The sequence below is a fragment of the Dyadobacter flavalbus genome (genome assembly GCF_006149045.1).
Taxonomy (GTDB): Bacteria; Bacteroidota; Bacteroidia; order Cytophagales; family Spirosomataceae; genus Dyadobacter; species Dyadobacter flavalbus.
In genome coordinates, this window is the sequence record NZ_VBSN01000038.1 from 519,043 (window position 1) to 742,118 (window position 223,076).

The 223,076-nt window shown below is 45.6% G+C and carries 179 protein-coding genes, 1 tRNA gene, 1 pseudogene and 1 riboswitch (1 of these 182 running past the window's edge); of the genes and pseudogenes, 94 read left to right on the top strand and 87 right to left on the bottom strand.

The window, feature by feature from the left end; translation table 11 throughout:
- Positions 1-108 carry the end of an ELWxxDGT repeat protein gene (locus tag FEM33_RS13845; protein WP_139012593.1) on the top strand. It extends 3,426 nt beyond the left edge of the window, so the window shows 108 of its 3,534 coding nt (coding positions 3,427-3,534); its start codon lies off the left edge, out of view; it ends in the stop codon at positions 106-108.
- Positions 109-198: 90 nt separating this feature from the next.
- Here the strand turns inward: FEM33_RS13845 and FEM33_RS13850 are convergent, their stop codons facing one another.
- Complete coding sequence (locus FEM33_RS13850; protein WP_139012594.1) at positions 199-3,453, bottom strand: CBM96 family carbohydrate-binding protein; 3,255 nt, start codon at positions 3,451-3,453, stop codon at positions 199-201.
- A 629-nt stretch (positions 3,454-4,082) separates the two neighbouring features.
- Between FEM33_RS13850 and FEM33_RS13855 the strand changes: the two genes are divergently transcribed.
- The gene (locus tag FEM33_RS13855) at positions 4,083-4,505 is read left to right on the top strand and encodes a response regulator (RefSeq protein ID WP_139012595.1); all 423 of its coding nucleotides are present in this window, start codon (positions 4,083-4,085) and stop codon (positions 4,503-4,505) included.
- 55 nt (positions 4,506-4,560) lie between these two features.
- Here the strand turns inward: FEM33_RS13855 and FEM33_RS13860 are convergent, their stop codons facing one another.
- Positions 4,561-4,758 (bottom strand): hypothetical protein, encoded by a 198-nt coding sequence (locus tag FEM33_RS13860; protein ID WP_139012596.1) that lies wholly within the window; start codon positions 4,756-4,758, stop codon positions 4,561-4,563.
- Between the two features lie 328 nt (positions 4,759-5,086).
- Here FEM33_RS13860 and FEM33_RS13865 point away from each other — a divergent pair, with 328 nt between their 5' ends.
- The gene (locus FEM33_RS13865; protein WP_201747751.1) at positions 5,087-5,632 is read left to right on the top strand and encodes a 2'-5' RNA ligase family protein; all 546 of its coding nucleotides are present in this window, start codon (positions 5,087-5,089) and stop codon (positions 5,630-5,632) included.
- 42 nt (positions 5,633-5,674) lie between these two features.
- Here FEM33_RS13865 and FEM33_RS13870 read toward each other — a convergent pair whose 3' ends face one another.
- On the bottom strand, positions 5,675-6,901 hold the full coding sequence (locus FEM33_RS13870; protein ID WP_139012597.1) for a hypothetical protein: 1,227 nt from the start codon (positions 6,899-6,901) through the stop codon (positions 5,675-5,677).
- Between the two features lie 156 nt (positions 6,902-7,057).
- Between FEM33_RS13870 and FEM33_RS13875 the strand changes: the two genes are divergently transcribed.
- Together FEM33_RS13875 and FEM33_RS13880 are read left to right on the top strand one after the other, a co-directional pair.
- Positions 7,058-7,816 carry a TlpA family protein disulfide reductase gene (locus FEM33_RS13875; protein WP_139012598.1) on the top strand — a complete coding sequence of 253 codons (759 nt, stop codon included), beginning with the start codon at positions 7,058-7,060 and terminating at the stop codon, positions 7,814-7,816.
- A 211-nt stretch (positions 7,817-8,027) separates the two neighbouring features.
- Positions 8,028-9,158, top strand: a complete 1,131-nt coding sequence (locus FEM33_RS13880; RefSeq protein WP_139012599.1) for an alpha/beta fold hydrolase — start codon at positions 8,028-8,030, stop codon at positions 9,156-9,158.
- Between the two features lie 167 nt (positions 9,159-9,325).
- On the opposite strand, the gene FEM33_RS13885 is transcribed toward FEM33_RS13880, so the two are convergent.
- Positions 9,326-9,925 (bottom strand): DUF1572 family protein, encoded by a 600-nt coding sequence (locus FEM33_RS13885; protein ID WP_374756430.1) that lies wholly within the window; start codon positions 9,923-9,925, stop codon positions 9,326-9,328.
- A 527-nt stretch (positions 9,926-10,452) separates the two neighbouring features.
- Here FEM33_RS13885 and FEM33_RS13890 point away from each other — a divergent pair.
- Genes FEM33_RS13890 through FEM33_RS13900 form a run of 3 tightly spaced genes read left to right on the top strand, consistent with a single transcriptional unit; the run spans position 10,453 to position 11,862 of the window.
- Positions 10,453-11,040 (top strand): TetR family transcriptional regulator, encoded by a 588-nt coding sequence (locus FEM33_RS13890; RefSeq protein ID WP_139012600.1) that lies wholly within the window; start codon positions 10,453-10,455, stop codon positions 11,038-11,040.
- 43 nt (positions 11,041-11,083) lie between these two features.
- Positions 11,084-11,548: a hypothetical protein gene (locus FEM33_RS13895; protein ID WP_139012601.1), complete on the top strand. Its 465-nt coding sequence runs from the start codon at positions 11,084-11,086 to the stop codon at positions 11,546-11,548.
- Positions 11,549-11,556: 8 nt separating this feature from the next.
- Entirely contained in the window at positions 11,557-11,862 is a 306-nt protein-coding gene (locus FEM33_RS13900; protein WP_139012602.1) for a DUF3817 domain-containing protein, read from the top strand.
- 49 nt (positions 11,863-11,911) lie between these two features.
- Here FEM33_RS13900 and FEM33_RS13905 read toward each other — a convergent pair whose 3' ends face one another.
- The 4 genes from FEM33_RS13905 to FEM33_RS26720 all read right to left on the bottom strand — a co-directional run bounded on the left by FEM33_RS13905 (position 11,912) and on the right by FEM33_RS26720 (position 14,937).
- Positions 11,912-12,811 carry a helix-turn-helix domain-containing protein gene (locus FEM33_RS13905; protein WP_229214251.1) on the bottom strand — a complete coding sequence of 300 codons (900 nt, stop codon included), beginning with the start codon at positions 12,809-12,811 and terminating at the stop codon, positions 11,912-11,914.
- Positions 12,812-12,872: 61 nt separating this feature from the next.
- The gene (locus tag FEM33_RS13910; RefSeq protein ID WP_139012603.1) at positions 12,873-13,613 is read right to left on the bottom strand and encodes an SDR family oxidoreductase; all 741 of its coding nucleotides are present in this window, start codon (positions 13,611-13,613) and stop codon (positions 12,873-12,875) included.
- Positions 13,614-14,022: 409 nt separating this feature from the next.
- The gene (locus FEM33_RS13915; protein WP_139012604.1) at positions 14,023-14,421 is read right to left on the bottom strand and encodes a Dabb family protein; all 399 of its coding nucleotides are present in this window, start codon (positions 14,419-14,421) and stop codon (positions 14,023-14,025) included.
- A 36-nt stretch (positions 14,422-14,457) separates the two neighbouring features.
- Positions 14,458-14,937 carry a 3-keto-disaccharide hydrolase gene (locus FEM33_RS26720; protein WP_229214241.1) on the bottom strand — a complete coding sequence of 160 codons (480 nt, stop codon included), beginning with the start codon at positions 14,935-14,937 and terminating at the stop codon, positions 14,458-14,460.
- Positions 14,938-15,445: 508 nt separating this feature from the next.
- On the opposite strand from FEM33_RS26720, the gene FEM33_RS13925 reads away from it, so the two are divergent.
- From FEM33_RS13925 to FEM33_RS13945, 5 genes are all read left to right on the top strand, one after another.
- A complete protein-coding gene (locus FEM33_RS13925) occupies positions 15,446-16,282 on the top strand; it encodes a helix-turn-helix transcriptional regulator (RefSeq protein ID WP_139012605.1) in 837 nt (278 codons plus the stop codon).
- An 89-nt stretch (positions 16,283-16,371) separates the two neighbouring features.
- A complete protein-coding gene (locus FEM33_RS13930) occupies positions 16,372-18,792 on the top strand; it encodes a TonB-dependent receptor (RefSeq protein WP_139012606.1) in 2,421 nt (806 codons plus the stop codon).
- A gap of 227 nt (positions 18,793-19,019) precedes the next feature.
- On the top strand, positions 19,020-19,457 hold the full coding sequence (locus tag FEM33_RS13935; protein WP_139012607.1) for a hypothetical protein: 438 nt from the start codon (positions 19,020-19,022) through the stop codon (positions 19,455-19,457).
- A 333-nt stretch (positions 19,458-19,790) separates the two neighbouring features.
- Positions 19,791-20,762: an aldo/keto reductase gene (locus FEM33_RS13940; protein WP_139012608.1), complete on the top strand. Its 972-nt coding sequence runs from the start codon at positions 19,791-19,793 to the stop codon at positions 20,760-20,762.
- Positions 20,763-20,874: 112 nt separating this feature from the next.
- Positions 20,875-21,630, top strand: coding sequence for a helix-turn-helix domain-containing protein (locus tag FEM33_RS13945; RefSeq protein ID WP_229214242.1), 756 nt, complete (start codon positions 20,875-20,877; stop codon positions 21,628-21,630).
- Positions 21,631-22,086: 456 nt separating this feature from the next.
- Here FEM33_RS13945 and sugE read toward each other — a convergent pair whose 3' ends face one another.
- The 4 genes from sugE to FEM33_RS13965 form a co-directional block, all read right to left on the bottom strand.
- Positions 22,087-22,407, bottom strand: coding sequence for a quaternary ammonium compound efflux SMR transporter SugE (gene sugE, locus FEM33_RS13950; RefSeq protein WP_139012610.1), 321 nt, complete (start codon positions 22,405-22,407; stop codon positions 22,087-22,089).
- 250 nt (positions 22,408-22,657) lie between these two features.
- Positions 22,658-24,124, bottom strand: coding sequence for a Gfo/Idh/MocA family protein (locus FEM33_RS13955; protein WP_139012611.1), 1,467 nt, complete (start codon positions 24,122-24,124; stop codon positions 22,658-22,660).
- 527 nt (positions 24,125-24,651) lie between these two features.
- The gene (locus FEM33_RS13960) at positions 24,652-25,209 is read right to left on the bottom strand and encodes a hypothetical protein (protein WP_139012612.1); all 558 of its coding nucleotides are present in this window, start codon (positions 25,207-25,209) and stop codon (positions 24,652-24,654) included.
- Between the two features lie 38 nt (positions 25,210-25,247).
- Positions 25,248-25,775: a hypothetical protein gene (locus FEM33_RS13965; protein ID WP_139012613.1), complete on the bottom strand. Its 528-nt coding sequence runs from the start codon at positions 25,773-25,775 to the stop codon at positions 25,248-25,250.
- A 476-nt stretch (positions 25,776-26,251) separates the two neighbouring features.
- On the opposite strand from FEM33_RS13965, the gene FEM33_RS13970 reads away from it, so the two are divergent.
- The 3 genes from FEM33_RS13970 (at position 26,252) to FEM33_RS13980 (ending at position 29,431) form a co-directional block, all read left to right on the top strand.
- Entirely contained in the window at positions 26,252-27,397 is a 1,146-nt protein-coding gene (locus FEM33_RS13970) for an alginate export family protein (RefSeq protein ID WP_229214243.1), read from the top strand.
- Between the two features lie 412 nt (positions 27,398-27,809).
- Positions 27,810-28,841 (top strand): NAD(P)H-dependent flavin oxidoreductase, encoded by a 1,032-nt coding sequence (locus FEM33_RS13975; protein WP_161597122.1) that lies wholly within the window; start codon positions 27,810-27,812, stop codon positions 28,839-28,841.
- A gap of 68 nt (positions 28,842-28,909) precedes the next feature.
- Complete coding sequence (locus tag FEM33_RS13980) at positions 28,910-29,431, top strand: DUF1579 domain-containing protein (RefSeq protein WP_139012615.1); 522 nt, start codon at positions 28,910-28,912, stop codon at positions 29,429-29,431.
- A gap of 56 nt (positions 29,432-29,487) precedes the next feature.
- Here FEM33_RS13980 and FEM33_RS13985 read toward each other — a convergent pair whose 3' ends face one another.
- Positions 29,488-29,892, bottom strand: coding sequence for a hypothetical protein (locus tag FEM33_RS13985; RefSeq protein ID WP_139012616.1), 405 nt, complete (start codon positions 29,890-29,892; stop codon positions 29,488-29,490).
- Positions 29,893-30,366: 474 nt separating this feature from the next.
- On the opposite strand from FEM33_RS13985, the gene FEM33_RS13990 reads away from it, so the two are divergent.
- The 5 genes from FEM33_RS13990 to FEM33_RS14010 all read left to right on the top strand — a co-directional run bounded on the left by FEM33_RS13990 (position 30,367) and on the right by FEM33_RS14010 (position 39,203).
- Entirely contained in the window at positions 30,367-31,626 is a 1,260-nt protein-coding gene (locus tag FEM33_RS13990; protein ID WP_139012617.1) for an MFS transporter, read from the top strand.
- Between the two features lie 138 nt (positions 31,627-31,764).
- Positions 31,765-31,858, top strand: a riboswitch (SAM riboswitch).
- 146 nt (positions 31,859-32,004) lie between these two features.
- The gene (locus tag FEM33_RS13995; protein WP_139012618.1) at positions 32,005-33,267 is read left to right on the top strand and encodes a peroxiredoxin family protein; all 1,263 of its coding nucleotides are present in this window, start codon (positions 32,005-32,007) and stop codon (positions 33,265-33,267) included.
- Between the two features lie 63 nt (positions 33,268-33,330).
- The gene (locus FEM33_RS14000) at positions 33,331-34,509 is read left to right on the top strand and encodes a cysteine desulfurase family protein (RefSeq protein ID WP_139012619.1); all 1,179 of its coding nucleotides are present in this window, start codon (positions 33,331-33,333) and stop codon (positions 34,507-34,509) included.
- Between the two features lie 46 nt (positions 34,510-34,555).
- A complete protein-coding gene (locus FEM33_RS14005; RefSeq protein ID WP_139012620.1) occupies positions 34,556-37,747 on the top strand; it encodes a SusC/RagA family TonB-linked outer membrane protein in 3,192 nt (1,063 codons plus the stop codon).
- Between the two features lie 13 nt (positions 37,748-37,760).
- Positions 37,761-39,203, top strand: a complete 1,443-nt coding sequence (locus FEM33_RS14010; protein WP_139012621.1) for a SusD/RagB family nutrient-binding outer membrane lipoprotein — start codon at positions 37,761-37,763, stop codon at positions 39,201-39,203.
- A gap of 177 nt (positions 39,204-39,380) precedes the next feature.
- On the opposite strand, the gene FEM33_RS14015 is transcribed toward FEM33_RS14010, so the two are convergent.
- The 7 genes from FEM33_RS14015 to FEM33_RS14045 form a co-directional block, all read right to left on the bottom strand.
- Positions 39,381-40,598, bottom strand: coding sequence for an MFS transporter (locus FEM33_RS14015; RefSeq protein WP_139012622.1), 1,218 nt, complete (start codon positions 40,596-40,598; stop codon positions 39,381-39,383).
- Between the two features lie 18 nt (positions 40,599-40,616).
- On the bottom strand, positions 40,617-43,379 hold the full coding sequence (locus FEM33_RS14020) for a TonB-dependent receptor (protein ID WP_139012623.1): 2,763 nt from the start codon (positions 43,377-43,379) through the stop codon (positions 40,617-40,619).
- 31 nt (positions 43,380-43,410) lie between these two features.
- Positions 43,411-43,968: a carboxymuconolactone decarboxylase family protein gene (locus FEM33_RS14025; RefSeq protein WP_139012624.1), complete on the bottom strand. Its 558-nt coding sequence runs from the start codon at positions 43,966-43,968 to the stop codon at positions 43,411-43,413.
- A gap of 26 nt (positions 43,969-43,994) precedes the next feature.
- Positions 43,995-44,552 carry a carboxymuconolactone decarboxylase family protein gene (locus FEM33_RS14030; protein ID WP_139012625.1) on the bottom strand — a complete coding sequence of 186 codons (558 nt, stop codon included), beginning with the start codon at positions 44,550-44,552 and terminating at the stop codon, positions 43,995-43,997.
- 197 nt (positions 44,553-44,749) lie between these two features.
- A complete protein-coding gene (locus tag FEM33_RS14035; RefSeq protein WP_139012626.1) occupies positions 44,750-45,304 on the bottom strand; it encodes a hypothetical protein in 555 nt (184 codons plus the stop codon).
- A gap of 258 nt (positions 45,305-45,562) precedes the next feature.
- On the bottom strand, positions 45,563-45,715 hold the full coding sequence (locus tag FEM33_RS14040; protein ID WP_374756431.1) for a response regulator: 153 nt from the start codon (positions 45,713-45,715) through the stop codon (positions 45,563-45,565).
- Positions 45,716-45,832: 117 nt separating this feature from the next.
- Entirely contained in the window at positions 45,833-48,919 is a 3,087-nt protein-coding gene (locus tag FEM33_RS14045) for a sensor histidine kinase (protein WP_161597123.1), read from the bottom strand.
- Positions 48,920-49,238: 319 nt separating this feature from the next.
- Between FEM33_RS14045 and FEM33_RS14050 the strand changes: the two genes are divergently transcribed.
- On the top strand, positions 49,239-49,610 hold the full coding sequence (locus tag FEM33_RS14050) for a DUF4174 domain-containing protein (protein WP_161597124.1): 372 nt from the start codon (positions 49,239-49,241) through the stop codon (positions 49,608-49,610).
- Positions 49,611-49,625: 15 nt separating this feature from the next.
- On the opposite strand, the gene FEM33_RS14055 is transcribed toward FEM33_RS14050, so the two are convergent.
- Entirely contained in the window at positions 49,626-49,967 is a 342-nt protein-coding gene (locus FEM33_RS14055) for a cupin domain-containing protein (protein WP_139012780.1), read from the bottom strand.
- 381 nt (positions 49,968-50,348) lie between these two features.
- Here FEM33_RS14055 and msrA point away from each other — a divergent pair, with 381 nt between their 5' ends.
- The gene (msrA, locus tag FEM33_RS14060; RefSeq protein ID WP_139012630.1) at positions 50,349-50,840 is read left to right on the top strand and encodes a peptide-methionine (S)-S-oxide reductase MsrA; all 492 of its coding nucleotides are present in this window, start codon (positions 50,349-50,351) and stop codon (positions 50,838-50,840) included.
- A 167-nt stretch (positions 50,841-51,007) separates the two neighbouring features.
- Here the strand turns inward: msrA and FEM33_RS14065 are convergent, their stop codons facing one another.
- A complete protein-coding gene (locus FEM33_RS14065; protein ID WP_139012631.1) occupies positions 51,008-51,832 on the bottom strand; it encodes an HAEPLYID family protein in 825 nt (274 codons plus the stop codon).
- Between the two features lie 791 nt (positions 51,833-52,623).
- On the bottom strand, positions 52,624-52,956 hold the full coding sequence (locus FEM33_RS14070; protein WP_139012632.1) for a hypothetical protein: 333 nt from the start codon (positions 52,954-52,956) through the stop codon (positions 52,624-52,626).
- Positions 52,957-53,336: 380 nt separating this feature from the next.
- On the opposite strand from FEM33_RS14070, the gene FEM33_RS14075 reads away from it, so the two are divergent.
- Both FEM33_RS14075 and FEM33_RS14080 read left to right on the top strand, forming a co-directional pair.
- On the top strand, positions 53,337-55,127 hold the full coding sequence (locus tag FEM33_RS14075) for an FAD-binding oxidoreductase/lyase (protein WP_139012633.1): 1,791 nt from the start codon (positions 53,337-53,339) through the stop codon (positions 55,125-55,127).
- Between the two features lie 407 nt (positions 55,128-55,534).
- The gene (locus FEM33_RS14080; protein ID WP_139012634.1) at positions 55,535-56,530 is read left to right on the top strand and encodes a ScyD/ScyE family protein; all 996 of its coding nucleotides are present in this window, start codon (positions 55,535-55,537) and stop codon (positions 56,528-56,530) included.
- Positions 56,531-56,582: 52 nt separating this feature from the next.
- On the opposite strand, the gene FEM33_RS14085 is transcribed toward FEM33_RS14080, so the two are convergent.
- The 4 genes from FEM33_RS14085 to FEM33_RS14100 all read right to left on the bottom strand — a co-directional run bounded on the left by FEM33_RS14085 (position 56,583) and on the right by FEM33_RS14100 (position 62,345).
- On the bottom strand, positions 56,583-59,315 hold the full coding sequence (locus FEM33_RS14085; protein WP_161597125.1) for a CHAT domain-containing protein: 2,733 nt from the start codon (positions 59,313-59,315) through the stop codon (positions 56,583-56,585).
- A 110-nt stretch (positions 59,316-59,425) separates the two neighbouring features.
- On the bottom strand, positions 59,426-60,853 hold the full coding sequence (locus FEM33_RS14090; RefSeq protein WP_139012636.1) for a S8 family serine peptidase: 1,428 nt from the start codon (positions 60,851-60,853) through the stop codon (positions 59,426-59,428).
- A gap of 136 nt (positions 60,854-60,989) precedes the next feature.
- Entirely contained in the window at positions 60,990-61,769 is a 780-nt protein-coding gene (locus FEM33_RS14095) for a tetratricopeptide repeat protein (RefSeq protein ID WP_139012637.1), read from the bottom strand.
- 6 nt (positions 61,770-61,775) lie between these two features.
- Positions 61,776-62,345 (bottom strand): RNA polymerase sigma factor, encoded by a 570-nt coding sequence (locus FEM33_RS14100; RefSeq protein WP_139012638.1) that lies wholly within the window; start codon positions 62,343-62,345, stop codon positions 61,776-61,778.
- A gap of 396 nt (positions 62,346-62,741) precedes the next feature.
- Between FEM33_RS14100 and FEM33_RS14105 the strand changes: the two genes are divergently transcribed.
- The 11 genes from FEM33_RS14105 (at position 62,742) to FEM33_RS14140 (ending at position 70,313) form a co-directional block, all read left to right on the top strand.
- The gene (locus tag FEM33_RS14105; protein ID WP_139012639.1) at positions 62,742-62,885 is read left to right on the top strand and encodes a Blp family class II bacteriocin; all 144 of its coding nucleotides are present in this window, start codon (positions 62,742-62,744) and stop codon (positions 62,883-62,885) included.
- Between the two features lie 47 nt (positions 62,886-62,932).
- A complete protein-coding gene (locus tag FEM33_RS14110; protein WP_139012640.1) occupies positions 62,933-63,070 on the top strand; it encodes a class IIb bacteriocin, lactobin A/cerein 7B family in 138 nt (45 codons plus the stop codon).
- Between the two features lie 51 nt (positions 63,071-63,121).
- Positions 63,122-63,244 (top strand): hypothetical protein, encoded by a 123-nt coding sequence (locus tag FEM33_RS26855; RefSeq protein WP_262711987.1) that lies wholly within the window; start codon positions 63,122-63,124, stop codon positions 63,242-63,244.
- Positions 63,245-63,332: 88 nt separating this feature from the next.
- Positions 63,333-63,764 carry a hypothetical protein gene (locus FEM33_RS14115; protein WP_139012641.1) on the top strand — a complete coding sequence of 144 codons (432 nt, stop codon included), beginning with the start codon at positions 63,333-63,335 and terminating at the stop codon, positions 63,762-63,764.
- Between the two features lie 196 nt (positions 63,765-63,960).
- Entirely contained in the window at positions 63,961-64,188 is a 228-nt protein-coding gene (locus tag FEM33_RS14120; RefSeq protein WP_139012642.1) for a hypothetical protein, read from the top strand.
- Positions 64,189-64,342: 154 nt separating this feature from the next.
- Positions 64,343-64,525, top strand: coding sequence for a hypothetical protein (locus FEM33_RS14125; RefSeq protein ID WP_139012643.1), 183 nt, complete (start codon positions 64,343-64,345; stop codon positions 64,523-64,525).
- Between the two features lie 39 nt (positions 64,526-64,564).
- Complete coding sequence (locus FEM33_RS26350) at positions 64,565-64,708, top strand: hypothetical protein (protein ID WP_161597126.1); 144 nt, start codon at positions 64,565-64,567, stop codon at positions 64,706-64,708.
- 379 nt (positions 64,709-65,087) lie between these two features.
- Complete coding sequence (locus FEM33_RS26355) at positions 65,088-65,261, top strand: hypothetical protein (RefSeq protein ID WP_161597127.1); 174 nt, start codon at positions 65,088-65,090, stop codon at positions 65,259-65,261.
- Positions 65,262-65,376: 115 nt separating this feature from the next.
- Positions 65,377-66,567 (top strand): HlyD family secretion protein, encoded by a 1,191-nt coding sequence (locus FEM33_RS14130; protein ID WP_139012644.1) that lies wholly within the window; start codon positions 65,377-65,379, stop codon positions 66,565-66,567.
- 55 nt (positions 66,568-66,622) lie between these two features.
- Positions 66,623-68,869, top strand: a complete 2,247-nt coding sequence (locus FEM33_RS14135) for a peptidase domain-containing ABC transporter (RefSeq protein WP_139012645.1) — start codon at positions 66,623-66,625, stop codon at positions 68,867-68,869.
- A 13-nt stretch (positions 68,870-68,882) separates the two neighbouring features.
- Entirely contained in the window at positions 68,883-70,313 is a 1,431-nt protein-coding gene (locus FEM33_RS14140; protein ID WP_161597128.1) for a TolC family protein, read from the top strand.
- Between the two features lie 35 nt (positions 70,314-70,348).
- Here the strand turns inward: FEM33_RS14140 and FEM33_RS14145 are convergent, their stop codons facing one another.
- The 15 genes from FEM33_RS14145 to FEM33_RS14215 all read right to left on the bottom strand — a co-directional run bounded on the left by FEM33_RS14145 (position 70,349) and on the right by FEM33_RS14215 (position 90,247).
- On the bottom strand, positions 70,349-71,680 hold the full coding sequence (locus tag FEM33_RS14145; protein ID WP_139012647.1) for an ATP-binding protein: 1,332 nt from the start codon (positions 71,678-71,680) through the stop codon (positions 70,349-70,351).
- Positions 71,681-71,702: 22 nt separating this feature from the next.
- The gene (locus FEM33_RS14150; protein WP_139012648.1) at positions 71,703-75,881 is read right to left on the bottom strand and encodes an eCIS core domain-containing protein; all 4,179 of its coding nucleotides are present in this window, start codon (positions 75,879-75,881) and stop codon (positions 71,703-71,705) included.
- A gap of 18 nt (positions 75,882-75,899) precedes the next feature.
- Entirely contained in the window at positions 75,900-77,861 is a 1,962-nt protein-coding gene (locus tag FEM33_RS14155) for a contractile injection system tape measure protein (protein WP_139012649.1), read from the bottom strand.
- Entirely contained in the window at positions 77,858-80,176 is a 2,319-nt protein-coding gene (locus FEM33_RS26550; RefSeq protein WP_201747752.1) for a hypothetical protein, read from the bottom strand. The genes FEM33_RS14155 and FEM33_RS26550 overlap by 4 nt, the downstream gene beginning before the upstream one ends.
- 91 nt (positions 80,177-80,267) lie before the next feature.
- Positions 80,268-80,918 (bottom strand): hypothetical protein, encoded by a 651-nt coding sequence (locus tag FEM33_RS14165; RefSeq protein ID WP_139012650.1) that lies wholly within the window; start codon positions 80,916-80,918, stop codon positions 80,268-80,270.
- Between the two features lie 12 nt (positions 80,919-80,930).
- Positions 80,931-83,249, bottom strand: a complete 2,319-nt coding sequence (locus tag FEM33_RS14170) for a baseplate J/gp47 family protein (RefSeq protein ID WP_139012651.1) — start codon at positions 83,247-83,249, stop codon at positions 80,931-80,933.
- Positions 83,250-83,414: 165 nt separating this feature from the next.
- The gene (locus FEM33_RS14175) at positions 83,415-83,882 is read right to left on the bottom strand and encodes a baseplate J/gp47 family protein (protein WP_139012652.1); all 468 of its coding nucleotides are present in this window, start codon (positions 83,880-83,882) and stop codon (positions 83,415-83,417) included.
- Positions 83,879-84,310 carry a gp25 family contractile injection system sheath assembly initiator gene (locus FEM33_RS14180; RefSeq protein WP_139012653.1) on the bottom strand — a complete coding sequence of 144 codons (432 nt, stop codon included), beginning with the start codon at positions 84,308-84,310 and terminating at the stop codon, positions 83,879-83,881. The genes FEM33_RS14175 and FEM33_RS14180 overlap by 4 nt, the downstream gene beginning before the upstream one ends.
- Before the next feature lie 53 nt (positions 84,311-84,363).
- Positions 84,364-86,082: a type VI secretion system tip protein VgrG gene (gene vgrG, locus FEM33_RS14185; RefSeq protein ID WP_161597129.1), complete on the bottom strand. Its 1,719-nt coding sequence runs from the start codon at positions 86,080-86,082 to the stop codon at positions 84,364-84,366.
- A gap of 64 nt (positions 86,083-86,146) precedes the next feature.
- A complete protein-coding gene (locus FEM33_RS14190) occupies positions 86,147-86,803 on the bottom strand; it encodes a CIS tube protein (protein ID WP_139012655.1) in 657 nt (218 codons plus the stop codon).
- 2 nt (positions 86,804-86,805) lie between these two features.
- Positions 86,806-86,988 carry a DUF5908 family protein gene (locus tag FEM33_RS14195; protein WP_139012656.1) on the bottom strand — a complete coding sequence of 61 codons (183 nt, stop codon included), beginning with the start codon at positions 86,986-86,988 and terminating at the stop codon, positions 86,806-86,808.
- Between the two features lies 1 nt (position 86,989).
- Positions 86,990-87,436, bottom strand: a complete 447-nt coding sequence (locus tag FEM33_RS14200; protein WP_139012657.1) for a phage tail protein — start codon at positions 87,434-87,436, stop codon at positions 86,990-86,992.
- The gene (locus FEM33_RS14205; protein WP_139012658.1) at positions 87,437-87,865 is read right to left on the bottom strand and encodes a phage tail protein; all 429 of its coding nucleotides are present in this window, start codon (positions 87,863-87,865) and stop codon (positions 87,437-87,439) included.
- 165 nt (positions 87,866-88,030) lie between these two features.
- Positions 88,031-89,419, bottom strand: a complete 1,389-nt coding sequence (locus FEM33_RS14210; RefSeq protein ID WP_139012659.1) for a contractile injection system sheath protein — start codon at positions 89,417-89,419, stop codon at positions 88,031-88,033.
- Positions 89,420-89,575: 156 nt separating this feature from the next.
- Positions 89,576-90,247: a contractile injection system cap protein gene (locus FEM33_RS14215; RefSeq protein ID WP_139012660.1), complete on the bottom strand. Its 672-nt coding sequence runs from the start codon at positions 90,245-90,247 to the stop codon at positions 89,576-89,578.
- Positions 90,248-90,368: 121 nt separating this feature from the next.
- Between FEM33_RS14215 and FEM33_RS14220 the strand changes: the two genes are divergently transcribed.
- A complete protein-coding gene (locus FEM33_RS14220) occupies positions 90,369-92,192 on the top strand; it encodes a hypothetical protein (protein WP_139012661.1) in 1,824 nt (607 codons plus the stop codon).
- A gap of 195 nt (positions 92,193-92,387) precedes the next feature.
- Positions 92,388-93,794: a PKD domain-containing protein gene (locus FEM33_RS14225; protein ID WP_139012662.1), complete on the top strand. Its 1,407-nt coding sequence runs from the start codon at positions 92,388-92,390 to the stop codon at positions 93,792-93,794.
- A gap of 24 nt (positions 93,795-93,818) precedes the next feature.
- Here the strand turns inward: FEM33_RS14225 and FEM33_RS14230 are convergent, their stop codons facing one another.
- Positions 93,819-94,109: a PAAR domain-containing contractile injection system baseplate protein gene (locus FEM33_RS14230; protein WP_139012781.1), complete on the bottom strand. Its 291-nt coding sequence runs from the start codon at positions 94,107-94,109 to the stop codon at positions 93,819-93,821.
- Positions 94,110-94,794: 685 nt separating this feature from the next.
- On the opposite strand from FEM33_RS14230, the gene FEM33_RS14235 reads away from it, so the two are divergent.
- The gene (locus FEM33_RS14235) at positions 94,795-96,981 is read left to right on the top strand and encodes a phage head spike fiber domain-containing protein (protein WP_161597130.1); all 2,187 of its coding nucleotides are present in this window, start codon (positions 94,795-94,797) and stop codon (positions 96,979-96,981) included.
- A gap of 170 nt (positions 96,982-97,151) precedes the next feature.
- On the opposite strand, the gene FEM33_RS14240 is transcribed toward FEM33_RS14235, so the two are convergent.
- Positions 97,152-98,990 carry a T9SS type A sorting domain-containing protein gene (locus tag FEM33_RS14240; RefSeq protein ID WP_139012664.1) on the bottom strand — a complete coding sequence of 613 codons (1,839 nt, stop codon included), beginning with the start codon at positions 98,988-98,990 and terminating at the stop codon, positions 97,152-97,154.
- A gap of 354 nt (positions 98,991-99,344) precedes the next feature.
- Positions 99,345-100,235, bottom strand: a complete 891-nt coding sequence (locus FEM33_RS14245) for an SDR family oxidoreductase (RefSeq protein ID WP_139012665.1) — start codon at positions 100,233-100,235, stop codon at positions 99,345-99,347.
- A gap of 308 nt (positions 100,236-100,543) precedes the next feature.
- Between FEM33_RS14245 and FEM33_RS14250 the strand changes: the two genes are divergently transcribed.
- Positions 100,544-101,521 carry a 3-keto-disaccharide hydrolase gene (locus FEM33_RS14250; protein ID WP_139012666.1) on the top strand — a complete coding sequence of 326 codons (978 nt, stop codon included), beginning with the start codon at positions 100,544-100,546 and terminating at the stop codon, positions 101,519-101,521.
- Positions 101,522-101,593: 72 nt separating this feature from the next.
- Here the strand turns inward: FEM33_RS14250 and FEM33_RS14255 are convergent, their stop codons facing one another.
- A complete protein-coding gene (locus tag FEM33_RS14255) occupies positions 101,594-102,949 on the bottom strand; it encodes a Gfo/Idh/MocA family protein (RefSeq protein WP_139012667.1) in 1,356 nt (451 codons plus the stop codon).
- 325 nt (positions 102,950-103,274) lie between these two features.
- Between FEM33_RS14255 and FEM33_RS14260 the strand changes: the two genes are divergently transcribed.
- Positions 103,275-104,648 (top strand): hypothetical protein, encoded by a 1,374-nt coding sequence (locus FEM33_RS14260; protein ID WP_139012668.1) that lies wholly within the window; start codon positions 103,275-103,277, stop codon positions 104,646-104,648.
- Positions 104,649-104,967: 319 nt separating this feature from the next.
- Here the strand turns inward: FEM33_RS14260 and FEM33_RS14265 are convergent, their stop codons facing one another.
- Entirely contained in the window at positions 104,968-105,180 is a 213-nt protein-coding gene (locus tag FEM33_RS14265) for a hypothetical protein (RefSeq protein WP_139012669.1), read from the bottom strand.
- A gap of 266 nt (positions 105,181-105,446) precedes the next feature.
- Between FEM33_RS14265 and FEM33_RS14270 the strand changes: the two genes are divergently transcribed.
- Positions 105,447-107,165 carry a hypothetical protein gene (locus FEM33_RS14270; RefSeq protein WP_139012670.1) on the top strand — a complete coding sequence of 573 codons (1,719 nt, stop codon included), beginning with the start codon at positions 105,447-105,449 and terminating at the stop codon, positions 107,163-107,165.
- 171 nt (positions 107,166-107,336) lie between these two features.
- Here the strand turns inward: FEM33_RS14270 and FEM33_RS14275 are convergent, their stop codons facing one another.
- Positions 107,337-108,128: an FkbM family methyltransferase gene (locus FEM33_RS14275; RefSeq protein WP_139012671.1), complete on the bottom strand. Its 792-nt coding sequence runs from the start codon at positions 108,126-108,128 to the stop codon at positions 107,337-107,339.
- A gap of 429 nt (positions 108,129-108,557) precedes the next feature.
- Here FEM33_RS14275 and FEM33_RS14280 point away from each other — a divergent pair, with 429 nt between their 5' ends.
- From FEM33_RS14280 to FEM33_RS14295, 4 genes are all read left to right on the top strand, one after another.
- Positions 108,558-109,088, top strand: a complete 531-nt coding sequence (locus FEM33_RS14280) for a gluconate 2-dehydrogenase subunit 3 family protein (protein ID WP_139012672.1) — start codon at positions 108,558-108,560, stop codon at positions 109,086-109,088.
- A gap of 278 nt (positions 109,089-109,366) precedes the next feature.
- Positions 109,367-111,100, top strand: a complete 1,734-nt coding sequence (locus FEM33_RS14285; RefSeq protein ID WP_139012673.1) for a GMC oxidoreductase — start codon at positions 109,367-109,369, stop codon at positions 111,098-111,100.
- A gap of 127 nt (positions 111,101-111,227) precedes the next feature.
- Positions 111,228-112,364, top strand: coding sequence for an MFS transporter (locus FEM33_RS14290; protein ID WP_139012674.1), 1,137 nt, complete (start codon positions 111,228-111,230; stop codon positions 112,362-112,364).
- Positions 112,365-112,465: 101 nt separating this feature from the next.
- Entirely contained in the window at positions 112,466-114,580 is a 2,115-nt protein-coding gene (locus FEM33_RS14295; RefSeq protein WP_139012675.1) for an alpha-amylase family protein, read from the top strand.
- 25 nt (positions 114,581-114,605) lie between these two features.
- Here the strand turns inward: FEM33_RS14295 and FEM33_RS14300 are convergent, their stop codons facing one another.
- From FEM33_RS14300 to FEM33_RS14330, 7 genes are all read right to left on the bottom strand, one after another.
- The gene (locus FEM33_RS14300) at positions 114,606-115,796 is read right to left on the bottom strand and encodes an acetyltransferase domain-containing protein (RefSeq protein ID WP_139012676.1); all 1,191 of its coding nucleotides are present in this window, start codon (positions 115,794-115,796) and stop codon (positions 114,606-114,608) included.
- Between the two features lie 247 nt (positions 115,797-116,043).
- Positions 116,044-116,613 carry an NADPH-dependent FMN reductase gene (locus FEM33_RS14305; protein ID WP_139012677.1) on the bottom strand — a complete coding sequence of 190 codons (570 nt, stop codon included), beginning with the start codon at positions 116,611-116,613 and terminating at the stop codon, positions 116,044-116,046.
- A gap of 17 nt (positions 116,614-116,630) precedes the next feature.
- A complete protein-coding gene (locus tag FEM33_RS14310) occupies positions 116,631-117,206 on the bottom strand; it encodes a YceI family protein (RefSeq protein ID WP_139012678.1) in 576 nt (191 codons plus the stop codon).
- 33 nt (positions 117,207-117,239) lie between these two features.
- Positions 117,240-118,139 (bottom strand): ROK family protein, encoded by a 900-nt coding sequence (locus FEM33_RS14315; RefSeq protein ID WP_139012679.1) that lies wholly within the window; start codon positions 118,137-118,139, stop codon positions 117,240-117,242.
- Between the two features lie 6 nt (positions 118,140-118,145).
- Positions 118,146-119,393, bottom strand: coding sequence for an L-fucose:H+ symporter permease (fucP, locus tag FEM33_RS14320; protein WP_139012680.1), 1,248 nt, complete (start codon positions 119,391-119,393; stop codon positions 118,146-118,148).
- 34 nt (positions 119,394-119,427) lie between these two features.
- On the bottom strand, positions 119,428-120,669 hold the full coding sequence (locus tag FEM33_RS14325; protein WP_139012681.1) for a glucuronyl esterase domain-containing protein: 1,242 nt from the start codon (positions 120,667-120,669) through the stop codon (positions 119,428-119,430).
- Positions 120,670-120,705: 36 nt separating this feature from the next.
- On the bottom strand, positions 120,706-121,521 hold the full coding sequence (locus FEM33_RS14330; RefSeq protein ID WP_139012682.1) for an alpha/beta hydrolase: 816 nt from the start codon (positions 121,519-121,521) through the stop codon (positions 120,706-120,708).
- Positions 121,522-121,709: 188 nt separating this feature from the next.
- Here FEM33_RS14330 and FEM33_RS14335 point away from each other — a divergent pair, with 188 nt between their 5' ends.
- From FEM33_RS14335 to FEM33_RS14345, 3 genes are all read left to right on the top strand, one after another.
- Positions 121,710-121,874: a lmo0937 family membrane protein gene (locus tag FEM33_RS14335; protein WP_109673765.1), complete on the top strand. Its 165-nt coding sequence runs from the start codon at positions 121,710-121,712 to the stop codon at positions 121,872-121,874.
- Positions 121,875-122,046: 172 nt separating this feature from the next.
- Positions 122,047-122,604: a hypothetical protein gene (locus FEM33_RS14340; protein WP_139012683.1), complete on the top strand. Its 558-nt coding sequence runs from the start codon at positions 122,047-122,049 to the stop codon at positions 122,602-122,604.
- A 106-nt stretch (positions 122,605-122,710) separates the two neighbouring features.
- Positions 122,711-122,995 (top strand): hypothetical protein, encoded by a 285-nt coding sequence (locus tag FEM33_RS14345; protein ID WP_139012684.1) that lies wholly within the window; start codon positions 122,711-122,713, stop codon positions 122,993-122,995.
- Positions 122,996-123,010: 15 nt separating this feature from the next.
- Here the strand turns inward: FEM33_RS14345 and FEM33_RS14350 are convergent, their stop codons facing one another.
- Complete coding sequence (locus FEM33_RS14350) at positions 123,011-123,697, bottom strand: arylesterase (RefSeq protein ID WP_139012685.1); 687 nt, start codon at positions 123,695-123,697, stop codon at positions 123,011-123,013.
- A 297-nt stretch (positions 123,698-123,994) separates the two neighbouring features.
- Here FEM33_RS14350 and FEM33_RS14355 point away from each other — a divergent pair, with 297 nt between their 5' ends.
- From FEM33_RS14355 to FEM33_RS14370, 4 genes are all read left to right on the top strand, one after another.
- Positions 123,995-124,663: an ABC transporter ATP-binding protein gene (locus FEM33_RS14355; RefSeq protein ID WP_139012686.1), complete on the top strand. Its 669-nt coding sequence runs from the start codon at positions 123,995-123,997 to the stop codon at positions 124,661-124,663.
- Positions 124,664-124,671: 8 nt separating this feature from the next.
- Positions 124,672-127,215: an ABC transporter permease gene (locus tag FEM33_RS14360; protein WP_139012687.1), complete on the top strand. Its 2,544-nt coding sequence runs from the start codon at positions 124,672-124,674 to the stop codon at positions 127,213-127,215.
- A 406-nt stretch (positions 127,216-127,621) separates the two neighbouring features.
- Entirely contained in the window at positions 127,622-130,723 is a 3,102-nt protein-coding gene (locus tag FEM33_RS14365; RefSeq protein WP_229214244.1) for a SusC/RagA family TonB-linked outer membrane protein, read from the top strand.
- 10 nt (positions 130,724-130,733) lie between these two features.
- Positions 130,734-132,428, top strand: a complete 1,695-nt coding sequence (locus FEM33_RS14370) for a RagB/SusD family nutrient uptake outer membrane protein (protein WP_139012688.1) — start codon at positions 130,734-130,736, stop codon at positions 132,426-132,428.
- Positions 132,429-132,596: 168 nt separating this feature from the next.
- Here FEM33_RS14370 and FEM33_RS14375 read toward each other — a convergent pair whose 3' ends face one another.
- Both FEM33_RS14375 and FEM33_RS14380 read right to left on the bottom strand, forming a co-directional pair.
- Positions 132,597-133,175: an O-methyltransferase gene (locus FEM33_RS14375; RefSeq protein WP_139012689.1), complete on the bottom strand. Its 579-nt coding sequence runs from the start codon at positions 133,173-133,175 to the stop codon at positions 132,597-132,599.
- Positions 133,176-133,210: 35 nt separating this feature from the next.
- A complete protein-coding gene (locus tag FEM33_RS14380; RefSeq protein ID WP_139012690.1) occupies positions 133,211-134,242 on the bottom strand; it encodes a LacI family DNA-binding transcriptional regulator in 1,032 nt (343 codons plus the stop codon).
- 128 nt (positions 134,243-134,370) lie between these two features.
- On the opposite strand from FEM33_RS14380, the gene iolB reads away from it, so the two are divergent.
- The 10 genes from iolB (at position 134,371) to FEM33_RS14430 (ending at position 149,867) form a co-directional block, all read left to right on the top strand.
- Positions 134,371-135,237: a 5-deoxy-glucuronate isomerase gene (iolB, locus tag FEM33_RS14385; RefSeq protein WP_139012691.1), complete on the top strand. Its 867-nt coding sequence runs from the start codon at positions 134,371-134,373 to the stop codon at positions 135,235-135,237.
- 221 nt (positions 135,238-135,458) lie between these two features.
- Positions 135,459-136,469 carry a 5-dehydro-2-deoxygluconokinase gene (gene iolC, locus FEM33_RS14390; protein ID WP_139012692.1) on the top strand — a complete coding sequence of 337 codons (1,011 nt, stop codon included), beginning with the start codon at positions 135,459-135,461 and terminating at the stop codon, positions 136,467-136,469.
- A gap of 58 nt (positions 136,470-136,527) precedes the next feature.
- On the top strand, positions 136,528-137,994 hold the full coding sequence (locus tag FEM33_RS14395) for a CoA-acylating methylmalonate-semialdehyde dehydrogenase (protein ID WP_139012693.1): 1,467 nt from the start codon (positions 136,528-136,530) through the stop codon (positions 137,992-137,994).
- 169 nt (positions 137,995-138,163) lie between these two features.
- Entirely contained in the window at positions 138,164-139,192 is a 1,029-nt protein-coding gene (iolG, locus tag FEM33_RS14400) for an inositol 2-dehydrogenase (RefSeq protein ID WP_139012694.1), read from the top strand.
- A 229-nt stretch (positions 139,193-139,421) separates the two neighbouring features.
- Positions 139,422-141,035 carry a sodium/sugar symporter gene (locus FEM33_RS14405; protein ID WP_139012695.1) on the top strand — a complete coding sequence of 538 codons (1,614 nt, stop codon included), beginning with the start codon at positions 139,422-139,424 and terminating at the stop codon, positions 141,033-141,035.
- 172 nt (positions 141,036-141,207) lie between these two features.
- A complete protein-coding gene (locus FEM33_RS14410; protein WP_139012696.1) occupies positions 141,208-142,158 on the top strand; it encodes a class II fructose-bisphosphate aldolase in 951 nt (316 codons plus the stop codon).
- Between the two features lie 33 nt (positions 142,159-142,191).
- The gene (gene iolD, locus FEM33_RS14415; protein WP_139012697.1) at positions 142,192-144,057 is read left to right on the top strand and encodes a 3D-(3,5/4)-trihydroxycyclohexane-1,2-dione acylhydrolase (decyclizing); all 1,866 of its coding nucleotides are present in this window, start codon (positions 142,192-142,194) and stop codon (positions 144,055-144,057) included.
- A 112-nt stretch (positions 144,058-144,169) separates the two neighbouring features.
- Positions 144,170-145,072, top strand: a complete 903-nt coding sequence (gene iolE / locus FEM33_RS14420; protein WP_139012698.1) for a myo-inosose-2 dehydratase — start codon at positions 144,170-144,172, stop codon at positions 145,070-145,072.
- A 1,130-nt stretch (positions 145,073-146,202) separates the two neighbouring features.
- Positions 146,203-147,657, top strand: a complete 1,455-nt coding sequence (locus tag FEM33_RS14425) for a S41 family peptidase (RefSeq protein WP_139012699.1) — start codon at positions 146,203-146,205, stop codon at positions 147,655-147,657.
- 221 nt (positions 147,658-147,878) lie between these two features.
- A complete protein-coding gene (locus tag FEM33_RS14430; RefSeq protein ID WP_139012700.1) occupies positions 147,879-149,867 on the top strand; it encodes a T9SS type B sorting domain-containing protein in 1,989 nt (662 codons plus the stop codon).
- Between the two features lie 54 nt (positions 149,868-149,921).
- On the opposite strand, the gene FEM33_RS14435 is transcribed toward FEM33_RS14430, so the two are convergent.
- Positions 149,922-150,905, bottom strand: a complete 984-nt coding sequence (locus FEM33_RS14435) for an acyl-ACP desaturase (protein ID WP_139012701.1) — start codon at positions 150,903-150,905, stop codon at positions 149,922-149,924.
- 142 nt (positions 150,906-151,047) lie between these two features.
- Between FEM33_RS14435 and FEM33_RS14440 the strand changes: the two genes are divergently transcribed.
- Positions 151,048-151,791 carry a lysophospholipid acyltransferase family protein gene (locus FEM33_RS14440; protein ID WP_139012702.1) on the top strand — a complete coding sequence of 248 codons (744 nt, stop codon included), beginning with the start codon at positions 151,048-151,050 and terminating at the stop codon, positions 151,789-151,791.
- Positions 151,792-151,880: 89 nt separating this feature from the next.
- Positions 151,881-152,294, top strand: a complete 414-nt coding sequence (locus FEM33_RS14445; protein ID WP_139012703.1) for a hypothetical protein — start codon at positions 151,881-151,883, stop codon at positions 152,292-152,294.
- 61 nt (positions 152,295-152,355) lie between these two features.
- Here the strand turns inward: FEM33_RS14445 and FEM33_RS14450 are convergent, their stop codons facing one another.
- The 3 genes from FEM33_RS14450 to FEM33_RS14460 are packed head-to-tail and all read right to left on the bottom strand — an operon-like array spanning position 152,356 to position 153,880.
- On the bottom strand, positions 152,356-152,805 hold the full coding sequence (locus FEM33_RS14450) for a GNAT family N-acetyltransferase (RefSeq protein WP_139012704.1): 450 nt from the start codon (positions 152,803-152,805) through the stop codon (positions 152,356-152,358).
- Between the two features lie 4 nt (positions 152,806-152,809).
- Positions 152,810-153,469, bottom strand: coding sequence for an oxidoreductase (locus FEM33_RS14455; protein WP_139012705.1), 660 nt, complete (start codon positions 153,467-153,469; stop codon positions 152,810-152,812).
- 39 nt (positions 153,470-153,508) lie between these two features.
- The gene (locus FEM33_RS14460; protein ID WP_139012706.1) at positions 153,509-153,880 is read right to left on the bottom strand and encodes a hypothetical protein; all 372 of its coding nucleotides are present in this window, start codon (positions 153,878-153,880) and stop codon (positions 153,509-153,511) included.
- A gap of 278 nt (positions 153,881-154,158) precedes the next feature.
- On the opposite strand from FEM33_RS14460, the gene FEM33_RS14465 reads away from it, so the two are divergent.
- On the top strand, positions 154,159-154,371 hold the full coding sequence (locus tag FEM33_RS14465; protein WP_139012707.1) for a hypothetical protein: 213 nt from the start codon (positions 154,159-154,161) through the stop codon (positions 154,369-154,371).
- A 38-nt stretch (positions 154,372-154,409) separates the two neighbouring features.
- Here the strand turns inward: FEM33_RS14465 and FEM33_RS14470 are convergent, their stop codons facing one another.
- From FEM33_RS14470 to FEM33_RS14505, 8 genes are all read right to left on the bottom strand, one after another.
- Positions 154,410-156,170, bottom strand: coding sequence for a glycoside hydrolase family 9 protein (locus FEM33_RS14470; protein ID WP_139012708.1), 1,761 nt, complete (start codon positions 156,168-156,170; stop codon positions 154,410-154,412).
- A 171-nt stretch (positions 156,171-156,341) separates the two neighbouring features.
- Positions 156,342-156,755 (bottom strand): Dabb family protein, encoded by a 414-nt coding sequence (locus tag FEM33_RS14475; RefSeq protein ID WP_139012709.1) that lies wholly within the window; start codon positions 156,753-156,755, stop codon positions 156,342-156,344.
- Positions 156,756-157,038: 283 nt separating this feature from the next.
- Complete coding sequence (locus FEM33_RS14480) at positions 157,039-157,608, bottom strand: DUF1697 domain-containing protein (protein ID WP_201747753.1); 570 nt, start codon at positions 157,606-157,608, stop codon at positions 157,039-157,041.
- Between the two features lie 73 nt (positions 157,609-157,681).
- The gene (locus FEM33_RS14485) at positions 157,682-158,641 is read right to left on the bottom strand and encodes a DUF6807 domain-containing protein (RefSeq protein ID WP_374756434.1); all 960 of its coding nucleotides are present in this window, start codon (positions 158,639-158,641) and stop codon (positions 157,682-157,684) included.
- Between the two features lie 153 nt (positions 158,642-158,794).
- The gene (locus FEM33_RS14490) at positions 158,795-160,135 is read right to left on the bottom strand and encodes a Gfo/Idh/MocA family protein (RefSeq protein ID WP_139012710.1); all 1,341 of its coding nucleotides are present in this window, start codon (positions 160,133-160,135) and stop codon (positions 158,795-158,797) included.
- Between the two features lie 231 nt (positions 160,136-160,366).
- A complete protein-coding gene (locus FEM33_RS14495; RefSeq protein WP_139012711.1) occupies positions 160,367-161,731 on the bottom strand; it encodes a 3-keto-disaccharide hydrolase in 1,365 nt (454 codons plus the stop codon).
- 205 nt (positions 161,732-161,936) lie between these two features.
- Positions 161,937-162,851, bottom strand: a complete 915-nt coding sequence (locus FEM33_RS14500; protein ID WP_139012712.1) for a sugar phosphate isomerase/epimerase family protein — start codon at positions 162,849-162,851, stop codon at positions 161,937-161,939.
- A gap of 69 nt (positions 162,852-162,920) precedes the next feature.
- Positions 162,921-163,307, bottom strand: a complete 387-nt coding sequence (locus tag FEM33_RS14505) for a hypothetical protein (RefSeq protein ID WP_139012713.1) — start codon at positions 163,305-163,307, stop codon at positions 162,921-162,923.
- A 368-nt stretch (positions 163,308-163,675) separates the two neighbouring features.
- On the opposite strand from FEM33_RS14505, the gene FEM33_RS14510 reads away from it, so the two are divergent.
- The 3 genes from FEM33_RS14510 to alaS all read left to right on the top strand — a co-directional run bounded on the left by FEM33_RS14510 (position 163,676) and on the right by alaS (position 167,299).
- Positions 163,676-164,209, top strand: coding sequence for an RNA polymerase sigma factor (locus FEM33_RS14510; protein ID WP_161597131.1), 534 nt, complete (start codon positions 163,676-163,678; stop codon positions 164,207-164,209).
- 54 nt (positions 164,210-164,263) lie between these two features.
- Positions 164,264-164,548: a hypothetical protein gene (locus FEM33_RS14515; protein WP_139012715.1), complete on the top strand. Its 285-nt coding sequence runs from the start codon at positions 164,264-164,266 to the stop codon at positions 164,546-164,548.
- A gap of 90 nt (positions 164,549-164,638) precedes the next feature.
- Positions 164,639-167,299: an alanine--tRNA ligase gene (gene alaS / locus FEM33_RS14520; RefSeq protein ID WP_139012716.1), complete on the top strand. Its 2,661-nt coding sequence runs from the start codon at positions 164,639-164,641 to the stop codon at positions 167,297-167,299.
- 94 nt (positions 167,300-167,393) lie between these two features.
- Here alaS and FEM33_RS14525 read toward each other — a convergent pair whose 3' ends face one another.
- Positions 167,394-168,887, bottom strand: a complete 1,494-nt coding sequence (locus FEM33_RS14525; RefSeq protein ID WP_139012717.1) for a catalase — start codon at positions 168,885-168,887, stop codon at positions 167,394-167,396.
- 179 nt (positions 168,888-169,066) lie between these two features.
- On the opposite strand from FEM33_RS14525, the gene FEM33_RS14530 reads away from it, so the two are divergent.
- Together FEM33_RS14530 and FEM33_RS14535 are read left to right on the top strand one after the other, a co-directional pair.
- Positions 169,067-169,999: a hydrogen peroxide-inducible genes activator gene (locus FEM33_RS14530; protein ID WP_139012718.1), complete on the top strand. Its 933-nt coding sequence runs from the start codon at positions 169,067-169,069 to the stop codon at positions 169,997-169,999.
- 19 nt (positions 170,000-170,018) lie between these two features.
- Positions 170,019-170,648 carry a class I SAM-dependent methyltransferase gene (locus tag FEM33_RS14535; RefSeq protein WP_139012719.1) on the top strand — a complete coding sequence of 210 codons (630 nt, stop codon included), beginning with the start codon at positions 170,019-170,021 and terminating at the stop codon, positions 170,646-170,648.
- Positions 170,649-170,675: 27 nt separating this feature from the next.
- Here FEM33_RS14535 and FEM33_RS14540 read toward each other — a convergent pair whose 3' ends face one another.
- A complete protein-coding gene (locus tag FEM33_RS14540; protein WP_139012720.1) occupies positions 170,676-172,388 on the bottom strand; it encodes a DNA polymerase/3'-5' exonuclease PolX in 1,713 nt (570 codons plus the stop codon).
- A 240-nt stretch (positions 172,389-172,628) separates the two neighbouring features.
- Between FEM33_RS14540 and FEM33_RS14545 the strand changes: the two genes are divergently transcribed.
- From FEM33_RS14545 to FEM33_RS14565, 5 genes are all read left to right on the top strand, one after another.
- A complete protein-coding gene (locus FEM33_RS14545) occupies positions 172,629-173,903 on the top strand; it encodes a beta-1,2-mannosidase (protein ID WP_139012721.1) in 1,275 nt (424 codons plus the stop codon).
- A gap of 181 nt (positions 173,904-174,084) precedes the next feature.
- Positions 174,085-174,282, top strand: a complete 198-nt coding sequence (locus tag FEM33_RS14550; protein WP_139012722.1) for a CsbD family protein — start codon at positions 174,085-174,087, stop codon at positions 174,280-174,282.
- A 173-nt stretch (positions 174,283-174,455) separates the two neighbouring features.
- The gene (locus FEM33_RS14555; RefSeq protein WP_139012785.1) at positions 174,456-175,445 is read left to right on the top strand and encodes a 3-hydroxyacyl-CoA dehydrogenase family protein; all 990 of its coding nucleotides are present in this window, start codon (positions 174,456-174,458) and stop codon (positions 175,443-175,445) included.
- 294 nt (positions 175,446-175,739) lie between these two features.
- The gene (locus FEM33_RS14560) at positions 175,740-177,056 is read left to right on the top strand and encodes a cytochrome ubiquinol oxidase subunit I (RefSeq protein ID WP_139012723.1); all 1,317 of its coding nucleotides are present in this window, start codon (positions 175,740-175,742) and stop codon (positions 177,054-177,056) included.
- 24 nt (positions 177,057-177,080) lie between these two features.
- Positions 177,081-178,103, top strand: coding sequence for a cytochrome d ubiquinol oxidase subunit II (locus tag FEM33_RS14565; protein ID WP_139012724.1), 1,023 nt, complete (start codon positions 177,081-177,083; stop codon positions 178,101-178,103).
- Here the strand turns inward: FEM33_RS14565 and FEM33_RS14570 are convergent.
- A complete protein-coding gene (locus FEM33_RS14570; RefSeq protein ID WP_139012725.1) occupies positions 178,100-178,933 on the bottom strand; it encodes a DKNYY domain-containing protein in 834 nt (277 codons plus the stop codon). The two genes, FEM33_RS14565 and FEM33_RS14570, sit on opposite strands and share 4 nt — an antisense overlap.
- A gap of 372 nt (positions 178,934-179,305) precedes the next feature.
- On the opposite strand from FEM33_RS14570, the gene FEM33_RS14575 reads away from it, so the two are divergent.
- The 6 genes and pseudogenes from FEM33_RS14575 (at position 179,306) to hslV (ending at position 186,125) form a co-directional block, all read left to right on the top strand.
- A complete protein-coding gene (locus FEM33_RS14575; protein WP_139012726.1) occupies positions 179,306-180,055 on the top strand; it encodes a LytR/AlgR family response regulator transcription factor in 750 nt (249 codons plus the stop codon).
- Positions 180,056-180,226: 171 nt separating this feature from the next.
- A pseudogene (locus FEM33_RS14580) lies at positions 180,227-181,014 on the top strand (SDR family oxidoreductase).
- 304 nt (positions 181,015-181,318) lie between these two features.
- Positions 181,319-183,106 carry a translation elongation factor 4 gene (gene lepA / locus FEM33_RS14585; RefSeq protein ID WP_139012727.1) on the top strand — a complete coding sequence of 596 codons (1,788 nt, stop codon included), beginning with the start codon at positions 181,319-181,321 and terminating at the stop codon, positions 183,104-183,106.
- Positions 183,107-183,220: 114 nt separating this feature from the next.
- Positions 183,221-184,924 carry a pyruvate dehydrogenase complex dihydrolipoamide acetyltransferase gene (locus FEM33_RS14590; RefSeq protein ID WP_139012728.1) on the top strand — a complete coding sequence of 568 codons (1,704 nt, stop codon included), beginning with the start codon at positions 183,221-183,223 and terminating at the stop codon, positions 184,922-184,924.
- Positions 184,925-185,051: 127 nt separating this feature from the next.
- Positions 185,052-185,549: a GNAT family N-acetyltransferase gene (locus tag FEM33_RS14595; RefSeq protein ID WP_201747754.1), complete on the top strand. Its 498-nt coding sequence runs from the start codon at positions 185,052-185,054 to the stop codon at positions 185,547-185,549.
- Positions 185,550-185,585: 36 nt separating this feature from the next.
- Complete coding sequence (gene hslV, locus FEM33_RS14600; RefSeq protein WP_139012730.1) at positions 185,586-186,125, top strand: ATP-dependent protease subunit HslV; 540 nt, start codon at positions 185,586-185,588, stop codon at positions 186,123-186,125.
- A 57-nt stretch (positions 186,126-186,182) separates the two neighbouring features.
- Here the strand turns inward: hslV and dacB are convergent, their stop codons facing one another.
- The gene (dacB, locus tag FEM33_RS14605; RefSeq protein ID WP_139012731.1) at positions 186,183-187,655 is read right to left on the bottom strand and encodes a D-alanyl-D-alanine carboxypeptidase/D-alanyl-D-alanine endopeptidase; all 1,473 of its coding nucleotides are present in this window, start codon (positions 187,653-187,655) and stop codon (positions 186,183-186,185) included.
- A 189-nt stretch (positions 187,656-187,844) separates the two neighbouring features.
- On the opposite strand from dacB, the gene FEM33_RS14610 reads away from it, so the two are divergent.
- From FEM33_RS14610 to FEM33_RS14630, 5 genes are read left to right on the top strand one after another with little or no spacing between them, the layout of a single operon-like run.
- Positions 187,845-189,266, top strand: coding sequence for an MBL fold metallo-hydrolase RNA specificity domain-containing protein (locus FEM33_RS14610; protein WP_139012732.1), 1,422 nt, complete (start codon positions 187,845-187,847; stop codon positions 189,264-189,266).
- Between the two features lie 30 nt (positions 189,267-189,296).
- The gene (locus FEM33_RS14615; RefSeq protein WP_139012733.1) at positions 189,297-190,250 is read left to right on the top strand and encodes an acetyl-CoA carboxylase carboxyltransferase subunit alpha; all 954 of its coding nucleotides are present in this window, start codon (positions 189,297-189,299) and stop codon (positions 190,248-190,250) included.
- A 40-nt stretch (positions 190,251-190,290) separates the two neighbouring features.
- Complete coding sequence (locus FEM33_RS14620) at positions 190,291-190,926, top strand: HAD family hydrolase (protein WP_139012734.1); 636 nt, start codon at positions 190,291-190,293, stop codon at positions 190,924-190,926.
- Positions 190,916-192,058, top strand: coding sequence for a site-2 protease family protein (locus FEM33_RS14625; protein WP_139012735.1), 1,143 nt, complete (start codon positions 190,916-190,918; stop codon positions 192,056-192,058). The genes FEM33_RS14620 and FEM33_RS14625 overlap by 11 nt, the downstream gene beginning before the upstream one ends.
- A 36-nt stretch (positions 192,059-192,094) precedes the next feature.
- Positions 192,095-193,114: a phosphotriesterase family protein gene (locus FEM33_RS14630; protein WP_201747755.1), complete on the top strand. Its 1,020-nt coding sequence runs from the start codon at positions 192,095-192,097 to the stop codon at positions 193,112-193,114.
- 16 nt (positions 193,115-193,130) lie between these two features.
- Here the strand turns inward: FEM33_RS14630 and FEM33_RS14635 are convergent, their stop codons facing one another.
- The 8 genes from FEM33_RS14635 to FEM33_RS14670 form a co-directional block, all read right to left on the bottom strand.
- On the bottom strand, positions 193,131-194,423 hold the full coding sequence (locus tag FEM33_RS14635; protein WP_139012736.1) for a sensor histidine kinase: 1,293 nt from the start codon (positions 194,421-194,423) through the stop codon (positions 193,131-193,133).
- A complete protein-coding gene (locus tag FEM33_RS14640) occupies positions 194,420-195,793 on the bottom strand; it encodes a sigma-54-dependent transcriptional regulator (protein ID WP_139012737.1) in 1,374 nt (457 codons plus the stop codon). Before FEM33_RS14640 ends, FEM33_RS14635 begins: the two co-directional genes overlap by 4 nt.
- Before the next feature lie 48 nt (positions 195,794-195,841).
- Complete coding sequence (locus tag FEM33_RS14645; protein WP_139012738.1) at positions 195,842-197,005, bottom strand: ABC transporter permease; 1,164 nt, start codon at positions 197,003-197,005, stop codon at positions 195,842-195,844.
- Between the two features lie 45 nt (positions 197,006-197,050).
- Entirely contained in the window at positions 197,051-198,301 is a 1,251-nt protein-coding gene (locus tag FEM33_RS14650) for an ABC transporter permease (RefSeq protein WP_139012739.1), read from the bottom strand.
- A 36-nt stretch (positions 198,302-198,337) separates the two neighbouring features.
- Entirely contained in the window at positions 198,338-199,000 is a 663-nt protein-coding gene (locus tag FEM33_RS14655; RefSeq protein ID WP_139012740.1) for an ABC transporter ATP-binding protein, read from the bottom strand.
- 40 nt (positions 199,001-199,040) lie between these two features.
- Positions 199,041-200,486, bottom strand: coding sequence for a TolC family protein (locus FEM33_RS14660; RefSeq protein WP_229214245.1), 1,446 nt, complete (start codon positions 200,484-200,486; stop codon positions 199,041-199,043).
- Positions 200,487-200,494: 8 nt separating this feature from the next.
- Positions 200,495-201,739, bottom strand: coding sequence for an efflux RND transporter periplasmic adaptor subunit (locus FEM33_RS14665; RefSeq protein ID WP_139012741.1), 1,245 nt, complete (start codon positions 201,737-201,739; stop codon positions 200,495-200,497).
- Between the two features lie 188 nt (positions 201,740-201,927).
- Positions 201,928-203,214 carry an asparagine synthetase B gene (locus FEM33_RS14670; RefSeq protein ID WP_229214246.1) on the bottom strand — a complete coding sequence of 429 codons (1,287 nt, stop codon included), beginning with the start codon at positions 203,212-203,214 and terminating at the stop codon, positions 201,928-201,930.
- A gap of 152 nt (positions 203,215-203,366) precedes the next feature.
- On the opposite strand from FEM33_RS14670, the gene FEM33_RS14675 reads away from it, so the two are divergent.
- Positions 203,367-204,608 carry an ABC transporter permease gene (locus FEM33_RS14675; protein ID WP_139012742.1) on the top strand — a complete coding sequence of 414 codons (1,242 nt, stop codon included), beginning with the start codon at positions 203,367-203,369 and terminating at the stop codon, positions 204,606-204,608.
- 113 nt (positions 204,609-204,721) lie between these two features.
- Positions 204,722-204,805, top strand: a tRNA-Leu gene (locus tag FEM33_RS14680).
- A gap of 631 nt (positions 204,806-205,436) precedes the next feature.
- Here FEM33_RS14680 and FEM33_RS14685 read toward each other — a convergent pair.
- The gene (locus FEM33_RS14685) at positions 205,437-205,877 is read right to left on the bottom strand and encodes a DUF5990 family protein (RefSeq protein ID WP_139012743.1); all 441 of its coding nucleotides are present in this window, start codon (positions 205,875-205,877) and stop codon (positions 205,437-205,439) included.
- 1,050 nt (positions 205,878-206,927) lie between these two features.
- Between FEM33_RS14685 and FEM33_RS14690 the strand changes: the two genes are divergently transcribed.
- Both FEM33_RS14690 and FEM33_RS14695 read left to right on the top strand, forming a co-directional pair.
- The gene (locus tag FEM33_RS14690) at positions 206,928-210,290 is read left to right on the top strand and encodes an ExeM/NucH family extracellular endonuclease (RefSeq protein ID WP_139012744.1); all 3,363 of its coding nucleotides are present in this window, start codon (positions 206,928-206,930) and stop codon (positions 210,288-210,290) included.
- Positions 210,291-210,572: 282 nt separating this feature from the next.
- A complete protein-coding gene (locus tag FEM33_RS14695) occupies positions 210,573-211,253 on the top strand; it encodes a hypothetical protein (protein ID WP_139012745.1) in 681 nt (226 codons plus the stop codon).
- A 24-nt stretch (positions 211,254-211,277) separates the two neighbouring features.
- Here the strand turns inward: FEM33_RS14695 and FEM33_RS14700 are convergent, their stop codons facing one another.
- The 3 genes from FEM33_RS14700 to FEM33_RS14710 all read right to left on the bottom strand — a co-directional run bounded on the left by FEM33_RS14700 (position 211,278) and on the right by FEM33_RS14710 (position 217,383).
- Positions 211,278-212,360 carry a phosphatidylinositol-specific phospholipase C1-like protein gene (locus FEM33_RS14700; protein ID WP_139012746.1) on the bottom strand — a complete coding sequence of 361 codons (1,083 nt, stop codon included), beginning with the start codon at positions 212,358-212,360 and terminating at the stop codon, positions 211,278-211,280.
- Positions 212,361-212,610: 250 nt separating this feature from the next.
- Positions 212,611-214,359, bottom strand: a complete 1,749-nt coding sequence (locus FEM33_RS14705; RefSeq protein ID WP_139012747.1) for a RagB/SusD family nutrient uptake outer membrane protein — start codon at positions 214,357-214,359, stop codon at positions 212,611-212,613.
- A 45-nt stretch (positions 214,360-214,404) separates the two neighbouring features.
- A complete protein-coding gene (locus tag FEM33_RS14710; RefSeq protein ID WP_229214247.1) occupies positions 214,405-217,383 on the bottom strand; it encodes a SusC/RagA family TonB-linked outer membrane protein in 2,979 nt (992 codons plus the stop codon).
- A 695-nt stretch (positions 217,384-218,078) separates the two neighbouring features.
- On the opposite strand from FEM33_RS14710, the gene FEM33_RS14715 reads away from it, so the two are divergent.
- The 3 genes from FEM33_RS14715 to FEM33_RS14725 all read left to right on the top strand — a co-directional run bounded on the left by FEM33_RS14715 (position 218,079) and on the right by FEM33_RS14725 (position 222,217).
- Positions 218,079-219,269, top strand: coding sequence for a CehA/McbA family metallohydrolase domain-containing protein (locus FEM33_RS14715; RefSeq protein WP_139012748.1), 1,191 nt, complete (start codon positions 218,079-218,081; stop codon positions 219,267-219,269).
- A gap of 28 nt (positions 219,270-219,297) precedes the next feature.
- Positions 219,298-220,857, top strand: coding sequence for an ArnT family glycosyltransferase (locus FEM33_RS14720; protein ID WP_139012749.1), 1,560 nt, complete (start codon positions 219,298-219,300; stop codon positions 220,855-220,857).
- A 487-nt stretch (positions 220,858-221,344) separates the two neighbouring features.
- On the top strand, positions 221,345-222,217 hold the full coding sequence (locus FEM33_RS14725; RefSeq protein ID WP_139012750.1) for a hypothetical protein: 873 nt from the start codon (positions 221,345-221,347) through the stop codon (positions 222,215-222,217).
- 170 nt (positions 222,218-222,387) lie between these two features.
- Here FEM33_RS14725 and FEM33_RS14730 read toward each other — a convergent pair.
- Positions 222,388-223,076: cytochrome-c peroxidase (locus FEM33_RS14730; protein WP_310588825.1), on the bottom strand; the 689-nt coding region annotated here is incomplete at its 5' end.

The window sequence follows — 223,076 nt, forward strand, 5'->3', positions numbered from 1 at the left end:
ACAATGAAAGTAAATATGGCCGATTTCAGGTTGCCAGCCGGGAAATACCTCCTTCAGGTCAAATCTGAAAACGAAGAGGAAGTTTTGCAGATGATTGTATCGGAATAAAAAACGGGCCGTAAAAAAGGGGTTTAAACTGAAAAAGCACTTCGTGTATGTATACCGAGTGCTTTTTCAGTTATTTATTTAAAATCTTTGTTACTCCGTCACCATCAGTTTCAGCACTTCCGATTTGGCCGATGACTGCACTTTCAAAAGATACATGCCTTTATCCAGCGCCAGTTCGGCGATATTGACTTCCGCCTTTGTTCCCGCATGCAGCGCGTCAGCTGTCTTGACCGGATATGCCCGGCCGGCTTCATTGATAATCTCAAGAGCAATATTTTCCCGATGCTGATTGCTGATCTGCAGTGTAAACCGGCTGCGTACCGGGTTTGGATAAATAACCGAGCTTTGGGTTTCAGGTTCGGAAACTTCATTAATGGCAACTTCACTTTCCATGCGTGCAGCAGAACTTACGGCTCTATTTGCCATAAGAATCAATTTTGGCGCATCACGAGAAGCTTCCCTGCTGCGAAACCATACAATGTTATTACGAGTACTTATATCCTTCAGTTGTAAAGTTAATATTTTGTCTTTTTCAAGCTGTGCCTTTGCAAATTCCGTAATATCAACCTCAAAATGCTTAATGTTGCCAACTGCTTCGAGAGATCCCAGTGTAGCCGTAACGCCAGTTGGCGCATTGTTTCCGTTAATTCCCATTTCTGTCCAGTCATCATTGTCAACACCAATAACCCCGATTCGAACCCTTACATTACCTTCAGAATTTGATCCAAACAAGCGAATTTTTGCAGTTTTAATTTCTACCAGATCATTCAGCGAAAATTTAATGTAAGAGGTACGGTCCAGATCTGCCGATGAAGATGCCTTAACTTTTAAACTTTCTTTACCATAATTGGTTCCTGCATTGGCACCATAACGAACATATGCATCTGCAACCGGCCATAAAGTAATCTCGGTAAGCGGACTCAGAAATTCTACTTCAATGGCAGATACTCTTGGTTTGTCGCGTGATGACAGGAATTCAAGATTAAGGTATCCGTCAATTACCTGAACTTCAAAAGACTCTTTTACTGCTCTTAACGGTCCGCCAGCTCTTGCAATGATATCATAATTGGCAAGCTTATTGACGCCTTCTGCATTTACGCTGAACACACGCTGACCTGGTTTTCCGTCACGATTGGGATAAACGCCCCAGAAAATTTCAGCAAAATGAAGTGTAACCTTCATCGTACCATTCCTGACAGGAATCGCGTAATTGAAATTATCTGAGCAGCGACCTGATTTATAAATTTCATCATCCGTTGTATTCAGAATATCCACATCCTTAATAAAACTTGCCCGATCAATTCCACCATAGTATCTGTCTGCCTCAAAGTAACGGCCATCGGGCGTTGTATAGCCACTTCCACCTGCATTGATCCGGATTGCAGTATTATCTATTGGTATATTTACCTTTACCGCAATCGTTTCTTCATCAAACAAAACCGGAGAAGTATTGCTGCTCACCCTTATTGTGATTGGATACACGCCTGCATCCTGGGGCACTATCCATTTAAAAAACCCGGTGACTGAGTCGATTGCAGCACCTGCCGGCGCATTTACCAGCGAAAATTTCTTGGTTTGTCCAAGAGCTGCTGTTGCCGTGGCAGTAAATGAAAGCGTTTGCCCGGCAAGTAGTTCCTTGTTGCCAATAGGTTCCAGTGTCGGCGGTGTAGTTACATCGTTTACGCGGAGGTTAACGGTCATCAATGCGCGTGCATAACCGGGAGCAGTAGCATTCACAACAGCTTTGAAATTACCCGGAAAAATTCCTGATGGATCCACTTTAAATGACAAGGAACCCAAAGACGATGCAGGAAGATTAAGCCAGGCTGAAAACGACTTTTTCAGTGAAACCATTGGCGTTCCCGTATTTGCCGTCAGGTTTACAATCTGAGGTGGCGTTGTAATGTTTCCGGTATTTGTAAATTCAAGTGATTTTGGAGAAAATGACAGCTTTCTGGTATTTGATTCAGCCAGCAGTTTTACAAACCATGTGCCTGATCCGGAATCGGCTTTATCATTTGCAGCATCATAGCCATCCGTATTTCCGCATAGCCAATATCCACCATCATAGGCTGGAAAGGCTCCAAACATGGTGCTAGTTGAACCGGCACCCGCACCAAAACTCTGGTCCCATAATTTTTTCCCGTCCGAGCCTATTTTTACAATCCAGTAGTCACTTTTTCCTTTGCGCGACATAGTCTTGCTGCCGCTTTTGAAAGATTCAGAATTACCTGCAATTATAAAACCGCCATCAGAGGTTTGTATAACCGATCTTAACAATTCCCATTCTTTTCCTCCAAGTGTCCTGTCCCACTGTTTAATCCCGTCTGAATTCACTTTAACGATCCAGAAATCTATAACTCCGATTAAATTTTCTGACTTGTCTGCACCGGCTGGAGATTGTGAAAAACCGCCCAGTATAAAACCGCCGTCAGTTGTACGCTGTACAGATAAGAAGTTATCATAACTGATACCACCGATCGTTCTGTCCCATTGCTTTGAACCATTGGCAGACAATTGTACAATCCAGTAATCCGAATTTCCTTTGGAATCTACCGTTTTATCTCCACTGATGTTGGAGTAAGATGTTCCTCCCAGAATATAACCCCCACTGTTTGTCAGGTCTATGCTGTATAAATCATCTGACTTTGTTCCGCCGATAGTCCTGTCCCATTGCCTGGCTCCGGATGAGCTGATTTTTATTACCCAATAATCGTTGTATTCTCCCTTGGAACCTTCCGATTTTACGTCACTGATTCCTGAGTTTGATGAGCCGCCAATGATAAAGCCACCATCGGGCGCCTGTTTCATTGCCGTAAGAACATCATTGCCAGTTCCTCCGAAAGTCTTGTCCCATTGCTTTGTACCATTGGCAGTAACTTTTACGATCCAGAAGTCACTGCCCTCATCCCAATAGGCATCCTGTGATTTATCATTGCCGATATTGGAATTGCTATTGCCTCCAAGCAGATAACCGCCGTCAGAAGTCTGTATAATGGCTGACAACTGATCGCTTTTATTGCCGAAATAGGTTTTTTCCCATTCTTTAACGCCGGAAGCATTGAACTTGATAATGAAATAATCCGACTCATTCGAAACGCCTGCAATCAAACCGCCATCGGAAGTCGGAGTGGCCAGATATAATCCTCTTCCCACAATTTTGTCCCATTCCACGGCGGGCTGTGCGACAAGGCTTGCAACGCAAAGCAACAGCAGGCTTATTGAAATCAACAGGAAACGCCGGAACTGCGTCGGAAAACTGCCTGCAAAATGCCGGGAATCGGCCCGGGACTGATAAACATTTTCCGGGTACCGGAAACGTTGCGTAGGTACATGTGAATGCATAGAACAACAGAGTTATAATTTTAGGTACAATGAACTCCAACCATCATGTTGGTAAGCGTAAATGTACCTTTATTTACTACTCGCCAGCAATCTATGCAGCCTTCTCAGGGAAAAAATGTATTTACCGGTTACATGGACCCGGAATTTGAGCACTAACTGTTGAAAAAGCTTGAAAGACACTAATTTTCAACGAACCAGAAAAGCATATCCAGTTCCGTCCGAATGCATGCCTCACTACTTTAACAATAAGATATGCAGTTCAGGCAGGACTTGTAAACGTAGAGTTTAAATGAAGTATTCAGAATGCTTACGCAACACAAGCAATTCTCTTTTAACATTTGGTTCAGCAAGAACATTCTCACATTAGGGTGGCTATGCTGACTTCCTTACAGGCATATTCAACGATGAAAGGTCGCGATGCCGATTCTCGTTATACGCCGGATTTCCGGTAAGGCCCCGTGCATCCGGATTCCTGTCATCAATGATTCTGCCAGGAGCCGGAAATAACCATACACTATCATAAATCAAATTATCAGAGAGTTGCCGTAGTTCCGATAATAACGAACTGCTGACCGGACCGGATGGTATTATTTTTTATGAGAACCGGATGAAACAGATTTTGGATTACTATGGACAAAAGTGGCACAATCATCATCATTGAAGATGACGCGGACGACCAGTTTGTACTGGAAGAGGTTTTCAATGAACTGGATTATCCAAACAAAAGGATGTACTTCGCTGATGGCCAATCGGCACTCGATTATCTTTATTCAACTCAGGACCGGCCTTTTATCATTATTTCAGATATTAATCTGCCGCAGCTGAACGGACTGGAACTCAGACAGAAAGTTCAGACGGATGCCGAGCTTAGTTTAAAATGCATTCCTTACGTGTACTTTACAACAGCCATCAATCAGCAGGCCGTTATTGATGCTTACAGTACTTCGGCTCAGGGCTTTTTTGTGAAACCCGGTGCATTTGACGAAATCAAGGAAACGATTAAGGTGATGATTGAATACTGGAGAAAGTGTGCAGCTCCCAATAATTTCTGACATTGACCGCTTGCTTGTACATGCAGTCAGCGGTTTTTATTACGGAGTTGCCATTTCAAACATGAACGTTAACGTTCAGACGGGCTTTCATCCGGTTTATGGAAATTTCCTGCTTTGCGATCAGGTCATCCAGCATGCTGGAAAGTTTGCTGTTTTTGATCTGCAGATTAGTAATCTTTGTCTTAATGGCAGCACAATCTGCCGAAAATCGCTGGCATGCCAGCGCGTTTGTTATTAAATCCAGTTTGTTCATACGTGGCTGCTGGAAAAGAGTGGCTTGACCGGACAGCTTTGGAGACAGGCGGAGAAGTGACTCAGGTGAAACTGATTGAAACAAAGATATGCATTATATTACGGTTATAACCATTATGCTGAATCTTTATAAATCATTAAAGACCTGAAAACCTCAATTTGCAGCGATATGGGAAAAATGAACAGAACAATGCCGGATTCAAAGTAATGACAAGCTGTTCAATTGAACAATCTGGTTTCAAAACGGATTGTCATGAAAATATATGGAATGCTGGCCAGAAATATTTCAGGCCTGAATCTTGCTGGCGTTATATCAAAATACTTGGTTTATGGAACAATCACGCCTTACGGCAGCACATTCGGCACGGAAGCCGCTTATTGCCACACTGGCAATGACACCGTCGGCTCAGGAGTATTTCAACCAGTTACGCCAACAGCATTTTCCGGCCAAACGCAATTATCTGGATGCGCACCTGACCCTTTTTCATGCGCTGCCGGACGAACCCCGGATTGTAGAAGATCTCGCAAACCTTGCTGAAAACCAGCAGCCATTTGAAGTCACTGCACAGACTATCGTATCGCTTGGCGGCGGTACTGCCTTTAAAATTATTTCTCCCGAACTATCCGCGCTGCATCAAAAGCTTCAGAAAGGCTGGTTGGAATCCTTGACAAATCAGGACCGGCAGAAAAGGAATTTCCATGTTACGATACAAAACAAGGTTGAGCCGCAGGAAGCTAAAAATCTGCAGGCAGAAATGGCCCGTGATTTCCAGCCCTTTCGTTTCACAGTTCATGGCATTCAGCTCTGGCGCTATCTGGACGGTCCTTGGGAATATCTGATGAAGTTTGATTTTAATAAAAGTACATTCGACTGATTATTAATTAAATTAAGTATTTAATCAGTCCATTTTTTTCAGTTATTCAATTGTTTCAACCCGTTCCTGAACAGCACCGTTTTTGCCTTTTATTATGATCCGGTATTTTCCGGGAAAAAGTACAAGTGTGTTATCGGCTTTGAAATCCGTGATTTCTATTACATCGGCTGGAACCGCATTTAGTTGATCTTCCTGAAGATAATATGCAAAAACCAGGCATGGCACCTCAGCCCCGCCTTCTTCAACCCGAACCGGGTATGGCTTTCTTTTGCCGTTCAGATACAGCCAGTCGGGACGGCCATGAACCATTTTGGTTCTGGAATGAAAAAGCCTTGCATCAAACCTTGCAGGAGCTCCGAAAGGCCCGTTGAAAATCTCGTTTTTCTCATTTACAAACAGGCTGAACGTATCAACCTCAACCATTTTGTAATACGGATTTTCGTAGGCAGCCGAACTTCTTTCGGTCATCATTTCCTGATTTATTGTAAAAGGATTGATTCCGGTAAATTCCTTTAACCTTCCGGCCATTGCCTTGCCCCAGCTTCCACCGACCTGATCTTCACGAATGTGGTCAAAACCGGCATGAATCAGAATTTTTGCCTGCGGATCTTTTGCAAGAACAGCCTGGATATTCCGGGCCTGACTTATTTCCCTGCGCTTGCCATCCTGAAAAGCTTCCATGGTACGCGCTTCATAGTCAAATACATAAAAGCCGATTTTTAGCGCCTGCCGGATTAGTTCACCGTATTGAGGTTCCACACTATACCAGCCGGTTGACCGTAAAGGATACTTCCGCTGATTCAGGAGTGAATCGGCAAAGCCTATCGTTTCCGCACCAAAATACCTATATCCGCAATGGTATAAATCCTGTAACAACGACAACGTAAAAACACGGTGCAAAGGGCTGTGATGCGCTTCATTGATTATAACAATCTGCTCCTTTGCAGCACGTTCTGCTATATAGCTGTTTGCAGCAACCGGTCTGAATGTTCTGAAATAATCAGAATCTTTCTTTGCGAGTTCCGGAAACATTTGGTCACTGCTGTCAGCATACTGAAGTGCTTTTTGGTAGTTTCCGATAAAAGAGAATTGCCAGGAAGTTAAAAAATAATTGTCCTTTTTAACGGAGTTAAAAATCTGGGATGAAAAATAATAATCGTTCGGATGACTTTCATCGGTGACCGGCTGAGATGCCGCAAGTTGCGCCTGACTGCAAAGCAAGTATAAAGTAACAATCAGAATGTCATACCATTTGCTTTTTAGGATCATATAATTTCTTTAAATTAACCAAAAATCAATTTACAACCTTCCTTACAAAATTCCGCTATAACCCATTTGCAAAAAGGATAAGAAACAGATTTTACATCTTCCAAATTCATCTGACAAAAACCGATCATTCCCGATGAAAACCTTTACAATAGTCCTGTGCTTTCTGGTTACGTTTTGATATTCGCTTGTGCGCCGGACGGCAACAGGCTGGGAAAGCCTGTATCAGGCACCTCCGAAGCAGCTTCCGGTTTCAATAACTGGTGGAAGTATCATAGCAGGAACATCCGGTTTTATGAAGATTTTACGCCTTTTGACACTCGTTCCAGCGTCATACCGCTGGATTCATTTATGGCGAAATATGCCACCGGCCAGTACATCGTGCTGAAATATGTCGGCAGAGACGCTGCTGTCCAGTATAAACTGCAAAATCTGGAACCGAATGCGGACGAAAATATCCGCAATACGCTGAAAAGTGTCGCTTACTCAGACTTTCAGGATTATCAGCAGCTTGGAAAAGTACTTCCGGATTTCCATTTCACGGATATAAACGGTAACCGTTATACCGCGCAGAATACAAAAGGGAAATTCGTGATCCTGAAATGCTGGTTTATCGGCTGCAAGCCTTGTGTTGCGGAAATGCCTGAGCTGAACAAACTGGTAGCCAGCAAAAGCAACCGGGACGATATGCTGTTCCTGAGCCTGGCCTTTGATTCCGAACAGGAACTGAAATCATTTCTTGCCAGACGGAAGTTTGATTACAAGGTTGTTGGAAATCAGAAAACCTATTTGAACCAGACGCTGAACATTCGCGGGTATCCGACGCATATGGTTATCAACAAAGAAGGTCTGGTGGAGCGCATCTGCAATTCGGCACCTGCTCTGCGGACGGTCCTTGCCGATAAAAAGTATCTGTAACCTGACGCTCCGGAATCTCAACATAAAAAATGTTCAGGATGCCGCGGCCTTCCAAAGCAGTTTGCTGCAAAGCAGACGTATAATTGGCATAATCTTTGATACAAAAGCGCGTCGTGTGACAGATCGGGTTGTGGGTACAGTTCAAGTGTACCGTACAATGACCTGAAATGCCAAATACAACAGCAATCACAAACTTAACCCGCTTTTATTTATGCCTTTAATCGTACTCGCTTTGCTTCTGGCCAATCTGGCCACCATTGCATTTTTTGGACTGGAAGTTTATTTATGGAGAGAATGGTATCTGCACAAGGATATTTTGGTTGATCAGGATTATGCCCGAAACTGCCTGATTGGCGCTGTTGCCATGCTATTGTATCTGCTGATGGGCAAAAGTGTAATCAGGATGCTTTTAGGTAAAAAACGTCAGGGCGAAGACGAACCCGAAGCCAGCCGGTTTCCGGATCAGCAGCAGTTACAAAGGCCGGACGGCAGTGTGATCAATATAGAGTACGGCGGAACCAAGGGGAAACAGACGATCGTATTTATTCACGGCTGGAACTCCAACAGCATGCAGTGGTACTATCAGAAAAAACACTTTGGCAATGATTATCATCTGGTGCTCATGGATCATCCCGGGCTGGGAAAATCAAAACGGGCCAGTAACAAGGATTTCAGCCTGGAAAAGCTGGCCTCAGACCTGGATGCAGTTATTGACTACTCCGGAGCAAAAGATCCCATCCTTTGGGGACACAGTATGGGCGGTATGACCATCCTGACCTTTTGCAAGGTTTACAAACATAAGCTATCTGCCATCAAGGGAATTATTCTCGAGCATACGACCTTTACCAATCCGGTCAAAACCGCTATTCTCAGCAGGTTGCTGATGACAATCCAGAATTCGGTGCTAAAACCGATATGCTGGCTAATGGTTCTGTTTTCACCGTTACTGTGGATCAGCAGGTGGATGAGCTATCTGAACGGGAATATGCTGGTTATGACGCGGTTTTTGACCTTTGCAGGCACTCAGACCGGCAAGCAGCTGGATTTTGCGAGTTATCTTTCCGCCATGGCGCCGCCGGCGGTTACAGGCAGAGGCGTACTGGCCATGTTCGATTATGATGCTACGAATGTACTGCCGGAAATATTCGTCCCGACATTGATTATAGGCGCAAACAAAGACCGCCTGACCAAACTGGAAGCGAGTATCATCATGAAGGAAAGAATCCCGGGCTCAAAACTTCTTACGCTGCAACCGGCCGGACATATGGGCTTTGTCGAAAGGCATCGGGAGGTGAATGAAGCAGTAAGTCAATTTATCCTGCAAACGAAGCTGGTATCGTAACAAGCCTTCCACACTGCTGTTTAATTAAAAGAACATGTACAACCGGCAGTTACTGCGGCGTTGTACATGTTTGGTTTTCGGAGGACGTTTGTTGCTGGAATCTGGCTTGTAACCGGGTTATGGTTTAATGATTTGCGTCCGTTTGAGCTACTTTGATAGCTGAGCGATCATTTTTGTTTCAGATGATCATCCGTAAAGTGTTCGGTATGTTTTGGCTGGGCAAATTTATCGCGGTTGTATGCTTGCGATGAGCCCCGGGGAATAGAAAGCGACTTCCAGTTTTCGCCTAGAATCATTTTGCCGATGAACACAATCTGTCCGATATGATACGGGTAATGAGCAAGTTGCCTGTTTATTGCCTGGATTACGGTATGGCCCTGATTACGGATGAATATTTCCTTTCCCAAATCTTCGGTACCAAGTTCTTCAAGTGTTTTCTGCAGGCAGTTCCAGCCTTTATCCCATATTTCCAGCAACTCCGTTTTTGACCGGATATCATTTTCAAATTCCGCCTCACGGTCACGCCATTCCTTTTCACCGTCCGATGTCAGAAAATCCGTCCATCTTGACAGCATGTTGCCGGAAAGATGTTTTACAATGATCGCGATGCTGTTGCTGTCGGCATTGATTTGCCCGAACAGCGCGTCTTCGGGCAATTGGTGAATGGTTTGCTCGCCCAGCCATTTGTAATATTCAAACTGCTTTTTGACACTTTCAATGTAGTCGAGGGCGATGGTTTCAAAATTCGGCGGATGCTGGTTTGACATAGATTTATTGGTTTTGTTTTGTCAGGTTGTGGGCATTCGGTGGTCATTTGGTGGTCATTTAGTAGTCATTTGCTGTAATTTAGTAGTCATTTGTTGTCATTCAGTTGTCATTTAGTTGTCATTTAGTTGTCATTTAGTTGTCATTTATTGTTTTTTTTAAAGTTATTGAATTTAGGGGTTGTTATTGAGTTATCTGTTTTTGAATGGTTCTGGCATTTGTAACTGTAATTGTTTCTGTTGGTTTTACCTTTTTCTGACACAATGTACTGCGCTCCTTTCCACAGCCGGCACACAGCAAGGCGATGCAAATCAACATGCATAAATAATGCAGTCGTGATGGCAGAGCCATTTTGCAGCTCAACCTCCTATTACCATTTCAGCATGTTTCAATATCCGCATAAAGCTTGCATAATAGTGAAATATAATGGCAAGTACGGACAACTTTATGGATGAATATTTTTTTTCTGAAACATGAATCTATCAGAAAATATACTACTTTTGAAAAAACATACCACTTAGTATCTTTTATGGGAAAAGCTGCGGATACCCGCCTGATCATTTTGCAGAAAGCATTCGAGCTGATTTACAGGAACGGTTATCAGGCCACAAGCATTGATGTGATCATTGCCACTACGCAGGTAACGAAAGGTGCTTTTTATTATCATTTCAAATCCAAGGAAGAAATGGGGCTGGCGATCATTAAGGAAGTGATGTATCCGGGCATGGCTGCTGCCATGATCGACCCTTTGCTGGACGGAAAGGATGTGCCGGATAAAATTTACCGCATGATGGAAGGACTGCTGCTCGACAATCCGTTTTTTGATGTACAGTACGGATGTCCGGCCGTTAACCTGATCGAAGAAATGTCACCGCTGAACCTGTCATTTAGAAATGCACTTACGCAGCTGGTCGTCAGATGGCAGCATGCGATTGAACACGTTCTTACCCTGGCGCAGCAGTCGGGAAAGATACGGGCTGAACTGGCTCCGCGACAGATTGCATTGTTTGTCGTTACCGGTTACAGCGGCGTGCGGAACATGGGCAAAGTATTCGGCCGGAGCTGCTACCATGACTTCCTGGCGGAACTTAAAACATACCTTCAGAAACTAGCCTGATTTTTTTTGACCATAAACATACCAACCAGTATTTTCCCTGCCTATGTACGCGATCCTGCTTTTACTGCATTCTTTGTTCCGGTGGATGGTGCTGGCGTCCTTGCTGTCGTCCATTTATATTGCTTTTACCGGTTACTCTGGCAAAAAGCCATTTACGGCAGCTTCCGACGCATTTCGCCATTGGACTGCCACGATTGCCCACATCCAGTTTATGCTGGGAATGGGTTTGTATTTTCTAAGTCCGGTGGTGAAAGCGGCCGGCGCTGCGTTCAGCGATGGATGGGCACATGACCAGACATTCTTTTTCCGGTACATTCATGCAGCCCTGATGCTTATCGTGGTGACCGTCGTTACAATTGGTTCTGCAAAAGCCAAACGCATGGAAACGGACCGGCAGAAATTCCGGACCATGCTGCGTTGGTTTGTTGCCGCTCTGGTCATCCTTTTTCTGGCTGTTCCGTGGCCGTTTTCACCACTTGTTGCCCGTCCATACTATCGTTTATTCTGATTATCTTTATGAAAAACAAATTCAGATCCGCTGTTTTCAAGCTGCGAATCATCGGCATGCTGGAAGGAATTTCACTGCTGTTTCTGCTTTTTGCTGCCGTTCCCAGAAAGTATATTTTTCAGGACCCTTCCTGGGTGAAAGCCGTCGGGCCTGTTCATGGCATACTCTTTCTATGGTTTGTTTTCAATACGTTAAGCGTAGCCGTTGAGCAGCAATGGAAATTCAGACAAATTACGTGGAAAGTACTGCTTGCCTGTCTGGTTCCTTTCGGTACATTCTATATCGACAGAAAAATTCTGAAAAGGCTGGATTGAAGCCAAATGCAAGCATTCAGCGCTATGCTCATGAAAACTGGAAAACTCATTAGTCTGCATAAAGCAATTTGCGGAATGCAGCGGGTGACAATCCGGTTTTCTGCCTGAAAAACTTGTTAAAGGATTGCGGGTGTTCAAAGCCGAGCCGATAAGCTACTTCTGCTGTCGTTAATGCATCGCTGCTCAACATTTCTTTCGCTTTTTCCATCAGCCGGAGATGAATGTGCTGTTGTGTGGTTTTACCGGTCAAAGACCGGAGCATATCGGACAAGTAGCGCTGCGATACGTTCAACTGATCTGCAATTTCCTGTGTTGTGGGCAAGCCGCTGATGAGCGCCTGCTCTTTGGCAAACCAATCGTTCAGATAAGCATTCATCCTGTCAATCAGATCATGATGGAGTACATTGCGGGTCAGGAACTGCCGGTTATAAAAACGGTTGCAATGATTCAGCAGCAACTCAATCTGCGACACAAGAACGTCCTGACTGAATCGGTCGATGTTATTTTTCAGCTCCGTATCGATGGCCTCAAAAACGGACGCAATTACTTTCTTTTCCTTTTCAGAAAGAAATAATGCTTCTGTAACAGCATAGGAAAAAAAACCATACTGCTGAATCGTTCTGGCGAGCGGATACCCGTTGAGCAGATCGGGGTGGAAAAACAACGCATATCCTTCATGCTCTTCCGCATCGCCGGAAAGCTCAACCAACTGGTTTCGGGCAACAAAAGCAAGCCCTCCTTCCCGAAAATCGTAAGAACCCGGCCCGTATTTCGCCTTGCCACTGAAGGTTGACTTGAATGCTATTTTATAAAAATGAAGTAAATACCGGTTTCCTGCATCCGAAAGATCCGGCTTTGTCCGGTCGTAATGAACCAATGCAATGTGCGGATGCAGCGGCCCGGGCAGATTCAGCCGCTGCATTAATCCGGAAATGTTTTCAAAAACCATTGGCTTCACAGATGGCTTCAATGTTGTTTCTTTTTTGGCTAAGTTACGCTGTATAGTCGATTTAATCCTGAACAGTCGGGTGGATTACGATGTCTCCGACATCCACATAGTCCGGCTGCGCAATGGCAAAGGCAACAGCCTGCGCTATGGCTCCGGCAGGGATCGCAATTTCATCGGCTTTCTGCTGTATAGCTTCCCGCATGTTATCATTTTTAATATTTCCAGCAAACGGCGTGGCAACAAATCCGGGCGATATTCCGGTGACGCGCCAGCGTCCGTTTGATTCCTGCCGCAATGCTTCGCTGATCGTACGCACTGCATTTTTAGTACCGGCGTAAACGCCCATTGCCGGAACGATGCTGATGCCGGCCGTTGAAATGATGTTGATGAAATGTCCTGATCCTTGTGAAATAAAAATGGGCAATGCTGCGGCGATACCGTAAAGTACGCCTTTTAGATTCACGTCGATCATTTGTTCCCAGCCTTCCACATCCAGTTCTTCCATCCGGTAAAGCTGACTGATTCCCGCATTATTGATCATCACATCCAGCCGCCCGAAGCGGGTTACTGCCAAAGCTGCAAGCTGCGCCACTTCAATGCGGTTTGTCACGTCTGTTTGCAGGCATACGGCCTCGCCGCCATTTTGTTGTATGCGTTCAGCAAGTTCGTTCAGCAAATCGGTTCGACGTGCTCCCAAAACGACTTTCGCGCCTTGGCCAGCGAGCAATTCTGCCGTAGCTTCCCCTATTCCGCTGCTGGCACCGGTAATGACCACTACTTTTCCTTCCGTTCCGTTTTTCATTTCCTGTCAAAATTGATGATTGCAAATTTCTATCGGAATGATTCGCCAGGTGTAGCCATGTTTGCAGAATGTGTAGTCAAAATTACTGATCTTGTCTGGATGGAGCGGGCAGGAAGGTTACAGGCAGGAAGGACGAAGGGAGGAAGGATGAAGGGTTTTATTTATTTGGTAATTCCTTTTGATTCGATTTGTTTAATAAAAAAACCTGATTGTCGTGTATGTTATATACGTTACAATCAGGTTTGAAACAGGATATGATCTGAGTACCGATTTCAGCTACACAGCTAACAACCTTGTATTCCCGTTTTCCTTTTCACTTCTCACATTTCACTTCTCACATTTCACTTCTCACATTTCACTTCTCACATTTCACTTCTCACTGTGTACATGCATACTTCCTCAATCGAATTTACCGCTTTGGTCCTACTGCATCATAAATCACCACTTTTTCCCATAACTGCGCATAATTGTTCCTGAAATCGTCATGGATCGGGTGTTTCTGATAAGCTTCTTCATCTGCCGGGCTGTCGAAAAAGCATAGCCACGAATAGGCATAAGTGCGCTCGATCACGTCGCGGTTTGTTTCTGCCGGCGTTCCGATGTGGACCATTTTGATGGTCGGACATTTGGCGAGCTTGTTCAACCCTTCCAGCAATTTGTCTTTGTCGGCCGTATTTCCCGGATTTTTCAGATAGAACAGAACATGGTGTACAAACACGTTTTTAGCTGCCGGTTCCGTTGATATGCCCATACCCACGCCAGCCGCAAGGCCGCTTTTAACAAAATTTCTTCTTGATTGCTGTTTCATTGACTTCTTGTAGTAAAACTGGAAATTAACTATTCTTTAAAATAATCCTGCGTAATCTTTTGGCATCGCAGAAAGCTCTCTGATCATAATATTACGATAAAATACTTCCGCCGCCTCACTCTGCAGCTGGATTTTACCACTGATCATCGGGACCTCCTTCCCTTCCGGCGTGATGTAACGCGAATTGTTCAGCACCATCACGACATGGCCGTTGACAATATGCAGACTTTTTCCTTCATAGCAAATCAGTTCGAGCGTAGTCCATTCGTTTGCAGGGCTTTCATAATTTCCCGAACGCATGCAAAAATAATCCCCGCCGCTTTTAAAGGTTCCAAAAGGCTGCTTTTCGTCTGCTACCCGGTTCATGACGCCTTCGGACGGGAATGAACGAATGTCAATAGCCGAATTGGCCTGGCACCAGAAATCGCCCATATGTCCTTCCATGATCTGGAATTCCTGCGACAGCATCCATGTACGCCAGTATTCGGCACCGGCCTCACCGGTGGAATGATACAAATTCCGGAGTCCCGCAGTTTGTCCAGTCGGGGTTCATATTTCTTATCTCCCCATTTTACCTGCAGTCGGAGATGATAATTCTTGTATGAACTGCGTGTAAACAGGCATCCGTACGTTTCACCGCTGATCCGCAGCACCGGGCTTCCGGATTCATTTATAACTGAAAAAACTTTTCCGTTATCCTTGTTATAACCAACCGGTGCAACCGGATTGCCGTTTACGTCCTTCGGTACTTTTCCATTATAACCATTTTTATGCGCATAGCTCAGGTAATTCTCCCACTGGCTGAGGTCTTTATCCAGAAGCGGCGTCCATTCATCCGCACTTCGCATGGAAAAAAGGGCGCAGACTGTTGCTATCGCCGCTGAAAAGATAAATGTGAGTTTCATAGATGTATTTATTTCTGTCGTTTGAATCATTATGCAAAGGCAAATGTAAAAACCTGAAATCCGATCGCATGGTAAAAATCCATTATAAATTGGTAGGTTTATGGTTATATTAAAACCTGATGAAACGATACATTCTCCATACGCCTTTCAGCATTTACCATTTCGAAGCTGCAACCTGGGACCACTCTGTCCATAAGCATACCTATTTCGAGATTATCTTTATACTGAAAGGAAGCGGCATTCACCGGATCAACGGCAATGCTTTTCAGTATGCCGAAGGCGACGTCTTTCTGCTGGGGCCCGAGGATTTCCATCACTTTGATATTCAGGAATTGACAGAGTTCAGCTTTGTCCGTTTCAATGAATCCATTCACAAACAGCTGCCCGGAGACAAAGACCGTCCGTGGCAGCCCATCATCCGCACTTTGCTGAATACCTCATCCCAAAGCCGCGGGTCCATTGTAGCGGATAAGCCGGAAAAGCAAAAACTGCATCATCTGCTCGCCGTGCTGGAAGCAGAATCTTCCGACGATCAGTCGCAGTATTTTGAGGTAATCCGCGATAGTCTGATGCGGAGCATGCTTATCATTCTGGCCCGGAACCTGTTCAGCCAGACACAGAGCAGACCTGTAATGAAGGATTCGGCAGAGGCCATCCTGATGTATATCCGGCAGCATATTTACAGACCGGAGAACCTGACCATTGAGCGTCTGGCCGAACATTTTCATTATGCGCCTGCTTACATCAGCCTGTTTTTCAAAAAGCAAACCGGCGAATCCCTGAAACAATATATCATCAAACATAAAATCAAACTGATCGAGGCGCGGTTGCTTTACAGCCAGCTGACACTGAGCGAAATTGCTGACGAATTTGGCTATACGGATGAAAGTCACCTTTGCAAACAGTTCCGGAAATATACCGGCACCACGCCTATTGCCTTTCGGATGCGGGTTTGATAAGCGTGTATGCAAGATAATTTCAGGCGGGGATGCAACATTTTCCATTTTTTCAGATCCATTGATTGAAAACTTAGCCATGGACTTGTATGAAGCATCTTTTACCCGCAGTACTGATCCTTTTTGCATCATTTTACGCGCATGCTCAAAATTATAATGTCAGCGGAAGCGTCAGAAACCAGCAGGACGAGCCGGTTCCTTACGCTGCTGTTTCAGTCAATAATTCCGCTGATTCCGCACTGATCAAAGCCGATGTTGCCGATGACCACGGCTTGTTCAGAATATCCGGGATTGGTCCAGGCACCTATTTTATCCGGATTTCATCCGTTGGCAGCAAATTGTTCCAGTCGCCGGCATTTTCAGTAACGGACTCCGATGTAAATTTCCCGGTTTTCAAATTGCCTGCAGATACGCAGCAGCTGAACGAAGTCAAAGTAACTGCCGCCAGGCCGCTCATTGAAGTCAAAAACGACAGGCTGGTTTTCAATATCGAAGGAAGCATTAATGCTACGGGTTCCAACGCGCTGGAATTACTGCAGAAATCGCCGGGTGTTCAGATTGATAAAGATGAGAACATTCTGGTAAAAGGAAAAACCGGCGTCCGGATTTATATCGACGGACGGCCATCGCCTATGAGCGGAAAAGACCTTGCATCTACGTTGAAAAGCATGAATTCGGCTGATATTGAAGCTATTGAAATCATCACCAACCCATCCGCCAAATATGACGCTGCCGGCGATCTCGGCATTATCAATATCCGTCTGAAAAAAAATGTAAAGCTGGGAACGAACGGGAATTTAAGTCTGGGCGCAATGTTCGGCATCACGCCCAAATACAACGCTTCCCTGAACCTGAATCACCGGGATAAAAAAGTCAATGTATTTGGTTCTTACGGCTTCAATCAGGGTGCCTGGCACAATACAACTTACGATGACCAGGTCCTGAATGGCGTAGCTTACAACAAAATCTGGCACGGCATCTGGCGCGACACGACGCACAGCGCGAAAATCGGAGCGGATTATTTTATCAATGCAAAAAATACGCTTGGATTCAGCGCCAACGGCAGGATCAGCCATCATAACGGCGGCGGACAAAGTGAAACATTCATCAGCCGGCGGCTGAACATGGAAGGCGATTCGCTTATGCTTTACTCACAGACTTCCAATCCGGAAAAGAACAAAAACCTGAACATCAACCTGAATTATCATTATGCCGACACAACGGGCCACGAACTGAATATAGACGCTGATTACGGAAAGTTTGTGTCACGCGGGGTCAGTTATCAGCCCAACAAGTATTTTTTCCGTATGGACGAAAAGGAACCGCTTGAAAGAAATTATGTGAGCAAAACACCCGTGGACATCACCATCCGGTCATTCAAGGCTGACTACGAGCAGCCGCTGAAAAAGGGAAAGCTTGGCTACGGCTTCAAGTTATCGGATGTAAAATCGGACAACACTTTTGATTTTTTCAATGTACTCAACCAAGTAGAAGTCATTGATACCAGCCGCAGCAACCGGTTTAAATACACGGAACGCGTCTATGCGGCATATGCCAATTACAATGTGGCAATTGGCAAAAAGTGGGATTTACAGGCTGGCATCCGCGCAGAACAAACCCAGTCACTCGGCGACCTCACGAGCTTTAAACATAATGACCTCGACAAAGTGGACACGACTTACCTCAATTTTTTTCCAAGCGGCGCCATTTCTTTCAAGGCTTCCAAAAACCACAACTGGAACCTGAATTACAGCCGCCGGATCAACCGGCCGAGTTACCAGAACCTGAACCCGTTTGAATACCGTATCGACGAACTTGTTTACTCCAAAGGAAACCCGTTTCTGAAACCGGAATATGCCAACAGCTTTAAACTTACGCATGTTTATAAAGCCAAACTGACCACGTCGCTCGGTTACCGGAGAACGCGGTTTCCGGTTGCAGGCCTCCGCATTCCTTACGACAGCAGCCGCACCTATTTTATAACCCAAAACCTGGACCATTCGCAAAGCTTCAATCTGGATATCAGCATTACAACAGCCATTACCAAATGGTGGGACATTTATTTCAACATCGGCGGCTACCATAATATTTGGAAAGCAGCGTTGCCGGGCGGCCTCATCATCAACAACACAACAACAGCGTTCAACATGAACGGCCAGAATACCTTCAAGCTGAAAAATGACTGGACACTGGAACTGACCGGATGGTATAACTCCCCTTACCGCCGGATCGATTACAACCGGGGAATGGGCATGATGGATGCGGGTATCCAGAAAAAGTTCTGGAAAAGCAATGCGACACTGAAAGTTTCATTCAGTGATATTTTTCATACGGCCCGGGGCGGATACGAATCGGAATACGCGGGCATCAAAACCAATCTGCGTTTCCGGTTCGAAGGCCAGATGCTGAAGATCAATTTCAGTTACCGTTTCGGAAGCAAGGAAATCAATGCTGCCCGTAACCGGCGTACCGGCTCAGAAGACGAGCTGAACAGGATCAAAGGCGGCTGATTTTCCGGCTACATCTCATAAAGCAGTTAAAAACAACAATCCGGAGAATGAAAACGGCGCCTTTTCTTATCCGGCAACTCCGATTTCAGCATGCTGGTTTCACCGTCAGTTACAAAAAGTATTGAAGGATCAAGTAATGTTATTCAATGGATAAAATACCTCGGTGAATTTTCTATAAATTTGCTTCCAAAACTTATTCATTTATTATCCTCACCAAAACTATCAGTATGAAATTGTTTATTACGATTTGTTCATTATGTTTCATTTCCCTCTTTGTAAATGCACAGGATTTTGCCCCGGATTCAACAGTAACCATTCAGAAACAACAGCTTTACACCCTGGTACCCAACGAAGATCTGTCGGTAAAAGGACAAATTGATGCGGAAAGAAATTATGTAAAATACAAGGGCGCAGCAACAGGAACACTCATTGCGAGCCTTGTATCTCCGCTGATCGGGCTTATACCCGCAATCGCAACATCATCAACAACTCCCAAGATTGAAAATCTCGGTTACCCGGATGAATCGCTTTTCAGACAAGCCAATTACCATGCGGCCTATACGCGCAAGGCTAAAAAAATAAAGCAGGGAAAAGTATGGAAAAACTGGGGCATCGGCTTTGGTGTCAACCTTGCACTCATTCTGCTGCTCACCGCCGGACAATAGCTTTTTAGATCTTAAAGAAAATACTTACCCGGACGCGCGGAAAATGCAAGCTGAGTTGGCGCGTTTGTAAATTTTGCATAACCAAATACAGTCCGGATCAGGGCACTGTGTTTGGTTATTTTTATATCCATTCCATTCGGATACTTTCCGGAAGAAGTTCATAACCATTTGAGCGGCAGAAATTTGCAAGCATCGGTACTTTCCGGCATTAAGTGCCTTTGTGTTTGTGAACCATTTCAATCTGATCCGTACAGACAAGTTTTTTGAGCCATAGAGGAAATTCAAAATGAAAAGCAACACGCACCTTTGTATTGTTAAATCAAAACAATCACAATGACAACGATACCAAAAATCAACCTCGGCAACAATGGCCCGCTCGTTTCCAAAATCGGATTAGGCTGTATGAGAATGTCACCCGTATGGGGAAGCCAGGCGAATGATGAAAATGAAAGTATAGCAACGATTCAGATGGCACTGGACAGCGGCATTAATTTTTTAAATACCGGCGACTTTTACGGCAGCGGCCACAACGAGCTGCTTGTTGGCAAAGCCATCAAAGGCCGGCGCGGCGACGCATTCATCAGTGTCAAGTTCGGGGCTATTTTTTACAACAATCAATGGATCGGACTGGACTTGCGGCCAATAGCAATCAAAAATTTTATTAACTATTCGCTGGTCCGTCTGGGCGTGGAAACCATTGATCTGTATCAGCCCTGCCGACTGGACAACAGCGTTCCCGTAGAAGATGTGATCGGAACAGTCGCAGACCTGATTCAGGATGGCAAAGTGCGGCATCTGGGCGTTTCCGAAATTACCGCGGATCAGCTTCGCAAGGCCAACAGCATCCATCCCGTAACAGCCCTGGAAATAGGCTACTCGCTGGCCGACCGCCAGATTGAAAGTGACCTGCTTCCTACGGCAAAGGAACTCGGCATCGGAGTTGTGGCATTTGCGAATACAGCAGAGGGATTGCTGTCCGGCGATATGAAGGCGCCACTTGCACCCGATGCCTATCAGAACCATTTCCCGCGTTTTCAGGGAGAAAATCTGATCAGGAACCTGGAAAAAGTAGCGCTTTTGAAGCAAATGGCGAGGGAAAAAGGATATACACCGACACAACTGGCCATAGCCTGGGTAAATGCGCAGGGTGAGCAGATTATGCCGCTGGTAAGCATGAGCCGCAGATCGCGGTTGCCGGAAAATATCGAAGCCATGTCCATTGCATTTACAGCGGAAGAATTAAATTTGCTTCATACACATTTTGCACCGGGTGCCATCCTTGGCGGTACCTATCTGCAGCGATAACAAGCCAAATAACAGCGGAGCCGCTTGTAAGCTCCGCATTTTATGACTTTTGAAAGTGACCAATCCAACTGAAATTATTCCCGGCGTTATTTTCTTCTCCTACCTTTCCACAATGAAAAAGGAGAAAGTGGCATTTCTGAAACACAATACGCTGGTAATGCTGGTCTCAGGCCGGTTTTCAATGGAAAATGCGCATGAGAAAATATCCATGAAGAGCGGAGAAATGTTGCTGATCCAGAAAAACCAGTTGGCAGAAATCACCAAAACACCGCTGGAAAACGAGCATTATCAAACGATTGTAATAAGCCTGCAGGAAAATCTGCTCAGGCAAATTGCCCTGGAAGAGCAAATTGAAACCGGCAGAAAATACACCGGCCCACCCAATATCCTGATTCCCGGAAACGATTATTTGCGGGCCTTCTTCCAGTCCATCATTCCCTACGTCCGTAATCCCGACGAGAAATTAACAAATTCGATGGGCATGCTTAAAGTAAGAGAAGCAGTTCACCTCCTGCTTCATGCCATGCCATCATTACAGGAATTGCTGTTCGATTTTTCTGAGCCGTATAAAATGGATCTTGAGAAATTCATGCTTCATAATTTTCAGTATAACATACCGGTCGAAAAATTTGCGCACCTGACGGGAAGAAGTCTGGCGGGTTTCAAACGTGATTTTCAAAAGACATTCGGGATGTCGCCGCGGCATTGGTTACAGGAAAAAAGGCTTTACGAAGCGCGTCATCTGATAGAAACCAAAAACAAGAAGCCATCTGCCATTTACCTTGATCTGGGATTTGAAAGTCTGTCCCATTTCTCCCATTCTTTCAAGAAGAAATTCGGAAAAGCACCAACGGACTGGACTGTTTAGGATGATAGTTCACGTGCAGCTTCCAAGCACTTCAAGGCAGGCCATACCGTGCACAAGTAGGCTCCTCCGGAGCCGGCTCTTTACCGAAATGGTTTGCATCTTTTCTAGATACAGAAAGCTCCGCAGGAGCCAACTGTTTCTAGAAAATCTAATTAAAACCCACATTAGACCGGCTCCGGAGGAGCCCTCTGTTTATAGAATTACAATGGAGAAAACTGTACAGCAATGGCTCCGGAGGAGCATCCTGTTTATAAACATGCAAATGAAAAAACCGCATCGAACCGGCTCCGGAGTAGCCCTCTGTTTATAGAAATGCAACGAAGAAAACCGTACAGCAATGGCTCCGGAGGAGCATCCTGTTTATAAACATGCAAATGAAAAACCAACATTGGACCGGCTCCGGAGCCCCACCCTGCCTTTTGCGACAACTACATGCATCCAATGCTCACGAACCATTCAATGATCTGAAGTAAGCTTCAGGACAATCAGCCCCGCCACGATCAGTATTACAGCAAGCACACGTGCAAAACTGACTTGTTCACCAAGAAAGACAATCCCGACGATAAATGAACCGACTGCTCCTATTCCCGTCCATATTGTATACGATGTACCGAGCGGTAAAGTACGCATTGCCATTGCCAGCAGCCCGAAGCTGGCTATCATGGCAATAATGGTAATGGCTGTTGGCGTGATCCGGGTGAAACCTTCTGATTGCTTCATAAAATAGGCCCAAACAATTTCCAAAAGCCCGGCAATCACTAAATAAATCCAGGACATGACATGAATCAGTATGATCCGGTCGTCCGGAAGTAATTCCCACTACGGGAGAGGTCGTCCTCTTGTTACACTCCATACTTTGCAGATGCTTAATGCAGGGGATATTTTACAAATATAAAATAAACTTCATGACCGGACGCCGGATTGGCCTGAATTAAGTGTATACACAAGAAAGCATAGGAGAACAAAAAAGCGGTTTGACAATCGTATGACTGTCAAACCGCTTTTCAACTTCCGTATATAAATTTACTTAAACGCCTAAACTCCATCCATCACGGTAATTCCGGCGGACAAACTGATTGACCTCGTCAAAGTTCGTAACTTTCATATTCTGCGCATCCCAAAGCATTTTCATATTGCTTCCCGGATATGTAAAGCCCTTGCCGTCTTCTCTGGCTTTTGGCATGTCTGCACCGCGTATTGCAAGGTTTGCTCCCAGAATCGCTTCGGTCAGCGGGCCAGCCAGTTCAAACGGCGAGCTCAATTCCATTTTACCGTAACCTGCGATACAGCCTTCCACCCATTGCGCATAGTGGCCGTCGGCACTTCCCGGAACACGGGCAAATTTCTGTTTTACCTTCACCTCCTGCATTTTGCTTAACGGCAGCAACCGCGGATTTGCCGCATATTCACTGGCCATCATTTTGCCTTTGGAACCTACAAACAAGATCCCGCTGTTTCCGTCTCCAAACAATTCGTTTGCTCCCAGTTCTTCCGGACGTTCCGGCTTGATGCCGCCGTCCATCCAGTGCATGGTTACAGGTCCTTTTGTTTTTGGTGTTTTTGGAAACGTAAGCGTCGCATGGCTTGACGGCGGACAGCTGTCCGGGAAAATGCCTCTTTTGCCAAAAGCGGTGAAAACACTTCCTACACTGGCCTGCATGTCAGTCGCATATTTCAACCCAAGCACGCGGAACGGAGCTTCCATCAAATGGCAGCCAAGATCACCCAATGCACCGGTTCCATAGTCCCACCATCCCCGCCAGCTCCCCGGGATCAGGTTTTCTACATAGTCTTTTTTAGGCGCCGTACCCAGCCACAAATCCCAGTCAAGTTCTTTGGGGACCGGAGGTTTTTCCGATGGCCAGGGAATACCTTGCGGCCAGATCGGCCGGTTGGTCCAGATATAAACTGTATCGACGTCACCGATGATACCGGCATCATACCATTCGTGCAAGGTTCTTACGCCATCGCCGGATGAACCCTGGTTTCCCATCTGGGTAACTACTTTATATTTAGCTGCTGCTTCGGTCAGCTTTCTGGCTTCGTAAATATCGTGTGTCATCGGTTTCTGCACATACACGTGCTTGCCGAGCTGCATGGCCGCCATGGCTACTACTGCGTGCGTGTGGTCCGGTGTGGAAACCGAAACTGCGTCAAAATTTTTGGATTCTTTCTCGAACATTTCCCGGAAATCCTTGTAATACTTGGCTTTGGGGAAATTGGTCCTGCTGGTTGCAGCGCGGCGATCGTCCACATCGCAGAGATAAGCAATATCTGCTTTGCCGCTCTGGAAAAAATGGGAAAGATCGGACGTTCCTTTGCCTCCGACACCGACACCGGCAATGGTCAGCCTGTCGCTTGGCGCTATAAAGCCTTTTCCTCCCAATACGTGTCTCGGGACTATCATAAAACCAGCCGCGGTCATGGCCGCTGCTTTGACAAAGTCTCTCCTGGAAGCGGTTGACTTCTCACTTGTTATACTCTTTTTTTCCATTTCGGGTTTTGGTTTAGCGCTTTTGCAGCAAAATTTCCAGCCTTTAATCAATGTTCATGAAACCTCATTATTTAAGCAGCTTGTTTTCATATTTTACTCAAAATTAATTTCCTGAGGTTCCGGTCACCATTAAGCTACTCCAAAACTACACGATTGTACCATCCAGGCCGGAAACGGCCGGAATAATGCTACCCCATTTTCTAAAATGCCTTTTTTGAACAATAGAAGAAGTTTTTTGATATCCTTAAAAAAAATGGTTCAATTCTGAACAATCCTTGTACTGAAACCCACGGTCTCCGCACGTATGACAACGGCCATGTATTGCATGCTAAGTTCCGGGTACGGAATGCGGGAAACTGGATCTGAATGACCGAATTTTAAATTTTGTTATAATATTAAGGCTTGTAAATTCACGATTTACAAGCCTTGTACTTTTATATCAAAACAACATGCATTTGATCACAGGTTACCGGCAAAAAGTCACCAGTGATTTCAGGAAAAAAGGCATGCTGAATTGCGCGCTGCTATTACCAGTTGCCTTTGGATAACTGCGCTCCCTGATTGTCGGTTTCGCTGAAATAAATCCGCAAAGCAGGCTGGCCTTTAGAATCGGTTTCCTTGGCGTAGTAGTACGTTTTATGCGCATCTTGTTTCTCGCTGGCCGTTGCATCGCGCTTGAAATTTTTTCCGGTTGCGCAGCTGTATTCCCCCCGCTGGGTTCCCTGCAAAGGTGTCAGGGTAAGGGTATGGTTGGTTTCATCAAATTTAACCTGCCCTTTCCAGTACGTGTAAGCGCCTGTCCGACAGCTATAATAAGTTGTGACGTTCATGACATACATTTCATAAGTTCCGTTTGAGGAAAAATTGAATGCCATCGCCTGCTCATACGCAGATCCGTTGTAACTGCCGTCTGTTCCCCAGAAGCTGCTGGGCGAGAACGTGCCGTACGACCATTTGCCGCCGACACCTGCCGGTGGTGGCGAAGAGGCCTCCGGATCGATGGATTCGGAAGATTTACTGCATGCCATCAGCAGAGCGCCCGCAAATAGCATCAGGATGGAGATTGATTTCAGTTGTTTTTTCATGGTTCTATATAATTAACGGTGTAAAAAAATGCGTGTTGTCAGTTTAAAGTCAGATCAAATTCTCCGCTGAAAGACTTGCTGGCCGGGTTACACTCGTCTTCGCTGTTCGAATCCAGCAAAGCTCCTGTGAACGTGCCTTTTGCATGTTTGCCCGGAACGTATTCCAGAATTTTCACCTCGCCTTTTGTGGAGTAATACCCGGACTTGTCAGGACAGATCTGCGCAAAGTAGTTGTTGAATGATGTTCCGGCTGTCTTGTATTCCACCTGACTGACAGCCTTGTAGTCGTTGATGTCCTGCTTGTACGGATAAGTCCCGGCTTCCGAGCCAAAAGCAGTTATCGTAAGGTAATCGGACTCCGTAGATCCGCCATTGATGCTCAGGCTGGCGATGGAACCGAGCTTGCCTTCGGATATTCTGGCGTCCGTGTAAATCCTGGTTTTTCCGTCAAAAGTAACTTTCAGCGTGCCCTTCTCGGTGGACGATGCAGGAGGTTCATTGCTGTTCTGGCAGGCAAGCAGGCTTGTCAGCAGGCATAAGCCGACGAATTTTTCTCTAAATTTCATGGTCTGAATAAATGGTTATGGAAAATGTACATTCCGGAGATGACAGGTCCGCAAGCTGCGAAACTGCGTTTGCCATTCCGGCGATACAAAGGTGGCGGATGGCTGCCTGTGGAAGAATCAGATTAAAGTCCAAGTGAAGAGTTGGCCTTGTGAACTGTTGTTCGGGACAGTTGAATTGATTATTCAAAAAGTTACAAAAGCAGTTTTATGTTTAACCCGGCTGTGTTTTTCACCTTGATTTGTAACGGGCAGCCATATGTCCTTGGAAGCAGGACTATGAACATTGTCTGGCCGTATGGCTTAAAACCAAACAGCATAAGCACATCAGATTGCATGGCTGCTTTTATCTAATCAAACCGGAATAGTACAATTGGCGGCAGGAACAGCATGCTGATTTCGGAAAAGAATATGAATTGCTTTGCCACCCAGCGTTTACTTGTTCCGGGAAGGATTAGCTTTGCACAGAAATCATTACCGTGTCTTATTTTAAAACTCCTTATCTGAAAACACATTACCTGATCTTGCTTTTTGTTATGCTTTGTGCAACGGACAAAATGTTTGCACAGGCACCGGACACCTTGCGCCGTGAACTGACAATCGACTTTGAGATTCGGCCCCGGGCAGAATTCCGTGACAATTTTATATGGACACCGGCTGACACCATCATGCCAAACCTGCAAGTCACGCAACGTAACCGGATCAGCATTACTTACCGCACCAAAGGGCTTCGACTGCATGCGTCACCGCAGGAAATTCACAAATGGGGAGAATCCGGCCACTTTTCACAAGTCGGCAATCTGAACTTTTTCGAGTTATATGCGGAACCGGAAATTACCAGAAATTTCTTCGTCCGGATCGGCAGACAGGCATTGTCACTCGATAACGGCAGAATATTTTCGGCAGCGCCCTGGAGCCAGCAAAGCCGGGCACATGAAGGAATCCGGTTTTTCTACAAAAAAAGGTTTGAAACCGATTTAACAATAGCATTTACCCGGCCATATGCCGGGCATTTTGATCCGGCCTTTTCTCCCGTTGCACCGCATACTTACAAGTACCTCTTTGTTCATCATCTCAAACACAAATTCAGCGATAAGCTCATCCTGACGACCATTCAGGCCATGGATTTATTCAGGCAACCGGCTGGCGACATGCGTTACTATGAGCGCATTACCAACGGGGGACGGATCGAATATGTCAGAGGACCGATGTACGCTACGGTGAATGCCTATTATCAATACGGAAAGAACGCTGCCTTAAATAAAATACGCGCTTATTATGTACAGCCTGAAATCAGCGTCAACACCGCCAGAGCGCTGTTCCGGTTAGGTGCAGAAGTGCTGAGTGGCCAGAAAAACACAGCTTCAAAAGCAATATTCAACTCGTTTGTGCCGCTTTATGGCGTTGCCTGGAAATTCATGGGCAACATGAATCTTTTCACCCGATTTCCGGCAGATGTCCATGAAAAAGGATTGATCAACCCATACCTTTTTATCATTTATCAGTCCGGGAAAAAGCTTTCCCTGCGAAGTGATATGCATCTTTTTTATCGCAGTACCCGCTCGTCCGTGAAGCCCGGGAAATACGGGGTAAATACCTTGGCTTTGAAAGCGATTTATCCCTGAATTACAAGCCGGTCAGAGGTCTGGAAATCATTTACGGATTTTCATTTACAATCGCGAATGAGCGCATGGAACTGCTTAACAAGGTCAGAAATTCGGAAAAAGTCCCGGTCTGGAGTTATTGGATGATTTCTTATACGCCAGGACTTTTCAGCAAAAAATGGCTGAAAACGAGATAATTGCCTGAACCGGCATTTTCCTTCAGGTAAAATGGCAAAGAACAGCAGCATGGTCATTCCCGCGACTGCATTTTTGCAATCATCCGTTTTGGAATAGAAATCAGAAAAAGATAAACAACCAAAAACCACACGAACGAACTTATGCACTTTCTTGAGCTTTCCAATATTTGGCTGTAAGTTGCATGACCATGTCCAATACCGGTCAGCTTATGCCTTCTTGCGTGCAATTAACCGACATGCTGCCAGTCAGATACCCCGTTATTCAGGCACCTATGCTGGGAGTAACGACGCCTGCCATGGTGGCGGCAATTGCCAACGGAGGCGGATTAGGCTCTTTGCCCGTCGGCGGCCTTTCACCACAGAAAACAGCCGAGCTGATCCGGCTGACCAGAGAAAAAACCAGCAGGCCTTTTGCCGTCAATCTGTTCACGCATGCAGTCAATGCTCCTGTTGATCAGGCTCAGCTGGATGCCATGCAGGCGTTTTTGAAGCCGGTGCATGAAAAGCTCGGAATTCCTTTTGAGCATAAATCTGTTGCAGATTTTTCCTTTTACCATTACCGTGATCAGCTGGAAGTGCTGCTGATGGAAAAGGTTGAAATAATCAGTTTCACCTTTGGAATTCTTGAACCCGATGTCGTTGAACTTCTCAAAAGCCGCGGCTGCAAGCTGATTGGTACCGCTACAAGTGTCCGGGAAGCCATAATGCTGGATCTGCTGGGTGTGGATGCCATTGTTGCGCAGGGATTTGAAGCGGGCGGTCACCGGGGTAGTTTTTTAACCGATGAAGCCTTGCCGCAGGTTGGATTGATGGCTTTGCTGCCGCAGATTGCCGCTGCCGTTTCTGTTCCCGTTATTGCAGCCGGCGGGTTATACAATGACCAGACTATAAAGGCTGCTTTTACGCTGGGCGCAGCCGGTGTGCAGCTGGGCAGCATATTCCTTGCGTGTGATGAAAGTGCGGCGAGTGAAGTTTACAAAGAGGCAGTAATCAGTTCAGGCGATACATCCACTGCATTGACAAAAGCTTTCTCAGGCCGGTGGGCACGCGGAATCAGAAATGGTTTTATGGAGCAAATGGAGCAGTCGGGTTTGGAAATTCCGTATTATACTTACCAGAACAGCCTGACTTCCGCCATGCGGACGTACGGACAGCAGCATAATCTTCGCGACTACATTTCGCTGTGGGCAGGCCAATCCGCTGCACATGCCCGGCGAGGCAAGGCCGGTGAAATCTTTTTATCTTTAATAGAAAAACTAAACTTTTGATAAAAGCCAGTTTCATTACGAATTATCAGGATTCATAACCGGAACAAAAATTTATTAACTATAAAAAGATGAGTAAATCCAAATTTGAAATTTCACTGGAATCCGGTATTCACCAGCACTTACAGGCCATGACCGGCGATTGGGAAGGAAATACGAAAACATGGTTTGAACCCGGTGTCATTGCAGACGAATCGCCGATGACGGCCAGCATTCGCCCTATTCTCGGAGGCAGGTTCCTGTTATTTCAATATCAGGGCAGCCTGGACGGAACGGCGTTGGAAGGTTCAGCTACAATCGGCTACGATCTGGAAAATGAAAAATTCCAGGTTTCATGGATCGACAGCTTTCATATGGGAACCGCAATCATGCATTCCGAAGGCAGCTCTGTCGAACATGGTTTTTCTGTTCTGGGAAGTTATGGCGGCCCGGAGATCCCGGTTCCGTGGGGCTGGCGGACTGTGATGCAGCTCGTAGAACTCGATCAACTTGTAGTTACTGCATACAACATTTCACCGGAAGGAAAAGAAGATAAAGCCACTGAAACCATTTTCAGGCGTGTGAAAGATACAGCCGGCAGCAATCCGGTTTAACCATTCACAAAATGACATTATCGTGAAATAATCATTCAGAAAGCTTTTTAAACCCATTACTCACGGATATACTTTGACCTTTTCTCAGTAAAAGGCTCACAAAGCGTTACAATAAGTTCATTTCCCGTTTGTTCTATACTCCACGTATCGCAGCCGATGCAATCAACAAGAGCACATTGCTCATTAACCGGAACTTCTGTCTTCGGCTTTATTTCAAATAAAACGCCATTCAGATAATACGCTTTTGGTGAGCAGCATTGAGGCAATCCTTTTGGATCAAGAATGACTCCATCAAACCTGAAACTCATGTAATAGGGCTCCCCTTGCACCGGAACCCAGACTTTCTCCCCGTTCACCGTATTCTCGTAAGCGGTCAGTTTCCATCTGTCCACAATCGCAGCAATTTCCGGCTCCGGTTTTGGCTCATCCTTTTTACAGGCAACCATAACCAGTGAGATCATCAGAGCAAATAACAGCTGTTTGATAAGGCAAAGTTTTTTCTTTACAGGATACCCATCAAGCCTTTTTGGTTGGAATCCGGTTCAGCAGTCGATCCAAAATCAATGGGATGATTTAGTAAGTTTTGTACTATCGCTACGAATACGCTACCGGCAAATAATTCCCCTGTTCCTTCACACCTGTTTTTTGCATTTTAAACAGTTCCAGGTTGTTAAAATCCTGATCAAATAATTGGCTACGAAGGCTGCAATGGCTGCTCATTCAGTATCAGCATCAGCCAAACCGAGCTTTCAAAAAGTATTTTTATCAAAAGAGGCGAGATGCTGATGACCAGTGTCTGTAACAGGAAGGTACAAATTTTGCTTAACCTATTTTACAGGGACTGAACTGCGGGTCCAATTTTTATCCGGCCGGCATGTACGTCTGACCTGATGGCGCTGCATGCGCATGCAGGCAGTTAACTATTTACCATTTTCATGAACATACCCGCTTTAAGCGCTTTCGACAGCCGGAATTACAAACTATATTTTGCAGGACAGACGATTTCGCTTTTGGGCACCTGGATGCAGAAAACAGCCATAAGCTGGATTATTTATTCCATGACACACTCCAAGTTCATGCTGGGCGTCAGTATTTTCGCCAACCTTTTCCCGTCTGCCATGCTCACGCCTTTCGGAGGTGTTGTTTCCGACCGCTACAACCGGTATCGTGTGCTGCTCATTACACAGATTCTATCCATGCTTCAGGCGCTGACGCTTACGCTCGTGGTGTATTTCAAAAATTACGCAGTCTGGGAAATCATCTCGCTGAGCGTCGTGCTCGGATTGATCAATGCCTTTGATGTGCCTGCACGCCAGTCGCTTGTGTATGAACTGGTGGATGACAAAAAGAATCTTCCCAATGCACTGGCACTCAATTCTTCGATGGTCAATCTGTCCAAACTGATCGGGCCGGCCATTGCGGGCGTCGCCATAGAACGGTTTGGAGAAGTGGCCTGCTTTGGAGCCAATGCGTTCAGTTTCATTGCCGTGATCAGCTCCCTGCTCATGATCAGGCTTCCGGCTTTCCAGGCAGTCAAGCATACCAAAAACATTTTCGGCGAACTTGCAGAAGGATTGACTTACATCAGGCAAACACCTTCCATCCGTTACATCATTGTTATGCTGGCACTTGCAAGCCTGTTGTTGCTGCCGTTCACCAGTCTGATGCCTATTTACGCAAAAGATATTTTTAAAGGAACCGCTTCCACATTCGGGCTGCTCGACAGTGCCATCGGATGCGGTGCCCTTGTCGGTGCCATTTTTCTTGCCACGCTGCGGCCCGGAACAAACCTCAGCCGGATTTTGGCAATCAATACGTTTGTTTTCGGAATGGGACTGATCCTGTTTTCGTATATGCGCATCTATCCGCTCGCACTGGTATTCATTGCTATCGGCGCATTTGGTATGATGTCGCAGACAACGATCAGCAATACGCTTATACAAACCACGGTAACGCCATCCATGCGCGGGCGCGTGATCAGTATTTTTGTCATGGCCTACTCGGGCGGCGTACCGATCGGAAGCCTGATTGTAAGTTATGTGTCGCAGCACATAGGCGTTCAGGCTACTGTTATGGGACAAGGAATTCTGGCACTTGTCATTGGTACGATGCACGTCCGGTACCTCAAAAAGAACAGAGCCAGTGAACAAATCAATGCCGCCCCCAACCTCAACGAAGAAATCGCTCACGCCTGACTTAACCCTAAAAAGTTTCTTTCTCCTTCCTCCATTTTTCCTTCCTCCTTCCCACCCTTCCTACTTCCTCCTGACAGAAATTTCCAAATCATTTGCAATCCTGAAATCTTTATACAATCTTTGTCTATCGAATTAGTAGATTTATAAAGAAGCAAGGGAGAGGTTAGGCTCTATGATCTTCTGGCAACCTATAACTTTTTAAGGTGCCCCAACCTAATTCTAATAATAAATCTGAGAATCCAGCCACCGGAGTAACAGAGTAAAATTTTGTAGACCAAACGGTTCGCAGCCGGTCAGTCTGTACAACCTTTTTGTATCTGCCCAACCCTAAAAGGATGGAAAATCTGTAAATGTTTTATTAAAAATAATGTATTGAAAATGAAAAAACTGATCTGCCTGTTAACAGCTTTCGCTCTGCTTTTCACTTTTGAAAATGTGCAGGCTCAACAAAAAGCACTTCAAAACGGCATTTGGCGGGGTGTTTTTAAAATTGGGGACATGGATGTGCCGTTTAATTTTGAAGTAAAAAACGGAGCCGGAAAAGAACCTGTTTTCACGGCCATCAACGGCGAAAGGCGGGACGATTTTCAGGCCAGATTTATTGCTCAGGATTCCATTCAGGTCAGTCTCAATACTTTTGAAACCGCCTGGTTTGCCAGAATCGAGAACGACGGCACATTATCCGGCGTACAGAAAAGCCTGATTCCTGGAAACAACGGCAGAATTCTTCCTTTTAAAGCGGAGCCCGGCAAATCATACCGGTTTACAGAACCGGGCAAAGAAATTACTCCGAAAGCCGATCTGTCGGGAAAATGGGTTCTAAAAATTACGCCGGACGCATCTGCCGGTAATCAAGCTGCACCCGACCGTGTTGCCGTTTTCGAACAGAAAGGCAACAAGCTTAATGGCATCATACTGACTGTTTCGGGCGACAGCCGCGAACTGGAAGGCGATGTGCAGGGCGACGAATTCCGGCTTTCGGGTGTAACGGGGTCCAGTCCGGCTTATGTGAAAGGCAAAATCAACTCTGACAATTCCATCAGCGGCGCCATCGGCGCCAACGCACATCCGGTTCTTTTTGAAGGTATTAAGGACGACAAAGCCGCATTGCCCGATGCCTATGCGCTTACTTTCCTGAAACCGGGCTATGAAAAGCTGGACTTCACTTTTCCCGACCTGAACGGAAAACCGGTTTCACTCAGTGACGAAAAATACAAAGGCAAAGTCGTTGTCATCGAGATCATGGGAAGCTGGTGCCCGAACTGCATTGACCAGATTACATTTCTTGCGCCGTGGTACAAAGAAAACAAAAGCAAGGGCGTGGAAGCCATTGCACTGGCATTCGAAGCAAAAGACGACATGACTTTCGCAAAAAATGCCCTGACCAAACTCAAAAACCGATACGACATGCAGTATGACATCCTGTTTGCCGGTAAAACAGGCGCCAATGCCGTAGCCGATAAACTTCCGGCCATCGACAAGTTCCTGGCTTTTCCGACCACAATCATCATTGGCCGCGACGGGAAGGTAAAAGAAATCCATACCGGTTTTTCGGGAAAAGGAACGGGACAGTTTTACCAGGATTATGTAAACAAATGGAATGCGGATCTGGCAAAACTGATCAGCGAACCACTGCCATAAACCAGAAAAAGCCATTTTAACGATCAACAATCTGAAATATTCAATTTAAAACCCTGAATGACTATGGAGATTTACTGTGATAATGCCGCCACAACAGCCCTTGATCCGGAAGTGATCGAAGCAATCCTTCCTTTTTTAACCCAAAACTTCGGAAACCCTTCTTCGTCCCACTGGGCGGGAAGAAAAGTGAATGAGGCCATTGCGGATTCACGCAGGCTTATTGCCGGACTTCTGAATGCGTCGGATGAGGAAATATATTTTACTTCGGGCGCAACGGAGGGAATTAATCTCGCTATCTCGGGTGTTGTGCTTACATACGGGATAAACCATGTGGTTACGAGCAAAATTGAACATAAAGCCGTTTTGCAGACCATTTCCCAGCTTGAAAAGAAAGGAGACGCTGAAACGAGTTTTGTAAAACTGGATGAACGCGGCAATGTCGATCTGGATCATCTTGAAAATCTGCTAAGGGCCAATCCCCGGACGCTCATCTGTCTGATGTACGGCAATAATGAAATAGGAAATCTTACTGATATCGAGGCTGTCAGTAAACTTGCACAACAATATAATGCCATTTTTTTCACGGACACCACGCAGACCATCGGCAAATACCGGTTTGATCTGGAAAAGACACCTGTCGATTTCCTCGTCGGGTCTGCGCATAAATTTCACGGGCCAAAAGGTACTGGATTTATTTACATCAATAAAAAACACCGCATCAAACCGCAGATCTTTGGCGGCGGTCAGGAGAAAGGACAACGAGGCGGAACGGAAAACGTGATCGGCATTATCGGGCTGTCCAAAGCGATGCAAGTGGCTTACCGCAACCTGAATGCAAATCTGGAAAAAATCGGCAAACTGAAACAGTACATGCTTTCCAGACTGGCCATCAGCGGCATTCAAGACATTGACTACAACGGCGAAAGCCGCTCGCTGGAGAACAGCCTTCAGAATATCCTGAATGTTTCCTTTCCATGTCTGCCGGAAGGAAGTCTGGTTAAAAATCTGGATGCATCGGGCATTGCTGTTTCGGGCGGCAGCGCGTGTTCCAGTCAGGGCAGCTCGCATGTGATCAGCGCACTCCGATGTCGGGAAAACAGGGAAAATGTCCGTTTTTCTTTCAGCAAGTTCAACACTTTTGAAGAGATCGACCACATTGTGCAGGCCATTGCAGGCATTTACAAAACCGGACAGGCTGCACAGCAAAATCAATCCCGGTTTCATTTTGAATTAACCAACTGAGCAATTCCACGCTCATCTATATCTGTTTAAGTATTATCTCTGCATCATGAATAAAAATTTAGTCTTCATTTTCCTCCTGTTCAGTATTGTGCATGTAACATTTGCACAGAATATCAGTGTTACCGGCCGGGTTACGTCCAGAAACGACAACGAAGCCCTGCCCGGCGTAACGATTCTAATCAAAGGAAGCTCCAAAGGAACGGCCACCGACATTGACGGCCACTATACTATTGACGCCGCATCGGGTTCCACGCTTATCTTTTCATTTATCGGCCTGAAATCCACCGAGCTGACCGTGCCTGAAAACGGCAAACTGGATGTGCAGCTGGAAAGCGACGAAACGATCCTGCAGGAAGTTGTCGTGACGGCTCTCGGCATTGCAAAGGAGAAAAAATCGCTCGGTTATGCCGTTCAGGAACTGCAGACCAAGGACATTGCAGAAGCGCGGGAAAACAATCTTGTCAATGCATTGTCGGGTAAAATTGCCGGTGTAAACATCACAAACAGTCAGGGCGGAATGGGTTCTTCCCGGATTGTGATCCGCGGCGAAACGTCCATTGCAGGCAATAATCAGCCATTGTTTGTCGTCGATGGAATCCCGATTGACAACTCGCAGCTGGGCGCCGGCTCTGTCGGCTCACGCGATTTTGCCAATGCGATTTCCGACATCAACCCCAACGACATTGAGTCGATCAGCGTACTGAAAGGTCCGAATGCGGCTGCATTGTACGGATCGAGAGCTTCCAACGGCGTGATCCTGATCAAAACCAAATCAGGAAAAGGCACGCAGAAAGGGCTTGGCGTAAACGTGAATTTCGGCTATACTTTTGATAAACTGCTTGTTTTACCGGAGTACCAGAATGTTTACGGCCAGGGAACAGGCGGCGCATTTTCCTATGTCAACGGAAAAGGCGGCGGCATCAATGACGCAACAGACGAAAGCTGGGGCCCGAAAATGGACGGCCGGCTGATCCCGCAGTTTTTCTCCAACGGCGAACCCGCCCCGTTCGTAGCGCATCCGGATAACGTCAAGAACTTTTTTGAAACCGGACATACAAGAACAACCGGCGTTTCGGTTTCCGGTTCCAATGAAAAGCTGGATTACCGTTTTTCGTTCAACAACAGCAAGCAGACCGGCGTAATCCCGAATACGGATATTTCCAAAAACTCGTTTGGCGTGAACACCACTTACCGCCTAAACGACAAACTGACTTTATCAACCAGCGCAAACTTCTCCCGCAACAGTTCGGACAACCTGCCGGGAACATCCGGAAGAGGATCGAGCGTGATGCTTCAGTTCTTGTGGTTTGGCCGTCAGGTGGATACGGAACTGTTAAAGGATTACAACAAAGGCGGTTTTGATTACAACTGGAACCACAGCTATTACAGCAATCCGTACCTGCTTCAATATGAAAATACCGTTCAGCAACGCCGCGACCGCTTTTTCGGCAACGTAAACCTGAACTATAAAATTACGGACTGGCTTACGGCAACCGTACGTACCGGAAACGATTATTACAATGACAAACGTAAATTCAAGGTGGCTTACGGTACAAACGGTACGCCTTTCGGTTCCTATACGGAAGACAGCTACATTGTGAATGAGAACAATACGGATTTCAATTTCAACTTTCACAAAAATGTAAGCACGGATTTTGAGCTTGACTGGCTTGTCGGCGGTAACCTACGCAGCAATTTCAACGAACAGAATTATCAGCAGGCGCCGAAACTGGCAGTAGCCGGATTGTACACGCTCAATAATTCCCGCGATCCGCTGGTATCCAGCAATGTGCTGCGCAAACAAAAGGTATACAGTGCATTCAGTTCGGCTCAGCTGGGTTTCCGGAATTATGCTTTTCTTAACCTGACCGCCAGAAACGACTGGTCTTCCACGCTGCCGACCGGGAACAACTCGTATTTTTATCCGTCCATTAATGCCAGTCTGGTCCTTACGGATGCATTCAATATCAAGAGCAATGTGCTGACTTATGCGAAACTGCGCGGCGGCTGGGCACAGGTTGGAAAAGACACAGACCCTTATCAGCTGATCAATACTTATCCTTTCAACCAGCCATTTGGCAGCAACCCGTTACTGACTGTTTCGGATGTGCTACTGAACTCCGACCTTAAACCGGAAATTACAAAATCGACCGAAGTCGGTGCGGACGTGGCATTGTTTAAAAACCGTGTAAGACTGGATGTCAGCTATTATAATACAGACAGTTACAACCAGATTTTAAGAGCAGACGTAAGCCCTTCTACCGGATACAAACAAAAACTGCTGAACGCCGGGCACATCAACAACAAGGGTTTTGAGGCCATGCTGAATGTAAAAGCCATAGAAACCAACGCCGGTTTCAGGTGGGATGTCGGCATCAATTATTCAAGAAACAGAAGCAAGGTCATTGCACTCGATGACGAAGGATTTCTGAACGATTACAGACTTGGTTCTAATGGTGTAACGGTTTATGCCAGCAAAGGGCTGGGTTACGGCGCGTTGTTCGGATCGGCTTTTGCACGCAATGCAGCAGGCGAAATGATCATCGGTTCTACCGGAATCCCGACAAGAGATCCGAACCAGAAAGTACTGGGACATTACCAGCCCAAGTGGATCGGCGGAATCACCAATTCGTTTTCTTTCAAAGGATTTAACCTGAGTGTTCTGATTGATACCAAACAAGGCGGCTCGATCTATTCGGCAACCAATGCAACCGGCCGTTACACTGGCGTTCTGGCCTCCACACTGCCGGGAAGGGATGCGGAACATGGCGGTCTTACCTATTACTATCCGGGCAATAACAAATCAGGCGTTGCAGTGCAAGTAGCCAATGCAGCTGCTGCTCCTTCCGGTGTCGTTGTCTATGAAGATGGAATCATTGCGCCCGGCGTTACAGCGGACGGCAAGCCCAACACGACCATTGTTTCGGCAGAACGCTATTACAAAGGCGTTTACAGCAACAGTGCGGGTATCAACGAAGCAAGTGTATTCGACGCTTCCTTTATCAAACTGCGCGAGGTAAAACTGGGTTATACGGTTCCGCAATCATTTGTTTTCAAATACAAACTGCAAAGCCTGATCTTCTCGGTGTACGGCAGAAACCTGGCTTTCCTGCAAAAGAAAGCAGACAACATCGATCCGGAAACGGCCTTCAACACCGGAAACACAGGTCAGGGGCTAGAATCCCTGCAGTTGCCGACCACCAGCTCTTACGGATTTAATATTTTAATTGGCTTCTAACTGACAAATGATCATGTTTAAAAATATAATAGTAAAAGGAATTGCCATCGCTTCGCTGTCGGCGTTTTTAGCTGGCTGCCAGGACGAACTGGAAGAAATAAACGAGAACCCTAACGAAGCCATCAGTGCGCAGCCCGAGTATTTGCTGGCCAATTCGATCAAGTCCAACGCGGATGTGATTCTGGGTTCGGATGCTTCCATGGAAACGACAACTTTGTTTGTGCAGCACTGGGCCAAAATCCAGTATACGGATGTTGACAAATACACGGTAAGTATTTCGAACATCCAGAACATCTGGACAAACCTGTATTCACAGGGACTGACAGATTTTACCCGGATCATTGAAATCGGTGAACAAACCGGCAATGTGAATTATCAGGCCGTTGGACTGATCCTGAAATCATGGACGTTTCAGATTCTGACCGATCTTTACGGCGACATTCCTTACAGTGAAGCAGGGAAAATAGAGCAGACACTGACGCCGAAATACGATGCGCAAAAAGATGTATACCTTGGTTTGTTGAACGATCTGAAGAAAGCATCGGAGCTCATTAATCCGGCTGGCAGCCCGATCAGCGGCGATGTGATTTACAACGGCAACCTCAACAAATGGAAAAAGTTTGCAAATTCCCTGCGTCTGCGCATTGCACTGCGCATTGCAGACCGGGAACCGGAGATTGCAAAGACTGTGGTAGCGGAACTTGCTGCGGATAAAAGCCAGCTGATTGCATCCAACGATGAAATTGCACAACTGAATTATCTGGCTTCTCCAAACCAGAACCCGGTTTCAAGAGACAGGGAAACGCGTGATGATTACCGTGTGAGCAAATCGGTAATTGACAAACTGCAGGAACTGAAAGATCCGCGGCTGGCCATTTTCGCAAACAAAACCGTAGACGCCACGCCAACCGGATACCTGGGCGTAACGAACGGATTGCCCGCTGATTCTTCGGCCAAACTGGGTTTTACAAAAACTTCCAAACTGGGCGATTACTTCACCGCTCCTACTTCACCGGCTGTATTTCTGAGCTATTCCGAAGTATTGTTTAACCTGGCCGAAGCGGCACAAAGAGGTTTTATTGCCGATAAGCCGGCAGAATTGTACAAAGCGGCGGTTACGGCTTCTCTGCAGCAGTTCAAGGTAAACAGTGCGGACATCACAGCTTACCTTGCGCAGCCAGCCGTTGCATACAATCCGGCCAATTTCAAGAAATCCATTGGTGAGCAGAAATGGCTTGCCCTATTCAGTCAGGGTCCGGAAGCCTACACGGAATGGAGAAGACTGGATTATCCGCAGCTGAAACCGGCTTATGCAGGTGTGCTGGACGGCAAAATCCCTTCCCGGCTCATTTACCCGACCGGCGAACAGGCACTGAACGGCGCCAATTACAAAGCTGCTGTCGCCAATCAGGGCGAAGACCGCTTAACTACGAAATTGTGGTTTGATGTATTTTAAAATCGAATGTCTGTTCCGGCAAATGCAAGCGGACAGAAGTGACGGAAAAGCCTGATAAAAGAACGCCTGAAAGAATGAAGAATCCATCATTGTTTCAGGCGTCTTTATTTTGGTTAGCTACTTCTGCCTTTTGTACTGAAATCCGTTTGCCTGATCTACTGTCCTGTCATTTCAAAATTATTTTGCTCTTGCTGTTACAATGAAAGCCACCAGAAACGGAGCTGTAAATACCAGCAGGGCATTGCCGAACCCACCCAGCATACTGACCAGCGAACCAATGAAGAAAACGGCCGTTGCGGTAAAAAACCGGCCGATATTAAAACAAAATCCCGTTGCAGTTCCCCGGATATTTACCGGGAACAATTCAGGAATATAGCTCGACAATGCACCCTGACTGATCCCGAAGCAGAAAGACAATATTGCGGTTTCCACATAAATAATACCGGAAAATACACGGTTGGTAAGAAACAGAATACAGCACATGATGAGGCAAACAGCAAAGGTCGCCATTAAAGTGGCTTTCTTGCCAAACCTGTTGATCAGCATTCCGGAAAATAGTCCGCCGGTAATCCCTCCTGCTCCAAGCAGCACCATAATAAGGCCGCGTTCCTTTTGTCCTTCCTGACCTTCGGCGAGCAATGTCTGCACCCATGTCGGCAGCCAGGAGAATATGCCCCAAAGCCCGATCAGTACGGACCCGAAAATGACCGATCCGGAAACCAGGTTAGTCCGGTTGCTTTTATGAAAAACATTTTCTTTATGGCTTTTTACGATTTTCATATGCTTCCATTTGTCTGACTCCGGCGCTGCCATCCCGATGATCAGCGCAGCGATTACGGGAATGATCCCGATGCCAAATGCCGTGCGCCAGTCGGAAAAAATCAGGTTGAGACTGCCCGTTGTGACAATGCCAACAGGAAAGCAAACGGCCAGAATGCCCAGCATCACCGCACTGCTGCGCTGCTCCCAGATTTCCGAAATGTACACGGTCGTAATCAGCAGTACGCCGCCTACGCCCATGCCCGACAGAAAACGAACGGCAAGCAGCGTGTTCAAATCCGTTACGATGGCCACCAGACAGGTACCAAATCCATACAGTGCTGTCACCAGCGCAAGGGATCTGACCCGGCCGATGTTATCACTCACAACTCCGAAAAGCAACCCGCCGCACATCCAGCCATACAGATAAACCGCATGGACATAAGCGCCTGTTTTCCCGAGTTCGGCAGGTGTTAAAGTTGCCCCTTTCAGCTCCGGAACGGCAACCGGCAAATACACCGACATCAGCGTGGAAACGGTTCCGCTCAGGATGTAACTTACGGCACACAGTGCAAAAGCAAGCCATTTTTTGCTCATGCTGATCGTTTCAGCATTGTTTATTTCCAGTGTTTCCATAAATGCTATATCCGCTTATCAGAATAACTGATCGAAGTTGAGGCTTACATAATACAAGCCGCCGACTGCCGGTGAGCCGTATGCCTGCACGATGTACCGGTTGCCGATGTTGGAACCGCCCAGTTTTACCACTGTTTTCAGGTCGGGAATGCGGTAGCTGACCTGCGCATCCACCAGGTTGTATGCCTGCACTTTGCCGGGCAGCATTTCAGTGAATGTTCCATACCAGTCAAAAGCGCTCTGCCAGTGCCAGGCTATGTTGAAACCCAGTTTGTCGGTCAGTCTTGAATTTCCGAACACTACATTCGTTTTCCATTTCGGTGTGTTAAAAGCCGGAATGTTGTTCGGATCAGCGTTTCTGATGTTGAAATCAATATAGGTTGCGTTGCTACTGATCTTGTAATTTTCTGGCATGGAATAAGTAATCCCTGCACTTACACCCTGGATCGAAACCTTGTCGGCGGCATTGGTATACAACTGGAACAACTGCCGGTCTGCACCCAGCAGCTCGGCAGCGGCCGCGGGATTCACCGATCCGTCTGCAAGCAGGATATTCGATTTTGCCCTTGCCACCACGGTATTGATCATAAAATCGGTATACTGGCTAAAATAATAATTTACATCAAACAGTACCTTTTTGCTGATCAGACCCTTGTAGCCGATTTCATAGCTTTTAACCTTTTCTGACTTGATATACGGCACATTGGATTTAACCAGTTTGTCTTTGTTGTTGGCAACGGCCTGTGGAAACGGCGTTCCTTTCTGCATATCTGCACCAAACGCATTGGCAAATGCAGAAAAAGAAGCAATGGTTACCGAATTTTCATATGCATTCAGTCCCTGCGAGTTCACTGGAGCGCCACCCAGAATAATGATGGGCCCGACGTTCAGCTTGATATACTGATCGCCGATTGTCGGGTTTCGGAAACCTGTCTGGTAAGAAGCGCGGAAATGGTGGTCTTCAGACGGTGAAAATACAGCCGAAGCTCTTGGCGTAAAACGTCCGGTGAAGTTTTCGTTTTTGTCATACCTGCCCGATAACGTCAGTTTCAGATGATTTTTCCAGAATGATCGGGAAGCCTGCGCAAATACGCCGTATTCTTCGTTGGTCAGCTTTTTGTCCTTGTCATCAAAGAGCGTCCCGCCGGTATTGAGGAAGTATTTTCGGAAGTTGCCGCCTACCTGAAAGTTGATTATTTTGAATACCGGGCTGAAATCGTACATGCCTTCAATATGCCGCAGGCTGCACTGACTCAGTATGCCCGCTCCGGCCAGGCCGCGCGTCCGGATCAGTCTTTCCCGGGCAGCATCATATGCCTCCGATCCGGGCAAAATTCTTCCTTGGTCCGCAAATGAACGGGCCGTATTGTGATCATGCGGCGTAACGCCGGTAACAATGCCTTTGTATGCGGCAGCATAGCGTTCAAACCATGTCGCGTCCGCCTTTTCCGGTGCTACCGTAGTGCCGTTCAAATCTTTAACCCATGTTCGGTTAATGTGCTGCCCCAAAGCCCGGGTGTTATAGGAATTGGTTGAATACTCGTGATTGGTGTACGCACGCAGATAAAAATTACTGCCTTTGAGTTCCAGCCTCTGCTGTACGAATTTGAAATCATTGATCACAAAGCGGTTGCTGCCGGTATACTGCGCCGTCCCCTGATTGTAGTTTCCCTGATAAATCAATTCCAGCTTGCTGGTAATGCGGTAATGCAGCGCCCCGTTCAGTTTCAGACTGTAGACGCCGTAGGTTGCAAGGTCTTTTTCTTCATATCCCGTGCGTGACACCCGGCCGATATCGGGCAATGTCTGCGCCACTTCGTCACCATATATGTTCAGCTGGTTTTTGCCGGGATTCTGAGGTCCGCGGTTTGCAGCCGGCGTATTGGGATCGATGTCTGTATAATCGTTGGCATACCAGTCCGTTCCTTTCAGATAGGATGCATTTAACTTGAAAGCAAGCCTGTCGTTAAAAGCTTTGGCATAGCGCACGGCCAGGTCGTACAACGGCTTTGCACCCTGACCGGTGCCGTCTCCGATGTGATTTATGCCGAACTTTGTCTGAGCACTCAGCCCCTGATATTTAAAAGGATTTTTAGTACGGGTATTGAGCATTCCGTTAAAAGCAATCGGGCCATATAATGCCGAGGCTGCCCCCGGAATCAGTTCAGCACTTTCGATATCGATGTCATGCGGGCCAAAAAGATTGCCCATTGCAAAACCCAGTCCGGACGGCTGATTGTCTACTCCGTCGACCAATTGTAAAAAGCGGCTGTTGCCCGTTGTATTGAAGCCCCGGGTATTGATTTGCTTGTAAGTAAGGCTGCTTGTGACCATATCCAGCGACTTCATGTTCACGAGACCGTCGTAAAAATTGGCGGAAGGGGTTTGCTGGATCGTGCGGGCATCCATTTTTTCAATACTTACCGGAGAACGCATGATGTTTTCCTCCACGCGGGAAGCGGATATGACGACCTGATTGAGTTCCTCAATAACGGGTTTCAAATAAATTTTCAGGATTTCACCGGAAGAAACTTCCTTTTCCAGCCGTGCATAGCCAACCAGCGAAATGACCAATGTTGCCGGAACAGAGGATTTCAGTTCAAAATATCCGTCCGGGCCGCTGACAGTACCTCGGGTGGTTCCTTTTACGGAGATGGAAACACCTGAAACGGGTTTTTCGGATTCCTGATCGTAAATATGTCCGGAAATTCCGGTGGCCTGTGCGCGTGCCAACTGTATACAACATACGTAAAGCAGCAAAAAGCATAAATATTTTTTCATAGTCTGTTTTCAAATTTTGAGAAGGTGGATTCTATTTCAAATGATCGTAACCGTTTGGCAGCCGGTTGTAGCCATTACTAACCAGCCTTTCTCCAAGTCCTTTGTAGAAATCCGGATCAGTCGGTGCAACGGTCGCCATTCCGTCTACATAGCGGTTGTACAGACTAAACAAGGCTGCAATAAGTACCGTATCATGAATTTCCAGGTCGGTAGCTCCATGATGCTTTGCTTCTGCAATGGATTCGGAAGTCACTGCTTTGCCGCTCACCTGAACCAGTTGGGCGATTTTGAGCAATGCTTTCATTTTGTTACTCACAGGAGCTGCGTCAATATCCTGCTTCATAATGTTGCAGGTCTCCGTATCGCCCAGCAGCAGGTCCGCAGCCGCAGTATGTGCGGCGGTACAAAACCTGCATTCGTTTTGGTGTGAAACGATGGTGGCAATCAGCTCGCGTTCGCCGGGTGTCAAGGTGGATGGGCCTCTCAGCAAAAGCTGGGTCAGCATGCGAATGGGCTGCGCACTTTCCTGGCTGTACTCGAGTAATCCTGTAATGCCCGGCAAGTGCCCGGGCAGCGGTATATGTGGCATTCGGATTGATTTTTAGAAGTAAAATGTTAATTGGCTGTTTCATTCACGTTTCTTACATATCCTGTAAAGGCCATACGCTTCCCCATTTCACGATATGCTTCGTTTTCCAGCGGAGCCCACGTACCAAGCCCGTCCACATACCGGTTAAACATACAGAATGCCGCAGCAATAAGGACGGTATCATGAATGGCCCGGTCGTCTGCGCCATGGGTGCGTGCAGCAGCTACATCTTCCTCTGTAACCTGCCTGCCGCTTTTCTGCACTTTGGCTGCTATGTTGAGCAATGCATGCAGCTTTGGAGTAATGGCTATTTCCTGAAAACCGTGCTTGATGTCATCGATTAAAGCCAAATCACATTTCAGGTGCGCCATTGCAGCGGAGGCGTGGGAAGTATGGCAAAAATGGCAATCGTTCAGGTGCGATACGTAAGCTGCGATCAGCTCGCGTTCTCCGCTGGTTAGAGGAGATTCTCCTCTCAGTAATGTTTCAGCGAGTAACTGCAGCGGAACGGCAGTTTCAGGTCTGAAATTGAATAATCCGACTATGCCCGGAAGCGTTTCATCGGGCAATGAAATATGTGCCATGTTGGAAAGGGTAATCTGTTCAGGTTATTTTTTGCTTTGATGCTTTGCTTTGATGTGTCTTCACATCAAAGCAAAGAACTTTCCTCTGGAAGAATAGCTGCATCGAAAATGCATGATATACGTGATGTTAGGGCACATCCCGTGCGTACATGCAAACAGCAGGCAATCAAACCAGTAAGAGGAAAAAGAAAAATCAGCTAGAACAGATCCGGAGGCGGGAACGGGATTGCGGCAGGTATTTCAGGCAAAACCAAAAACAGAGAAGGGAACACAATCCTGGTATTTTCAAACCATTCCAGCACATAAACTACATGCTTGCAGCCATGATTCATATACTCTTTCAGAAAGTTTTTCAGAATCACCGAGCGGGAGCCCTGTTCGGAACCGGTATAATCGTCGCTGACCTGATCATTGATTCTGGAGACAAGATCGTAAAAACGTTCACGCGCGTACTGATCATATTCGCAGACTACCAGAAGTGTGTCGTTGATGAGCTGCTTGCTCTTCAGCTGGTAAAATTTACCTTCATGCACAATCTGGCCCTCTGCCGGCTGCGGAAATTCCCAGTTGTTCTGATAAGGTACAGCCACAGGCATTCTGATGACGATATCCTGTGATCCTGTCGATTGCTGAATAAAATCTTTCCCCATGGCACTGACCGTCTGCCTGTCTTCCAAGAGATAGACTATTGAGTAGCCTACCATATTGTAAAGCAGCAGCACGAAAAGGAATATGGGGATAATCCTGCGCAAGGTGAAAAAAGGAGTAAATTCCCTGAATGATGCAAATGTATAAAAACAAAGGAATCCTATTCAAATTTTCACATTATTTTTAGAAAAAATAGAATAAAAAGCTGTTCCTATGCATCCGATCTGTAAACAAGTGTGGTACAGTACGGTTTTCAATGGCTTTTACAACCGCTTCTGACACACTGTGAACATGCAGTTTCTAATACAGCCTTTTTACATGATTATGGACGGTATGAACCGGAATGAACAGGTCTTCGGCAATCATTTTATGGCTACGCCCTTTACGAGTTTGGCCAGCATTTCCGTTTCTTCAAAGGCTGTCTGCATGATGATGCTGGTTTCGGGATCATGCTGTTTCAGCAGCTTTTTCCCTTCTATCCCGCCGACCCTGGGCATATTGATTTCCATCAGCACGACAGCGGGCGGATCAATGGCATAGCCTAAGCTGATTAATTTTCAGTGGATTGCAAGGTATTTATTTAAAGAAATTCAATCCGTAACTGGTCTGTTCAGCCGGTTCAAACTACCGGTCTAGAATACAAAGCGCAGTTTGGTCCCTTTTCCGATTTCCGAAGTAATCATCAGCGTTCCTTTCAATGCATTTGCCCTGAACTGCATGTTATTGAGCCCGTTTCCGCTTTTGGCTGCCGCCACCGGATCAAAACCTTTTCCGTCGTCTTCAATGACCAGGTGTATCTGCTGATTGCCGGTTGTCACTGTGATCCACACGTTTTTACCTTCTGCATACTTGGCAATATTGTTAAGGGCCTCTTTGTAAATCAGATAGAAATCACGTCTTCGCTCCATTTGCAGTTTTATCTTCGATAGCGCCTCGTCGAATTGAAAGTGCAGCATATAACCTTTTGCTTCAAAAAGCTGATATGCATGTTCGCGCATTTTAATGATGATGTTATCAAATGAATCGTTTTTGGTATTGATATTCCAGACAATGTCGTTCATCGATTCCATAATTTCAGTCGCATGTTCCGTGATTTTTTTCAGTAACGGTTCATTGTTAAAGGTTTTGCTACCGACCTGTTCATGAACGATTTTCGAGTAAATGGCAATGGTACTGATCGATGACCCGATTTCGTCGTGCAGGTCACGGGCAATGCGGTTCCGTAGCCCTTCCAGCCGCATAATCTGGTTGATCCGGTATTTATAAAATGCATAACTCGACGATAGGATGCTGACTGTAACCAGGATATAGAACCAATACGTACGATACCACGGAGGAACGATCACAAGCAGAATGGATGCTGTTTTGACTCCCCATGAACCGTTTTTGAACTTACCCTGCACAACAAACGTATATTTTCCGGGATCAAGATTCGTGTAAGTCGCTTCGTTTTCTTTTTCTGCATAAATCCAGTCCTTGTCAAATCCCTGCATTTTATACCGGTAAACAATCCCCTTTTTTGCCCGGAAGTCCATTCCGGCAAAGCCGAATGTAACCACGTTTTGTGTGTAACGCAGGGTTATGGCTTTCACATAGGAAATATTCTTTCTGATCGGCGATCCCGGCCTCGTAAAATCGACCGGCTTGTTGAACAAACGAAAATCCGTAAACATCACATTGGGCGGCGGCAGTGGCTTTATTTCTTTCGGGTCAAAATAGTTCAGGCCGTTCAGGCCGCCGAATACAAATTTTCCTGCCGATGTTTTAAGATAGGAATACCGGTTAAACTCATTTCCCTGCAGGCCATCCTCCTCGTTGAAGTTCCTGATATTTCCCGACACAGGATCAAATTCGGTAAGTCCGTTGTTGGAGCTCAGCCACAATTTCCCGTTGTCGTCTGGTAAAATGCCATAAATTACGTTATTGGGAAGTCCGTTTTTGGTACTGAATTTAACGAACAAACCGCTTTTTTTATCCAGCCGGTTAAGGCCTCCTCCTTTCGTCCCGATCCATAAATATCGGTCCGGATATTGCATATCTCTTGTCAGGGCAATTACAAAATCATTACTCAGCGAACGGCTGTTGCCCTTCTGATTTGTATAATGCCGGTTCATTTTCTCAGTTTTTGTGTCAAAACGGTATAATCCCTTGATGGTTCCAAGCCATAGCAAGTGATCATCTTCATAAATGCATTGCAGAAAATCGAAGTCCAGCATGAATTGGATGGAAGGGTATGCAAAGCGTGAAAACTCCCTGGAAACAGGATCAAACCGGACAAGGTAATTTCTGTAACCCATCCATAGCTTGTTATCTCGGTCCGTATACAGCGGAAACGGTGTTGACTCGATATCATCATAAGGAACACTGTATTTTTTCCCTTTTCCCGTTTTCACATCATGCCGATAAATCGATCCCGACATGCCAATCCAGATATTTCCCGAGGAATCGCTGGCGAGCGGAGAAACGGAAAGTGCCGTCATGTTCTGTTTTTCAATTTCCCTGATTCCGGCAATTTTACCGCCGAGATAAAGATTTCCTTTTTCCAGCCTCACGGTCTGGAGCTGATGCGTCAGAAGCGTTTCCCGATTTACTTCGAGAATCTGGTAAATGCTGGTTTCCGGTAATACATGATGAAACTGTTCCGAGTACGGATCATATTTGAGCAGGCCGTACCCGCCCGAGGCAATCCATACAATCCCGGTCCGGTCTGTATAAAAAGCAGTTGCTATTTCCAGTATTTTCATCTGTGAAGGATACGATGAGTATACATACCTTTCTGTACATGTTTCAGGATCAATCAGCTTAACCTGTCTCCGATCGTTTGTCCAAATGCGGCCCTGTTTGTCGATTGTCCAGCCCGGCAATTCCCTGATGGTTCCGAATGCGGGCTGAGGATCAGAAAAATTGTATTTCAGAAACCGCAAGGATTGGTGGTCATTTACATACAAGATATGACGGACTGTATCTTCCAGAATTTCAGGAATCGGGAAAGTAGCCCTGGTGCCAAACCGGAACCTGGAAACCAGTGTATAGTTTTTTCCATCTCTGCTGAATTGCAGTTCCCATATATGCGTATGCGTGGTAACCAGAACCCTGTTTTTGCTGTCTACAAAAACTTTCTCCGCCCAGAACGCTCCTCTGTGCTGCTCAAAATCATTGTCCAGTCGGATATGCGTGAAGATATGATTCCCGTTTTTTTCAAAGACAAGTCTGTCAAGGCCGCCTTTGGTTTCGATCCAGAGCGCTCCGCTTTTGTCTTCGGTAATCTTGTTGATTTCATCCGACCTGATGCTGTTGTTATCACCCTTGCGGAAGTGCTTCGCGGTTTCCGTTTCCCGGTCGAACAAATCGATTCCGTGATTTCGGGTTCCAATCCATAGCCGTCCTTTTGAATCCTCAAAAATGCAGGACAGATCGTTGCCGCCAATGGAAGTGGAATCTTCCGGATCGTGATGATAGGTTGTTATTTTGGTTCCGTCATACCGGTTCAGCCCGTCGCTTGTGGTGATCCAGATAAACCCGTTCTTATCCTGGGTAATATCGCTGACAAACCCTTGTGAAAGACCATCTGTAATGCCAATGGATTCAAATTTCAGAGGCGGTGCAAGCTGGGCTGATGTATGGGTATTGATAAATAATACACACGGAAAAACAGCAAATGTGATCGTCTTTTTCACAGCCAGCAGTACACGCACAATACAGAAGTTCTTAGCCGACAATATCGCAAATGTTCTAAAAATTGACCTAATTTTATTCAGAAAACCGGCATGAGCAAGCTGTTGAGTAATATCCTGTTGCTTTCAGCGACAAATTAATACATAAGTCGTATTCATAGGTTGGCCGTGCATTGCAGCTGTTCGTATATGGATTGCTACGTGCCGGCAAGTTCCATGGAAATTCCTGATTTCATAATCCAGCACAACCTTGAAAACACACGTCCAGCATCATGAATGCCGTTGAAAACAAAATGTGATGACGGATAGTAAATCCAGTACCGGTCATCATGCTGCTGGCAACATTTTTTTATTAAAAGGTATTATGAAAACGATAACCGCACTCATGCTCATGATGATCACCATGGCCGATCAGCCCCGCAAGGTACTGCTGTTTTATAATGCCGAAGGCGAACAGCAATGGAAAGCCCAGATGAAGGTACTGGAAGCAGCCAGAAAAGAAGTCAGTGAAAGGGATATTGAAATTACGTCCGTTCCCGGCTCAGCCCGGTATGCAGACCAATGGAAAAAATGGAAAATCGACACCTCCGAAGCATTTACTTTTATTTTGATCGGGCGGGATGGCGGCGAGAAACTGAGGTCAAATGAAATGGTAAAAACCAATCAACTTTTCGGGCTGATCGATGCCATGCCTATGCGCAAAAGAGAAATGGAAAGTGAACATGAAAAGCCGTGATGCAACGGCCAATGCTCATTTTACAAAATCTTCACGCATCGGTGTAAACATATCAATCAGTACGCCGGCTTCCTTGCACACGGCTCCATGCATGACATTGGATGGAATATAGTAGCCGTCTCCGGCCTTTAAAATCTGTTTCCTGTCCCCGATCGTAATTTCAAAAGCGCCGCTTTCCACATAGCTCATCTGCGTATGAACATGCTTGTGCGGCGTACCGATACCGCCTTTTTCAAATTCGATTTTCACCATCATCATTGTATCATCGTAGGACATGATCTTGCGTTTCAGGCCACCGCCAAGGTCCTGCCACGAAATTTCCGAATCGACAATAAACTGTTTTCCTTTTGCTTCCATGGACGGAGATTTGGTTTGTGCAAATGATGGATTGGTTAACAATAAAGCGGTCACCAAAGTTAAACATACCTGTAAAAGCCTCTTCATAGTTCGGTTCGGATAAGGAGTAAATCGTCTGCAAAATGCAGGCAAATGTATACTTTATATTCTGAACCCGGTTTTTTATGCCCGATTTTTAGAATGAGAAAATAAAGGCGCATGTAATCAGAGTCGTTCGTGCTTGGATATCACGCCCGGAATTTTTGGATATGAATGTAATTTCAACCAAGTTACTGTACCTTTTTACTGACACAATGTACGGTTCGGACGGGCCGGTTATATGACACCGGATCTCGGAGGCATGGAATTTTTGCCATTGAAATTACATTTAAAAACAGACTTATGAATACTGAAAAAGCCATTCTGGCAGGCGGCTGCTTCTGGGGAGTGGAGGAATTGTTCAGGCACCAGCCGGGCGTGATTTCGACGGTTGTCGGATACACTGGCGGCGATGTACCCCATGCTACTTACCGGAACCATGGAACGCATGCCGAAGGAATTGCAATTACATTTGATCCGGAAAAATTGAGTTACCGGAAACTGCTGGAATATTTTTTCCAGATCCACGATCCGACTACAAGGAACCGGCAAGGCAACGACATAGGAACTTCCTACCGTTCTGCTATTTTTTATCTGGACGAAAACCAGCGCGATGTCGCCAATACGCTGATTGCAGAAATGGAAGCATCCGGAATATGGCCGGGCAAAATTGTTACCGAAGTTGTTCCTGCTACGGACTTCTGGAATGCAGAAACGGAGCATCAGGATTATCTTCAGAAACATCCGGGCGGCTACACCTGCCACTTTGAAAGACCAAGCTGGAAGCTGAGCTGAATTCCGATTGGTATTAAAACCGGCGTTAAGCTCCTTTTAACGCCGGTTTTTTTAATTTCTTACGTGCCCTAATCATACTTATTCAACCTTCCTTTTGGAAAAACGACACTTCAACTATCATTGAAAACTGATGATTATCTGTAACATTTAGAAAAAGCAGTTGCCATTTATTTACGGGATTTAGGTTCAAAAATGACACGAGCCATAAAGCTCATTCCGTCGGTGCGAAAGTTTGTCGGAATTCCCGTAACCAGTCCGAGTGCCAGATTTGAAGAAAGAACCAGCTTCATTTGAGGACGTAAAACCGTATGGCGGCTCATGGAAGAAAACTCGTCGTTAACCTCTACACCCACAAAGTTTCCGTCAGGAAGCACATAATGCATACTTGCATTGATCTGATAATACAGTTCCCGTTTCGATTCTTCAGGTGTGAATTCCCATTCCGGACCGGTATAGATCATCGTATTTATTCTGTTGCCAAATTTTTTGGCAACGATGAAAAACGGACTGATGGAATTCCCTTTCAGCATGCCCCGGCCATGATCCATTGCGTAAAAAGAATGTGCACGAAACTCATGCATGTACCCGCCAGCCATAGACATCTGATGTTTTCCGGAGACCAGAAAAGTATACTGAGCAGCCAGTTTCAATCCTTCAACACGGTTTTTAGGCACTTCGATTCCTTCCTTTTTACCGGCATTCCTGTAAAGCGCAAACGGGACTTCCACTTCCAGTCCAAGCCTGTTCATGGGAGAAAATTCATATTCAACGAAGGAGTGATTGATGGTGTAATCTTTATGCCCTTCGACTCCATACCCGACGTTCCACTCTTTCTCCCCTTTTCTGGCTCCAAGATCACGTATGAGGTCCATATAAAGCGGCTCGGCATGACGGATTTTCAGAGGTTTTACTTTCTGTACGGAATCGGTCTGCGCCAGAGCGGACAAACTTGCGGCAGCAAATAACAGCGTATTAATAAGAAAATTTTTCATGCCTTTATTGTTTTTTTACAATGTTAAAGGCCAAAACCGGAAGAAATTGGGAATAAGTAAATCAGCTCCGGAGGAGCATCATGAAAATTAATACATAATCAGGAGGCCCCGCCGGGGCCATCACAATTAATAACATCACCTTTGCTATAAACAGGGCGCCGCGCTGCGGCGAGTTGTTTATAGCAATGAAGCGGTTTTTGGATATAATCGAAAAGATGAATTCTGGATACCAAAAAAGCAGCTCCGGAGGAGCTGACTGTTTATAGCAGATGAAATAGGCGAAAACTATGTAGCTCCGCAGGAGCTTCCTGGCATTGACACATGATTAGGAGGCCCCGCCGGGGCCATTATAATCAATAACGTCACCTTTGCTACAAACAGGGCGCCGCGCTGCGGCGAGTTGTTTGTAGCAATGAAGCGGTTTTTGGATATAATCGAAAAGATGAATTCTGGATATCAAAAAAGCAGCTCCGGAGGAGCTGACTGTTTATAGCAGATGAAATAGGCGAAAACTATGTAGCTCCGCAGGAGCTTCCTGGCATTGACACATGATCAGGAGGCCCCACCGGGGCCATCACAATTAACAACGTCACCTTTTGCTACAAACAGGAGGCCCCGCCGGGGCCATCACAATTAATAACATCACCTTTGCTACAAACAGGGCGCCGCGCTGCGGCGAGTTGTTTGTAGCAATGAAGCGTTTTTGGATATAATCGAAAAGATGAATTCTGGATATCAAAAAAGCAGCTCCGGAGGAGCTAACTGTTTATAGCAGACGAAATGGGCGAAAGTTATGGAGCTCCGCAGGAGCTTCCTGGGATTGACACATAATCAGGAGGCCCCGACGGGGCCATCACAATTAATAACATCACCTTTGCTTCAAACAGGGCGCCGTGCTGCGGCGAGTTGTAAAATAATGAAGCGGTTATATTTAATAAAAATGTAATTAACACATTAATATGCTGTTCGTGGGTGCTGTCCTGATTGTAGACCTTGCTTAAAGTCATGGAAACAAGCCGGAACAAACGGATACAATCCGGCATCGGATGACGATAAGTAAATAAATGTGAATGCATCATCAATAATTTACTTAAATTATCAGGGCAAAATCCAAAAACAATCATGAAGGCAAGCCTGAGCTTACTTTTATTGATTAGTGGTCATATGAATGATTGATTTAAAAGAACAAATTGATTTATTGTGCCGGAATAATACTGACACCTGATCATTAAACTAATTATTGCGTATGCTTCAGGATTCTTGCAAGAATAATCTTCTGCAACTTGAATCCTGCTGACAATACTCTAGTAAGTTTATCCGAAACACATTGGTCTGTTCTCGCAAGCTTCCCTCCCGTTTTGAAAAATTACCAAATATTTTATTCGCTTGTTTTAAATCTTCATGTATCGGCATTCTGACGAAGGCTCTGGTACAAGATTTATTGTAAGCGGTAAAATTTTTTGAAAGAGCTGATAAAAAGTTCTTTGTACCTAAAAAAGCGGTTATGAAAAATTCTATTAACGCTGTTGAAATCTGGGGAGGGTTAGAATGTACAATTAACCGGGTTAACGACAGTTACTTTGATCAGTTGGAATACGCCGGGCATTATACGCGGGATGAGGACATTGGCATGATCAGTTCACTTGGGATCAAAACCCTGCGGTATCCGGTATTGTGGGAAAGGCATCAGCCGGAGGTGGATACGGATATAGACTGGAGCGGCACGGAAATGAAACTTCATCAGATCAGACAGTCCGGTATGGAAGTCATTGCGGGTCTTGTGCATCACGGAAGCGGGCCCCGGCATGTTAATTTCTTTGATGGCAGTTTTGAAAAAGGATTAGCGGATTACGCAAGGCTTGTAGCGGAAAAATTTCCCTGGATTCATTACTATACTCCTGTCAACGAGCCACTTACTACTGCAAGATTTTGCGGGCTTTACGGGCATTGGTATCCGCATCATTGCGACGAACTCAGCTTTTACAAGATACTATTAAGTGAATGCAAAGCCATAGTGATGGCCATGCAAGCCATTCGCGAGATAAATTCATCTGCCGAACTGATTCAGACGGATGATCTTGGTAAATGTTACAGTACACCTTTGCTGCAATATCAGGCCGAGTACGAGAACGAACGCAGATGGCTTTCCTATGAGCTCATCTGCGGATCACTTACGCCAGATCATTTGATGTGGAAACGTCTTGTGAAAGTTGGTATCCATCCCGAAGAACTGTACTATTTTCAATCAAATAACTGTAGACCTGCAATTGCCGGCTTTAATTATTATATTACTTCTGAACGCTATCTGGATGAGAACATTTACAAGTATGACCGTCAGTTTCATGGTGGAAACGGCATTCACACTTACAGTGATATTGAAGCAGTAAGGGTTCCGCTTTCCGTGGAAAACGGCCCGAAACTGCTGATCCGGGAAGCCTGGGAACGTCTCGGAATTCCGATTGCCATTACAGAATGTCATTTATACAGTACAAGAGATGAACAAATGCGCTGGTTTTGCCAGATGCTGGATACAGCCGTAGCTTTAAGAAAGGAAGGAATTGATGTGCGGGCTGTCACGGCATGGGCCATTCTTGGCTTGTATGGCTGGAACCGGCTTGTAACGCAGCCCTGGGGCGATTACGAAGCCGGCATTTTCAATGTTACGGGCGGTCAGGTGCGGCCAACTGCACTGGCAGCGATGATCAAAATGCTTGCCGGCGGATTACCCTTTCAGCATCCGGTTCTGGAAACAGAGGGCTGGTGGCAACGCAGAATACGGCTGCTTTCTACCTGCAGTGATCATTTTACCGATGAAACCGAAGAAAGAGAAAGCGCCTGTCAGCCGTTATTGATTCTGGATGAGTCCGGCACATTTACAAAAGCGATGGGAAAAATCTGTGGAGACAGGAACATCCGGTGGATTTCCATGGATACCCGTGACATGGCACCCGAATATGCATCTTATGAATTGGAGATAAAACGCCTTAATCCGTGGGCTGTGCTCCACAGTCCTGTCGACTTTACCAATCCCGCTTTGCATGAACAGAAACTCGCAGCCCTTGCCGGCTTATGCGGTGAACTGGATATCCGGTTTCTGTTATGGCTGTCAAACGAGGACTTTGACGCTCATGAAAATATCCTCGCTGCAAACCCGCATGCATTAATATTATATGCTTCATCGCATCCTGAACAATCATTCCATTTACTACATGAGGCACTTAACATGCTGCTGGATGAAACCACAGGCGTACACTATATGGAAAGTGGTACGATCCTGGAACGCGCATCAATCTGAGAAAAAGTAAAACAGCAGCCCGGATTTCAAGGCTGCTGTTTTTATATCCTAAGGCTTATACTTCTTCTGTTATAAACAGGATGCCCCTCCGGGGCGGCATTGGCTGATGTTTAAAAAGCCGCAGGGCGGCTTCCTGTTTGTAGCAATTGCAAATCCATGTGATATTCTCGGCTCCGGAGGAGCCTGCTGGCCGTGCTTCTGTTTTCAGGATGCCCCTCCGGGGCATTGCTGACTTTTCCTTTACACTGAATTGAAGATTGTACCGATTCTGATCCGTTTAATAAATAGACATACCGATGTTTGCTCGTACGAAAAGAAAAGTTTTCAAAAATCTTAGTTTTGCGACATAAGTATTTATAAGTGAGCATCCTAAATATTTTCCTACCAACTTTCAAACCTTATACCGAATGAAAAAGTCCATTTTACTCTCTTTTACTACATTCCTGACTCTTGCCATCGGCATTGTTGCCTGTACCACAGACCATGTCGTACCCATTCCCGAACCGGCACGGTTTGCAGTTACAACTGTTGATACGACATTACGTTCGCCAATCGGACTGGACATGGATGGCAGCGGGAACTTATGGATTGCAGAAATTGGAACCGGAAATGACGACGGAGCTATTGTAATGCTTACGCCGGGTGGACAAAAGACAACTGTAATCAGTGGTTTTCATTCAACGGCCGGGCCTGAATCCAATGAAGGTTTAAGCCACATCAAATACGTTAACGGCAAATTATACATCCTGCACGGCATTGACGGTATTTTGTATGTTGCCGATGTTTCCAATTTCAAAGCGGGAAATCCGCAGATTCCGATGGCGTCGCTGACACAAACTGACATCGGTACTTACAGCAGGAGCCTTAATCTCACCGATCCTGTTAATTCCAACATCTTTGATATAGAATTTGATGGCGCCGGAAACTATTATGTTGCAGATGCCGGAGCCAATGCCATTTTCAAATGGGATAAGAACACCGGAAATATTTCACTTTTTGCCAAAATCCCGTCTGTTGCAGGCGGCACCATCGACGCCGTTCCTACCGGAATCGTGTTTGACGGCAGCAAATTCCTCGTCAGTTCGCTAACCGGATTCCCGTTTGCGCCCGGCAATGCAAAGATTTTTGCAGTAGACCTGAATGGCAATGTCACCATTTACAAAGACGGCCTGACAATGTTGACGCACATTGAACTGAGTGCCAACAAAAAACCCCTTGTTATCAAATTTTCAGATTTTGCGCTGCCGAACGGATTTGTTCCTTTTAGCGGAGCGGTTCTTAATGAAGACGGAACCGTATTGGCCGGAGGGCTGATGATGCCAACCGATATTCGGAGAACCGGCGACAGACAGTTTCATGTGATCAGTTTTGCCTTGGGACATCTTTACAAACTGACTTATTAAAGAGAAATAAAGTGCATAAAAAGACGCCGTTTTTTTAAACCTGCGTCTTTTTTTATTTAAATAAGGATCCGTTTGGTATTTTTGATTTGGTAAATACTTGATGATATCTCTTGTTTTCCCGATAGTAAATACTTTTGTAAAATATAATAGCGGAAAGTATTACCAAAGCAATTAAAACCGGGATCAGCCACGCTAAAATTGAATTTCCTGCAAGATTGATCGGTTCCGGATTGCCGATTAAAATTAGATTGGCCCAGTAATACGGCAGTGACTTTTCAATATTATTTGCTGCAATAAAATCAATTTTGGCCTTTTGTAAAGCTTTATCTTTGGATAAACCCTGCGCCAGATATTTGTGAAAATGAATGGAAATATCGTAAATAGCCTGCTCATCCGCTTTCCATAAAGTGGCCGCTATGGACGGAATTCCAGCCATCGTAAAACCTCTTGCAAGGCTGTAAATTCCTTCACCCGCCGCACTTTTACCAGCATTGGTTTCACAAGCACTGAGTATCACAAGCCGTGTTGCAACCTGATGGTTTAATAACTGAAGTTCAGAAAGCCGAATGACCGAATCCTGCATATATAACATCGGTTCACTCCAGTTTTTGTCAGCTTTTGCATGCGAAAAAACATTGACGATATTATATTTTCTGATGTTATGGATAAAATTACTTTTTGTTGCTTCTTCGTTCGTAAATAACCTGGTTCTATGGTAAAAACCGGCCGCTTTTTCCAGTGAAAATGCTGCATTTTTCAGATCCGTAACTTTAAGATGTTGCTGATAACCCGACGGTGCGAATCCGGCAAAATTCCCTTTTGCCGGAATATTACCAAAATCTTTCAGTAAATAACCTGCCGAATAAACGTAATTGAAAACATGATCTTTCAGGAGAAGCGCTTTGCCGGTTTTATCTTTGGAAAATGCTTCAAACGGAATCAGAAAATGATCGGCACATATGATGACTTTTCTGGTTTGCAATTTTAATGGCTGAACCAATGATTTATATAATTTATTGGATAAAAAGGCAAAGTCATTATAATGATTTATCAAGGTCTGCTTTTCTGAACACATTTGCGTAAAATCATCAATGCTGCACGGATCGAACTGTTCTTTTGTAAGCTTGACGAGTTCAGCATCCCTGGCGGTAACTTTCAGCATATAGGTAACAGAATCATTCATGAAATAATGAACAAAACTGGCTTTTGCTGTTGAAAGGTACTTCTGAAGTGTGTTTAGATCCGGCACTTCCGAAGAATATTTATACTGATAATAAGCAGGATATTTTTGTTCAAGTGTTTTGATATAATGATCGAAATTTGTTTTGGCATTCAGGAATTCAGCCTGCATTTTTTCATTTTCCGTTTTGTCAATGGTGGAAGTAGTCCATTTCTGCTGTGCATTAATTACTGCCGCCCGGAATTTGTATTCTTTTTCTGATTCCTGAATGGGCAATTTGGCAGACGCGCCGAGTTCATTCAATTGATCATTCAGTAAAACCGCCCGGCTTTTTTCCATAAAGAAAAATGCAAGCTGAACGTCGTTGAAAAGATAACAGGCTTCAATTGCATGCTCATACATTCTATTGGTTTTCTCTCTCCAGTGAAGTTTTGACTGTTCGCCGTATTGCTTCCAGCGCATCAGATCCACTGCTTTATCCGCTAACCGGAAAGTTTCCAAAGCCGTTTTCAGAAGCATTTTATCCTTTCTGATTTTGTAAAGATCCAGAAGCGCCTCCGCCTTATTCGACAGCAATGTGGATATAAAATAATCATTGGAAACGAGCATCAGCATTTTAGGATCCGGATTGCTTGTAATGGAAGTATTGGTGAAATGAACAGGCAAAACATTAAGTGCTTTCTGATAGAACCGCAGCGCCTGATCCAGATCTTTCTGACGATGATAAAGAAATCCCATATTGATAAACAATCCCGATTTCTGATAGTCGTCTTTGGATTTATCGGCCATTTGCATTCCTTTTTCATATGCATTTAACGCTTTGGAAGTATCATGCAAATTGCTGTCATACAAGTAACCAAGATTCAACATATCGCGCGAACATTGCGCCCAGTTTCCCGTTAGTTCGTTCAGTTTATATGATTCCAGATAATATTTGACCGCCGTTTTATCATTTCCGTTCTTTTTCATGAACTGCGCATAAACTGCGTAAGCGGTAGCAAGCCGGTTTGAATACATTGCATTTCCGTGAAAAATGGAAATTGCTTTCTGAATATTTATTTCGGCATTTTCAGAATCCTTTAATTCAATTTGTGCCTGCGCTTTCTGACATAACAATGCTCCTTCTGCCGGAACATCCTTTATTTTCCTTGCAAACAGAATGCCTTCGTCAGCGGTCTCGATTCCTTTTTCATAATCTCCGGTCTGAAAAAAAAGATATGCTTTTTGTTCATAAGCCATAAAAGCCAGAAAATATTTGGAAGGGAATTTTTTGCTTATGGCTACACATTCATCCAGCGAACGGTGGGTATATCCGTAATGGTAAATCCGGCTGTAAAACGTGCCAAGATTAAAATAACTGTTGGCCAGAAAAGAAACGTCCGCCTTTTTACTGTTTCTGTTTACAGCAATGGCTTCTTTCGTAAAAAGTATTGCTTTTTCTATATCCCCTGTTTTACTGTAAATGCCTCCGGTTCTATGTAAAATCCGGGCATAAATACTATCCTTAACCAGGTTGCATTTCAAATACGATTGCTGCAGCAACAAAAGTTGTTCAAGATTTTCGTTATCCGGAACTGTCGTGTTTTCTTCTATCCTTTTAAGCAATTGGCGAAATTCAGAATTGGAAAGACATTGAGCATTAACCTGCTGCTTCCACAAACACAAGCAAGGAAGCAGATTGAGCAATACAAACAGCTTATACATATCCGTATCAATTAATTATTTCGGGAAGTCTTCCTGGTACAGGTTCCTTTTTTGATATGCTTGAATTCAAGCTCGGGAACATCAAACATTACAGCCGGCAATAATTCCGAATCATCTACAAGCGTAAGCGTATGCAGCAATTGCGTTTTGTCAATATTTTCAAGTCTGAGTAACTTCTTTTGTGCAAAAGCTCCGATTACACCCGTTGCAATTGCCGTTGCGAAAGAAGATCCGCTGATCATGTCCCTGCACGATTTACCTTGAAACGGAACATAAAATTTCATTTCCTCATCGGCAAATACACCGAGATCAACATACCTGCGAGAAAAATTCTGGGTTGGACTTGTATTCTTTCCGTCCGTTGTAGTTACAGTCAATACGCTGTTTGGATAAACGCTGAGGTCTGCCGGATAAAAGTGATGAATTGCAAGATTCCGAAGCTGCTCATCGGTTATATTCAATCCATATTCTTTGAGATAAATTTCTTTTGCAATCAGTTCTTCATCGGCAAATTTGTTGCCTGCAGCCGTAATAAACAGTATTCCACTTTCTTTAAGTGTCTTGTTGATTAAGTTGTCGAAATAAGCAAATTGATTGCGGTAGTAATAGTAAAAACCCCAGCTTGCATTGATGATGTGGGCACCTTTTGCCATAGCGAAATGTATGGCGCAAATGATTCCGAAAAAGTCGCCTTGTCCGTTTGCCTTATGTGTTTTTAAAGGCATTATTTCAACCGCATTATTTTGGGAATTAAGAAATTCATTAATAATGAACATACTGACAACAGTACCGTGCCGATACGGATTATCATCACTGAAATCTGAATTTCCCATATTACCGGAACTCATTTCGGAGAAATTCCAGCCGGATTCAACGTCTTTGTAACAGTCCGGACCGAAATCGTCAGGTTTGCTTTTCCATAAATAGTCCGAATCAATCAGTTTATCGTCAAATCCGGTATCCAAGACTGCAACCACAATCTTTTCCTTGCCGGTATCAATGTCTTTCGGCTTTTGGAATAACGGATATTCATTAAAAAAACTGCCGTTTTCTTTTTCAAAAGGAGAATCATTAAAAAAGTTATGGGAATATTCGCCAACAACCGGAGGGCTCGGTACAGAGCCGACAACAACTCCTTCCCCATTGATTACAGTATGAAATAAATCGCCGATAAACAATACGGCCAAACACCCGCAATCATCGCATTTGACAACTTCAACGTGATCGGAATCAATTCTTCTCCGGCCATTGATTTCTTTTGCAGTAACCAAAAGAAAATTTTTTACAACAGCAATGTCTTCCGCTGTTGGCAATTCCTTAAAAAAAACACAGATTTGATTTTGTTTGTATGTTTTAAGAAATAACGGAGCATACTGATCATTCCTTTTCTTGGATCGTCTGATCCAAAGCGGCAAGTCGCCGGATGGTTTCTTATCCATATCAATTGCGGTTTAGTAATTATATATTTACTTAAATAATTAATCTGCAAACCAGCATCCGGAAATTATTGAAACAGTTATGAACTGCCGTTTTATTCTGTTGATTTCAGTCCGGATTCTGTCAAACCATGCCTGATTAAAAGCTTTTCAGCCATTCCCTGCTTTCCTTACTTCCTTCCGTATTTTCTCCTGCCAGTTTCTCCATAATTTGTTTTGCTGATTGCCTGTCTCCATGATTATCGCGCATCAAAAGTGTAACGGCTTTCAAAAATGTCCCCGGGTTACTATACAGATTTTGCATTTGTGACAATTCATCAAATTCTTTTAATGCATTCGTGTAATCACGTTTGGCGAGATAAGAAAGGCCGGCATATTTTTTTGCTTCACTATTTTCCGGATGGCTTTTGTATATGCTTTTGAAATAAGACAATGCCTTGTTATAATCCTTCCTGTTATAAGCCGCAATTCCTGATTGAAGGCTGTCATCCGCATTCCCCATTGTCTGGCTCAACTGCATAAAATTCTCATTGTAGTAATTGGTTGCCAACGTTTTAACACTGTCTTTTGAAGTGAAGAAAATAAAGTAGGAAAGTAATATAATGCCGACGGCCGCGGCCATCCCTGTAAAAAAGCGGGCTAATCTTCCCGAATAAAGCGGTACTCCTTTTTCTTCCTCCTGCTGCGAATCCGGTCTGAAATAACGCTCATTTAAAGTATGCAAAGAACTTAATAACGCACTGTGATTAACCAGGTGCATTTCCTTTTCCCGCATTGCCAATTCAACCGTCCGGTAAATTTCAAACGTGGAATACAATTCCGTATCGGAAGACAATTCAGCTTCGAAGTACGCCTTTTCCTCGCTGCTCATTTTTCCGTTCAGGTATAAATCAAACTGTTCAAATCTGTGGGTTTCCATGATCTTTTATTTTAAAGAATTAAACCGTGAAGACGTTTTTACCAATGTGACAAGCTGCGCCATGCATTCCGATTTTTTCTTCCGTGCATAACCGTAAGTCAATCCTGTCATCTGCGCCACTTCCTCCATCGGTTTGCCTGCCCAGCTCAGACGCAGCAGTTGCCTGCAGACAGTCCCAAGTTCTTCCAGCTTCTCCGTAATCAGGTTTAAGCGTTCCTCATGAAAATTAAAATCCTCGGCCAGTTTAAAACTGTCTTCACTAATGATTAATCCGTCGTCTTCCAAGGTTGTTACCTGGTTAAACTTCTTTTTATCCAGCTCGTTTAACCATTTCTTTTTACAGATCAGGTACAGAAATGCATCCAGCGGACAGGTTAATACAAAATCATGCACACTCGCTTTTTTAAAGATGGAAATCAGTGCATCCTGAAAAATGTCGGCTGCTTCTGCTTCCGTTCCGTTATTTTTTAACACCATCCATTTTACCTTGCCGGAAAACTTCCGGTACAATTCATCAAGCAGTATTCTGTCATTATTTAACAGTGCGTCTATATACTTCTGATCGGGATGTGGCATTGAATTAAACTTTAAAATACAATCCTTTATATACGCTGCCTTGCTGTTTTTTTTAAGTGCACATGTGCTTTCTAAAAGTTAAAAAATCTACTTGCAGTTACACGATATTGCACTATGTAAAGTTAAACTGTCTGCCGGTTTTCTGTCTATTTTCAGAAACTATCTACTTGTTTACGGCCCGTTTCTTATTAAACGGTTTTCATTAATTAGTTAACTGAAGTATAATAAGGAAGAGCGTCACTCAAAAAGAAGCAAATTCCTTATAGCGCAGCAAAGCTGTTTTAGAAAGATGAATATTTTGCAAAAAACAGGTAACAAACAGAAGGCCATCCGGATATAAACCCGAACAGTAAAAAAGGCAACTTGTTAATTAATCAAATTTTAAATCTTATCAATATGGAAAAGTTAGATCAGCTTGATTTGAAAGCACTCGATGTAGATGAATTACAGGAAATCGAAGGCGGATTCATTTTTGTATTTGTGGCCGGATTCGCCGCGGGCGTTGCAGCAGGAGTAGCAGTTGCATCATTATTAAAATAATGCTTCCGATTCCATTATCCAATTTTAAATCAAAAATGATAAACAAGATGGAAAACTTAAATTATCCCTTATTCAAAGAACTGGATTCCCAGGAAATAAAACAGATACAAGGCGGATTTTCGCCGCTTTGGCTTCCTTTGATCGCCTATAAAATAGTCGAAATGCTTTCTGAAAAGCAAAAGTGAACATAAATACAATAGGGTTTAAAGACATTAGCTAGCAAAATAATTTACAAAATGAAAAATCCAGAACAACCTGATGCGCAAGAATTAAATTGGGACGAATTAAAAGAAATACAAGGCGGTATATGGTGGCTTGTACCCCTGCTGATTGCATCGGTTATTATCAAAAACTGCTAGGCATTTTACTTTTCCTTTTTTTTTGGGACGGGAATTCTGATACATGCAAATTCTCTGAAATGATGTGAATTAATTAATTTAAACAGTTATGGAAAAGCAAAAAGAATCCTTGCAATGTCCCAGTTATATTGCCAAACCCGGTGCTGATCTGTTCGGTATCGTTGGCAAGGACGGAAAGGTTGAATACCTGCATGAACCAATCAGAATCGATAAAACATTTGTTGAATCTGCCAAAGAATATGAGGAAAATACCGGAAAATCCGCAGAAGAAAGATTCCGGTTTTCAGGAAAATGTATTGAAGGCGGATGCCATCAATGGAGCCATGAGCATGCATCGTGCAGCCTTGTCAGCAGGGTAATTGAAGCCATGAACCAAAAGGCTGAAAGGGAAGAACTGCTGGTTCCTTGTGCAATCCGCAGCAAATGCCGCTGGTTTTCACAACAAGGTGCACTTGCATGTGCAAACTGCAATGAAATCGTTCGCAATGCTGAAAAGGAAAGGCAGTCGATTGCAGCCTGACCCAAACACCTTTACAAAAATCTTAATTTCTGCATTGCAAATAAAAACGTTTTCAATAAACGTATAAGCTATACAGTTTTACGTTCCCAGCCTGTAATTTAATCAAAAACCAATTTTTCGGCATCAGCTAAAAGCCTGTTGCCTAGGAAAGCTTTATTCTTAATTTTTATTCACAATTCAATTAAACAACTGTCCAATGAAAGCAAACCAAGAAGGGATCGTAGCGGATCTGAAAGCCTCGGCTACGTCAAAAGAGGATTTTATGCGTAAACTGGCGCAAATGGAAACCGGTGAAATTTCTCCCGAATTTCAGGAAAAGATTGACGGCGGAGTCTATTCCACCTTGCCGGTTTACCGCATTCCGTTTATTTGGGGTATTATCATTAATATTGATAAGACGCTCAATTTTAATACTCAATACTAACCATCAAGAACTTTCTGCTTTATGCAGGAAAGTTTGATGCAGGCAGCGTTTGTACATCTCACATCTGATTGCATAAAACAGCAGTGAAATCAGAATGCGGAGAAACTAATCATCCCATTTTTTATCTATAATTCATAATCTAAAAATTACAGTTATGTATACTTATCATTCACAAACTTCAACGAAATCGCCTGAAGATCTTTTTGCAAATTATGAAGGCGGAGACCTTGTTTCATTGACAACGGATGAAATGTCGGAAGTGGACGGCGGCTTCCTGGCATTTCTTGTGGGAGTGGCCATTGGCGTAACGGTTGCCCATTACATTGCTACGCATTAATTTATATTTCATTATTTCTAATCTTTAACATTAAGAACAATGAATGCTAATCTGACATATGAAAATGACGGGCTTGTATCTTTAAGCCAATCAGAATTAACCGAGACTGAAGGCGGATTACTTCAGGTACTCGTAGCAGGTTTTATTGTCGGCGTACTCGCTTATGCCGCAGTATCCAAGTAAACAAGTATGCTCTGCTTTTTTCGAAAAGCAGAGCATCAATATCATTAAAAAATCGCAATGAGGATTAATAATAATACATGATCCATGCTGTATTAAACCGGCTTGTTTCAGGCTACATAAATAGTCTTTTTTAATTTTAAATAAAATAAATTGTTCTGCAAACAGACGGCCTTTCCGAAGTTTATTAAACCGCGGAGCGGTTTCCTGTTTATAGCAATTTTAAGTGCAGTATATGATTATTAAACCCCGGACGGGTTGCCTTTTGTTATTTTAAAATAATGACTATTATTTTTTAATAGCATGGTAACAAAACATCATTTATACGGATATAAAACAAAGCAAAAAATATATCAATAAACTTTTATTTAAGTTAAACAACATGAAAAATCAGAAACCATTTGAATGCTGCAAAACGGAACTGAATCCGGCTCAACAGCATGACATTCATGGCGGTGTAAAAACCGGAGGCTGCGTTGGACCGTCAAAGCCTTTTGAGGAATTTCCGTTTATTCCGTTCGGGCCGCCCTGTTATCCTCCTGTAATCCGGAATTAACCTCAGTATTTGACCCGTTCCAGTATGATTAAGGTTATTTGCCCGTACTTCCCTCCTCTTTCCATTTCCATTCCTGCCGTTTTCCGGATCTTTTAAACTCTAAAATCCCAATGCTATGCAAACGCAGCTTTACCCCGCGGAAGTCATTGAGCATACTACGGAAGCATACCTTCCGCAGGTTTCTGTCCAGGGACAAATCATTTATGTTTCGGTTGTACTCGCGGTTTTGATCGCGCTTTTGTCACTTCCGTTCATTCGTATAGACGTTTCCGTTCAGAGTTCAGGCATGGTTCGTTCCAAAGCCGAACGCAACGAGCTGCGGTCGCTGGCTGGCGGAACAATTGCGAAAGTACTGGCGCACGAAAATCAGACTGTAACAGCCGGACAACCTGTTTTTCAACTGCAAACGGCCATTCCGGACAGCAAACTGCGGTTGCTGCATGCACAGCAGGCCGAAAAGCAACTTTATATCCGTGATCTTACCTTACTGGTATCGTCCCATGGCACCAACCGCCCGGTTGCAGGATTGAAGTCTTCGCTTTATCGGCAGCAATACGAACAATACATTTTTCAGCAGGCGGAACTGGCGGAAACGGAGCGGAAAAGAAAGCGGGAACTGGAGATCAATCAAAATCTTTTTGCCGAAAAAGTAATTGCACGCCAAGAGCTTGAAGACAAGGAATTTGCATTCAACACGGCGCAGGCGCAATACCGTTCATTCATAGAACGACAAGTCAGCGACTGGCAAAATGCACTTTCTCAATACATGATGGCGCTGGACGAACTGCGGTCGCAGGAACAGCAACTTGTCAAGGAAAAAGAGCTGCTGACGATCACCGCGCCTGTTGCCGGCACCATTGGCCAGCTGGCCGGAAAGTATACAGGAAGTTATGTGCAGCCCGGAGAAATACTGGGTGTGATTTCGCCTGATTCCAACCTGATCGTGGAATGCTATGTTTCTCCAAAAGATATCGGGCTGTTGCGGCACGGCATGAAATCCCGCATGCAGGTGGATGCTTATGATTACAATCAGTGGGGAATGGCCGAAGGAACCATCACAAGTATTTCCAATGATGTGACGGTAACAGATCAGCAGCAGACTTTTTTCAGGGTTAAATGCCGGCTCAACAAAGATCATCTTACGCTCAGGCAAGGTGTAAAAGGGTATTTAAAGAAAGGAATGACACTGCGGGCACATTTCATCATCACCGAGCGGAGTTTGTACGATCTGCTTTACGACAAGGCCGACGACTGGCTTAATCCCAAAAATACGCCTGCCGTGCCGCGTGCAGTTGCCGCAAGATAATGTGATTCTTAAAAGCCCGAATCAGCTTACCGTTTTATCCTAATCTTTATTTGCCATGTTTAATCAAAAGAAAATCTGCGTACGTCAACACGATATAACGGATTGCGGCGCCGCCTGTCTGGCATCCATTTGTGCATTTTACAAGCTCATGATGCCCATTGCGCGTATCCGTCAGTACGCTTCGACGGACAAAAAAGGCACCAATGTGCTCGGCATGATTGAAGCGGCGCACAAGCTCGGGTTTCAGGCCAAAGGCGTACGCGGCCATTTTGAAAATCTCGCCGGCATCCCGAAACCCGCCATTGCGCATGTGATTGTAAAAGAAGTGCTGCATCACTTTGTCGTGATTTACGAGGTTTCCGAAACGCAAATAACCGTGATGGATCCCGGAACCGGAAAACTGGAGAAATACACGCATGATGAATTCAGAAAAATATGGACCGGCGTACTGATCCTGCTGCTTCCCGGCGAACAGTTTGAAACCGGAAACAACAAAAAATCCGTAACAAGCCGTTTCTGGAACCTGATCAAACCCCACCGTTCTGTGATGACACAGGCTCTCTTTGGTGCCGTGATGTACACCGTACTTGGCTTGTCCACTTCCATTTACGTACAGAAAATCGTGGATAACGTCCTCGTTGAAGGCAATCGAAATTTACTTAATCTGCTGAGTACGGGCATGATCCTGATTTTGGGACTGCAGTTGTTTATAGGTTCAATGAAAAGTGTATTTGCCCTGAAAACCGGACAGCAGATTGATGCGCGGCTTATTCTGGGTTATTACAAACACCTTCTGAAACTGCCGCAGCAATTTTTTGATACCATGCGCGTCGGTGAAATTATTTCGCGTGTAAATGATGCGGTCAAAATCCGGGCGTTCATTAATGATACGGCGCTTTCGCTCGTTGTAAACTTGTTTATCGTTGTGTTTTCATTTGGCATGATGTTCACTTACGACTGGAAACTGGCGCTGATAATGCTGGCTGTGATCCCGTTTTATGCCGCTGTATTTTTCATCATCAACCGGATCAACCGAAAAGGCCAGCGCAAGCTGATGGAAAATTCCGCTGACCTGGAATCGCAGCTTGTGGAATCGCTGAATGCCATGGGTACGATCAAACGCTTCGGGCTGGAATCGTATGCCAATGTGAAAACGGAAGTCGGGTTCATGAAGCTGCTGAAAAGTATATTTACTTCCGCTTCGGTTTCCATCTGGGCCGGAAATGCTTCTGAGCTTATATCCCGGTTATTTACGATCATTTTACTCTGGGTCGGCGCAGGTTTTGTACTGGACAACGCCATTACACCCGGCGAATTACTCTCGTTTTATGCATTGATCGGCTATTTTACAGGCCCGGCCAGCAGCCTGATCAGTTCCAATACCGTGATCCAGGATGCACTCATAGCAGCCGACCGGCTTTTTGAAATCATGGATCTGGAACGGGAATCAACCGAAAACAAGATTAAACTGACGCCTGATATGGTCGGTGACATTACGTTCCGCCAGCTTTCATTCCGCTATGGATCAAGGGTGCAGGTTTTTCAGGACCTTAACCTGACCATACCAAACGGAAAAGTAACGGCAGTTGTAGGCGAAAGCGGTTCCGGAAAATCCACGCTCCTGTCGCTTTTACAGAATATGTATCCGCTGCAGAGCGGGTCCATTCACATCGGCGATTACGACATCAAACACATCAGCAACGAAAGTCTCCGGCGCATCGTCAGTGTAGTTCCGCAGCAGGTCGATTTGTTCAACGGCCATGTCATTGACAACATTGCAGTGGGTGAATTTCAGCCGGATATGCAGCGTATTCTAAAAACCTGCCAGCTGCTTGGTATCAATGACTTTATTGAAAAGCTTCCGAACGGGTTCCATACTTATCTGGGTGAAAACGGCGCCAGTTTGTCCGGCGGACAAAGACAGCGGATTGCCATTGCAAGGGCTTTATACCGCGACCCGCAGATTATCATTCTGGACGAAGCCACTTCTTCGCTGGATTCCTTGTCGGAAAAGGCCGTGCAGAATACGATTGAAAAATTGCGGGAATCCGGCAAAACGATCATCATCATTGCGCACCGCCTCAGCACCATTATGGGTGCGGATAAAATCATGGTGATTGAAGACGGCAAGCTGATCGAAGAAGGCAGCCACGCCAGACTGCTGGCCAACCATCATGCCTATTACCGCTTGTGGGCATCCCAGTATATGATCGGTTCCGGAACAGATTTGCTCGATCATGCAAGCCTGGTGAATGTATGCGCAAACGGTACAACAGTCGCAATAGATTCCAATGTTTCCTAAAATTCTGAAAGCCATGCATTTTTTAACAAAAAAATTATTTCAGATTTCACTTTGTACGGCACTCGCCGTTCCGGCTCGTGCACAGGACAAACTGTCGCTTACCGAATGCATCGACATGGCACTTGCCCGGAATCTCAAGATCAGGGAAGCCGAACTGGGCCTGCAGTCTACGATCAATGCACATCAGCAGACGAAAAGAGAACTTTTGCCCAGCGTGGAAGGTGTATTTAATCCCGGCTATTCGCTGGGCCGCAGCGTGGATCCATACACCAATCTGATCACCAATAACCAGATCGGGACGAACAGCTTGTGGATCAAGGCAGACTGGATCCTTTTCAACGGGTACCAGCGGAAAAATGCCCAGGAACAGGCTGCCATGAATCTGTCGGCCAGCCAGCTTGATGTCCAGTCGTCCCGGAATTCCATTGTACTGCATGTGTTACAGGCTTATATGCAAGTACTGATGTCAAAGGAACTGCTCCATATGGCCCTGGCGCAATCGGAATCCACGCAGCAGCAAATAGACCGGACAAACAAGCAAATCCGATTACAGGTTGTACCCGAGTCCGCCTTGTACAGCCTTCAGGCGCAGCTTGCCAATGACAAAATCCAGATCACCAATGCCGGAAATGACTTGCGGATCGCCCGTATGAACCTGAACCAGTTGCTGAACAGACCTGCAACGGAAAGCGAATTTGAGCTGAACCCCGTTGAAAACAGCGATACGATTCTTGTAAATGGAAACGGGAAGGATATTTATCTTGCCTCATTGAGTTTGCTTCCTGAAATAAAAGCAAGTGAAATACGGGTAAAGTCAGCCGAAAAAAGCCTGGAAATTGCAAGAGGGCTCAAACATCCCGTTTTCTCATTGAGCAGCTCGTTCGGAACGGCGTTTTCGTCCATCGCACGGAAAACGGTAATCAGCGAAAATTATACGGAAACGCCTATTAACGCCTTTGTAGATGTAGACGGTAAAAAGTATCAGGCAACATCGTTCAGTCCGTCTGTGGAGCAGAAGACGATCGGCTACTTTAATCAACTGGGGCTTAACAGGGCTTTTTCACTGAATCTTTCGATCCGGATTCCGGTTTTTAACGCGACCCGTTCGTCTTACAAAATGCAGGAAGCGCGTATCCAGAAAATGATCGCAGCAAATCAGCAGTCGCAGGTCCGGCAGGCTTTGATGCAGCAGATCGAACAGGCTTTCCGAATGTTTGAAAATGCCGCAGAGCGCTACAAAACACTTTATACCCAAGTCATTGTTCTGGAAAAAGCATTGCATGCAGCCGAAATCAGACTGGCCAACGGCGTGAGCAGTCCGCTGGAATATACCCTGGCAAAAAGCAGCCTCGACCGTGCAAAAGCCAACCTGATCCAGACAAAATACGAATGCACAGTCCGAAAAAAGGTTTTGCAGTTCTACGAAACCGGTTCTGCAGAATAGTTTCAAGTGCTTGTCAGTTCATCAAAAAAAACCGCTTACAGCATCTTGCCTTCTTTGGCCAGTTCCTTTCGTATACTTTCCGTAATCAAAGCGTGGCTTATGCTCGTTTGCTTCGCAGCCAGCGCTTTCAGACAAACCTGCTGGACAATGTTGATGATATTGGAACCCGTCAGTTCGTACTGCGCCGCAATGTTTTTCAATGTAACCGATTTGTCCAGCGTAAGCTGCGATGGAAGCGCATTCTGCCAGATTTTCAGACGTTCGTCGCTATGCGGTTTCGGAAAGTAAATGACCGACTGGAACCTGCGTATGAAAGCTTCGTCCATATTGTCGCGGAAATTGGATGCCAGAATGACAAGGCCCGGATACGTTTCCACCCTCTGCAGCAAGTACGAAACTTCCTGGTTGGCATATTTGTCATGCGCATCGCGAACACCCGTACGCTTGCCGAAAAGGGCATCGGCCTCGTCAAAAAACAGGATCCATTCGTGACTTTCCGCCGTTGTGAACAAGTTGGAAAGGTTCTTCTCCGTTTCTCCGATGAATTTGGAAACAACTGTGGAAAGATCGATTTTGTACACATCCTTTCCGGTGTACTTTCCCAGCAACGTTGCCGCCAGCGTTTTGCCGGTTCCCGGCGATCCGTAGAACAATACCCTGTAACCCGGCTTGATCATGTGCTTCATATTCCAGTCTTTCAGCAGCGTGTTGCCGTGCAAAACCCAGTTCTGCAGATCGCCTAGCTGCTGCATCGTATGCTCGTTCAGCACAAGGTCTTTCCATTCCCTTTCGGTCTCAATCAGTCTGGCCGGAAAATGAATCCCGAATCTCGGCCTGGAAATTTTCCCGGTTGTCAGGCTGTCGGTATATTCAGGTGCCATGATGATTTTTCCGCTCATGGCCGGTTCTCCTGCCGGTGCATCTTCCAGCCATAAAATGCGTTTCCGGGCAAAGAAATGATCTTCTCCAAACAGTTGCTGTATGCCAAGACGCTTTTCAAGATGGTCTCCGGCCAGTATAAACAAAACCGTTTCACCTGTTGGTATAAACCCTCTGAACTGCTTTCCGCGAACGCCGCCGATGAGGGAAAAATCCGTCGGCTGATCAAAAAAGGCATGGATGGCATTATCGAAAAAGTCGGGTTTCAGGTGCGGTACAAGTGCGATCAACAGACAAATGATCTCGTCGAAAGACAATTCCCTGTTCTCTAAAAACAAAGCAAAAGGTTCTTTAAGTCCTGAAAAATCCGGAAAAGGAATTTTTTCAATGCTTTTAAAATCCGTCTTTTGTTTGAAATGAATTCCCAGCCGCGTAAGGATTACCGGCTTCAAATAATCATCCAGTAAAGTGGAAAGGTAATGCGTCATCTGGATTCACTGTAATGGACAATCAAGGATTACTGCGTTCATTCATGAACGTTTTGATGCGGCTGTTCAACTGATTGTTCATGTCTTTTTTCTGAGCTTCATATGCCTGACTAACCTTGCCGGCCGCAGGCGTCGGCGGTTCTGGATTGTTTTCCGGTCCGCGGTAAATGCCGTTCTTTGTATTTTCAGCAATGATCGCCTCATTGGTCCGCTGTTTTGCATCCATCGCAAACCCGCTCAGCAGATTCGTAACAACGCTGGACATTAGAGCCAGTCCTTGCGGTATATACTTCGGATTCCTGAAAACTTCCTGAACAATTTCCTGTACAGCCTCTTTAAACACATTGATCAAATGCTGATCGCCGCCATTGTTGGTTTTTGCGTTTGCCGCACCTTTATAAATCAGAATGGTATGCATGTTTTTGTAGTCGGCGCCGCCTGCTTTTACACCGGACATGATCAATGCTTCAAATGCCTGGCTGATGATGGCGCGCGGGATAACGTGTTCGGATTCCATATACCAGACCTCAATTTTGCTGTTCCGCAATTTACTTTGCTGATTCGTATGCTTGTCTACCGTACCGATTCCGGGAGCACTCGCGCCGGGAGCTGACGCCATTTTTGCCGCCTTGATTTTCTTGATTATGATGGCCACTTTCTCATTGGCCTTTTCCTTTTTCTCGGTCGGGCTTTTTGCCAGTTTGATTGCATTCAGAAATTCTTCATAGGCCGCTCTGACTTCTTTATCGGGATGGTTGCTCAGCAAAACCGGATTTGAAGAAGACATGACAAGCTCGTATTTGCCTTTTTTGTTATTCAGTTCATGGGGCTCGCCCTCCGCTTCAAAGGATTTATGGATTTCAAAAAGTTCATCCGCTTCATCCTCGCTTTTCCCAAAAAGCTTTTCAATCCAGCCTTTGATCTTTTCCATTACCTTCCGGATGCCGTTCTCCACTTTCTGGCGCAGTTCCTGAATTACTTCCTTCACTTTGTCCACAACGCCGTTGAGGCCAAAAAGGGAAGACATAATGGCCATCGCGACCGGGATCGCCGATGCAATGGCTGTTTCAAGTACAACGGCTGCTTTGTCGATGATTCCCATAATGAGCGACCCGATATCGTCCAGAACGCGTTCGATCATTTCAAGGATTTCCCGGGCTTTTTCAACAACTGCCTTAAAAACGACAAATACGTCTATAACCGTCGTGATAACAGCCATAACGCCCGTCGGATCAAGCTTTTGTGCAATCCAGGCAAGTGCTTTTACCACAATCGTTTCTTCCAGCCAGCCGATTATGCCGTCCAGAACCATATCCCAGATACTTCCGACCGCAGCTTCCAGTTTGTCCCAGATACTGCCGCCTTCCGGACCTTGGTTCATCAGTTTCTGGAACCATTCCCATGCGTCGGAAATAACGCCGATGTAATTTTCTATCTTTTGTTTCAGTCCTTTTTTGCCGGTTACTTCTTCCAGCTGTTTCAGCAGCATATCGACTGTAATTCCGAGAATCTGGAAGGCCAGTTTCAGCATGGACATAAAACTGAAATCCTTGGGCATTTCGATTCCCGTTCCTTCCAGTTTGCTAAGAAGCCACGCCTGAAGCCCGCTGAGCAAGTGCGTTCCCAACTGGTTAAAGAACTGTTCGAAACCCAACTTCAACGCACTTATAAAATGCCCCAGAAAACCCAGCGGATCAGCCATGATGTCACTCAGCGACTGCGCGGCTTTGGCAATTACTCTGGTTACAAGCTGCGGCGGAATTCCGATGATATCCAGCATGGTGCTGTAAAATGTCCAGATCGCTTTTCCAAGATCCCCGTCAATAAAAACCTGTTTCAGAGCCACAATGGCCATATCTTCGATCCGTTCCCAGATATTTTCAGCCTGTTTGAGTTTCTGGAAAAAGGACAGCCTGCCGAGAATCTGCTCAATAAAAAACTTTTTGATCGGTTCTTTGATACAATCCGGAAGAAGAGCCCAAACCGGCCCGAGCAGGAATTCCGGCAGTTTCCCGAGCAGATCGCCAAGTGCCGAAAATATCCTTTGAAGCGCATCATAAATCGGCGTCAGGAAGCCCGACAAATACGTCAGACCGCTTTGAAGTACGTCAAAAAGTGCGGTGATCTGCGTCTGGCACCAGTCCTTGAATTCGGCAGCTTTTGTTTCCAGCCACTCGATTGCGCTTCCTGCCATGCTTAATAACGGAATGTTCCTGACAGTGGAAAAGAAACCCGTTACAGCATTGTAAATTTCACCGACCTGCCCGTTTATCCACGCCGCAGCCTCCGAAATAGAACCTTTTAAATTATGGATGGATGCCTGGACAGCCGGTAAAATCTGGTTTCTAAGGCTCGTCTGCGCAGCTTCGTTCCCGATGTTGGAAGCGTCACCGCCCATGGCCGCCGAAGTGGCCACCACTTTGGCCAGCCAGTCCTGTATCGTCTGACGCAGGTTCAGAATGGCGCCCAGCGGAATAAAGGAGGCAATTCTTGTAACAAGCTGTCTTGCAGGCTCTATAACGGGGCGGACCAGTTCCTTGATTTCTTCCCAAACCGCCTCCACCTTGCGCTGGGCCCATTGTATAAGCCCTTCTTCCCCGGTTTCGTCCGCGTTCAGTCCGAGCATTCTTTGCAGCCAGTCCCACGCAGCACTGACCGCATCGCGTACGGGTGAAAACCCTTTCCAAATGAATGCGGCGACTTGTTTGATGCCTTCCCAAATGGCTGCTGCCTTGTTTTTCAGCCATTCAATGGCGGGCAACGCAATCGAATTCCAGACTTCGGTAAAAAAGTCGATGGCCGGCTGAAAGAATTCGGTTATGGCGTCCCATGCTTCTCCCGCCATTTCGGTTACAATGCCTTTCAGTTCTTCCAGTGCTGCAAACAGCGGCTGGCAATCGCCCTGCGCCAAAGCATTGATGATCACCTGTGCGCGGTTCAGCAGCTCACCGAATTTGGGAAAAACTACAGCAATAACACCGGAATTGTTCTGCAGTCCGTCAAAAATGGTGTTGACAGCGCCCAGAAGCTTGTTTTTGAAAAATTCCGCAACGCCCGCATGCTGTATTTCCCTTAAAGTAGCCGTCAAACTGCTTCCGCCGATTTTTTCCACGACTTCCCAGAAAAGCGTTTCGCTGAATTCCAGCACTTCTCCGGCTGCGTCAACCAGTTGTCCGCCCGTTGCTTTCCATGCATCGTTCAGCAAGTCACGCTGGATATGCGGCATTCCCGTATGGCCGGAAGCAATTACCGGCGTTTGCGACATGGCAAATCCGGAATCTGCTCCGGATTTTATTTTCCGCTGAACACCGCCTTCCTGCTGCAACGTGTGCGTCAGTTCATGTGCCAGTAAATGCTGGCCTTCAGTGGAATCCGGATTGTATTTTCCCTGATTGAAGTAAATGTTATGTCCGTAGGTAAAAGCCTGCGCGTTAACGGATTCGCTCATTTCCGCCGCTTTGCTTCCGGTATGTATGCGCACACCCGACAAATCCGCGCCCATTGAAGTTTCCATTCGGGAACGGATTCCCGCCGGCAATACGCTTCCCGAACCTTTGCTTGCGTTCAGTTTCTCCTCCAATCCGTCTTTCGGAGCTGCCGTGCTGCCCGAAGCTTTTTTCTGCACATTTTCCTCCGCAGGTTTGATCCTTCGTTTGACCTCTTTTTCCGTGTCCGCTTTCTTCGCTACTTTTTCCTCCTGGTCGCGGTCTTTCAGCTTGTGAATGGCGGGTTCTTCCTCTTTTGCGAGTTTTCGCTTTACGCTTTCTTTCTCGTTTGCTTTTCCTTTTTCAGCCTGATCCGAAGCGCGGTGAATGGCTGTAAAGGGTGCTATGCCGGCTGTTTTCCGGTGCAGATCCTTATCCTGTTCGCCTTTGGGATTTTCCTTTCGTGAAACCTTTTCTTCGCTGGCGCAATCGGTACATTTCCGCTGAATTCCTTTTTTCCTGGCATGAACAGAAGTTTCCACTTTTTCCTGCGCCATTTTTTGGACTACGCTGCCGGCAACCGCATCCGCTTCTTTTTCATACTTGTCGCCCGGCTCGCCGATTTTCAATCGGGTTTGCACCGCCGGGAAAAAACTTTCTGCTGAACGGGACTTTGAAGAGAAAAAGCTGTCTTTTCCGTTTTTGTCAAAAAAAGGTTTTCCGGCGGATTTTGAGCCGGTTTCCGGGTTTTTAGCAGTTTTGACGGCAGCTTGCATACTATTGCAGTTAAAACGTTACATCCAGTCCACTTTCAGCATATCATCCATCCACGGCAACTTGATGATCGAAATCGGATAAGGCAAATGATCGAGCAGCATGTCAAAACTTTTTTGCTCCACAATGATTTTCCATGGTCCGTTTTCACGGTTCAGTTTCCCTTCACGTGCAAAAAAAGACGACCGCAAACCTTCCACCGACGTATTTTTCAGAATTGCCCAGTTGGCGATCAGATTTTCCAGCATCAGAACGGCTTCGTCCTTTTCCTTCTTTTTAAGCCTAGACTTTCCCACAACAGGCATATGCAGCGGCATTCCGCAGAGGAGCTTGGCAACCAGCAACTGCGGCTCTTCGGAATGGACTTTTCCCGTTGCAGCAAAAGCCAGCAAATGAACGGCACGATGCTGCAAATGCTCATTTTTAAACCTATTGTTTTCCGTAAAACCCAATATCCTGAACAAGGGCGAAAGATATGGCCAGGCCAGCAATACACCCGAATGACTTACATAATAAAAATCCGGTTCAGCCAAAAATTCACTTTTTTCAAACTGTTCAGTCGTAAGCTCCCCCTCCTTTTTGCCATCGCTCCACATTCCTCCATCCCGGCTTCTTCTTGATATTTCAGGTTCTGTTCCATCAAAAAAATCACCCCAATTACTTTTTTCCTCACCCAAAAAATGCAGCGGCCTCCCCGTTTCCAACGAAATACGTTCACCCCGTCCCCACTCTTTTCCACTAATCTCCTTCATTCCCTCCTCCCTTCCTCCTTCCTCCTTCATCCCCTCTTCCTTAATCCCTTCCTCCTTAATCCCTTCCTCCTTAATCCCCTCCTCCTTAATCCCTTCCTCCCTTTCTCCCTCCTCCTTAATCCCTCCCTCCCTTCCTTCTTCCTCCTTAATCCCTCTCTCCCTTCCTTCTTCCTCTTTTCCCACCTTCACTCCCTCCTTCCGGCCTTGGCTTTCCGAAGTCCGTTCCCGACTGGTTTCACCGGTTTTATTGTCTCTGGTTAAATGATTTTTCTCCTTTGATTTAAAGTCACTGCTTTTGCCAAACTCCTTATTTTTCAGATACTTTATAATCAGTAATGTAACTGTATTTCGGCGGCGAACCGAAAGTTGTACAGCATTATTTAAAAGTTCATTTGCCTGCCGGTGATCTTTTCGAAGAATGGTTGTGACATAAAATTCAATGTATTCCAATGGCCATACATCCGGTTTTGAAGATGCTTCCAGACTCATCCATTTTACTATTCCGTACCGGTCATTTTTATGACGAAATTTGTTTTCAATTGCTTCATTCGGAACGGCTGTTGTGAAGATTGCAGACAGCTCTTTATGCAGTTTCAAAAGCAGTTTGTATTCGGAAACGAACAGCCCGGACAGAACCAGAAAATTAAAATCTGCCGTAAACTGATTGTAAAGTCTTTTCCTTGCCGGCCTGCCTGTTAATTGCTGCCTGAGTCCATGGAATTTTTCAGTTCCGTTCCGGGAAATAATATCTGTCATTTGTTTTTCTAAAGTCTTTATCGTCTGCACACGGCTGTTCCACGGCAAAATCCCGTAATCGAGAAAATAACTGAAAGTATCCGTCCAGTGACTGCTTTCGGTGCGGTCCGCATGTGCTGCGACTTTACTAAGCCGGTTTTTTATGGCCTCGGAGAAATGCCGTTGCGTCTGCGCCGTTTCAGGGTCATTTTCAACAGTCAGTCGGCTTTGGAATATACTGTCCAGTTTTTTTTTCAGCTCCTTTTCCAGTTCGGGCAGAAAGTTTTCTTTTGTTACGGAACCAATGTTTATTTCCAGCTTGTCGATTTCAAAATGTTCTTCTTTCCCTGCATAATGATCGAAAAGCCTGACCAGTACCGGCAGAATGTTAGTTTGGTTGAATTCAGACGCGGAACGGTTCCACGACATGGCCTCCGCTTCGTTTGTGAAGTTCAGTAACAGGCTTTGTTTCTGTATTTTGTGCGTCTGTTTCATTTTGCAGGTAAATAAATTTGCAGCAGATCCGTAAGCCAGTTTTCATACAACGCTTCAAATTCAACAATTTCCTGGTAATCAAGCCAGTAGATATAAGGCAGAATGTGTGCGGGAACTTCTTCCGCTATCATATTTTCCACAAATTCCTTTCTGTCAAACCATACCGGGTACCATTTCGGTAAAATAATCGTAAGCTGAAAAGAGTAAGGGTCCGCCGGCAAATGGTCCTGCATCAATGCCGCCAGATAATTGAAAAGCAGTCCGGCCGATTTGTTAAACCTGTTTTCGGCTTCGTTTGCACCCTTTTTCCCGATCAGCAAAATGTGTTCGACCAGGTAAAACCCCGTTGGGTCATTTCCTTTTTCCTCGCTCAGTTTCCGGTGGTTCAGCGCCGGGTTGTCGATGCCGGTCAGGCGGTAAAGCCTTTTCTGAAAACCGGACAGCATATCCTGTTCCCAGACCGCCGTTCCGTCCGCGGTAATCGGCAGCCCGGTACCCCGGTTGCGTGTAATCAGCGGAACGTCGTGCAAAAGCATTCGCAGCTTTTCCAGCTTTTCAGTTTCATCGTACGCTCCCGGCCCGGACAACCGGACAAAGGAACCTTTGGTCGCAAATCTTGCCAGCAGGTGGTTTACAACCTTTACTTGCCGGCTTGTACTAAAACCGAAATCTGCTTTCAGCTCGTTTAGTTTATCTGCATCCAGCAAACCAAGCTCTTCCAGCTCAGGAATGGCTTTTATGATTTTTTCAATCTCATGCTCCGGCGTATTGTCCTGACTTCTGACATTAAAAAGTGATGACAAATCCGAAAGCTGCCCGAGATAACCGATCAGCAATCTTTCAAAAAAGAACAGGTATGCTTTGAACTGCCGGATTTTCGCCTGCTGCGGATCAGGAATCCGATTTGTACTCTGGCCTTCGCCGAGCTTGTAATTTTCAGGAAAATCCTTTTGAATGGATATATATTCAGCAATTTCATCCATCAGCAACGTTCCACTTCCGGTAAACGGACCAGGATCTGTTTCCGCTTGCTGCAAATCAGGAAAAACGGTTTCTGTAAAAGGCACCATGGAAGGCTGGGCGCCTGAGGGATTCCAGTCAACGGCCTTTTCAACGAAATGTATAATGCGTACAGACGATTTCTGTTTGCTGAAACGCGGTGCAAAATAGGTAAACGGATGTAATTCAAGATTTTCAAAAACGGCTTCTTCGCCAAGCGGAATCGTTGGAACACCGTCTATGTACAAATTCATGTTTCTGATCTTTGCCGCTTCCACTTCCTTTACTTTCGTAAGTATTTCCTCGATGAGATTGGATGCGTACAGAATATTGTTTCTGGAAGCGGATTCGTTCCGCTTGGATTCCTTTACGATCCGGAACAGAAAGGAATCGAGCTGGTAAAAAATGTCGCTGATCACCGCATCCGGATCGTCCGTGCTGTTTTTCAGAATGACTTCAAGATCAATTCTGATTTCCTGAGTGTTCACAATCCGGAACGATACAAAGTCCTCGCAAAGGTTCCGGAACGGGAGAATGGATCTGTGAATGTCCAGAAGCATTTGCTGCTTGTTTTTTTCCCGAAGCAGAAGCGCATCAAGTTCCTGAACAAACTCCGGACTTTCCAGCCTTGCTATGATAATTTCCTGATAATCATCAAAATTACTGAGTGCACCAAACGACTGGCCGGCATAAATGCTTCCGCGCGCTTTTACATTTATTTTACTTGCTTTCCCGTCCGTCTGCTCCTTCAATACAATTTCAAGAACCATTGAAATCTGGAAATTATACTTTTCGTACACAAAGAGATTGTCATCCACGGACCTGTTCCATTGGCAATTCAGCACCTTTTCAATCCGTCCCCAGTCCATTCTGCGGTTTTCTTCCGTAAAAAAAACAATGTCCATTCCGGTCTGCCCGGCGTCCAGAACAAGCTGTATGCCGTCCGTGTTCAGTTCGCCAAGTTCGGGATGCGGCCGGAGCATCACGACAATTTCATATGCGCCTTTGACCGCATGGCCATTGTGAAGGATTGCAGATTTCGTAAACCATGCTAGCAGCACTTCGGGACTTTCTTCCACTTTACTTTCAAAATCCCCGGCAGTCAGCGGGGCGCCCGGAAACAATTCTGTTTTATGAAAGAAATACGGATCTGTAAATTCCGGCGGAATCGTTTTTCCGGATTCAAAAATTTCTTTTACAAGCTCGGTCCGGTAACCCAGATCGGTCAGTGCATAGCACAATACTTCCAGTGTCGTAATGCCCGGATCGTGCAGGTTATGGTCCGTCCAGCGCTTGCCGGAAAGTGCACGGATCATCGACAATCCATCTTCCCTTAATTTTTGAAAATTGAGGGACGGATTCTCAAATGGTTGTTTTGATATGCCGTTAACCGGAACCATATGGGTGTCATCTTGAAGAAAACGTAAAACCCAAACCGCCAAATCCGATCAAAAGCAGCTTGTTATATGCTTCGGACTGATAAAAACTGCTCGGAAAAGGAATCGGTACTTTAATGTTGTAATCAAAAACGATGTCGACGGAAAGGCCGCGCCAGTTTTCCTGCGGTTTCGGATCAAACTTTACTTCAATCGCCTGCCTTCCCGTTTTTATTTCCAGATTTTCCGAAATGATTTTTTCATATCCGTTGAAGATTTCCATCCGGATGCCGATTTCAAGATGGATCGTTTTTCTGGTAGGCGGCGATTCGCTTTCCACCACTTCCAGCGGACCCATCGGCGGCAGCTGCAGATTCCATTCGATTCTGGAAAGCTGAAGACCAGCGCCCAGATTACAGGCGGGCAATGAATAATTGTAAACTCTCGTGATCTGGCCGTTCAGATTCTTGAAAACAGGCACCAGCATGGTGTCGCCGCCCTGCCTTCTGATGATCCTGGCCTCTTCGGAACTTACAAGCACATGATAGCCGGACACGAATGAAGTGTAAGTAACATCCTCGTTGTAAGAACTGTCTATAAGCTGGTGAAACTGCTCTTCATTGGGCCTTTTACCGCTTCTGAAATATTCTTTAAGAACTGTTTTGGTTACTTTGGCAGACATATTGGCTAAGTTTTACTGCACTTCAAAATTGATATCGACCAGCATTTGCCCGATTCCCCTGTAATTCTGATAAGGCACTGTTTCTGCGGTTACAGACTTCAGATCATGCTGTCCGGAAGAAACCACAACCGATTTCTGATCCAGGATAATTTCCTGCTCACGAACGGTCTCCCCGTTTTTTTCCCAGCTGATGCGATCTATGAAATTGATGTATTCCCTTGTTTCAATAAAGCTGATTACGGAAGACAGATGAAGCTTGCTTCCGAGCTGGACTTCCATATCATCCCTGAATGCCCACGGGGAAAGAAAATCTTCCAGTTCTTTCTGCAGTTTATTGATGTAAAAACCTGCTTCCGTCTGATGCCTGAAACTGATCTGCGCCACAATTTTAATCTCGACAAACGCGGCATTGGTTACATCTGCCTGCACATGCGGGGATTTTACGGAATCTATAAACCTGCTGATGCTGTTCAGCAGATTCTGTCCTGCAACGGGCCTGAACAATCTGCGCCGTTCGGCATGCATGATCCTGGGAATGAAAATGATATGTACATGCCCGGGCTGCACACGGTCTGATCCGGAACGGCTGTGCCGGATGCATTTCACCTTGTATATTTCAGGAAAGTTTTCAAGAACGAGATGTTCGAAATCCCATGCTGTAACCGCCTTGTTCTTGTGCCGGAGCATTTCACTGATCCGCATAAAACGGGCCTGATTTGTTTCAGCCGCCCGGCCTGAAAACGACGGGTACGGCTGTTCTGTCTTTCTGATTTCCCGGATTGCCGGCAAAAAGGATTTAACCGAACCGGGCGGCAGCTTACTCAGATTATAAGTGACCGGCACGGCTTCCATTTCCCTTTTGGCCAAAATGGCGTTGGGCCTTATTTCCAGGATCCGGTCAAAATTGGCTGCGTTTTCCTCAACCGAAAATCGCAGCCAGTACTGTCCGGCAGGCATGGCCGGATTATGCATGGAAATGGTTTCCGGAAGCTGCAGCGTAATGATTCCTGTCTGCTGCAAACCCGTTGTAGTGTCGGACAAAATCTGGTTGGGTAAAAAATCCTTCCAGCTATCCTGTTCGGCAAAGGAAAAAGTGACGGTCCCTTTTTCAGCCGTACTTTCTTCCAGGACGGCAAAAAACAGACTGATCTGAAGCGGAGGTTCCATGCCGGTAAGGCCAATGTACAAGTATCCCGAGTCCCGCACAGAATCCGTCAGCAAGGCCGGGAAACTTCCCTTCATATCTATGCCCGGAGTCACCGGCCTGATTCCGAAGGGCTCGATATGATAAAACTGCATACCCGCTTTCTGGTCGCCGATATGCATGCATTCGGCTGCCGTATAAGAAAGCCGCACTGATTCCATCACAGGCGTGTAAGGCTCGTTGGGAATCTGCACATCTTTGCCCTGCGCCTGCTGAATGCTGGCTTTGGTAAGCACCCTCGGAAAAAGCGCATGCCCGAATGCTTTGTCCGGCGAACTGATGGAAAGGCGAAGTAACCCGTCTTCATTCTCCCTGCCGGCCAGCGAACTTTGCTTGTTTTCAAAATAACCGGCTACATCCAGTTTCATAGGCTGCTGAAATACGGGAAACCCGGCTTCGTTTTCAGAGGCAGCAATGCTTTTCCATTCCTTGCAGCTGCGGATGGATGCGCTGACTTTAAAATCGTCATTGTTTTTTACCAGACTGTTGGTATCGCCGGTGTAGCCCTCGTAATAAATGGGAAAACCCTCTTCCGGAATCCCTTTCCATGCAATGTTGACCTGGAGCGAAAGAAGCGGCTTGTAAAAAATTTCTTCCAGACCAATATACAGACTGGAACCGACTACCGGGCTGAACCCGAAAGCCTGGCTTGCCTTGCCGGCATCGAGCACGCCGTAATCGTTGCTCAGGAGAACCGAAGCGGCATTTTCACAGCTTACTTGAATATCAATCCTGCCAAATCTGACCGACCGGAGAAACTGATAAACTGATGCATCCGTTTTCCTGAGCCTTACACGCACGGCCGGCCATTCCCTTGCGTTTATTTCGTATCCGTGAACAGCCGGATCGAAGCCGGAAACAGCCGGCGCCGTTTCGTCCAGAACGGTGGCAAAAGAATATTTGTCACCGTCGAAAACCGGGGCGTCATTCAGTTTTGAGGAGAACCATTTACCGGCTGTTGTAAACTGCATTTCAAAAAGATCTGCAGTGAGCAGGCCGGAAGTATTGTCGGATTCCGAACTGATCTGCGAAAAGGTGATGCTGACTGTTCGTGTGCCTTCTTTCAGCAAAAGAACAGGCGAACTCAATGCCCAGCCGATTGTCGTATTTTCTCCGTCGTTTCCCAAACCAAACGGGTGCCAGCCCTGCCTGTCTTCGCTATGGCCAACACTGGATTCCGGAAATGATCGTATACTTTCTCCTGTTTTTTTCGGGTTGTAAACGGATTTGAAGCCGGTCAGTTTAACGAGCGAAATAACGGTTTCCTTTTCTGTTTTAAACAGGATATTGTTTCAATTTTCATCTTTTCCGGCCAAAATTCTTGCATCTGCAGGTATAGGAAACTGCTGCACATTTCTGGCGAGTTCGGGAAAAATATAGATCCGGTCCGCCTGCGGCGAAATATCCTTTAAACCCAGTACATGGCGGTAAAAAAAGTCAAGATGGGCTGAAACAAGCGCGTTAAGGTCGTTCTGAACGTATTGGAACAAATTCAGAAAAGCAAGGAACAGTGCAAGATGTGGAGACACGTCGCCTTCCCGATAACTTCCCGATAGCACTTTCTCATCCAGTTCCCTGAAGAAAGGAGACCAGTTATCGCGCGCTGGGCCGGCTTCTTTCGGATAAAAAATGACAGCTTCGGCTAGCCTGCGCGTTTCGGCATAGATTTCGGATGTAGTCCTGGCATCCAACCTGAAATAGTCAGGCATCAAAGCGCTGGCATCCGCAACCCTGTCCTTTTGATTTGTGCCCTGACTCATTGTCTGTCTGCATTTATACCCGCATTACTGGCTTCATGCATGTAAAACGGAAATACCATATTGGACCGGGAATTGGTTGCACTGATGATGTAAACAATGTCAAAAACCAGCGCACCGTCCAGGGCCGAACGGTCACTCACCTTTATTTCCTCCAGCACGATTCGGGGTTCGTGATAAAGGATTGCCGTTTCAATCGTATCCCGTAAATAGGTGATGGTGGTTGTATTTATTTTTTCAAAGACGAAGCTCTGAAGATTGCACCCGAACTGCGGCTGCATGACGCGTTCGCCGGGCCGCGTGGAAAGCAGGATACGCAGCGACTGCCGGATATCTTCTTCACCCGCCGCCATGACTACCTCGCCGTCGTACAGTGAAAATTCGGGCGGAAATGCCCAGCCATTACCCAGAAAGCCTGAATCGTCTGTCATAATTTACCTTGTATCTCAGAACGGACTGTTATTCAAATAAGCTTTTTGAACAGTCAGTTAATCTGCACCAATGATCCTTTCAGTACGGCAATCGCTTTGGTTCTGATTTCAGCGCCGGCGTCGCCCTCCGCAACAAATTTGCCTTTTGCCTTGTTTGAAATGTTCACGCCTTCTATTTCGATTCCGGTTTTTGCACTGATCCTTAAATTGCCGGAACTTTCAATGGAAATGCCTTTTTCATTCATTTCTATCCGGTTTTTGTTCTTGTCGGTGATCGTGAGCTTTCCTGATTCCTCATTGATTTCAATGCTGTTTCCGGCGGGCGTTGAAATGGCGACAGATTTTTTTTCATCGTCCCAGATCATGCTCATGTTGCTTTTTGTAAAGTTGCCTTTCTGAACGTTTTTATCCGTTACTTTCAAAACCGGTGCGTTGGCGCTGCTGTACATTGCGCCGATCACAATGGCTTTGCGCGGATCGTCGTTCAGAAATCCTACAATTACTTCATTCCCGATTTCGGGATAAAAGAAAAAACCGTACTGACTGCCTGCAGAAACATGGGCAACCCGCGCCCAGATCCCTTCCGTGTCATTTGCCGATGCAGACAGTTTTACCTTTATACGGAATTCACCGTCGGGATCGCCTTCCAGCGCCGTGACGGTTCCCGTATGCAGGCCTGAAATGGCAGGCAGCATCCCGCCGGCAGCAGCCGCACTGAATTCCTTCTGTTGTCCGTACTTCGTATCCGACCAGCCAAACTGGATGTCGGAAGTCCAGTTGCCATCACTCAGTTCATGCCTGATACCGGTTACAAAAGCACGGCCGTTGAACCGATCGCCCAGACCGGCAAGCCGGATTATTTTACCCGGAAAAATAGAAGCATTCCCGCGGATGCGTACTGTTCCTGTCGCTTTGGAAAGCGCGCTTTTCGTTGCTTTGGCCTTTGTCCAGGCTTTGAGTTCTTCCAGCGGTGTTCCGTCACCGCCGGTCAATGCGTATGGGTCCGGGTTCAGCACTCCGGAAAGCTGTCCGGAACTCAGGTTTCCGATTTCGTTTACAAATTCAGCAGTTTCTTCAGCCACAACGATTTCCTGCTCGGACGGCGACCACGACGTACTTTCAACGGCGGCAAACTGGGTTTCCGAATCAATCAGGCCGTCGAATGCAAGTACATTGATGCCATACTGACAAGTGAGCGCATCGGTGCCATCCATGGAAGGTTTTGAAATCGTGAGCTTTTCCTGATCAAACAGCATCATGCAGCCGCATGCTTCCACCCGCGACAGGATAAAATCCCAGGAAGTGCTGTCGTACTGGACCAGCTGCAAATGCCTGATTTCTTCCATTTCGTCAATAGTATATTTAATGTCCGCATCGTCCAGAATTTGTGAAACGGCATCTTTATCGCTTGCATCTCTGAAGTAACGGCTTTTCCGGACTGTTGTCAGCTTTACTACGGCATGTTTGCATTCAATTTCCAGCTGGGATTCACCCGATTCCCTGATTCGGATGGCATGCCTTACGGCTATTCCTTTGAAAACAGGATCGGCATTGCCTTCATAGCCGAGGTCAATTTCAATTTTTGCACCCGGTTCAAAATATTCCTTGCTGCTGAGTTCAAAATCCTGCCTGCTTACATTTCCGTCCAGCAGAATCAGTTTGGCACGCGGTACCCGGTTGGCTTCATTGAGCGTTATGATACTTTTTACCTTGTAGCTGGTGGCAAATTCCTCGCCGTTGATCCTGATTTTATAACGCGTAACACTCTTCATCAGCATACTAATTATATGAACATCACCAAACCTTCGGGCAGGACTTATTCAGCCTTGTGTCGGCTCATTGGTTCAAAGGCGGAAAAACGATGCGCATGTTAGGCTTAAGGTTCCTGAAATTACTGATCCCGTTGAACTTTGCCACCTGAATATACAGCGCGGCGTTCCCGTAAATCCGGTAAGTCATCAGCGGCAGCGTGTCGCCTTCCTTTACATACCGGACATGCGTCAGGTCCGGGGAACTCGTCCGCATTTTCTTGGCGCGCAGTTCTTCTTCCACTACTTCCACAAACGTGGTGCTCAGGATCGCCCGCAATGCAGTTCCGTCCGGTTTGAAAAGCGTATAATCAATTTTAAGCTCTTTCAGTACGCAGTTGAACGACAGTTCGCCCCATAACAGTTTCAGGAATTTCGGGCGGTGAATTTCTCCGTCGAAGTTGTAAACCGCTTCCTTGAATCTGGCAACCTCGTCCCTGACATTCTTTTTACCACTGATTACGCCGGTTCCGTCAAACAGGAATTCGAGCTGGATTTCTTCCGCAGGCGTTTTGTTGAAAGTCGGATTGCTGCCGTGTGTTCCCTGTTCCTGTTCTTCATTGTACCGGATGTTCAGCTTCCTGCTGAACCGGGCAGGATTTACCGGAACAGAAATGGAATCCACTTTGTCCTGAAAGAGGTCATCTTTGTAAACAATGATCTGAAGCTTGTTCGGGTCGGCCATGCTTATCTTTCGCTCTGCATCCGCAAATATTCCATTACCTGTTCCATACACCGCGCCACGATCCGGTCTTCCTGCCTGGAATCCAAACCATTTTGCGCTGCCAGCTCAGGCGCATTGGTGTTTTTATTCCCCGTATGATTGTCCACCGTAGCCCTGATGATCAGTTCCCGTATTTCGATCGGCATTTCAGTGCTGTTTAAAGGTAAAATAATGATAATTGAGTTCGAGCGTTTCAATAAGCAGTCCGCTGCTTTCCGCATTCAGGCCGGAGCACGACCATTTTACAGGTATGGCATGCACCAGGTTCCAGGTGCAGAGCTTTTTATGTTCTTCATTCAGCAGGTTTACCGTGAGGTTTTTAGGCTCGAAATCCATTTCCTCCATGGCTTTTGTACACCAGCTTGTAATGCGGGAATCTTTAATAATGCCGCGTTTCAGCACCAGGTTATCGTAAGTGGTCCCTTTCGGGAGCTTATGCGCAAACCGGTTTTCGCCGCCTTCGGCATAATCTTCGGTAGCCACATTCTGCGACAGACCGCTTACTTCCTGAAAACTGGAATCCGTGCCGGCGGGCAGCCCTTCGAACTCAACTGAAAAATGAAATGCGACCGGCGGATAATATGCTTTTTCCATTTATTCAGCGGTAATTCCTTCATGTACAACTTCCATGGTTTCAATGGCGACGCTGTTGTCATCCGATTTCAGCTCCGTTGCCTGCACTTTGGACGGCCAGGCATTCTTGATTTTCCACGAAATAACAGGCTGATGTTCTTCATTGAGCAGACTGATCGTGATGTCCCTCCGCTTTACTGTTTCCAGCTTGTTTTCGGCCCACCATTTGTAAAATTCATTGTCGCCCTTGAACGATCCTCTTTTCAGCGTTATGTTGCTGTATTTGGCCAGTCCCGGCATTTTCAGTTTCGAGTATTCCTTGCTGGAACCTTCCCGGTATTCAATGATTTCCCGTTCCATATCCAGACCGGTTACTTCTGTAAAAGCCATTTTTGCTCCGCCCCAATCTACCTGAAAGTGAAACTTGGGCAATGGATATTCGTTCGCCATAACTATGAAAGGTTTAGAATGTGAATTGCTGTTGGCTGCCGGCTTTTAGCTTTTAGCAACTGGCTTGTAGCTGGCATGCATGTAAAATGCAGAATGGAAGATTTTTGAGTAAAATCATATTGCAACGCATTATTCATAACAACTTGTTACAGGTCAAGATACCAGTCAGATTTCCTGCATTTTGTGCGTAAAGCGTAGGACCAGAAATTCGGTGGGCCGAACGACGGCAAGGCCGATTTCCACGTTCAGGATGCCGTTCAGGATGTCCTCGCTGCTCATGGTAACGCCCAGCCCTATCCGTACGTAAAATGCATCCCCGGCAGCAGCGCCGGCCAGTGCTCCCTGCCGCCACAGATTGGTCAGGAAATTTTCAATCATCGTACTGATCCGCACCCACGTATTGGCATCGTTTGGTTCAAAAATAAATACCTGCGTAGCCTTTTTAATCGATTCCTCCACGAAATTATAGAACCGGCGGACGTTCACATATTTCCATTCATTGTCATTGCCGGCCAGCGTCCTCGCTCCCCAGACCAGAATACCAAGCCCTGTAAACGCCCGGATTGCATTAATGGACTTTCCGCCTTCTGCATGCACGTTGAGCTCGGCCTGTTCTTCATGGGAAATCTTGCGCGTGAGACCGCTGACTGCATTCAGACTTACGTTTGCAGGCGCTTTCCAGACACCGCGGGTTGCATCCACATTGGCATAAACGCCCGCTATGGCGGCGCTTGGCGGCAAAACCAGCATTTCAGATTTAAGCCTGAGCAATATTTCCTGACGGCGGATACTGCCAGTTTCCATCTTTGCATTAACAGGCGGCTTCGGCTTTCTTTCCGGAGGCGGCGCGTCGCCCGGGGCCGGAGCGGGCGGAGGTGCAGCCGCAGCCGACGGCTCAACAAGCGAAATATCCTCATCATCCAGGGAAGCATACTTGGCAATGGAAGTTTGCAGATACGGATAATAGGCAGCACCGTATTTAAGATTGTTTACACCCAATCCGTTACGGAAGTTTTCAATTTCATCCTTTTTGGTTTCAGGAATGTCAATAATGACAAAACGGTCCATCAGCCTGGCGGCCTGCGCAAGTGCCTGCTGATAAAAATTCAGATAATCGGCATAAGGAAGCTGAACTGCTTCGGGCGCCAGGATCAGTGTAGGCTCATCTTCCTTTTCAATAACGGCCAGTGCATCCTCAAAATCCTTTTTTTCAACTCCTTCCGGTTTTTTCGGGCCGAGTGAAGCGATGTAGCATTTTCCGCCGCCATTGGCAAAATACAACTGCAGATGATAATACAGCTCATTCCTCGAAAAACTCTCTTCCCAGGTATTGTCCTGAACATTGAATTTAAGTTTCCAGTTGTCCCAGTTACAGAATTTCTGTTCAAATTCCATCAGCGTCCGAATCTTGACTGCCGTTATCCGGGCATTATCCGGTCGTGTATCGGTATAACCTATAAAAACAGGCACGGCAGTGTCCACCGCTGCGATAGAAGGAGGAAACAACGGTACTTCCTCAATATATACCCCCGGAGTTTTTGTTACAATTGCCATTGAATGTATTCAGATTGATTTATGAATGAAACAATAATTAGTCACTTTCAACGGGTCATCCAATCCGCAGCTCGTTCAGGCAGATCGCTGTAAAAGGCTTTTTCACAGCCGGCCCGTTTATCGCATACGCTTCCTTTCAGGTTATACAAACTTCTTTCAATGGTTATCCGGACGGTAGTTCACGGTCTCCATGCTGTTGCTGTTTATTTGCGGCACACCCTCTTTGTTTCTTCCTTCAAATTCACCGAAGGTACTGTTTGAAGACAGGATAACCGGCATGGGCGTACTTTCGTGGGTATCCACCAGTTCCAGCAACCGCATTTTGTACATGACGGATGGTATCTGCTTGCTGCCGAGGCTGCTCCACATGTCAAAGGCTTCCTGAAAACCGATGTCGTGCAGTTCCAGCGTTACCTTTTGTTCCGGTAGCTGTTCATTTTCATTAAATCCTGTCTGAAAATTTTTGTGCGCCTGAAAAAAAACGATTGTATCCGAAAGCAGCTGCAGCGATTCGGCGTAGTTCTTTTTGGTTACAGAAACCAGCAGGTACAGATTGAGAAAAACAGGCGGGTTAAACTTTCTTACTTCCTTTTCTTTTTTCCGGTCCGTTATTCTGGAATAAAACGCGGTATTCTTCAGACTGGCTTCTTCTTCGATCTTGATGAGCGTGATGATAATCCTGTTCTGGAGGTCATTTTTTTCTTCGCTGATGTTGGCAATATTGTTCAGCTGGACAATGTCGCCGGTGCCGTTGATCGTATCTCCCCATTTCCCGTAAATGGATTTGTTCAGCCTCTCCGCAATCGCTTTAAGTGCAGGATAAATCATAGACAGAACCGGTTAAAAAGATAGAACTGTAAGTTATAAATTTATTTACAAGAGTAGGCTATATCAATATAAATTTCCGATTTTTATTATACGGTAAATCACTCAGTAAAAAACAATTAACATGCTCAATCTGCCTACTATCTATCTGGTACACGCATCAGATGCCCCACAACATTTGTCCAGGCTGAAGAAAATTTTACAGGAGCTGGCAAACAAGCGTTCAATCGGTGATTTCGTATCACTGGACAGTAATCAGTACTACGCACTTCCTGAAGATAAAATCAGTGAAAATGATATGGTCATTATTTTACTCAGCAATGGATTTACTGCTACCGAAGGGCTGAAAGAAGCCGTGGAAAAACGGATGACGGATCTTGCAGCCAAAAACCGGTCCCTGAAACTGGTGGAAATCATCATTGACAGCATACCGTTCGATAAAAACTTCATGATACTTCCGGAAGACCTGCAGCCGATCCGGGAACAGGCGGACATGGACAGCGTATGGACCAGAATCAAAAGCAGACTCGAGCAAATATACACTACCGGTAAAAAACCGGTCAATTACAGGAAGTACCTTATTTATGCTGCCATTGCACTTGTAATCTTTTTGATCATCCGGTGGCTTTTATCACCGCCTGATTACTTACCCGTGAATGACGACGCAGCCGTGGAAACTGAAACTACTACCGCCGAAACCAAACCATATGAAAAACTGGGCGAGTACACTTACGGCGGCGCGGGTGTCGAAAGTATTACCTCCGCAGTGGCAACTGCGGACGGAGGCGCCATGCTGGCGGGCTCATCCAACTCCGATCCGACTAACGGAAAATATGATTTTAAAGTTGTAAAAATTACTGCCGACGGAACAAAGCAGTGGGAAAAGAATTTCGGCGGTACGCAGGACGAGTTCCTGACCACCATCGTTGCCGTTCCGGGCGGTTATCTGCTGGGCGGACTGAGTTACTCCGCAGCAGAAACCGGCAAAACTGCTGCACTGTATGGTGAATGCGATTTCTGGCTTGTGAAAATCGACAGTAACGGCAATCAGCTCTGGGACAAAACATACGGCGGTACAACCACAGATATCATTGAGGATATTATTCCGGTGCAGGATGGTTTTCTGCTCGGCGGCTATTCAAATTCCCAACCCGGGCCGGACAAGGCAGCTCCCGCTAAAAGCAGTGATTACTGGATCGTCAGAACAGATGCACAGGGCCAGCGATTGTGGGACAAAAGCTTTGGCGGCACGGACTACGACTTTCTTTTCAGCATGGCGTACGATAAAAACAACAGGCAGATCATGCTTTCCGGTTATTCCCTTTCAGCGAAGGATCAGGATGGCAAAACTTCACAGGATTATGGCCAGGAAGATTACTGGATTGTCAAAGTAAATGAAGAGGGCGATAAACTGGCCGAGTACAGCCTTGGCGGTTCGGCAGTGGATAAAGCGGTCACATCGGCATTTGACGGTGCGCTGCTGATCGGCGGCCATTCGGATTCCAACGGCGGAACCGGCTCCAAAAGCATGGGCATGGCCAGAAATCTGGGTAAAAATGATTTTTACGTCGGCAAATATTCCAATGACGGAGACAAGTTATGGGATAAAACCTACGGTGGGCCCGAGGAAGATAAATTGTTGTTCATTTCGCCGGTCAGAGGCGGATTGCTGCTTGGCGGACAGTCGGCATCGAATTCATCGCAGACTAAAAGCGCACCGAATTACGGCAAACTAGATGGATGGCTTGTAAAAGTGGATTCAACCGGAAACAAACGGATGGACCTTGCATTTGGCGGAAAAGAAGATGACACGATCAATGTCATTATAAAGCTGAAAGACGGAAATTACCTTTTATGCGGCGATTCCAGTTCACCTGAGGATGCAACCAAACAAGCCGGAAGTTTTGGTGATGCAGACTTCTGGGTAGTTAAATTAAAGTTAAACTGACCCGGCTATACGCAGCCGGCAGCTTTGCACATCGGACCGTGGATTGAACCGGTCTGATGCGCATGACCGTATACTAAATATTTGGTATTTTGAACATATGACCCTATTTATCTGATTAAATTTAGGAAGCTGCACAGAACAGGATTCGTCAGAAATAGCAACGAGATTATCTGAACATTTTAATTCATCCTTGATATGGCTAACCGTCCTAACGTTTATCTGATTCATGCCTCCGATGCTGTTCAACATGTGGATTACATAAAGGAAATACTGAACCGCCTGAAAACCGGAAACCGGATCAGCGGTTTTATCCCGGTGGAAGGTGCCGCAGCATGGACACTCCCTGAAAAAAACCTGCTGGCCGGCGATGCGGTTATCGTTTTACTGACCAATCAGATCATCCCGTTTAAAGATGAAGGTGAAAAGTACCTTAAAAGCCTGCATAACAAAGAGCTGAAAGTAATTGAAATCATTATCGACAGCATTCCTTACGATTCCGGATTTTACTTTTTTCCGGACGATGCACAGCCGATCCGGGAAAAGGGTAAAATGGACGAAGCCTGGAACAAAATTGAAAAAGGGCTGGAACAGATGTTTCCGCCGGTAAATGCAAAAGAGAAGCAGTTTGTTTTTGGAAAATACCTTAAATACGCTGCCGCCGCTGTCGGTTTATTGTTGTTGATCTGGCTTGTTCCGAAGCTTTTCAATCAGGATGAAGTAAACTTTACTTTCAGGGTACAGGATGCATTGATGAAGCAGAAAAAAGACACTACGTCGTGCTATCAGCCATGTCTTGCCAGCTTTTATGCGGAATCGGACCATCCTGAAAACCTGGTCTGGGATTTCGGCGATACTTTGCAAAAAGCTGTAATTACAGGCCAATATCCGGAATATCTGTTTACACAGGCCGGAACTTACACGATAAAACTGGCTACAGGGAAAGAAGACAATGCCGCAAGTATGGAAAAGAAACTGGTGGTCAAACCCGTACCGCAAGCTGACTTTGAAGTAGTGAACAATGGATGTGTGGCACCGTGCCAGCTTACATTCATCAACAGATCCAGTTATGCCGATCAGTATTCCTGGGACTTGGGCAACGGCACAGCGACAACTGAAAAAGATGCGAAAAATATCCATTACGCGGCCAGCGGAAATTTTACTGTTCGCCTGACCGCTTCCAATAAGGACGGTATCAGGCTGGATACTTCCAAATCCGTAACAATCGCCGTTGACGAATCACCTTTTGCTCAATTTTCCGTGAGTTATACAGGTGATGTACAGCATCCATACAGAATGACTTTTAAAAATAATTCCAAATACAGCAATGAGTATACATGGTCATTCGGCGATGGCAGCACCATATTAAAAAAGAATAGTCAGGAACCCATTCCGCATGATTTCCCTGAACTGAAAACCTACAGGGTAACACTCGTAGCATCCAATAACCAATCGGCAATGGACAGCTTTTTCTATGACGTTTACCCGAAAAGTTACATCTTGCCTATCAGGGATCTCATGAAAACTGTAATTAGAACCAATCCGGCATACAGCGAGGAAATAAAAAAATATTCCATTAAAGATGCAGCCCGATTTCCGAGGTAATGCTGCATACTTTATACAACACCGTTACCCGATCAACACCGTCATACATCCCTGCAGGATTGTACCGCCATGGGCCGTAGTGTCGCCCACCCGGGCGGCCGGCTTTCCTCCGATGAGTACCGTACCGGAACCCACGGCAATCATGTCGGGCGGCCCTGCGCAGGTACAAAGGCTGGTTACCGTTGCTGCCGGCATGCCACCGATCAGGACGGTTGAAACCCCGGGCGGCATCACTGGCCCACCGACGTGCGGAACCAATGCTGTTATCATCGGACAAACATGCATATCTCCTGCTCTTGCTGCTGGCAGTCCCATCATTGCCGGTTGAATGGTTTGAAAACAAGTCACGATTGCAGGCTCTGATCAGACGGGAAAGTCAAATAATGCCTTTTATAAATGTAAAAATAAATTTTTGTGCATTTTTAATAAGATCAGATCATTTCCGGTAAATATGGCCGGATCCATCATACGTAAAATAAAATCTACAAATTAATTATAGATACTTATGCACTTTTGTCGTATTTTTCTGTTATTAAAATACAGCCGAACATTGGAGCTGTTCTTTTTACCAGTTCTGTCTGTAAAAGTTTGTTCCTGAACCGGCCGGTTATCATACGATTTTCAGCATAATATAATAACATTCATCACAACTGTAAAATGGCGATTTTTCTGATCCGCGATGTCAACATTCTGAGAACTTTTTACGTAACTACTTATAAATGTTTGCATTTTGTTGAGAATTTAAATCGCTTTTTTTGAAACCGACAATTATTTTATGTATATTTTGAATAAAGGCGCGTTTTTTGTTGTTATCCAACATACTACGCATTAATCAGACATCAAGTATTGCAAAAAGCCATCAAACAAAGCCCCTGATTCCGGAAGCCTTGTTTTTTAAATCACACTACAATCATTTCTATATTGCTCGTAATAATATCATATGGATGCAGAAAATCTACTCCCTCTAAAAGCATTTGATTTTAGGCATGTCCCTCTTTCTATGAACACTGACCTTTCTTTTTCAAGGGAAGGTGAAGCCTCTTTTTATGGATCCGACGGTTATCTGCATTTTGCACTTCCCGGAACAAACTGGCTGATCGACAGCCTCAGAATGACTGATCTGCCGTGGAGCAACATCGGCGTAACAGTTTCAGAAATCAACGACAAGAACATTTCAGGGAACTTCAACTTTGTAAAAAAGCTGGCCGAGTCGAACGGAACGGGAGAACACAGAATGTCACAGGAAGTGAATGTAACCATGGATATTCCGCTGACGATCAGTGTTTACGTTAAGGCCGGTACCAGAAATATGGTACAGTTCAGCTTTCTGAATGCCGCCACTTACACCGGAGGAAATCCGGGGATGCGGGTTAACCTGACGGACGGAACCATTACTTCGAAAAGCTCCAATATTATTTCCTGCGAAGCCGTTGACAGCGGAAACGGCTGGTGGCGGCTTGCTGTTACCGGCGTTCCGGATCTGGGAACGGAATCCGGGCTTCACATTTATATACTCGATGAAAGCAACGCCGTCAGCTATAATGGAAATCCTGATAAGTACATTTATATATGGGGCGCGCAGTTTGAACAGGGGTTCAAGCCATCGGCTTTTACACCGACAACGACGGCTCCCTATTTTGGATTAAGATACAATTACACTCCTGCTTCCAAGCCTGTTCTGGCCGGCGTACTCATAGAACCTGCGGGTACAAACCTGTTTTTATATTCGCATACATTTAATCAGAATGCCTGGAAAACGAAGGATACCAGGCTTAATCTCGTTTCGGAACGCTCGCCGGACGGGACATTGAATGCTTACAAATTAACCGAGGTCGCCGGTTATTCTTCCCATTATCTGATTCCGGAACCGATGGTGGAAACGGAACTGGGAGGTGTTTATACCATCAGCGTTTTTCTGAAGGCAGCCGGACGCAACTGGGCCTATTTCAACATCAACGGCGTTACGGCACATTTCAATCTTGCAAACGGCATCCTTGGAAATCTGAGCTTTAAAATTGAATCTGCTGCAATGGAAAGCGCAGGTAACGGCTGGTACCGATGCTCGTCCACGTTTGTTTCGGTGACACCGGTTGCTTCCATCAGGATCGGTACCGAAATTGAAAATGCGGAAATGGTCTATACCGGAAACGGCACAGCCGGAATGCTGATCTGGGGTGCCCAGCTGGAAAAAGGCGATAAAACGACAAGCTATATCCGGACCACTGATAAGCCTGCTTCAAGGAGTGCAGACAAGGTTGTACTGGCCCGCCCTTCATCCAGTGTTCCGCTTGACATGTACATTCAAAGAAAGAACGGCGGTATCTGGATGAGTGAACAAACTGACGATCATGAAGTTACAACTTCCAACAGTGAAGTTCAGCTTATACAATACTATAATCCGGAAATGCCGGATGTTAAAAAAGAAGAAATATCCCAAAGCCTTTTTCCGCAGGAGTATGGCTACTTTGCAGATGATTCCGCACAGGTAATGATTTTTGGTACCGAGTACAAAGCACAAACACCGAACAAGCCGTGGTCGCTGCAGAAAGCCTACAACAAAACTTCTCCTACTTTTAGACTGCAGGTTAAAAATGGCGACAGGTGGAGCGGTGATATCAAAACCATGCGGTCGCGGGAACGTTCCGAAATGTATCAGAAGAGCGCCAACCTACCTTTCGATCAGGATGTCTGGGTTTCTTTTGCAATTAAAATAGAACCGGGTGAGGCGCTCAATCTTTCTGACAATGATTTTTGCATTATCGGCCAGTTTCATGCGAGTGAAGATGCTGACGATGTAAGTTCCGCGCCTATTCTCGGCCTGCGGATGGAAGGAGCTGATACCATACGTCTGTATACGTGTTCCACAACCGAAAACCCGCACACGGTAGGACCGCCAATCGTTCCGAGAGCATTCAGCAGATTTACCCGCGGCATATGGCACCGAATCGTTATCCGGGCGAAATTTTCACCTACCAATGCAGAACTGCAATGGTGGAAAAACGGCGAAGAACTGATTAATCTTACCGGCATTGGCATGGGTTTTCCGGACAAAACCGGTCCATACTGGAAATTTGGCGTATACCGGTCCACGATGCGGCAGACACTTGCTGTGGAGTATTCAAATATGGAACTGAGCTACACAACCTCGCTTCTCCCGCGGGTAAAGCAACCACTGATCATTATATAGCGTTTCTGAACATTGGAAAAAAAGACTGTCTCGCAAACTGGGGCAGTCTTTTTCATACATTCAACAACAGCCGGAAGTTCATTTTAAGATTTCAGTGGGATTTTTCATCCGCAATATGGATTTCAGGATCGTCCGTTTAGACAGGCAAAGCTGGCTTGTAAGCCAGCTTTTTACTTTTTCACAATCTGGTGCCTACTTCCGGAGCCATCCTGTTTGGTTATGAACAACGTATACAATCCAGCCTGCAAATGCCGGATTTCAATTTCACTAACAGGTAAGTCAGACTTAAACACCTGCTTTCCGACTGTTGAAAGTAAGGCTATATTTTTTATTAAATTCCTATCCGCAGCTTCAATATAGATCTTTTCTTGTGACGGATTAGGATAAACTGAAAAAGATGATCCGGATATTTCAACATCTACGTTCTGAATGCGGCTGTAAGTAAAAGTCCGGTCCTGATCAATCATTTTCAGCCTGTACAAATTCCTGCCTTCCGCAGCAGCATTATCAATAAAAGAATAATCGCTTTCTGCTTTGGAGTTGCCGGCAGATTGTACACTGCCAATTGTGAACCACTGTTTTCCATTATGGCTGCGTTGGACTTCAAAGCTATTGCTGTTTTCTTCACTCGCAGTTTTCCATTCCAGTTGTACATTTCTTTCAACTGCCTCGGCTGTGAAGCTGATTAGTTCTACCGGGAGAACTACATCATTATTGTAACGCGCAAGTGCAAAATCGTAATCATTGCCATTCTTAGTATAACCGGCAACAACGATTTTCCCATTTTTCTGAAGAGCCATACTGGTTCCAAAATCCCAATTGCCTCCAAAGTCAGTCATGACTTTCCCTCCGATACCAAAGGTATTATCTAGGGTTCCATCCGTATTATAACGTGCAAGTGCAAAGTCCAGAGTAGTTCCGTTATTTCTGGCTGTAAATCCAAATGCCAGAATTTTCTGATCCGATTGCAGTACCATAGAGGCAGGAATATCATCTGTATTATCAAATGTAGTTAGTACTATACCGTTGTTACCAAAAGTATTATCTATACTGCCGTCACTATTGTATCGAACTAGTGCAAAATCATCAAAGCCGTTATACCAAGGATTTGCTTGGCCTAGTAAAAGAATTTTGTTGTCAGCCTGGACGGCCAACGAAAGGCCTATATCATGTTTTTTTACCAATGTTTGAACAATTCCACTATTGCCAAAGCCATTGTCAAGATCACCATTGGAGTTAAGCCTCAGTAAAACAAACCTATAATCATAATTTCCAGTTTCTTTATCAATATACACTTCTGTAAAACCAGTTGCCAATATTTTCCCATCGTTCTGTAATTCAGCAGATCTAATTGATTGCCATGAACCCGATTCTCCAATGTTAAATGAAACTTTACCGGATGAACCAAAAGTGTTGTCAAGAGTACCATTTGGAAGGTATCTTGCAAAAGCAACGTTTACGTCAAAGCTTATATCTGAAATTCCACACATTATAATTTTACCATCCGGCTGCAAAAGAACCTTATTTGCTTTTTCATTGGTATTATTAAAATCTGTTGTAACAACGCCGCCAGTTCCAAAACCCAGATCTCTGCTGCCATTGGAATTGTATCTAACCATTGCAAAGTCATAATTGGCACCATTCCAGCTGTAACCTGCAGCTATAATTTTCCCATCAGATTGAAGTACAATCGAGTATGGAATGTCTTCATTAATGCCAACCGGAGGACGTACGATTCCTGCATTACCGAATGAATTATCCAGAGTTCCATCTGTGTTATAGCGAACCAGTGTAAAATAAGCATTATAATCTACTGGAGTACAGTACCCGCCTACTACAATCTTTCCGTCAGGTTGTATCAGCATGGATGTAGCGATATTTCTTGTCTGATCAATGTTTGTAATAACCTTTCCATTCTGTCCGAACGTTGGGTCCAAGGTGCCTGATTGTGCAAATAAGTGAGTTGTGATTATAAAAACTGAAAATGTGATGAGGAAAAGTCTGATCATAAGATTCGTATTTTAAGCGTGTGCAAATGGTTTTGTTTAATACCCGAGTGGAAGTAGCAATTCGAGTTGATGGATTAAAGAAACCTAAACTTTATGAATCCGGAAATCACCAAGCCTTGTCAGTTTTCAACCGGTAATTATGATTATCCGAAAGGGGTTTTAAAATCTTAAAAATGGAGCCGAGGAGCGCGGGTAGAAAGTTTAACACAAAATCACAAACGTTCTCAATACAGCATGAAAAAGCCCCGTTCTGCAAGCGAACGAGGCTTTTCAATAGTTTAGACTTTGTTTCGGATGAATATTTTTGTCCTTTGATTTTCAGCTTATTAAGCAACAAAAATCAACTTTATCCCATTAAATTGTCGGTGTACCGCCTGTAACCTGTATCGTGGAAGCCGTCATGTAGCTGGAATCTTGAGAAGCCAGCAATACATAAGCAGGTGCAAGTTCCGCAGGCTGTCCGGCGCGCTGCAACGGGGTATCCGAACCAAAAGATTTCACTTTTTCAGGCGGCATGGTCGATGGAATCAGCGGCGTCCAGATCGGGCCGGGCGCCACACAATTGACACGGATGCCTTTTTCTCCCCACAACTGTCCCAAACCGGCAGTAAAATTCTGAATGGCGCCTTTGGTAGAAGCATAAGCCAATAATCCGGGCGATGGCCTGTACGCATTTACAGAAGTAGTATTGATAACGGTACTGCCAGGCTTAAGATGCGGCTCGGCTGCCTTGCACAAGTAGAACATCGCAAAGATATTGGTCCTGAAAGTGCGGTCGAGTTCTTCGGCACTCAGTTCCTGCAGAGATTCGTGCGACATCTGGAAAGCTGCATTGTTCACCAGAATATCCAGTCCGCCAAGTTCATTCACGGCACGTTCCACAATTTGCTTGCAATGCTCCTCTTCCTGAATATCGCCGGGAACCAATATTGCTTTTCTGCCGGCCTGCTCTACATATTTGGCTGTTTCTCTGGCATCTTCGTCTTCATTCAGATAGGAAATCAGTACGTCGGCGCCTTCACGTGCAAAGGCTATGGCAACGGCTCTTCCAATTCCCGAGTCACCGCCGGTAATGATTGCTTTTCTGCCCGTCAACTTGCCGGAGCCTTTGTAGGAAGTTTCTCCATGGTCTGCCTGCGGGGTAAGCTGCTCTTCGTAGCCCGGAACCGGCTGTTCCTGATCCGGAAACGGCGGTTTTTCATATTGCTCTAACGGATTCTGCATTTCGTTGCTGCTGTTTTCCATAATGGTAAGTTTTAGTTAAAAATTGATAACGGCAATCGTATTGCCAACAGAATTCACAAGAAAGAAAATCACAGTTTTCACACAACGCTTTGCATGGCATACCTTTGATTTTCATCTTTCCGGCTACTTTTAACCGAATGCACTCTGCCCTACAAATATGATGCCGCAATCCGAACGCAATGCTTTAAACAATTCCTGTTTATCCTGTTTGACAAAAATCATTATTCAGGAATTCCGGGTTTTGATGCCGGCAACGCAGTATATTTCACTTTTATAAGTAAATTGACGCTTTTAACTTATAAGCTTGTATGAACCAATTATTCCAGACCAACCTGCACCGGCGTTTCCGGTTTTCTCTTTTACCCGCACTTACTCTGCTGCTGGCCGTATTTACGCTGAATACTTACGGCTATGCATCCAAATCTTTGGCTTCTCCGCTGGAAGGACGGTGGGATATCACCATTGATGTTTCCGGCAAACCTTCTCCTTCGTGGCTGGAAGTGAGGCATTCCGGAACACATACGCTCGTCGGGCAGTTTACCGGGATTTCCGGAAGCGCCCGCCCTATTTCCGAAGTCCATTTCAAGGATGGAAAAATGAGCTTTGAAATTCCGCCGCAATGGGAAAGAGGCGACAAAAACCTGACTGTGGAAGGAACGCTCGCCGGGGAAAAATTATCGGGCACACTCACAACGCCTGACGGAAAAACGTACAGCTGGAACGGCGTACGTGCGCCTTCTCTGAGACGGCAGTCGCAGCCTTCATGGGGAAAACCAATCAAGCTGACAGAAGGAAATACAATCAAAGGCTGGCATGCAGCAGGTGAAAACCAGTGGATTGCAGAAAACGGCATTCTGCGCAGCCCGAAATCCGGTGCCAACCTGATTACAGATGAAAAATTCAATGACTTCAAACTGCATGTGGAATTCCGTATTCCGAAAGGAAGCAACAGCGGCGTGTATCTGCGCGGCCGCTACGAAGTGCAGGTTACAGACAGCAAAGGCATGGAACCGGCGCTGGATCAGCTTGGCGCCATTTACGGCTTCATCAGCCCTACGGAAATGATGGCCAAAGATCCGGGTGAATGGCAGTCATTTGATATTACACTGGTGGGCAGAATGCTGACGCTGGTTACAAACGGTAAAACGGTGATCTGCGGACAGGAAATCCCCGGCATAACAGGCGGTGCACTGGACAGCAACGAAGGCGAAGCCGGCCCGTTGTACATTCAGGGCGATCACGGCCCGGTGGAATACCGCAATATTGTGATTACTCCTGCCAAGTAATTTCAGACATGTTTTTCAAACGCAAAAAGCAGCCGTTCCCGGCTGCTTTTTGCGTTAATGACCTTTATATTTTCAGCCGATTTCCGGTTCCGGACCGCGGTGTTCCGCCACTTTAACGGCAGCATTTATTTTTACAGGCTTTCCTTCCCGGGCCGACTGATAAATGGCTTCCATCAGCAAATGATCCTGCAGACCTTCTTCTCCCGGCGTAAAAGGCTTTGTATTTTTAAGGATACATTCTGAAAAATGATCTATTTCAGCAGCAAACTGGTTGTTTTCTGCCATGCCGATATTTTCATGCAGTTCCAGCTTGCCGTTTGCCTTGGCGGTCGTAAGATCCTGTCCTTTATAGGCGTATGCTTTATCCATATTGAGCCAGCCACGTTCGCAATGTACGCGGTAACGACGGCTTTCATGCACGTTATAATTCGTAGCGCAACTGGCAATGACACCGCTCGGAAAGCGCATTTGCCAGGAAATAAATTCCTCCACTTCCGTAAATAACGGATTTCCGGGCGTGCTGTACTGATAAGCAAATATTTCAGTCGGTTCTTCGCCGAGGATAAAACGGGTTGTATTCAGGCAGTACAGGCCGATGTCGGGCAAGGCGCCGCCTCCGGCCAGTTTCTTTTTATGCCGCCAGTGATCCGGATTTGCGCTGCTCTGACAATTGGCAGCCTCCACAAATTTTGCCGGGCCGAATTCCTTTTTCTGAAGCAATTCTCTCAGTTTTCTGTTATGCGGCTGATACTGGATACGGTAGGCAATCATCAGTTTCACGTTTGCCTTGTTGCAGGCATCAATCATTTCCCGGCATTCTTCGGAAGTATTTGCCATTGGCTTTTCACATAAAATGTGTTTTCCTGCTTTGGCACCGCGTACGGTATATTCCTTGTGCATACCGTTTGGTAAAACAATGTAAATGACATCTACTTCCTGGTTGTTTTTAATCTGGTCGTACGTTTCGTAGCTGTAACAGTTTTCCGGTTTCACGCCGTATTGCGCGGCTACTTTCTTCATTTTGTCCGGAGTACCGCTCACAAGCGCAGCCAGTTTTGACTTTTTACAGGTATGGATAGCCGGTATGATTTCTTCCAGTGACAAATGCCCGAGCCCTACAATGGCATAACCGATGCGCTGATCCGGCGGAAGCGGCATGGGTACCGGTGCAGATTGCTGATCGTACTCCGATTTCCATTTTTCCAGCACAATCTGATCTTCCTGCTTGTACGGGACCATTGTTGCAGGCGAAACCGGTTTTTTAACCGTTTGTGCAAGAACCCTGTCTTTACCGCTTGTGGCCACCAGATTTCCCATTGCTCCGATTGCAACATACTTTCCCGTCATGGACAAAAAACCTTTGCGGGAAATATTTTCCTTTTCCTTGATGTTTGTTGATGAAGTATCAGTCAGTTCATTTTCTTTCATTATAAAATTACTTAGCTGTTGATAAAGCTTCCCATTGTTGATGTACTGTAAACCGGAAAAATATTATACCCGGCCGGCTGTAAACGTAGCGTTTCAAAATGTATGAAACTTCTTCACAAAGCACTTATCAAACTAATTTACAGGGGATTGTAGCAAGAATTAATTTTGCTTTAAAACTTGAACAGAAGTATACAAAAGTCCGGTTTATTGTTGTTAGCAATAGGGATAATCAGTTTTTTTAGGCTAAATTTTACAAAAGAATCAAAGTCTTTGCGCCGTATTTCTGATTACTAAACACCAACTGGACAGCACATCGGGACTCTTTATGAGCAAGCACTTACACGAAAAAAGCGCCTGGATAGAAAATGCGCCGGACGACAACGAACGCCATCTGATCAAAATACAGCATAAAGGTCTGGGTGCTTACAGAATCCTGAAAGATTTCCATTCCGGCCTACTGAATAAAAAAGCAGAAAACCAGTATCATTTATGGGATAAACAATGGAGTGAAATTTCAAGTCAAAATGATGATTTTATTTCAAGAAAGAAAAATGCTGCACTCGCCGAGGAAGCAACCGTAAATGCCAGAAAGGTGATTCAGGAAATAGAAGACATTGCCATTGAAACGCCCCGATTGCAAAGCGGAGATCTGTACTGGAACCAGCTGACTGATCATTCTGCATTTCCGGAAACGGATCCCGCCGTGTTGCTTGAGCGAGAACTGCTGCATTTCAATGAAGTTCCCGAACCCGCACTGCATGCCCTTCCCGAAAAGCCGGACGAAGCTGATTTTATTTCAGATCTTTCTTTCGCTGCAAGGAAATTAGGTTTTCTGGCAGACCGAAAGATGGCAAGGCAGCAGAAAAAATACCATGAAGCCATGGCCAAATGGGAAACGCAAACCGCAAAGCTGAACAGTGAAAATGACAATCTTCTGAAAATTTACAGAGATGAAAAGTCCCGGTTCGAAGCCGGCCGTCAGCAGCTCATTGCCAAATATGAAAAAGCAGGCGCAGTCTGGAAAAGGAGGAAAACGGAATTTTATAAAAACCAGAATGAGCTGAATGCCTATGTCACTAATTTGCGTCAATCCTACGCATACCATGAGCCGGCAGCCGTTGTTGCCTATAATGAACTGATTCTAAATAACACATCGTATCCTTCCACCTTTCCGAAAGATTTTGATCTGGAATATAACCCGGAGACAAAGATGCTCGTTGCCGAGTATATTTTACCATCGCCTTTTCACTTTCCACTTCTGAAAGAGGTTAAATACAACAGCTCGAAAAAGGATTTTGAAAATCATTATTTATCCAGGGAACAGCTTGCCGGACTATTTGAAACTACTCTCTATAAAATAACACTGAGAACATTGCAGGAGTTGTTCCGTTTCGATGAAGCGCATGCCATTGATACGGTTGTATTCAATGGCTGGGTTGAGTCAATTAATAAAAAGACACGCAAAGCAGTCGCAGAATGCATATTGTCGGTAAAGGCAGATAAAAGTGGATTCCAGAACAGCAATTTTACAAACGTTAACCCGAAAACCTGCTTTGAAATTCTGAACGGATCAGCAGCAGGCCATTTGATCGATCTGGTTCCGGTAAATCCGATTGCTCAACTAAATCTTTACGACAAGCGTTTCGGTCCATCCCACGGCGGCTTACTTTCCGAAAATTACAATTTCGTTTCTGTTTGATTGTTAAAGTTTCAATCGGAAAAAAGGCGGCTCCGCAGGAGCCTTCTTATGCACAACTTTTTTTGGATTTTCTATAAACAGGCGGCTCCGCAGGAGCCACATGGCCCGGCAGGGCCTTCCTGTTTGTGGCAATGTTTTTGTTTTGATGGTTTTAAACTCGGGAGAAGTTGCCTTACTGGAAAAAGGCGGCTCCGCAGGAGCCTTCATATGCACAACTTTTCTTGGATTTTCTATAAACAGGCGGCTCCGCAGGAGCCACATGACCAGCCCGGCAGGGCCTTCCTGTTTGTAGCAATGTTTTGGTTTTTATGGTTTTAAACTAGGCAGAAGTTGCCTTACTGGAAAAAGGCGGCTCCGCAGGAGCCTTCTTATGCACAACTTTTCTTGAATTTTCTATAAACAGGCGGCTCCGCAGGAGCCACATGGCCGGCCGGGCGGGGCCTTCCTGTTTGTAGCAATGCCTTTGTTTTATGGTTTTAAACTCGGGAGAAGTTGCCTTACTGGAAAAAGGCGGCTCCGCAGGAGCCTTCATATGCACAACTTTTCTTGGATTTTCTATAAACAGGCGGCTCCGCAGGAGCCACATGACCAGCCCGGCAGGGCCTTCCTGTTTGTAGCAATGTTTTGGTTTTTATGGTTTTAAACTCCGCAAAAGTGGCCACGACGAAAATACCCGGCCATATACCACAACAATGTTCATAACTGCCAAAATACCATTTCATACGTTTAATCCCGATCTGATTTCCTGATGTATTTTCATTAATTTGCAATTATCATTTCCCAAGATGAATTTAGATTATGAAAAATATACTTCTTCTGTTCCTGTTTCCGGTCCTGTTGCTTTCAGGCATTCTTTTCGTTTACAGAGGAAATAATTCCCGGCCGGCCTTGGTGCCGGAAAGTATAACCATGTGCAGCTCAGGATCCGGAGCAAATGTGAGTACGGATGCCAATGGAAAGTCTGTTTCGGCGTTACCGGGTTGGGGTAAATATTCTTACACAGTTTCAACTTCCAAAGACAGTGCACAGTATTACTTTAATCAGGGCCTGAACCTGTATTACAGTTACCATATGAAAGAGTCGTTGGCATCTTTCAGGGAAGCTGCCCGTATTGATCCCGGCTGTTCCATGGCATTCTGGGGACAAGCGCTGGCTATGGGGCCCTATTACAATGCGGCACATGCTTATAAAATGCCCGCCGAAGTACAGCCTGTATTACAGCAACTCTATCAGGTTTCGGACAACGCAACAGCAAAAGAAAAAGACCTGATGCAAGCCATGGCGCTTCGTTACACAACGGATGCTGCGGACACAAAACGAAAAGAACTGAATCTTGCATACGCTTCAGGCATGCGCAAACTGATTGAAAAATACCCGGATGATCAGGATATCAAAATGTTGTATGTGGATGCGGTTATGCTTATTCACGCCTGGGATTTCTGGAACAGTAACGGATCTGCAAAGGAATGGACCGAAGAACTTGTTCAACTTTGCGAAGGCACCCTCAGGAAAAACCCGGATCATCCTGCCGCGCTGCATTATCATATTCATCTTACCGAAGCATCGCATCATCCTGAAGTTGCGCTGCCTAATGCCGACAAGCTGAAAATCCTGTTTCCGGGCGTTGCGCATATGGTGCATATGTCAAGCCATGAATATCAGCGCAACGGACTTTATGCGAGTGGCGTTGAAGTAAATGATCTTGCCGACAGCAACCTGCTGCTTTATGATTCGCTCGCAGCACACCTTTCGCTGAACAAACACAGTGCGCATTATTTTGCGGTGCAGACTTACTGTGCCATGAGCGGCGGCATGTACGAGACGGGAATGCGTGACGCAATCCGATGCCGCAACACAGTTTCGCCTAGTCATGAAAATACATATGATCAGTATTTGTACATGCTGCCTCAGCTTACGTTGGTCCGGCTGGGCAAATGGGATGAAATCTTGAAAGACAGTTTGTTGCCTGACGCAAGCTGGACATACGCATCGCTGCTTCATCATTTTTCCAGAGGTATGGCTTACGTAAATACGGGGCATACGGAACTGGCATTGAAAGAACTGGCAGATTTACGGGTTAATACAAAAGATAAAATTCTGGAAAAGCGCCGGATTCCTTTTAATGCGCCGCTTCCGATTGCACACATTGCAGAAAACATTCTGAATGCCAGTATCTTATATGCTCAGGAAAAACCGGATGCCGCTCTTGCATCGCTGCGGAATGCAATTGAATTAGAAGATAATCTGATCTATACCGAGCCGAATGACTGGCCGCTTCCGGCACGGCAATACCTGGGTGCTATTTTGTTAAAGATTAAAAAGCCTGTGGAAGCAGAGAAAGTTTACCGTGAAGATCTGATCCGGAATCCGGGAAATGGCTGGTCGCAAGTCGGATTGCATCGAAGTCTGGAAATGCAGAAGAAAAACAAACAACTGGCTGAACTGAAATCCGGTTATAAAAAGTCATTTTCCCATGCCGAAGTAATTCCGCCTACATCAGTGTATATGAAATTTTAACGATAAAGTTTTCGGTTAAGATTTCCTTTTTAGATTTTAATCAACCGACCAACAAAAAAAAGCTACAATTCAGTTTGGACGATTTGAAGTTTCAGCATTAGCTGTTTTTTTCAAATAGCAGTCAGTTCGAGTTATAAAATAGATCATTTTGGTAAATATCTGCCTGTAATCTTATTTATAGCAAAAAATGTTAATGGCCATGTCAAAAGATTCGCAAATAAGATTTGTATCAATAAACGGGCTTCTTCTTACGCCTGATTCTTTAATATAATAATGAAATCCGATATCTTTTATCATGTTTAGCAATTCATGAAGCGTTTGAGGCTTATTTACATCATTATGATACTCAAAGAAAAAAGATCCGACTTGAGAAAGCTTATCTTTGCAATCTCTCAAAACGGTATCCTCAGCACCTTCAATATCAATTTTCAAAAAATCAACTTTATCTGTTAAATAATTCGATAATCTTAAAGTATCAATTCTCGTTGGTTCCTGATTTTCATAAGACATTACAACTCTCCCTCCCATTCCTTTATCTGTATAAAATTCCAGGGTTTCTTCTTTGTTCCAGATTGCTTTTTCAAATAGCCGGACATTTGTCAGATTGAAAGTTTCTACATTCTCTTTTAAAATAGCAAATATTTCTGTTTCAGGCTCAAAGGCGTAAATAAGATGATCAGGATAAGTTCGGGCGAAATAAAGTACGCTTAAACCCATATTTGCGCCACAATCCAGAATGACATCTTTTTCCGGAACCGGTTTGAAATGATATATTTCATTAATAAAAATTTCATTGTAAGTATTAACAAAGCATTCTGTATCATGAAATTTGAAAGGTTTCTCAAAAACATGGGCAAGATCAACTGTAAATCTGGGCAGCTTCAATATTCGCTCCATTTCCTTTTGTAATGGCGTAAGCCTTGATTGCCTGATCTTTTCTTCAACAATACTTCTTAAACCCATAGTCCGTTAGTAAAAGGTAAAATGTTGTGAATGAGACTTTGTAATTTTAAGCTTTTAAAAACTGTAAATGCATTTTGTTTCAAGGTCATATCTAAAAAAATATCTTTCCTGAAAGTTCAGGAAAGATATCTGCATTATTTACTCAACGTTCCTCTATTACTTAACCTTCAAACTCGTACATCAATCCAATGGTAAAATAATTGATGTCTTTATAAGCCCTGGTTCAGAATATTATTCAAATATGGTCACTTGGGATTTATTTTAAAAAATGCGATGAGCCAACGGCAGAGCTGACTGAACTTACGGATCAAGGAAGTAGTTTTGACGATTTTTGTCTTCTTGATCGTTGATGCTGATAATACGGATCTTCATGCTTATATTTAAGTTCGATTTATAAATTATTCCTATTTTTAATTAATTTCTTACATAATGAACCGTAGAGAAGCTGTTCAAACATTAACCTTCCTGCTGGGAGGTACGATATCTGCTCCCCTGATGGCCGGCATCATGGGTGAAAAACTGAATTTCGGACCATCGGTGGAAGTTACAGACCAGCAGGAAGCTTTACTGGCAGAAGTTGCGGATGTGATCATTCCCACAACCGGAACGCCGGGAGCCAAAGCAGCCGGTGCAGAAAAATTCATTACCCGGATCATGCGGGATTGCTATAAGGAAGAAGACCAGAAGAAATTCTATGACGGTCTGGAAAAAGTGAACGGCCAGAGCAAGGAAGTTTACGGAAAAGGATTTACCGAACTGGATGCTGCGCAGAAGATCGATATTGTAAAACGCACTACTGTCTCCGACAAACCTTTCTTTTTACAGATGAAAGGCCTTACGCTGACCGGATATTTCACTTCGGAAATCGGTGCAACGCAGGCACTTGACTATTTGCCGGTTCCGGGCAGATTTGATGGAAGCTGGCCCATGCCGAAAGGTCAGAAAAGCTGGGCGCTGTAACATGTAAAAATGATCCGGCAGATTGTCATCAAACCCACTTAAATAATGACCATTCATGACAACTTAATAACAATTCATACCCATTGATTACAATCCATGACAATCATTGACAATTAAATGACCATTCATGACAATCAATGACAACTCAATAACAATTCATACCCATTGATTACAATCCATGACAATCATTGACAATTAAATGACCATTCATGACAATCCAAGGCCACTATTTACAATAAATGACAATCGCTGACCAATACCCATAAAACTCTTAATAAATGGCGAATTTAAATATTGACGCAGTAAAAGAAATTACATACGATGCCATCGTAATCGGTTCGGGCGTATCCGGCGGCTGGGCAGCAAAGGAACTTACGGAAAAAGGTCTGAAAGTGCTGATGCTTGAAAAAGGCAAAAACCTGGAACACGTATCCGGTTACGAAAATGCCATGAAAGCGCCCTGGGAAACCAAATATAACGGCAGGCTTACCGTAAAACAGATTGAAACACACCCGTTCCTTTCCCGCGATTACCCGTATAATGAACTTACGGAAAATTACTGGATGAACGACATGGATTCTCCATACGAGGAAAAGAAACGCTTCGACTGGTTCCGGCCGAACATTGTCGGTGGAAAATCCATTATGTGGGGACGCCAGTCGTACCGGCTGAGTGACATTGACTTTGAAGCAAACCTGAAAGACGGCATTGCCGTTGACTGGCCGATCCGCTATAAAGATATAGCGCCCTGGTATTCATACGTTGAAAAACACGTCGGGATATCAGGTGAAAAACTGGGACTGCCGCAGCTTCCCGACAGCGACTTCATCCCGCCGATGGATATGTATTTTGTGGAAAAAGAAGTCCGCAAACGCCTTGAAAAGGAATTTCCCGGACGTACCATGACCATTGGCCGTGTTGCCAACCTGTCGCAGCCGACCAAAATACAGCTGGAAGGAGGCCGTGCCCCGTGCCAGTACCGCAACCGTTGCGCACTGGGCTGTCCGTACGGTGCCTATTTCAGTACGCAGTCGAGTACGCTTCCGCCGGCTGTAAAAACCGGCTTGCTTACCTTGCGCCCGGATTCGGTGGTAAGGGAAATCATTTACGATAACAAAAAAACTTCCGGCGGCGCAACCGGAAAAGCCACAGGCGTGCGCGTTGTGGATACCGTTACGCTTCAGGAAAAAGAATATTTTGCCGGACTGATTTTTGTCTGCGCAAGTGCGCTTGCCTCCACTGCACTGCTGCTAAATTCCACTTCCGACCGTTTTCCGAATGGGATGGGCAATGATTCCGGCGAGCTGGGCCACAATCTGATGGATCACCATTTCCGCACCGGCGCAAGCGGCGTTTGGGAAGGCGATCTGGACAAGTACTATTTCGGCCGCCGTGCAAACGGAATTTATGTGCCGCGTTACCGCAACATCGGTTCTGACAAGCGTGATTACCTGCGCGGATTTGGTTATCAGGGCGGCGGCGGCCGTCAGGGATGGCAGCGGAACATTGCCGAACTTGCTTTCGGAGCCGAATTCAAGGAAGAACTGACCACGCCGGGCAACTGGACTATGGGTTTTGGCGGTTTTGGTGAAACCTTGCCGTACCATGACAATTACATGTACCTGAACAAGAACAACAAGGATAAATTCGGAATGCCGGCTGTTGTATTTGACGCAGAACTCCGTGAAAACGAGAAAAAAATGCGTGTGGATATGATGAACGATGCTGCCGAAATGCTTGAAAAATCAGGTGTTAAAAATGTAAAAACATACGATAACGGATCTTACCTCGGCATGGCGATCCATGAAATGGGAACAGCCAGAATGGGACGCGATCCGAAAACTTCGGTTCTGAACGGTTTCAATCAGATCCATGCGGTTAAGAACGTATTTGTAACCGACGGCGCAGCCATGACCTCGGCGTCATGCGTGAACCCGTCGCTGACTTACATGGCGCTCACAGCACGTGCCGTTGACCACGCTGTGAAGGAATCCAAAAAGAAGAATATCTAAATTTCCCTATGCCTGTCGGTAAGTAACTTCCGGCAGGCTTTTTTATCATACGGCAATCAGTTAAAATGATCAGAACTGCAGATTTCTACTAATTTGCAGTTCTGATCATTTTTTTAATCTTCTTTTCATGGATCAAGTATTACAAATCAGTGCTGCCAGAAGAGCTACATTGCTCATTTTCCTCGTTTGCGGAATCGGCCTTTCAAGCTGGGCCCCAATGGTTCCTTTTGCAAAAATCTCGCTCGGCCTGAATGAATCCGACCTCGGCGTTGTGCTGCTTTCGCTGGGTGCGGGCGCCATTTTCACCATGCCGATGACGGGAATCCTGATCAATAAGTACGGAAGCAGAAAAATTGCGCTGATTGCCGCTTTTATCATTGCCATACTGCTGCCCATGCTGCTGATGGCCAAAAATCCGTGGCAGCTGGCGGCTGCACTCTTTGTTTTTGGAGCCGGCATTGGCTGTATTGATGTTTCCATGAACGCGCAGGCCGTACTGGTACAGGAACGTCACGGCAGCCACATCATGTCTTCTTTTCACGGCATGTTCAGTCTGGGCGGCTTGATTGGTTCCATTGGCCTTGGCTTTCTAATCAAAGCGGGCTTGTCCCCAACTGTCGCTGCGGTCAGCATTTCGGCTTTGCTGATCCTGATTGCTGTGACACAGTCCCGCTATTTGCTTCCGCATTCCGAAGAGGCAAAAATAGACAGTACCGGTTTCCAGTTGCCCAAAGGTCCGGTTTTATATCTGGGGCTAATGTGTTTTGTACTGTTTCTCGCCGAAGGTTCCATGCTGGACTGGAGTGCTGTATTTCTGCAGTTTTCAAGAAACTTTGATCCGTCGCTTTCCGGCGTCGGTTATGCTGCATTTTCGGTTGCCATGGCAATTATGCGTTTGACTGGTGACAAAATCATTCATCGCATTGGTTCTGCGAAAGTGGTGTTTTACGGCACGATGCTGGCCGGTTCCGGATTTCTGCTGGCCGTTCTGGTGCCTTCGTCTTTGGCTGCCATTGCCGGCTTTGTACTGGTCGGACTGGGTGCGGCCAATGTCGTTCCCGTCTTTTTTACTGCCGCCGGCAGTTTTCCCAACATTCCTCCTTCTATTGCATTGTCAGCCGTTACAACGCTTGGCTATTCCGGACAGCTTGTCGGGCCTGCGTTCATCGGTTTTATTGCCGAGGTCACCTCCCTTTCGGTTGCGCTGGGCATTGTCGGTGCGCTGCTTTTTATCGTGGCTTTTACATACAGGCACCGGGATTGATCCGCAGTAAACGGACATTTAAACCCTTTCCCAGCCGGTTACAAAATCAGTAGATGACAAAGACCAGCCGTCTTTTCTTCAAAATGATCTTCAAATTACGGATGAAAAAAATTTCAGTGCTGCTCTGCATTTGGTTAGGTGCCGGTTCTCTCTTTGCCCAAACTGTTAAAAAAGAAGATTTCTGGTGGAAGAAAAATAATCTCCGCGTTATTCAGATGAACCTTCCGGCGTACGAAGGAGCCACGATCCATGCAGATTCCATTGTGGCAGACTTGGTGCAGTATTCGGCCAATACGCTGCTCATCAATGCAGGCGGTATCATGGCATTTTACCCGACCAAGCTTGATTTTCATTATCAGAATCCTTATTCCACCGATAACCATGTGCTTGGCGACATCATCAGGAAATGCCATGAGAAGAAAATCCGGGTCATTGTCCGGTTTGATTTCAGCCGGGTGCATGAAAGCATTTTCAAGGCGCATCCCGACTGGTGCTATATTTCACCCAAAGGCGAGCGGATCATTAATACAGACATGTACGTAGTTTCCATCAACGCGCCATATGTCCAGGAAAAAGCTTTTAAAATCATTGAAGAAGTCATCAGTCTTTTTCCGATAGACGGGATTTTTCTGAACATGCCGGGATATCAGGTCAATAATCCGTATGAAGGCAAATACCACGGCATTGATCAGAATGATTACGACAAGAAGCGTTTTGCAGCATTTTCAGGAGGGATGAAGTTGCCAACGGAGGAAAACAAGGCGGATACTTTATTCCAGAAATATCTTGAATTCAAAAAACAAACCGTTGAAGACTGGTCTGAACGCCTGCATAAGCTGGTAAAATCCAGAAACAGCCAGATTGCAATCTGTACGTATTCCGACAAATATGTTGATATTATCCGTCATGAATCACAAAGCATGACCACGTTGCCTTACTGGCCTTATACTGCTTCGGACAACGTTGCCAATGCCGTGAATTCTTTTCCGGAACATATTATCAGCAATGCCAGTATCCAGCAAATTTCGTTTCAGTCGCGCTATAATGCTGTCGAACCGCAGGAAGTACAGATCAGGCTTTATGAAAATATGGCGAATGGCTCGGGCCTGGACCTGAGCATGATGGGCGATATGCGCGGCTATGAAGACGAGCGGAATTATGACGTAATCCGGAAAGTATATGCCTTTCATCAGAAGCATGAGCCTTATTTCGGAAAGTACAAGTCCGTTGCTAAAATAGCTGTTATTGCCCCCGGCGCATGGCCCAGCGGCGATCCGATGCAGGAATACCGCGGCATTCAGCTGATGTTAAAGGAAGCGCATATTCCGTTTGATATCATTGAAGACGGACAAATTGCCAATCTGGCCGAAAAAGTAAAAGGTTACAAATTACTGATCCTTCCGGAAATTACTTACCTGAAACCGGAATCCATCGCAACGCTGAAACAGGCGAGCAGACAAGGCACCAGTCTGATTGCAACAAGCCGCAGCCTGTTCGACAGTCCTGAAACCTTGCAGGAACTGTTCGGGGCTAAAATTGAAAAGAAAGACAATGACGGCGCAGGAAATTACCTTGTTCCGGACGACAGGAGCATCTTTAAAAGATTTCCGGGACAAAAAATGCTGTTCTGGAAATTCAATCTGGGATTATACGATCTGAAAGGTGCAGATCAGCAACTGCTTCCGATCCTTGCCAAAGGCCGTCCGGGTCCGCCTGAAATCATCGGCGGCCATGACCTGACAGGTTACTATGCAATGGGAATCAAAAATCATGAAAAGAGCAAAGCTGCCATTTTTCCCGTAAATCTTGGAAAGCTATACTATGTACATGGCTATCAGGAACATAAAAATTTACTACTGGATGCAATTGATTATATTTTGCCCGAAGCCAAGGAAACCGTTCAGACCAATGCACCCGAACGTGTGGAAGTCATCGTAAAGGAATTTATAAAAAATACGGATGCAAATCGGGAGAAAAAAACGAGTGAGGGCATGATTCTTCACCTCGTGAACCTTACGGGTTTCAGCGGTAACACCTATTTCGAACCTTTGCCCCTTTATAATCTCCAATTCAGGATCAAATCGGATAAAGCGCCGAAAAAAGTGTTCGGGCTGGCGAACGGAAAGGCAGTTAAATTTCAGGCAAAAAACGGTTTCATCCATCTTGAACTGGACAAACTGGAAGGATTTGAAGGCATTGTCATGGAATGGAACTGAAATCTGTGAGCTATTCTGATTTTCCTTAAAGGTAACTCAGCCACGGAGAACGCTTACGGGCTTTCAGGTTTCCGAACCATTTGCATGGAAAATACATGAGCACCACAACGGCGATCCATATCAGGTATACGTAACCCAGTTCGTAGCCAAAATCGGCAGGCCTGAACTTGAAAAACAGATCGGGAGCCGTAGCCTGCTGCCAAGTGTAGCCGGATGAAAGCACCGCAACCATCGTCAGGATATGGATGAGGTAAAAATGGCCCAGAAAGTAAAAGAACGGCACTCTGCCGTAAACGGTCAGGATTCGGGCGATGCGGTTGCTGCTGTTTTCCGTAAACGCAAGCAGAATCAGCAGCGGCCCTTGCGTCATCAGCGTAAAAAGCAGCGAAGGCGGATATTTGGTAACGTTCAGAAAGGAAAGGAAAGTCCTTGAACCCGTTTTTTGTCCGGACCAGTGTACAGGATCGCCGTAACCGTTTGCCAGCCTTATTACCACAAACAATACCATGGCAGTCAAGCCTGCGTAGATCAGGATATTATGTCTTTTCTGTTTCGGAAAACTGCTTTTGTAAAGCGTTCCGAGGCCGTAACCCACAAGCATATGCCCGGCCCAGGGCAGAATCACGTACATAAATGCCAGCATGCCGCCGTCGCCCCGCGGATAAAACCTTGCTCCGCCTGTGATCAGGATTCCGAGAAAAATGTCCAGTGCCGAATTGGGAGCAAGCTTGATATAGTCCAGCAAATTATGGCCAAACAAAATAACCAGCCCGATCATCAAAATGCTTTTCGGACTGAAAACACGGATCAGCAGCCCAAGTAACAGCATACTGCATCCAAGCGACCAGAGTACGGCCAGAAACGTCGTTTTGAAAGTTATATCAAAGGAAAAGGCAAAGGTCATGAAAGTAATTTCCACGAAAACCAGCCAGAATCCGCGTTTGATCAGAAAAGCGGAACTTTCCGAAGTGCTTTTATTTTGTCCCGACAAGTAAGCAGAAATACCGGAAAGCAGTAAAAAGGACGGTGCGCAGAAATGCGTGATCCATCGTGTAAAAAAAAGAGCAGCCGTTGTCGTTTGCGGATCGAGGGGATCGGCCGTAAATGCCGTAATGTGAAAATAGTCACGGACGTGATCCAGTGCCATAATGACCATAATGGCGCCACGGACGGTATCAATGGAACGGATGCGCAGACTGATTCCGGCAGTACTCATACAATGGATCTGTTTGAAAAACGGATGATTTATGCAGTAAAAGCAACGTGGTAAAACGATTTACTTGCTATAAACTCCGTACTGTATTCAGCTGAATATACCGCCGGCAGGCACGATGTAAACGGGTTGTATCAAAGGGCAAATCATGACAATGACTGTCAAGACCGGTTTCAAAAATATAACCAGGCAACCTGACAAGATTACCTGGTTATATCAAACCTTTATTAGGCTTTCCGGAAAAGTGGCTTTACTGATTTTCTCTGATCCCTTTTAGGCCCTTCGTCCATCTGACAATACCATCCAGCATGGCCTTTGCCGCTTTCACCGAAGTTTCATTCACGACAAATTCTCCCTGTTCATTGATGTTATTGGTAAAGAACGGAAAATTGACCGCTTCGGTCAAAGGCACCATTTTGAACGTTGCCAGGTCTCCTTTCAGGCTGTTTGCCGCGCGTGTTCCCGCACTTACGCCACCATAGCTTACAATGCCGGCTGCCTTGAAATGCCATTCCTGAACCAGGTATTCCAGCGCATTTCTCAGCGGAGCAGGATAATTGAAATTATACTCTGCCGTTACGAAAATAAATGCATCGGCTTCATCAATGGTTGCGCTCCATTTTTTGGTATGCTCATGTTCATACTTGCGCATGGCCGGATGGTTCGGCTCGTTCATCATCGGGAGGTTCAATTCCCCAAGATCGAGCAACTCTACTTCAAAACTGCCGTGCTGGCGTGCAACTTCCAGAATCCATGCTGCAACCAAAGGACCTTTTCTGCCTGGCCTTACAGTGGACGAAATAACTTTAAGCTTGTACATAAATCGGTTTGAATATTTTAATTGGCAGGACCGAATTCACCATCGGCGATAATGGTTACTTCTTCGCTGAGCATAGGCGCAGGAAATTTTGCACCAATACCGAAATCAGCTCTTTTTACTGTTCCGGTTGCACGGAAACCGGCAACCGGTTTTTTACTCATCGGGTTCGTAACGGTTCCGCGGTGCGTAAGTTCAAGCGTTACGGGTTTGGTAACGCCGTGCATGGTCAGATCGCCGGTTACCTGAAATTTGTCCTTGCCTGCACTTTTAACCGTACTGCTCTTGAAAGTAATTTCCGGATTAGCAGCTGCATCAAAAAAATCGGCCGATTTCAAGTGTTCATTGCGCTTGTCCACACCCGTATTAATAGATTCGGTTTTTGCTGTAAGTGTAAATATGGCATCGCTGAAATCCGGTTTTGAAGCCGTAATCGTTGCATCAAAGTCGGTAAATGCGCCGGAAACGGTAGAAACGCCCAGATGCGTGATGTCAAATTTAAGTTGCGAATGTGCCTTGTCGCTTTTCCATACAGACTGTGCGGAAACAAAAAGGGAGCAATTCAGGAACAGGAATACAAGTACCAGCTTTTTCATACGTATGGATTGTTTAGAGGTTAATAAACTGTCTTACAGGAGCGCAGCACCAAAAACACCCGCACTGTCGCCGAGTTTCGGTTTCAGGATCGGGGTTGTAATCACACCTTTGTTAAAAATGTATTTCCGGATGCGTTCATATCCTTCCGTATAAAGCAGATCAATGTTGCCTACGCCCCCGCCTATGACGATAAGTCCCGGATCCAGTACGTTGGTCAGCGTGGAAATTGCCTTGCCATAATATTCCAGCAGACGTTCAATGGTGGCAACGGCATGTTCGTTTTCTCCTGCAAAATAAGCTGCCAGAATCTCCTTCAGAGAAAGCCTGCTGCCGCTTGTCCGCTCGTAAAAGCGTTCGAGCGCCGGGCCGGAAATAACCTGTTCAACGCAGCCCGCCTTTCCGCAGTAACACGGATCTCCGTTCTCTTCCAGAATATTGTGGCCCCATTCACCCCCGATCCCGTGATGGCCGGCAATGATTTTATTATTCACGACCAGTCCGCCGCCTACGCCTGTTCCCATTATGACACCAAAAACCACTTCTGCCTCGGGATAATCTTTTCCCGCGCCCATCAAAGCTTCGGCAAGTGCAAAGCAATTGGCGTCATTGGCAAGCTGTACGGGAATTCCGAGCACCCTTTCAAGATCTGCTTTCAGCGGCTGGCCATTCAGACAAATGGTGTTTGAATTTTTCATCAGCTGCGAATCCGGTTCCAGCACGCCCGGCGTAGCAAACCCTACTTTGGAAGGTTTTTCCCGGACTTCTTCGGAAACCATATCGATCAGTTTTTTAATCTGGGACAATATATGTTCATAGCCGTTGGCCGATTCCGTCGGAAGACGCATGCGCGCCACAACGTCCATATTTTTATCCGTGTCCAAAACAGCACATTCGATCTTAGTGCCTCCTAAATCAATTCCCCAGAGCTTCATTTATAATTATTGTACTTTATAGAATTTATAACCAAACAAGAAAATCATGAAATAACAGATAATCGGAAGATAGTATGCTGCTGCAACATCGTATTCTGCAACAGCGCCCATTGCAAACGGGAAAACCGCTCCGCCGACAACGCCCATGGAAATAAAGGAAGAAGCCTGCTGCGTATGTGCGCCGAGGTTTTTAAGGCCGAGACTGAAGATCGTCGGATACATGATGCTAATGAAGAAATTGATCATCAGCAAGGCGATAAACGAAGGCCATCCGAAGTTTTGTGCAATGATTACACACATCAGGATATTACCCAGTGCAAAAATGGCCAGCAAGGTCGGAGGTGCAATGAAGCGCATCAAAAAAGTACCCGCAAAACGTCCGACCAGCAACATGCCCATGAACAATACCATGTAATTTCCGGCCGTAGCATCTGAAAAGCCCATTTTCTCATGACCGTAATTGATAAAAAACGCCCAGGTTCCGCCTTGTGCCGCCACGTTGAAGAACTGCGCGATAACGGACCATACAAAATGCCGGTGCTGAACAAGGCTTTTTCCCGGTGCCAGATCTGTATTTGCTGCTGCCGGGTCTGCTTCCGCCGCATGCGGATCAATCAGTTCCGGAACTTTTACGAAAGCAAAGCAAATGGCAATCAGGGAAATAACCGAACCGATGGCAATGTAAAGCATCTTTACAGAAGTAAGGTCCGTACTGCCTTCGACGTTGGTACTCAACAAAAAATACGAACCGATTGCAGGTCCGAGAATGGCACCCAGTGCATTGAAAGACTGTGCAAAATTGATCCGCTGATCACTCGTGCGCTGATCGCCGAGCGAGGCTACGAACGGATGTGCAACGGTTTCAAGCGTGGAAAGTCCGCAGCCCAGAATGAACAATGCAATCCCGAAATACGTAAAAGACGCCGCCGCTGCCGCAGGCACAAAAAGGAACGCACCGGCCGCAAACAGCGAAAGTCCGAGCAGTACGCCGTTTTTGTAACCAAACCGTTTCATAAACAATCCGGCAGGAATACCCATTACAAAATATGCACCGAAAATAGCAAACTGAACAAATGCCGACTGCGTTTTGGTCAGGCTGAGAACGTGCTGAAAGTGTTTGTTGAGAACATCGGCCATTGTAATGGCGATTCCCCAGAACATGAAAAGTGAAGTAACGAAAATGAAGGTCAGCAAATACTTATTTTCTGTAAACTTGGCGGCTGATTTTGTAACCGGCGGGGAATAGGTGCTCATTTAGCTGATTTGTAAATTAAAAGGTATGTAGATTCTATTGTTGCAAATGTAAATTAGAGAAATTTAAAAACTGAATCCAATCAAAGTTTGTAACATCATGGCCGCCCGGACGTATATGGAACCCGATTTGTGCATAAACTGATTGATTCACAGCTGGAAACACGGTTCCGGGAAATCCTTTGGTGCCCAAAAATTTGTAAACCGCATCGGATGCCTTTGCCGTTTCAAACTCTCCTTCCGGATCGGAATTGACATCGCCCTGCGCCGTTGCCAGATAAACCGGCCGGGGTGCAATCAGCGCCAGTACAAAGTGCTGGTCGAACGGAAGTTCCTGATCCTGATCCATGTATCGGGAAAAACTTCTGGCAAACCAGTGCGGAAATACGGTACATAACCTGCGGATGTTTTCACCGACTCCGCGCCGGAACTGCTTGCCGCCGCCGGCTCCGGATTCATTGCTGAGGACCATGGCAAAACGTTTGTCCGTTGCTCCGGCCCAGAGTGCGGCTTTGGCCAGTCTGGAAAATCCGAAAACCGCCACTTTCTTCGCATCAATATCTTTGTCCGTTTCCAGATAATCCATTCCGCGGCTCAGCGCCCAGGCCCATGCAGCTACTGTACTGAAATTATCCTCGCGGTTCTGCAGTTCGGGAAAAAGCGTATGGACGCCTGTTCTGAACATTTCTTCTTTCCGGTCGGAAGCAACTTCCTCGCGGTACATGGTTACCAAAGCAAATCCACTGTCCAGAATGCTGTCCAGCGGCCATTGTCTGGAATTGGTACCACGGCAAGCTTCCGTTGCTTTTCCGTTTACAGCGCAGGGAAACATTTTACTGTTTTCCACCCTGGCATTCGTCAGTTTTATGCCGGGATCTTTACTGATGGCGTGATTTCCGAGAAAATTGAGACCGATAATGGCCGGAACCGGATGTTCTGCTTTGTTGGGTATATATATCAGCAGGTCAAAACTTGCTTCTTTTCCTTTTTCCTGCATGTGTACCGTAACCTGTTTCCGGGTTGCTTTTCCGTTCATTGCATTTTTATCCGTGTCAAAAACTTCAAACTGCATTTTTTCCGGACGTTCCGGCGAAGTGCCGTACATCTGCGTGGTCATCGTTTCCAGGATTTCCTGCCGACGCTTGTTCCATTCAGCATCGGATTTTACTTTCTGGCCGTTGTTAAAAACCAGAGGGTCGGGCAATTTTCCTGCCGGTTGCCGGGCAAAAGCCGGAAAAGCCGGCATCAGGATTATCAAAAAGAACAGTGCGGATTTCATAACTGTAACCTTGATGGAATGAAGTTCAGGATAATGCTATTTTTTGGTAAAGAACTGATTCATAAACAACAGCTGATACTTAACGGCATTGTTCCAGTACGGCCAGTTATGTGCGCCCGGCCTTGTGATATAGTCATGCGCAATGTTGTTGTAAAGCAGCTTCTCATGCAGCTTTTCATTCACCTTGTAAAAGAAATCTTCGGTTCCGCAGTCGATAATCAGCGCAAGTGCATTGGGTTTCAGCAAATGCAGCATGTTGATGACCGTATGCTGCTCCCATCTTTCGGGCTGTTCTGCATAGCTGCCAAGTCTTTGTGCCATTTCCCAGTTATTCGGAAAGGGCCGGATGTCGACGCCTCCGCTCATGCTTCCGGCAGCGCCGAAAACATCCTGATGCCTGAAAGCCAGATACAACGCGCCGTGACCGCCCATGCTCAAACCTGTAATGGCACGTCCTTTCCGGTCTTTTACCGTTTTGTATTTGCTGTCAACCCAGCTTACAAGCTCTTTGGAAACGTACGTTTCGTATTTTGACTGTGCATCCACCGGACTGTCCCAGTACCAGCTGCTGTAACCGCCGTCCGGGCAAACAATGATCATATTGTAAAGATCGGCTGCTGCCTGAAAACCATTAGCTTTTGTAACCCAGTCGGCATAGTTGCCGCTGTGTCCGTGCAGCAAGTATACAACCGGAAAATCTTTGGCAGCACTGTACTGATCAGGTTTGATAACGACAGCTTTAATCGACTTTTTCATGGCATTGCTGTAAGTTTCCACCGTATCCACAGTAGCAGCAATCGAAAATGAATGAAAGCAAAAAAGGAAGGCAAGCAGAATAAATGTTTTTTTCATTGTAACCGGATCAATCTTTTTGTTACTGTTTTGAGACAAATCTCTACAACTTGAAGCAAAATTGCTTATTTAAACATTCAATATTGTAGAATTCTGGGAAAATATAAGGATTTATTTAAACGTATAATCATTGGCATCTAAATTGATACAAATGATTTTATCACAAACAACTCAAACACAATAATACAATGGGAAATTTACTTTATACAATCGCTGTCATTCTGGTCATTCTGTGGCTGATCGGGTATTTCGGTTTTGCAAGTTTCGGACTTGGAAACATTATTCACGTACTTCTTGTAATTGCCGTAATTGCTATCATTCTTCGTTTGATCCGCGGCGACAGAGTTGTGTAAAATAACCTTTTATATATCAAAGCCCGGAACCCGTATTTTCAGCAAGGTTCCGGGCTTTTCTTTTTGTTATCATTTTGCGTATATACCGCATTTACGTTGAAATTTGGCATAATTGTTTTCTTTTTAGTCTAAGACAACCGCTTTATAAACTGTCAAAACGCAGATTATTGCTATGGAAAATGAAAGTCAGAATGTAATCCCGACGCTGGTCAATGCGGCATTTGCAAATAAAACGGATGCGCAGAAAGCATATGACGAACTGATATACCGCGGCTACAAGCCGGAAGAAATCAGTGTGATCCTTTCGGATGAAACGCACCCTGTTCATCATTCAAGCATTGGTCAGGAAAATACAGATGAAACCGGCAGTACGATGGAAAAAGCCGGCATCGGATCTGCAGTCGGAGGAGCAGCCGGGGCAATTGCCGGAGCGGTGGCTGCCATCGGAACTGCTGTTGTTATCCCGCCGCTTGGAATTGCCGTTGCCGGACCATTACTGGCTGCACTCACGGGCGCCGGAGCCGGCGGAATTACGGGCGGGATAATCGGGGCCTTGTCAGCATCGGGCTTTTCCAAAGAACATGCCGAAGCTTATGAATCAGGAATCAAGAACGGCGGCGTTATTTTATCGTTCAAGCCCAGAACCATTGAAGACCGAATCGAAATCATTACAGCCTGGAACAATCACGGTGCCCGGCAGCTGCACGGAAACGAAACTTACACGGCCTGAAAATTTATCTTTTTGTGAATCATTTTGATTTGAACCTGTTCTGTGTTTATTTCCACTTGCGAAAAACCGTAATCCGGAGAAATAAAAGGGCATAACAACATTATTAATGACGCACGAAAAGGTATTCGAACGCAAGGACGGAAGTCAGGTCAAAGTTTCGGTATGGTTATATGTACATCAGAGCCAGTGCAACTGGGGTTATGTTATTTTTGTAAAAGAAGCCGGTACCGAAAGATGGTTTGACCCTTTCAGCGACCGCGATTACATACTCCGGATTGTAACGCCCAAATACAGCAAAGGAATGGAAATGGATACTTTCGATAACTATGTGACGAAAAAGGAAATCCTTCAGACCAAAATGGAATTGTGGAACATGATCAAACCTTCCTGAGCAACTTTATACTTTTCAGAGCAGATCTTTTATAATCACCCATACATTCTCAGCCAGAATTTTGTGCCCTTCCGCAGTCGGATGGATCCCGTCCGGCAAGTTGAGCCTGGCCTCGCCCCCTACTCCCTCCAGTAAAAAAGGAATCAATGTAATATTGTTTTCTTTGGCAACATCCGCATAAACTGCCCGGAAATCGGATGCATATTTCCGGCCCAGATTCGGCGGAATCTGCATACCGGCAAGCACCAGCTTTGCTTCCGGGTATTTTGCATGTACTTTATCCAGAATGGCCTGCAGATTTCTTTTTGTTTCCGAAACCGGAATTCCGCGCAAGCCGTCGTTTCCTCCGAGTTCGAGCACAAATACATCCAGAGGCTGTTTCAGAAGCCAGTCAATCCGGCTGTTGCCGCCCGATGTCGTTTCCCCGCTTACACCGGCATTAATTACCTTATAGTTCAGGTCCAGCGAATCAATGCGTTTCTGGATCAGCCCGACAAATCCCTGCTGCGGATCGTCCAGCCCGTACGCAGCAGTCAGGCTGTTTCCGAAAAATACAATCGTTTTCTTTTTTGCAGCCGGAGCCTTTGCTTCTGCGGCGGCAGTTACCGTTTTTTCCGAGGCAGCTTCCTTGTTTTCGCTTTTGCAGGAAAACAGCAGCGCGCTTACTGCAAACAGTTTTAAAATCAATCCGGGGTAATTCATATGAAGTAATTGCTTGAAAATAGGTATTGCTAATAATCAGTTGAGGTTACCGTACTCTTTTTAAATATTGTTATTCCAGCGCCTTGAAGCGGTCTGCCAAAAGTGACTTGAATCGTTTTAAAAAGACAAACCTTTAAAGAAACGTTCCATTAACGAACACGGATGCATATGCCGCTCATTTAGTTTTAAACGCCGTTTACACTATATTTATACGCCACACGCGTCAAAAGGACCAAATTAGGCTGAAAGCAGTTGCCGGAATCAGGACTTCTGCGGGTATAAAAATAAAAACAATTGATGGATACCATACTCGATCTCAAACAGGTAAGTAAAATATATAAAAGCGGAGAACGTACCCTAACCGTTCTGGATAATATCAATTTCTCCATTGCAGCACAGTCCACATTATCCATTGTAGGCCCTTCCGGAAGCGGAAAAACGACATTGCTCGGCTTGTGCGCTGGCCTCGACCGGTCTACTTCGGGAACAGTCGAGCTGCACGGAACCAGACTGAACGGGCTGAATGAAGATCAGCTTGCAGCGGTCAGAAACCAGTACGTCGGTTTTATTTTCCAGAATTTCCAGCTGCTGCCCACGCTTACCGCGCTTGAAAATGTAATGGTTCCGCTCGAACTCAGAGGTGAAAAAAATATAAAGCCGCGTGCATTGGACCTCCTCGATAAAGTCGGGCTTGCAGAACGCAGCCATCATTATCCGACGCAACTGAGCGGCGGCGAACAGCAGCGCGTTTCGCTGGCGCGCGCCTTTTCTAACCAGCCGCGCATTCTGTTTGCCGACGAACCGACCGGAAATCTGGATGCCGAAACCAGCGAGAAGGTTGTGAAACTGCTTTTTGACCTGAACAAGGAAGCTGGGACAACGCTCGTACTCGTCACGCATGACCTGGATCTTGCTGCAAAAACGCAGCGCATCATCCGAATCAAAGGCGGCAAAATCGTTGAATAAACAAAAAAATGAATCAGAATAATTTTAATTTCCCGTGGCTGCTGCAAATGGCATGGCGCGACAGCCGCAAAAACCGTTCACGCCTGCTGCTGTTTATTTCCTCGATCATACTCGGCATAGCTGCGCTGGTCGCCATTTATTCACTCGGCGATAACCTCAGGCAAAATATTGACGAACAGGCCGCAACGCTCATTGGCGCTGATCTGGCATTGTACGGCAACAAACCCGTAAAAGGCAAATCCAAAGCACTGGTGGATTCACTGAGCAAAACCCGCTCGGAAGAACGAAGCTTTGCGTCCATGATCTACTTTACCAAAGGCGGCGGCAACCGGCTTGCGCAGGTAAAAGCCATTGAAGGCGATTATCCCTATTACGGAAAGTTCGAAACGGTTCCTGTAACAGCTGAAAAAACCTTTCGGACCAGAAAAGAAGCTTTAGTGGATCAGACACTGATGCTGCAATATCAGGCAAAAGTCGGCGATTCGATTAAAATCGGTGAAGTAACGTTCGGCATTGCAGGAATTCTGGAAAAAGCGCCGGGTTCCACCGGGCTGACGAGTACCGTTGCGCCTTCGGTCTACATTCCGATGCAATACCTCAAGCAGACCGGACTCATGCAGAAAGGCAGCCGCGTAGCTTATCGTTACTATTTCAAATTTCCTGCCAATGTAGATGTTGAAAAACTTGCCAAGAAACTGGAACCGCGCTTTGAAGCATTCGACCTCGACTACAAAACCGTGCAGGGACAAAAAGAAGATACGGGAAGATCTTTCCGCGATTTGACCCGGTTTCTGGCACTGGTCGGCTTTGTTGCCTTGCTGCTTGGCTGCATCGGCGTAGCCAGTGCCATTCACATTTACATTCGTGAAAAGCTGAGTTCCATTGCTATTTTAAGATGTCTCGGCGTAAAAGCTACACAGGCATTTCTGATTTACGTGATTCAGATTTTGGGTATAGGCATACTCGGGTCGGTGATCGGGGCTGTTCTCGGCACTGCCATCCAGCAGTTTTTGCCTTTTGTTATCAGGGACTTTCTTCCCTTTGAGCTGACAACGGATATATCCTGGCCGGCCATTGGTCAGGGATTGGCTATTGGTGTCCTCATTTCCATTCTGTTTGCTTTGCCGCCGCTCGTTTCCATACGCAAGGTTTCCCCGCTGAATGTGCTCCGGTCTTCAACCGATGCTGCCAATCCCGGCAAAGATCCGCTCGCTTGGGTTCTGTATGGCCTTATCATTCTGTTCATATTCGGGTTTTCGTTTCTCCAGATGCGTACATGGATCGAAGCACTGATTTTTACCGGCGGCATTCTGGGTGCCTTTCTGGTACTTTATGCAACGGCAAGTTTGCTTACGTGGCTTGTGCGCAGGTTTTTTCCGGCCTCATGGAGTTATCTTTGGAGACAGGGGCTTGCCAATCTGTACCGGCCCAATAACCAGACTGCCATTCTGATCGTTTCCATCGGACTTGGAACAGCGCTGGTTTGTACACTGTTTTTCACGCAGGATATTTTACTGAAGCGCGTTCAGCTTTCCACAAGCGGCAATCAGCCGAACATTGTACTTTTCGACATTCAGAATAATCAGAAAGAAGCCGTACTGGCCATTGCAAAGGCACAGCACGTTCCGGTCAATCAAAGCGTTTCCATCGTCAACATGCGGCTGGAAGAAGTCAATGGCCGAACGGCAGCCGACTTTGAAGGCGATACAACAGCGGAGCAGTCCCGTCGTATTTTCGGAAGAGAATACCGCGTAACTTTTCGCGATTCAACAACTTCTACTGAAAAGATTACCAAAGGAAAATGGCAGGGTGTTTACAATCCTTCTTCCGCGCTCATCCCGATTTCGCTCGAAGAAGGTTTTGCAAACAGAAGCCGGATTGAACTCGGCGACACCATGGTTTTCAATGTGCAGGGAACCATGATGTCCACTGTCGTTTCGAGTTTCCGCGAAGTGAACTGGGGCGAAGTACAGACGAATTTCCTGGTTGTTTTTCCAACAGGCGTACTGGAAGAAGCACCGCAGTTTCATGTAATGCTGACGCATGTGCCCGATCCGCAGACTTCCGCTACTTTTCAGCAGGCCATTGTAAGGCAGTTTCCCAATATTTCCATCATTGACCTGGCACTTGTACTACGGGTTCTGGACGATATTTTCAACAAGATCGGCTTTGTAATCCGTTTTATGGCGGGTTTCAGCATCCTGACCGGAATCATCGTTCTCATTGCGTCCGTGCTGATCAGCAAATACCAGCGGTTGCAGGAAAGTGTGCTTTTAAGGACGCTGGGCGCCAGCCGGAAACAGATTTTTGCCATTACCGCACTGGAATATTTTTTCCTCGGCTCGCTGGCTGCATTAACGGGTATTCTGCTTTCTATCGCCGGAAGCTGGTCTTTGGCAAAGTTCAGTTTTGAGGCTGAATTCAGTCCCGACGTATGGCCGGTTGTTGCCGTTTTCCTGTTTGTTTCGCTGATGACGGTACTGATCGGACTTGTCAACAGCCGCGGCATTTTGTCCCGGCCGCCGCTGGAAGTTTTGCGTCAGGATGTGTAGCTGAAACAACCGGAGCGTCATTTCCCGATCTTGGAATTCTGCAAATACCTCCATTTTCGCGCTTTCAGAATTAACAATTTGTTAAAACGGGTTTACAGAATTTTTACTCTGTAAACCCGACTTTTGCGCGCCGCAGGCAACTTGATTGCTTTGCGCGTAAAATGAATGTTGAATGAATCATTATCAGTACTTTTACGCTTCTTTTACAGGATTATTTCAATACAATTTATTCTTTAAAATATTTCAAACGTTTGCATAAAATTTCAAACGTTTGCAGGGCATAGCAGCCATTTTATAATAAATATTTCAAAAATACAATTTGTAATCTTGTACAAAAACCGTTGCCGGAGGATTTTACGGTCCGGATTACTCACAGATTTAACCAATCAATCACCAGTTTAGAATTATGAAACGAACTTTAACGCAACCAGTCAGGAACGGAAGGATGCGAAGCTGTCTGCTGCATGCGACTATTCTCTGCAGCATGCATGCATGGGCTTCGGCGGGAACGCCGGCCACTGAAATTCCTGCGCCCGAAAAACCTGCAAAACGTGTTCATCGGAGCATGCTCATGCTGAGGGCAATAACGCTGACGGGCAAAGTTGTTACCGACGGCACAACCGAGGGCCTGCCGGGCGTAACGGTAGTCATTTCTGAAGTGAACGGCGGCAACAAACAGGGTGCTACGACAGACGAATCCGGTGTTTTCAGCTTCCCGAATTTACAGACTGAAACCAGTTATAATCTGGAATTCAGCTACATTGGCTACGAAAAACAGACGATAACCAATTTTTTGCTGACCGATGCAAACAGCCGTACCTTGGAAATCAAGCTGAAAGAATCGGCTTCCAGCCTGAATGAAGTGGTTGTTGTGGGTTACGGCAGCACGGAAAAAAAGGACGTGACGGGTTCCGTAAAATCACTGAAGAGCGCTGATTTCAATGCCGGGATAATCAATTCACCCGAACAGCTTTTTCAGGGAAAAGTGGCCGGCGTGAATGTTACTTCTGCAACCGGAGAGCCGGGCGCTGCATTACAGATCGCCGTTCGCGGGCCGGGCAGCGTTCGTTCCGGAAGCACACCTTTGTTTGTGGTGGACGGCATGGCGCTGGACAATTCGGCAACGGGCGGCGCCATGAACCCGATGAGCTTTCTGAACCCGCAGGATATTGAATCCATTGATGTCCTGAAAGATGCTTCTGCAACAGCCATTTACGGTTCCAGAGGTGCAAACGGCGTTATCCTGATCACGACCAAAAAAGGCAAGTCGGGCCGTTCCATGGTGACTTACTCCGGGAATATCGGTTTTTCCAAAATGGCCAGGCCGCTGGAAGTACTGTCTGCCGACGAGTTCCGTACCGAGGTACCGAGACTGGATGGAAGCCTTATTGACAAAGGCGCCAATACCGACTGGCAAAAGGAAATCTCGCGCGTGGCACAAACGCAGAACCATAATGTCTCCCTGGCCGGCGGAACAGACAAGCTGAGCTATTTCGGCTCTTTCGGAGCGCAGAAGCAGGAAGGGATTCTGAAAAACAATCAGCTGAACCGTTATACCGGAAGGATCAACATCAACCAGAAAATCCTGGATGACCGCGTCAGCATTGATGTAAACCTGAATGCAACCAATATCCGCAACGAGCGCCCTCCTATCCAGTCTCTGATCGGAAGCGCCATTTCTGCCAACCCGACTTATCCCGCGTATGATGCCAACGGCAATCCGTTCAAATATCAGGACGGAACAAACCCGCTGATTACGCTCGGTCTGGAAAAGGACATTACAACCACCAACCGTGTACTCGGAAACATTTCGCCTTCGGTTACGATTATTAAAGGGCTGGTTTACAAGCTGAATTTCGGGGTTGACAACACAACTTCCGTTCAGGATCTGCAGTCACTCGGCAATCTGGAGCCGCAGCAGGACGGACGTCTGGAAACGATCAGCAAGAACAACAGCAACCGGCTGATCGAGAATTATCTTACGTATACTTTTGACAAGAACAAGCACAATTTCTCCGCGCTGGCCGGACATTCGTATCAGCGTTTCTTTATTCAGACCAGAACTTCCAGTATTAATAAATTCCCTGTTTCCGATCTGGAACCGATTTACAATCCCGGTCTTGGACAGGACCTTACGCTGGTGAACAACAGGCCGACGGGTAGTGCCACGCGCAACGAACTTCAGTCATTCTTTTCAAGGATCAATTATCAGTATAACGATAAATATCTGCTAACGGCGACCGTCCGAGTGGATGGTTCTTCCAAATTCGGGAGCAACAACAAATACGGCGTTTTCCCTTCGTTCTCGGCGGGATGGCGTATCTCGGAGGAAAATTTCCTGAAATCTTCTGCATTCAACGATCTTAAACTGAGAGCCGGCTGGGGCCGTACCGGAAACCAGGAAATCCCTTCCAAAATTACGCAGGCGCTGTTTTCTTCTTCAACGGCAGGAAACGTAAGTTACCCGATCTTCAACAACGGAACATATCCGGCAGGAACTTCCTATTCACGGCTTGCGAACCCGAACATTCAGTGGGAAGTTTCCTCACAAACGGACATAGGACTTGATTTCGGGTTGTTCAAAGGCGCTTTAAGCGGAGCTGTTGATTATTTCCGCAAGGTTTCAAACGATATTTTGCTGGAAGTAATCCCGACCGATCCGGTTCAGCCGGCGGGCACCTACTGGACAAACGTGGGTGATATGAAAATCGTAAACCAGGGAACAGAATTGGAACTGAACTTCCGCCGCGTGCTGGGCAGCGGGCTGCGCTACGAAATCGGCGGTAACATGACTTTCATTAAAAACAACGTTGAGAATTCGCCCTACTCAGTTATTCCTTCGGGTTCTGCACAAGGTTCCGGACTCACTTCGGCTACCATTAACGGCTACCTCAACGGAGAACCGATCGGAACATTTTTCCTGAAAGAATTTACCGGATTTGACGAAAACGGAATCAGTACATTCCGCGATCTGGACGGTGACGGCATTATTACGGATAAAGACCGCATTGCAGCAGGCACCGCTTTGCCGACCAAAATGTTCAGCGTAAACGGTAACATCGCATACAAGGGATTTGATCTGACGGCCAATTTCAACGGCGTTGCCGGAAACAAGGTTTACGACAACACGGCAAACTCCGCCTTTTACAAACTAAGGCTTTCCAAAGGACTTAACGTTACCAAAGAAGCACTGACGGAATCCGCAGAATCCATTAATAACTCCGCGCCGGTTTCCACACGTTACCTTAAAAGCGGTAACTATTTCAGACTTAACAACCTTGCGCTTGGCTATAACCTCAATACGACGGCATTGGGAATTAATAAATGGGTGCAAAGTGTACGGCTGTCCGTTACAGGCCAGAACCTGTTTGTGCTTACGAAATACAACGGATACGATCCGGAAGTGAACAACAACCGTGAAATCAACGGAATATCGTCTTACGGAATTGACTATATGAGTTATCCGAAAGCAAAGTCTGTCATTTTTGGTGTAACAATCGGCTTATAATTTTTTAACAATGAAAAAGAAAATACATATTCTGCTGACACTCGCCGGCATTTTGTTTTTAAATAATTCCTGCACAGACCTGAAGGAAGAAGTTCTGGATGAAACACTGGGCACAACGCTGACGGACGAAGAAGCTGCCAACGGCATTATAGCGCCGGTTTACGCGCTGCTGCCCAATATTTATCAGCATACAACCTATTTCGCTCTTCAGGAAATTTCAACGGACGAAGCCATTTTGCCGTACCGCGGCGGAACGGACTGGGGCGATAACGGTATTTACCTTGCGCTGCATGCGCATAATACCACAAGTACCGATCCGAACGTAAGGAATACGTGGGACAATCTTGTGCAGTCCATTTCACGTTCCATTCTGGCCATTACAACATTGCCGAACCTCTCGTCGCCCAATGCGCCGTTATACCTGGCGGAAGCGCGCGGCATGCGGGCATATTATTCCATGATGACGCTGGATCTGTTTGGTATTGTGTTCGTAAAAGATGATCCGAACACGCCTTCCAAAATAATCCGCGGTGACGAGGCCGTTAAGTACATTGAAAGTGAACTGCTTGCAGTTGAACCGCTTGTCCAGCCGAAATCGGCGGTTGGGCCCGGAAGGCTGAATCAGGCTGCGGTTTGGGGTCTGCTGGCCAGATTATACCTCAATGCACCCGTTTACCGCAATATTTACGGCAGTACTTTTGATTTTACAGCTGCTGACATGGACAAGGTAATCCAGTATTGCGACAAGATCATCACTTCCGGTCAGGCTAAATTGTCCAGTGATTATTTTGCGATTTTCGGCAACGAAAATCATACGAATGAAGAACTGATCTTTGCCGTAGACCAGCGTCCCGATCTGAACGGTCATAACCGTATGGCTTATTTCTCCATTTCCGGAGACCAGTTTCCGCTGGCGCAATACCCGCTGGCAAATGGTACGGACGGACCGGGAATTACTTCCGATTTTTACCGCACGTGGGTTCAGGCCTACGGCGCCGTTGACCCGAAACGTGACCCGCGCTTTTATCAGGAAAATATGTCCATTTATTCCAATCAGGCGGATACTTGTGTAAATGATGCGGATTACAAAATCAACCGCGGTATTTTAAGAGGCCAGCAATATGGCGCATTGCGCGTAAACGGCGCATTTCTACGGTGCCCGGACGGAAAGCTGAAAGTAGGAAAACTAGGTTATGTTACGCGCAGCAAGCCGGAACTGGCCGTGAACTTTACCGAACTGATCGATTTTACAACTGCCGGCAGCAACTACAATTCTGGTTACCGTGTAGAAAAGTATGAGTTCAGCCGGGAATCCAATACGGGCCGAAACCGGGGTGAAGCGGATATTGTCATTTTGCGTCTGGCGGATATTTACATGATGCGTGCCGAAGCAAAATTGCGCAAATCGGGCGACGCTGCCGGCGCACTTGCCGATGTAAACCTGGTTAGAGCTTCCCGCACCGCAACCTTGCCTCCTCCTGCGCTGACTGCGATGGACCTTGATCTGCTGTTCCGTGAGCGCGGATTTGAGTTCTACTGGGAAATGCTGCGCAGAACGGATATGATCCGTTTTGGTAAGTACGAAGGAAAGTGGACAGAAAAAACAGATTCAAATGTCAGAAAAAGAATTTTCCCGATTCCGCAGACTGCCATTGACGCCGCTTCCAATACGCCGGGTTATCTGGTTCAGAATGAGGGGTATTGATTGGCTTTTAGCTGTCAGCTATTGGCTTTAATAATCGTGAAAAGCTAACAGCTAAAACGCCAACAGCTGCTAAAAGCATCCAGACCTGAAAAATGGTCCGGATGCTTTTTTGATTTTATGCAGTACGGTTATTCTGTCCGCAGGCTTTTTACAGGATAAGCGAATTGCTTACTTTTTTACGGCAATGATGATTCCCGTCGCCCAGACCTGCTTGGTAAGAATCAGATCCGTTCTGGCTTCCAGCTTTTTTACAAGGTCCGTTGCTTTTTGCTGATGTCCGTCCGGCCAGTTGGGCTGCGGCAGCATGTCGTCGATAATATAAAGTCCGCCGACATTCAGCATTTCCAGTACTTCATCCAGAAGCAGGTATTTTCCATGCCATGTGTCCGCAAAAATGTAGTCGAATTTTTCATTCCGATTGTCATTGACCCATTTTTCCCCATCTGCATGGAGCAGTTTCAAACGTTCGTCATTTCCGAGAAATTGATTAGCGATAGCAAGAAACTTTTGTTCATTATCAATGGAAACCAACGTAGAATGCGGATCCATACCGCTGAGAATCCATGCTGTGGAAAGTCCGGTTCCGGTGCCCAGTTCAAGAAATTTCCCGGCCGGTTTTGTAGCCGCCAGAGTCCGTAAAAGTGAGCACGTAAGCACATCCGAAGCCATTGTAAAACCCGATTGCTTCGTAGCTTCGTTAATTTGGCTGTACTGATCAGGATATGGCTGATTAATGTCTTCTGTCATGTTCTGAATTCTGATTGGTTTTTCTGTTAAAAAGATCAAAGCCGTAAGGATGATTCCCTGATAATCAGCTCTGAAGGCAGTACGATGCTTTCGTGCAGGAAATCGACCGAGCCGTTCACCTGATTCAGGAAAAGCCTCGATGCTTCCATCCCGATTTTCCTTCCGGGCCGGCTTACAGTCGTCAGCGAAGGAAAAATGTAAGCGGAAATAGGCGAATTGTCAAAACCCACCAAACCGATATCCTGCGGAATCCGGAGCCCTTTGTCCTTCACAACCCGCATGGCACCGATGGCAACCTGATCATTGACGCCGAATATGGCATCCGGTGGCGAAGCCATGTCCAGAAGCCGTTTGGTAGGCACAATTGCACTTTCCACCTGAAAATTGGTATTGATGATCAGTTCTTCACGGACCGGCATTTCATGTTTCTGCAGACAATCCTTGTACCCTCGGAACCGCTGCTCAGAAACGGTAAGCCCGTTAGGGCCTTTCAGGTGCGCAATCTGTTTGTAGCCGATATTGATCAGATGTTCCACTGCGGCAAAAGCGCCGTGATAATCGTCTACGGTCGCCCGGCTTGTTTCAAAATCCTCGTATTCACGGTCAATAAAAATCAATGGTGTTTTGCGCTGGATTACGTTTTCAAGATGCTCATAATAGCCCGAATCATACGTTTCCTGCGACACAGACAGGAAAATCCCTTCTGCGCGGTTGGAAAGCAGCCGGGATAAATATTCCTTTTCCAACAGATAATTTTCATTGGTGACGCAAATATTCAGCGTGTAACCCATGGGCTGCAGAACGGAATGAAGTCCTTCAATAACCGCTGTTTCGTAATAGTTGCTGATCGTCGGCACCACTACGCCGAGCAAGGCTGTTTTTTTGTTCAGAAGGCTGAGTGAAACCTCATTCCGCTGATACCCGACCTCGCGGGCATATTCCTGAATGTTTTTTCGAGTGTCTTCATTGATAGCCGGATGATCGTTCAATGCTCTTGAAACAGTGGACGGCGAACAGCGGAAGCGACGTGCAATATCTTTAATCGTAACAGGACGGGTCGAATTCATTTTCTTGAATTATGGCAATTAAATATTATAAATTTTTTCAAACGTTTGCATTCAATATAAACATATTTACATTTTGTGTTTAATTTATACCACACTATCATTGTGCAAATGAAATTGAATATCCTGCAATGAGCAATCTTCTGATCAAACCGCAATCCGGTAACAAGACCTATCATTCTCTGACCAGCGAGCAAGCGGGCTGGACTTATTTAAACTTTGAGGCGAAAGTACTGGATGAAAATGAACAACTCTCTGCAAATACCGGAGATTACGAGTATTGCATCGTGCTTTTAAGCGGAAATTTCAAAGTGGAGGCCGCCGGCCAGACATGGGAAACGCGCAACGGTCGCAGGGATGTATTCAGCGGAATCGGGCACGCCATGTATTTGTCCAGAAACACGGATTTTATATTAACCGCGCAGACGAACAGAACGGATATTGCAATTTGCAAAGTTGCAACCGATGAAGACCATCCGCCGCGTATGAAACGCCCGGAAGAAGCGGCCATAGAATACCGCGGCGGCGACAATGCCAACCGTCAGATCAACAGCTTGCTGGAACCCGGATTCGACTGTCATAAAATCGTTTGCGTGGAGGTATATACGCCTTCGGGCAACTGGAGTTCATTTCCTGCTCACAAGCACGACGAACGAAAGGTAAGCGAAGACGGAACGCTGCTGGAAGCCAATCTGGAAGAAATCTATTTTTATAAAATTGACAAGCCGCAGGGCTACGCGATTCAGCAGGTTTATACAGAGGACCGTTCGCTGGACGAAATCGTGCGGGTAAAAAACAATGAGGCCGTTCTGGTGCCCAAAGGTTATCATCCGGTTGTGGCCGGGCATGGTTACCATGTTTATTATCTCAATTTCCTTGCAGGAAGTGACCAGTCGCTGGCCAATACCTCCGATCCGGACCATGACTGGATCTACAGAACCTGGGCCGGCTCCGATCCGAGGCTTCCGATTGTTACCGCAGACATGAATGGCTGTTAGCTGTTGGCTATTGGCTTTTAGCGATTGGCTGTTAGCAATTGGCATTTAGCTATTGACAGCTGGCGCTTATTTTCTTGTCATAAATTGTTAGTTTTTACCAACCAGCCTTTTAGCTTTTGTATATAACATGAATCCAAAAACAATTCATGACAACACATGACTAACTGCCAACCTTTCACATTTCACAACCCACATTTTACACAATACAGCCCGCCGCTAAAATGACCAGAAAATACGATTTGCTAACGCTTGGCCGCTCATCCATTGATTTGTATTCGGCCAATGTCGGAAGTCCGTTTGAGAAAATTGAAGCGTTCAATGCATTTGTGGGCGGTTGTCCACTGAATATCGCTACGGGCAGCCGGAGACTTGGACTGAATACAGCCATTCTGACCGGCATCGGAAACGATCAGGTCGGGAATTTTATCAAGCATTTTCTGGATCAGGAAGGCATCGTGACGGATTGGGTTCCAACCATTGAAGGAACAAGAAGTTCAGCCGTTGTGCTGGGTATTGAGCCGCCTGACAAGTTTCCGCTGGTTTATTACCGTGAAAACTGTGCCGACATTAATCTCAATATTGATCACGTTGCGGCCATACCGTTTCAGGATTTCAGGGCGGCGGCATTTTCAGGAACGGCATTCAGCAAAGATCCCAGCCGGACGGCCATGTTTTATGCATTGGAACTTGCCAAGAAGAATCAGGTAACCCGTTTGCTGGACATTGATTTCCGGGCCGATCAGTGGTTTGATCCGCGCGCATTCGGCGTAACGATCCGGGCGGCACTGAGCAGCTTTAACATCGTGGTGGGTACCGAAGAAGAAATTCTGGCCACTTTCCTGACCGATAAGGAACAGTTGCTGATCAAGCACCAGCAGATTTCCGCGCCTGAAATTCGCGGCAATATCGAAAATGCCATTCAGGAAATTCTTGAATCGGGCGTGGAAACGCTCGTTGTGAAAAGAGGAAAAGACGGCGCTTCCATATTCCAGCCGGATAAAGACGAAGTAAAAGTGCCCGGATTTCCGGTGGAAGTGCTCAACGTGCTTGGCGCCGGAGATGCTTTCTGTGCCGGGTTTTCATTCGGGCTGCTTAGCGGATGGGATTTATACAAAAGCGTAAGAATGGGAAATGCCTGCGGTGCAATGATTGTAACGCGCGAAGGCTGCGCCAATTTTATGCCAACAAATCAAGAAGTTATGAATTTTGTCGCCGGTTATGGCGGATTGTAACGGATCCGGGTTTTCAGGCAAAACAAAACAGAACATTAAATTACCGATACCAAATTCAATGGAAAAGTTAAAAAATTACATCAACGGGCAGTGGGTCGAAAGCCATTCGGAACATTACGAAAATGTGCTTAATCCGGCTAGTCAGGAAGTGCTTGCGCAGGTGCCTTACGGTAATGCAAAAGACGTTTCCGACGCGGCCGAAGCTGCTGCGCAAGGATTTCAGGAGTGGAGAAGCACCCCCGTTTCAAAACGAGTCCAGTATTTGTTCAAACTGAAAACTTTGCTGGAAAGTAACCTGGATGACATTGCAAAAACCATCACGCTGGAATCCGGAAAAACTTTTCTGGAAGCCAAAGCCGAAATGGTGCGCGCCATTGAAAACGTGGAAAATGCCTGCGGCATGCCGGCCATGATGCAGGGCGAATTTTCGGAAGATATTGCCAAGGGAATTGATGAATACATGATCCGGCAGCCACTGGGCGTTTGTGCCTGCATTGCGCCTTTCAACTTTCCGGGAATGATCACGTTCTGGTTTCTGCCGTATGCGCTCGCCTGCGGAAACAGTTACATTATCAAGCCTTCGGAAAAAGTGCCGCTGACGATGACGAAAATCGTTGGCCTGATGGAACAGCTTGACCTTCCCAAAGGCGTATTGAATTTGGTTCAGGGTGCAAGGGAAACGGTGGATGCCATTCTGGAACATCCGGTTATTAAAGGCATCAGTTTTGTGGGTTCTTCCGGCGTAGCCAGATATGTTTACTCCAAAGGTGCTGCAAACGGGAAACGCGTTCAGGCGCAGGGCGGTGCCAAAAACCCGGTTATCGTTTTACCCGATGCCGATATTGAAATGACTTCCCAGATTGTCATTGACAGTGTTTACGGCTGCGCCGGTCAGCGTTGCCTTGCCGCTTCCACGATCATAACGGTCGGCGAACATAAGGACATTACAGAAAGTCTTGTTGAATCCGCAAAAGCAAGGAAAACGGGTTTTGGTCTGGAAAGCGACGTACAAATGGGTCCGGTCATTACAGCAGAAAGCAAAAACCGCGTACAAACCCTGATCGACAAAGGATTAAGCGAAGGCGGCAGGCTGCTTGTAGACGGCCGTAATGCAACGGTTGAAGGTTTTGAAAACGGAAATTTCATCAATCCGACCATTATAGAAGATATTCCGCTCGACGGCGAACTGGCTGCTACCGAGATTTTCGGCCCGGTTTTAAGTCTTGTCCATATTGATACGATTGATGAAGCCATCCGGTTTATCAATTCCGGCAAATACGGCAATATGGCTTGTGTCTTCACAAGCAGCGGTTCCAGTGCCCGCAAATTCCGTCACGAAGCGGAAGCCGGAAACATTGGTATCAACATCGGTGTTGCAGCCCCGGTTGCACAGTTCCCTTTTTCAGGCTGGAAAGAAAGCTTTTACGGAGACTTACACGGCCAGGGAAAACACGCAGTTGAATTCTTCACGCAGACCAAAGTGGTGATCGAGCGCTGGCTTAAAGAATGGAACAGGAAGTTTTGATAGCTGTTGGCTATTAGCTGTTAGCTGTTAGCTATTATTTAATGGGTCTTTTGACGGAAAACGGCTGAGAACCAGTGTCAAACCGCTAAATGACTTTTGCCAAAAACCAACTGCTAAAAGCCAACATCCAAAATCAACCATTGTCAATATAAAAAAATACCAACCTCAAATGTCAAGAAAATTAAAAACGGGAGTTATTGGTCTGGGCCGGATCGGACAGATCCATCTTAGCAACCTTGTACACCATATGCCGGATGCAGAAGTAGTTATCGCTTCTGATCTATCGCCCGCGTCGCATGCATTTGCGCAGAATCTGGGTGTTTCGAATGTAACAACGGATGCATACGACGTCATAAATCATCCGGACGTGGAAGCCGTCATTATCTGCTCGCCTACCCCGTTCCATGTGCCGTATACGGTTGCCGCGGCACAGCAGAAAAAGCATGTATTCTGTGAAAAACCGCTGGATGTAACGCTGGAAGCCATTCAGGCAGCGGAAAAAGCAGTCAGTGGAAACAATGTAAAACTGATGCTCGGCTTCAACCGCCGTTTTGATGCCAATTTCAGTAACGTAAGAAACCTTGTGGAAGCCAATAAAATCGGCGATCCGCATATTCTGCGAATTACAAGCCGCGACCCGGCACCGCCGCCTGTGGAGTACCTGAAAGTTTCCGGCGGCATCTTCCTCGACATGTCCATTCATGATTTTGACATGGCACGTTACATAGTCGGCAGCGAAGTGAAAGAAGTTTTTGTAAAAGGCAATGCGCTGATTCATCCGGAAATAAAGGAATTTGGCGATATAGATACGGCGGTCATTGTTCTTACTTTTGAAAACGGCGCTATTGGCGTTATCGACAACAGCCGCAAGGCCGTTTACGGGTACGATCAGCGTCTGGAAATTTTCGGATCCAAAGGAATGGCCAAAGCGGAAAATAATACGGCCGACACACTTGTTCATTTTGACAGTGACGGCGGACATATTTCCCTGCCGCTGCATTTTTTCCTTGAAAGATATGAAACCGCATACCGCGTTTGCCTGAAATCTTTTATCGACTGTGTTTTGAACGATACGCCTTCGCCGGTGGATGCGCACGACGGGCTGATGGCTACGGCCATCGGGATTGCAGCCATGAAGTCGCTGACCGAAGGGCGGAGCGTGAGGCTGGACGAAATTCTGCAGTACGCCGTTGTCTAAAAGCAAAATGCATGGATTGCTCCGCTTGTAAACGCAGGCTGTAACGGGAAGCGGGTGGTTATGTGTTAGAAAATGTTAAGAAAGTTTATAAGTTTGAAGCGACATCAATCTGCATGTGTTCTCGGATCAGGATGGCTTAACTGCCGTTGAAACTACCCTGCCGATCAATAAACGATTGATTACTTACAAGATCTGATCAAAATTCGTTCTGTTTAACTAACCCGCTCCCATGTCCAATACCGGTTTGCAATCGCTGGATTATGTTGTTTTCTTTATTTATCTGATAGGCATTTCAGCTTACGGTTACTGGATTTACCGAAAAAAATCATCCAAAGAAGTAAGCTCGACGGATTATTTTCTGGCTGAGGGTTCACTGACTTTCTGGGCAATCGGAGCTTCCATCATTGCTTCCAACATTTCTGCCGAACATTTTATCGGCATGTCCGGCTCCGGATTTGCCATCGGGCTGGCCATTTCGTCTTATGAATGGATGGCGGCGGCATCGCTGATTGTTGTGGCGCTTTTTATTCTGCCGGTTTACCTCCGAAACAAGATTTACACCATGCCCCAGTTTTTAAGGCAGCGGTATAATCCGACGGTTGCAACCATTATGGCCGTTTTCTGGCTATTGCTTTATGTATTTGTTAACCTGACTTCCATTCTTTACCTGGGTGCGCTGGCGCTGGAAGTAACCGCCGGGTTTGATTTTACCTATGGAATCATCGGGCTGGGAATATTTGCCGTTATCATCACCATCGGCGGAATGAAAGTCATTGGGTATACGGATGTTGTTCAGGTTATTGTACTCGTTCTGGGCGGTTTGGCAACTACTTATCTGGCGCTGGACCTTGTTTCCACGCATTTTAACAGACCCGGATTGTTCAATGCACTTGGCTTGCTGAAAGAACAGGCGGATTCGCATTTTCACATGATTTTGCCCAAAGACAACCCTTTTTACAAGGATCTTCCGGGTTTATCGGTGATTATCGGCGCTATGTGGATCAACAATCTTGCGTATTTCGGCTGTAACCAGTATATCATTCAGCGGAGTCTCGGTGCGGATTTGCCGACGGCCAGAAAAGGGATTTTGTTTGCAGCACTTCTGAAACTGCTCATTCCGATCATTGTCGTTATTCCGGGCATTTCTGCTTACGTTTTGTACCAGAACGGCATGTTCCAACAGGAAATGCTGGATGCAGCCGGCGTCGTAAAACCGGATCATGCATATCCGGTTCTGCTGAACCTGCTTCCTGCCGGATTGAAAGGAATTGCTTTTGCGGCACTCACCGCGGCTATTGTTGCTTCGCTCGCCGGAAAAGCAAACAGTATCTCGACCATTTTCACGCTGGATATTTACAAACAGTACATTGCGCCGCATGCCAGTGAAAAGCAGCTTGTGCGCATTGCCCGTTACAGCATTTACGTTGCGATGGGCATTGCCATGCTCATTGCGCCGCAGCTCAGGGTTCTGGATCAGGCGTATCAGTTTATTCAGGAATACAGCAGCTTTATTACGCCCGGGGTTTTTGCCATATTTATTTTCGGAATGTTCTGGAAAAGGACTACTTCTGCTTCGGCACTTACAGCGGCTTTGCTTACCATTCCGCTTTCAACTGCCGGCAAGTATCTGGCTCCGGAAATTGCATTTCTGGACCGCATGGGAATTATTTTCCTGATTCTTTCCGCCATCATCATTGTGATGACACTAGCTGACCCGGGCAGCAGGCACAATGTGAAAGGACTTGCCATAGATCAATCCATGTTCAGGCCGGGAAAAAGCTTTGTCGTTGGGTCCATTATGATTTGCGGCGTAATTGCAGCGCTATATACGGTATTCTGGTAGGGATGGCTTCTGGCGATTGGCTTTTAGATGAGTAGTAAATGAATATAAGATTGATTTTTAAGTTGTGGAATGTAAAATGTGAATTGTAAAATGTGAGTAGTTAGCCAAATAGCTAATTACCAAGAGCTAATTGCTAAAAGCCAACAGCTAACTGCTAACCGCTAAAAAGCCCATGCTAGTAACAACAAAAGAACTTTTCCGCAAATGCTACGGCAAGTATGCCATTCCGGCAGTGAACGTGTTTTTTATGGAGGAAATCCACGGGCTTTTTTCGGCAGCACAAAAGGCCAACGCGCCGTTTATTGTACAGACAACGCCTTTTGCAAGAGATTATGCGCATCCTGAAATGCTGCTTGCCATGATTGAAGCCGCTTCCAGCATTTATCCTGACGTGACTTATGCCGTTCACATGGACCACGGCTACGAAGAACACATTTTCGATGCCATTAACAAAGGCGGTTATACGTCCGTGATGATTGATGCATCGCACGACCGTTTTGATGAAAATGTTAAAAGGACAAGGCAAGTTGTTGAAAAAGCACATGAAAAGAACATTAGTGTAGAAGCGGAACTCGGCGTTCTGGCCGGCGTTGAAGACGATCTGACGATTGATGCAGCGCATTCATTTTATACCAATCCGCAGGAAGTAGAGGATTTTGTAAAAGCAACGGATTGCGACAGTCTTGCCATCGCCGTTGGAACCAGTCATGGTGCTTATAAATTTTCAGGCGGTCAGGGACTCCAGTTTCATATTCTGGAAGAAATCCAGCAGCGGCTGCCGGGATTTCCGCTGGTTTTACACGGTGGTTCCAATGTGGTTCCCGAGGTTGTAGAACGGATCAACGCCGCCGGCGGGAAGCTGAAAACAGATGCAAAAGGCGTTCAGGAAGAGGAAATCCGGAAAGCCATTCCGCTGGGAATCTGCAAGATCAATATTGCAACGGATACAAGACTTTTATGGACGATGGTAAATCGTGAATTTTTCAGAGACAAGCCCGACGAATTTGCTCCTACTACACCTGGAAAAATTTTCATGGAAGAATACGAGCGCTTTATAATAAAAAAATTTGAACTGTTTGGCTGTACCGGAAAGGCAGACAATTTTCTTCCGGTAAATGCCTGATCCTATTTTCAGCCGTTTAATACGACAACAAATATGACAAGAAGACTTACCGTAGCGCAGGCTACCATAACTTTTTTGAAAAATCAGTACATTGAAAGAGATGGCGTGGAACAGCCTTATTTCGGCGGTTGTTTCGGGATATTCGGACATGGAAATGTGGCTGGTCTGGGTCAGGCTTTGCAGGAAAATCCTGACTTTCGTTACTATCAATGCCGGAACGAGCAATCGATGGTGCATACCGCAGTTGCTTATGCCAAAGTAAAAAACAGGCTGGGCGCCTTTGTATGCACCACTTCCATCGGGCCGGGCGCAACCAATATGATCACCGGCGCTGCGCTTGCAACCATCAACAGACTTCCTGTTTTGCTGTTGCCCGGGGATATTTTTGCCACACGCGAGCCAAACCCCGTTTTACAACAACTTGAAAGTGCCGGAACGCAGGATATTTCAGTAAATGACTGCTTCAAGCCTGTTTCCAAATATTGGGACCGGATCAATCGACCGGAGCAACTGATTTATTCCTTACCCGAAGTCATGCGCGTGCTTACTTCCCAAGCGGAAATGGGTGCAGTTACTTTGTCGATGCCGCAAGATGTGCAGACACATGCATACGATTTTCCCGAAGCACTGTTTCAGAAAAAAGTATGGCATATCGGAAGGCCGCGGCCCGATCTGGACCATTTGAAAAAAGCGGCGGAATGGATAAAAGCTGCAAAAAATCCGGTTATTGTAGCCGGCGGCGGAGCCATTTACAGCGATGCCTGCGACCGACTGCATGAGTTTGCAACGAAAACGGGGATTCCGGTTGGAGAGACTTTTGCCGGAAAAGGTGCCGTGCGTTATGATGCGCCTTACAGCATCGGCGGGCTCGGTGCCACGGGAACCAAATACGCCATTGAAATTGCCAATGAAGCCGACATGGTTATTGGCATCGGAACGCGTTACAGTGATTTTACGACGGCATCGAAATCCATCTTTAAAAATCCGGAAGTTAAGTTTATTAACATCAATATCAGCGAGTTCGATGCATTCAAACATGCGGCATTGCCGCTGACAGGCGATGCAAAAGCTACATTGGAGGAACTGATGTCACTGCTGGAAAACTTTGAAGTGGATGCAGCATACCGCAAACGTATTGCCGGCATGAACAAGGCCTGGGATGATGAAGTAACCCAAATCTATGCAGAAGGAAACAGCACGGATCCTCCTATTGACCAAGCCGTTGTCATCGGTACGTTAAACAGCTTTATGGATGACCGTGATGTTATGATCAACGCATCCGGAAGTGCGCCGGGCGATTTGCACAAGTTATGGCGGGCAACTGATCCTAAAAACTTTCATCTGGAGTATGGATTTTCCTGCATGGGCTATGAAATTGCTGCCGGAATGGGCGCCAAAATGGCTGATCCGAGCCGCGAAATTTATGTGATCTGCGGTGACGGCGGCTATCTGATGAACAATCATGAAATCATTACTTCTATTCAGGAAGGTGTCCGGTTTACCATTTTGCTGCTGAACAACAACGGTTATGCAAGTATCGGCGGACTTTCCGAAAGTATTGGAAGTGAACGCTTTGGAACCATGTATAAATATCGTGACGAGAATTCCGGGCAGCTGTCTGGCAGTTTCCTTCCCGTCGATCTGGCTAAAAATGCAGAAAGCCTGGGTGCAATCGTGATCAAGGCAACCGACAAAGATTCTCTGGAAGAGGCACTTTCACAGGCCAGATCCAATGAACGCACAACGGTCATTTACATTGAAACCAGTTTGTACCGGACTGTAAAGGGATATAATGCATGGTGGGAAGTTCCGATTGCCGAAGTCTCCGCTTCTCCAAGTGTACAAAAAGCATATGAAACTTACCGCAACAACAAGAAAGAACAAAGGATATTTTTATAATGGATAAAAGGAGGAAAGAAGGAAGGAAAAAGGAAAAAGGAATAAGGAATAAGTTTCCTCCACCTTTTCCCCCTTCCACCTTTTATCCCTTTTTCCTTTTCCCCCTTACAACATGAATTTTGATAATATAAAACTCGGCGTTGCTCCTATCATCTGGACCAACGATGACATGCCTGAACTGGGCGGTGAAAATACTTTTGAGCAATGCGTAAGTGAAATGGCACTGGCCGGATTTACTGGCTGTGAAGTGGGAAACAAGTTTCCACGTGATGTAAATATTCTTAAAAAAGCATTAGATCTCAGAGGATTACAGATCTGCAATCAATGGAACAGCTATGAACTGACTACCAAAAGTTTTGCCGAAAACAGAGAAAACTTCATTAAACTTCTGGACTTTCTGGAAATCATGGGTACCAAAGTCATCGGCGGCGGCGAAACCGGAAACAGCTGTCAGGGACAAATGACTGTTCCCGTTTTTGAAGGAAAAGGCTTGCTGAATACGAGTGAAGAATGGAACAGTTTTACTTTCGGCCTGAATGAACTGGGTAAAATAGCTCGTGACCGTGGCCTGAAACTGGCATTTCATCACCATATGGGTACGTGCATCCAGACCTTGGAAGAGACTGACAGATTGCTTCATGAAACCGATCCTGAAAATGTTTTCCTGAATTACGACTGCGGTCACTTTTACTTTGCAGGTGAAGATCCGGTTGCTGCACTGCAAAAATACATTGGCCGGACTGCTCACATCCATTTGAAGGATGTGCGTCAGCATATTTTGCAAAGCGTACATGATGACCGTTTGAGTTTTCTGAGTGCAGTAAAGAAAGGTGTCTTCACCGTTCCCGGCGATCCGGAAGGCTGCATTGATTTTCCTGCTCTTTTTTCCATTATCAAAAGCAGCGATTACCACGGCTGGATTGTGCTGGAAGCTGAACAAGACCCATCCAAAGCCAATCCGCTGGAATATGCCATGATTGCTAGGAAATACTTCAGAGATCTTACCGGCATTTGATTTATACATTCAGGCTAAAAGCCTTCCTTGGCATGACTGCATTTTGCGTTTTCTACAAACAGAAGGCTCCTCCGGAGCCGTATTGCAGGCCCGGAGGGCCTTCCTGTTTGTAGCAAAATATTTTATTACATGTTTTTCAATTCCTGCGGAGTGGCCTTGATGCGCGAATCAGGCGGCTCCGCAGGAGCCTTCCTTTACACGCTTCATTTGCGTTTGCTACAAACAGAAGGCTCCTCCGGAGCCGTATTGCAGGCCCGGAGGGCCTTCCTGTTTGTAGCAAAGCATATGGTTACATTTTTTTAACTCCTGCGGGGTAGCCTTGACGCGAGAATCAGGCGGCTCCGCGGGAGCCTTCATCTGCACCGCTCTGTTTCAGAGCTACAAACAGAAGGCTCCTCCGGAGCCGTATTGCAGGTCTGGAGAGCCTTCCTGTTTGTAGCAAAATATTTTATTACATGTTTTTCAATTCCTGCGGAGTGGCCTTGATGCGCGAATCAGGCGGCTCCGCAGGAGCCTTCCTTTACACGCTTCATTTGCGTTTGCTACAAACAGAAGGCTCCTCCGGAGCCGTATTGCAGGCCCGGAGGGCCTTCCTGTTTGTAGCAAAGCATATGGTTACATTTTTTTAACTCCTGCGGGGTAGCCTTGACGCGAGAATCAGGCGGCTCCGCGGGAGCCTTCATCTGCACCGCTCTGTTTCAGAGCTACAAACAGAAGGCTCCTCCGGAGCCGTATTGCTTGCCCGGAGGGCCTTCCTGTTTGTAGCAAAGCATATGGTTACATTTTTTTTAACTCCTGTGGAGTGGCCTTGACGCGAGAATCAGGCGGCTCCGCAGGAGCCTTCCTTTACACGCTTCATTTGCGTTTGCTACAAACAGAAGGCTCCTCCGTAGCCGTATTGCAGGCCCGGAGGGCCTTCCTGTTTGTAGAAAGCATATGGTTACATTTTTTTCAACTCCTGCGGAGTGGCCTTGATGCGCGAATCAGGCGGCTCCGAAGGATCTTTTTTTTAAATATTCTGCGCCACACTTTTCTTTTGACATACGTAATTACAATTGCCTTCGTTAATCTACCCAAACCCGGAACCGCCTATGAACCACTGGTTACTTAAATTTAAATACTGATCCAATATGTTACTATTCAGAAAGTTTAATACATACATTTTTCTTACCCTTGCCGTATTTTCCCTTAGTTGCAAAAACAATGATGTTGAGCCTGTTGCAGAAACCGCAGTAGATACAACCACCATCACCAGCAATAAGGATGTCAATAGCTGGCTTTACGAGATCATGAATGACGCTTACTTCTGGTATAAAGAAATGCCTGCAGAATCCAGCCTCGACAAAAACATGGATCCTGATAAATTCTTTGAAAAACTGGTTTATCAAAGACAAACTGTTGACAGATTTTCCGGCGTTACAGATGATATTGATGCCTTGCAGAATGAATTCAACGGAATCAGCAAGATTTTCGGGATCAGCTATTCGCTTTCCTATATCGATGACAGCAAGTCCAGCATTGCTGCGTTCCTTAATTATGTCGTAAAAGGAAGCCCGGCAGCTGCGGCAGGATTGAAAAGAGGCGACATCATCCTGAAAGTAAACGGAACGCAGCTGACATCTGATAATTACAGTGCACTTCTCGGAAACAATGAAACTGTGACATTGACCCTTGGAACGCTTACCGGAACAGCCATAACAGCCTCAAACACAACATTGACCATTACAAAAGCAGAAGTAAATGAAGATCCGGTTGCATTTTCAGGCGTAATTTCAAAAACGGCTTACGGAAAAACAATCGGATATCTGGTTTATACGCAGTTTGTGCCGGGTACAACCGCCGATGAAGAGAAATATGATAATGAACTTCGTCAGGTCTTTGCTGATTTCAAAAGCAAGGGCGTTAATGAACTGGTTCTGGATCTGAGGCTGAATTCCGGCGGGTACATCAGTTCGGCGGAAACACTTGCTTCACTGATCGGTAAAAATGTGTCAAGCTCAAAAATATTCTATACCGAGCAGTGGAATGACAAATACAACGCATACTGGAACAAGACCAACGGTACAAATGCATTGAAATACAATTTTCAAAGTGAAACCAATAATATCGGCAGCAATCTGAGCCGCGTATTTGTGCTGACATCCAATGCTACTGCTTCTGCAAGTGAATTGGTAATCAACGGTCTGAAACCCTACATGGATGTAGTTACAATCGGTGAGCATACGGCAGGCAAAAACCTTTTCGGTTCGTTGATTAACGATGATCAGAAACGCTGGAACTGGGGCGCCTACATTATGCTCGGACAAACTGCCAATGCAAACGGCGAATCGGATTACGGCACTGTAAACGGAATGACGCCGACTTACCTTGTCGAAGATTCAGCCGTTCCATATAAAGCGTTTGGTGACGAAAACGAAACCTTGTTCCGCAAAGCGCTGGATGTAATGGGAATTCCAGCCGATGTAAATGCCAGAACAAGCGCCGTTAGAAAGGTTGTTTCCATTCAGAAACAGCTTCGGGATAATCTTAAAGTCAGTCCGGCGCTGATGCTTAAAAAAGGGGTGTTAAAATCCACAGACCTGTAAGCTGCACTTTTTTGGATAAAACACAAAACAGACATGGATATTCCGTGTCTGTTTTGTGTTTTATAGCGTTTAGTAAAAAATGTAAACAAATAATCGTTTTGACCGGAATTGCCGTAATTTTATTTAACAACTTTGCCTGATTCAATTTTTTGGCCTGGCCCGGTATTTCGTTTCAGGCAGCTTTACTCACGTTCGATTTTACTTCTGAATTCGGTTTTGGTATGAATATAAAACTACTTTTTTTTACCTGTTTTTCTCTTTTCATTCATGCTGTCGCAGCGCAGAAAATCAGCCATACTTATCGATTTTATGAAAATCTGGAAGTAGCCAAACCGGAATGCGGCCCGGAGCTTCAACCCGCGCAGGCACTAGGCTCCTGTAATGCCGGTTCTTCTCCCGGTGGCTTTATAAAAGACGGACTTCCCTGCGGCATACAAAGAAGCGTTTACCATAACGCGCTCAACTGGGGACTTGCGTATCCGAATACCGAAGGGGCAATTACAGATAATTACACCATTCAGATGTATGTCAAGGTTACGGACTGGGGTTTAACATGGACCCGCATTATTGACTTTTCCAACGGCGTTGATGATGTTGGAATTTACTTTAAAGACATTGACGGGTCGAGTGACCGCTGTATGGATTTTTACCCAACCGGCATTGCGGGCCAATGTCCTTTTTTTAACAATGACGAGTATTACCTTTTAACATTTACCCGGAACGGACAGTCAAAAATTATGGAAGTTTATGTCAATAATATTTTGTTTGTCACATTTAATGATACCGACGGATTGTATGTTGGAAAAGCAGGAACGCCGATCTATATTTTCAGAGATGATGAATCTGTAACCTGTGAGTCGGGTGAAGCTAACTTTGCATACATAAATTTCAGTAATGAAATTTCCTCACAAGCGGATGTAAACAAAGTATATTCTGAGTTATGCTTTGTAGCAAATATTAATCCTTATGCGGATTTTTCAATTTCGCCCAATCCAAGCTGCGGCATTCCGCAAAATATCGACATCAAATATACAGGCAACATTCCCGCTCCCGGCACAGGCTATACTTTTGCCTGGGACTGGGATGGCGGCAAAGTCGTTTCCGGCTCGGGAATGGGTCCTTATGTTGTGACCTGGGATAACGGCGGAACCAAAAATATAACCCTCACTGTAACAAACACTGCCTGCGGAAATTCTTTGATAAACCGTAAACAGGCCATTATCAGTGATCTGAATATGACTACGTCACTGATCGCCGGCAGTTGTGAGGACAATACAGAAGCAACTTTGACGGTCAATGCAGCAGCCGGTCTTGCTCCGTACCAGTACTCCATTGATTCGGTTAATTACCAGACAGACAATACTTTCAAACTGACGCCCGCTGTTTACAAGGTTTTTGTCAAAGACGCCAACAATTGTACGGTTCAAAAGGAAATCAAGGTGGAATTTGAAAATAACCTCATCGTTTCCACGATTGCCGATGCTTCCATTTGTGTTGGTCAAACTGTAAACCTGACCACAAACAGCAATGCCCAGCAATATTCATGGTCGCCGCAAACCGGTCTTGATAACCCGAATGTCAAAGATCCGGTTGCCAGTCCGAATGTCACTACACAGTACATTGTAACGGCCGGTCAGGGTAATTGTACGCAGCAGGATACGGTGACGATTACGGTTGTTACGGCGCTGGAACTGGCTGTTACGCCGGATGCAACCGTCAGCTACAATGTTCCGTTTCAGCTTGCGGTGTCTTCACCGCAGATCCCGAATGCTGCCGACGCAACTTACTTGTGGTCGCCTCCCGCCGGCCTGAACAACCCGGCAAGCCCGAACCCGATTGCCACTTTGCAGGAAGATCAGACCTACACGGTCAATGTAACGACCGCATCCGGGTGCGCAGGTTCAGCGAGCGTTAACCTGCTTGTCACCAGAAACGGCAACATCAGTATGCCGACGGCATTTACGCCCGATGGCGACGGCAAAAATGAAGTATTGACGCCCGTGGTTTTCAGCATTGCATCCCTTTCCTATTTCAAGGTTTACAACCGCTGGGGTGAAGTTGTATTTTACACTAATCAGCTGGGTCAGGGCTGGGACGGAAGTTTTAAAGGGTCAAAGCCGATCGGCGGATATTATGTGTGGGAAATTGAAGGCACAGCGGAAGACGGCAAGAAAATCCGTAAAAAAGGGTCTGTTCTGCTGATTAAATAACAACAAAAAAGCCTTCGCAAACGAAGGCTTTTTTGTTGTAAGATATTGAAGTTGCTAGCTTATCCAGCTGAATTCGTATTGCAGTTCAGGAATGCGTGTACGGTCTGCGATTCTTTTCAAACGTGCCGGAAGCGCCATCAGGTAATCTCTTGCTTTTTCAGCCTTTTCATTAACGTTCCTGACCGCCCCAATTTCCCATTCTGAAAGCAAGGATTCCAGAATCTCGATGTAATCGTTGGTTGTATAAACGCCAAGCCTCTGAGCCGCATCCGAAAAATGAGAAAAAGTATCTCCCATTTTCACACCGGATTCACGCATGAAATGAGCCGGCATAACAATTTTTTTCCGCATCATATCTTCCAGTGCAATCAAAAGCTCGGAGGGATCCACTTCAAGGATCCGGCTTACAAATGCCTTGTAGGCCTTTGCATGACGCATTTCATCCGAAGCAATGACACCGCAGATTTTGGATAAATGCGGATTTCCGAACTTCTTTGCAAGCGTTGCCGTACGCCGGTGCGAAACATTGGTTGCCAGCTCCTGAAACGAAGTATAAATAAAGTTTCTGTAAGGATCACGATCTGTGCCGATGTCGAAGCCGTCTGCAATAAGAAATTGGGTGGACACTTCCATGGCCCGCATGTTTACACGTCCGGACAAATACAGATATTTGTTCAGCAAGTCGCCATGACGATTTTCCTCGGCAGTCCAGCTGCGCACCCACTGCGACCATCCCGAAGGATTATCCACCTGATCCACACCGATGACATCCATTAGCCAGGATTCGTAAGTCGGCAGTGCCTCTTCTGTAATTGTATCTCCGATCAGTACTGCTATGTAATCGTAAGGCAGATCGCGGCAGCTTTCCTGCAGCAATTTGACTTCAGTAAGAAAGTTATCTTTGGTAGAATCAGGTAAAAAATCAGTAGGCTGCCAGTTTTCTTCAATTGGCTTAAGGTATTCTGCCATCAGCATATCCAGATCTTTTCCTACATGTTGCATGACTTCAAGTCTCTCTGCTGAAAGTGCGGTGTCCATTGTTATTGAGGTTTAAACGCTTGATGTATTTTTACAAAGTACGTGAAATAAAAGTAAGTATTGAACGATCAATAACTTTTTACTTCGTTACAAATTAGGATAAACAAAGCAGTTTTGAACTATTTTTGCAGAAAAAACCGGAATGAAAAAAATCCTTGACTACCCTCTCAGTATTATTTACCTAATTCATTTTGGATTAACCCTGCTTGTCTTTCACGTTATTCAGGTTATCGCTTATAATGTTTTCGGCAAGAAAGTCCACAAGGTTGCAGTTGATATCCTCAACTTCTTTCTGACATTCGGAATTTACCTTACCTATTCCCGGATTTCACTCGTTAACCACACCGTTATTCCGGATAACCGGACTATCATTTTCGTAGCCAATCACCAGAGTACATTTGATATTCCGGCATTGATCTGGCTTCTGAGGAAATATCATCCCCGTTTTGTCTCCAAAATAGAACTCTCAAAAGGCGTTCCAAGCATTTCCTATAACCTTCGTAAAAGCGGCGCCGCACTCATTAACCGCAAGGACAGCAAACAGGCTGTGATGGAAATTTCCCGGCTGGGCAAACTGATTTTCGAGGAAAAATCCTCAGCCATTATTTTTCCGGAAGGCACGCGTACGGCTAGCGGCATTATGAAACCGTTCATTGCAGGCGGCGTGGCAACCCTGCTCAAACGTGCTCCGGATGCGCTCGTTGTTCCCATAGCCATTGCCGGAACCGGCGCATTCAATCCCAAAGGAATATTTCCGCTGAAATCTTTTTCCGATCTCTCCTGGACTGTGCTGCCGGGCATCGAACCCGCCGGCAGAAAAGTAGAAGACATACTTGAAGAAGCGCAGGAAGCCATCCGCTCGTCCATCGGCACGCCACGTGCATAAGTTATTTTTCCTTAACAATCATTAACAACCTGCTTTTAAACCTCATTGCATCGCGGCGCTCTAACCCATGAACTTTAAATTTATTAGTCATGAAAAAGATATTTGTTGCCGCCGTAATGTTCGCTTTAAGTTTCACAGGTGCTTCCGCCCAGTATCCGTACAATGACCGTTATGACCACCGGGATTACAATAACCGCGATCGTTATAACCAGGATTACCGCCATGACCGGTCTTCGGAAATAGGCTACCTGCAGAGAGAAGTACGTCAGGAAATTTCAACAGGCATCCAGCGCGGAACACTGAATTCCCGTGAAGCCAGTGCACTCATGAACCAGTATGAAAGAATTGAAGCCATGGAAAGGAAGTTCAGCCACCGCGGCCGTCTGTCTCCGCGCGAAACCCGGATTCTGCGGGAAGATCTGGAAAGGCTGATGGCGGATACACGCAGAATGAGCAGCCGGAGAGGCGATCACTGGGCACGCGACCGCAGATACAGATATTAAGAGCAGTTGAAGGTTTAGGGTAATGCAAAAAGCATCCGGTCCGTGACCGGATGCTTTTTTATCATGCATTCCTGAAATACCGCACAAGCTTTACATGCGACTTTTCAAACCCTTCCCGCTGGTAAAAACGATGCGCATTTTCACGCGTGTTGCGCGATGTCACTTCCATCTGAACGGCTCCCTGGCTTTTTGCAAATGCAGTTACATGCTCCATCAGCGCTTTTCCGATTTTGGCCGAACGATAATCCGGTTCCACATACATTTCCTGAATTTCAGAAACCAGTGCCGCATGATGCAGCAAAGGCTGAATATGGCAGCTCACCATACCGACGGGATTTCCGTTCAGCTCGGCAATGAAGTACTGAATGTTGTCACTTTTCAGATTTGCACGGAATACCTTGTTGAATGCCGTACGGTCCATTTCCATATTTTCAAGGCCGCAGATCATTCTATAAATTATTTCTTCATCTTCGCCGGCTACGGTTCTGATTTTCAGTGTTTCCAAATTCATCTGACTAATATTGCTGTAATGCTGCAGAATCGTGTATAAATATACCCTTTTCAGGTTTCATGGCCAGTGACACCATGGCACGGGCCACTTTGGAAGATTCAATGGCTTTGTACTTTTTCAGAGAGCCGTTCATGAAAGGAGCAAACAAGTTGGAAAACACCTCACCTATCTTCTCACCCAACCGGCTTTCTGCTCTCTTGCCCAGCAGCAACGAAGGCTGAAGAATATGTAACGAATCAAATTTCATTGCAGCCAGCTTTTCCTGCACTTCACCTTTGATGCGGTTATAAAAAAATACCGATTTGGTATCTGCTCCCATTGCCGTCACAATCAGGTATTTTTCAGCACCGTTTATCTTTGCAAATTCTGCAATCCTGACAGGATAATCCAGATCTACTTTTTTAAATGCTTCTTGCGAGCCCGCTTTTTTAATGGTTGTTCCAAGACAGCAGAAAATATCATCCGCCCGGATCAGTGTGCGGTCGGGCTTATCAAAATCCGTGATAATTTCCGTAAGCCTGGGATTGCTGATGTTCAGCGGCCTTCTGGTCAGAACTTTTACTTCCGAATAATACGGAGTTTCCAGCAGGTTCTGAAGTACTTGCTGTCCGACCAGACCGGTTGCGCCGGCGAGTAATGCAGTTTTTGAAATTTCTTCTGGCATAAAATCAGTAAGGTTATACCAAAAGGTACGAATTATAAGCTACTTTTCAGGCCATAAGATCGTTTTTTTGCCCGAAGCATCGTTAATCAAAGCCCAGAACTCCTTTAATTCCTGTTCTGTAAATTTGCTTATATCAACACGGGAGCCGTCACATTCATAATTGACACAGCCGTAACAGGACATATATAAAGTATTGTAATTGAAAATAGGCCGGCCTTTGAATTCCAGGAGCTTAACCGTCAGGATATTGGCCTCTTTATCATCAATTGCTTTTTCAATCAGATTTTTAAGCCACGGAAGGTTACGGACCGGATCGTTTACACCGCAAACCGAAACATTGGAAGAAACATCTTTATCCTTACAGGATAACAGTGAACAAACGATCAGAACAGGAAGAACAAACTTTTTCATAGCATGGGCGTTCAGGATTTTCAACAACAAAAAGACACTTGTACAATCCTGTAAGTTGGAATTAGAGGATTCATTTTAATCAAACTTTTCATAAAATTATCCAAGAACAACAAATGTCCGTGAAAACAGCATTCAGAAAACAAGTGTAGAACAAACGATACATACAACCTGAGTACTTTCACCCGTTCCATCTTGCTTTTCACGTTTCACCGTTCACATCTTACGTATATAAGTCAGGAACAAAAATTGCTATCAACAAGAAAAGAACAAACATGATCATGGAAAATCAAGTGAATCCCGAAGACGTAGAAGGCGGCTCACCGACGCACGGCGGCCCGAAAGGTAAAATCAAGCAGGAAGATGACAGTCAGAAACCATCCAAAAGCCTGAAAAAAGATGCGATCAAAGATTCTGAATCGGAGAATATGAACGATAAAAAAGGCTACAACGAAACGCCTCCGACTGTTCCAATAGAATCGACCCACGAATAAAAACCCTTGCTATACAAGGGTTTTTATTCCCGGAATCTTTATTTTGATTTGCTCATAATGGCTTCCAATGCAGCTGCAAGGTAAACCATCGGCGCATTCCAGTTGATCGCTATTTCATTGGAAGCATACGAACAGTCGTCGTCCGTAAATGATTCGTCTGCAAACTTGCTCGTGTAAGTCGTGCATTTATCCTGCTGGCCGGGATTTGGTCCGCCAGAAAGCAATCCGGGAACCGGCTCAGCAATTCCATCCGCAATAGACGGCCTGTGGTGCGGGTGCATAACCTGTTTCGAACCAAAACCTGTCAGAAAACTGTAACCCGTCGCATTCCTGCCTAACAGATAATCCAGATTTTCCAGTGCGGCGTTCACGTATTTAGCGTCTTTTGTAAGCTTGTAGGCATACAGCAAGGCAATGCCCTGATTGGCCGCCACCGAGCTGCTTCCCCATGAATAATCCTTCTCCGATTTACCCATAACCGTATGATAAGGCTGTTTTTCATAATCTTGGATCAGATCATCGGAAAAGTTGAGGACGCTTTTTTTCAGATCAGATGAAAGTTTGCTTTCCATTTTCAGCTCATCCGCAAAACGCAAAAGCGTATAATATCCCAGCGCTTTCACCTGGCTCCATGTCGGCAGCGGCATGGCACGCTCGGTTTCAAGAGAAATGGTGTTCAGATATTCAGGCTTTTTGGTCAAGGCATACATTTCTGCGGCCGCCCAGATCCATTCGTCACTGACATTTTTGTCTCCGTATGCGCCGGTTACAATATCGGGATCAAACTGCTTGTTCAGTTCATTCTGATCATACATTATGGTAGGATTCTTCTTTGCCCATTGCCAGCCTTTTACCGCTGCTACAGAACAGGAATCCGCCAATCCCGGCAGCTGCGCATTGAAATTTCTTAAAATCCGGGCCGACTGCGCCATGACTGCGACAAAATCCAGCGTGGCTGCAGTGCCTTTCTGTACGACATATCTTGGATTTCTGGCGGCATCCGGCATAATCATTCCGTCGAACCTTGGGTTAGTCAGCTTGTGATAAACGCCTCCGTCCTCTGTGTCCTGCATCGTCAGCATCCAGCGAAGATTCCAGATTACTTCATCCAGCAAGTCGGGAACGGCATTGGTACTTTCGGGAATATTGGTGTTGAAATCTTCAAAATAAGCTGGAAAATCTTCGTACAACGACAACAAAGTACCCATTGTAATCCCGGAATTGACAATGTATTTATTGTAATCACCTGCATCGTACCAGCCTCGCGGCGAACGGATTACAGTATTTTCCGGCCTGCCGGCAGAAACAGCGGATGCATGGATCAGGATTTTGTCATCGGGATGTCCGGCCGGACGTGCCCATTTGCCCGCATACTTTTCAGGAAGATCGGTGGAAACACGCTGATAATAAAAGCCTTTCAATGAAGCAAGCGCTGCTTCCTTATGTACACGATCTTTAATTTCAAAAACGGGCGATTTACTGTTTGTATTTACTTCAATGTAGAATTTACCGGCTTTCTTAAAATCACTGAAATCGGCCGTTTGCGTTTTTTTTCCTGAATACGGATTGGTAACCGGTTCGCCAGATTTTCCTTTGAAAACCACTTTTCCGGAAGAAGCTTCTTTGACAGTAAAAGCGGCGTTTTTATCACCGGAAATGATTGCAATTTTCCTGCCTCCCGGATAAAAACCAACCTGATTTACCTGAACGCCGGCGTTCGGATTTTGTGCAGAAAGCGTTGGAACAAATGCAACAGAAACAAAAAAGAGCGATTTGAAAAACTTGGAAACAGCAGGCATATTTAGTGATTTAATAACAGAATAACAGTAAAGAGAAAATCACTATTTATTTTACTGGATTTTTGTTGATTTTCTCTTCTGCATATATATCTCTTTCAAGGAAGTTCCCGATCATGAAAAAGCAATCCATTTATTTTCTAATGGCTGATGGCCCTTAGAAAACCGCTGATCCTAACTGACCTTTTTAGGCCCTACTGAATCAAATACATGTACTTTCTCCCACAAATGCGAGTAGTTTTTTACAAAATCAAGATGGATCGGATGCGTCTGGTAAATTTCTTCTTCAATGATATTTTTGAAAAAACACATCCATGAAAATGTGTAATCCTTCACAATCACGCTCCTGTTTGTATTTGCCGGTTTTCCGATGTGGACGTACTGGATGGTCGGAACTTTGGCCAGCATATGCAGTCCTTCCAGAAGCTTTGCTTCATCCTGCGCGTTGTTCGGGTCTTTCAGATAAAAAAAGACGTGGTGAATAAACAATTCCTTTTCTCTTTCAGGTTCTGCGGCAAGCGGGTTTACGGCTGCCAGCGTCGCCAGGCCTGCATTTTGTAAAAACTTACGTCTTGTTTTATCTTCCATGTTTTAATAAAATGCTGTTTTTGATATTTTCTGTTTGAAGGCTTTTTCAGTGAAAGTCGATTTTCTACCGTTCAGGCTTCAAGAGTACAAATTCTTCGGGCATTGTCAAAATCCATAGCTTGCAGCTGGTTTTTAGCTGCCAGCTTTTAGCTGTTAGCGTATAATCCATGCAAGCCCGAAGCCGACCACCAGTCATCATTTACATAACAATCAATGACTAAATCGTATACAACCCATGACTATATATCCACAATCAATGACTAAAATGTAAACAACCCATGACTTAATGACCACCGTCAATGACTTTATCCTGAACCCCATCAGCCAACGCCAATACCGTTTTCCAGTTTCTTGTGGTTGCCGTTATCTTAAGTTTACTTTCAAAAAAGTTGTTATGCAGTTTGGTTTTGCCGTAGCCCGACGGACAAAACAGGTAAATTACTTTATCCGCGAGTACAAATTCATCGGGCAAGTATTTGGCGGGATCCATTTTCACCCACTTTTCGGAATCCGGTTTTTCAAACAGAAACGTAACATGCAGCTGCGAAGTATCTTCATTTCTGCCATTCAGAAAAGGATTGTCCTGCCGGATTTCCATAAATTTTGAACGTTCCATTACAAGAACCGGAACATGCATGTTCAGTTCCTTACTGATCATATTCCTGATTTTGTCTGCCAGATCCCGGCAAGTCAGGTTCTGATGTGTAAAAACTACATTTCCGCTCTGAATATAGGTTTTCACTGCTTCACAGCCCGCCGCTTCAAACAATGTCTGAAGTACCGGCATTTTAATCATATTGCTTCCGCTGACATTGATGCCTCTCAACAGGGCGATATAGGTTGTTTTGCTCACAGGATTACGTAAAAAAACAACGCCCCTAAATGGAGGCGTTGTATGTTGTCAATGTATTCAACTGAACGAAGTACTATTCTGTTTTTGCATAATCCGCTGCAAAACTGTTCAGTGCAGCATCCTGCAGATGTTCCGAAGCAATGATCGTACGGTAACGGAACGTCGTCGATTCGCCTTTTTTCAATTTAAAATCCAGCACTTCCTTGCCGTCGCTCAATGCCTTCATTCCTAACGGGTTTACAGCAAACAAGCCATATCCTCGTGCATGCCAGTATGCCGGATAGCCGACATTCCTGGGATGGTCAATGATGGCAATGCTGATGTCCTCATCTTTGATTTTACCCGTCAGATTACACCAGATGGCGCGTTTTCCCCAAACTGCTTCCCCGGTAATCCCGTTGCTGTTGCGGTAATTGCCTGTAATTCCGGTGTTGTTCATAACCGGCACTTTGGTCGCAATACCGCTGGCGTCCGTAAATATCTCCGGTTTATCGGAAGGCAATTCAAGTTCGCGTGCTACACGTATTGCAAACATACCGTCTTTTACATCCGGCATGGACACATCCGTAACAGCCGTAAGCGTTGTGGAACGGTCAATAACTCTGTTGTCGCCTTTTCCGCTGAAAACGTACGTAGTTGTTTCCTTTATGGTCAAGGTCCCGTTTTTATCAATCCAGTCCGCCGTTACTTTTAGTTCCCCTTTATTGCCGCTGCTTTTTACGGAAGTTATGCCGGTATGTACAATCGTTCCGTAAGCCCGCTTTTCATGATCCACTGCATCCGAATTGTTCCAGTAATCGTTTCCGTTCACATCTTCGTAATTCAGCCACATGCCCACGTGATGCGGATGATCCACACGTTCTCCGGGTCTCGGGTCCAACGGCCATCCGCGCGTAACCAAAGTTCCTTTTGCAGTCTGAACCGGATACAAGACGGCTTTTTTCAACGTTTTTTCACCCGGGTAAAAATAGGATGTAAACGGTTTTCCATCGATTCTGACTTCTACCTTTTTATCCTTCACATGGTTGATCATCTCAACTTTCTGAGCATTTACGATTCCCGTTATCGCTGCAAGGGAAAAGCTGGCCAATGCTATGCCGGTATTTTTAAGGTTCACGTCAATCGGATTGTTTAAGAACGCTGTTCCAAGTTATTATATTAATCAACCTTTGATCAGTTACCTTCCTTAACTCAGGACAATCTCCTTTTTGGTCGGGTCCCAGTTCACGCGTTTGCCTGTATGAAGTGCCTGCGTGGCCATAATGTTGGCAACCGAATGGTTAAATCCTACTTTTGCCGGCGCATTGGTTTCCTTGCGGCTTCTTACGCATTCCATCCAGTTGCGCATATGCAGCGATGTCATCGGGTCAGCTCCTGTATTGGCATCCGTTGCAATTTTATCGCCTGTTTTCAGCGCCATTTCCGGAAGCAGATTGGCCTGAAGACCCATGGATTTGGCATCTTTTTCTTTAAGCCCGCCTTCCGGAGTTATCTTGTTGGTGTCCAGATTGATCATTCCGCCGTTGGAGTAATAGTATTCCTTTACACCGCCTGCCTCATTGTTGAACCGGGACGAATAAATGACCTGAAATCCTTTGTCCTTATTGTCAAACGGGCCGTACTCGAAAGCGGCGCTGAATGTGTCCACATTGGTACGGCCATCTTTCCAGGTGTAAATGCCACCGTTGGCAACGACGTTTCGCGGCGCATCCAGACCAGAAAACCAGTGAACGGTATCAATCTGGTGTGCCATCCATTGTCCGGGAATGCCGGAAGAATACGGATAAAACAGGCGGAATTCAAGATAGTAACGCGGGTTCCATTCCACTTTCGGGCGGTTCATCAGAAAACGGTCCCAATCCGTATCTTCTTTTCTGATCTGTGATACCAGTTCCTGACGTCTCCACCGGCCGGGCTGATTGACGTTCCACGTCATTTCAACCGTCGTAATATCACCGAATTTACCCGATTTAATATATTCGTATGCAGCCCAGTAATTGGGTGCGCTTCTTCGCTGCGATCCGACCTGAACAATCTGCTTGGAATTTTCCACAGCCCGCAATGCTACTTTGGCATCTTCCAGTGTTTCAGCAAAAGGCTTTTCAACATACACGTCACGACCGGATTTTACGGCTTCGGCACAATGCAGCGCGTGCTGAAAATCAGCCGTACTGATAATCACGGCGTCCACATCTTTCCGGCCAAGCAGTTCTTCATTATTCCGCGCTCTTACAAATTCACCCGAAGCATAGCTTTTGCCTTTCATAAAAGCCTCTGCTTCGTCGCGGCGGCGGTTCCACAAGTCGGAAACACCCATAAACTCAAAGTTCATATCCTTGGCATGATCTGAAAAACTGGGCGCAAGCGAACTGCGGAAACGGTCTGAAAAACCGATGATGCCCACTCTTACCTTGTCATTTGCACCAAGTATACGACGGTAACTCGCAGCTCCGAAAGCATTGGAACCTGCGGCAATCCCGGCAGAAGCCAAAGCTGTTTTTTTTATGAAATCCCTCCTGCTGTTCATAGATATTGTCTGTAAAAAATGTTGATACGGGTTATTAGAATTTACGGCTGTCAGCTGTTGGCTGTCAGCTGTTGGCTATTGGCTGTTGGCTGTTGGCTAAAATAAATAGCTCGTTTGTATAAATTTATATTAACTTATAACTAGGACTGATTTAAACAGTGACCCAATTTTATTCACTTGAAAATAGGTTTCTGATCGGGTTTTCGTTTAAAAGCACTTTTTGGTTCCGGCCTAATCAATTTCCTTGATCCGGAGGCTGCGGAAAGAAACGTTGTCGCCATGATCCTGCAAAAGCAGATTGCCTTTCTGCGAGAGACCGAACCCTTCAAAATTCTTGAATTTGGAATCTGCAACAAAATCCTTGAATTGCTGCGAACCACGAACGTATTCGACAACTTTGTACCCGTTCAGGAAATGCTGAACAGTGCCATCTTTCTGTACTACAATTCTTCCCTGATTCCACTCCCCTATTTTTTTTACGGCATTTCTCGGGCGGTCAGCGGGAATGACGTCATAAAAAGAGGCAATCGTACGGTTTCCGTTTTTGCCCAGTTTGGCATCCGGATGTTTTTCATCATCAAGCACCTGATATTCACAGCCGATGCCCGATTTTCCGCCGGAGCTGAACTTCTGATCCACAAAGTATTTCACGCCGCTGTTTGCGCCTTCTGTCAGTTTGAAATCAAAAGTAAATTCAAAAGCGGGACCGTACAGTTTTTTGGTAATAATATCATTACCCGTTTCAGAACCGTCTGATTTGGAAATGGTTATTGTTCCGTCATTGTAACTCCACCGCTTGGACGGGAAATCATTTCCGCCGTATGACTTCCACTGATCCGCGGATTTTCCATCATAAAGCAGCGACCAGCCCTGTGCTTTTTCTGCTGCGGTCAAGGAATTCGGAACAAGGTTAACGATGCGGATATTGGCAGCAGGGCTTGGTTTCAGGTTACTGGTCTGAATGCGTACATTTTTCCAGCTAACCTGCGTGCCTTCCAGATCTTTACTGCCGATTGCATGTACCTGCAGACAAATAAACCCGCTCGGCGTCATATCGTCAATGACATGCGCCACCGGAACGCCGTTCAGAAAGGTACGGATCGAGTTGCCGATGGCTTCAATGCGGTATTTGTTCCATTCATCTTTTTTAAAAGCCTTTTTTGCCGTTGGGTTCAGATCCAGCGGGTACAGCCAGCCGCGCCGCGCTTCGTCGTAAATTCCCGCGGAATATGCGCGGTCGCTCGGATCGATTTCGACCTGATAACCATGCACGCGGCCATTCTGGTATTCCGGCGTAGACAAGCTGCGGATCTGAATGCCGGAGTTGAGTTTGTTATCCACTTTTACGTCACATTCCAGGATAAAATCGCCGTAGTTCTTCTCGGTAGTCAGAAACGAATTGGGTGTATCCATGACGGAAGTACCGACAATGGTGCCGTCCTTTACTTCATATTTTGCTTTGCCGTTCAGCTGTTTCCATCCGGTGAGGTCTTTACCGTTAAAAAGATTTTCCCAGCCGTCTCCGGATTTCTGGGCAATGACTGCATGAAAGGATAACAGCAGAAAAAGGCAAATAGAAATTTTAAAATGATTCATTGTAATAGAAAACTGATTGATGTAACTGAACCCGGAAATGAATGACTGAAGCACAATAAATGGCTTGTTATCAATATAACGAAGTATTGCTGCAAATACCCCTACAAATTCATTGCTTACCCTTTAATATGAACTTGCTTTCCGGCCCTATGGACTGAAAGTTAACGACTTGAAGATTATTAAATTTTAATTTGAACCCGGACGTTTACAGCGGATACTTCAAGACTTCGGTAATATATTTCTTGTTGATCTCGGCGCAGGCAAGCGGGGACTTTTCAGGATCGGGAACGCCGTCCAGCTCCACAACGGCCCAGCCTTTGAACCTGATCTTGTCCAGTGCTGCAAAAACCGCAGGCACATTCACACGGCCTTCGCCGAGCTCGACAAACTTGTAACCGTTTTTGGTATCGGCCGGTTTTGTATCTTTTAAATGGAGTGAATGAATGATATTTTTATACCTGATAACTGCATCTTCAGGCTCGCCCCCGCCCTGCTTGTAATGTGCAATATCCAGCAGCAGCTTCGTATAGCGCGGGTCCAGCGCCTGTACAATGGTGTCCACTTCTTCCGGTGTTTCTCCAAGCTGATGCATATGATTGTGATATACAGCCTGTACGCCCAGATCGGCCGTCTGCTTGCCGATTTCATTCATGACCTCAGCCAGCTTCATAAGTTCTTCCACGGATGGAGCACGGTCTTTTGGCCGCAGGCTGTTCGTCAGCTGCAATGCATTTCCGCCGAGTGCTTTTACAAAACTGGCATGCGCCACGTGCGTATCAATTGTACTTTCCCGCTTTGCAGGATCGATTTCTACGTTCCCGCTGGAAAACATGCAAAGGGTTAGGTTGTTTTTTACAAGCGAATCTTTCAGTTCCGAAACACGGTTCCGGTATGGCCCGAACGTATTTGCCCGCAGCTGGACGCCCCTGAAACCGAGTGCAGCCAGATCACTGATGGCCTGTTCATCCTTTCCGCCCCATGTTATCGCCGAGTAACCAATTCTGACATCGCCTTTTTTGCCGGTACCCGCCTGTAAATCGGAAAAAGCAAGCAATGCAGCAGTTCCCAGGGAAACATTTTTCAGAAAATTTCTTCTTGTCGTTTCAGTACTTGTCTTCATAGGATTTTCAGGGTTTCGGAACGGGCTTTCGCGTGCGGGAATTTAGGCAAGCAATTAAACCTGAGGAACTTAAAGGCTATTGAAAATGAAATAAATTAAAAAAAAAAGGAAAGTAGCCGACATGATGATCAGGATAATCTGCCGCAGGACATGACCGTTTCCGTTCGGTTTGGAAGAAGGTGCTTTGGGCTCGCGGTCAGACATAATATCGAGTGAATTCCGTATCCGGTCCCATATGGAATTGATATCCTGATTGGTCAGCGTATCCGGTTTCCAGTCCGAGGCAGTCAGAACCAGTTCACGCGCTTTGTCAACCGTTTCTTTCATAGCCGGATATTTCAGTATCCAGTTTTCCCAGAAAGAACGGATCGGCGGGTCATCAGGAAACCGAACCCACCTGATAAACAGGTTTTCCATCGCTAGCTCCTCAGCCGATAACTCTGAAAACGGTTTCATTTTTGTGGCGTGTAAAAATTAGATTATCCTTTGGTACTGATCAGACCTTTCATTTAAAAAAGAAAGCAGATACCGGTTTATACTCTTTTCATAAACCTTATGCCAACTGAAAATCCATATTCCTGATGTTACATCTGCACGGTAAACAGCGGTTATTTTCCCGTTTGATGTACATGCAGGTCCGTAAAATGCTATTCGCTGAAAATCACTGCCTGACCGAAGGATAATCAAGATATTCCATTTACACGCTACAAGTGCCGATGGAAATCTTGGTATTGAGGTTGTTTAAGCATTTGAATACTTTCGCAAAACACACTATACCATTGCTGACTTTGTATAATTATTCAGAAATGCCTGAGGATGAATTATTGTCTTTACTTATTGAAGGCAACAGACCGGCATTCAGACAACTTTATCTTGACTATTACCGTAAAATTTTCGCTTATGCATTCAAGTTTACCAAGTCCGTTGAACTTTCCCAAGATATTACACAGGAAGTATTCCTTAAAGTGTGGGAAAAAAGGGAAAACCTGAGGAACATCAAATATTTCAAAGCGTACCTGTATGCAGTCTGTAAAAACATAACCCTGAACGTGCTTACCCGCGCCGCAAGAGAAATCAAGATCAAAAGCCTGATTCTTACCGGTTGCGAGAAATTTCATGTAGATACCGAAACTACGTTCCAGAATGAGGAATATGACACGCTGCTGAACAAGGCCATCCAGCAACTTCCGTCACAGCGGAAACTGATTTATACACTGATCAAGACAGAAGGCAAAAGTTATGATGAAGTAGCCGATCAGCTTGGAATTACAACAGGAACCATTAACGACCACATTGTCAAGGCTACACGGTCTATCAAAGAATATTTGTTATGGTATAATATTACGCTCACTATATAATAATGGAAGTTTATCACGAAAACATATTCAGGAATTTCACCCCTTATATCAGTTATGTACCCAAAAGCAACCCAAATTGAAATAGAAACGGTAAGAATCCTGTTCCGCAGGTTTATCCGCAACAGATGCAGCCAGAAAGAGATTGCGCAGGCGCTCGTTTTTCTTCAAAGCGCCGAAGGCCGCGAAATGTATGCCGAGCTGATGGATCAGGAATTCATGAAAAGGGAATTTGATGAAGATTGCTTCAGCAACCGGCATATCAGACGGCAGTTTGCAGCGCTGGAAAGGAAAATTGATAAAACTGCGCGCGAATCCTATGTAAACACAGGCCTCAATTAACTGATGCGCTGACAAACCACCATCTTTTTATATCGTTTTTGCTTACCTTTGCGGCTTATTCCGTGAAGTTTCAGTACCAAAATATATAAAATGACCTCGCATCAAATACGTCAGGCTTTTCTTGATTTTTTCCGCAGCAAAGAACATTTAATCGTACCGTCGGCACCGCTTGTCGCAAAAAATGATCCAACCCTGATGTTTAATAACTCGGGAATGGCGCAGTTCAAGGACTTTTTTCTGGGAAACGGAACGCCGCCTTCACGCCGGATTGCGGATACGCAGAAATGTCTGCGTGTTTCCGGAAAGCACAACGATCTGGAGGATGTCGGCTTTGATACCTATCACCATACCATGTTCGAAATGCTGGGAAACTGGTCTTTCGGGGACTACTTTAAAAAAGAGGCCATTACATGGGCATGGGAACTGCTGACAGAAATTTACAAGTTACCGAAAGATCGATTGTACGTTTCCGTATTTGAAGGCAATTCCGCTGACGGCGTGCCGTTTGATCAGGAAGCATGGGACTTATGGAAGCCGATTGTCGGTGAAGACCGGATTATTCTCGGAAACAAAAAGGATAATTTCTGGGAAATGGGCGACACCGGTCCCTGCGGTCCGTGCTCCGAAATCCATGTTGATTTGCGTCCGGAAGCAGAAGTAGCCGAAATTTCCGGTAAGTCACTCGTAAACAACGATCATCCGCAGGTGGTCGAAATCTGGAACCTGGTTTTTATGCAGTTTGAACGCAAAGCCGACGGTTCGCTGATTCCGCTTCCTTCCACGCACGTGGATACCGGAATGGGCTTTGAGCGCCTTTGCATGGCCGTACAAAATAAAACTTCCAATTACGATACGGATGTTTTTCAGAATACGATTCAGGTTCTTGAAACCTTGTCAGGAAAAAAATATGGTGCCGGAACAGAGCCGTTTGCAGATATTGCCATGCGTGTTATTTCGGATCACATCCGGGCCGTTGCTTTTGCCATTACCGACGGACAATTGCCTTCCAACGTTAAAGCGGGTTATGTAATCCGCCGTATTTTGCGTCGTGCAGTGCGTTACGGTTACTCTTATCTTGGTTTTAAGGAGCCTTTCTTTTACAAACTGGTTGCAGTGCTTGCAGATCAGTTCAAAGATGTATTTACCGAACTGAAAGCGCAGGAGGAATTTGTTACCCGTGTGATCTTGGAAGAAGAAAAAAGCTTTTTGAGAACGCTTGAATCCGGACTGAAACGGCTGGACAATATTACTTCTTCCCTGAAACAGAAAGAAGTCAATGTCATTGCCGGCGAAGAGGTTTTCGAACTCAGCGATACGTTCGGGTTTCCTGTTGACCTTACGGCACTGATTGCACGTGAAAAAGGCTTTGAGATCGATGAAACAGGATTTCAGGATGCTTTGGCGGAACAGAAAAAACGTTCGCGTCAGGATGCAGCCAAAGAAGCTACAGACTGGATTGAGCTGAGGGAAGCGGACAAAGTGGAATTCCTTGGCTATGATTTCGAGGAAACACACAGTCATATTATCAAATACAGAAAGGTAAAAACCAAAACAGGCGAAGAGTATCATATCGTACTCGACCGTACGCCCTTCTATGCAGAAATGGGCGGTCAGATCGGCGATACGGGTGTACTTGTGCTTAATCCGACTAGCAGCAGCAATGAAGGAAAGACGATCCGGATCGTTGATACCAAGAAGGAAAATGACCTTTTTGTGCATATTTCAAGGGATAAAAACCTGGACGAAGCCTTGCAGCAGGCCGGTATCATTGTTGCACGGATTGATACAGAGCGTAGAAATAAAATAAAGGCAAATCACTCTGCAACTCACCTGATGCTGTCGTCCATGCGGGAAATCCTCGGATCGCATATCGGACAGAAAGGTTCGTACCTGAACGATGAAGTGCTCCGCTTTGACTTTTCCCATTTTTCGAAAGTAACGGATCAGGAACTGCAGAAAATCGAAGACCGTGTAAATGAAAAAATACGCGAGGATATCGCACTGGAAGAAAGAAGGAATGTGCCGATACAGCAGGCGCTAGATTTGGGCGCAACGGCAACTTTCGGAGAAAAATACGGCGAATTTGTACGTTTGATCATTTTTGACCCAAAATTCTCCTTTGAACTCTGCGGCGGAACGCATGTGCCTTCAACGGGTAAAATCGGTGTTTTCAAGTTTATTTCAGAAGGATCGGTTTCGGCTGGCGTAAGGCGTGTGGAGGCTGTTACCGGCGAAAAAGCACTCGAACTGATGCGCCAGCAGGAAGAAACACTGAACAAAATCAAAGATCTTCTGAAAGGCCCGACTGATCTGGTTAAAGCCGTCGAGTCGCTGCTGGATGAACGCAATAATCTGCAGAAGCGCATTGCGGCACTGGAACTTGAAAAAATCCAGACCTTAAAAACTGGATTGCTGGCCAGACTGGAAAAACATAAAACATTCAGCCTTTTGGTCGAAAAAGTGGATGTTCCGAATGCAGAATCGCTGAAACAGCTGTCTTACGAACTTCGTGACCAGGTGGAAAACCTGATTGCTGTTTTCGGGACGGAAATTGCCGGCAAACCGCAGCTTTCCGTATTTATTGCTGAAAGTATCGTTCAGGAAACCGGACTTAATGCAGGAAAAATCGTGAAAGACCTTGCAAAGGAAATCCGCGGCGGCGGCGGCGGACAGCCTTTTTTTGCAACAGCCGGCGGTTCTGATGCAAGCGGGCTTGAACGTGCGCTGGAAAAGGCAAAAGATTTATTTTAAGATCCTTTTAGTCTTTATATCTTTTAGTCGATCTTATATAAAAACGGCTGGCCCAGAATATGAGCCAGCCGTTTTTTGTACTTGTCATTTATTTTCAGTGATGCGCAAACATGGATGCATCAATCTCAATGCCAAGCCCTTCCGCGATCCTTGCACCCAGTTCCGGATCGGTGCGGAAAAAGTGACAAAGCTGGCGGTTCAGGATGAGTTCCCGTTTCGGACCGGAAACATGCTTCAGTGAACCCAGGAAATTATTGACTTGCGTCGTTCTTTCTTCGTCTGTAAACACGTTCCGGAAAAGATTTCCAGGCTGGGTATAATGATCATTTTCACCTTCGGCATTGCGGTCGTACCAGTCGGCAACGATTGAATCGAGCTTTTCAGCAGGTTCTTTGTAACTTTGATCTGCTTCAATGTTATCAAAGCTGTTCGGAAAATAATTAGGCACACCGCCTCCGTTTCCGTCCATTCTCATTTTTCCGTCACGCTGATAATTGTTGGTTGCATACGGGCAGCGGTTTACCGGCAACTGCTCGTAATTAGCGCCCAAACGGTACCTTTGCGCATCCGGATAGGAAAGCAGGCGTCCCTGAAGCATTTTGTCCGGCGAATACCCGATACCGTCCACAACATGAGCCGGCGCAAATGCCGCCTGTTCCACATCAAAAAAGAAGTTGTCAGGAATCTGGTTCAGTTCCAGCAAACCCACGTCGATCAAGGGAAATTCTGCCTGCGGCCATATTTTGGTCAGATCGAACGGATTCCAGCGGAACGTTTTGGTCTGTTCTTCGGTCATCACCTGAATCTTCATTTCCCATTTCGGAAAATTTCCTGCATCGATGGCTTCCACAAGGTCGCGTTGTGCCCAGTCTGCATCCATTCCTTTCATTCGGGCCGCTTCGGAATCGGTAAAATTCTTGACCTTCTGCTGCGTTTTGAAATGAAATTTCACAAAAACCCTTTCATTTTCGCTGTTGATCATAGAAAACGTATGGCTCCCGAACCCGTGCATATGGCGGTAACTATACGGCGTTCCGCGGTCGCTGAAAAGGATCATAATCTGATGCATACTTTCCGGGTTCAACGACCAGAAATCCCACATCATAGTTGCGCTTTTGCAGTTTGTGCGCGGATCACGCTTCTGCGTATGAATGAAATCACTGAATTTTTTCGGGTCTTTGATAAAAAACACTGGCGTATTATTTCCGACCAGATCCCAGTTTCCGTCTTCAGTATAAAATTTCAGTGCAAAACCGCGCGGGTCTCTTTCCGTATCGGCAGATCCTTTTTCTCCTCCTACCGTCGAAAAACGCAGGAAAGTTTTGGTCTGTTTTCCGATTTCGCTGAATAATTTGGCCTTCGTATACTTTGTGATATCGTGCGTTACGGTAAAAGTGCCGTATGCGCCGGAACCTTTAGCGTGCACAACCCTTTCAGGTATACGTTCCCGATTGAAGTGCGCCATTTTTTCGTGCAGAATAAAATCCTGCAACAAAATCGGACCTCTCGGCCCTGCTGTCATGGAGTTTTCATTTTCGGTGTAAGGCTTGCCTGAGGCAGTTGTCAGCCTTTTCTTTTCGTCTGCCATAAAAATGTATTACTGTTATGATGAGGTTCTTTTGTGGCTACAATGTTAGATGAATTAAAATGATCAATCAAACTGATTGTTTCTATCTTTGTATAAATAAAATTTATGTATCTGAATCCGGTTTTACTTTCATGACGGATTTAGTTTGCAGCCTTATCTATCAGGAATTTTACACTTAAATGAATATTCAGCAGTTAGAATACATTGTTGCCATTGATAATTACCGCCATTTTGTTCATGCCGCCGAGCACTGCAACGTTACGCAGCCTACGCTATCCATGATGATCCGGAAGCTGGAAGAAGAATTGTCGGTGAAAATATTTGACAGGACCAAACAGCCGATTGTTCCGACCGCTATCGGAAGACAGATCATTGATCAGGCAAAAGTCATTCTTCTGGAAGCATCCCGGATGAACGAAATAGCAAAACATTTTAACGGAGATTTGTCCGGAGAACTGCGCATCGGAATTATTCCGACGATTGCGCCTTATCTTTTACCCCATTTTGTAAATCCTTTTGTAAGCAATTATCCCGAAATCAAGCTGCATGTTTCGGAAATGATTACCGAACGCATTATTCATGAACTGAAACTCGGAAATCTGGATGCCGGAATCATTGCTTCGACTACCGAAGAAAGCAGTCTGCAGGAAATTCCCTTGTACAAAGAACGGTTTTATGCCTTTGTATCGCGCAATACGGATTTGTACGCCAAGCAATATATTCTGCCGGCAGACATTGAACCGAATGATTTGTGGCTGCTGGAAGAAGGCCATTGTTTCCGTACGCAGATCCAGCGGCTTTGCGAACTGAGCCGAAACAGTCAGTTCGGCAGCAGCTTCAGTTATCGTTCGGGCAGTATCGAGACATTAATCCGCATGGTGGAAAGAAACGGCGGCATCACTATTTTGCCGGAAATGGCGGTTATGGAGCTTTCTGATGAGCGGAAAAAGCATATCCGGAATTTCAGGTTTCCGGAACCGGCCCGTGAAGTTTGCCTGATCGTAAACCGTGAACAAATGAAAACCCGTTTGATCGATGCGCTTAAAACAGGAATTATTTCATTTTTGCCGCCGGAAATTTTCCAGAAAGAAATAGAAATGCGTGTTTTGTAATTTAACGGAACAACAAACAATGAACACCAGGAAAGCATACGACAAATGGTCGGAGCAATATGACAGCAACGTCAACAGAACCCGAGACCTTGAAGCCACTGCATTGAGGCAGGTTTTGGAAGAAAAACATTTCAGCAGCGCGCTGGAAATCGGCTGCGGTACCGGAAAAAATTCACAATGGCTTGTCAACCGGGCAGAAACGCTCGTTGCCGCGGATCTTTCCGAAGAAATGCTGGCCAAAGCCAAAGAAAAACTTGCCGGCTACAAGGTGGAATTTTATCAGGCGGATATTAATATGCCCTGGGATTTTACCGACAAATGCTTTGATCTTGTTACGTTCAGCCTTGTACTTGAACATATTGAGAACCTGGATTTTATATTTCAGCAGGCCAGCAACAAGCTTAAAACCGGCGGCATGATTTACCTCGGCGAGCTGCACCCGTTCAAGCAGTATTCAGGATCGAAAGCACGTTTTGAAACCGAAGAAGGCCAGACGATTGTACCTTGTTTTACGCACAACATTTCCGATTTTACGGAATCTGCCAAAAAATACGGCTTTGAGATCAAGGAATTAAAGGAATTTTTTGATGATGACGACCGCACAAGCATACCGCGCATACTGGTCATGACTTTTATTTTACAGGAATGATCGTCATCAGCAGAAAAATTCAGGCTCTTATTTAAGAGCCTTTTTTGTTAAATATGATTCCATTTCCGTCAGGGAAAATGCATTGAAAGTCATGCCTTTGATGAGTCCGCCTTTGCGTGCAACGGCAACGCCGTAATGCATATCCTGATATCCCTGTCTGGAATGCGCATCGGGATTGATACTCAGCAGAACGCCTTTTTCCATGCAGTATGAAATCCATCGCCAGTCAATATCCAGCCGCCACGGCGATGCGTTAATTTCAACCACAACCTTGTGTTCCGCACAGGCATCAATAATGGTTTTGTGATCAATCGGATACCCCTCACGCGATAAAAGCAAACGTCCGGTCGGATGTCCTAAAATGGTTGTATACGGGTTTTCTATGGCTTTGAGCAGCCGTGCAGTGGCTTTTTCCTGCGACATCGTCAGATTGCTGTGCACCGAAGCCACAATGTAATCGAATGTTGCAAGCACTTCCGCAGGATAGTCCAGCGAGCCGTCACCCAGAATGTCGGATTCGATTCCTTTCAGGATTTTAAACGGCTTTTCCGGGTTTTCGGAAGCAAACCGCGCATTCAGTTTCTTGATTTCTTCATGCTGGCGAAATACATCTTCGGCTTTCAGACCGCGCGCATAAGTAGCTGTCTGCGAGTGATCGGCAATCCCGAGGTATTCAAATCCAAGTTCACGGCAATGCAAAGCCATTTGTTCCAGCGTATCCTGGCCGTCGGAATAAGTACTGTGATTATGTAAAATGCCTTTCAGATCGTTCCATGTAACCAGATCATCGGAATTGTATTTTTCGGCCCACTTGAATTCATCCGCGCCTTCGCGCATTTCCGAAACGATGTACGGCAGGCCGGCTTTCTGATAAATTTCATTCTCATTATCAACGGTTTCATAATTTGCAAAACGCCAGATCGTACTTCCGGAAGGCGTGACATATCCGAGATGTTCCGCATCTGCGCTTTCCAGAAAAAGTTCATTCATAAATCTTTCCGGCTTCACGGCAATGATCTCAACTTCTACGGCCACATCGCTTACGTTTCCGCGCCATACAAACGGTGAAGATTTCTTTTTATCCTGAACCAGAAATTCTATTCCGTCAGAAATGGTATGCAGCAATGCCGGCGAATCGGTTGCTGCCAGAATTTTTATGGATTCCACGATTTCCGATTTGCGTCGGATGTCGCCGGCTACTTCTACTTTTTCAAAACTTTTCTTCAGTTCGCCGGCGATGACGTTTGCAATTGCTTCCGCTTTATCCATTCTCAGTTTCCCGGCCTGATCTTTCAGGAAAGCAAGCGATTCCAGGATCTTTTGTGCGGTACCGGCACCAAATCCCTTGATTTTTGCAACACTGCCGTTCAGACAGGCCAGTTCCAGTTCGTGCAGGTTGTCGATACCGAGTTCACGCCATAAAACCGCTATTTTTTTGGCGCCGATGCCTTTGATATTAAACATTTCCATGACGCCGAGCGGCGTATTGCCAAGCAGCGTTTCCAGCTCGGGAAAAGTGCCTGTTTTCGCAATCTGAACAATTTTGCCGGCGGTGCTTTTGCCGATTCCCTGCAATTTGGTAAGCTCCTGCTCCGACATGTTCTGAAGTTCGCCGTCCTTGTATTTGTCCAGATAAAAAGCCGCGATGGAATAGCCCTTGATCTTGAACGGATCAGCTCCATGCAGTTCCATCAGTTTAGCGGTTAATTCAAGGATCTCGACAATTTCAGAATTGCTCATATCAGTATTAAGTGGAAAATGATCCGCTAATTACGAAGTATGTCTCAGCATTTGCAAATGTTCCGCTTGCTCATCGGCCCGCAGGTTTCAAGTAGTTATTTTAAATGCCTGACTTAAATAATATTTATAACGACCAAAACATCGACTATATCGCCAGTAATCCGGATATCGACGCAGCACATATCGTTTAAACAAACGCAAAATTTTAAAAACCTTAATTCTGACTCATAAACACCAAAAATGGATACGGATCAATTAAAAAATTACAGGCAGGAAATTTACAATCATCTGACAAACGAGTTGCTGCCATTTTGGGAAAATCGCTGTGTAGACAAGGAAAACGGCGGTTTTATTACGCATTTTGATTACAACGGCAATGACTCCGGCGAAGATGAAAAATCGCTGATTGCACAAACCCGAACCGTTTTCACCTTTTCATCCGCGCACCGGGCCGGTTACGGAGAAGGACGTTATGCCGCCATCGCAAAGCACGGCGTCGATTTTCTGATCGATAAAATGTGGGATCAGGAAAACGGCGGTTTTTACTGGCTTATGGACCGGAAAGGCAATGTGAAAATTGATGAAAAAATCGTTTACGGCCACAGTTTTGCCATTTACAGCCTTGCCGAATACACTTTGGCAACAGGCGATCCGCGCGGACTGGAATATGCTTCGAAGGTTTTTGACCTGCTTCAGAAACACGGGGCAGATACTTATTACGGCGGTTATTTTGAAATGTTCTTCCGCAACTGGGAATTAAAAGGCCCCGGTCCGGCTGGCGGCGACCGCAAAACGCTGGACGCACATATGCATTTGATGGAAGCTTTTACAACTTTGTACGAAGCCAGCGGAGAGCAGGTTCACAAGCGTAAATTGCTGGAAATTATACAACTGTTATTGCATAAAATCATGCACCCGCAATTCAAAACGGGTATTCCGCAGTTCTGGGCCGACTGGACCGTTGCACCGCAGATCAAGTTTGATATCATCTGGGGATGGGACCGTTTCTCGGAGGATGGTATGAAGAGTTCGGCCGAGGACAATACGAGTTACGGCCATAATGTGGAGTTTGCATGGCTGCTGATGCACGCGCTGGATATTGCAGGCATTTCCTATGACGAATACGAAGAGCAGCTTCTGGCATCTTACAACCATGCCGTTGAACACGGAATTGACTGGGAATATGGCGGTGTTTACGTGGAAGGCTCGCATGCCGGTGAAGTTTACGACCGTGAAAAGGAATTCTGGCAGCAGGCCGAAGTCATTATCGGTATGCTGGATGCTTACCGTGTCTATAAAGATGAAAAATATCTGAAAGCATACGATGCAACGCACCGCTTTGTTTTTGACCATATGATCCGCCACGAAGTCGGCGAATGGCTGCCGCTGCTTACGCGCCAAGGCGAACCGATCTGGAAACACATGAGCCATTCCTGGAAAGTGAATTATCATTCGGTAAGGTCCATGATTCAGGCGATTGTAAGGCTGGACAAGCTGATGGCTACAACAAAATAACAGAAAACAATTTGTCAAAGCTGCAATGGAGCTTTTCAAGGACTATACGGGAAAATATTTTCTCAGTCTTTTTGCAGGATCAGTCAAACGGCGGCATTCAGGCTCTGGAATGATAATTTTATAATAACAAGTATATACGTGCTTGAAAAAGCATATTTGTTTCATTTAAAATTACATAGTCATGAGTGCTTTCACCCAACAAATTAAAGGTAACTGGAATGAACTAAAAGGAAAATTAAAGCAGCAATATGCAGATTTGACTGACGACGATCTGGCTTATGAAGAAGGAAAAGAAGACGAACTTCTTGGAAAACTTCAGCAAAAGCTGGGCAAGACCCGCGAAGAAGTAGAAACTGAATTCAGCAGCTGGTCGAAATAGACTCTTCTTTAAATAAATAAAGCCCCGAAACAGATCGTTTCGGGGCTTTTGTTGTAGTAGGAAGAACCAAAATCAACCTTTTATTCAAATATTGAGTAAACACTAACAGCTTGAAGCGAACAGCTAATCGCCCAAAGCCGTTTGCAAAATCTTAACTCCTAATTTTCTGCATGATGAACACAAATGAAATTCCGGTAGGCATTGTTGGTTTGGGATTAATGGGATGCAGCATTGTAAGCTGCCTGCTGATTGCCGGACATCCGGTGGTTGCTATTGCCCCGATCAGTGCAGATTTGCAGCATGCAGAAAAGCGGATCCGGGAACATCTCGAAAATTCAGCAGAAAAAGGCCTGATTTCGAACGATCCTGAATTTCACCTTAAAAACCTGATCATTACCGAAGACTATTCCAGCCTGAAACCATGCAGGCTTGTCAATGAATGCACGATTGAAAATATTGACATCAAGGAATCGGTTTACAAAAAAATTGAAGCCGTAATTACACCGGACGCACTTTTAACAAGCAATACATCCGCTATCCCGATCAGTAAACTGCAAAAACTGACATTGCATCCCGAGCGTTTTCTGGGTCTGCACTGGACAGAGCCGGCGCATACCACGCGATTTTTAGAAATTATCTGCGGAGACGAAACCGACATCAAAAACGGCGAATACCTGTACGAATTATCGCATCTGTGGGGCAAAGAACCCATTCTGGTCAGAAAGGATATAGCCGGTTTTATCACAAACCGCCTGATGTACGCCATGTACCGCGAAGCCATCAGCCTGGTGGAAAACGGTTATGCGACGATTGAAGACATTGACCGTTCCTGCCGCAACAATGCGGGTTACTTCATGACTTTCGTGGGGGTTTTCCGCTGGATGGATCTTACGGGTGTTCCGGCTTATCATACGGTCATGAAAAACCTGCTTCCTACGCTGAACAACAGCACCGAAGTTCCGGAACTTATTGATAAAGTGGTCAGAGAAGGCGGAAGAGGCGTTGCCAATTCGCATGGTTTTTATGAATATGAGCCCGGCGAAGCTGAAATGTGGGAAGAAACTTTCAAGGAATTTACGTATCAGATCCGGGAACTGGCGCTGAAATACCCGGCAGACATTGTTAAAAAAAGACTTCACGAAAAGAACAATTCCAATACATAGAACTATATAAGATCAGTAAACCGCTTTTCGATACTTCCGGAAAATATTTCAAAGTTGATGCATGCATCAACTTTTTTGCTTTGTTTTCATTTGGTACAAGCTGCCGTTCCCAATCCTTCAAATTCCATCATCCCTTCCTCCCTACTCCCCAACTCCCAAGAAAATCCCTTATTGAAACTGTTTTAAATCGTTAAAAATGGTTCTTCTCGCAAGACTTGATTAGTTTTGACCATCCTAATTCCTGATCCCTGAACTGCTGCGATTAAATTATAATTAATCATTAAACAATTCCAAATGAATGATTTTATAGCTGCAAGGTCACAAATGGCGCTTTCGCTGGGATTTCACATCGTGTTTTCATGCATCGGAATGGTGATGCCGTTTTTCATGGCCGTTGCGCATTATATGTGGCTTAAAACCGACAGAGCCGTTTATAAAAATGTAACAAAGGCATGGAGCAAAGGCGTTGCGATTTTCTTCGCGACGGGTGCCGTCTCGGGAACCGTGTTGTCTTTTGAGCTCGGACTGTTATGGCCGGAATTCATGAAACATGCCGGCCCGATCTTCGGCATGCCTTTCTCGCTGGAAGGAACCGCGTTTTTTATAGAAGCGATTGCGCTTGGTTTTTTTCTTTACGGCTGGGATCGTTTTAATAAATGGTTTCACTGGTTTACAGGCGTCATTGTGGGCGTAAGCGGACTGGCGTCAGGCATTCTGGTTGTCGCGGCAAACGCATGGATGAACAGCCCGGCCGGTTTCGATTTTGCGGACGGCAAATACCTGAATATTGACCCGGTAAAAGCCATGTTCAATGACGCATGGTTTTCACAGGCACTGCATATGACGATCGCTGCGTTTGTCGCCACCGGCTTTGCCGTTGCAGGCATTCACGCGCTTATGATCCTGAAAGGAAAGAATGTACTTTTTCACACACGGTCTTTTCAGATTGCAGCTATCTTCGGTTGTGCCGCCGCACTTGTACAGCCTTTCAGCGGGGATATTTCTGCAAAAGATGTTGCCAGAAGACAACCGGCGAAACTGGCGGCGATGGAGGCGCATTTCCATACCGAAAGATCTGCTTCGCTGATTGTCGGCGGGATTCCGGATGAGGAAAACAAGAAAGTTGACTACGCACTGAAATTGCCGGGCTTTCTGAGTTTTCTTGCACACGGCGATTTTAAATCCGAGGTAAAAGGGCTTGATCAGATTCCCGCTGAAAACCACCCGCCTGTTGCCATTACGCATTACGCTTTCCAGATTATGGTCGGAATGGGTACGGCCATGATGCTGATTTCGGCACTGTACTTCACGGCATTATGGAAAAAGAAAAAATGGCTTGAAAGCAAATGGCTGCTTCGGTTGTTCGTAGCAGCAACGCCGCTCGGGTTTATTGCCGTTGAAGCCGGCTGGACGGTGACGGAAGTCGGAAGGCAGCCGTGGATCATCAACGGAATCATGCGCACGGCGGATGCAGTAACGCCTATGCCGGGCATTGCGTACTCGTTTTATCTTTTTACGGCCGTTTACGTTTCCCTGGCCTGTGTGGTCGTATTCATGCTTTACAGGCAGATCAAAATGGTTGGAAAACTGTACGACAAACCGCAATCATAACCTTCACTATTTCTGAAACAGACCATGCTTTACGTCGTTATCACTTTTCTATGGACGTCCATTCTGCTTTATCTGCTGCTTGGCGGCGCAGATTATGGTGCCGGAATTATTGAACTGTTCACTTCCAGGAGAAACAAGGAAATTACACGCAAAACCTTGTATTCCGCCATTGGCCCGATCTGGGAAGCAAACCATATGTGGCTGATCATTGCCATTGTCATTCTGTTCGTCGGGTTTCCGGTCATTTATTCCATGATGTCGGTTTATCTGCATATTCCGCTGACCATTATGTTATTAGGAATTATAGCAAGAGGAACTGCTTTTACATTCCGGCATTACGACGCAGTTGTTGACGACATGCAGCATATCTATAATACCATATTTGCCATTTCAAGTTTTATAACGCCTTTTTTTCTGGGTATTATTGCCGGAAGCGCGGTTTCTGGGCACATTGATCCGAAAGCCGATACTTTCCTTTCTGCTTATATTTTCAGCTGGCTGCACTGGTTTGCGGTTGCGGTCGGACTGTTTACGGTTTCAATCTGCGGGTTTTTGGCGTCTGTTTATCTCATCGGAGAAGCGGACGATGACCAAAGCAGGCTGCGTTTTGCGCACAAGGCACAGTTTTTCAATATAGCGGCCGTCATCTGCGGAATTCTTGTTTTTATAGCCGCTTATCTGGAGAACGTTCCGTTAATGGAATGGGTATTCGGGAACTGGGTCGGACGCATTGCCATTATTTCAGCAACACTTTCACTGGTCTGGATGTGGTATTTGTTATATCAGGGAAAAATAAAGTTACTGCGTGTATTGGCCGGCTTTCAGGTCACCATGATTTTACTGACCACGACTTACAGGCATTTCCCGAATATCGTTATTCTGAAAGGCGGCGGTTATCTTTCCCTGATGGAACATGCCGGGCAGGAAAAAACCATGCAGTCACTGGGTCTTGCCTTGCTGATCGGCAGCGTTTTTATTCTTCCGGCCCTGTTTTACCTGATTTACAGCTTTCAGAAAAACCCGTTGAAATACAGCGAACGACATTAATTGAAAATCTGCCGTCGCCCGTTTTTATAAAAAGCCGCATGATCTTTGGCATCCGCATTTTCAGTTTCAGTGACTAGCATTTTGAACGATGCAGGGTTTGCGCCTGCGATTGGATTTCCTTTGTAAAATACATTTTTATTATCCCGCGCATAGCCTTTTTCCAGCACGCTGAATGATGCTGTGTCTGCGGATTTCACCGGTATGGTAACTGGCAGTGGCTCGGCAACGTCATGCGTCTGAACCTTTGAAAAGTAAATGTTCCGGGCATCTTTCGAGTATTCATGATCCAGGTTCCCGAAGGATTTTCCGTCGCTTCCGGTAATTTCAGTTTGCAGATAATATCCTCTGAATGCATCTTTGGCAAATCCGTATTCCAGCAGCCGGAAAGAACCGGCATCGCGCACGGGAAAACTTTTCCCATCATAAAACACCTTGCGGCTGTCTTTTGCATAATTACTTTCCAGGTACGAAAATGTAAGCGGATCGGCATCGCTGATCACAGAAATGCGGTTATGCCGGACCGCGTAGTATTCCTGCCCTTTGCGGTACGTATTGCAATAGTATACATGGGCTTTGTCTCTGGCATAATGCTCGCTCAGTGCCGTAAAACTTTCCGAATCGCTGCCGGCAATGACTGCGTTCCGGTAAAATGCATGCCTGGAATCGACTGCAAAGAACTCATTAATCTCCTCTAAACTGCCATTCGGCACGGCTTCCAGCAATAAATTCTTGTAATACCACTGTCCGTTCTCTTTTTTATAAGATGATGAACCCGAACAACCGAAAAGGAACGCTGAAATACCCATGATGACAATCAATCTGAACTTCACAAGCAGGCGGTTTTTAGAAGAATGAACCGTTAACAGCTAGGTAATAAAAAAATACAAAGACCAGCTCATAACTGATTGACAGCGCTTTATACTTATTCTTCAAGCTGAAAAGCACAATTTATCCGAGTTTGCTGAATTAAACAGATCGTAATTATCCACAGGCACATTTCAGTTATCTAATGCATATCAGCCGTGCTGCCTTGCCGGTGATTTGACAGCCTGACTTTCCCCTACTGACCTGCCTTAACCTTAAAATAACTGCACAAAGCCACTTGCACATTAGAAAATACCCGATTCCTGAATATTCTTCTATTTTGAATCACACTAAAAAAAGGCGTCGATACGGTGCCGCACAACAAAGCACTATAGCCCATGATTAAAGTATTAATTGTTGATGACGAATTCAGAGCACGCAACGTGCTGCAGCATTATTTAAGCAATTACATACCGGAAGTCAGTGAAATACGGCTTGCATCTTCAGTGGAGGAAGCAAAAAACATTTTACTTTCCTTCAACCCCGGAATCATTTTTCTGGACGTCGAAATGCCGCATCAGAACGGGTTTGAGCTGCTGACAGCGCTTAAATCATTCACTTTCGACATCATTTTTACAACTGCGTATAACCAGTACGCCATTCAGGCCATCCGTTTCAGCGCGCTGGATTATCTACTCAAACCTGTGGATCCCGATGAATTAAAAGAAGCCATTTACCGCCATATGACAAAACAAGAATCTGTAAGACAGAAACGCATGCTATACGATAATCTGGTAAGCAATATTGAGAAGAAAGACATCCGGGAATTCAGGCTGGCTGTTCCGTCGAGTGAAGGCGTTTTCTTTTTTACCATCAACGAGATACTTCGCCTGGAAGCAGACCGGAACTACACGGTTATTCACCTGAAAGACAAAAGGCCTTTTGTTGCCAGCAAAACGCTCAAGCACTTTGAAGAAATGCTGGAACAGTTCAAATTCATACGCACGCATAAATCGCACCTTGTCAATCCCGACCACATCATACGGATCAGCAACAACAATGAATTCATTATCATATCCGACGGATCGCGCGTCGAAATATCGCGCAGGAAAAAGGATGAAGTTCAGCAACATCTGAATATTCGCTGATTCCTGTTCGGACAATCCGTTCAGCTGAACAAGGCAATGATAACAGGCATTTACCGAATCTGTATGCGGAACGGTGCGGCCTGTTAAATTTTTCGGCTGTAAAGTTATTTGCCGCGTTTTGCTTTACTTTACATTCTTACGGGAAACCAGTAAAGATTTTCACTTTTTACCATGGATTTACAACTTAAGAATAAAGTAATTATAGTTACAGGCGGCGCCAAAGGCATCGGAGAAGGCATTGTGCAGGTCCTGGCTGCTGAAGGCGCGATTCCGGTTATTGTCGGACGAAATGCAGAAGATAACCAGAAAGTTGTCGATGATCTAGCAGCAAAGGGTTTTGAATCTTTTCAGGTTGCCGCAGAACTTACACGGCCAGAGGAATGTCAGAATGCCGTAGCGGCAGTCATACTGAGTACGGACGGATTGACGGTCTGGTAAACAATGCCGGTGTAAACGACGGAGTCGGGCTGGAAACGGGCGATTACCACGGCTTCATGGCTTCCTTGCATAAAAATTTGGTTCATTATTACCTGATGGCGCATCATGCTTTGCCGGCACTGAAAGTTTCCAAAGGTTCCATCGTCAATATCAGCTCCAAAACGGCTGACACCGGCCAAGGCGGCACTTCGGCATATGCGGCTTCGAACGGCGGCCGCAATGCACTTACGCGTGAATGGGCGGTCGAACTCCTGAAATACGGGATCCGTGTGAATGCCGTTATTGTGGCCGAATGCTGGACGCCGCTTTACGAACGCTGGATTGAAACGCTTTCGGACCCGGCAGAAAAACTGAAATCCATCACGGCCAATATACCGCTGGAAAACCGGATGACGACCGCCGAGGAAATTGCAAATATGACCGTATTTCTGCTGTCGGCCCGTTCAAGCCACACCACCGGCCAGCTGATTTATGTAGACGGCGGCTACGTACATCTCGACCGTGCACTGGCAAATTCCTGATTTTGATAAAACAGGAGAAATAGGAACAGAGTCTTTCCGGAACATCGGCGTGCAGATTTTCATCTGGCAAAATCTTTTATTCAGCCGAAGGTTCCCGTTCTTTCAGCTTACAATACTACATTTTACAGAACATCCGGGTAATATTGTACCAACAGTATTGCCCGGCATTCTCTCCTGTTTCGTAAAGTATTTTCTTTAAGTTTGAAGTTCAGCAAGAAAACCTGTTGAAATATTAATTACCCTCGTAATTTTGCACATGCTTTGATCCACCATCCATTCAAAGCGACAGACAGTAATTATTTTCATGAAGAAAATCCGTAATTTTTGCATCATCGCCCATATTGACCATGGAAAAAGCACCCTTGCAGACCGCTTGCTTGAGTTTACCAAAACGGTAACCCAGCGGGAAATGCAGGCTCAGCTTCTGGACAATATGGATCTGGAACGGGAACGTGGCATCACGATCAAAAGTCATGCGATCCAGATGAACTATATTTATAAAGGAGAAGAGTACATCCTGAACCTGATTGACACACCGGGGCATGTTGACTTTTCTTATGAAGTTTCCCGCTCCATTGCAGCCTGCGAAGGAGCTTTACTGCTCGTTGATGCATCTCAGGGCACTGAGGCACAGACTATCTCCAATTTGTACCTTGCAATTAATCATGATCTTGTAATCATTCCGGTACTGAACAAAATAGATTTGCCGGGAGCAAGGCCGGAAGAGATCAAGGATGAAATGGTTGATCTGCTGGACTGTACACGAGAAGATATTATTCCGGCCAGCGGAAAGGAAGGCATCGGAATAGAAGCCATACTGAATGCCATTGTGGAACGTATCCCCGCTCCTGTCGGAGATCCGGCGGCTCCATTGCAGGCTTTGATTTTTGACTCGGTATTCAATTCATACAGAGGAATTGAGGTTATTTTCCGGGTGAAAAACGGAAGCATAAAAAAAGGGGACCGTGTGAAGTTCATGGCAACCGGAAAAGAATACATCGCAGATGAAATCGGTACGCTGGGGTTACAGCAGATACCGAAACAGGTTGTAGAATGCGGCGATGTGGGTTATCTTATTTCAGGTATAAAAGTAGCCAAAGAGGTAAAAGTAGGCGATACATTTACGCATATTGACAGACCTGCAAGTGAAGCAATTGTCGGATTTTCCGAGGTTAAACCCATGGTTTTTGCCGGTATTTATCCGGTCGATACCAGTGAATTTGAAGAACTTCGCGAAGCCATGGAAAAGCTGCAGCTGAACGACGCCGCCCTTGTCTGGGAACCGGAAACGTCAGCGGCACTGGGCTTCGGGTTCCGTTGCGGGTTTCTTGGCATGCTCCATATGGAAATCGTTCAGGAAAGGCTTGAACGTGAATTTGACATGACGGTGATTACAACCGTACCGTCGGTGCAGTTCCGTATTCTCAATACCAAGGACAAGCTGATGAACATCAGCGCACCGTCGGAAATGCCGGAACCGAACCATATCAAATGGATCGAGGAACCGTACATCAATGCGCAGATCATTACCAAATCCGATTACATCGGCCCGATCCTGAATCTTTGTATGGACAAAAGGGGCATTTTGAAAAATCAGGTTTACCTTACTTCTGAGCGCGTTGAACTGCAATTCCTGATTCCGCTTGCCGAAGTCGTGTTTGACTTTTTTGACAAGCTGAAAACCATTTCACGCGGCTATGCTTCACTGGATTATGAACTTGCAGGTTATCAGGAATCCGATATGGTGAAACTGGACGTGATGCTGAACGGCGAGCCGGTAGATGCACTTTCGGCCATTGTACACCGCTCGAAATCATATGAATGGGGTAAAAAACTTTGCGAGAAGCTTCGCGAACTGATTCCCCGCCAGATGTTTGAAATCGCCATTCAGGCTGCGATCGGACAAAAGATCATTGCCCGTGAAACCGTGAAGGCCATGCGCAAGGATGTACTTGCAAAATGTTACGGCGGTGATATTTCCCGTAAACGCAAACTGCTGGAAAAACAGAAAAAAGGAAAGAAACGGATGCGTCAGGTCGGAAATGTAGAGATCCCGCAGGAGGCGTTCATGGCCGTTCTGAAGATCAACTAAAAACGGCTGAGGTTTAGAATTAATGACAAAAGGGAGTGCAAAATTGGCCTTTTGTTGTAATTTTGACTAAAATCTGAGTATAGACCAAGAAACTAAAATACCTTAACAAGCGATATGGCAGAAGTAATTCGTATGCCCAAAATGAGCGACACCATGGAAGAAGGTGTTATCGCAGAATGGCACAAAAAAGTAGGTGATAAAATTAAATCCGGTGAAATAATCGCAGAAGTCGAGACTGATAAAGCGACGATGGACCTGGAATCTTATTATGACGGTACACTTCTTTATATCGGCGTTAATAAAGGTGATGCTGTTCCCATCAATGGAATAATGGCGGTGGTTGGATCCGAAGGTGAAGATTACAAATCGCTTCTGGATGGCGGCAGCAACGGTGCGGCACAAAACGGTGCCAGTGCGGAAGCGCCTAAAGAAGAAGCCCAGCCATCCGCACCTGCTGTTGAAACGGTCACGCCGGAGCCTGCAAAAAAACCTGCGCCATCGACTGAAAAAATCAATGCAGTAGTGGTGCGCATGCCAAAAATGAGTGATACCATGGAAGAAGGTACGCTGGTTTCATGGCAGAAAAAAGTAGGCGATAAAGTAAAATCCGGTGATATTCTGGCCGATGTTGAAACGGACAAAGCCACCATGGAACTGGAAGCATACGAAGACGGAACACTGCTGTATACCGGAATCAAAGAAGGGGAAGCTGTTCCTGTGGATGCCATTATCGCTGTTATCGGTGAAGAAGGTGCAAATGTAGAAGCCTTGCTGGCACGTGAGAACGGAGAAGCAGGCGTTGAAAATATAGATGCTGCAGACGAAGGAAAACCTGCTGCGCAATCCGAAAATCAGGATGCATCTGCAGATAAAAGTGTTTCTGTGGCTGATTCCGGCGACCGCATCAAGGCTTCTCCGCTTGCAAAGCGCCTTGCGGATGAAAAAGGGATTAACCTGAGCCAGGTTGAAGGAAGCGGCGATAACGGACGCATTGTAAAACGCGATGTGGACGAGTTCAAGCCTGCTGCGGCAGCCGCTGCTGCTAAAACGGAAGCTCCTGCGGCTGCTCCGGCGCCTGCTGCAAAAACGGCGGAAACGGCCGCTCCGGCTCCGGCTCCTGCTGTACCTGCAACGGGTGATTTTACCGATCTGCCTATTTCACAGATGCGTAAGACCATTGCCCGCAGACTGAGCGACAGCCTGTTTACAGCGCCTCATTTCTATGTAACGATGGAAATTGTTATGGACAAAGCAATGGCATTGCGCCCGCAGCTGAATGAAGTAAGCCCTGCCAAGATCTCGTTCAACGATATGGTGATCAAAGCGTGCGCTGTGGCCTTGAAACAACATCCCGCCGTTAACTCAGCATGGCTTGGAGACAAAATCAGAAGATATAACTATGTAAATATCGGTGTGGCCGTGGCCGTAGACGAAGGTTTGCTGGTTCCTGTCATCCGGGATGCTGACAAAAAAACGCTTTCCACTATTTCGGGCGAAGTAAAAGACCTGGCTGGCAAAGCAAAAGACAAAAAACTGCAGCCCAAGGACTGGGAAGGTAATACTTTCTCCATTTCCAACCTCGGAATGTTCGGCGTTGACGAGTTTACCGCCATCATCAATCCGCCGGATTCCTGTATTCTTGCAATCGGCGCCATCAAGAAAGTCGCTGCTTTCAAGGAAGACGGAACGGTTTACCCGACAAATATCATGAAAGTAACCCTTTCTGCCGACCACCGCGTTGTGGATGGCGCACTCGGGGCCGCATTCCTGCAGACTGTGAAGAAATTGCTTGAAGAACCGATGAGCATGCTGGTTTAACAAACCGTTTTGAGGAAAACGAAAAGGTTATCCGGTTTATAAATAGATTAAAATGTACAAAGTGTCAGGTTTTAAAACCTGGCACTTTTGTTTTAAGTAAGCATTATCAAAAGTTCATTTGCTGCATATGATCCAGATTATACCCTTTCATAAAGATCTTCAGAATCAGATTGTTGATCTCATTCTCCATATACAGCAGATTGAATTTCAGATCCCGATTACTGCCGAGGATCAGCCGGACCTTTTTATAGTGGACGAGTTTTACCGCAAAAATGGCGGACAATTCTGGCTGGCTATTTATGAAGGCAAAGTTGTGGGAAGCATTGCTTTGATCAGGATCGGCAACAATGCCGGTGTAATCAGGAAAATGTTTGTTCAGAAAGAATTCCGCGGCAAGGAATTCCGGACTGCGCAGCTTCTGTTCGATACGCTTGAAGATTATTGTACAGCCTCCGGCATTCGCAACGTTTACCTCGGTACAATGGATAAACTGGGTGCTGCCATCCGGTTTTATGAAAAGAACGGATTTGAAATCATAAGTAAAGAAGCGTTGCCTGAAGATTTTCCGCTGATGCCGGTTGACAATGTTTTTTGCAGGTTGAAAATCAGGAAATTTCAGTCATAAATTATTTTATCAAAGATTTAACCAAGAGCCAATTCAATGGAAAAAATTCACGCTACGACCGTCCTGGGGGTTTTACATAACGGAGCCGTTTCACTGGGCGCAGATGGCCAGGCTACAATGGGAAATACCGTTGCCAAAAGCAATGTCAAAAAAATCAGAACGCTGATGAACGGAAAAATCCTCGTCGGGTTTGCCGGTTCGACTGCGGATGCATTTACATTGCTTGAGAAATTTGAAGAAAAACTGAATGCATACAGCGGTAACATGAAACGCGCTGCCATTGAACTGGCGAAAGACTGGCGTACAGACCGCTACCTCCGAAAACTGGAAGCCATGATGATTACGGCAAGCAAGGATGAAATCCTGGTTATTTCGGGAACGGGCGATGTTCTGGAACCGGAAAACGGCATTGCATCAATCGGCTCGGGCGGCAATTATGCACTTTCTGCGGCTCAGGCGCTGAAAAAACATGCACCGCATTTATCCGCCGATGAAATGGTCCGTGAAGGCCTTACAATCGCAGCCGACCTTTGCATTTACACCAACCACAATCTGGTGATCGAAAAAGTGCAGTAATTATAAAGAGCGTTGAACGGCAAACCGGCACATGCTTTTTGCTGTTTAACGCCCTTTTTATAGTTCTGCCATGAGTGTCATCAGTTTTACGAGCTGGTCTGTAATCACGCGGTTACTGCCCGGAAGGTATTTGTGTGCAATGATTGAAAAACTCAGCAATGAGCCTGATTTGGATGTGACATAACCGGCATACGCACGCGTTCCCTCGATTGAACCGCTTTTAACGTGCATATTGCCCGCTGCCTTGCTTCCTTTTCCAAGATTGCGGACAGTTCCGTTAACGCCGAGCACTGCAATGCTTTTATAGAAATCACTGAAATTTTTATCCTTGTTTGCGGCATTCAGAATATCGGTCAGGCTATTGGTTGTAATGGAACCCGAAGGCGATAATCCGCTGCCGTCTTTAATGTAAAAACCCCGCATATCGGCATTTCGGTTCAGCCAGTATGTGGTTACCGCCGCTGCCGAACTTTCAAAATCCGACTTCCCCGAAAGCCTTTTCCCGATTTGTTTAAAAAATGTATCTGCAAATAAATTGACGCTCCAGAAATTAGTCTGCTGACAGATTTCCCGTAAAGGCGGCGATTTATATTCGTCCAGTATAACTCTGGGAACGGCAGTTACCGGCAGGATTTCCGGCACGGCCAGATTGCTGTCAAGAACAAAAACCGATGCATTGTTTAATCCCGACTTCAAAGCGAATGCGGCATAACCGGCCGGATCGGGAATGGACCCTTTAACCGAAAATACCGGAACTCCGGCTGGAACTGTACCCGTAAGCACAACATTATTTCCCAAAGGGCTGCTGTAAATGATCGTCTGGTCGCCGCTTCCCCTTTCTCCCGTTGTAACCTGATTTGTAAAAGATAGATAGGGAATCAGCGGTTCGATGCCTGCAAATGCGGCGGGATCGCCCACGCCTGCACCTGGTTTGAATTTAACCTTATACTGGTTTTCATTAAAGTTCAGACCTTGTACACCTGCGCCATAATAATTTCCCATATCGCCCCAGATCCAGGTACTTGCAACGGTTTCAGTGTCGAAAAAAGAATCGTCAGCAAGCACTTTCCCTTTTATATGTACAATTCCTGCTTTCCTAACGGCTCCGATCCAGCGTGCAATCAATTGAGCCCCTGACAAATAGCCTTTAAAACGTTCGCTTCCGAGCGAAGGATCGCCCGATCCGCGAATGTAAAGATTACCAATCAGCGTGTCGTTCCGAATGATCCCGTCGTGTTCAAGAAACGTCTGAAATTGGAAATCACCGCCAAAAACAGCCAGCGCGGTTGCAGTTGAAACAAGTTTCAGGGTAGAAGCCGAAGGAAGGGATCGTTCCGGGTTCAATGCAAAAATATTTGTACCTTCTTTTACCGATTTGATGCTGACGGCCAGCGAACCGCTTCGCAGCAATTCACTGTTCTGAACTTCCAGCACGGCATCCTGAAAATTATTTAACGCAAGACTGTCAATGGTTTGGGAAAATGCGGATGGCTGAAAAAGCACGAAAAGAAGAAGAACACTGAATTTCATAAAGGCCGTAACTGATAAAGGTCAGTTCAAAAGTTTGGAATACAAATCTAAACTAACAAGTAATCACCAATTCTCAGCCGGTTTTTTGATACTTTTGCAGGATGTTGGTTGTGACAAGACCATAAAGTGATATTGATTTTCGCACTGAGTGAAAAATCGCAATATACGTATTTACCCCATTTACAGCGTATGAAATTGACATTTTGGGGAGCTGTGCAGCAGGTGACGGGTAGTATGTTCCTTTTGGAATCGGACGATTACCGGATATTGATTGATTGCGGCTCTGATTTTGATTTAGATGAGATAGGTAGAAAAACGAGATATGAAGAACAAAAAAGTGTCTTTCCATTCGATGCCAGTCTGATTAATACGGTTCTTTTAACACATGCGCATATTGACCATTCCGGCAATATTCCCAATTTGTATAAAGAGGGTTTTGAAGGAAGGGTTGTGTGTACCGAACCTACGCTTGCACTTACTACCTTATTGCTTAAAGATGCGGCCAATTTGCATCAGAAAAGGCTGAATTCCAAAAGTGCTTCTTCTGCCAGAAAACGGGGCAAAAAGAAGGATGTTCCGATGGACTATTACGTTGAGAAACACGTAAATGAAGCTTTGGACAACTTTGTGCCCGTGGCTTTCGGCCAGCGTTACCGCATTGCAGACAATATAACGATTACGTTTTATGCAGCCGGCCACTTGCTTGGTGCCGCGCATATCGTTGTGGAAGTTTATGAAGACGGGCAGAAAAAAAGGATCTGCTTTTCAGGGGATATAGGCCGCAGCAATTACCCGCTGCTGACCGATCCGCAGGAAATCCCTCCGGTCGATTACCTGGTTTGTGAATCCACTTACGGCAACCGGCTGCATGAAAACAAGGGAACGCCGGTGGAAGCGCTTGCGGACGTGATCAAGCGAACATGCATTGATATTCCGGGCAGACTGATCATTCCGTCATTCAGTGTGGGACGTACGCAGGCACTGCTTTATACGCTCAATAAAGTGTATATGGAACATTCGTTTCCGTACCTGAAAGTATTCTCCGACAGTCCGCTGGCGCACAGCAGCACAAAGGTATATCAGCGCCATGTAAGGCTGCTCAACAAGGAGGCACGCAATTTTCAGGAGAACAATGACATGCTTTTCGATTTTGACAACCTTATTTATCTGGAAAGTTCGGATGCAAGCCGTGCCGTTTCCAATTACAATGAGCCGTGTATCATTATCTCGTCTTCCGGGATGGTTCAGGGCGGTCGCGTTGAACAGCACGTGGAGGCGAATATCGGAAATCCGTATGCAACCATCCTGATGATCGGCTACGCTTCGGAAGGAACGCTCGGATGGAGGCTTCTGAACGGGCAGGATACCATTTCAATTCGCGGAAAGCAGCTGCCGGTCTTGGCTAATATTGAAAAAATTGACGTATTTAGCGGGCACGGAGATCAGAACGATCTGCTGAAATTTGTTAAAATGCAGGACCCGGAAAAACTGAAAGGAATTTTTCTTGTCCACGGGGAAAAGCAGAGCATGGCTGATTTCCAGAATAAAATTGAAGAACTTGGATACAAATCGGTTGAAATACCGTCAAGAGGACGCACTTACGAACTTTAAGGCTTCCGCCTCAACAATCAGAACCTTTATATGAGAACATACCTGGACTTTGAAAAACCTATGGCCGAGCTGGAAAGAAAGCTCGAAGAAATGAAGACATTGGCGAAAGATAACAATGTAGATTTTTCCAATGCCATTTCCTTGCTGGAAAACAACATCACCGATCTTCAGAAAGAAATTTTTGAAAATCTTACCCGGTGGCAGCGCGTGCAGCTGTCCCGCCATCCGGACCGCCCTTATACGCTGGATTATATCGAACTGATCTGTGATGAATTCATTGAACTGCATGGCGACCGTCAGGTCAGGGACGATCCGGCGGTAATCGGCGGACTTGCCAATGTCGGCGGCCAGTCCGTCATGCTGATCGGTCAGCAGAAAGGCAGGAATACCAAGCAAAGACAGCACCGGAATTTCGGTATGCCCAATCCGGAAGGTTACCGCAAGGCACTTCGCCTGATGAAACTGGCAGAAAAGTTTAACAAACCCATCGTTACCCTGATCGACACGCCGGGTGCATTTCCGGGGATGGAAGCCGAAGAACGCGGCCAGGGCGAAGCCATTGCCAGAAACCTGAAAGAAATGTTCATGCTGAAAGTGCCCGTGATCTGCATAATCATCGGTGAAGGCGCATCCGGCGGAGCACTCGGAATTGCCATCGGCGACCGCGTACTGATGCTGGAAAACACATGGTACTCGGTTATTTCTCCTGAAAACTGCTCGGCCATTCTGTGGAGAAGCTGGGATTACAAGGAACAGGCTGCGGAAGCCATGAAAATCACGGCCCGCGACATGAAGAAAAACAATCTGATTGACGGCATCATTCCGGAACCACTCGGCGGCGCACATCTGGATCATAACTGGATGGCCAATGAGCTGAAAAGAGTCATTCTTGAAAACATTTCCGAATTATCGACAATTGATACACAAGCAAGAATTGAACAGCGAATCGAGAAATTCTGTGCAATGGGCGTTGTTGTAGAATAAGAGAATCGGGTATTTTGCTTATTTGCTGATTAACAAACAGATGAAAAACGAAAAAATCAAGAATATAATTTTCGATCTCGGCGATGTTATCCTGAACATTGATGTACCGATTGCTTCCAGATCATTTGCAGAACTCAGCGGCAGAGAACAAAGTGAAATTCTGACTATTTTTCAGGAAAACGATATTTTCCGCCAATTTGAAACGGGAGAACTGGATGAAGAAGGTTTCCGGAATTTTGTAAGAAGAATCATCGGCTTTACCGATTTATCGGACGATGCCATTGATACGGCGTGGAACAACCTGCTTCTTGACCTTCCGCCCGAAAGAGTGGAACTGCTTCAGAAACTCCGGAAAAATTACCGTCTTTTTTTACTCAGCAATACAAGCTCCATCCACATTCTGCAGGTGAATAAAATCCTGAAAGCTTCCACAGGAATAGAAAAACTTCAGGATTTATTTGATACCGTATTTCTTTCCTATGAAATGAAGCTCATGAAGCCCGATCCGCGGATTTACCTGAAAGTACTGGAACAGGAAGGGTTACTTGCAGAAGAAACGCTTTTTCTGGACGACAATGCAGCCAATATCGAAAGTGCCTCCAAACTGGGAATAGATACCATCCACGTCCAGAAACCGTTAACCATACTCGATTATCTTAAAGACTATGCAGTCTAATACGCGGACCTATTTCATTCAGGCACTCCTGTTCATAACCACCGTAATCACAACGACACTTGCCGGCGCGGAGTGGATTTACGGTAACATGTTTTTTCTGGTGGAAAAACCGCTTGGATGGACGCAGTTTTTGCAGGGATTCAACTTTTCTGTTCCTTTTCTGGCGATCCTAACCATTCATGAGTTCGGGCATTACTTCGTCGCAAGGGCACATCAGGTCCGGGTTACGCTGCCTTATTATATTCCGCTCTGGTTTGGCATTTCCCAGAGTATTGGTACCATGGGCGCATTCATCCGGATTACTTCCGTTGTGCGTTCCAGACTTAAATTTTTTGACATAGGCATTGCCGGTCCGCTTGCCGGGTTTATTGCTGCATTGGTTGTGTTATGGTACGGATTTACACACTTGCCGCCGCCGGAGTATATTTTCAGCATTCATCCGGAATATGAGCGCTTTGGGTTGAGTTATCCGCAGTTTGTTTATGAAAACGCCTCCGGAAATATCGTTTTGGGAGATAACATCCTTTTCTGGCTTTTTAAAACGTACGTTGCCGATCCCTCAAGATTGCCGCATGCTTATGAAATGATCCATTATCCGTACATTTTTGCCGGGTATCTTGCGCTTTTCTTCACATCCCTTAACCTTATTCCAATTGGTCAGCTGGACGGCGGCCATATTCTTTACGGAATGATCGGAAAGAAAAGGTTTGACGTAGTTGCGCCGGTCTTGTTCGGATTTTTCGTGTTCTATGCAGGATTAGGGCTTTTTCGTGCCGAGACATTCGCTACCGGAAACGACAAGGAATTTTACGAACGTTTGTTTTATCTCTTTATTTACATCTATTTTATCTACATCTGTTTTCGCAGAGCCAGTGATAACCAGCTGACGGGATTAATGCTGAGCCTGATTATTGTTGTAGGACAATTTGCCGTTTCCTACATCCGTCCGGATTGGGAAGGTTCTACAGGATTTCTTCCGTTTATTTTCATTCTTGGCCGCTTTCTAGGAATACGGCATCCTGAAACGGATGAAAACAAGCCGCTTGACACGCCGCGGATTATTCTTGGAATCTGTGCTTTCATTATTTTCATTATATCTTTCAGTCCTACGCCTTTTATCATCATTGAGTAAATGATTATTTCAATGGGTGTAAACTGATTCTGTTATATGCAGGAAAAAGCATTTCTGCCTCGCAGGGATTTTTTGAAATACTGCGCTGCCTTTCCATTTCTGATCCGGATGGCAGGCTTTGAAAAGGATTACATTCATACGGTTAAGGGGCAAATCAAACCTGCTGAACTGGGCGTGACGCTGATTCATGAACATGTACTGGTGGATTTTATCGGTGCGGATAAAATATCGCCTGACCGCTGGAACCATGAAGATGTAATCAAAAAAGTGCTTCCGTACCTTCTGGAAGCCAAGTCGAAAGGAATAAAAAGTATGGTGGAATGCACACCTGCATTCCTGGGCCGCGATGTAGTTCTGCTTGAAAAGCTTGCTGCCCGATCCGGCCTGAATTTGCTTACAAATACAGGTTATTACGGTGCTTCCAACAACAAATATCTGCCGTCATGGGCATTTACCGAAACGGCAGAACAATTAGCGAAGCGGTGGACCGAAGAATTTAATAACGGAATTGAACAAACTTCGGTTAAACCGGGATTTATTAAAATCGGCGTCAATGACGGACATTTATCCGGACTGCATCAAAAGCTGATCAAAGCGGCTGCGCTCACGCATTTGAAAACCGGCCTGACAATCTGTTCACATACGGGCCCGGCCGTTCCTGCCAACGAGCAAATTGAAATTCTCAAAAACCTGAATGTTGATCCGGCTGCATTTGTGTGGGTGCATGCCAGAGGCAGTCGTGAAGAATTTGTAAAAACGGCCGCGTCCGGCTGCTGGATCAGTCTGGACGGCATAAATGAAGAAAATGCTGCTGAACATGCAGAACTGATTTTGTTCCTGAAAAAAGAAGGATTTTTGAAAAAGATCCTGATTTCGCATGATGCCGGCTGGTACCAGCCCGGAGAACCCGACGGCGGCAAGTTCCGGGGTTATACGGCTATTTCAGAAAAGCTGTTGCCGGTTCTGAAACAAAAAGGAATGAACGATGCAGCGATTGAGCAGCTTATGGTCCTAAATCCGGCTGCGGCATTTACGGTTTCCATTCGCAGGCATTAAGCCTGTTTATTGCTTCTTATTTAAATTCAATCGCAAAGACTGTCCAGCCATTCCTGTCTGTTTCCAGCGAAAATTCAAAACCGTGGTTAAGCAAAATTTCTCTTGTTAGCGTTAGTCCGATGCCTTGCCCGTCACGTTTGGTACTGAAAAACGGGTTAAACAGCTGATTGCCGACTTCGGGATTAATGGGCGCTCCGTTGTTTCGGATGATCAGATTGCTTTCGGAAAGTTCGAGCTGTATTTCATTTCCGGGTTTGCAAGCTTCAATGGCGTTTTTAATTACGTTAACAAACACGTGCTCCATTTGCCCGGCGTCCATATTTTTCATAACAGGCAAATCCGGCAAGAAAGGCCGGATCGAAACGCCATTTCCCGCAGCAGCCGGCTCCATAAAAACGACAACATCGCTGACCAGTTTGTTTACATCCGTACTTTCCCTGACCGGCATGGGCAGCCGTACAACGTCGGCAAAATTTCGCATAAACCGCGTTAGCCTGCGGTTGCGTTCCGAAGCCACCAGAATGGCTTCTTTGATGTCCCGAAAGGACTCGTCCGTAAGAAATGCACCGGTGGTCTGAAGAATGGAATCGGTTGCGCCCAGCGTGTTGTTGACTTCATGCGCCATCATGCGGATCACTTTTCCGTACGCATTTTTCTCGGATTCCAGCAGTTCATTCGTCAGTTCTTCAATCATCAGAAACGAACGCCTGAAACCCTGATCCATAAAATGGGAACGCTGAACTTTGAACGTTACCACGCCGTTTGTCTTGACAACGCGCGACTCGCCATCCGGAATGTGTGCCAGTTCCATCAGTAACGGATGCCCCGTTTCTTCCAGTTTCCTGCCTTTGAACGGATAAATGTCATTTTTAAAATACTGCGTCGCTTTCACGTTCATGGATTCAATGCAGTCGTCAAAATCCAGAATGATAATGAAAATCGGCGAGGCAGCAATCAGCTTTTCAAGGAAAAAGTGCTGTTCGTGTAGTTTGGTTCTTTCTTCGCGCAGCTGATCAATCATCAGGTTGTACACCTCGATGAGCGTATCCACCTCCCCTTTTCCGGTCGGGACAAACTTGACGGTAAAATCCTTTTCCTTGATGGCTTCAATTCCGGAACGCACAAATTCTATTGGCCGCATAAAACTTCGGTATAAGACGATGGAAAACAGAATGGACAGCAGCAGAAAAATTTCGGATGCAATAAAAAGCAGCTTGTCCTGATACAGAATTTTATAAACCAGGAAAAGCAATGCCGCATGCAGAGCCAAAATATACAATACGTACCTGAATCGCGTGGATAGTCTCATGCCTCTTCCGAATCGTAAGCAATGCCGTATTTTTCCAGCCGGCGGTACAGTGCAAACCGTGTGATACCCAGGGAACGCGCCACTTTGCTCACCTTGTTCTGATGAAACTGCATGGCTTTGGTAATCATTTGAAATTCCATTTCTTCCAGTGTAATCGTCCCTACTTCGGGCAGATTTCTGTGCGCGGCCATTTGCGGTCCAGAATTCAAATTCTTTTGAAAATCAGCAATGTCCAGTTCATCTTTTCCCGACAATAAAACCGTCCGTTCCACCAGGTTTTTCAACTGCCGGATATTTCCCTGTAAATGCAAGGTTTTCAGCCATTTCATAGCGGCCGCACTCAGATGCAGGTCGGGACGCTGATAAATAGTTTTCAGGTTATTTACAAAAAAAGCAGACAGTAAAGGAATATCGTCGGGTCGTTCTCTCAATGCCGGCAGTTTGACAGTAATGAGGTTAATGCGGTAATAAAGGTCTTCACGGAAAGTCCCGAGCGCAACCATTTCTTCGAGGTTCCGGTTGGTTGCGCATATGACACGCACATCCACGGTCCGGCTTTTGCTGCTTCCCAGCGGTTCAAAAGTACGTTCCTGCAATACACGGAGCAGCTTCACCTGACTCGAAAGATCCAGCTCCCCGATTTCATCCAGAAAAACCGAACCTTTATGGGCCATTTCAAACCGGCCGATCCGGTCCGTTTTGGCATCCGTAAATGCGCCGCGCACATGCCCGAACAATTCACTTTCAAACAAAGTAGAAGAAATGCCGCCCAGATTTACTTTTACAAACTGACGTGATTTTCTTTTGCTGTTCAGATGAATCGCTTCTGCAATCAGCTCTTTGCCCGTACCGCTTTCGCCGGTAATCAGCACGGCGGCATCCGTCGGCGCAACACGTCCCACCGTTTCCAGAATATCAAGCAGCTTCGGGTCCTGTCCGACGATATTTTCAAAATGATACTGCTGTTCCAGTTTTCGCCTGCTTGCCGAGCGCGGAACCTGCTGCGCAAGGTTCAGGATTGTACGTATGGATTGCAACAGGTAATCGTTCTGCCAGGGTTTGGTAATAAAGTCAATGGCGCCTTCTTTCATTCCTTTCACGGCCAGATCAATGGTTCCCCAGCCGGTTATAAGAATGACCGGAACGGCAGGACAAACTTTTTTGATCCTTTGCAGGAGCTGCATGCCTTCCTTGCCCGACGTTTCAATGGAAAAATTCAGATCCAGCAAAATCAGTTCAGGCGTCTCCGTTTGAAGGATTTCCATCGTTTCTTCCGGCGACGTCACGCCTTTTACTGCAAATCCCTCCTTTTTGAGAAGCAAGGTCAGTGAAGTGCGTACAGCAATGTCGTCGTCAACAATTAACAGCATTTGGTTTTTTATTTAGGCAAATGGCTATGCAGGATTTCTGTTTTTTCACTAATCTTCATGCAATGCCAGCGCCGGATGAATGAGCGAAGCCTGCCGGCTCGGCAGCCATGCACAAAGTGTGACAATTATATAAATTACCGTAATGGATGCAAGGATCGCCGTGATGTAAATTTCACTGTTCAGGTCAAAAACATGCATTAATGGGAACTGGACGGCAAAAATGAGCCCGATAATCAGACTGAACGTGGCCAGCACCCATATTTCACCGAGGAACTGTGTGGTTACGTTTCCTTCCGTTGCTCCCATCGCCCGGCGCAGGCCGATTTCATTTTTACGCTTTGCAATGTTCAGGTTCAGTATCCCGAATAATCCAAGTGCTACGTTGGTGAGCAGAAAACCGCAGATCACAAGAAAAATCACCACCGGAATCACAGTCAGGTTCTGCCTGTTTTTCCGTGATTCCGAAAGGTAACTCACTTCAATTCCCCATTGGTCGGTCATGGCGGCAATATCTTTTACGAGCCTGGCTTCAAAGTTGGCGTCGGTTCCGGGTTTTACTTTAATCAGGACATTCCGGTCCCAGTCTTCTTTTTTAAGCATCTTGAAAAGAGCAGGGTTATCAGTCATAAATTCGCCTTTTGCCTTGTATTTATCTACAACGCCCACGATTTTATATGAAAGCGTGTCATTTTCCTTGATCAGTTTGCCAAGCGGATTTTCGTTGGCAAACAGTTTGTCTTCCATTTTCTTGTTAATGACAATCGGAATGAACCTTGCGCTTATATCGCTTTCTTCATACCAGCGTCCTTTCCGCAGGGGCAAATCAAGCGTTTTGCTGAAATCTTCATCGGTCACGTAGAAATCATGTGAAACGGAGACTTTGTTATACGTACTGCTATTGCTCATCTGATTGGCAGAAAACGGCGTATTGGCGCTTGTCCGCGAGGCCGATATGACTTCCGGATAGGATCTGATCCGCTGCATGATCCGCAGCGATTTCTCGGGCAGGTTTACCGTATCCTGATTGGTGGAAAGATCAAGTACCCATACGTCTTTGTATTCGAAGCCGATGGGTTCCAGGTAATTGTTCAGGTTGAATGCGATCAGCGAAAGTACGCCGAACAAAACCATAAAGGATGCCCAGATTTCGATAATCAGAAGCGAATGAGCGCCTTTTTTATTCCAGATTAATTTAAATAAATGACGTAACATGGCTGTAATGGTAAGGATGAAACAGGAATAAACGTGCAGTCAGAACTATACTTTCAGCGCCTCGGCAATTCGCAGTCTGGACATGCGGAATGCGGGCAGCACGCCGGACAGCAGTCCGAAAAACAGACAAACCAGCATACTGACCAGAAATACGGAAACATTGATCGTAAGGTCGGCATAAGCGATCCAGCCGCTTGCATTGATGATCTGAATGATTGCAAAAGACAATCCGAGCGCAAAGAAACCGCCCAGAAATGTGATGAATACGTTTTCAATAATAAACTGCCAGAGCAAAGCTTTGGAAGGCGCACCAAATGCTTTTCTCACGCCTATTTCAGAGGCCCGTTCCAGAATCCGGCTGACGTTCACATTGATAAGATTGATCGCAGGCAGACCCATAAACATCAGCAGCACAAAACCGGCTATCGAATAAAATATAAACCTGTTCTTCAGCGAATCGTCACGCAGCAGCGCATTCAGGAAATGATCCAGGTATTTGTCGGCCTGCACGATCAGAACCGGATACTTTTGTTCAAAATCAACAATCGGAAGCGGAATTTTACGGATACCGCTGTCAAACTCCTTTTGAATGGCGGGAAGATCCGACTCGTTCCGGGCGAGCACGATGCCGATATAATTGCCCCGCAATCCTGCACTCTGATAATTGCTTTTCGGGGCCGTATATGGAAAATAAACGTCGCTGTACGTATAAATGCGTGTCGCAGGACTGCCTTTCACCACGCCGATGACTTTGTAATGGATACTTTCGATTTCCACATTCCTGCCGATCACCGGTTTGCCGTCATCTTCAAAATACTGCTTCCGGAGGGCATCCGTAATCACAATGACGTGATCGCCGTTGTCAATGTTCTGCTGATTATACGGCTTGCCTTCCAGAAATTCGAAATCCATGACATACCAGAAATCCGCATCGGTATATTTCGTATTCAGCTTGATCCGTTTGCCGTTTACGTAAGCATTGGTATAACCGAACATGGACGAAATGGCAACGCGCTCGGGCGTTTTAAGCGACTTGGCATACTGTGTAAGAAAACGGAAGGAAGCCGGGCCCTGCGAGCGGGTTGTACGGGAAGAATCCGTATACGTCACGCTGGTGATATAAAGCGACCTGAAACGCTTGTTCTCGGGATAATGCGTCCCGAAAATATGATCCAGAAAAGAAGTCAGCACCATGAGTACGGTCAAAGTGAGACTGATTCCGAAAAGCGTGATAAATGTATAGAAAGGATGCCGCAGCAATACTTTCCAGGCTATTTTTATGTAATTAAGAAGCATTTTTTTAACTGGAACGGGTGTGGAAAAATGAGTTTGCTATAATACCTGGGTTCCGTCGAACAGGCGGATGAGCCGGTGCGTACGCCTGGCCATGGCATCGTCGTGCGTCACCATCACAATCGTGGCTCCGTCTTCATTGAGTTTCTGAAGAATGCTCAGAATTTCATTTCCCATGGCACTGTCGAGGTTTCCTGTGGGTTCATCGGCAAGGATAATCTCGGGTTTTCCAACAATGGCCCGCGCAATGGCCACGCGCTGCTTCTGACCGCCTGACAACTGTTTCGGAAAATGCTTCATACGGTTGCTCAGCCCGACTTTTTCCAGCGCTTCCTGCGCCAGTTCCCGCCGCTGCCTGGCCGAACTGCTTCGGTACAAAAGCGGAATTTCCACGTTATCAATCACGGAAAGGTCGTTAATCAAGTGAAAGCTCTGGAAAATAAAGCCCAGCTTCTTGTTTCTCAGCTGCGCCAGATTTTTGTCGTGGTATTTGTCCACTTTGCTTCCGTCTATTTCAATATGCCCTCTGGAAGGTTCGTCGAGCAGGCCCATAATGTTCAGCAAAGTACTTTTTCCGCATCCTGAAGGCCCCATAATGGAAACGAATTCTCCTTTTTTGACATTCAGGTTGATGTTGTTGAGCGCCAGCGTTTCGATGGCGCTTGTCCGGTAAACTTTCTCTACGTTCTGTAATCTGATCATGGCTTTGTTTAAAGGTTAAAATGGCTTAAACATGTTTGGATTAATAATTGATTTTTCTGTTTTGCTCAAAATCATACAATGTAAGTAGCCGCAGGCTGTAATAAGACTGCCAGTAATCGCGCAGGGCCAGAATAAAATCCCTTCTGGCAATGTCTTTTTCCTGTGTGGCAATGCCGAGGTCTGTTACGCTTAAATCACTGAGGATAAACCGCTCTTTGGCAATCTGGTACCGGTCCGCTGCAATGTTGTCGGCCAGCTTTGTCAGTTTCACCTGTTTCTGAAGCATTTGCAAAAGCGTAACCTGTGTAAATATTTCCTGTTCAAACGTGAGCCTGTCCTGTTCCACAGTCTGCCGTGCAAATTCCTGATTGGCCTTTGCTACTTCGGAACGCGCCTTGTTTCTTCCCCACGTCATGATGGGTAGCGTAAATTTCAGCTCCACAAACTCCCGGTCCTGCGGACTTACATATACATCCGCTGGCCTGATTCCCTGATCCGACAAGCCGAAAGTGGCATTCAGTTCGGCATTCAGGCCGTTTTCTTTTCTGGCAAGCTGTACTTCCTGCTCCGCTTCCAGCAGCCTGCGCCGGAAGCCGATGGCATCTGAGCGGTTGGCAAAAGCTTCATCCAGTGCAATGCGTGTATCGATTTCGAACTCATTGGATTCCATCGGAATTTCCAGTTCCAGTTCCCGTTCGTCTCTTGAACTCAGAAACATTTTCAATTTCAATGTCGCAACCGCTGCGGCCTGATTGGCTGACGCAAGATCTTTCTGGGCAGTAAGCAATCCCATCTGCAGTTGCAGCAGGTCATTTTGTGATATTTTGCCGAGTTCCAGTTTATGCTGCGCAATTTTATACAAAGTATCGTTGTTGCTACGGTTTTTTTCAGCAATCTGTAAATTGACCTGCGCCACAAGCAGTTCAAAATAATAGCCCGTCGCATCCAGCGCCACTTTCTCAAGCGATGCGATAAACTGCTGGTTTCCTTCCTGAAATATGAGCGGCTGTATTTTCCTTTCCCATTTCATCGGGTTAAAGCGAAACAGCGGCTGCCGGAACCCGATCTCGACCGGAATGCCGTTATAACGCGTGTTGTTTCGGGCAAAATCGTCAAAACGCTGCAATTGCTGCTGCACATAAATCGTCCCGCCCGTTGCCGCCAGGCTCTGGCTCAATGAAAGGTTAAGCAGGGAATTATTATTGGAAACCTGCTGGAAAGAAACCGTTCCGTCCGGCTGAACCACCTCGATATAAGATCTTGTAAAACCGGGAAGCGTGCCCAGCAAACTTAATTGCGGCTTGTAGTCCGCCTGAAAAGACCGGTACTTCCAGTAATTTGTCTTTTTCAGGGTCAGCGCCTGCTTGGAAGCAATCGATTGTTCCCGGGCAGCTTCCACGGTTTCGGCCAGCGTAAGGCGGCGCGGCTGTGCATGGACATGCATCGGGAAGCATACAAAAAGCAGTAGTGCGGAAATGTGTTTCATCGTCATCATTATTGAATAGCAATTTCCTCAAGATGCTCGTAATCATTCATATCCGTCAAAATCACCTTTTCGCCGGACTGCAGTCCGCTTTTTATTTCAATGAAATCAAAGTTGGAAAGTCCGGTTTCTACTTCCCGGCGGTAAGCCGTATTGTCCCGGATCACGTAGATAAACTGCTTTTTCTTTCCGGTAAATGCCGGTCCGTTTGCCACACGAAGCGTACCGCTGCTCTGGCTTGTCACCACATAAACCTCCACTTTCATATTCGGACGGAGCGATTCACTTTTTGCATTGTCGAGCTGCACGGCAAACTGGACAATTCCGTTTTTAACAGCCGGTTTTACCTGCGTAATCATGCCGCGCAGCGCAACTTCATTCATTTTAACAATGACCGGCAAACCTGATTTTACCTGATCCGCATATACGTCGGAACAGCTGCCTTCAATCCTGAAACTGCCCAGATCGGCCACTTTGGCGAGCATTTCACCTTCATTGACAGAAGAACCGATGTTTTCATTTACCCAAGTAAGCACGCCTTTGCGGTCGGCAACGATGTCGGCCATGGTCAGTTTATGCCGCAGTTCTTTCAGGTTTTTGCTTTCGATCTGTGCGCCGAGTTCCGTTTCCCGCAAGCTCGCGCCCATGGATTCACGATTATAGGCAAGATCATTTTCAAGCTGCTTCTTTTCCAGTTCCGCGATTTTGAGCGCATTTTCAGCTCTTGTAATGTTTTCCAGCGTTCCCCCTCCTACTTTCTGCAGCCGTTTGGCATCTTCAAAATCCGCCTGTAATTTGCTGATGTTAAGCAACTTGATTTTGTCACTGATTTCGGCGTCATAAAGTTCCTTGTTCAGCCGCATTCTGAGCTGATCAATGCCGTTCTTTTTCAGTTCCAGCTGATCCTGATAACGTTCAAACTCGATTTGGGTCAGTGATTTGTCGAGCTCCACAATGGCCTGTCCGGGCAACACTTTCGTTCCGGGTGTCAGCAGAATCCGTTTGATGCTCGCCTTGATCGGACTTGTAAAAATCTGCTCATAGGCGGGAATTACTTCGCCCGAAGCTGTCAGCGTGTTTTCAACACTTCCCTTTTCTACAATTCCTGTTCTGATACGGCTGGATTCCAGCGTACTTCCGAGTGATTTACGAAAAAAGTATGTAACAATACTCAAAAAGATGACTGCCCCGATTATGACAAGCCATCGCCGGTTTCTTGTACTTGCAACATACTCCGGTGCTACTTCCCGATCCATTTTCAGATTTGTTTACGTATTGGATAATAAGTTTCATGGCTAATATGTATTCTATTATTACAATTCCATGCCATTACATAACAAACTGAAATACAATTGTTTAGCATAAAAATAAAAACAAAAAACCGTGCGTTAACGCACGGTTTGTGTGATTGGGAACATGTAAATTCCGGAGTTCTGTAAGATGATCAGGTTTTCAATTTTTTCTTTTTGGCGGCAGGAAAAAGCACATTGTTCAGAATCAGGCGATATCCGGCAGAGTTCGGATGAAGGTTCAGATCGGTCGGTTCCTCTCCTACGCGGTGCTGATAATCTTCCGGATCATGGCCGCCGTAAAATGTAAAGAAACCTTTTCCGTGCGGACTGTGAATGTAGCGCGCTTCCTTTGCCGATTTGTTTTCCGCCAGAATAATCACTTCCGGTTTGATCAGCCTGTTTTTGAACGCCGTAGTCTGTCCGAGAAAACCTTTGATCAGCGTCTGGTGATTTTGTGTCAGCATGCTTGGAACCGGGTCCCATTTGGCCGAAAACTGAAAAAGCGAAAAGAAGTCGTTGGCTTCCTGCAGGCCGCGCTCATCCGGCTGGTTATCTATGTCTGAAAACTCGATTTCGTACGGATATGGAATGGTTTTGAAGTCTTTAAATGCAAACGTATTGCCGTAATTAAGCTTTCCGTTTGCCGTCGGATCGGCGGGCGTGCCGTCGTACATGGACTCCACAATGTCGATTCCGTCTGCTGCAAGCGTAATGTCGAACGTATCGGTTGCGTTGCACATGGCAAACATGTAACCGCCGCCGGTAACAAACTCGGCAATCTTTTTGGCAACGGCCAGCTTCATCTGCGGCACATTGGCAAAGGAGAATTTGTTGGCAGTTTCTTCCGCTTCCCGCTTCTGCTCGCGGTACCACGGATAATCCTTGTACTGGAAAAATTTACCAAACTGGCCCGTAAAATCTTCATGATGCAAATGCAGCCAGTCGTATTCAGGAAGCTTGGTATTCAGCACTTCATCATCATAAATGACGTCGTAAGGAATTTCGGCATACGTAAGCACAAGCGTTACGGCGTCGTCCCAGGGAAGTTTGGATTTCGGCGAGTAAACAGCGATTTTGGGTGCTTTCTGCAACTTTACCGCATCCATATTCACATCCGGCGCACTGATCTGACTTAAAATCTGCCCCGCCTGGCCTTCGGAAATAACTTCAAAACTGATGCCTCTGACCGTCATTTCGGAAGCGAACTGCTGATTATAGGCAACCATAAAACTGCCGCCGCGGTAATTCAGCAGCCAGTCCATTTCCATTTCAAAATTTTTAAGAATCCAGTAAGAAATCCCGTACGCTTTCAGATGGTTTTTCTGGCTTTCATCCATGGGTATCAGCAGCCTGTTTGCGTTACCTTTCAGCGATAGGGTTAAAAAAATGATAAACGGGACAATCAGCCGTATCACTGGTTTGATTCTTTCACCTTTCATATGCAGCTTTACAAAATACATTTGCTATTTAATAAATATATAAAGAATTCCTGATCAATCGAGAAATTGTTCGGGCAGATTTCCATTTCCGAAATAAGCCGGCCTGAACTTAACGTATGAATGGCCATTTATAATGCACAATATTTTACCTTATGAATATCAGAGAAAATGTTGATGAAGGCCTGCGTTCGATCCGCTCGAACCTGCTGAGAACCGTGCTTACCGCCTTGATTATTGCCATCGGCATTACTTCGCTCGTCGGAATCCTGACGGCCATTGACGGTATACAAAGTTCGGTAAACAGCAGTTTTGCAGATCTTGGTGCCAACACCTTTACAGTCAGGAACAAAGATGACGATTTTCGCCGCGGCGGCAGGCGCAACAAGCAGTATCCGCCGGTCAGTTACCGGCAGGCGCTTCTTTTTGCGCAAAAGTTCAAAGATGCCTACAACGCAACCGCCTCGCTTTCGGCAGACATCGGCGGCGCCGTACAGGTTAATTACCGGTCAAAAAAAACCAACCCGAACAGCTCGGTTGTTGGCTCCGACGATCAATATCTGGCGATCAATGGCTATAAAATGGATCTGGGCCGTAACATTGACAGAAATGATATGGAAAATGCGCTTAACGTAGCTGTTCTCGGCCAGGAAATTGCGCGTAATCTTTTTCAGCAGATTGATCCTGTAAACAAGGAAATTACCTTTATGGGAAGCCGGTACAAAGTGATTGGTGTTCTGCAGAAAAAAGGTTCGCTCGGCGGGGATAACGACGCAGACCGGATCATTCTGGTGCCGCTTTCAAACGGCCGCGGACTGGCTGCAAACCGGGAACTTACTTACAATATCACAGCCTCCGCGCCCGACATTGCGGATGGAGACTTCATTGTAGAAGAAGCACGCGGCATTATGCGAAGGATCAGAAACGATGCGCTGGGCTCGGAAGATTCCTTTACAATCAACCGGGCAGACGAAATTGCAAAGGAGTTTGACGAAGTATCGGGATATCTGAGAATCGGCGGATTCGGGATCGGTATCATTACCCTGCTGGGTGCATCCATTGCGCTGATGAACATCATGCTGGTTTCCGTAACCGAGCGGACGCGGGAAATCGGAATCCGTAAATCACTCGGCGCGACGCCTAAAGTCATCCGTTTTCAGTTTCTGATTGAGGCCATTGTAGTCTGCATCATCGGCGGAATCGGCGGTCTTTTCATGGGAATTTTAATCGGTAATGTCATTTCCACGTCCATCAGTTCCGAAAGTTCATTTGTGATACCCTGGTTATGGATGGCCATGGGAATTATCGTCTGCGTAGTTGTCGGCGTACTTTCCGGCATTTATCCGGCCATCAAGGCATCCCGGCTTGATCCGATTGAAGCGCTGCGTTATGAATAACAAAGTTGGGCAAAACGAGATCGGCAGTTTAATTTTCTTCCAATTATTTTGAGCCATAGCTTGCTTAATTTATTTTTCTCCCTACTTTTGCACTCCCAACAAGAGAGATCAATGCCCGGATGGCGGAATTGGTAGACGCGTTGGTCTCAAACACCAATGAGGTTACACTCGTGCCGGTTCGACTCCGGCTCCGGGTACACAAACACCTGACAATCGCTTGATTGTCAGGTGTTTTGATTTATAAGGGTGGCTAAAAGGGTGGTCAAATCAATTTTTGATATTTACTGTCTCATATTTCCTTTGTTTGTGTGTCGTCTGCTTATATGCGACCTTCAAGTCCGATTCATTATATAATTCTGTGTCTGATCAATTCATGGCAACTTTATCTCTACCAATCTCAGCATTAGATCACAATTATCATAACAGCTGTGGCTGTTGCAAAACTCGGACGCTTATATTAGATGACGCTTTTGCCGATAAGAAAGCTCATGGCGTTTCTGTGAATGTTCGATGAAGATTCCGAATCTATTGTATGGATAATTCTTAGCGCGTTGGTTGATGATCAAACTTGGGTAGATTAGGAGAGCGGCAGTTTTGCAACAGCCACACCAATTATTCAACAAAATTTTATTTGGTTTGCATCTCAAAAAAAGCCCTAGTAAACATAAAAACATACATTTTGTTTTGATAAACTATGCTTATGTTAAGCAGAACGGGAGAAACCTTGCCTGCTACGCTTGTGAGGCAGATAATTATTGCGTATCAACATCCCAAAGACAAAAAACAGCTACCATTCTCGTTATCCCGAATAATCTGATTGGCGGATGTTTACGATTGTTTAAGATGCCATCCTACAAATGGTTTAACTATAGCACAATTTGGGCCCCCATCCCGACCCGTTCCAAGAACACTGGTTTGCAGAATTGATTTGCCTTCTAACAAACTAATTTCCATCCATGTAATTCCTGTTAAAGGAATTTTAAGCCGTCTCGACCACGCCGTTTCAGATTGGCCAGCAGATGTGCCGATGTTGATATAAACAAACTTATTATCTGCGGAACCTTGAACAAAGCTACCCGACAATCTGGGAAGTTTATCTTTTGACTCATCTCCTTTCAAATTAACTGGAAAAGTAAAGGTTAAATCGTTGGAAGTGGAAATTTGCTTTTGAACCGATTCGTAATTGTTGCCAGCTCCCTTTTGCAGGCCAAAAACTACGTTTGGCGTGGGTTTGATTAGGATGACTTGAAGTATAATCTCGGATTTCACTTTTTTCGTTGATGTAAGTAACTTAATTGGCGTACAACAAGCAGGGCTTTATGCAGATCTGTAATTTCTGTTGCTTCTGCTGGAATCACTGCTTGAGTATAATTCTATTTTTGAAGTTAAAAATAAAGTAGAGATTTATTGATTAGACCGGGTTGAAGCCCAAATTCGTACTAAGCAATAGTCCTCGCTCATGTAAAAAAAGAAACTTTTCGTACATACTAGTTTTAAGAAAAATGGCTGAAATAGCCTATACAACCATATTTCAGGACATTTCCATTTGTTGCATAACTGACATTATGTTAAATAAAGTTTTTTTGCAACAGGAAATATTCCTGGCATTACCTTTCTGATTATATAATTATCATACAATAATTGCATAAGACTTTTATCTTGAAGATTTCCTAATGCACTCATGACTGATAAATGCAAACATATAAATGATAAGTCTTCTTCCGGTAAGTAGGCAATTATGTATTCAGTCCAGCACATAATGAGGGAAAATCTAAAAAAAAATAAAAATGACCTTTCTAAATAGGTTGGAGAGATACATTTCTCTACAGCTTTAACTGCTCCTAATAAAATGATCAATTATATCTAACTCCAAAATTTGCAATTTTCTTAAGGAAGGCCACAGGCAATTTAAGAATTGTAAGTACTAGCAATCAGCAGGATTTTTTTAACCTACACCTGCACAAGTGAACAATTAACAATTTCGTAACAAAACTATTTGAACTATACACGGGATTTTTGTCTTGTTTAGCATAGTACAAACTATTTTTCTTTACTATACAAAGTAAAAGTAAGTTCTACTATCCATTTAGTTACTCCTACTTTCAGTTAGTAATATAGCTATTTTAGAAACTCTGAAAAATGGAACAGCTTAATCTCACTTTTTCCAAAGCAAAGTTAAGTATGTCTCCAGTTTACTGTAATCAGAGGGTTTTAAATCTTCTACATCTGATCATACCATTTATCACCTGACTTCATTTTTCAATTAATTTTAATCTGTAATACTTTACGTTGACCACTTTTACTTACAACCTGCTTTTTATGAAACGAAAACATTTACGATTTATCTCGTTCTGGATTACAACCATATTTCTCTCCGGCAGTGCTTTTGCACAATCCCCCGCTTTGGTTATTAGCCAGGTATATGGTGGCGGCGGCAATACCGGCGCCCCTTATACCCACGACTTTGTTGAACTCTTTAACCGTGGAACCGCTCCTGTTTCCTTGCAAGGGTTATCTCTTCAGTACTCCAGTGCCACTGGAACCGGTAACTTTGGAGCCAACAGCGGCCAGCTGACTGAACTGCCTAACATTACGTTGCAACCAGGACAGTATTTCCTGGTCCAGCAAGCTGGCGGTACCGCCGGAGTAGCCCTGCCTGCTGCTGATTATGTAGATCCTACTCCGATTGCCATGGCCGCCGGAGGTGGCAAAGTAGCATTAGCTACAGGAATCACCTCACTGGGCTGTAATGGATCCTCTACTGTTTGCAGCAGTGAATCCGTGGCCAGAATTATTGATTTGGTCGGATACGGCGGTGCCAATTATTTTGAAGGCAACGCTTCAACCCCGGCCCCAGGCAATACCACTGCTGTCATCAGAGCGTCTAATGGTTGCACCGATACAAACAATAACAGCGCTGATTTTACTACTAGCACGCCAACTCCCCGCAATACCCTCAGCCCTGTCAATCCTTGTGCAACGGGTACTACACTTTCCATTGCCTCAGTAAGCGTAGAGGAAGGTAATACCGGAACAACCAACGCTACTTTTATCGTGACGCTTTCCCAGGCCGTAGCTATACCGGTGTCTTTTAATATTGCCACTCAGAATGGTACAGCTACCTCCGGCAGTGATTATACTGCGCAGTTCTTAACTGGTCAGCGTATTCCGGCTGGCAGTACCACCTATACGTTTACGGTGCTGGTCAACGGCGACACGCAGTCTGAACCGGATGAGACCTTTGCTGTAAACTTGACCAATATAGAAGGAGCTTCTGCAGGAACAGTAACTGCCACCGGCAGCATTTTGAACGATGACGGAGCCTTACTCGTCCCGATCTATACCATACAGGGCAGCGGAACTGCCAGCCCTTTGGCAGGACAAATCCTGACTACCACCGGAGTAGTTGTAGGTGATTTTCAGGGCACCAATGGTCTGAAAGGATTTTATCTGCAGGATGCTGCCGGTGATAACCTTGCCGCTACATCGGACGGTATTTTTGTATTAAGTAATACGGAGGTATCTGCTGGCCAGTTTGTACAGGTAACCGGAACAGTAGCCGAAACCTTCGGGCTCACGCAGATCGATCAGGTGTCCAATGTCACTGTAAAAGGAACCGGCTCGGTAATGCCTACCTTAGTAACTTTGCCAGTCAGCAGCATAAGTATATTCGAGCAGTATGAAGGCATGCTTGTTAGCTTCGCCCAGCAGATGACTGTATCTCAAAACTTTACTCTGGCCCGCTATGGAGAAGTATGGCTTTCAGCCGAATTGCCCTACCCTTTTGCGAAAGCAGACGGCCGTTTATACAACCCGACAAACTTTATTGACCCAACCGACATCCAGGCTTCGGGCGTAGATAACCAGGAAAACAATAAAGCCGCAGTAGCAGCTCAGCAAGACTTGCATAACCGGGCCTCCATACTGCTGGATGATGCCAGTAGCAGACAAAATCCGGAAACACTGCCTTACATAGGTGGTGAAGATAATTCTTTGCGTGTAGGCAGCACACTGAATAACCTTACCGGTATTTTAAGTTACGATTTCAGTGTTTACAGGCTGCAACCAACCCAGGCACCGGCCTTTACCTATGCTTCCCGACCGCTAACTCCTCCCACGGTGGGAACAGCTAACGTTAAGATCGCCAGCTTTAACGTGCTAAACTACTTCAATGGTGATGGCTTCGGCGGAGGTTTTCCTACTTCTCGTGGGGCAGATACTCCGGCGGAGTTTACCCGTCAGCGGGCTAAAATAATTGCCGCTATCAAGGGCTTGAATGCGGATGTGGTTGGTTTGCTGGAAATAGAAAATGATGGAAATGAATCTACTTCCGCTATTGCTGATTTAGTAAATGGATTGAACCAGGCCACTAGTCCCGGTACTTACGATTATATCCGGGACCCGGCCAACGGCGGCACTGGTACGGATGCTATCAAAGTTGCTTTTATTTATCAACCGGGTAAAGTTACTCCTGTGGGCAATGCGATGGCGGATATGAATTCTGTCCATAACCGGCCTCCTTTGGCTCAGGTATTCCGGCTGAATGCTACTGGCGCCATTGTAACAGCTGTTATCAATCACTTCAAATCAAAAGGTGGAACGGGAACGGGAATGGATGCAGACCAGAACGATGGTCAGGGCGCTTTTAACAGCACCCGGGTAAGTCAGGCTACAGCCTTGGTTGAATTTATCAATACGACCGTTATACCAGCAGCCGGTGACAAGGACGTTATCTTACTAGGCGATTTTAATGCCTATAACGAAGAAGACCCGATTGATGTACTGCGGGCTGCTGGGTTTGTAAACTTATTTGGCCCGGAAAGTTACTCCTACGTTTTTGATGGCCAGTCCGGCTCGCTGGACCATGCTATGGTTTCCCCAAGCTTATTTCAGCAGTTTACAAGTGGTGGCAAATGGCACATCAATGCCGATGAACCAATTTTTCTGGATTATAATACCGAATTTAAAACAGCCGCGCAGATTGCCGGTTTGTACCAGGCAGATCCTTTTAAGTCTTCTGACCATGACCCCGTACTGACCGGATTCTATTTAGCTGCTCCAACCATCAGCTTCGCTTCGGCTACGGCTACGATCAAAGAAGGTACTGGTCCGTACACGGTCACTTTAACTTCTTCTTTTGCTCCGGTAGTTGACCAAACGCTAACGATTACCATCGACGATCATGATTTTCAATACGGGACAAATAAAGATTACATTACGAACCCGAGTGGCGCCACAGGTAGTTTCAACTTGATTTTACCAGCCGGACAAACAGTGGTGTCATTCGTTGTGACCCCCAAGAAGAATATGGTAAATAAGAAAAACAGTTTAGAAACCATTGATTTTACGCTTAGTTCGGTAAATGGCGGGGCAACAATCGGAACGCAGCCAAAGTTTAGCTTAGCCATAGCGGATAAGAAAGAGGAAGCTGCTATTCAGGTATCTACTTTTCCTAATCCGGTAATTACCCAGACTACTGTAAAAGTAGAGAATGCTGCAATCGGAGAAGCGACAATTACCTTATATGATATGGCCGGTATGCCTGTTTTATCCAAGACAGTGAGTAACACTACCAATACCCTGGAAACAGAACTACAGGTCGGTCAGCTGCAAAGGAAGCAATACATCCTGATCGTTTCCATGCCGAATGCCACCATCCGAACGCATCTGATTTTGAAATAACCTTTGTTTTATAAATCAGTAAAAAGGGTGCCTCAGAATTATTTGAGTCACCCTTTTGCTTTTTCTTGATGCTTGCACTTTTGCTTTTAAATTAAAACCAAAAGGACCGCAACCGCTTCACAGCACGCAGGTCGTCCCGTAAGCCTCCGCACGATTTACCGTGACATAAAAAATCCTTGAAAGCGCAGATATCCCGATTGTGACACGGGAAGAAACAGGCTGATCAGTGACTGGCTATTAACGGATATAAGTAGCAAACGCCTTGACATTTTATAAGTAATAATGAAGAAAGTACGATTTTTTGATTCAATAATTCTAGAAGCCCTGGACCGACGTACAACTTCCATACTGGCAAGCCACAGAACCATTATAAAACAAACAGGTTATGAATTACAAAGCCAAAAAGATAAAATAGAAAAGAAAATAAATGCAGAAATAGAATTACTTATTGGCACCAAAAACCCAGCACTTATTGAATATAAGTTAAAACAGCTGTATGTGGTGGAAAAGGAAATTGCGCAAAGAAATACCTTGATAGCCTGGAAAAACCTACTTACAATAGAAATCTCAATATTTGAGGAAATTCTGATTGAGTTACGCAATATCCTGGTAATTGAACTTAACTTACTCAACAAAGACGCATTGGAAATAGCAGAACCTTATCAATTGCATAACCTGATAATAAATGACCTTTCTATCTACTCAAAAACCTTAAATAATGCATGGATTCAGGTTAAACAAGCAATCAGAATAGAGTCCAATTTAAACCTGAATCCAGATCAGATAACAGAAGAATCAAGAAATGAATTAAAAAAAGTCAAGTCTGTACAAATTGTAATGCTAAGAAATAAAAAGGAAATTATGGCCATGGTAAACAGTAATTACTTGCAAGAAGTAACCAGTATACTAGAAACCTATTTCATGGAAATGAACGACAAAATAAACGAGGTTCTGAAAAAATAGCGCGATAAACATTTTGTCATTTTATTATTTGTGACTGCCTTTATTGGAAGCTGTAAACAACGGATTTACCCTAAAATATTGATGCCCGTCAAAACTTACTGAATAGTCGGATTTAAAGTGGGTGCTTTTAAGGTAATAGTCGGTGGTGATGATCTGCGCTCCGGAGTTGCAGGCTGCTTCAAAACTACTTTTATCGTTGATCCTGGCTTCTCGTGTGTCCGAGTCGGCGCGGGTCCTGATGATATACCCTTTTTTGACAAGTTCTTGGATCTGTGGATCTTTGGGATTATTCCGGATTGTCATGGCAGCCTCAGGCGTGCCAGTCTCAGCGCATGCAAACATGGCGCGGCCTTTCAGTGAAGCATGTCCGGCTATGTACAAATCTCTTTTTGCAGCCTTGTCGTCCAGTAAAAACAGAAATTTACCTTTAGCATTTTTCAGCAACGGCCAGTTGCCGGCCAGTACTGCACTTTCCAATGATTTGTATTTTCCCCTGACATCATCAGGCGTGATGATGTGGTTTTTGCCAAGCTTTTCAAAAAGCACCTTATCCAGTTCGTCAAAATGCTTCTCTGTAAAACCCTCGGTTGTAGCCGGTTGCTCTGCTTTTACAACACGGCCTTTGGCTTCCAGCGTAATGAAAACCGGCGTATGATCCGGATGCGCCTCTGACCATTTTTTCAGATCTTCCAGGCATTCGTTCAACGTCAGATAATGGCTGCGGAAATCCAAATCGGGCACGTGCAGGATTTTAAAACCCGGCTGTTTCATTTTGCCCTCAGGATCGTATGCTTTTTGGCCCGGCGCCAGATCAAGTCCTTTGGGATGCGCAAATCTGCCTCCTTTTTCATCGGGATAGGTATCGATTTCCAGGTTGCGCAGACCCATATTCAATTGATCCGTAATGGCAATATGTTCGTAGTCGATTTTACTGGAGGAAACTGAATCTTTTGCTTGAAAAACCTTAAACAATGCCGGCTCGATTGCCTCTTTGTAACTGTTGTGCGAACCTATTACCTGTATTTTATTAATCGGCAGGTTATCAGTGTCTTCAAATTTCAAAACAGGCAGTGCAAGGGCTAAAATGAAGCTTATAAATGTTTTCATAAGAAAAATAAAGTTGTTTGCCGCGGACCATCCGGCAGTTATGCTAAATACTATTTATTGAATTGTGAATTGCTGAACATCTGTTTTCCGGGTTTGAAAAAATTCCTGCTTCCAGCTAGTTGTCATAGAACTGGAAAGCAGGCCAGGACGATCCAAAGCCTGCTTTGCCAGATAATATTAATTATTTCCACTTTATGACCTGAGACTGAATTTAAGTTCAGGAATCCTTTGCTTCGGATGTCAAACCGGATTAATAACCTTGGTTCTGCACTAAAAATCCTTCTTCGCTAGAAGCTCCATCAACGGCCCGCTGCGGAATCGGGAACAACCTTTTGTTAACGTCGCCATCGGTTTTTCCTGTCCAATTTCCCTCGTACTTGCCAAACCGTATTTGATAATTTCTTCTAAACCCTTCCCAGTACAGCTCAAATCCTGATTCACGGAACAATATATCCAGATTAATACTTTTCAAGGCAGCTGGTCTCTGGGCAGGCCGGGCAGATCTGGACGTTCTTAACGTATTGACATCGGCCAAAGCACCTGCATTGTCCCCGTTTCTCAACTTGGCCTCGGCACGCATCAGGTAAATTTCTCCCAGGCGGATCAAAACCAGATCCACACTGCTGTAACTACAGCAATTGGGAGCGGTATGACTGAACTGGTACTTTGAAAAGCGGTAACCAGTATTATGCAAGCTTCCGGGAGCAGTAAAATCAACATTGCGTGTATGATTCACGTAAGTCAGGTTTGCACCACTGGTTCTTCTATTGATCACAGGATAGATTCTTACCTTGCCATCATCGCAAGTTAATATATTACCGCCTACATCTTTTCTGGGGCCCCAGATTACTCCGCGAAGTATTCCCCTGTCTATTTCAAACTTGGTGGCCTCCACACAATAATAATGCGCTGCGTCATTTGTTGGATTTACCCCGGTCAGGTCTTTAAGTTCGGCTGGTACCATGGTGTTTTCTTTGAAGAAACGGGCATCGGCGACGGCAGGGTCTACATTGCCGTAGGCATCTACCCAGGTCTGATAAAAATCAGGCGTAACGGCGACTGCATCCGTTCCACGTGTATTTGGAAATTCCGGCCTTGGAATCTGATCACCGGAAATCGACCAGTAAGCCCAGCGTTGATGGTCGGTTTCAAGTACCCCTCTTTGATCCAGTGCAAAGATCAGTTCAGGATTGGTATGGTTATCATCGCTGAACAAATCAAAATATTCAGGAGCTAAGGAATAAGGTCCGGAAATGATAGCATTTGTATATTGTATCACTTTGTCCATATCCTCTTTTCTGAAATCAGGCGTACCATAAGGATCCCGGTAAACGGCAGCATTCAAATACAGACGTGCCAGCAAAGCCCTGACGGCATTTTGGTTTAACCTGCCCGGATCATTCTCTTTCCTGATTACATCCACAACCGACACAAGTTCGCTTTCGATATAAGCAATTGCTTCCTGTCCCCTGAGAATCTGCGATCTTTCGCTGGAAAGCTCTTTTTTGAAAACAAGTCCCCAGTTATCCAGTGCCAGCATGTTAAGGTATGCTTTCATGGCAATCATTTCGTAATATCCCTGCTGGGCGCTTGTATTTCCCTTATCGGCTTCCTGCTTTAATCTTTCCGCAGCAATGACTGCCCTGGATAACGTTAGCGTGATTTGCGTCCAGGTATCAGTAACCAGGCCATTGCTTGGCGTCATCAAATGCTGGTGAACCGCGATGAACTTGCCGCCATCGTACCAGTCGGTTCCGCCGCGGTAAGGAAGGATGCCTTCATCAGAAGCAACCTCCTGCAGTCCAAAATTGACCGTATGCAGCCATACGCCATTCCGCAAAAGACCATATACCGGAGCGATGGAACCACTTACAATTTCTGCTTGGCCGGTTCCGGTCAGAGACTCGTCCAGAATCTCTTCTTCCAAGGTGGTACAACCGAAAAACGCCAGTAAAAGAACCACAACCGGTAGGGTTTTTTGAAATCTTATATTTTTCATTTTAATATATTATCAACTTACAATGATTGAATTGTTTGAATCTTTTTAGAATGTCACATTAAGGCCAAGCAGGAATGTTCTTGCCCTTGGATAAGTAAACCGGTCAATACCAAAAGTCTGGATGCCGCCGGAAGCCGATCCCGTATTAACCTCCGGATCAAATCCGGAATAATTGCTGATGACAAACAGGTTTTGGCCTGTTAATGTAAGACTGACGCGCTGAAAGGCATTCTGCAATTTCTTACCAGTCAAATTAAGGTTATAGGCCAGCGTAGCATTATTCAATCTTAAAAAAGAGCCATTTTCGAGATACCGGGTTGACACAACATTGGCATTGCTCAACTCTTCATCCGGATACTGAATGGCGAAGTCTGTTGTATTATTGGATTTGGCCAATTGTGCCCTGTTGAACAAGGTCATCGTCGTGTGATTGTAAACCTTGTTTCCTGCAACGCCGTTGAAATTCAGACCCAGGTCAAAAGCCTTGTATTTGAAATTGAGGTTATAGCCGTAGATCAATTTCGGAATTGCGCTGCCGACTACAAGACGGTCATTGTCTAGTATCACGCCATCTCCGTTTGTGTCCCTGAATGCATTCTGACCGTTGTCTGGATTAATGCCATCAAACTGATACATATAGAATGCACCCAAGGGTTGATTGTTGATATAACCGTTAATTGTCGCCCCCGACTGACCTGAACCCTGCGCTGCACCCGTTGCCAGAACTGCGTAAGGTGAGTTCTGAACTTTGTTTCGAATGTAGGTAAGGTTACCCCCGATACGATAGGAAAAGTCACGTTTTGGATCGCTGTTATAATTCAAAGTCAGTTCGAGACCGTCGTTGTGAATTTCCATATCCGGAATATTGGTCCAGTAAGTAGAAGTAGGCTCAACAGGGTCAATTGGAACAACTTCCAAAAGGATGTTGGATGATTTCTTGTTGAAATAATCCAGCGTACCGCTTAATCTGGAATTAAAGACCGTAAAATCAATACCCAGATCAACTTGTGTGGATACTTCCCATTTCAAATCAGGGTTTGCCAATCGTGTAAATATGATTCCATACGGATAACCTTCCAGTGCAGTTGCATCGGTATCAACGGGATAAGTACTTACACTTCCGGCACCGGTTTGTAAGCGCTGCTCTAAATAGCTTGCCTTTGTGATTTTAGAAGGAATTTCCTGGTTACCGGTCTGCCCCCAGCTTGCACGTAACTTCAGGTTGTTGAAAAACGAATTCTTCAGGAAATCTTCGTTACTAATGTTCCAGCCCAGTGCAAAGGAAGGAAAATAGCCATACCGGTTATTTTGTCCGAACTTCGAGGATCCATCCGCACGGAACGTACCCGTAAACATGTACTTATCTGCATATACGTAATTTACCCTGCCGAAGAAAGACTGCAGCTCGTTTTGAATCGCTTCCGAATTTACTGCGGTAGGAAATACTGTCGTACTGGTATGGTCCTGATAAATGGGTTCAATATTGTTATTTGCAAAACCCCTGTAAGTAGTGATTCTGGTTTCATCCAGAAACTTTTGAAAAGAATGTCCTGCCAGGAGCGTAACGCTGTGAACATCCCGGTTCCAATTATAGGTCAGCGTATTCTCCACAAGTTGATTGGTGTTCGCACTTACGGCAGCATCCAGTACGCCATTGGAAATATCGGACTCATTGATCACTGCAGGAAATGGTTTGTACTGTTGATTTCTGTTGGTAGCGGAATAATCAACACCGAAATTCAATTTGTAGGTAAGGCCGTCCAGTATTTCTATCGATGGCGAAATGTTAGCCAGAATACGGTTACTGATGGCCTTGTCGCTGAATAAATCATACCGGGCAAGCGGGTTTAATGCATTGGTATTCAATAAGGTCGGCTGACCGTTGGTATAAGGAGGAATGGTCGGATTAAGATTAAGCATATCACTCATGGTCGATATGATATCCGGGCGTAAATTCTCTGTGCGGGAAGCCGTAAGGTTATAATCAATATTAAACCTGCCGTTAAATGCTTTCTGATTCAGGTTCAATTTTCCGGAGTAACGTTTTAGCCTGCTGTTCTTTAAGATCCCTTCCTGATCCTGATAACCCACTGAAGTGAAATAGGAAAAATTTTCACTGCTGGCCCCGCTCATAGATAAATTGATTGTGTTAGATACACCTCGTTGCGTCAATTCATCCTGCCAATCCGTATTTGCCCCAAAGTCCTGCAAAGTTCCACCTGTAGCCACCACTTCTCTACGAAAAGCATCGGCATCGAAAACCTTTATTTTATTGGCAATGGACGATATGGCCGTAGAAGCTGATAAAGTCATCTGCGGTTTTCCCTTACCCTTTTTTGTAGTAATTACGACAACTCCGTTCGATGCCCTGGAACCATATACGGCTGTTGCGCTGGCATCTTTCAGTACATCAATACTTTCAATGTCATTAGGATTGATAAAATTCAGGGGATTGGTGGGAACACCGGTGGCTGAATTGTCCAACAAAAATCCATCGACTACATAAAGCGGCTGTGTTCCGGAACGCAAACTGCCGATTCCCCGGATGATGATATCTTGTGCGGCGCCCGGTTCACCGCTGTTGGCGGCAATGGAAACACCGGCCAATTTGCCCTGCAACAGTTCACCCGGGTTTGTTACCACACCCCTGTTAAAACTTTCACTGTTAATAGAAGAAATAGCACCTGTAATGTCCGACCTTTTTTGGGTACCGTAACCAACCACAACAACTTCATTCAATTGCGAAAGGTCTGGGATCAGCTTAACCACAATCGAAGATTGCGCGTTTACCGGAACTTCCTTTGCAGCATATCCAACAAAAGAAATTTCAAGCATGGCACCGGCATCGGCATCAATGACAAATTTTCCATCCGCATCGGTCGTAGTACCTTTTGTTGTTCCTTTAACGATGACCGTTGCACCGGGTAACGGAGCGCCAGCCTCATCTGTAACGGTACCTGAAATGGGCTGTGCAACGGATTCAACATGTAGCAAAGGGGCTTTCATCTTCAGTTGCACCTTCATGTTAATACCACTGGAAAACGCATGAGACGGGACAACACAACATCCAGCCCAGGATATCACATATGCTAAGGCACACAAAAGTTTTGGTAATCGTAGTTTTGAATCCATAGAATTTAAGTATTGCATGTCTGAAATATTTCAGTAACTTTTTAATTTATCAGGCGCTAAAAGTAGCCTTTTGGCAACAAACTAAATTTGAACATGCGTTAAGATTATATTAACAATAACAGGGGTACAAGACCTTACTTTTAAGTAGGTAATGCGGCTATATAGTTAACAGAGCGTACTGGCTTGAACCACATGGTGAAATAGAAGATCCTTTAATACCCTGCCCTTGCTGCGTAGCTTCCATGCGGCTTTCAGGTCAGGCAGTGATTCAATTAGTTTGCCCTGCCCAAGCACGAAAGCGGAAGCGCCTGGTTCTGCTGATTTTCTGGCAAAAACGACCGTTTTCCAAATGCAAACGAACCCTTTTATACAAGAAATCTTCACTGTTCAGGCCAGGTCCAGTAAAAACCGTAAGTTATTTATTGTTCCAGTCAGCAAAATCGAAAGTGAAATTTTCCAGTCCGGCAAGGTTTCTTCCTGTTCAGTGTTCCTTTGTTGATCAATGCTGTAATTTAAAATTGTGTGATCCATTTCTAATTTATCATTAAGCTAATATTGGGATAACAGCAGAAAGCCATCTTTACGGCATGATGAAAGCACTGCGTTATATTCTAGTAGGTTTTTTTACCTGGTTAATCTGGCTTCTGGTTTCTCAATACCTGCTTTGCGCCCGTTATCAATTCGATGACCCTGTCCCTTTTGAAGGAACTGGAATTTACAATCCTTATGATTCTTTAAGTCCGGACCGGTGGATGAAGTGCAACTTTCATGCACATTCCCGCGCCTGGGAAGGGATTACCAATGGGCACGGAACCGCTGAGCAGGTCCATAAAGCCTACAAAAAACTCCGGTACGACTTTCATTGTGTGTCCAATTATCATTATATTGATACTACCTATTCCTTTGAGCCAGGCTATATACCGGCTTACGAGCATGGCTACAACATCAGCAAGACACATCAGCTGATTCTGGGCGCAACCGATGTAAAGTGGCTGGATTACCTTTTTCCACAATCAATTCATAACAAGCAGCATGTGCTCGACGATCTTAAAGGGCCTTCACAGATTGTAATCCTGAACCATCCAGCCCTAAGAAACGGCTATACGCCGCAGGACCTTGCCCAGCTAAGCGGATACGATTGCATGGAAGTACTTAGTCCTTCGGTAATATCCACAAATCAATGGGACGCAGCACTTTCGTCGGGCAAAAAGGCATTTCTTGTAGGCGACGATGACATCCATGATGTTTTGAAAAAAGAAAGGCTGGGACAAATGTGCACTTTCGTAAATGTCCCGGGCAATGCCTCTTCTCATGTCCTGAGTGCTCTTAAAACCGGCAGAAGTTACGGAGTAGTCATTGGCAACGGACAGGTCCTGAATTCTTTGCCCGGGCTTGATTTTGTTAGAGTAAAAGGTGATTCTGTGATTATAAAAATGAGCCGGCCGGCCTGCGAAGCGAAGTTGTACGGACAACATGGAAGGGTTCTCACCAGCAGGAGTAATTCAGATCTTCTAACCTACAAACTTTCCCCCAAAGACCATTATGCCCGGGCAACTTTCGAGTATTCCAATGGCACATCGATCTATTTGAACCCGGTATTTTACACGAGCCCGTCCGCATGGCGGAACACACCTGGCAGCTATGTAAATACCCGGGAAACTGCCTTTTTCAGAACATTGGGCATCATTGTCCTGTTTTCATGGCTGCTAATGGTCTGGACTTTTTTGACCGGAAGGAACATACAAAGGCATCAAAAGAAAACATTATCATTTAAATAATACTTGTTAAACCAAAAAAAACGGCTTCATGCATTGGTCCGGCTCTGATAAGAATATTATTCTCAGGATTACAGTTGCTGCCACTGTAATCCGCTGTGTGATAGCCAGCTGCACGGACCTTGGCAATGATGAAGTTTATTACTTTACTTACGCTGTACAGCCGGATCTCAACCACTTCGACCACCCTCCGCTGATTGGCTTCTTTATCCGGCTATTTACTTTTGACCTGCACTTTATAAGTGAAATATTCATGCGCATGCCCGCTATTGCAGGATCGGCACTAAATACCTGGCTGATTGCAAGGTGCGCACAGATCATCGGCAACAGGAAAGCCGGTTTCCTGGCTGCAATACTTTACAATACCTCCATTTACAGCAGCATTATTTCTGGCGTATTCATTATTCCCGACTCTGTTCAGCTTGTATTCTGGCTGGCTGCCCTTTACTGCATGCTCGGAAGCATTCGAACGGATCTGACTCCAGTCAGAAACAGGTACATTCTCCTGGTAGGGCTCTGGACAGGGCTTGCCATCATGAGTAAAGTACACGGTGTTTTCCTTTGGGCCGGATTTCTGGGTTATATTATTTTTTATCAAACAAGCTGGTTGAAAAACCCTTACCTGTATCTGGCTGCTTTCATCACTATTCTGATTATTTCGCCTATTATGATCTGGAACATCCGTAACGAATTTATCACTTGGCGTTTTCACAGTGAAAGGGTAACCATTGACAATCAGATAGTAAATTTCAAATCCTTCCTGACCACTACAATCGGACAAATTTTATACTGTAATCCATTTCAGTTCATCGTCTATGTGCTTACAGTTATAAACATCATCAGCCGTAAGCATACAGTAAAGAAACCTTACCTTCAGCTGCTGTTATGGTGCAGCCTGCCTATCATTTGCTGCACTACAGGAATCTCTTTATTCCGTCAAACGCTTCCGCACTGGAGTGGTCCGGGCTTTATCGGGATCATGCTTTTGTCTTCTGCCTATCTGGAAAAGCAGATGTCGGAACATTCAACGAAGCACTACCGCTATTTACTGAATGCTTGTGTTGCTTTAATGTTGTTTGTCTTTGTTGCCGGGCTTTTGCTTGTCAACTTTTATCCCGGTACAATGGGAAAGATGCAACAACCTGATACCGGTGCCGGCGATGCCACACTGGATATTTATGGCTGGGATCAATTAAAGCTGGCATTTGAAAAAATAAGAAAAGAGGATCTAAGAACGGGCAGGATGAAAGCAGATGCACCCATGCTAGTTCATCAGTGGTTTCCAGGTGCACATCTGTATTATTACGTTGCTTACCCGCTTGGCATGCGGCTGATCGGAGCAGGTGATTTAAACAACATTCATAAGTTCTGGTGGCTCAATGCACGATATGGAGCCATCGCGCCTGGAGAAGATGCTTATTATATTGCTCCTTCCACCAATTTTTCGGACCCGGCTCTGCTTTATACAGGCTCATTCCGGCAATATGAAAAAGCAGGTGTTATAACCCAGTACAGAAACTCAGCAATAGCCCGATACTGGTATATATACCGGCTCAAACATGCCACCTGTAAAATGGGAACTCACCCTTGATATTACACCGGCAAACTCAAAAACCTGCAATTGCTGTTGGCTGGCCTGCTGAATTATATTTTTGTTATCATTTATGAAGCATTCCTAAGCCATAAAGACTATATGTACATTTAGAACTTAAAAATCTCCTTACCACCAAAACCAAGTCCCTGTTTTAATTTTTTAAGGAATGGATTCATAAACGGCTGTATACAGATCATGCACCTGAAAACCCGGGTTAAAAAATCCTTTACCATGCACAGAAGCAGGTTTAATTACATTCAAAGGTATTGCAGCTTTTGAGATTTCAGCATATGAACCGATTTTAAGACAGCTTTTTACGATGGTGAATGGAATTAACCGTAAAGTTTTGAATCCGGAAATAATCTGCGGCAGGAAGCTATGATGAAGCCGATATGTGTTGAGTAAAAGCTCGGCTTTAGATAAAAACCCGACTTTTTTCGGCAGGACAATTTTAAATACCAGACAAAAAAATTTATTGATCTAAATGGCAGTTAAATACTTGTTTACTAGCATTGCTCTGTTTCTGGCCGGATTGTTTGCCGTTGTTACACCTGAAATGAGGCTTCAGTCAACGCATACCATAGATTCCCTGGGAGCCTGTCAGGGTGCTTCATTTATTGAAGGCAAGTTGTATCTGTATGGCGACAGAGAAGTGGGTATGATCCGTGAATACCAGCTAAAAGATGGTTCCTTGGTATACCAGAACAAGGAAATTCAGTTGACCCAAAATGGAAATGATCTTATAAATCACCCCACCGGAATTGCATGGCGCAAAGGAATGCCCGTCTTCATTGGCAACAGCATCCGTTTGAACCAGGAAGGCACATTATGGAAAGCAGTGATCCATCAGGTGGATTGGCACGGTTTGAAAAAGACCGGAACGCTGGACGGCAACATTTTAAGCAATATTGATGATGACGCATGCATTCAGGGAACCCGCCCAGAATATGTCAGCCATAAAGGCAAATGGTATGTGGCTACGGCAGATTACGGCGACAAGAAAAATGAAGTGCGCCTGTACGATCCGTATGCTTTGGCAAAAGCCGGCAAAACCAGCGAGAAAGGGGTTCTTGTTACAAAATTCAGCTGCGGACCCTGGGTTCAGAACCTGCACTGGATGGAAGAAAAAGGTATCCTGATTCTGGTTCAAAATCAAGTTCAGGGACGTAAATGGCGCTTTACTTTTCTGGATCTGGAAAAATCAATTGCACAAGGCAGTCAGCATGTTATACGTTCCATTGACATCGACAAAGCAGATGAACTGGAAGGTTTTACTTTCTTCAACAAGTCCAGGACCGGCGTTGCCGTTACTTCTTCACAAAAAGAGAATGTTCATTTTTTTGATTTCAGCTGGTAACTGAATCTGCTTGCCTCTCTGTTGAATTTACACAATCCGTTAACATAGCCTTTCTATTTTTTTAAGCAGAAAGGCTATGTTTTGTACCCGGACCTGGCTCTTTTTTGTCACGCAACATCAGTTTGCAGTGCAAGCGGGCAGTCTTTTATGTATCAGGTTCTTTAATGTTACTAATGATCTGTCAGGCATTTCATGAACTTGATAACCAGATTGATTTCGGCCTTTGTTAACCGGAGTTTATCGCTTGCAAGCGTCTGGTTAGGAATGGGAAGGCCAAGCCCTGCCCCGCCGCCCTGATTATAGAATTCCATCACCTGCTGCAAACTGGCATAAGCTCCGTTGTGCATGTATGGCGCGGTTTTGGAAACATTTCGGAGCGTACTCGTTTTGAAGGCATGCTGCCACTGCGGAAAATGGTTGTGCGCACCTCGGCCGGCGTCCTTGTCAAGCCGGGGATTTTTCCAGTCGGTATTCATTGTCACACCCAATACCTCCGATTCCGTCCGCTGATAGTCTGGTGGAACAGTGCCGTTGAAGAGCGGCACAAAATGACAGGTTCCACAACGTGCTTTTCCCATAAAGAGGTTAAATCCTTTTCTTTCATCCAGTGTGAGTGCCTGCTTGTCGCCACGCATGTACCGGTCAAAAGAAGAATTAAAAGGATTGATAGACCGGACAAACACAGCCAGTGAATTTTGAATATAGGCCGGCGGAACAGCATTTATTCCCGGGTATGCTTTTCTGAAAAGTTTGATATATTCAGCATCTGAACCGATCAGGCGCGCTATATCCTGCATGGAACCATGCATTTCCTTTTTATTGTGAATGACATCCGCTGCCTGATCTTCGAGCGAAGGGG

Coding starts and splice junctions, on each gene's coding strand:
- FEM33_RS14295 (WP_139012675.1), top strand. CDS start 112,466: ATGAAAAAAATTTCAGTGCTGCTCTGCATTTGGTTAGGTGCCGGTTCT.
- FEM33_RS14665 (WP_139012741.1), bottom strand. CDS start 201,739: ATGGATCGGGAAGTAGCACCGGAGTATGTTGCAAGTACAAGAAACCGG.
- FEM33_RS14620 (WP_139012734.1), top strand. CDS start 190,291: ATGAAAAACGAAAAAATCAAGAATATAATTTTCGATCTCGGCGATGTT.
- FEM33_RS14075 (WP_139012633.1), top strand. CDS start 53,337: ATGAAAAATTCTATTAACGCTGTTGAAATCTGGGGAGGGTTAGAATGT.
- FEM33_RS14155 (WP_139012649.1), bottom strand. CDS start 77,861: ATGAAACAGACGCACAAAATACAGAAACAAAGCCTGTTACTGAACTTC.
- FEM33_RS14505 (WP_139012713.1), bottom strand. CDS start 163,307: ATGAAACCGTTTTCAGAGTTATCGGCTGAGGAGCTAGCGATGGAAAAC.
- FEM33_RS13960 (WP_139012612.1), bottom strand. CDS start 25,209: ATGAAAAAACAACTGAAATCAATCTCCATCCTGATGCTATTTGCGGGC.
- hslV (WP_139012730.1), top strand. CDS start 185,586: ATGGAAAAAATTCACGCTACGACCGTCCTGGGGGTTTTACATAACGGA.
- FEM33_RS14725 (WP_139012750.1), top strand. CDS start 221,345: ATGGCAGTTAAATACTTGTTTACTAGCATTGCTCTGTTTCTGGCCGGA.
- FEM33_RS13955 (WP_139012611.1), bottom strand. CDS start 24,124: ATGGAAAAAAAGAGTATAACAAGTGAGAAGTCAACCGCTTCCAGGAGA.
- FEM33_RS26550 (WP_201747752.1), bottom strand. CDS start 80,176: ATGATCCGTGCACTTTCCGGCAAGCGCTGGACGGACCATAACCTGCAC.
- FEM33_RS13930 (WP_139012606.1), top strand. CDS start 16,372: ATGAAGCATCTTTTACCCGCAGTACTGATCCTTTTTGCATCATTTTAC.
- iolE (WP_139012698.1), top strand. CDS start 144,170: ATGAATTTTGATAATATAAAACTCGGCGTTGCTCCTATCATCTGGACC.
- FEM33_RS14525 (WP_139012717.1), bottom strand. CDS start 168,887: ATGGCAGACGAAAAGAAAAGGCTGACAACTGCCTCAGGCAAGCCTTAC.
- FEM33_RS14225 (WP_139012662.1), top strand. CDS start 92,388: ATGGCTAACCGTCCTAACGTTTATCTGATTCATGCCTCCGATGCTGTT.
- FEM33_RS14490 (WP_139012710.1), bottom strand. CDS start 160,135: ATGAACAGCAGGAGGGATTTCATAAAAAAAACAGCTTTGGCTTCTGCC.
- FEM33_RS14135 (WP_139012645.1), top strand. CDS start 66,623: ATGTTTAATCAAAAGAAAATCTGCGTACGTCAACACGATATAACGGAT.
- msrA (WP_139012630.1), top strand. CDS start 50,349: ATGAATACTGAAAAAGCCATTCTGGCAGGCGGCTGCTTCTGGGGAGTG.
- FEM33_RS14100 (WP_139012638.1), bottom strand. CDS start 62,345: ATGCCACATCCCGATCAGAAGTATATAGACGCACTGTTAAATAATGAC.
- iolC (WP_139012692.1), top strand. CDS start 135,459: ATGACCAGAAAATACGATTTGCTAACGCTTGGCCGCTCATCCATTGAT.
- FEM33_RS14705 (WP_139012747.1), bottom strand. CDS start 214,359: ATGAAAAATATAAGATTTCAAAAAACCCTACCGGTTGTGGTTCTTTTA.
- sugE (WP_139012610.1), bottom strand. CDS start 22,407: ATGTCCTGGATTTATTTAGTGATTGCCGGGCTTTTGGAAATTGTTTGG.
- FEM33_RS14250 (WP_139012666.1), top strand. CDS start 100,544: ATGAACCAATTATTCCAGACCAACCTGCACCGGCGTTTCCGGTTTTCT.
- FEM33_RS14395 (WP_139012693.1), top strand. CDS start 136,528: ATGGAAAAGTTAAAAAATTACATCAACGGGCAGTGGGTCGAAAGCCAT.
- FEM33_RS14305 (WP_139012677.1), bottom strand. CDS start 116,613: ATGTACAAGCTTAAAGTTATTTCGTCCACTGTAAGGCCAGGCAGAAAA.
- FEM33_RS13890 (WP_139012600.1), top strand. CDS start 10,453: ATGGGAAAAGCTGCGGATACCCGCCTGATCATTTTGCAGAAAGCATTC.
- FEM33_RS14405 (WP_139012695.1), top strand. CDS start 139,422: ATGTCCAATACCGGTTTGCAATCGCTGGATTATGTTGTTTTCTTTATT.
- FEM33_RS14105 (WP_139012639.1), top strand. CDS start 62,742: ATGGAAAAGTTAGATCAGCTTGATTTGAAAGCACTCGATGTAGATGAA.
- lepA (WP_139012727.1), top strand. CDS start 181,319: ATGAAGAAAATCCGTAATTTTTGCATCATCGCCCATATTGACCATGGA.
- FEM33_RS13855 (WP_139012595.1), top strand. CDS start 4,083: ATGGACAAAAGTGGCACAATCATCATCATTGAAGATGACGCGGACGAC.
- FEM33_RS14710 (WP_229214247.1), bottom strand. CDS start 217,383: ATGAAGGTGCAACTGAAGATGAAAGCCCCTTTGCTACATGTTGAATCC.
- FEM33_RS14530 (WP_139012718.1), top strand. CDS start 169,067: ATGAATATTCAGCAGTTAGAATACATTGTTGCCATTGATAATTACCGC.
- FEM33_RS14575 (WP_139012726.1), top strand. CDS start 179,306: ATGATTAAAGTATTAATTGTTGATGACGAATTCAGAGCACGCAACGTG.
- FEM33_RS14615 (WP_139012733.1), top strand. CDS start 189,297: ATGAGAACATACCTGGACTTTGAAAAACCTATGGCCGAGCTGGAAAGA.
- FEM33_RS13900 (WP_139012602.1), top strand. CDS start 11,557: ATGAAAAACAAATTCAGATCCGCTGTTTTCAAGCTGCGAATCATCGGC.
- FEM33_RS13865 (WP_201747751.1), top strand. CDS start 5,087: ATGGAACAATCACGCCTTACGGCAGCACATTCGGCACGGAAGCCGCTT.
- FEM33_RS13905 (WP_229214251.1), bottom strand. CDS start 12,811: ATGGTTTTTGAAAACATTTCCGGATTAATGCAGCGGCTGAATCTGCCC.
- FEM33_RS14360 (WP_139012687.1), top strand. CDS start 124,672: ATGAATCAGAATAATTTTAATTTCCCGTGGCTGCTGCAAATGGCATGG.
- FEM33_RS14070 (WP_139012632.1), bottom strand. CDS start 52,956: ATGATTGTTTTTGGATTTTGCCCTGATAATTTAAGTAAATTATTGATG.
- FEM33_RS14200 (WP_139012657.1), bottom strand. CDS start 87,436: ATGGAAAAAGCATATTATCCGCCGGTCGCATTTCATTTTTCAGTTGAG.
- FEM33_RS14180 (WP_139012653.1), bottom strand. CDS start 84,310: ATGACAGACGATTCAGGCTTTCTGGGTAATGGCTGGGCATTTCCGCCC.
- FEM33_RS14345 (WP_139012684.1), top strand. CDS start 122,711: ATGACGCACGAAAAGGTATTCGAACGCAAGGACGGAAGTCAGGTCAAA.
- FEM33_RS14315 (WP_139012679.1), bottom strand. CDS start 118,139: ATGAAGCTCTGGGGAATTGATTTAGGAGGCACTAAGATCGAATGTGCT.
- FEM33_RS14495 (WP_139012711.1), bottom strand. CDS start 161,731: ATGAATCATTTTAAAATTTCTATTTGCCTTTTTCTGCTGTTATCCTTT.
- FEM33_RS14065 (WP_139012631.1), bottom strand. CDS start 51,832: ATGAAAAATTTTCTTATTAATACGCTGTTATTTGCTGCCGCAAGTTTG.
- FEM33_RS14610 (WP_139012732.1), top strand. CDS start 187,845: ATGAAATTGACATTTTGGGGAGCTGTGCAGCAGGTGACGGGTAGTATG.
- dacB (WP_139012731.1), bottom strand. CDS start 187,655: ATGAAATTCAGTGTTCTTCTTCTTTTCGTGCTTTTTCAGCCATCCGCA.
- FEM33_RS13935 (WP_139012607.1), top strand. CDS start 19,020: ATGAAATTGTTTATTACGATTTGTTCATTATGTTTCATTTCCCTCTTT.
- alaS (WP_139012716.1), top strand. CDS start 164,639: ATGACCTCGCATCAAATACGTCAGGCTTTTCTTGATTTTTTCCGCAGC.
- FEM33_RS14270 (WP_139012670.1), top strand. CDS start 105,447: ATGAAAAATATACTTCTTCTGTTCCTGTTTCCGGTCCTGTTGCTTTCA.
- FEM33_RS14670 (WP_229214246.1), bottom strand. CDS start 203,214: ATGAAAGGTGAAAGAATCAAACCAGTGATACGGCTGATTGTCCCGTTT.
- FEM33_RS14435 (WP_139012701.1), bottom strand. CDS start 150,905: ATGGACACCGCACTTTCAGCAGAGAGACTTGAAGTCATGCAACATGTA.
- FEM33_RS14370 (WP_139012688.1), top strand. CDS start 130,734: ATGAAAAAGAAAATACATATTCTGCTGACACTCGCCGGCATTTTGTTT.
- FEM33_RS14090 (WP_139012636.1), bottom strand. CDS start 60,853: ATGGATAAGAAACCATCCGGCGACTTGCCGCTTTGGATCAGACGATCC.
- FEM33_RS14020 (WP_139012623.1), bottom strand. CDS start 43,379: ATGAAAAAATATTTATGCTTTTTGCTGCTTTACGTATGTTGTATACAG.
- FEM33_RS14540 (WP_139012720.1), bottom strand. CDS start 172,388: ATGAGCAATTCTGAAATTGTCGAGATCCTTGAATTAACCGCTAAACTG.
- iolG (WP_139012694.1), top strand. CDS start 138,164: ATGTCAAGAAAATTAAAAACGGGAGTTATTGGTCTGGGCCGGATCGGA.
- FEM33_RS14440 (WP_139012702.1), top strand. CDS start 151,048: ATGAAAAAAATCCTTGACTACCCTCTCAGTATTATTTACCTAATTCAT.
- FEM33_RS14110 (WP_139012640.1), top strand. CDS start 62,933: ATGGAAAACTTAAATTATCCCTTATTCAAAGAACTGGATTCCCAGGAA.
- FEM33_RS14655 (WP_139012740.1), bottom strand. CDS start 199,000: ATGATCAGATTACAGAACGTAGAGAAAGTTTACCGGACAAGCGCCATC.
- FEM33_RS14120 (WP_139012642.1), top strand. CDS start 63,961: ATGAAAGCAAACCAAGAAGGGATCGTAGCGGATCTGAAAGCCTCGGCT.
- FEM33_RS14550 (WP_139012722.1), top strand. CDS start 174,085: ATGAGTGCTTTCACCCAACAAATTAAAGGTAACTGGAATGAACTAAAA.
- FEM33_RS14500 (WP_139012712.1), bottom strand. CDS start 162,851: ATGAAGACAAGTACTGAAACGACAAGAAGAAATTTTCTGAAAAATGTT.
- FEM33_RS14005 (WP_139012620.1), top strand. CDS start 34,556: ATGAATAAAAATTTAGTCTTCATTTTCCTCCTGTTCAGTATTGTGCAT.
- FEM33_RS14220 (WP_139012661.1), top strand. CDS start 90,369: ATGCTCAATCTGCCTACTATCTATCTGGTACACGCATCAGATGCCCCA.
- FEM33_RS13985 (WP_139012616.1), bottom strand. CDS start 29,892: ATGATCTCACTGGTTATGGTTGCCTGTAAAAAGGATGAGCCAAAACCG.
- FEM33_RS14460 (WP_139012706.1), bottom strand. CDS start 153,880: ATGAAAAAGTTTGTTCTTCCTGTTCTGATCGTTTGTTCACTGTTATCC.
- FEM33_RS13860 (WP_139012596.1), bottom strand. CDS start 4,758: ATGAACAAACTGGATTTAATAACAAACGCGCTGGCATGCCAGCGATTT.
- FEM33_RS14150 (WP_139012648.1), bottom strand. CDS start 75,881: ATGCAAGCTGCCGTCAAAACTGCTAAAAACCCGGAAACCGGCTCAAAA.
- FEM33_RS14455 (WP_139012705.1), bottom strand. CDS start 153,469: ATGCCAGAAGAAATTTCAAAAACTGCATTACTCGCCGGCGCAACCGGT.
- FEM33_RS14485 (WP_374756434.1), bottom strand. CDS start 158,641: ATGATCAACCATGTGAAGGATAAAAAGGTAGAAGTCAGAATCGATGGA.
- FEM33_RS14265 (WP_139012669.1), bottom strand. CDS start 105,180: ATGAAGGCTCCTGCGGAGCCGCCTTTTTCCAGTAAGGCAACTTCTCCC.
- FEM33_RS14445 (WP_139012703.1), top strand. CDS start 151,881: ATGAAAAAGATATTTGTTGCCGCCGTAATGTTCGCTTTAAGTTTCACA.
- FEM33_RS14140 (WP_161597128.1), top strand. CDS start 68,883: ATGCATTTTTTAACAAAAAAATTATTTCAGATTTCACTTTGTACGGCA.
- FEM33_RS14625 (WP_139012735.1), top strand. CDS start 190,916: ATGCAGTCTAATACGCGGACCTATTTCATTCAGGCACTCCTGTTCATA.
- FEM33_RS14115 (WP_139012641.1), top strand. CDS start 63,333: ATGGAAAAGCAAAAAGAATCCTTGCAATGTCCCAGTTATATTGCCAAA.
- FEM33_RS26855 (WP_262711987.1), top strand. CDS start 63,122: ATGAAAAATCCAGAACAACCTGATGCGCAAGAATTAAATTGGGACGAA.
- FEM33_RS14145 (WP_139012647.1), bottom strand. CDS start 71,680: ATGACGCATTACCTTTCCACTTTACTGGATGATTATTTGAAGCCGGTA.
- FEM33_RS14050 (WP_161597124.1), top strand. CDS start 49,239: ATGAAAACGATAACCGCACTCATGCTCATGATGATCACCATGGCCGAT.
- FEM33_RS14545 (WP_139012721.1), top strand. CDS start 172,629: ATGGATACGGATCAATTAAAAAATTACAGGCAGGAAATTTACAATCAT.
- FEM33_RS14190 (WP_139012655.1), bottom strand. CDS start 86,803: ATGGCCGACCCGAACAAGCTTCAGATCATTGTTTACAAAGATGACCTC.
- FEM33_RS26355 (WP_161597127.1), top strand. CDS start 65,088: ATGAAAAATCAGAAACCATTTGAATGCTGCAAAACGGAACTGAATCCG.
- FEM33_RS14290 (WP_139012674.1), top strand. CDS start 111,228: ATGGATCAAGTATTACAAATCAGTGCTGCCAGAAGAGCTACATTGCTC.
- FEM33_RS14695 (WP_139012745.1), top strand. CDS start 210,573: ATGAAGAAAGTACGATTTTTTGATTCAATAATTCTAGAAGCCCTGGAC.
- FEM33_RS14450 (WP_139012704.1), bottom strand. CDS start 152,805: ATGAATTTGGAAACACTGAAAATCAGAACCGTAGCCGGCGAAGATGAA.
- FEM33_RS14645 (WP_139012738.1), bottom strand. CDS start 197,005: ATGTTACGTCATTTATTTAAATTAATCTGGAATAAAAAAGGCGCTCAT.
- FEM33_RS13850 (WP_139012594.1), bottom strand. CDS start 3,453: ATGCATTCACATGTACCTACGCAACGTTTCCGGTACCCGGAAAATGTT.
- FEM33_RS14280 (WP_139012672.1), top strand. CDS start 108,558: ATGAACCGTAGAGAAGCTGTTCAAACATTAACCTTCCTGCTGGGAGGT.
- FEM33_RS14325 (WP_139012681.1), bottom strand. CDS start 120,669: ATGAAATCCGCACTGTTCTTTTTGATAATCCTGATGCCGGCTTTTCCG.
- FEM33_RS14475 (WP_139012709.1), bottom strand. CDS start 156,755: ATGGAAGATAAAACAAGACGTAAGTTTTTACAAAATGCAGGCCTGGCG.
- FEM33_RS14515 (WP_139012715.1), top strand. CDS start 164,264: ATGTACCCAAAAGCAACCCAAATTGAAATAGAAACGGTAAGAATCCTG.
- FEM33_RS14240 (WP_139012664.1), bottom strand. CDS start 98,990: ATGATCAGACTTTTCCTCATCACATTTTCAGTTTTTATAATCACAACT.
- FEM33_RS13975 (WP_161597122.1), top strand. CDS start 27,810: ATGCTGCCAGTCAGATACCCCGTTATTCAGGCACCTATGCTGGGAGTA.
- iolD (WP_139012697.1), top strand. CDS start 142,192: ATGACAAGAAGACTTACCGTAGCGCAGGCTACCATAACTTTTTTGAAA.
- FEM33_RS14595 (WP_201747754.1), top strand. CDS start 185,052: ATGATCCAGATTATACCCTTTCATAAAGATCTTCAGAATCAGATTGTT.
- FEM33_RS13925 (WP_139012605.1), top strand. CDS start 15,446: ATGAAACGATACATTCTCCATACGCCTTTCAGCATTTACCATTTCGAA.
- FEM33_RS14425 (WP_139012699.1), top strand. CDS start 146,203: ATGTTACTATTCAGAAAGTTTAATACATACATTTTTCTTACCCTTGCC.
- FEM33_RS14560 (WP_139012723.1), top strand. CDS start 175,740: ATGAATGATTTTATAGCTGCAAGGTCACAAATGGCGCTTTCGCTGGGA.
- FEM33_RS14255 (WP_139012667.1), bottom strand. CDS start 102,949: ATGAAAGAAAATGAACTGACTGATACTTCATCAACAAACATCAAGGAA.
- FEM33_RS14720 (WP_139012749.1), top strand. CDS start 219,298: ATGCATTGGTCCGGCTCTGATAAGAATATTATTCTCAGGATTACAGTT.
- vgrG (WP_161597129.1), bottom strand. CDS start 86,082: ATGAAGAGTGTTACGCGTTATAAAATCAGGATCAACGGCGAGGAATTT.
- FEM33_RS14380 (WP_139012690.1), bottom strand. CDS start 134,242: ATGAATTCGACCCGTCCTGTTACGATTAAAGATATTGCACGTCGCTTC.
- FEM33_RS13895 (WP_139012601.1), top strand. CDS start 11,084: ATGTACGCGATCCTGCTTTTACTGCATTCTTTGTTCCGGTGGATGGTG.
- FEM33_RS14630 (WP_201747755.1), top strand. CDS start 192,095: ATGCAGGAAAAAGCATTTCTGCCTCGCAGGGATTTTTTGAAATACTGC.
- FEM33_RS14700 (WP_139012746.1), bottom strand. CDS start 212,360: ATGAAAACATTTATAAGCTTCATTTTAGCCCTTGCACTGCCTGTTTTG.
- FEM33_RS14660 (WP_229214245.1), bottom strand. CDS start 200,486: ATGAAACACATTTCCGCACTACTGCTTTTTGTATGCTTCCCGATGCAT.
- FEM33_RS14690 (WP_139012744.1), top strand. CDS start 206,928: ATGAAACGAAAACATTTACGATTTATCTCGTTCTGGATTACAACCATA.
- FEM33_RS14340 (WP_139012683.1), top strand. CDS start 122,047: ATGGAAAATGAAAGTCAGAATGTAATCCCGACGCTGGTCAATGCGGCA.
- FEM33_RS14210 (WP_139012659.1), bottom strand. CDS start 89,419: ATGGCAATTGTAACAAAAACTCCGGGGGTATATATTGAGGAAGTACCG.
- FEM33_RS14410 (WP_139012696.1), top strand. CDS start 141,208: ATGCTAGTAACAACAAAAGAACTTTTCCGCAAATGCTACGGCAAGTAT.
- FEM33_RS13880 (WP_139012599.1), top strand. CDS start 8,028: ATGCCTTTAATCGTACTCGCTTTGCTTCTGGCCAATCTGGCCACCATT.
- FEM33_RS14010 (WP_139012621.1), top strand. CDS start 37,761: ATGTTTAAAAATATAATAGTAAAAGGAATTGCCATCGCTTCGCTGTCG.
- FEM33_RS14430 (WP_139012700.1), top strand. CDS start 147,879: ATGAATATAAAACTACTTTTTTTTACCTGTTTTTCTCTTTTCATTCAT.
- FEM33_RS14300 (WP_139012676.1), bottom strand. CDS start 115,796: ATGAGTACTGCCGGAATCAGTCTGCGCATCCGTTCCATTGATACCGTC.
- FEM33_RS13870 (WP_139012597.1), bottom strand. CDS start 6,901: ATGATCCTAAAAAGCAAATGGTATGACATTCTGATTGTTACTTTATAC.
- FEM33_RS14000 (WP_139012619.1), top strand. CDS start 33,331: ATGGAGATTTACTGTGATAATGCCGCCACAACAGCCCTTGATCCGGAA.
- FEM33_RS14310 (WP_139012678.1), bottom strand. CDS start 117,206: ATGAAAAAGCTGGTACTTGTATTCCTGTTCCTGAATTGCTCCCTTTTT.
- FEM33_RS14635 (WP_139012736.1), bottom strand. CDS start 194,423: ATGAGACTATCCACGCGATTCAGGTACGTATTGTATATTTTGGCTCTG.
- FEM33_RS13940 (WP_139012608.1), top strand. CDS start 19,791: ATGACAACGATACCAAAAATCAACCTCGGCAACAATGGCCCGCTCGTT.
- FEM33_RS14245 (WP_139012665.1), bottom strand. CDS start 100,235: ATGGAAAACAGCAGCAACGAAATGCAGAATCCGTTAGAGCAATATGAA.
- FEM33_RS14165 (WP_139012650.1), bottom strand. CDS start 80,918: ATGTCTGCCAAAGTAACCAAAACAGTTCTTAAAGAATATTTCAGAAGC.
- FEM33_RS14260 (WP_139012668.1), top strand. CDS start 103,275: ATGAGCAAGCACTTACACGAAAAAAGCGCCTGGATAGAAAATGCGCCG.
- FEM33_RS14055 (WP_139012780.1), bottom strand. CDS start 49,967: ATGGAAGCAAAAGGAAAACAGTTTATTGTCGATTCGGAAATTTCGTGG.
- FEM33_RS14640 (WP_139012737.1), bottom strand. CDS start 195,793: ATGCTGTTAATTGTTGACGACGACATTGCTGTACGCACTTCACTGACC.
- FEM33_RS13980 (WP_139012615.1), top strand. CDS start 28,910: ATGAGTAAATCCAAATTTGAAATTTCACTGGAATCCGGTATTCACCAG.
- FEM33_RS14335 (WP_109673765.1), top strand. CDS start 121,710: ATGGGAAATTTACTTTATACAATCGCTGTCATTCTGGTCATTCTGTGG.
- FEM33_RS14675 (WP_139012742.1), top strand. CDS start 203,367: ATGAATATCAGAGAAAATGTTGATGAAGGCCTGCGTTCGATCCGCTCG.
- FEM33_RS14015 (WP_139012622.1), bottom strand. CDS start 40,598: ATGGAAACACTGGAAATAAACAATGCTGAAACGATCAGCATGAGCAAA.
- FEM33_RS26350 (WP_161597126.1), top strand. CDS start 64,565: ATGAATGCTAATCTGACATATGAAAATGACGGGCTTGTATCTTTAAGC.
- FEM33_RS13885 (WP_374756430.1), bottom strand. CDS start 9,925: ATGTCAAACCAGCATCCGCCGAATTTTGAAACCATCGCCCTCGACTAC.
- FEM33_RS14205 (WP_139012658.1), bottom strand. CDS start 87,865: ATGGCGAACGAATATCCATTGCCCAAGTTTCACTTTCAGGTAGATTGG.
- FEM33_RS14470 (WP_139012708.1), bottom strand. CDS start 156,170: ATGCCTGCTGTTTCCAAGTTTTTCAAATCGCTCTTTTTTGTTTCTGTT.
- FEM33_RS14175 (WP_139012652.1), bottom strand. CDS start 83,882: ATGAGTCAGGGCACAAATCAAAAGGACAGGGTTGCGGATGCCAGCGCT.
- FEM33_RS14095 (WP_139012637.1), bottom strand. CDS start 61,769: ATGGAAACCCACAGATTTGAACAGTTTGATTTATACCTGAACGGAAAA.
- FEM33_RS14465 (WP_139012707.1), top strand. CDS start 154,159: ATGGAAAATCAAGTGAATCCCGAAGACGTAGAAGGCGGCTCACCGACG.
- FEM33_RS14365 (WP_229214244.1), top strand. CDS start 127,622: ATGAAACGAACTTTAACGCAACCAGTCAGGAACGGAAGGATGCGAAGC.
- FEM33_RS14080 (WP_139012634.1), top strand. CDS start 55,535: ATGAAAAAGTCCATTTTACTCTCTTTTACTACATTCCTGACTCTTGCC.
- FEM33_RS14125 (WP_139012643.1), top strand. CDS start 64,343: ATGTATACTTATCATTCACAAACTTCAACGAAATCGCCTGAAGATCTT.
- FEM33_RS13910 (WP_139012603.1), bottom strand. CDS start 13,613: ATGAAAAACGGAACGGAAGGAAAAGTAGTGGTCATTACCGGTGCCAGC.
- FEM33_RS13915 (WP_139012604.1), bottom strand. CDS start 14,421: ATGAAACAGCAATCAAGAAGAAATTTTGTTAAAAGCGGCCTTGCGGCT.
- FEM33_RS14350 (WP_139012685.1), bottom strand. CDS start 123,697: ATGAATTACCCCGGATTGATTTTAAAACTGTTTGCAGTAAGCGCGCTG.
- FEM33_RS14285 (WP_139012673.1), top strand. CDS start 109,367: ATGGCGAATTTAAATATTGACGCAGTAAAAGAAATTACATACGATGCC.
- FEM33_RS14230 (WP_139012781.1), bottom strand. CDS start 94,109: ATGGGACTGCCAGCAGCAAGAGCAGGAGATATGCATGTTTGTCCGATG.
- FEM33_RS14275 (WP_139012671.1), bottom strand. CDS start 108,128: ATGGGTTTAAGAAGTATTGTTGAAGAAAAGATCAGGCAATCAAGGCTT.
- FEM33_RS14330 (WP_139012682.1), bottom strand. CDS start 121,521: ATGAAAAAAACATTTATTCTGCTTGCCTTCCTTTTTTGCTTTCATTCA.
- FEM33_RS14590 (WP_139012728.1), top strand. CDS start 183,221: ATGGCAGAAGTAATTCGTATGCCCAAAATGAGCGACACCATGGAAGAA.
- FEM33_RS14030 (WP_139012625.1), bottom strand. CDS start 44,552: ATGGCACATATTTCATTGCCCGATGAAACGCTTCCGGGCATAGTCGGA.
- FEM33_RS14130 (WP_139012644.1), top strand. CDS start 65,377: ATGCAAACGCAGCTTTACCCCGCGGAAGTCATTGAGCATACTACGGAA.
- fucP (WP_139012680.1), bottom strand. CDS start 119,393: ATGAGCACCTATTCCCCGCCGGTTACAAAATCAGCCGCCAAGTTTACA.
- FEM33_RS14215 (WP_139012660.1), bottom strand. CDS start 90,247: ATGATTTATCCTGCACTTAAAGCGATTGCGGAGAGGCTGAACAAATCC.
- FEM33_RS14375 (WP_139012689.1), bottom strand. CDS start 133,175: ATGACAGAAGACATTAATCAGCCATATCCTGATCAGTACAGCCAAATT.
- FEM33_RS14355 (WP_139012686.1), top strand. CDS start 123,995: ATGGATACCATACTCGATCTCAAACAGGTAAGTAAAATATATAAAAGC.
- iolB (WP_139012691.1), top strand. CDS start 134,371: ATGAGCAATCTTCTGATCAAACCGCAATCCGGTAACAAGACCTATCAT.
- FEM33_RS13990 (WP_139012617.1), top strand. CDS start 30,367: ATGAACATACCCGCTTTAAGCGCTTTCGACAGCCGGAATTACAAACTA.
- FEM33_RS14555 (WP_139012785.1), top strand. CDS start 174,456: ATGAACACAAATGAAATTCCGGTAGGCATTGTTGGTTTGGGATTAATG.
- FEM33_RS14535 (WP_139012719.1), top strand. CDS start 170,019: ATGAACACCAGGAAAGCATACGACAAATGGTCGGAGCAATATGACAGC.
- FEM33_RS14025 (WP_139012624.1), bottom strand. CDS start 43,968: ATGCCACATATACCGCTGCCCGGGCACTTGCCGGGCATTACAGGATTA.
- FEM33_RS13965 (WP_139012613.1), bottom strand. CDS start 25,775: ATGAAATTTAGAGAAAAATTCGTCGGCTTATGCCTGCTGACAAGCCTG.
- FEM33_RS14650 (WP_139012739.1), bottom strand. CDS start 198,301: ATGCTTCTTAATTACATAAAAATAGCCTGGAAAGTATTGCTGCGGCAT.
- FEM33_RS14715 (WP_139012748.1), top strand. CDS start 218,079: ATGATGAAAGCACTGCGTTATATTCTAGTAGGTTTTTTTACCTGGTTA.
- FEM33_RS13995 (WP_139012618.1), top strand. CDS start 32,005: ATGAAAAAACTGATCTGCCTGTTAACAGCTTTCGCTCTGCTTTTCACT.
- FEM33_RS14195 (WP_139012656.1), bottom strand. CDS start 86,988: ATGCCGATCGAAATACGGGAACTGATCATCAGGGCTACGGTGGACAAT.
- FEM33_RS13945 (WP_229214242.1), top strand. CDS start 20,875: ATGAAAAAGGAGAAAGTGGCATTTCTGAAACACAATACGCTGGTAATG.
- FEM33_RS14565 (WP_139012724.1), top strand. CDS start 177,081: ATGCTTTACGTCGTTATCACTTTTCTATGGACGTCCATTCTGCTTTAT.
- FEM33_RS14235 (WP_161597130.1), top strand. CDS start 94,795: ATGAACACTGACCTTTCTTTTTCAAGGGAAGGTGAAGCCTCTTTTTAT.